General features: G+C 60.4%; 214 protein-coding genes, 1 other RNA gene and 1 pseudogene (1 of these 216 running past the window's edge). 100 read left to right on the top strand and 116 right to left on the bottom strand.

Features of this window, described 5'->3' with window-relative positions:
- Nucleotides 1-453: the 5' portion of a zeta toxin family protein gene (locus M1E04_RS05155; RefSeq protein WP_342214620.1), read on the bottom strand. 222 nt of this gene lie to the left of the window's left edge; the window shows 453 of its 675 coding nt (coding positions 1-453); the start codon lies at nucleotides 451-453; its stop codon lies off the left edge, out of view.
- A 53-nt stretch (nucleotides 454-506) separates the two neighbouring features.
- Nucleotides 507-770: a hypothetical protein gene (locus M1E04_RS05150; protein WP_192132812.1), complete on the bottom strand. Its 264-nt coding sequence runs from the start codon at nucleotides 768-770 to the stop codon at nucleotides 507-509.
- Between the two features lie 298 nt (nucleotides 771-1068).
- On the opposite strand from M1E04_RS05150, the gene M1E04_RS05145 reads away from it, so the two are divergent.
- Nucleotides 1069-2190, top strand: a complete 1122-nt coding sequence (locus M1E04_RS05145; RefSeq protein WP_369318434.1) for an AAA family ATPase — start codon at nucleotides 1069-1071, stop codon at nucleotides 2188-2190.
- The gene (locus tag M1E04_RS05140; RefSeq protein WP_456292503.1) at nucleotides 2187-3542 is read left to right on the top strand and encodes a DUF58 domain-containing protein; all 1356 of its coding nucleotides are present in this window, start codon (nucleotides 2187-2189) and stop codon (nucleotides 3540-3542) included. The genes M1E04_RS05145 and M1E04_RS05140 overlap by 4 nt, the downstream gene beginning before the upstream one ends.
- An 11-nt stretch (nucleotides 3543-3553) precedes the next feature.
- On the opposite strand, the gene M1E04_RS05135 is transcribed toward M1E04_RS05140, so the two are convergent.
- Both M1E04_RS05135 and M1E04_RS05130 read right to left on the bottom strand, forming a co-directional pair.
- Nucleotides 3554-3913 (bottom strand): PilZ domain-containing protein, encoded by a 360-nt coding sequence (locus M1E04_RS05135; protein WP_456292502.1) that lies wholly within the window; start codon nucleotides 3911-3913, stop codon nucleotides 3554-3556.
- Nucleotides 3914-4227: 314 nt separating this feature from the next.
- Entirely contained in the window at nucleotides 4228-4602 is a 375-nt protein-coding gene (locus tag M1E04_RS05130; protein WP_455913226.1) for a tetratricopeptide repeat protein, read from the bottom strand.
- Between the two features lie 179 nt (nucleotides 4603-4781).
- On the opposite strand from M1E04_RS05130, the gene pyk reads away from it, so the two are divergent.
- Complete coding sequence (pyk, locus tag M1E04_RS05125) at nucleotides 4782-6233, top strand: pyruvate kinase (protein WP_065992245.1); 1452 nt, start codon at nucleotides 4782-4784, stop codon at nucleotides 6231-6233.
- A gap of 224 nt (nucleotides 6234-6457) precedes the next feature.
- Entirely contained in the window at nucleotides 6458-7696 is a 1239-nt protein-coding gene (locus tag M1E04_RS05120) for a hypothetical protein (RefSeq protein ID WP_192132805.1), read from the top strand.
- Between the two features lie 36 nt (nucleotides 7697-7732).
- Here the strand turns inward: M1E04_RS05120 and M1E04_RS05115 are convergent, their stop codons facing one another.
- Together M1E04_RS05115 and M1E04_RS05110 are read right to left on the bottom strand one after the other, a co-directional pair.
- A complete protein-coding gene (locus tag M1E04_RS05115; RefSeq protein ID WP_456292501.1) occupies nucleotides 7733-8671 on the bottom strand; it encodes an iron-sulfur-binding ferredoxin reductase in 939 nt (312 codons plus the stop codon).
- Nucleotides 8664-9770, bottom strand: a complete 1107-nt coding sequence (locus tag M1E04_RS05110; RefSeq protein ID WP_410928500.1) for a GGDEF domain-containing protein — start codon at nucleotides 9768-9770, stop codon at nucleotides 8664-8666. Before M1E04_RS05110 ends, M1E04_RS05115 begins: the two co-directional genes overlap by 8 nt.
- Nucleotides 9771-10183: 413 nt before the next feature.
- Here M1E04_RS05110 and M1E04_RS05105 point away from each other — a divergent pair, with 413 nt between their 5' ends.
- Complete coding sequence (locus tag M1E04_RS05105) at nucleotides 10184-11707, top strand: fumarate hydratase (RefSeq protein ID WP_369318440.1); 1524 nt, start codon at nucleotides 10184-10186, stop codon at nucleotides 11705-11707.
- Between the two features lie 74 nt (nucleotides 11708-11781).
- On the opposite strand, the gene M1E04_RS05100 is transcribed toward M1E04_RS05105, so the two are convergent.
- The 3 genes from M1E04_RS05100 to M1E04_RS05090 all read right to left on the bottom strand — a co-directional run bounded on the left by M1E04_RS05100 (nucleotide 11782) and on the right by M1E04_RS05090 (nucleotide 14521).
- Nucleotides 11782-12939 (bottom strand): phospholipase D-like domain-containing protein, encoded by a 1158-nt coding sequence (locus tag M1E04_RS05100; protein ID WP_065992236.1) that lies wholly within the window; start codon nucleotides 12937-12939, stop codon nucleotides 11782-11784.
- Nucleotides 12940-13088: 149 nt separating this feature from the next.
- Entirely contained in the window at nucleotides 13089-13427 is a 339-nt protein-coding gene (locus tag M1E04_RS05095) for an amidase (RefSeq protein ID WP_456292500.1), read from the bottom strand.
- Nucleotides 13424-14521 carry a serine hydrolase domain-containing protein gene (locus M1E04_RS05090; RefSeq protein ID WP_456292499.1) on the bottom strand — a complete coding sequence of 366 codons (1098 nt, stop codon included), beginning with the start codon at nucleotides 14519-14521 and terminating at the stop codon, nucleotides 13424-13426. Before M1E04_RS05090 ends, M1E04_RS05095 begins: the two co-directional genes overlap by 4 nt.
- Before the next feature lie 195 nt (nucleotides 14522-14716).
- Between M1E04_RS05090 and olsB the strand changes: the two genes are divergently transcribed.
- Nucleotides 14717-15472 (top strand): L-ornithine N(alpha)-acyltransferase, encoded by a 756-nt coding sequence (olsB, locus tag M1E04_RS05085; protein ID WP_065992230.1) that lies wholly within the window; start codon nucleotides 14717-14719, stop codon nucleotides 15470-15472.
- Nucleotides 15472-16260: a lysophospholipid acyltransferase family protein gene (locus M1E04_RS05080; protein WP_455913222.1), complete on the top strand. Its 789-nt coding sequence runs from the start codon at nucleotides 15472-15474 to the stop codon at nucleotides 16258-16260. The genes olsB and M1E04_RS05080 overlap by 1 nt, the downstream gene beginning before the upstream one ends.
- On the opposite strand, the gene M1E04_RS05075 is transcribed toward M1E04_RS05080, so the two are convergent.
- Entirely contained in the window at nucleotides 16221-16817 is a 597-nt protein-coding gene (locus tag M1E04_RS05075; RefSeq protein ID WP_456292498.1) for an acyl carrier protein phosphodiesterase, read from the bottom strand. The genes M1E04_RS05080 and M1E04_RS05075 overlap by 40 nt on opposite strands.
- Before the next feature lie 278 nt (nucleotides 16818-17095).
- Between M1E04_RS05075 and M1E04_RS05070 the strand changes: the two genes are divergently transcribed.
- The 3 genes from M1E04_RS05070 to M1E04_RS05060 are packed head-to-tail and all read left to right on the top strand — an operon-like array spanning nucleotide 17096 to nucleotide 19716.
- Entirely contained in the window at nucleotides 17096-17404 is a 309-nt protein-coding gene (locus tag M1E04_RS05070; protein ID WP_296310764.1) for an ArsR/SmtB family transcription factor, read from the top strand.
- Nucleotides 17405-17441: 37 nt separating this feature from the next.
- Nucleotides 17442-18608: an MFS transporter gene (locus M1E04_RS05065; RefSeq protein WP_192132790.1), complete on the top strand. Its 1167-nt coding sequence runs from the start codon at nucleotides 17442-17444 to the stop codon at nucleotides 18606-18608.
- Nucleotides 18609-18666: 58 nt separating this feature from the next.
- Complete coding sequence (locus M1E04_RS05060; RefSeq protein ID WP_456292497.1) at nucleotides 18667-19716, top strand: alkene reductase; 1050 nt, start codon at nucleotides 18667-18669, stop codon at nucleotides 19714-19716.
- An 86-nt stretch (nucleotides 19717-19802) separates the two neighbouring features.
- Here the strand turns inward: M1E04_RS05060 and M1E04_RS05055 are convergent, their stop codons facing one another.
- Nucleotides 19803-20270, bottom strand: a complete 468-nt coding sequence (locus tag M1E04_RS05055; RefSeq protein ID WP_456292496.1) for a hypothetical protein — start codon at nucleotides 20268-20270, stop codon at nucleotides 19803-19805.
- A 22-nt stretch (nucleotides 20271-20292) separates the two neighbouring features.
- On the opposite strand from M1E04_RS05055, the gene M1E04_RS05050 reads away from it, so the two are divergent.
- Nucleotides 20293-20643, top strand: a complete 351-nt coding sequence (locus tag M1E04_RS05050) for a hypothetical protein (protein WP_192132784.1) — start codon at nucleotides 20293-20295, stop codon at nucleotides 20641-20643.
- Nucleotides 20644-20841: 198 nt separating this feature from the next.
- Here the strand turns inward: M1E04_RS05050 and M1E04_RS05045 are convergent, their stop codons facing one another.
- The 3 genes from M1E04_RS05045 to M1E04_RS05035 form a co-directional block, all read right to left on the bottom strand.
- A complete protein-coding gene (locus M1E04_RS05045; RefSeq protein WP_456292495.1) occupies nucleotides 20842-21693 on the bottom strand; it encodes an ATPase in 852 nt (283 codons plus the stop codon).
- Between the two features lie 67 nt (nucleotides 21694-21760).
- Nucleotides 21761-22759 (bottom strand): NAD-dependent epimerase/dehydratase family protein, encoded by a 999-nt coding sequence (locus M1E04_RS05040; RefSeq protein ID WP_456292494.1) that lies wholly within the window; start codon nucleotides 22757-22759, stop codon nucleotides 21761-21763.
- A gap of 88 nt (nucleotides 22760-22847) precedes the next feature.
- Nucleotides 22848-23747 (bottom strand): LysR family transcriptional regulator ArgP, encoded by a 900-nt coding sequence (locus M1E04_RS05035; protein ID WP_456292493.1) that lies wholly within the window; start codon nucleotides 23745-23747, stop codon nucleotides 22848-22850.
- 106 nt (nucleotides 23748-23853) lie between these two features.
- Here M1E04_RS05035 and M1E04_RS05030 point away from each other — a divergent pair, with 106 nt between their 5' ends.
- The 11 genes from M1E04_RS05030 (at nucleotide 23854) to M1E04_RS04980 (ending at nucleotide 38542) form a co-directional block, all read left to right on the top strand.
- Complete coding sequence (locus tag M1E04_RS05030; protein ID WP_065992215.1) at nucleotides 23854-24252, top strand: ACT domain-containing protein; 399 nt, start codon at nucleotides 23854-23856, stop codon at nucleotides 24250-24252.
- 36 nt (nucleotides 24253-24288) lie between these two features.
- Nucleotides 24289-24891, top strand: coding sequence for a LysE/ArgO family amino acid transporter (locus M1E04_RS05025; protein WP_192132776.1), 603 nt, complete (start codon nucleotides 24289-24291; stop codon nucleotides 24889-24891).
- Nucleotides 24892-25093: 202 nt separating this feature from the next.
- Nucleotides 25094-25690, top strand: coding sequence for a superoxide dismutase (locus M1E04_RS05020; RefSeq protein ID WP_065992213.1), 597 nt, complete (start codon nucleotides 25094-25096; stop codon nucleotides 25688-25690).
- A 312-nt stretch (nucleotides 25691-26002) separates the two neighbouring features.
- A complete protein-coding gene (locus M1E04_RS05015; RefSeq protein WP_456292492.1) occupies nucleotides 26003-28054 on the top strand; it encodes a putative bifunctional diguanylate cyclase/phosphodiesterase in 2052 nt (683 codons plus the stop codon).
- Nucleotides 28055-28269: 215 nt separating this feature from the next.
- Nucleotides 28270-29625, top strand: coding sequence for an imelysin family protein (locus tag M1E04_RS05010; protein WP_065992202.1), 1356 nt, complete (start codon nucleotides 28270-28272; stop codon nucleotides 29623-29625).
- A 268-nt stretch (nucleotides 29626-29893) separates the two neighbouring features.
- Nucleotides 29894-30433 carry an AP2/ERF family transcription factor gene (locus tag M1E04_RS05005; protein WP_065992198.1) on the top strand — a complete coding sequence of 180 codons (540 nt, stop codon included), beginning with the start codon at nucleotides 29894-29896 and terminating at the stop codon, nucleotides 30431-30433.
- Between the two features lie 139 nt (nucleotides 30434-30572).
- Nucleotides 30573-32000 carry a di-heme oxidoreductase family protein gene (locus M1E04_RS05000; protein WP_456292491.1) on the top strand — a complete coding sequence of 476 codons (1428 nt, stop codon included), beginning with the start codon at nucleotides 30573-30575 and terminating at the stop codon, nucleotides 31998-32000.
- Nucleotides 32001-32027: 27 nt separating this feature from the next.
- Entirely contained in the window at nucleotides 32028-33092 is a 1065-nt protein-coding gene (locus tag M1E04_RS04995; protein WP_192132772.1) for an imelysin family protein, read from the top strand.
- A 1-nt stretch (nucleotide 33093) separates the two neighbouring features.
- Nucleotides 33094-34191 (top strand): DUF1513 domain-containing protein, encoded by a 1098-nt coding sequence (locus tag M1E04_RS04990; protein WP_456292490.1) that lies wholly within the window; start codon nucleotides 33094-33096, stop codon nucleotides 34189-34191.
- Nucleotides 34192-34286: 95 nt separating this feature from the next.
- Nucleotides 34287-35453, top strand: a complete 1167-nt coding sequence (locus M1E04_RS04985; protein WP_456292489.1) for an efflux RND transporter periplasmic adaptor subunit — start codon at nucleotides 34287-34289, stop codon at nucleotides 35451-35453.
- A gap of 14 nt (nucleotides 35454-35467) precedes the next feature.
- Nucleotides 35468-38542: a multidrug efflux RND transporter permease subunit gene (locus M1E04_RS04980; RefSeq protein ID WP_456292488.1), complete on the top strand. Its 3075-nt coding sequence runs from the start codon at nucleotides 35468-35470 to the stop codon at nucleotides 38540-38542.
- 75 nt (nucleotides 38543-38617) lie between these two features.
- Here M1E04_RS04980 and M1E04_RS04975 read toward each other — a convergent pair whose 3' ends face one another.
- The 5 genes from M1E04_RS04975 to colR form a co-directional block, all read right to left on the bottom strand.
- Entirely contained in the window at nucleotides 38618-38845 is a 228-nt protein-coding gene (locus M1E04_RS04975; RefSeq protein WP_296310283.1) for a hypothetical protein, read from the bottom strand.
- The gene (locus M1E04_RS04970) at nucleotides 38842-39561 is read right to left on the bottom strand and encodes a lipopolysaccharide kinase InaA family protein (protein ID WP_065992185.1); all 720 of its coding nucleotides are present in this window, start codon (nucleotides 39559-39561) and stop codon (nucleotides 38842-38844) included. The genes M1E04_RS04975 and M1E04_RS04970 overlap by 4 nt, the downstream gene beginning before the upstream one ends.
- 7 nt (nucleotides 39562-39568) lie before the next feature.
- Nucleotides 39569-40237 (bottom strand): class I SAM-dependent methyltransferase, encoded by a 669-nt coding sequence (locus M1E04_RS04965; protein WP_192132767.1) that lies wholly within the window; start codon nucleotides 40235-40237, stop codon nucleotides 39569-39571.
- Nucleotides 40238-40399: 162 nt separating this feature from the next.
- Complete coding sequence (locus tag M1E04_RS04960; RefSeq protein ID WP_065992181.1) at nucleotides 40400-41722, bottom strand: sensor histidine kinase; 1323 nt, start codon at nucleotides 41720-41722, stop codon at nucleotides 40400-40402.
- Complete coding sequence (gene colR, locus M1E04_RS04955; RefSeq protein ID WP_037014624.1) at nucleotides 41712-42395, bottom strand: two-component system response regulator ColR; 684 nt, start codon at nucleotides 42393-42395, stop codon at nucleotides 41712-41714. Before colR ends, M1E04_RS04960 begins: the two co-directional genes overlap by 11 nt.
- A 235-nt stretch (nucleotides 42396-42630) precedes the next feature.
- Here colR and M1E04_RS04950 point away from each other — a divergent pair, with 235 nt between their 5' ends.
- Nucleotides 42631-43371, top strand: a complete 741-nt coding sequence (locus M1E04_RS04950) for a phosphatase PAP2 family protein (RefSeq protein ID WP_192132765.1) — start codon at nucleotides 42631-42633, stop codon at nucleotides 43369-43371.
- A gap of 657 nt (nucleotides 43372-44028) precedes the next feature.
- Here the strand turns inward: M1E04_RS04950 and groL are convergent.
- The 5 genes from groL to M1E04_RS04925 all read right to left on the bottom strand — a co-directional run bounded on the left by groL (nucleotide 44029) and on the right by M1E04_RS04925 (nucleotide 48802).
- On the bottom strand, nucleotides 44029-45672 hold the full coding sequence (groL, locus tag M1E04_RS04945) for a chaperonin GroEL (protein ID WP_065992179.1): 1644 nt from the start codon (nucleotides 45670-45672) through the stop codon (nucleotides 44029-44031).
- 49 nt (nucleotides 45673-45721) lie between these two features.
- Entirely contained in the window at nucleotides 45722-46015 is a 294-nt protein-coding gene (locus M1E04_RS04940) for a co-chaperone GroES (protein ID WP_065992178.1), read from the bottom strand.
- 253 nt (nucleotides 46016-46268) lie between these two features.
- On the bottom strand, nucleotides 46269-46775 hold the full coding sequence (locus M1E04_RS04935; protein WP_065992177.1) for an FxsA family protein: 507 nt from the start codon (nucleotides 46773-46775) through the stop codon (nucleotides 46269-46271).
- A gap of 66 nt (nucleotides 46776-46841) precedes the next feature.
- A complete protein-coding gene (locus M1E04_RS04930; protein ID WP_456292487.1) occupies nucleotides 46842-47573 on the bottom strand; it encodes a HugZ family pyridoxamine 5'-phosphate oxidase in 732 nt (243 codons plus the stop codon).
- 221 nt (nucleotides 47574-47794) lie between these two features.
- A complete protein-coding gene (locus M1E04_RS04925) occupies nucleotides 47795-48802 on the bottom strand; it encodes a DUF481 domain-containing protein (protein WP_065992174.1) in 1008 nt (335 codons plus the stop codon).
- Between the two features lie 160 nt (nucleotides 48803-48962).
- Between M1E04_RS04925 and M1E04_RS04920 the strand changes: the two genes are divergently transcribed.
- Both M1E04_RS04920 and M1E04_RS04915 read left to right on the top strand, forming a co-directional pair.
- On the top strand, nucleotides 48963-49331 hold the full coding sequence (locus tag M1E04_RS04920; RefSeq protein ID WP_083233242.1) for an MGMT family protein: 369 nt from the start codon (nucleotides 48963-48965) through the stop codon (nucleotides 49329-49331).
- A gap of 42 nt (nucleotides 49332-49373) precedes the next feature.
- The gene (locus M1E04_RS04915) at nucleotides 49374-50930 is read left to right on the top strand and encodes an AmpG family muropeptide MFS transporter (protein WP_065992167.1); all 1557 of its coding nucleotides are present in this window, start codon (nucleotides 49374-49376) and stop codon (nucleotides 50928-50930) included.
- A gap of 266 nt (nucleotides 50931-51196) precedes the next feature.
- Here the strand turns inward: M1E04_RS04915 and M1E04_RS04910 are convergent, their stop codons facing one another.
- A complete protein-coding gene (locus M1E04_RS04910; RefSeq protein WP_065993168.1) occupies nucleotides 51197-52045 on the bottom strand; it encodes a mechanosensitive ion channel family protein in 849 nt (282 codons plus the stop codon).
- A 150-nt stretch (nucleotides 52046-52195) separates the two neighbouring features.
- Nucleotides 52196-52681 (bottom strand): YajQ family cyclic di-GMP-binding protein, encoded by a 486-nt coding sequence (locus M1E04_RS04905; protein ID WP_065992166.1) that lies wholly within the window; start codon nucleotides 52679-52681, stop codon nucleotides 52196-52198.
- A gap of 172 nt (nucleotides 52682-52853) precedes the next feature.
- Here M1E04_RS04905 and M1E04_RS04900 point away from each other — a divergent pair, with 172 nt between their 5' ends.
- The 3 genes from M1E04_RS04900 to M1E04_RS04890 all read left to right on the top strand — a co-directional run bounded on the left by M1E04_RS04900 (nucleotide 52854) and on the right by M1E04_RS04890 (nucleotide 56468).
- Nucleotides 52854-53774, top strand: a complete 921-nt coding sequence (locus M1E04_RS04900; RefSeq protein WP_456292486.1) for a putative 2-dehydropantoate 2-reductase — start codon at nucleotides 52854-52856, stop codon at nucleotides 53772-53774.
- A 62-nt stretch (nucleotides 53775-53836) separates the two neighbouring features.
- Nucleotides 53837-55885, top strand: a complete 2049-nt coding sequence (locus tag M1E04_RS04895; protein WP_410928478.1) for a sensor histidine kinase — start codon at nucleotides 53837-53839, stop codon at nucleotides 55883-55885.
- A 4-nt stretch (nucleotides 55886-55889) separates the two neighbouring features.
- Nucleotides 55890-56468 (top strand): cob(I)yrinic acid a,c-diamide adenosyltransferase, encoded by a 579-nt coding sequence (locus tag M1E04_RS04890; RefSeq protein ID WP_065992164.1) that lies wholly within the window; start codon nucleotides 55890-55892, stop codon nucleotides 56466-56468.
- 251 nt (nucleotides 56469-56719) lie between these two features.
- Here M1E04_RS04890 and M1E04_RS04885 read toward each other — a convergent pair whose 3' ends face one another.
- From M1E04_RS04885 to secA, 4 genes are all read right to left on the bottom strand, one after another.
- On the bottom strand, nucleotides 56720-57664 hold the full coding sequence (locus M1E04_RS04885) for a Nudix family hydrolase (RefSeq protein WP_456292485.1): 945 nt from the start codon (nucleotides 57662-57664) through the stop codon (nucleotides 56720-56722).
- A gap of 2 nt (nucleotides 57665-57666) precedes the next feature.
- A complete protein-coding gene (locus tag M1E04_RS04880; protein WP_456292484.1) occupies nucleotides 57667-58293 on the bottom strand; it encodes a glutathione S-transferase family protein in 627 nt (208 codons plus the stop codon).
- A gap of 38 nt (nucleotides 58294-58331) precedes the next feature.
- Nucleotides 58332-59549: a bifunctional glutamate N-acetyltransferase/amino-acid acetyltransferase ArgJ gene (argJ, locus tag M1E04_RS04875; protein WP_456292483.1), complete on the bottom strand. Its 1218-nt coding sequence runs from the start codon at nucleotides 59547-59549 to the stop codon at nucleotides 58332-58334.
- 135 nt (nucleotides 59550-59684) lie between these two features.
- Nucleotides 59685-62435 (bottom strand): preprotein translocase subunit SecA, encoded by a 2751-nt coding sequence (gene secA / locus M1E04_RS04870; RefSeq protein WP_192132759.1) that lies wholly within the window; start codon nucleotides 62433-62435, stop codon nucleotides 59685-59687.
- Between the two features lie 319 nt (nucleotides 62436-62754).
- On the opposite strand from secA, the gene M1E04_RS04865 reads away from it, so the two are divergent.
- Nucleotides 62755-63222, top strand: a complete 468-nt coding sequence (locus M1E04_RS04865) for a DUF721 domain-containing protein (protein ID WP_456292482.1) — start codon at nucleotides 62755-62757, stop codon at nucleotides 63220-63222.
- A 499-nt stretch (nucleotides 63223-63721) separates the two neighbouring features.
- On the opposite strand, the gene lpxC is transcribed toward M1E04_RS04865, so the two are convergent.
- The 18 genes from lpxC to rsmI all read right to left on the bottom strand — a co-directional run bounded on the left by lpxC (nucleotide 63722) and on the right by rsmI (nucleotide 83184).
- The gene (gene lpxC / locus M1E04_RS04860) at nucleotides 63722-64633 is read right to left on the bottom strand and encodes a UDP-3-O-acyl-N-acetylglucosamine deacetylase (protein WP_065992158.1); all 912 of its coding nucleotides are present in this window, start codon (nucleotides 64631-64633) and stop codon (nucleotides 63722-63724) included.
- Nucleotides 64634-64745: 112 nt separating this feature from the next.
- Nucleotides 64746-65936, bottom strand: a complete 1191-nt coding sequence (ftsZ, locus tag M1E04_RS04855; protein ID WP_074884474.1) for a cell division protein FtsZ — start codon at nucleotides 65934-65936, stop codon at nucleotides 64746-64748.
- A 63-nt stretch (nucleotides 65937-65999) separates the two neighbouring features.
- The gene (gene ftsA, locus M1E04_RS04850; protein ID WP_037014678.1) at nucleotides 66000-67259 is read right to left on the bottom strand and encodes a cell division protein FtsA; all 1260 of its coding nucleotides are present in this window, start codon (nucleotides 67257-67259) and stop codon (nucleotides 66000-66002) included.
- Between the two features lie 15 nt (nucleotides 67260-67274).
- Nucleotides 67275-68147: a cell division protein FtsQ/DivIB gene (locus M1E04_RS04845; protein WP_192132757.1), complete on the bottom strand. Its 873-nt coding sequence runs from the start codon at nucleotides 68145-68147 to the stop codon at nucleotides 67275-67277.
- A gap of 3 nt (nucleotides 68148-68150) precedes the next feature.
- Nucleotides 68151-69110, bottom strand: coding sequence for a D-alanine--D-alanine ligase (locus M1E04_RS04840; RefSeq protein ID WP_456292481.1), 960 nt, complete (start codon nucleotides 69108-69110; stop codon nucleotides 68151-68153).
- The gene (murC, locus tag M1E04_RS04835; RefSeq protein WP_065992150.1) at nucleotides 69107-70567 is read right to left on the bottom strand and encodes a UDP-N-acetylmuramate--L-alanine ligase; all 1461 of its coding nucleotides are present in this window, start codon (nucleotides 70565-70567) and stop codon (nucleotides 69107-69109) included. Before murC ends, M1E04_RS04840 begins: the two co-directional genes overlap by 4 nt.
- Nucleotides 70560-71633, bottom strand: a complete 1074-nt coding sequence (murG, locus tag M1E04_RS04830; protein ID WP_065992149.1) for an undecaprenyldiphospho-muramoylpentapeptide beta-N-acetylglucosaminyltransferase — start codon at nucleotides 71631-71633, stop codon at nucleotides 70560-70562. The genes murC and murG overlap by 8 nt, the downstream gene beginning before the upstream one ends.
- Nucleotides 71620-72837: a putative lipid II flippase FtsW gene (ftsW, locus tag M1E04_RS04825; protein ID WP_065992148.1), complete on the bottom strand. Its 1218-nt coding sequence runs from the start codon at nucleotides 72835-72837 to the stop codon at nucleotides 71620-71622. The genes murG and ftsW overlap by 14 nt, the downstream gene beginning before the upstream one ends.
- The gene (murD, locus tag M1E04_RS04820) at nucleotides 72834-74180 is read right to left on the bottom strand and encodes a UDP-N-acetylmuramoyl-L-alanine--D-glutamate ligase (RefSeq protein WP_065992147.1); all 1347 of its coding nucleotides are present in this window, start codon (nucleotides 74178-74180) and stop codon (nucleotides 72834-72836) included. The genes ftsW and murD overlap by 4 nt, the downstream gene beginning before the upstream one ends.
- A gap of 5 nt (nucleotides 74181-74185) precedes the next feature.
- Nucleotides 74186-75268 (bottom strand): phospho-N-acetylmuramoyl-pentapeptide-transferase, encoded by a 1083-nt coding sequence (mraY, locus tag M1E04_RS04815; protein ID WP_272630211.1) that lies wholly within the window; start codon nucleotides 75266-75268, stop codon nucleotides 74186-74188.
- A complete protein-coding gene (locus tag M1E04_RS04810; protein ID WP_456292480.1) occupies nucleotides 75268-76638 on the bottom strand; it encodes a UDP-N-acetylmuramoyl-tripeptide--D-alanyl-D-alanine ligase in 1371 nt (456 codons plus the stop codon). Before M1E04_RS04810 ends, mraY begins: the two co-directional genes overlap by 1 nt.
- Nucleotides 76631-78094, bottom strand: coding sequence for a UDP-N-acetylmuramoyl-L-alanyl-D-glutamate--2,6-diaminopimelate ligase (locus tag M1E04_RS04805; protein ID WP_456292479.1), 1464 nt, complete (start codon nucleotides 78092-78094; stop codon nucleotides 76631-76633). The genes M1E04_RS04810 and M1E04_RS04805 overlap by 8 nt, the downstream gene beginning before the upstream one ends.
- A complete protein-coding gene (locus M1E04_RS04800) occupies nucleotides 78094-79839 on the bottom strand; it encodes a peptidoglycan D,D-transpeptidase FtsI family protein (RefSeq protein WP_197985980.1) in 1746 nt (581 codons plus the stop codon). The genes M1E04_RS04805 and M1E04_RS04800 overlap by 1 nt, the downstream gene beginning before the upstream one ends.
- Nucleotides 79839-80132, bottom strand: coding sequence for a cell division protein FtsL (ftsL, locus tag M1E04_RS04795; protein ID WP_037014701.1), 294 nt, complete (start codon nucleotides 80130-80132; stop codon nucleotides 79839-79841). The genes M1E04_RS04800 and ftsL overlap by 1 nt, the downstream gene beginning before the upstream one ends.
- A complete protein-coding gene (gene rsmH / locus M1E04_RS04790) occupies nucleotides 80129-81076 on the bottom strand; it encodes a 16S rRNA (cytosine(1402)-N(4))-methyltransferase RsmH (protein ID WP_427688229.1) in 948 nt (315 codons plus the stop codon). Before rsmH ends, ftsL begins: the two co-directional genes overlap by 4 nt.
- Complete coding sequence (gene mraZ / locus M1E04_RS04785) at nucleotides 81073-81528, bottom strand: division/cell wall cluster transcriptional repressor MraZ (RefSeq protein WP_037017349.1); 456 nt, start codon at nucleotides 81526-81528, stop codon at nucleotides 81073-81075. The genes rsmH and mraZ overlap by 4 nt, the downstream gene beginning before the upstream one ends.
- Nucleotides 81529-81834: 306 nt before the next feature.
- Nucleotides 81835-82192: RNase P RNA component class A (gene rnpB / locus M1E04_RS04780), an RNA gene on the bottom strand.
- An 86-nt stretch (nucleotides 82193-82278) separates the two neighbouring features.
- Complete coding sequence (gene rsmI, locus M1E04_RS04775; protein WP_456292478.1) at nucleotides 82279-83184, bottom strand: 16S rRNA (cytidine(1402)-2'-O)-methyltransferase; 906 nt, start codon at nucleotides 83182-83184, stop codon at nucleotides 82279-82281.
- Between the two features lie 222 nt (nucleotides 83185-83406).
- Between rsmI and M1E04_RS04770 the strand changes: the two genes are divergently transcribed.
- The 4 genes from M1E04_RS04770 (at nucleotide 83407) to M1E04_RS04755 (ending at nucleotide 87040) form a co-directional block, all read left to right on the top strand.
- Nucleotides 83407-85221 (top strand): penicillin-binding protein activator, encoded by a 1815-nt coding sequence (locus tag M1E04_RS04770; RefSeq protein WP_192132743.1) that lies wholly within the window; start codon nucleotides 83407-83409, stop codon nucleotides 85219-85221.
- Entirely contained in the window at nucleotides 85218-85592 is a 375-nt protein-coding gene (locus tag M1E04_RS04765) for a YraN family protein (RefSeq protein ID WP_456292477.1), read from the top strand. Before M1E04_RS04770 ends, M1E04_RS04765 begins: the two co-directional genes overlap by 4 nt.
- Nucleotides 85593-85871: 279 nt before the next feature.
- Nucleotides 85872-86465, top strand: a complete 594-nt coding sequence (locus tag M1E04_RS04760) for a phosphoheptose isomerase (RefSeq protein ID WP_065992135.1) — start codon at nucleotides 85872-85874, stop codon at nucleotides 86463-86465.
- Nucleotides 86462-87040, top strand: a complete 579-nt coding sequence (locus tag M1E04_RS04755) for a BON domain-containing protein (protein WP_065992133.1) — start codon at nucleotides 86462-86464, stop codon at nucleotides 87038-87040. The genes M1E04_RS04760 and M1E04_RS04755 overlap by 4 nt, the downstream gene beginning before the upstream one ends.
- Before the next feature lie 79 nt (nucleotides 87041-87119).
- On the opposite strand, the gene M1E04_RS04750 is transcribed toward M1E04_RS04755, so the two are convergent.
- The 7 genes from M1E04_RS04750 to rplM form a co-directional block, all read right to left on the bottom strand.
- Nucleotides 87120-87533: a ClpXP protease specificity-enhancing factor gene (locus tag M1E04_RS04750; protein WP_065992131.1), complete on the bottom strand. Its 414-nt coding sequence runs from the start codon at nucleotides 87531-87533 to the stop codon at nucleotides 87120-87122.
- 18 nt (nucleotides 87534-87551) lie between these two features.
- Entirely contained in the window at nucleotides 87552-88169 is a 618-nt protein-coding gene (locus M1E04_RS04745; protein ID WP_456292476.1) for a glutathione S-transferase N-terminal domain-containing protein, read from the bottom strand.
- 226 nt (nucleotides 88170-88395) lie between these two features.
- Entirely contained in the window at nucleotides 88396-89172 is a 777-nt protein-coding gene (locus M1E04_RS04740; protein WP_192132739.1) for a cytochrome c1, read from the bottom strand.
- Nucleotides 89172-90383 (bottom strand): cytochrome b, encoded by a 1212-nt coding sequence (locus tag M1E04_RS04735; protein WP_456292475.1) that lies wholly within the window; start codon nucleotides 90381-90383, stop codon nucleotides 89172-89174. Before M1E04_RS04735 ends, M1E04_RS04740 begins: the two co-directional genes overlap by 1 nt.
- Nucleotides 90383-90976 (bottom strand): ubiquinol-cytochrome c reductase iron-sulfur subunit, encoded by a 594-nt coding sequence (gene petA / locus M1E04_RS04730; protein ID WP_456293150.1) that lies wholly within the window; start codon nucleotides 90974-90976, stop codon nucleotides 90383-90385. Before petA ends, M1E04_RS04735 begins: the two co-directional genes overlap by 1 nt.
- A gap of 136 nt (nucleotides 90977-91112) precedes the next feature.
- Nucleotides 91113-91505 (bottom strand): 30S ribosomal protein S9, encoded by a 393-nt coding sequence (gene rpsI / locus M1E04_RS04725; RefSeq protein ID WP_065992123.1) that lies wholly within the window; start codon nucleotides 91503-91505, stop codon nucleotides 91113-91115.
- Between the two features lie 14 nt (nucleotides 91506-91519).
- The gene (gene rplM, locus M1E04_RS04720) at nucleotides 91520-91948 is read right to left on the bottom strand and encodes a 50S ribosomal protein L13 (protein ID WP_019693576.1); all 429 of its coding nucleotides are present in this window, start codon (nucleotides 91946-91948) and stop codon (nucleotides 91520-91522) included.
- Between the two features lie 240 nt (nucleotides 91949-92188).
- Here rplM and M1E04_RS04715 point away from each other — a divergent pair, with 240 nt between their 5' ends.
- Nucleotides 92189-93226 (top strand): NADP(H)-dependent aldo-keto reductase, encoded by a 1038-nt coding sequence (locus M1E04_RS04715; protein ID WP_456292474.1) that lies wholly within the window; start codon nucleotides 92189-92191, stop codon nucleotides 93224-93226.
- A 119-nt stretch (nucleotides 93227-93345) separates the two neighbouring features.
- Here the strand turns inward: M1E04_RS04715 and M1E04_RS04710 are convergent, their stop codons facing one another.
- The gene (locus M1E04_RS04710; protein ID WP_456292473.1) at nucleotides 93346-94482 is read right to left on the bottom strand and encodes an acyl-CoA dehydrogenase family protein; all 1137 of its coding nucleotides are present in this window, start codon (nucleotides 94480-94482) and stop codon (nucleotides 93346-93348) included.
- A gap of 220 nt (nucleotides 94483-94702) precedes the next feature.
- Between M1E04_RS04710 and M1E04_RS04705 the strand changes: the two genes are divergently transcribed.
- A complete protein-coding gene (locus tag M1E04_RS04705; protein WP_172612965.1) occupies nucleotides 94703-95623 on the top strand; it encodes a GlxA family transcriptional regulator in 921 nt (306 codons plus the stop codon).
- 84 nt (nucleotides 95624-95707) lie between these two features.
- Here the strand turns inward: M1E04_RS04705 and zapE are convergent, their stop codons facing one another.
- From zapE to M1E04_RS04690, 3 genes are all read right to left on the bottom strand, one after another.
- Nucleotides 95708-96802: a cell division protein ZapE gene (gene zapE, locus M1E04_RS04700; protein WP_065992112.1), complete on the bottom strand. Its 1095-nt coding sequence runs from the start codon at nucleotides 96800-96802 to the stop codon at nucleotides 95708-95710.
- A gap of 61 nt (nucleotides 96803-96863) precedes the next feature.
- On the bottom strand, nucleotides 96864-98213 hold the full coding sequence (locus M1E04_RS04695) for a tryptophan--tRNA ligase (RefSeq protein ID WP_456292472.1): 1350 nt from the start codon (nucleotides 98211-98213) through the stop codon (nucleotides 96864-96866).
- 28 nt (nucleotides 98214-98241) lie between these two features.
- Nucleotides 98242-98871 carry an alpha/beta hydrolase gene (locus M1E04_RS04690; protein WP_065992108.1) on the bottom strand — a complete coding sequence of 210 codons (630 nt, stop codon included), beginning with the start codon at nucleotides 98869-98871 and terminating at the stop codon, nucleotides 98242-98244.
- A 145-nt stretch (nucleotides 98872-99016) separates the two neighbouring features.
- On the opposite strand from M1E04_RS04690, the gene M1E04_RS04685 reads away from it, so the two are divergent.
- A complete protein-coding gene (locus M1E04_RS04685; RefSeq protein WP_065992106.1) occupies nucleotides 99017-99454 on the top strand; it encodes a YhcB family protein in 438 nt (145 codons plus the stop codon).
- Nucleotides 99455-99593: 139 nt separating this feature from the next.
- Here the strand turns inward: M1E04_RS04685 and cysN are convergent, their stop codons facing one another.
- The 3 genes from cysN to M1E04_RS04670 all read right to left on the bottom strand — a co-directional run bounded on the left by cysN (nucleotide 99594) and on the right by M1E04_RS04670 (nucleotide 103446).
- Entirely contained in the window at nucleotides 99594-101492 is a 1899-nt protein-coding gene (gene cysN / locus M1E04_RS04680; RefSeq protein WP_296308229.1) for a sulfate adenylyltransferase subunit CysN, read from the bottom strand.
- Nucleotides 101493-101623: 131 nt separating this feature from the next.
- Nucleotides 101624-102541 (bottom strand): sulfate adenylyltransferase subunit CysD, encoded by a 918-nt coding sequence (gene cysD, locus M1E04_RS04675; protein WP_065992104.1) that lies wholly within the window; start codon nucleotides 102539-102541, stop codon nucleotides 101624-101626.
- Between the two features lie 146 nt (nucleotides 102542-102687).
- A complete protein-coding gene (locus tag M1E04_RS04670) occupies nucleotides 102688-103446 on the bottom strand; it encodes a Nif3-like dinuclear metal center hexameric protein (protein ID WP_065992103.1) in 759 nt (252 codons plus the stop codon).
- 98 nt (nucleotides 103447-103544) lie between these two features.
- Between M1E04_RS04670 and algW the strand changes: the two genes are divergently transcribed.
- A complete protein-coding gene (gene algW, locus M1E04_RS04665; protein WP_065992102.1) occupies nucleotides 103545-104711 on the top strand; it encodes a Do family serine endopeptidase AlgW in 1167 nt (388 codons plus the stop codon).
- Nucleotides 104712-104737: 26 nt separating this feature from the next.
- Here algW and hisC read toward each other — a convergent pair whose 3' ends face one another.
- The 10 genes from hisC to M1E04_RS04615 all read right to left on the bottom strand — a co-directional run bounded on the left by hisC (nucleotide 104738) and on the right by M1E04_RS04615 (nucleotide 112770).
- Nucleotides 104738-105796: a histidinol-phosphate transaminase gene (hisC, locus tag M1E04_RS04660; RefSeq protein WP_456292471.1), complete on the bottom strand. Its 1059-nt coding sequence runs from the start codon at nucleotides 105794-105796 to the stop codon at nucleotides 104738-104740.
- 2 nt (nucleotides 105797-105798) lie between these two features.
- Entirely contained in the window at nucleotides 105799-107127 is a 1329-nt protein-coding gene (hisD, locus tag M1E04_RS04655; protein ID WP_065992098.1) for a histidinol dehydrogenase, read from the bottom strand.
- A gap of 156 nt (nucleotides 107128-107283) precedes the next feature.
- The gene (gene hisG / locus M1E04_RS04650) at nucleotides 107284-107919 is read right to left on the bottom strand and encodes an ATP phosphoribosyltransferase (RefSeq protein ID WP_065992096.1); all 636 of its coding nucleotides are present in this window, start codon (nucleotides 107917-107919) and stop codon (nucleotides 107284-107286) included.
- Between the two features lie 164 nt (nucleotides 107920-108083).
- Nucleotides 108084-109349, bottom strand: coding sequence for a UDP-N-acetylglucosamine 1-carboxyvinyltransferase (gene murA / locus M1E04_RS04645; RefSeq protein WP_065993161.1), 1266 nt, complete (start codon nucleotides 109347-109349; stop codon nucleotides 108084-108086).
- A gap of 23 nt (nucleotides 109350-109372) precedes the next feature.
- Nucleotides 109373-109612 (bottom strand): BolA family protein, encoded by a 240-nt coding sequence (locus tag M1E04_RS04640; RefSeq protein ID WP_065992095.1) that lies wholly within the window; start codon nucleotides 109610-109612, stop codon nucleotides 109373-109375.
- A 114-nt stretch (nucleotides 109613-109726) separates the two neighbouring features.
- The gene (locus M1E04_RS04635) at nucleotides 109727-110032 is read right to left on the bottom strand and encodes an STAS domain-containing protein (protein ID WP_065992094.1); all 306 of its coding nucleotides are present in this window, start codon (nucleotides 110030-110032) and stop codon (nucleotides 109727-109729) included.
- The gene (locus tag M1E04_RS04630) at nucleotides 110029-110685 is read right to left on the bottom strand and encodes an MlaC/ttg2D family ABC transporter substrate-binding protein (RefSeq protein ID WP_065992093.1); all 657 of its coding nucleotides are present in this window, start codon (nucleotides 110683-110685) and stop codon (nucleotides 110029-110031) included. Before M1E04_RS04630 ends, M1E04_RS04635 begins: the two co-directional genes overlap by 4 nt.
- Before the next feature lie 11 nt (nucleotides 110686-110696).
- Nucleotides 110697-111164 carry an outer membrane lipid asymmetry maintenance protein MlaD gene (gene mlaD, locus M1E04_RS04625; protein ID WP_065992091.1) on the bottom strand — a complete coding sequence of 156 codons (468 nt, stop codon included), beginning with the start codon at nucleotides 111162-111164 and terminating at the stop codon, nucleotides 110697-110699.
- Nucleotides 111164-111961 carry a lipid asymmetry maintenance ABC transporter permease subunit MlaE gene (gene mlaE, locus M1E04_RS04620; protein ID WP_192132717.1) on the bottom strand — a complete coding sequence of 266 codons (798 nt, stop codon included), beginning with the start codon at nucleotides 111959-111961 and terminating at the stop codon, nucleotides 111164-111166. The genes mlaD and mlaE overlap by 1 nt, the downstream gene beginning before the upstream one ends.
- The gene (locus M1E04_RS04615) at nucleotides 111961-112770 is read right to left on the bottom strand and encodes an ATP-binding cassette domain-containing protein (protein ID WP_065992087.1); all 810 of its coding nucleotides are present in this window, start codon (nucleotides 112768-112770) and stop codon (nucleotides 111961-111963) included. Before M1E04_RS04615 ends, mlaE begins: the two co-directional genes overlap by 1 nt.
- 308 nt (nucleotides 112771-113078) lie before the next feature.
- Between M1E04_RS04615 and M1E04_RS04610 the strand changes: the two genes are divergently transcribed.
- The 11 genes from M1E04_RS04610 to M1E04_RS04560 all read left to right on the top strand — a co-directional run bounded on the left by M1E04_RS04610 (nucleotide 113079) and on the right by M1E04_RS04560 (nucleotide 121693).
- Nucleotides 113079-114053, top strand: coding sequence for a KpsF/GutQ family sugar-phosphate isomerase (locus tag M1E04_RS04610; RefSeq protein ID WP_296306121.1), 975 nt, complete (start codon nucleotides 113079-113081; stop codon nucleotides 114051-114053).
- The gene (kdsC, locus tag M1E04_RS04605; RefSeq protein ID WP_065992081.1) at nucleotides 114054-114587 is read left to right on the top strand and encodes a 3-deoxy-manno-octulosonate-8-phosphatase KdsC; all 534 of its coding nucleotides are present in this window, start codon (nucleotides 114054-114056) and stop codon (nucleotides 114585-114587) included.
- 10 nt (nucleotides 114588-114597) lie between these two features.
- Nucleotides 114598-115170 carry an LPS export ABC transporter periplasmic protein LptC gene (gene lptC / locus M1E04_RS04600; protein WP_037014789.1) on the top strand — a complete coding sequence of 191 codons (573 nt, stop codon included), beginning with the start codon at nucleotides 114598-114600 and terminating at the stop codon, nucleotides 115168-115170.
- Entirely contained in the window at nucleotides 115157-115699 is a 543-nt protein-coding gene (gene lptA / locus M1E04_RS04595) for a lipopolysaccharide transport periplasmic protein LptA (RefSeq protein ID WP_037014791.1), read from the top strand. The genes lptC and lptA overlap by 14 nt, the downstream gene beginning before the upstream one ends.
- The gene (gene lptB / locus M1E04_RS04590) at nucleotides 115699-116424 is read left to right on the top strand and encodes an LPS export ABC transporter ATP-binding protein (protein ID WP_065992079.1); all 726 of its coding nucleotides are present in this window, start codon (nucleotides 115699-115701) and stop codon (nucleotides 116422-116424) included. The genes lptA and lptB overlap by 1 nt, the downstream gene beginning before the upstream one ends.
- 189 nt (nucleotides 116425-116613) lie before the next feature.
- A complete protein-coding gene (locus M1E04_RS04585; protein ID WP_065992077.1) occupies nucleotides 116614-118107 on the top strand; it encodes an RNA polymerase factor sigma-54 in 1494 nt (497 codons plus the stop codon).
- 76 nt (nucleotides 118108-118183) lie between these two features.
- Complete coding sequence (gene hpf / locus M1E04_RS04580; RefSeq protein ID WP_037014798.1) at nucleotides 118184-118492, top strand: ribosome hibernation-promoting factor, HPF/YfiA family; 309 nt, start codon at nucleotides 118184-118186, stop codon at nucleotides 118490-118492.
- A gap of 12 nt (nucleotides 118493-118504) precedes the next feature.
- The gene (gene ptsN / locus M1E04_RS04575; protein WP_065992075.1) at nucleotides 118505-118969 is read left to right on the top strand and encodes a PTS IIA-like nitrogen regulatory protein PtsN; all 465 of its coding nucleotides are present in this window, start codon (nucleotides 118505-118507) and stop codon (nucleotides 118967-118969) included.
- Nucleotides 118970-118971: 2 nt separating this feature from the next.
- A complete protein-coding gene (rapZ, locus tag M1E04_RS04570) occupies nucleotides 118972-119829 on the top strand; it encodes an RNase adapter RapZ (protein WP_065992073.1) in 858 nt (285 codons plus the stop codon).
- 16 nt (nucleotides 119830-119845) lie between these two features.
- The gene (locus tag M1E04_RS04565) at nucleotides 119846-120118 is read left to right on the top strand and encodes an HPr family phosphocarrier protein (protein WP_065992070.1); all 273 of its coding nucleotides are present in this window, start codon (nucleotides 119846-119848) and stop codon (nucleotides 120116-120118) included.
- Between the two features lie 102 nt (nucleotides 120119-120220).
- Nucleotides 120221-121693 (top strand): sensor domain-containing diguanylate cyclase, encoded by a 1473-nt coding sequence (locus tag M1E04_RS04560; RefSeq protein WP_369318476.1) that lies wholly within the window; start codon nucleotides 120221-120223, stop codon nucleotides 121691-121693.
- A 42-nt stretch (nucleotides 121694-121735) separates the two neighbouring features.
- On the opposite strand, the gene M1E04_RS04555 is transcribed toward M1E04_RS04560, so the two are convergent.
- A complete protein-coding gene (locus tag M1E04_RS04555) occupies nucleotides 121736-122209 on the bottom strand; it encodes a PA2169 family four-helix-bundle protein (protein ID WP_369318477.1) in 474 nt (157 codons plus the stop codon).
- 232 nt (nucleotides 122210-122441) lie between these two features.
- Here M1E04_RS04555 and M1E04_RS04550 point away from each other — a divergent pair, with 232 nt between their 5' ends.
- Both M1E04_RS04550 and M1E04_RS04545 read left to right on the top strand, forming a co-directional pair.
- Nucleotides 122442-122705, top strand: a complete 264-nt coding sequence (locus M1E04_RS04550; protein ID WP_369318478.1) for a DUF3820 family protein — start codon at nucleotides 122442-122444, stop codon at nucleotides 122703-122705.
- 28 nt (nucleotides 122706-122733) lie between these two features.
- Nucleotides 122734-123939 carry an aminotransferase class V-fold PLP-dependent enzyme gene (locus tag M1E04_RS04545; RefSeq protein ID WP_369318479.1) on the top strand — a complete coding sequence of 402 codons (1206 nt, stop codon included), beginning with the start codon at nucleotides 122734-122736 and terminating at the stop codon, nucleotides 123937-123939.
- Nucleotides 123940-124284: 345 nt separating this feature from the next.
- On the opposite strand, the gene M1E04_RS04540 is transcribed toward M1E04_RS04545, so the two are convergent.
- From M1E04_RS04540 to zwf, 3 genes are read right to left on the bottom strand one after another with little or no spacing between them, the layout of a single operon-like run.
- Entirely contained in the window at nucleotides 124285-124959 is a 675-nt protein-coding gene (locus M1E04_RS04540; protein ID WP_065992060.1) for a bifunctional 4-hydroxy-2-oxoglutarate aldolase/2-dehydro-3-deoxy-phosphogluconate aldolase, read from the bottom strand.
- A gap of 17 nt (nucleotides 124960-124976) precedes the next feature.
- Nucleotides 124977-125696 carry a 6-phosphogluconolactonase gene (gene pgl, locus M1E04_RS04535; RefSeq protein WP_369318481.1) on the bottom strand — a complete coding sequence of 240 codons (720 nt, stop codon included), beginning with the start codon at nucleotides 125694-125696 and terminating at the stop codon, nucleotides 124977-124979.
- On the bottom strand, nucleotides 125683-127152 hold the full coding sequence (zwf, locus tag M1E04_RS04530; protein ID WP_296306117.1) for a glucose-6-phosphate dehydrogenase: 1470 nt from the start codon (nucleotides 127150-127152) through the stop codon (nucleotides 125683-125685). The genes pgl and zwf overlap by 14 nt, the downstream gene beginning before the upstream one ends.
- 230 nt (nucleotides 127153-127382) lie before the next feature.
- Here zwf and M1E04_RS04525 point away from each other — a divergent pair, with 230 nt between their 5' ends.
- Nucleotides 127383-128252, top strand: coding sequence for a MurR/RpiR family transcriptional regulator (locus M1E04_RS04525; RefSeq protein WP_065992054.1), 870 nt, complete (start codon nucleotides 127383-127385; stop codon nucleotides 128250-128252).
- 40 nt (nucleotides 128253-128292) lie between these two features.
- Here M1E04_RS04525 and M1E04_RS04520 read toward each other — a convergent pair whose 3' ends face one another.
- The 10 genes from M1E04_RS04520 to edd all read right to left on the bottom strand — a co-directional run bounded on the left by M1E04_RS04520 (nucleotide 128293) and on the right by edd (nucleotide 140390).
- Nucleotides 128293-129168 carry an aldose epimerase family protein gene (locus tag M1E04_RS04520; RefSeq protein ID WP_065992050.1) on the bottom strand — a complete coding sequence of 292 codons (876 nt, stop codon included), beginning with the start codon at nucleotides 129166-129168 and terminating at the stop codon, nucleotides 128293-128295.
- A gap of 168 nt (nucleotides 129169-129336) precedes the next feature.
- Nucleotides 129337-130692: a carbohydrate porin gene (locus M1E04_RS04515; protein ID WP_065992048.1), complete on the bottom strand. Its 1356-nt coding sequence runs from the start codon at nucleotides 130690-130692 to the stop codon at nucleotides 129337-129339.
- A gap of 137 nt (nucleotides 130693-130829) precedes the next feature.
- The gene (locus M1E04_RS04510; RefSeq protein ID WP_192132702.1) at nucleotides 130830-131993 is read right to left on the bottom strand and encodes an ABC transporter ATP-binding protein; all 1164 of its coding nucleotides are present in this window, start codon (nucleotides 131991-131993) and stop codon (nucleotides 130830-130832) included.
- A 2-nt stretch (nucleotides 131994-131995) separates the two neighbouring features.
- Nucleotides 131996-132841 (bottom strand): carbohydrate ABC transporter permease, encoded by an 846-nt coding sequence (locus M1E04_RS04505; protein WP_456292470.1) that lies wholly within the window; start codon nucleotides 132839-132841, stop codon nucleotides 131996-131998.
- Nucleotides 132834-133742 (bottom strand): carbohydrate ABC transporter permease, encoded by a 909-nt coding sequence (locus M1E04_RS04500; RefSeq protein WP_037014845.1) that lies wholly within the window; start codon nucleotides 133740-133742, stop codon nucleotides 132834-132836. The genes M1E04_RS04505 and M1E04_RS04500 overlap by 8 nt, the downstream gene beginning before the upstream one ends.
- A 114-nt stretch (nucleotides 133743-133856) precedes the next feature.
- Nucleotides 133857-135143 (bottom strand): ABC transporter substrate-binding protein, encoded by a 1287-nt coding sequence (locus tag M1E04_RS04495; protein WP_065992042.1) that lies wholly within the window; start codon nucleotides 135141-135143, stop codon nucleotides 133857-133859.
- Nucleotides 135144-135281: 138 nt separating this feature from the next.
- The gene (locus tag M1E04_RS04490) at nucleotides 135282-136742 is read right to left on the bottom strand and encodes an ATP-binding protein (RefSeq protein WP_065993160.1); all 1461 of its coding nucleotides are present in this window, start codon (nucleotides 136740-136742) and stop codon (nucleotides 135282-135284) included.
- A 6-nt stretch (nucleotides 136743-136748) separates the two neighbouring features.
- Nucleotides 136749-137486, bottom strand: a complete 738-nt coding sequence (locus M1E04_RS04485) for a response regulator (protein ID WP_065992040.1) — start codon at nucleotides 137484-137486, stop codon at nucleotides 136749-136751.
- A gap of 106 nt (nucleotides 137487-137592) precedes the next feature.
- The gene (locus M1E04_RS04480) at nucleotides 137593-138567 is read right to left on the bottom strand and encodes a glucokinase (RefSeq protein ID WP_065992039.1); all 975 of its coding nucleotides are present in this window, start codon (nucleotides 138565-138567) and stop codon (nucleotides 137593-137595) included.
- The gene (gene edd, locus M1E04_RS04475; protein ID WP_296310599.1) at nucleotides 138564-140390 is read right to left on the bottom strand and encodes a phosphogluconate dehydratase; all 1827 of its coding nucleotides are present in this window, start codon (nucleotides 140388-140390) and stop codon (nucleotides 138564-138566) included. Before edd ends, M1E04_RS04480 begins: the two co-directional genes overlap by 4 nt.
- A 234-nt stretch (nucleotides 140391-140624) precedes the next feature.
- Between edd and gap the strand changes: the two genes are divergently transcribed.
- From gap to M1E04_RS04405, 14 genes are all read left to right on the top strand, one after another.
- A complete protein-coding gene (gene gap, locus M1E04_RS04470; RefSeq protein WP_456292469.1) occupies nucleotides 140625-141626 on the top strand; it encodes a type I glyceraldehyde-3-phosphate dehydrogenase in 1002 nt (333 codons plus the stop codon).
- A 221-nt stretch (nucleotides 141627-141847) separates the two neighbouring features.
- The gene (locus tag M1E04_RS04465) at nucleotides 141848-142363 is read left to right on the top strand and encodes an RNA polymerase sigma factor (protein WP_065992034.1); all 516 of its coding nucleotides are present in this window, start codon (nucleotides 141848-141850) and stop codon (nucleotides 142361-142363) included.
- A gap of 80 nt (nucleotides 142364-142443) precedes the next feature.
- Entirely contained in the window at nucleotides 142444-142686 is a 243-nt protein-coding gene (locus tag M1E04_RS04460) for a FecR/PupR family sigma factor regulator (protein ID WP_456292468.1), read from the top strand.
- A 182-nt stretch (nucleotides 142687-142868) separates the two neighbouring features.
- On the top strand, nucleotides 142869-145208 hold the full coding sequence (locus M1E04_RS04455; protein ID WP_456292467.1) for a TonB-dependent hemoglobin/transferrin/lactoferrin family receptor: 2340 nt from the start codon (nucleotides 142869-142871) through the stop codon (nucleotides 145206-145208).
- 90 nt (nucleotides 145209-145298) lie between these two features.
- Nucleotides 145299-145898 carry a biliverdin-producing heme oxygenase gene (locus M1E04_RS04450; protein ID WP_456292466.1) on the top strand — a complete coding sequence of 200 codons (600 nt, stop codon included), beginning with the start codon at nucleotides 145299-145301 and terminating at the stop codon, nucleotides 145896-145898.
- A gap of 93 nt (nucleotides 145899-145991) precedes the next feature.
- On the top strand, nucleotides 145992-146396 hold the full coding sequence (locus M1E04_RS04445) for a YbaN family protein (RefSeq protein ID WP_296310607.1): 405 nt from the start codon (nucleotides 145992-145994) through the stop codon (nucleotides 146394-146396).
- A gap of 184 nt (nucleotides 146397-146580) precedes the next feature.
- Nucleotides 146581-146931 (top strand): DUF5064 family protein, encoded by a 351-nt coding sequence (locus tag M1E04_RS04440; RefSeq protein ID WP_456292465.1) that lies wholly within the window; start codon nucleotides 146581-146583, stop codon nucleotides 146929-146931.
- Between the two features lie 85 nt (nucleotides 146932-147016).
- Nucleotides 147017-148525 (top strand): sigma-54-dependent transcriptional regulator, encoded by a 1509-nt coding sequence (locus tag M1E04_RS04435; RefSeq protein WP_192132687.1) that lies wholly within the window; start codon nucleotides 147017-147019, stop codon nucleotides 148523-148525.
- A gap of 398 nt (nucleotides 148526-148923) precedes the next feature.
- Nucleotides 148924-149307 (top strand): glycine cleavage system protein GcvH, encoded by a 384-nt coding sequence (gene gcvH, locus M1E04_RS04430; protein WP_456292464.1) that lies wholly within the window; start codon nucleotides 148924-148926, stop codon nucleotides 149305-149307.
- A 10-nt stretch (nucleotides 149308-149317) separates the two neighbouring features.
- Nucleotides 149318-152176: an aminomethyl-transferring glycine dehydrogenase gene (gcvP, locus tag M1E04_RS04425; protein ID WP_456292463.1), complete on the top strand. Its 2859-nt coding sequence runs from the start codon at nucleotides 149318-149320 to the stop codon at nucleotides 152174-152176.
- 106 nt (nucleotides 152177-152282) lie between these two features.
- Nucleotides 152283-153659, top strand: coding sequence for an L-serine ammonia-lyase (locus M1E04_RS04420; RefSeq protein ID WP_065992017.1), 1377 nt, complete (start codon nucleotides 152283-152285; stop codon nucleotides 153657-153659).
- A 70-nt stretch (nucleotides 153660-153729) separates the two neighbouring features.
- Nucleotides 153730-154851 (top strand): glycine cleavage system aminomethyltransferase GcvT, encoded by a 1122-nt coding sequence (gene gcvT / locus M1E04_RS04415; RefSeq protein ID WP_192132681.1) that lies wholly within the window; start codon nucleotides 153730-153732, stop codon nucleotides 154849-154851.
- 395 nt (nucleotides 154852-155246) lie between these two features.
- Nucleotides 155247-155459, top strand: a complete 213-nt coding sequence (locus M1E04_RS04410) for a cold-shock protein (protein ID WP_003227496.1) — start codon at nucleotides 155247-155249, stop codon at nucleotides 155457-155459.
- Nucleotides 155460-155555: 96 nt separating this feature from the next.
- On the top strand, nucleotides 155556-156044 hold the full coding sequence (locus M1E04_RS04405; RefSeq protein WP_296308718.1) for an RDD family protein: 489 nt from the start codon (nucleotides 155556-155558) through the stop codon (nucleotides 156042-156044).
- A 62-nt stretch (nucleotides 156045-156106) separates the two neighbouring features.
- Here M1E04_RS04405 and lptG read toward each other — a convergent pair whose 3' ends face one another.
- Nucleotides 156107-157168: an LPS export ABC transporter permease LptG gene (gene lptG, locus M1E04_RS04400; protein ID WP_065992013.1), complete on the bottom strand. Its 1062-nt coding sequence runs from the start codon at nucleotides 157166-157168 to the stop codon at nucleotides 156107-156109.
- Nucleotides 157161-158279: an LPS export ABC transporter permease LptF gene (gene lptF, locus M1E04_RS04395; protein ID WP_065992010.1), complete on the bottom strand. Its 1119-nt coding sequence runs from the start codon at nucleotides 158277-158279 to the stop codon at nucleotides 157161-157163. Before lptF ends, lptG begins: the two co-directional genes overlap by 8 nt.
- Before the next feature lie 305 nt (nucleotides 158280-158584).
- Between lptF and M1E04_RS04390 the strand changes: the two genes are divergently transcribed.
- From M1E04_RS04390 to rlmF, 5 genes are all read left to right on the top strand, one after another.
- Entirely contained in the window at nucleotides 158585-160075 is a 1491-nt protein-coding gene (locus M1E04_RS04390) for a leucyl aminopeptidase (protein ID WP_296308722.1), read from the top strand.
- A gap of 57 nt (nucleotides 160076-160132) precedes the next feature.
- Nucleotides 160133-160561 (top strand): DNA polymerase III subunit chi, encoded by a 429-nt coding sequence (locus M1E04_RS04385; RefSeq protein WP_133772097.1) that lies wholly within the window; start codon nucleotides 160133-160135, stop codon nucleotides 160559-160561.
- Between the two features lie 7 nt (nucleotides 160562-160568).
- The gene (locus M1E04_RS04380; protein ID WP_296308727.1) at nucleotides 160569-161009 is read left to right on the top strand and encodes a DNA polymerase III subunit chi; all 441 of its coding nucleotides are present in this window, start codon (nucleotides 160569-160571) and stop codon (nucleotides 161007-161009) included.
- A 174-nt stretch (nucleotides 161010-161183) separates the two neighbouring features.
- Complete coding sequence (locus tag M1E04_RS04375; protein WP_296308729.1) at nucleotides 161184-164030, top strand: valine--tRNA ligase; 2847 nt, start codon at nucleotides 161184-161186, stop codon at nucleotides 164028-164030.
- Nucleotides 164031-164202: 172 nt separating this feature from the next.
- Entirely contained in the window at nucleotides 164203-165240 is a 1038-nt protein-coding gene (gene rlmF / locus M1E04_RS04370; RefSeq protein WP_456292462.1) for a 23S rRNA (adenine(1618)-N(6))-methyltransferase RlmF, read from the top strand.
- A 100-nt stretch (nucleotides 165241-165340) separates the two neighbouring features.
- Here the strand turns inward: rlmF and M1E04_RS04365 are convergent, their stop codons facing one another.
- Nucleotides 165341-165622: an HU family DNA-binding protein gene (locus M1E04_RS04365; protein ID WP_037014905.1), complete on the bottom strand. Its 282-nt coding sequence runs from the start codon at nucleotides 165620-165622 to the stop codon at nucleotides 165341-165343.
- Between the two features lie 354 nt (nucleotides 165623-165976).
- On the opposite strand from M1E04_RS04365, the gene yejK reads away from it, so the two are divergent.
- The 4 genes from yejK to M1E04_RS04345 all read left to right on the top strand — a co-directional run bounded on the left by yejK (nucleotide 165977) and on the right by M1E04_RS04345 (nucleotide 169802).
- Nucleotides 165977-166978, top strand: a complete 1002-nt coding sequence (gene yejK / locus M1E04_RS04360) for a nucleoid-associated protein YejK (protein WP_369318492.1) — start codon at nucleotides 165977-165979, stop codon at nucleotides 166976-166978.
- A gap of 25 nt (nucleotides 166979-167003) precedes the next feature.
- Nucleotides 167004-167354 (top strand): glutaredoxin family protein, encoded by a 351-nt coding sequence (locus M1E04_RS04355; protein WP_065991995.1) that lies wholly within the window; start codon nucleotides 167004-167006, stop codon nucleotides 167352-167354.
- A gap of 402 nt (nucleotides 167355-167756) precedes the next feature.
- Nucleotides 167757-168734, top strand: a complete 978-nt coding sequence (locus M1E04_RS04350; RefSeq protein WP_456292461.1) for a hypothetical protein — start codon at nucleotides 167757-167759, stop codon at nucleotides 168732-168734.
- A gap of 90 nt (nucleotides 168735-168824) precedes the next feature.
- Nucleotides 168825-169802 carry a hypothetical protein gene (locus M1E04_RS04345; protein ID WP_456292460.1) on the top strand — a complete coding sequence of 326 codons (978 nt, stop codon included), beginning with the start codon at nucleotides 168825-168827 and terminating at the stop codon, nucleotides 169800-169802.
- A gap of 42 nt (nucleotides 169803-169844) precedes the next feature.
- Here the strand turns inward: M1E04_RS04345 and M1E04_RS04340 are convergent, their stop codons facing one another.
- Nucleotides 169845-170777 carry a glutathione S-transferase family protein gene (locus M1E04_RS04340; RefSeq protein WP_456292459.1) on the bottom strand — a complete coding sequence of 311 codons (933 nt, stop codon included), beginning with the start codon at nucleotides 170775-170777 and terminating at the stop codon, nucleotides 169845-169847.
- Nucleotides 170778-170966: 189 nt separating this feature from the next.
- Here M1E04_RS04340 and M1E04_RS04335 point away from each other — a divergent pair, with 189 nt between their 5' ends.
- Entirely contained in the window at nucleotides 170967-171932 is a 966-nt protein-coding gene (locus M1E04_RS04335; protein WP_456292458.1) for a hypothetical protein, read from the top strand.
- Here M1E04_RS04335 and M1E04_RS04330 read toward each other — a convergent pair.
- The 7 genes from M1E04_RS04330 to M1E04_RS04300 all read right to left on the bottom strand — a co-directional run bounded on the left by M1E04_RS04330 (nucleotide 171919) and on the right by M1E04_RS04300 (nucleotide 178568).
- The gene (locus tag M1E04_RS04330) at nucleotides 171919-172248 is read right to left on the bottom strand and encodes a GIY-YIG nuclease family protein (protein WP_456292457.1); all 330 of its coding nucleotides are present in this window, start codon (nucleotides 172246-172248) and stop codon (nucleotides 171919-171921) included. The genes M1E04_RS04335 and M1E04_RS04330 overlap by 14 nt on opposite strands.
- A gap of 46 nt (nucleotides 172249-172294) precedes the next feature.
- Complete coding sequence (locus tag M1E04_RS04325) at nucleotides 172295-172780, bottom strand: nuclear transport factor 2 family protein (protein ID WP_065991979.1); 486 nt, start codon at nucleotides 172778-172780, stop codon at nucleotides 172295-172297.
- 89 nt (nucleotides 172781-172869) lie between these two features.
- Nucleotides 172870-174177 carry a CynX/NimT family MFS transporter gene (locus M1E04_RS04320; RefSeq protein WP_410934896.1) on the bottom strand — a complete coding sequence of 436 codons (1308 nt, stop codon included), beginning with the start codon at nucleotides 174175-174177 and terminating at the stop codon, nucleotides 172870-172872.
- A 229-nt stretch (nucleotides 174178-174406) separates the two neighbouring features.
- Nucleotides 174407-175171, bottom strand: a complete 765-nt coding sequence (locus tag M1E04_RS04315; RefSeq protein WP_037014923.1) for an amino acid ABC transporter ATP-binding protein — start codon at nucleotides 175169-175171, stop codon at nucleotides 174407-174409.
- 10 nt (nucleotides 175172-175181) lie between these two features.
- Nucleotides 175182-176279 (bottom strand): amino acid ABC transporter permease, encoded by a 1098-nt coding sequence (locus M1E04_RS04310; RefSeq protein ID WP_192132659.1) that lies wholly within the window; start codon nucleotides 176277-176279, stop codon nucleotides 175182-175184.
- Nucleotides 176280-176289: 10 nt separating this feature from the next.
- On the bottom strand, nucleotides 176290-177471 hold the full coding sequence (locus M1E04_RS04305) for an amino acid ABC transporter permease (RefSeq protein WP_456292456.1): 1182 nt from the start codon (nucleotides 177469-177471) through the stop codon (nucleotides 176290-176292).
- Between the two features lie 65 nt (nucleotides 177472-177536).
- Nucleotides 177537-178568, bottom strand: a complete 1032-nt coding sequence (locus M1E04_RS04300) for an amino acid ABC transporter substrate-binding protein (RefSeq protein WP_065991973.1) — start codon at nucleotides 178566-178568, stop codon at nucleotides 177537-177539.
- A gap of 489 nt (nucleotides 178569-179057) precedes the next feature.
- On the opposite strand from M1E04_RS04300, the gene M1E04_RS04295 reads away from it, so the two are divergent.
- Both M1E04_RS04295 and rhlB read left to right on the top strand, forming a co-directional pair.
- A complete protein-coding gene (locus tag M1E04_RS04295; protein WP_456292455.1) occupies nucleotides 179058-179714 on the top strand; it encodes an alpha/beta hydrolase in 657 nt (218 codons plus the stop codon).
- A 108-nt stretch (nucleotides 179715-179822) separates the two neighbouring features.
- Complete coding sequence (gene rhlB / locus M1E04_RS04290) at nucleotides 179823-181295, top strand: ATP-dependent RNA helicase RhlB (protein WP_456293149.1); 1473 nt, start codon at nucleotides 179823-179825, stop codon at nucleotides 181293-181295.
- 58 nt (nucleotides 181296-181353) lie between these two features.
- Here the strand turns inward: rhlB and M1E04_RS04285 are convergent, their stop codons facing one another.
- From M1E04_RS04285 to M1E04_RS04250, 8 genes and pseudogenes are all read right to left on the bottom strand, one after another.
- The gene (locus tag M1E04_RS04285; RefSeq protein WP_065991957.1) at nucleotides 181354-182013 is read right to left on the bottom strand and encodes a DUF799 domain-containing protein; all 660 of its coding nucleotides are present in this window, start codon (nucleotides 182011-182013) and stop codon (nucleotides 181354-181356) included.
- A complete protein-coding gene (locus tag M1E04_RS04280) occupies nucleotides 182010-182381 on the bottom strand; it encodes a DUF4810 domain-containing protein (RefSeq protein WP_410928428.1) in 372 nt (123 codons plus the stop codon). The genes M1E04_RS04285 and M1E04_RS04280 overlap by 4 nt, the downstream gene beginning before the upstream one ends.
- Before the next feature lie 23 nt (nucleotides 182382-182404).
- Nucleotides 182405-183055: a CsgG/HfaB family protein gene (locus tag M1E04_RS04275; RefSeq protein WP_083233272.1), complete on the bottom strand. Its 651-nt coding sequence runs from the start codon at nucleotides 183053-183055 to the stop codon at nucleotides 182405-182407.
- Nucleotides 183056-183362: 307 nt separating this feature from the next.
- Nucleotides 183363-183812, bottom strand: coding sequence for a molybdopterin synthase catalytic subunit MoaE (moaE, locus tag M1E04_RS04270; RefSeq protein WP_456292454.1), 450 nt, complete (start codon nucleotides 183810-183812; stop codon nucleotides 183363-183365).
- Between the two features lies 1 nt (nucleotide 183813).
- Nucleotides 183814-184065 carry a MoaD/ThiS family protein gene (locus M1E04_RS04265; protein WP_410928427.1) on the bottom strand — a complete coding sequence of 84 codons (252 nt, stop codon included), beginning with the start codon at nucleotides 184063-184065 and terminating at the stop codon, nucleotides 183814-183816.
- The gene (gene moaC / locus M1E04_RS04260) at nucleotides 184062-184547 is read right to left on the bottom strand and encodes a cyclic pyranopterin monophosphate synthase MoaC (RefSeq protein WP_456292453.1); all 486 of its coding nucleotides are present in this window, start codon (nucleotides 184545-184547) and stop codon (nucleotides 184062-184064) included. Before moaC ends, M1E04_RS04265 begins: the two co-directional genes overlap by 4 nt.
- 165 nt (nucleotides 184548-184712) lie before the next feature.
- Complete coding sequence (locus tag M1E04_RS04255) at nucleotides 184713-186107, bottom strand: PhoH family protein (protein ID WP_065991946.1); 1395 nt, start codon at nucleotides 186105-186107, stop codon at nucleotides 184713-184715.
- 389 nt (nucleotides 186108-186496) lie between these two features.
- Nucleotides 186497-187672 (bottom strand): annotated as a pseudogene (locus M1E04_RS04250) (polysaccharide deacetylase family protein); the annotation flags it as partial.
- A gap of 183 nt (nucleotides 187673-187855) precedes the next feature.
- Here M1E04_RS04250 and yaaA point away from each other — a divergent pair.
- From yaaA to M1E04_RS04180, 14 genes are all read left to right on the top strand, one after another.
- On the top strand, nucleotides 187856-188635 hold the full coding sequence (gene yaaA / locus M1E04_RS04245) for a peroxide stress protein YaaA (protein WP_065991940.1): 780 nt from the start codon (nucleotides 187856-187858) through the stop codon (nucleotides 188633-188635).
- Nucleotides 188636-189632: 997 nt separating this feature from the next.
- Nucleotides 189633-190949 carry a nucleotide sugar dehydrogenase gene (locus M1E04_RS04240; protein ID WP_065991938.1) on the top strand — a complete coding sequence of 439 codons (1317 nt, stop codon included), beginning with the start codon at nucleotides 189633-189635 and terminating at the stop codon, nucleotides 190947-190949.
- A 129-nt stretch (nucleotides 190950-191078) separates the two neighbouring features.
- The gene (gene alg8 / locus M1E04_RS04235; RefSeq protein ID WP_065991936.1) at nucleotides 191079-192560 is read left to right on the top strand and encodes a mannuronan synthase; all 1482 of its coding nucleotides are present in this window, start codon (nucleotides 191079-191081) and stop codon (nucleotides 192558-192560) included.
- A 53-nt stretch (nucleotides 192561-192613) separates the two neighbouring features.
- Nucleotides 192614-193786 carry an alginate biosynthesis protein Alg44 gene (locus M1E04_RS04230; RefSeq protein WP_065991934.1) on the top strand — a complete coding sequence of 391 codons (1173 nt, stop codon included), beginning with the start codon at nucleotides 192614-192616 and terminating at the stop codon, nucleotides 193784-193786.
- 2 nt (nucleotides 193787-193788) lie between these two features.
- On the top strand, nucleotides 193789-195201 hold the full coding sequence (gene algK, locus M1E04_RS04225; RefSeq protein ID WP_456292452.1) for an alginate biosynthesis TPR repeat lipoprotein AlgK: 1413 nt from the start codon (nucleotides 193789-193791) through the stop codon (nucleotides 195199-195201).
- Nucleotides 195198-196703: an alginate export family protein gene (locus M1E04_RS04220; RefSeq protein WP_065991930.1), complete on the top strand. Its 1506-nt coding sequence runs from the start codon at nucleotides 195198-195200 to the stop codon at nucleotides 196701-196703. The genes algK and M1E04_RS04220 overlap by 4 nt, the downstream gene beginning before the upstream one ends.
- A gap of 27 nt (nucleotides 196704-196730) precedes the next feature.
- On the top strand, nucleotides 196731-198380 hold the full coding sequence (gene algG, locus M1E04_RS04215; RefSeq protein WP_192132646.1) for a mannuronan 5-epimerase AlgG: 1650 nt from the start codon (nucleotides 196731-196733) through the stop codon (nucleotides 198378-198380).
- A gap of 13 nt (nucleotides 198381-198393) precedes the next feature.
- Nucleotides 198394-199833 carry an alginate O-acetyltransferase gene (locus tag M1E04_RS04210; RefSeq protein WP_065991928.1) on the top strand — a complete coding sequence of 480 codons (1440 nt, stop codon included), beginning with the start codon at nucleotides 198394-198396 and terminating at the stop codon, nucleotides 199831-199833.
- Between the two features lie 7 nt (nucleotides 199834-199840).
- Nucleotides 199841-200977 (top strand): mannuronate-specific alginate lyase, encoded by a 1137-nt coding sequence (locus M1E04_RS04205; protein ID WP_065991927.1) that lies wholly within the window; start codon nucleotides 199841-199843, stop codon nucleotides 200975-200977.
- A 185-nt stretch (nucleotides 200978-201162) separates the two neighbouring features.
- On the top strand, nucleotides 201163-202725 hold the full coding sequence (locus M1E04_RS04200) for an MBOAT family O-acyltransferase (protein ID WP_456292451.1): 1563 nt from the start codon (nucleotides 201163-201165) through the stop codon (nucleotides 202723-202725).
- Nucleotides 202726-202735: 10 nt separating this feature from the next.
- Entirely contained in the window at nucleotides 202736-203911 is a 1176-nt protein-coding gene (locus tag M1E04_RS04195; RefSeq protein ID WP_456292450.1) for an alginate O-acetyltransferase, read from the top strand.
- 33 nt (nucleotides 203912-203944) lie between these two features.
- A complete protein-coding gene (locus M1E04_RS04190; protein WP_065993158.1) occupies nucleotides 203945-204601 on the top strand; it encodes an alginate O-acetyltransferase AlgF in 657 nt (218 codons plus the stop codon).
- A gap of 205 nt (nucleotides 204602-204806) precedes the next feature.
- On the top strand, nucleotides 204807-206261 hold the full coding sequence (locus tag M1E04_RS04185) for a mannose-1-phosphate guanylyltransferase/mannose-6-phosphate isomerase (RefSeq protein WP_456292449.1): 1455 nt from the start codon (nucleotides 204807-204809) through the stop codon (nucleotides 206259-206261).
- Between the two features lie 245 nt (nucleotides 206262-206506).
- Nucleotides 206507-206899: a hypothetical protein gene (locus tag M1E04_RS04180; protein WP_456292448.1), complete on the top strand. Its 393-nt coding sequence runs from the start codon at nucleotides 206507-206509 to the stop codon at nucleotides 206897-206899.
- Between the two features lie 465 nt (nucleotides 206900-207364).
- On the opposite strand, the gene M1E04_RS04175 is transcribed toward M1E04_RS04180, so the two are convergent.
- Nucleotides 207365-210037: an RHS repeat domain-containing protein gene (locus tag M1E04_RS04175; RefSeq protein WP_456292447.1), complete on the bottom strand. Its 2673-nt coding sequence runs from the start codon at nucleotides 210035-210037 to the stop codon at nucleotides 207365-207367.
- 286 nt (nucleotides 210038-210323) lie between these two features.
- Here M1E04_RS04175 and M1E04_RS04170 point away from each other — a divergent pair, with 286 nt between their 5' ends.
- Entirely contained in the window at nucleotides 210324-210788 is a 465-nt protein-coding gene (locus M1E04_RS04170; protein WP_065991909.1) for a multidrug transporter, read from the top strand.
- Between the two features lie 33 nt (nucleotides 210789-210821).
- Nucleotides 210822-211646, top strand: coding sequence for an SDR family oxidoreductase (locus M1E04_RS04165; protein ID WP_456292446.1), 825 nt, complete (start codon nucleotides 210822-210824; stop codon nucleotides 211644-211646).
- A 195-nt stretch (nucleotides 211647-211841) separates the two neighbouring features.
- On the opposite strand, the gene M1E04_RS04160 is transcribed toward M1E04_RS04165, so the two are convergent.
- From M1E04_RS04160 to M1E04_RS04145, 4 genes are read right to left on the bottom strand one after another with little or no spacing between them, the layout of a single operon-like run.
- Nucleotides 211842-212714, bottom strand: coding sequence for an efflux RND transporter periplasmic adaptor subunit (locus M1E04_RS04160; protein ID WP_456292445.1), 873 nt, complete (start codon nucleotides 212712-212714; stop codon nucleotides 211842-211844).
- Between the two features lie 15 nt (nucleotides 212715-212729).
- A complete protein-coding gene (locus M1E04_RS04155; RefSeq protein WP_065991906.1) occupies nucleotides 212730-212930 on the bottom strand; it encodes a DUF1656 domain-containing protein in 201 nt (66 codons plus the stop codon).
- Nucleotides 212920-215118 (bottom strand): FUSC family protein, encoded by a 2199-nt coding sequence (locus M1E04_RS04150; protein WP_456292444.1) that lies wholly within the window; start codon nucleotides 215116-215118, stop codon nucleotides 212920-212922. Before M1E04_RS04150 ends, M1E04_RS04155 begins: the two co-directional genes overlap by 11 nt.
- A gap of 22 nt (nucleotides 215119-215140) precedes the next feature.
- On the bottom strand, nucleotides 215141-216652 hold the full coding sequence (locus M1E04_RS04145) for an efflux transporter outer membrane subunit (RefSeq protein ID WP_456292443.1): 1512 nt from the start codon (nucleotides 216650-216652) through the stop codon (nucleotides 215141-215143).
- Nucleotides 216653-216833: 181 nt separating this feature from the next.
- Between M1E04_RS04145 and M1E04_RS04140 the strand changes: the two genes are divergently transcribed.
- Both M1E04_RS04140 and M1E04_RS04135 read left to right on the top strand, forming a co-directional pair.
- Nucleotides 216834-217781 carry a LysR family transcriptional regulator gene (locus M1E04_RS04140; RefSeq protein WP_065991899.1) on the top strand — a complete coding sequence of 316 codons (948 nt, stop codon included), beginning with the start codon at nucleotides 216834-216836 and terminating at the stop codon, nucleotides 217779-217781.
- A gap of 105 nt (nucleotides 217782-217886) precedes the next feature.
- Nucleotides 217887-218861 (top strand): 2-hydroxyacid dehydrogenase, encoded by a 975-nt coding sequence (locus M1E04_RS04135; protein WP_456292442.1) that lies wholly within the window; start codon nucleotides 217887-217889, stop codon nucleotides 218859-218861.
- Between the two features lie 60 nt (nucleotides 218862-218921).
- Here the strand turns inward: M1E04_RS04135 and M1E04_RS04130 are convergent, their stop codons facing one another.
- Nucleotides 218922-219821 (bottom strand): DMT family transporter, encoded by a 900-nt coding sequence (locus tag M1E04_RS04130; protein ID WP_456292441.1) that lies wholly within the window; start codon nucleotides 219819-219821, stop codon nucleotides 218922-218924.
- A gap of 133 nt (nucleotides 219822-219954) precedes the next feature.
- Between M1E04_RS04130 and M1E04_RS04125 the strand changes: the two genes are divergently transcribed.
- Nucleotides 219955-220833 (top strand): helix-turn-helix domain-containing protein, encoded by an 879-nt coding sequence (locus M1E04_RS04125; protein WP_455913169.1) that lies wholly within the window; start codon nucleotides 219955-219957, stop codon nucleotides 220831-220833.
- Here the strand turns inward: M1E04_RS04125 and M1E04_RS04120 are convergent.
- The 3 genes from M1E04_RS04120 to M1E04_RS04110 are packed head-to-tail and all read right to left on the bottom strand — an operon-like array spanning nucleotide 220830 to nucleotide 224845.
- Nucleotides 220830-223211 (bottom strand): TonB-dependent siderophore receptor, encoded by a 2382-nt coding sequence (locus M1E04_RS04120; RefSeq protein WP_456292440.1) that lies wholly within the window; start codon nucleotides 223209-223211, stop codon nucleotides 220830-220832. The two genes, M1E04_RS04125 and M1E04_RS04120, sit on opposite strands and share 4 nt — an antisense overlap.
- A 48-nt stretch (nucleotides 223212-223259) precedes the next feature.
- Complete coding sequence (locus tag M1E04_RS04115; protein WP_456292439.1) at nucleotides 223260-224243, bottom strand: FecR family protein; 984 nt, start codon at nucleotides 224241-224243, stop codon at nucleotides 223260-223262.
- Entirely contained in the window at nucleotides 224240-224845 is a 606-nt protein-coding gene (locus M1E04_RS04110; protein ID WP_456292438.1) for an RNA polymerase sigma factor, read from the bottom strand. The genes M1E04_RS04115 and M1E04_RS04110 overlap by 4 nt, the downstream gene beginning before the upstream one ends.
- 293 nt (nucleotides 224846-225138) lie before the next feature.
- On the opposite strand from M1E04_RS04110, the gene M1E04_RS04105 reads away from it, so the two are divergent.
- The 3 genes from M1E04_RS04105 (at nucleotide 225139) to M1E04_RS04095 (ending at nucleotide 227008) form a co-directional block, all read left to right on the top strand.
- On the top strand, nucleotides 225139-225561 hold the full coding sequence (locus M1E04_RS04105) for an HPF/RaiA family ribosome-associated protein (RefSeq protein WP_065991892.1): 423 nt from the start codon (nucleotides 225139-225141) through the stop codon (nucleotides 225559-225561).
- 539 nt (nucleotides 225562-226100) lie between these two features.
- Nucleotides 226101-226430 carry a DUF3509 domain-containing protein gene (locus M1E04_RS04100; protein WP_065991891.1) on the top strand — a complete coding sequence of 110 codons (330 nt, stop codon included), beginning with the start codon at nucleotides 226101-226103 and terminating at the stop codon, nucleotides 226428-226430.
- A 233-nt stretch (nucleotides 226431-226663) separates the two neighbouring features.
- The gene (locus M1E04_RS04095; protein ID WP_074884139.1) at nucleotides 226664-227008 is read left to right on the top strand and encodes a YXWGXW repeat-containing protein; all 345 of its coding nucleotides are present in this window, start codon (nucleotides 226664-226666) and stop codon (nucleotides 227006-227008) included.
- Between the two features lie 87 nt (nucleotides 227009-227095).
- On the opposite strand, the gene M1E04_RS04090 is transcribed toward M1E04_RS04095, so the two are convergent.
- Entirely contained in the window at nucleotides 227096-227515 is a 420-nt protein-coding gene (locus M1E04_RS04090; protein ID WP_410928410.1) for a phosphate-starvation-inducible protein PsiE, read from the bottom strand.
- Nucleotides 227516-227963: 448 nt separating this feature from the next.
- Here M1E04_RS04090 and M1E04_RS04085 point away from each other — a divergent pair, with 448 nt between their 5' ends.
- Nucleotides 227964-228230: a YebG family protein gene (locus M1E04_RS04085; protein WP_192132622.1), complete on the top strand. Its 267-nt coding sequence runs from the start codon at nucleotides 227964-227966 to the stop codon at nucleotides 228228-228230.
- Between the two features lie 55 nt (nucleotides 228231-228285).
- Here the strand turns inward: M1E04_RS04085 and M1E04_RS04080 are convergent, their stop codons facing one another.
- A complete protein-coding gene (locus M1E04_RS04080) occupies nucleotides 228286-229308 on the bottom strand; it encodes a Glu/Leu/Phe/Val dehydrogenase family protein (RefSeq protein ID WP_065991883.1) in 1023 nt (340 codons plus the stop codon).
- Nucleotides 229309-229429: the final 121 nt, after the last annotated feature.

The raw sequence follows: 229429 nt of genomic DNA, 5'->3' as shown, positions 1-229429 counted from the left end.
TACGTTGTGACCACCTTCTGCAACTCGGTTGGCGACTCTCTGGATGTTGATGTCCACAGAATCAGTGGAAACGTAATAGAGGTAGGTACGGTAGCCCTTGCGCTGTGCCAGCTCCAGAAACTCGACTTTGTCAGGGCTGGACATCACCGTTTCAAAGGTGAAATTTTCGCCGAGTTCAAGCAGCTGATGTCGAATGAAATCTGCAATCGCCGACGCGAAGTAGGAATCCATGGGTACAAACGTGAAGTCAACGCGATCGCCATTCAGACCGATTAACTTTGCCTGGCCCTGTCTGTTGAATCTGACGAGCAGCGCGTGCTCATCGATAAATGAATGCAATGCCTGGGGGGTGGTGCGAATTGTGTAGCTGGAAAGGTCCAGAAAACCGGTTTCTTTGACTTCGTGTTCGATGTCATCCGCGTTGACGTAGATACCGAAGGTTCGCCGGGACAAATCCCTTCATCGTGGATTTACCGCTGCCATTGGGCCCTGCCCAGCAGCGTGCCCTAGGCACTGGTTTTCAGCCGGCGAACCTTAAGCACTTTGCCGAGCTGGACTTTGGTACGAGGCTTGGCTTCGGCGATCACCCGCATCGAGCCGTCAGCTTTGGCTTCAACCATATTCGTACCCTGGATGCGATAGACAGTCAGGCCTGATGACAACGCTCGGTAATACGCCGAAACGGTCGCGCTTGCAGCCAATACGGGGATTTTGTCCTCAAGATTCAACATGTCTTCTTCGGACAATGTGTTTAATTCGACCTGAGCCATGGCGTTCTCCGGCATTCAGTTTCATTTGGTAAGGAGGTTCGTCGTGATTCTAGCCCAAGTGGGGCCGCCAATCTCGACCCGGTTGTTTAACAGGACCCGAGCGAATCGCTTGAGGGTTCTGGACATCGACTCAAGATCGGACAAACATGGCTCCGGCTCTGTTCGACCAAGCTTCGACACGGCATCGCTGTCGACCTTTGAGTCTCCATATATTCACAAGATGCGGCGAGCCATGCAGCTCGCTCAAGACGCCCCGACATAATCCCCCGCAAATTCAAATGAGGTAAGCGCTCGATTTATGGACGATAAAACGGACCTCAACGTTAGCAAAACGCCTGAGCATGGGAGCGATCAACCGACCGAGCCAGGCCACGCCGCCAATCACCTCCCCACTCCAGAACACGGGGCCGTGGACCACAAGCACATCGAGCCAGCCACCCCCTCGGGCAGCAATCCGGCGCAGCAGCGCCAGCGCGCGATTCATCTGGCGCAGGCGGTGCGACACGAGTTGCAAAAAGCGGTGATCGGCCAGGACGCCGTCATCGATGATGTACTGACTGCACTGATAGGCGGCGGCCATGTGTTGCTTGAAGGCGTTCCCGGGCTGGGCAAGACGTTGCTGGTACGGGCGCTGGCCCGGTGTTTCGGCGGCGAGTTCGCGCGGATTCAGTTCACCCCTGACCTGATGCCCAGCGACGTCACCGGCCATGCCGTTTATGACATGCAGAGCGAGCAGTTCAAGCTGCGCAAAGGGCCGCTGTTCACCCATCTGCTGCTGGCGGACGAGATCAACCGCGCACCGGCGAAGACTCAGGCCGCGCTGCTTGAGGCGATGCAGGAACGTCAGGTCACGCTGGAAGGCCGCGCCCTGCCGGTGCCGCAACCGTTCATGGTGCTCGCGACGCAGAACCCGATCGAGCAGGAAGGTACTTATCCGCTGCCTGAAGCCGAACTCGACCGCTTCATGCTCAAAGTGCGTATGGATTATCCCCAAGCTGATCAGGAGCTGGAGATGGTCCGCCAGGTGACCCGTTCGACGCGCTCCGACATGCTCGACATCCAGCCCCTGCGCACCTTGATGCAGGCAAAAGATGTGCTAGCGCTGCAACGCATCGCCGGCGATCTGCCGGTGGATGAACAGGTCCTCGATTACGCCGTACGGCTGGCCCGCGCCACCCGTACGTGGCCGGGCCTGACACTCGGCGCGGGGCCGCGAGCGTCCATCGCGCTGATTCGGGGAGCCCGCGCGCGTGCACTGTTGCGTGGCGGCGAGTTCGTCGTACCCGACGATGTCAAAGGTTGTGCGCTGGCGGTGCTGAGGCACAGGGTCAGGCTGGCCCCGGAGCTGGACATCGAAGGGTTGTCGGTGGATCACGTGCTCAAGCAATTGCTGGATCAGGTGGCGGCGCCGCGCCGATGAAACAACTGCTCAAGCCTTCGACCCGCATGCTCTGGTGGCTGGCCGTTCTGCTCGGCGTGTCGGTGCTACTCGGCATTTTGCAGGCATTGGGTCGAGGCCCCGTTGCACGGCTGGATGGCTTTTTCTGGACCCTGCTGTGGGGAATGGCTGCCGTGGCAGGACTGGATGCAGCATGGCTGTGGCGCTTGCCCTCCCCTCGGGTCAAGCGGCATTTGACCGGCAGCCTTGGGATGGGACGCTGGAGCGAGGTGCGGGTCGAGCTGGAACACGATTCGCCCCGCGCGCTGCATATGACCCTCTTTGATCACGGCCCCTCCGAGCCGGACGCCCGCTACGAAACCGACAATCTGCCCCAGGTCGTCGTGCTGCGGCCCCAGCGCACGGCCCAGCTGACCTATCGGCTGCGGCCGGCCAGCCGGGGGGATTTCACTTTCGAACGGACCGAAATACTCATGCGCAGCCCGTTGCGCCTGTGGTCATCCCGGCGGTATGTGCCCAGCCATGACGCCGTCCGGGTGTACCCTGATTACGCCCGGCTGCAGAACGGGCAGTTGCTGGGCGTCGAGAACTGGCTCAGGCAGATCGGCATCCGCCAGCAACCGCGTCGGGGACTGGGCCTGGAGTTTCATCAGCTGCGCGAATTTCGTGAAGGCGACAGCCTGCGCCAGATCGACTGGAAAGCCACGGCCCGGCATCGCGCGCCCATTGCCCGGGAATATCAGGATGAGCGCGATCAGCAAATCCTGTTCATGCTCGACTGTGGCCGACGCATGGGCAGCCAGGACGGCGAGTTGACGCATTTCGACCATGGGCTGAACGCCTGCCTGCTGTTGAGCTATGTGGCCTTGCGTCAGGGCGACGCGGTCGGTCTTTCAACCTTCGCGGGCGATCAGGACCGGCATTTGCCACCCGTCAAAGGCGCGGGGCAGCTGAACGTGCTGTTGAATCACCTCTACAACGTCAACGCGACCCAGCGCCCCGCCGATTATGCGGTGGCGATGCGAGCCCTCCTCGCGCGGCAGAAGCGACGGGCGTTGGTGGTGTTGATCACCAACCTGCGGGACGAGGATGACGAGCAATTACTCGAAGCGGTCAAACAGCTGAGTCGCCATCACCGGGTGCTGATTGCCAGTCTGCGCGAGGCCGTGCTCGACGATCTTCGTCAAGCGCCGGTGCACACCTGGCAACAGGCCGTGGACTATTGCGGAACGGTCGACCTGCTCAACGCACGCAGCGGGCTGCATGAGCGTTTGATCGCCCATGGCATCCCTGTGCTGGATGTGCGCCCCAGTGAGCTGGGGCCAGAGTTGGTAAGCCGATACATGAGCTGGAAAAAAGCCGGCGCGCTGTAGGGCGCCGGCCTTCAGGCGGACGCTTCGAGCGGATAGAAGCTGAAATAGCGCTGCAAGGCCTGAATGAGGACAAAGTATTCCGCCGGCGCCGCTTGCACACGGAAGCCGGAATCGAATATGCGCGGGGTTTCGTCTTCCTGACACCACAGGCAGCTGGCGTCGATGTCGATGTGGTAGAGGCCGCTCTTGCCGTCAGGCACTTTCAGGCGCAGCTGAAAATCGGCCCCCACCAGAATGGGCAGATCGCTGATCAGCATCAGGCCCTGCTCTGACACGTTCCCCAGACAACCCAAGGGTTTATCGGTGTACCGGTTGAACACTTGCAGGTAGTAAGGCAGTTGGTGACGCTCTATTCGTCGTTCATTAAGCATGCGGACACTCGCCCTGAGATGACCATTGAGCATGGCCGCGCTAGTGCGTTGGGATTCGGTTGCACGGAACTGCCAGACCCGTAAAGCCAGAACCCATCAATGGATAAGCCCATCACGGCATCTGACTCACTCGGTACTGGCAAAAGTCACTGACTCCCATGGCCGATCGGCGTTAAACACCCCTATCGGGCTCGCTTTCGGATCAGTGGCACTGCCACCTTCGTCAAAACACTTAGGTCCCTACCCATCGCAGCCTAGCTCAGGTTTTCCCGATATCCACTCGAAAACGCTACCGTACATCCACTCGGGTGTAACTAACGTGAAGCAGGGCGCGGTGTGGCGGGCGGCGCCAGGTTGTCATGGCCGAGCTGATGCAGGGTGTCCAGACGGGCCTTGGCGCGGAACGCGTATTCGCTTTCCGGGAACTGGGTGATGATGTACTGGTAGGTCTGTACCGCATCCATGTAGAACTTCTGGCGCTCCAGGCACTGACCCCGCAACATTGACACTTCGGGCTGCACGTAGCGACGCGAACGGCTCTCCCGGTCGACTTTCGACAGGTTGTACATCACCGCGTCACAGTCGCCCTGGGCGTAGGCGCGGTTGGCATTGTTCAAATGGCTGTTCATTGCCCAGCGGGTGCAACCACTTAAGGCAAGCAGCGCCACTAATATCATCACGATTCGCATGAGAGTCTCCTGTGCTCAGCCCTTGTATCGGCGTACTCCGGGATTTCTTCAAGGCCGATTTGAGCCCCGCCGGCCTGCCGATTGCCCAGCGATCAGGGGGTCAGGTAGTGCAAAGGAACAATGACTACAGAGCAATACAGTAGTAGCCTCTCGCTGCGCTTCATTTAAGGAGTTTGTGCATGACCGTTCGCCGCACCAAAATCGTAGCCACACTGGGCCCTGCCAGTAATTCGCCAGAAGTCATCGAAAAGCTGATTCTTGCTGGCCTGGACGTCGCCCGCCTTAACTTCTCCCACGGTACGCCCGACGAGCACAAGGCTCGCGCGAAGCTGATCCGCGACATCGCCGCCAAGAACGGTCGGTTCGTCGCGTTGCTGGGTGACCTTCAAGGCCCGAAAATCCGCATCGCCAAATTCGTCAACAAGAAGATCGAGCTGAAGGTAGGTGACAAGTTCATCTTCTCCACCAGCCATCCTCTGACCGACGGCAACCAGGACATCGTCGGTATCGATTACCCCGATCTGGTCAAGGACTGCGGCGTCGGCGACGAGCTGCTGCTGGACGATGGGCGCGTGGTCATGCGCGTCGACACGCAAACCGCCGATGCACTGCATTGCACCGTGACCATCGGCGGCCCGCTGTCGGATCACAAAGGCATCAACCGTCGCGGCGGCGGCCTCACGGCACCGGCGCTGACCGAGAAAGACAAGCAGGACATCAAGCTCGCTGCCGAAATGGACCTGGATTACCTGGCCGTTTCGTTCCCGCGTGACGCGGCCGACATGGAATACGCGCGCAAGCTGCGTGACGAATCCGGCGGCACGGCCTGGCTGGTGGCGAAGATCGAACGCGCCGAAGCCGTTGCCGACGACGACACCCTCGATGCCCTGATCCGCGCCAGTGACGCGGTCATGGTTGCCCGTGGCGACCTGGGCGTGGAAATCGGCGACGCCGAGCTGGTGGGCGTCCAGAAGAAAATCATCCTGCACGCGCGTCGCCACAACAAGGCGGTGATCGTTGCCACGCAGATGATGGAATCGATGATTTCCAGCCCCATGCCAACCCGCGCTGAAGTGTCCGACGTGGCCAACGCCGTGCTCGACTACACCGACGCCGTGATGCTGTCCGCTGAAAGTGCCGCGGGCTCATACCCTGTGGAAGCCGTTGAAGCGATGGCGCGTATCTGCGTCGGCGCTGAACGTCATCCGACCGGCAAGACCTCCAGCCACCGCGTCGGTCACTCGTTCACCCGTTGTGACGAAAGCATCGCGCTGGCCGCCATGTACACCGCCAACCACTTCCCTGGCGTAAAAGCGATCATTGCGCTGACTGAAAGCGGCTATACCCCGCTGATCATGTCGCGCATTCGCTCCTCGGTGCCGATCTACGCGTTCTCCCCGCACCGCGGCACCCAGGCGCGCGCGGCGATGTTCCGTGGCGTCTACACCATTCCGTTCGACCCGGCCGCACTGCCGCCTGGTCAGGTCAGCCAGTCGGCTGTGGACGAACTGGTCAAGCGCGGTCTGGTTGAGCAAGGCGACTGGGTCATCCTGACCAAGGGCGACAGCTACCACACCATCGGCGGCACCAACGGCATGAAGATCCTGCACGTCGGCGACCCAATGGTTTAAGCGACACCGAAACACGAAAAAGCCCCGCCTCGTGAGAGTGCGGGGCTTTTTTATGTCCGCACGGCGCCCAACATGCTGACTGCCGTGTGGAACAGACCGACCCGGTACTAGCCAAAGCAGTATCCAGTTCAGGCACGCATTCCCACTGTCATTTATGTCAGTAGCTCCGGTAAAAACGCAGGTCTACAGTTAACAGTTCAGATGACCATCGGAAGGGAAATCACATGAACAAGGAAACTATCGTCAGTGGAAAACCGGACCTGACCTTCGGTACCGGTGGGCTCGCACACTTACCTCCGACCATGAGGTATGCAGGTAATGTGATGTGGAAGCCTGGCGCGGATGCTCTGGTGGTCGGCGCCTCCGAGCAAGACGGGCATTTTCTCGTCACGCGCTTGCTGAAAGACGGCAACGTTGATGTCACGTTCGGAAATAACGGCATCATTCAGGGCCAAATACTACTTGAGCAGATATCGATGGGTGTGAGTGCCTTCGACGTCGAATCCAGTAAGACAGTCATTGTGGTGAACACCTCGACCCCCGGCGGTGGGTATATCCCCTGTGCAACCCGATACGAAGAGGGCGGCATCCTCGACCTAAATTATGGACAAGGTGGCATCCTGCAGCTTGCTTATCCCGGGACCCTCGGCAGTGACCACCTGCCGGCTCATGACCGCCTGCCGAATGTCGAGAGCCAGCGGCAGTCACTCGCGACGACAATGCCAACCGGATCAACGGGACTAACGCCCTCCGGCAAGCTCATAGTGGGTTGGTGGTACGTCAACGAAAGAAAGACCGTTATTTACCAGGTTGATGACACTGGCAAACTGGACACTTCCTTCAATGGAGTGGGTTACGTGACTTACCCAGAGGCGCTGGGCTCTAGCTCACTGAGTGCGTTATTAATCCTGGCATCGGGGAAACTCCTCGCCGTCGGCGAGCATAGAAGTGAATCCGGCGCCTTCTATCCATTTTTGGTTCGGTACAACGAGACTGGCACGCTGGATAATGAGTTTGGAAAGGACGGAAGCGGCGTCGTAGAACTTCAATCGGACCAATATGCCGGTTATATCCTGAACGGCTGTATTGAAACCGAAGTGGGGAATCTGATCATTTTTGGTCGGGATGCCGCAGGCAATGCCCGGCTTATAGGTCTTGTGGGTGACGGCAGCATTGATCCGTCGTTTAGACCCGACAAAGTCCCCGATGTATTCGAGTGGCTTAGCGCAGCATACGACGGAGACAAACTCGTCGCTGCGGGCCATACGTCTGACCCGCGCTACGTCATCATCGCGCGCTACAACACAGATGGCTCTCTTGATCCTGCATTCGGGTCCGATTCAGGCTGGGTACGCCTCGACTACCCCGGCATACCCGAGTCTCCGACGCCGTACGACGTAAAAGCCGTGGATGAAAAGATACTTATAGCCGGCGGCAGCTTCGTCACGCGTATTCTTGCCTGAGGGTGTGTGGGGAGCCAAAAAACGATTGGCGGACTGTCAGCCCTTCTCCGCAAATACGTCCGCCAGTAACTGACCACGGGGCAATCCGGCAATGAACAGCCGCTTCGAAAACGCCTCGACGCTGGCGGGCGACCCGCAGACCAGCGCAATGGTCTGACGAGACGTCACGCGCAACCCACTCAGCTCGGCCGCAAAGTTTTCCTGATTGATCAGCTCCACGTGCAGGTTCGGATGCTGGATCGCCAGCTCGCCCAGCGCCCCTGCCAAGTAATGCTCTTGAGGCTCACGCGCCAGATGCAACAGGCGAATTTCACCCTGATGGTGCTGCCGCAACGCCTCGTGCAGCACACCCCACAACGGTGCTAATCCGGTCCCCGCCGCCAGCAGCCATAACGGCCGGTCCTGCCAGTCAGGGTCGTAATGCAACGCGCCGCCTTGAAGTTCGCCGAGACGGACAGGATTGCCCGGTTGCAGCCTACGGGCGACATCAACGAAAGCGCCCGGGCGCTGGCAGTCGATGTGAAACTCCAGAAAGGGATCGTTCCCCGGCACACTCGCCAACGAGTAGGGCCGTGCTACGCCGCTCTCGGTCCACAGCACCAGATGCTGTCCGGCACGATAGCGCAAAGGACGTTCGGGGTTCAGTCGCAGGCGCAGCACCGATGCGCTGAGCCAGTCAGCCCCGACGACGGTTGCCGGCAAGCCATCGCGCAAGGGATCGAAGATCTCAACGGTCAGATCGCTCGTCACCCGGCACTGGCACGACAGCCGCCAGCCCTGGGCGCGCTTGTCGGCCTCCAGCGCATCGGGCGCGGCGTCCAGCGGATCGCCACTGACGCAACGCACCATGCACGTGTGGCAACTGCCGGCGCGGCAACTGTAGGGGACGGACAACCCGGCGTCGTTAAGCGCGTCGAGCAAATTCGCCGCAGGCGACACCGACCATTGCCGGTCGCCCACACGCAACTCAGGCATCGGCGTAATCCCAGGCGCCGTGGCAACGGTTGCGGCCCTCGTGCTTGGCGCGATACAGCGACTGGTCGGCGCGTTGCAGTGCGCGGTCCATGTGGTCGCCACGCTCAATGACGGCCATGCCGATGGACAGGCTCAGGTCCAGTTCAGGAAACTCCGGCAGCGTGACCCGGGTAAACGCCAGCCGGATACGTTCGCAGCAATCGACCAACTGCGCACGGGTGCAGCGAGGGATAAGCAACACGAATTCTTCACCGCCATAACGCGCGAGGATGTCGTCGGAGCGAAGGCACTGGGCAGCGGTTTTGCCGAACACCTGCAGCACCCGATCACCCGCCGCGTGACCATGGATATCATTGACCCGCTTGAAGTGATCCAGGTCGATGAGCGCCAGCCCGGCGGTGTAATTGCCGTCCATGAGCTCAAGTTCCCGGGTCGCTATGCGCAGGAAGTGACGGCGGTTGTAGAGGTTGGTGAGTTCGTCGGTGGACGCCAGCTCTTCGAGCTGGAGCATCATGCCGCGCAGGGTTTCCTGGTGCGCCTGCAAGGTGATCCGCCGCTGGTGCATGCGATTGCGCGAGTTCTGCACGAAGCGCGCGAACAGGCACAGCCAGGAGAAAACGATGAACAGCGCGCAGGTCTGAATCACCGCCAGCCCCGGATCGGCGAGGCGTCCGCGGCTGGCGTCCCAGAGGTTGACGCCGGCGAACCCCAGCAGGGCAAACAGGGCGCAACGCGCGAAAATACTGGGGCGCAGATGAAACAATCCGAACATCAGCACCAGCACGTAAACGAGCAGAAAGGTGCCGCGGGAGGCTTCCGTATGGCTAATCAGAAACGTCTGCCAGCCCAGCCCCAGCAACACCTGAAACTCGGTCAGGCTGGGGTCTTTGAAGCGTCGATTGTAGCCACCAAAAAACACCAGACTCAACGCGGCCTGACAGAAGAGCACCAGCACACTGGTGCACCAGATCCCGAAGAAAGTGGCGTGATAGTAGCCGGTAAAATACGCCATCCATACGAGCATCAGCCCCAGCACGTAGGTGCCGGTAGCGAGCGCGAAACGTTTCAGCAGCAAGCGCTGGATAGTTTGGGCATTCACTCGTTGACTCATCATGGGTATTAAGGGTCCGTCCCGTACCGGCAAGATGACCTGTGATACTTTTCAGGCACCAGATCGAAGCAATCCTGCGCCGTGCGCGGTAATGCAGGCAGCTTGCCACTGTAGTGCTTGCGCAAAAAAATGACTATTCAAATTCCTGTGTTCCAGACGGCCGTAGCAATCTGTTTCACCGGTGTTCCGGTATATACGTTGTACGATGTTCGACCATTGATTGGCGCTCGGCAGATGTACCTTATTTGACCTCGGGTTATACTGCCGCGCCTTTTTTACCCCGGCCTGCCGAGGTGTTGCCCGGCTGTCTGACGCCTGATCAAGATGCTTTCATCCGGCCCATGCGGTCCCGTCGCCACCCGCAATTCGAATGTTCCCGCCAAATCAGAGGAGCGCGCCCAATGACCGTGATCAAGCAAGATGACCTGATCCAGAGTGTCGCTGACGCCTTGCAGTTCATTTCTTACTACCACCCCGTTGATTTCATCCAGGCCATGCACGAGGCCTACCTGCGAGAAGAGTCGCCCGCCGCACGCGACTCCATGGCCCAGATCCTGATCAATTCGCGCATGTGCGCCACCGGTCACCGGCCAATCTGCCAGGACACCGGCATTGTGACCGTGTTCGTCCGCGTCGGCATGGACGTGCGCTGGGATGGCGCGACCATGGGCCTGGACGACATGATCAACGAAGGCGTGCGTCGCGCCTACAACCTGCCGGAAAACGTCCTGCGCGCCTCGATCCTCGCCGATCCGGCCGGCGCCCGCAAGAACACCAAGGACAACACACCTGCGGTCATTCACTACTCCATCGTTCCGGGTAATACCGTGGAAGTGGACGTGGCGGCCAAGGGCGGCGGTTCGGAAAACAAATCGAAGATGGCGATGCTCAACCCGTCCGACTCCATCGTCGACTGGGTGCTGAAAACCGTGCCGACCATGGGCGCCGGCTGGTGCCCACCCGGCATGCTCGGCATCGGCATCGGCGGTACGGCCGAGAAAGCGGCGGTCATGGCCAAGGAAGTCTTGATGGAATCCATCGACATCCACGAGCTCAAGGCGCGCGGCCCGTCGAACCGTCTGGAAGAAATGCGTCTGGAGCTGTTCGAGAAGGTCAACCAGCTGGGCATCGGCGCCCAGGGCCTCGGCGGTCTGACCACCGTGCTCGACGTCAAGATCATGGATTACCCGACCCACGCAGCGTCCTTGCCGGTCTGCATGATCCCCAACTGCGCCGCCACCCGCCACGCCCACTTCGTCCTCGACGGCTCCGGCCCGACTTCGCTGGAAGCGCCACCGCTGGACGCCTACCCGGAGATCGTCTGGGAAGCCGGCCCGTCGGCGCGCCGTGTCAACCTCGACACGCTGACGCCGGAAGACGTGCAGAGCTGGAAGCCGGGCGAAACCGTCCTGCTCAACGGCAAAATGCTCACCGGTCGCGATGCTGCGCACAAGCGCATGGTCGAGATGCTGAACAAGGGCGAAACCCTGCCGGTAGACCTGAAGGGCCGCTTCATCTATTACGTCGGCCCGGTTGATCCGGTCGGTGACGAAGTGGTGGGGCCTGCCGGGCCGACCACCGCGACGCGGATGGACAAGTTCACCCGCCAGATCCTTGAGCAGACCGGCCTGTTGGGCATGATCGGCAAATCCGAGCGCGGCCCGACCGCCATCGAGGCGATCAAGGACAACAAAGCGGTTTACCTGATGGCCGTTGGCGGCGCCGCTTATCTGGTCGCTCAGGCGATCAAGAAGTCGCAAGTGCTGGCGTTCCCGGAGCTGGGCATGGAAGCGATCTACGAGTTCGAAGTCAAGGACATGCCCGTCACGGTTGCCGTCGACAGCAAGGGCGAGTCGGTTCACATCACCGGCCCCGCCATCTGGCAGAAGAAGATCAGTGAAAGCCTGGCGGTGGAAGTGCAGTAAGCGTTTCAATCGCTAAAACGAAAAAGCCCGACCTGCGTGTCGGGCTTTTTTGTGGGCGATGGTTGCGGAGGCGTTTACCCCCGCCGATCCAGCACGTTCACCACCAGCCGATCCAGCCATCCCCATACGCGCTCCTGAACCCGTCGCCACAGCGGTCTGGATTTCCAGCCGTCCAGGGTGATTTCACTGCTCACGGCAAAATCCTGGGTGAAGCTGGCGGCCACGGCACGGGTCAGCGCGGGGTCGATCGCTTCGAGGTTGGCTTCCAGGTTGAAGCGCAGGTTCCAGTGATCGAAGTTGCATGAGCCGACGCTGACCCAGTCGTCGATCAGCACCATCTTCAAGTGCAGGAAGCACGGCTGGTATTCGAAGATTTGCACCCCGGCCTTGAGCAAGCGCGGGTAATAACGGTGGCCAGCGTAGCGAACCGAAGGGTGATCGGTGCGCGGACCCGTGAGCAACAAGCGTACGTCAACGCCCCGAGAGGCCGCTCGGCGCAAGGCACGGCGAACTTTCCAGGTCGGCAGAAAATACGGCGTCGCCAGCCAGATGCGCGTCTTGCTGGTGTTCAGTGCACGCACCAGTGACTGCACGATATCCCGGTGCTGACGGGAATCGGCATAGGCCACCCGACCCAGCCCATTCCCGCTGACGGGTGCCTTGGGCAGACGCGGCAGACCGAAGTTTTCCGCAGGCCGCCATGCTCGCCGCCGAGGGTTGGCGTGGAACTGGCGGTCGAACAACGCTTGCCAGTCGATCACCAGCGGCCCGCGGATCTCGACCATCACCTCATGCCACTCGCTGCTGTTCAGGTCCGGGCGCCAGAACTCGTCGGTGACACCCGTCCCGCCCACCACCGCCAGCTCTTTGTCGACCAGCAGCAGTTTGCGGTGGTCGCGGTAGAGGTTTCGAAAGCCACGCCGCCAATGGACGGGATTATAGAAACGCAGAATCACGCCAGCGTCGGTCAGGCGCTTGCGCAGACTGATCGTGAACGCCGCGGCGCCGAAACCATCGAACAGACACCTCACGATGACCCCGCGATTCGCCGCACCGACCAGCGCCTGCACGATCGCTTCGGCGCAGGCCCCGGCTTCCACCAGATACAGTTCAAGCTCGATTTGCTGCTGCGCGCCTTCAATCGCAGCGATCATGCGCGGGAAGAACGCCGGGCCGTCGATCAGCAGGTTGAACTGGTTTTCCTCGCGCCACGGAAAAATCGCGCCCCTCATGAGCGGGCCGGCCGGGCGGTCAAGGCAGAGGCGTCAGCGACGAGGACCGCGAGGGCAAGCGAGGCGGAAAGGCAAATGGACATGCGGACTCCAGAGGGTGCGATGCGCAACCCTATCCGGCTGTCTGACCGCACGCAAACTTCAACGTTCTACGGCACCGGCGGCGACAAACGACAGCCCTGGCGCGGGCCCTCCCACTGCGCTGCGCTCTCGCGGCCCAGCCCTGTCGCAGTGATGCGCTTGTTCAGCGCGTCTTCGTCGAGGGTGCTCGGCAGCCACTGCTTCACGTAGCGGCGGCAATAGTCTGCAGGGTTATTCATGACGAAGCGGCACGAGCAGTATTCCTTGGCGGTGTAGGCGCTGATGATGCTGGGGAATACCTGCAGCTGAACGCGCCAGTTCCAGATCAGGCCGGCAATGATCAGCAGCACCAGTATGAAGAAGCTGCGGAATGGGCGGCGTCGGATGAATGCCATGCGAGCGTTCATTGATCACCCTCCCCGGCCACGGCCTTCAGCGCCAGCTTGAGCAACTGGTTGTGGTCATAAGTGCCGTCGCGATCGTCGGCGTAGCGAACGATCACCAGCTTCGCGCTGGGGATCACGTACAGCGCCTGCCCCCAATGGCCGAGTGCGGCGAAGGTGTCGGGAGGTGCGTCGGGCCACGGACCGAGGTTGCCGTCGGCGGTCTTGTTCAGCCACCAGTGACCGCCGGGGGCTTCATCGGCCGGGGTCTGGGTAAGGGATTTGAACGGCGTCAGGTTGAAATCAACCCAGGCCTCGGGCAGCAACTGGCGGTCTTGCCAGCGCCCGCCGCGCTCCATCAGCAGGCCGATGCGCGCAAGGTCACGGGCCGTCATGTACGCGTAGGACGACCCGACGAAAGTGCCGGTGGCGTCGCGCTCCCATGTGGCGCTGGTCATGCCCAGCGGGTCGAACAAGGCGGTCCAGGGGTAATCAGCGTAGGAGCGTTCACCCACCATGCCTTTCAGCGCAGCGGCGAGGACGGTGCTGTCGCCGCTGGAATAGCGGTATGAAGTGCCCGGCGCACTGGCGGTGCCGTGCTCAGCGGCGTATCGCGCCATGTCGCCCCGCCCTCGGGTATAGAGCATCGCGACGACCGACGAGTTGAGCGGCGCGTATTCATAATCTTCCTGCCAGTCGAGCCCCGAAGCCCAGTGCAGCAGATCCTGAAGTTTGATATCGGGATGCGCGCTGAACGGCGGGTAGAACCTGACGACGGGGTCTTCAAGCTTGAAACGGCTTTCACCAAACGCGACGCCAAGTACGCTCGCCAGAATGCTTTTGCTGATCGACCAAGTCAGGTGCGGGGTGTCTGCACGCGTCACGCCGCCATAGCGTTCGTACACCACTTCACCGTCGTGAATGATCAGCAGCGCGTCTGTGCGCACGCCTTCGCGGGAGGCTTCGTCGCGGGCCGGGAAGGCATAGTTGTCCAGAGCGGTGACTGCATTGTTTCGATTGAGCAGTCGCTCGGACCAATCCGGCGCAGGCCAGGTTTCGGAGGCGGCGGCGGAACAGGTGATCAGGAACAGCGCGACGGCGAATAGCAGACGGGTCATGGAGTGGACTCGGGCTCGGATGCAGGCAACCGTAGCAGTCAATGATGACAGCCCATTGAACGCAAACCCCTGTCACGCAACCATCACCAAAGCTTAATGGTCGTGACACGGCCTCTCCCTAGCCTGAATTCGTACAGCAATGCTCGAACAATCAGTCGACCCGCCTGGACGAAGGCGGGATTACGGAGATGCCGCATGACTCAGATCGCCAGCATTCGAGACACCCGAACCGAACGTCGCCTGCAGGCAGAACGCCTGACCGGTGATAAGGCCCTGCAGGAAGCACAGGCTTTGCGCTTCAGTGTGTTCAGTGGCGAATTCAACGCCAGGCTCAAGGGCGCCGAGCTGGGCCTGGATATCGATGATTACGACGTTCACTGCATGCACATCGGCGTGCGCGATCTGAGCAGCGGTCGTCTGGTCGCCACCACCCGCTTGCTGGACCACAAGGCCGCCAGCACCCTGGGCAAATTCTACAGCGAAGAAGAATTCAGCCTGCACGGCCTGCGCCATTTACAGGGCCCGATCCTGGAATTGGGCCGGACCTGTGTCGATCCCTCCTACCGCAACGGCGGCACCATCGCCGTGTTGTGGAGCGAACTGGCCGAGATCCTCAACGAAGGCGGCTACAGCTACCTGATGGGCTGCGCCAGCATTCCGATGCAGGACGGCGGCATTCAGGCCCACGCGATCATGCAACGCCTGCGCGAACGTTATCTGTGCAACGAACACCTGCGCGCCGAACCGAAGAATCCCTTGCCGACGCTGGACCTGCCCAACAACGTGATCTGCGAGATGCCGCCCCTGCTCAAGGCTTACATGCGCCTGGGCGCGAAGATCTGTGGCGAGCCGTGCTGGGACGAAGATTTCCAGGTCGCCGACGTCTTCATCCTTCTCAAGCGCGACGAGCTGTGCCCACGCTACGCTCGCCACTTCAAGGCAGCGGTGTGATGAGCACCTGGCGCAGTCATGCGCGCGTGGTGCGGGTGCTCTGGGTGATTGCGCTGGGCTTGAGCATCGCCGGCACCTTTGCCCTGATGGAACGCCTGCGCATCGGCAATTCCATGGCCCGTCGCCAGCGCTGGACCGCCTGGTTCATGGCGCGCCTGAGTGCCGCGCTGCCGTTTCGTGTGACCGTCAGCGGCAAGCTGCCGAGCGAGCCGATGTTGTGGGTGAGCAATCACGTGTCGTGGACCGACATCCCGCTGCTGGGCATGCTGGCGCCGCTGTCGTTCCTGTCCAAGGCCGAAGTGCGCACCTGGCCGGTGGCGGGCTGGCTGGCCTTGAAAGCCGGCACACTGTTCATTCGCCGGGGCTCGGGCGACAGCAAGCTGATTCAGAAGCAGATGGGCCAGCACTTGCTGGGCAGGCATTCGCTGGTGATCTTCCCCGAGGGCACCACCACCGACGGTCGTAGCTTGCGTACCTTCCACGGCCGCCTGCTGTCGAGCGCCATTGAAACCGGCGTGCCGGTACAGCCTGTTGCCATTCAATACGTGCGGGACGGCCAGCCGGATCAGATTGCGCCGTTCATTGGCGACGACGACCTGCTCTCGCACTTGCGTCGTCTGTTTGCCAATGAGGTGAGCGAGGTGCATATCCAGTTGCTCTCGCCTATCGCGTCTGTGGGGAAAGAGCGCGCAGCGCTAGCGTTCGAAGCCCAGCAGGCGGTGCAGGTCGCGCTGTTCGGCGAGGCGGTTCAACCGGCGATGGTGCGTTCCGCCGCCAAGGCCGCCTGAGCAAACGCCTGAAGTTCAGGATAAAACGCGCTGAAATCGTCACTCAGTGGTCGATACAGCGCGTGCAACTCTTGGTTGACCCCGGCCAGCCCTTCCGGCCGTGTCAGGCGACGCGAGATGCCAGCCAGCGCATCACCCACCACCGAAAATTCACGGTACGAACCCAGCCAGTCCTGCGCCGCCATGCGCGGCGCAATCAACGCGAGACGCTCCGGCAACGCGGGCTCATCGGCCAGCACGCGGTAAACCTTTCCGGTGAAGGTATCCAGCGGCTCGTCGGAATACAGGTGCCAGTCCCGCGCCAGGCAATGGTCGAAGAACACATCCAGCGCGATCCCTGCATAGCGACGACGGCCATCGGGAAAACGCCCCAGTGCCTGCTTGATAAGCGGGTGCGAATCAGTGAATGCATCGATTCGCCGGTGCAGACGAATCGCGCTTTCGATGTCTGCCGGGAAGCGCCCCGGCAGCAGGCCTTTTACGAAGTCGCCGTACAGGCTGCCCAGCAATTGCGCCGGCGTCTGCCCGCCGAGGTGCAGGTGTGCGAGGTAATTCATGGTTGTTGCCTATTGCTGCGAGCCTTTTTTCTGCGCCTGAGTCCGCCGAATGTGCGGGGACTCATTCGCAATGACGCTCGTACAGTCGCCACATTCCCTGCGCCTGTAAAGCGGGAATGCCCGTCAACGCTCTACCAACAGGTCAGCCCAGCGCCATATCGTTATAACCCGATATAACGAACCAGCCCGTCCTAAGCACTTATTCATATTTGTATATCGCGATTTATAGATATAAGGTTGGCCCCATCGCGATACAGCGCACCTGCACTGAGCACGACATGCCTACCGACATCGATATCGACGAAATCATCAAAGCCCTCGCCCACCCGGTTCGCCGGCAGATTCTGGACTGGCTCAAAGACCCGGTTGCGACTTTCCCCGATCAGCGTCACACCATTGATGGCGGTGTGTGTGCGGGGCAGATCGACCAGCGCGCCGGTCTGTCGCAGTCGACCGTTTCGGCCCATCTGGCAACGTTGCAACGGGCCGGCTTGATCACCAACCAGAAACACGGCCAGTGGCATTTTTTCAAGCGCAACGAAGACGTCATTCAGGCGTTCTTGCAGCAACTGACGCAGCGGCTCTGAGCCCTTCGCCCCACACCCGGATTTCAGGAGACGCAACGTGCCCCTTTCACTACTCATTCTGGCCCTGAGCGCCTTTGCCATCGGGACGACCGAATTCGTCATCATGGGCTTGCTTCCCGACGTCGCGAGCGATCTGGGCGTCAGCATTCCCGGCGCCGGCTGGCTGGTCACCGGCTACGCCCTGGGCGTTGCAATCGGCGCGCCGTTCATGGCGATGGCCACCGCCAAGTTGCCGCGCAAAGGCGCATTGGTCACGTTGATGGGCGTCTTCATCATCGGCAATCTGCTCTGCGCGCTGGCGGCGGACTACAACATTCTGATGTTCGCCCGCGTGGTCACCGCGCTGTGCCATGGCGCGTTCTTCGGCATCGGGTCGGTGGTAGCGGCAAATCTGGTCCCGGCCAATCGTCGCGCTTCGGCCGTCGCGCTGATGTTCACCGGCCTGACCCTGGCTAACGTCCTCGGCGTCCCGTTGGGCACTGCACTGGGGCAACAGGCCGGCTGGCGCTCGACCTTCTTCGCGGTGACGGTGATTGGCGTCATCGCCTTCATCGGCCTGATTCGCTTCCTGCCGAGCAAGCGCGATGAAGAGAAACTCGACATGCGCGCCGAACTCGCCGCGCTCAAAGGCGTGGGCATCTGGCTGTCGCTGAGCATGACCGCGCTGTTCGCCGCCTCTGTGTTCGCCCTCTTCACCTACGTTGCGCCACTGTTGGGCGAAGTCACCGGCGTCTCGCCGCTGGGCGTGACCTGGACGCTGATGCTCATCGGCCTCGGCCTGACGCTGGGCAATATCATCGGCGGCAAACTCGCCGACCGCCGACTGGCCGCCACGCTGATCGGCGTGTTCATCGCCATGGCGGTGATCTCCACGGTGCTGAGCTGGACCAGCACGGCGCTGATCCCGGCTGAAATCACCCTGTTCCTCTGGGCCACCGCTGCGTTCGCCGCCGTGCCTGCCTTGCAGATCAACGTGGTGACCTTCGGCAAGGCCGCGCCCAATCTGGTGTCCACCCTGAACATCGGCGCCTTCAACGTGGGCAATGCGCTGGGCGCCTGGGTCGGCGGCAGCGTCATCGCCCATGGCTTCGGCCTGACCACCGTACCGCTGGCTGCTGGCGTTCTGGCGGTGCTGGCGCTACTGGTTACGTTGATCAATTTCCGTCAGCGCAACGATGTCGAAATGGCCCCTTTGACCAACTGATTCCCCGAATTTGAAACCTGCGGATCCACCTTTTACCGACTGCACTAAGGATTTCACGATGACCACGATTTTTGACCCAATCAAGATGGGTGACCTGGAACTGACCAATCGCATCATCATGGCACCGCTGACCCGCTGCCGCGCCGACGAAGGCCGCGTGCCCAACGCGATGATGGCCGAGTATTACGTTCAGCGCGCCTCGGCTGGCCTGATCATCAGCGAAGCCACTTCGGTCATGCCCATGGGCGTTGGCTACCCCGACACCCCCGGCATCTGGTCCAACGATCAAGTGCGCGGCTGGGCCAACATCACCAAAGCCGTCCACGCCGCCGGTGGCAAGATCGTGCTGCAACTGTGGCACGTGGGTCGCGTTTCCCACCCGACCTACCTGAACGGCGAAACCCCGGTTGCGCCGAGCGCCATCCAGCCGAAAGGGCACGTGAGCCTGGTGCGTCCGCTGTCTGATTACGTTACCCCTCGCGCACTGGAACTGGCTGAAATCGAAGAGATCGTCGACGCCTACCGCGTCGGTGCCGAGAACGCCAAGGCCGCCGGCTTTGACGGCGTAGAAATCCACGGCGCCAACGGTTACCTGCTCGACCAGTTCCTGCAAACCAGCACCAACACCCGCACCGATGCCTACGGCGGCTCGCTGGAAAACCGCGCACGCCTGCTGCTGGAAGTGACCGACGCCGCCGTTGACGTCTGGGGCGCTGGCCGTGTCGGCGCGCACCTGGCACCCCGCGCTGACGCGCACGACATGGGCGACGCCAACCTGGCAGAGACCTTCACCTACGTCGCCCGCGAATTGGGCAAACGCGGCATCGCGTTCATCTGCGCCCGCGAACGTGAACTCGACGACAGCCTGGGCCCACGCCTGAAAGAAGCGTTCGGCGGCGTGTTCATCGCCAACGAGAAATTCACCAAAGAAAGCGCCAACGCCTGGCTGGCGAGCGGCAAGGCCGACGCCGTCGCCTTCGGCGTGCCCTTCATCGCCAATCCCGACCTGCCGGCACGTCTGGCCAAGGATGCCCCGCTCAACGAACCTCATCCCGAAACCTTCTACGCCAAAGGCGCCGAAGGCTATGTGGATTACCCGACGCTGTAAGCTGCACCGTTCAAAAGTAATACATCGATAATAAAAAAGCCTCGACTCGAAAGAGCCGGGGCTTTTTTTACAGCAAACTTTTCAACTTACAGCTCTGGATAATCAGTAGCCAACACATTGCCTTCCGAATCCGTAACAGTGCCATCCGGGAATCGCCAGGTGCCGTCCGGATAACCAATAGTGCCGTCAGGATACAGATAACTGCCGTCGGTGTATTGATAGGTGCCGTTCGGAAACTTGATCGTCCCGTCTGCGTAAATGATGGTTCCGTCCAGATACTGGACGTTGCCATCCCCATCCGTAATGTAGTCGCCCCCGGCATCCGCCACGCGGCCGTCCGGCAATTGTTTGTCTCCGCTCGGCAGTAAATACGTCCCCAATGGATACAGCAACGAGACGACACCGGTAATCGTATCAACGATCGACAGCACTTCAGCCAGACGAGGCGGGATCAGCGGCTTGGGCGGCAGCACCAACGACGCGGGTGGCTTGACCGGCCCCGTAATGACTGGCTTGGGGGGACGCGGTTTAACCGCCAACTGCGGTGGTTTCACTGGCTTTACCGCAGGCGGTCGGATGACCGGCGGTTTGATTGAGGGCGGAGTTGTCACAGGTGGCTTTGTAACGGGTGGCTTGGTAACCGGTGGCTTCGTAACGGGTGGTTTGATAACCGGAGGCTTTGTAACCGGTGGCTTTGCGACCGGCGGCTTCGTCACGGGAGGTCTGGTGCCGGGTTTGATTCTGGGCGGCTTCGCAGCATTTCGGGCAAGGCCTGCACCGCTGACGATGCTTTTACCGATCGAGCGGCTTTGGCCGTGTTTAGTGTTGAATCCATTCATCTTAGTCATCCTTAACGGTTGTAACGAAACACCTCGCTGGAGTTGTATCGTTCTTCAAAAAAGCTTCGTCACTGAAGCTCCTCACTGAGTGTGCGATAACCAACAGCGTTATCGCGAGTCACTGGCTAGACCGTAATTCAAAAAAAGATAAACGCAACTCAAAACCCATATCAAATATCAAAATCGGAAATAGCCTACAGGACAGAGTTAAACATTCACGCCTCAACTTCACTCTGCGTCACCTCCCCCGACAACATCACAAATGGCGACGTCATCGGGGGCTGCTTCAAGGTCGAGCATTAATCTGTTGCGACAATGTCTGAATTTGACTCTGCAACGTGTTGATCGTCCGCGTCATCTGACCACGAAACGCATCAAACTCCGCCGTGCTGGCACCCGACGAAGCAGCTGCCGGACGATTCTCCAACTCACTCTTCACCACCACCATATCCTGCTCAAGCTGCTCGATCGCCTGACTGCCATTCGCCTTCTTCAGACTCGCCACGTCCGCGCTCAAGCCCTTCAACTGCGACTCCAGACGCTCCTGCTCAGACTGCGCCGACTTGCCATCCGGCATCGCCGCCTTCAACGCCGCCAGCTCCGTGGTCACGGCCTTCACCTGATCCTGCAACTGCTGATTGACCGCCTGCTGCTGCGCATTCTGCGTACTGATCTGCTCCAGCCGCTTGTCCAGCCCGCCCTGCAAACCTGCCACGCCCTGCTGTTGCTTGCTCTGATCAGCCAACTGATCCTGCAACTGCTTGATCTGCGCCTTCAGCGCCTCGCTGCTGCTCGCCATCGACTCGGTGGCCACCACCTTGCCTGAAATATCCTGCAAGCGCCCCGCCGCCTCCTCACTGATCCGCGCGAAGCTTTCCTGCGTCGCCACCAACTGCTGCTCCATCAAAGAGACCTGCTGAAAACTCCACCAGCCCAGGCCGCAAAACGCGATAAACAGCACACAGATCAACGCCCACAACGCACCGGTACCGGGCGCCTTCACCTTCACCACCGGCGTATCACGGGAATACACCGTCGTGCGCTCGCGGGCACCCGGTGGCGGCAGAAAGTCATCGTCATCGTCTTTGGCGCTGAGGCTCGGGACGTCATCGACGTCGTCATAGGGATCTTTGCGCATGGATTTACCTTTGAAAAAACCGCTGAATCTGAATGGCTCGCAGTATAACCACGGATGTTGAAGCCTTTTACAACGCGCCGCCGTGCTGGGCTTTCCACCAGCCGCAGAACTCGTCGAGGGCGGTCCACACGCTGAAGTCGGGCTGGTAATCCAGATAATGCCTGGCGCGATTGATATCAAGCGTGAAATCCCGGCTCATCACCTGTATCCCGATGCGCGACAGCGTCGGTTCAGGTTGCCCGGGCCAGATCAGGCACGCCGCCTCGTTCATGGCCGCCGCGGTGTACGCCAGGCCGTAAGACCGATAACGCCTGACCGGTGGCAATTCCATCTGGCGCATGACGTAATTGACCACGTCCCAGAGCGGCACCGGCGCGCCATTACTGATGTTGTAGGCCTTGCCCAGCGCCGAACCCGCCGCCAGCAAACTGCTGAGCAGCGCTTCATTGAGGTTTTGAATGCTGGTGAAGTCGACCTTGTTCAGGCCGTTGCCGATGATCGACAAACGATTCTTGCGCTGCATCTCCAGCAGTCGCGGGAAAATGCTCGTGTCACCTGCGCCCGTCACAAAACGAGGACGCAGGGCGATGACTTCCAGACCGAACTCTTCAGCACCAAATACTTTTTGCTCGGCCAGGTATTTGGTCGCGGCGTAGTGATTGCCGAAGCGCTTGGGCACTTGCTCCTCACGGATATCGAGGTGCGATCGGCCATCGAAATAGATCGAGGGCGAGGACAGATGCACCAACCGCCGGACTCTCTGTTTCAGGCAGGCTTCAACGACGTTTTCGGTGACTTGAACGTTGCCCTGATGGAAGTCCTGGCGTCGTCCCCATGTGCCCACCGCACCCGCGCAATGGACCACGGCTTCGACGTCGTCACACAGCGCATGAACGAGTTCCGGATCGGAAAGATCGCCCTGGATGAACTCGGCCCCGCGCCGCACCAGATGCTCGACACCCTCCGCACGACGGCCGTTGACCCGGACGTTCAAGCCTTGCTCCAGCGCGAAACGCGCGAAGCGTCCGCCAATGAAGCCGCCTGCGCCGGTGACCAGAATTTTCATTGCCTGCTCCGTTTAATCATCTTTTGCCTGTGATCGCCGCGGCTGTTCTGCGACCGATCCTACAATCTGCTGCGTCGACTACTGACGTTCACTCAGGCTGCAACGGCACCAGCCATTGCCCCGCTTTTTTCGCCAGATGGTCCGTCAGCTCCGTCAGCAAGCGACCGCCATTGCGCCAATGATGCCAGTACAACGGTACATCAATGCAGTGATCGGCCAGCAACTCGACCAGTTGACCGCTCGCCAATTGCCCGCGGACCTGCAATTCCGGCACCAGTCCCCAGCCCATTCCGGCTTCGACCATGCGCATGAAGCCTTCGGACGAGGGACACAAATGATGCTCGAATCCGCCTTCGACGCCCAGCGAAGCGAGGTAGCGGTGCTGCAGGAAATCATCCGGGCCGAACACCAGCGCGGGCGATCGGGCGACCGCTTGCGGCGTCACGCCCTGCGGGAAATGCCGATCGATGAAGTCAGGGCTGGCCAGCGCCCGGTAGCGCATGGCGCCGAGCAACACACTTCGCGCCCCCGCCACCGGCCGTTCACTGCCGCACAGACACGCGGCCACGTCACCGGCGCGCATGCGTTTGAGCCCGACATCCTGATCCTTAACCACGAGATCAGTGAGCAATCGATGCTCGGCACAGAAGTCCCCGACCGCGAGGGCCCACCAAGTCGCCAGGCTGTCGGCGTTCAGTGCGATGCGCAGGCGCTCGGGCATGCCGCCTTCGTCCAGCGCGGGCACCACGCTTTGCAGATCCCGCTCCAGCAAGCGCACCTGCTGGACATGGTTGAGCAAGCGCCGGCCGATGTCTGTCGGCGTGGGCGGCGTCGCCCGGACCAGTACTGGCTGGCCGACCCGCGCCTCCAGCAGCTTGATGCGCTGGGACACCGCCGACTGCGAAAGGCCAAGCACCTGTGCAGCACGCTCGAATCCGGCTTGCTCGATCACCGCCGCCAGCGCGGAAAGCAACTTGTAGTCGAACATCATTTTCTCTAATGGGTGATGAGCTTTATTGGTTTTTCTTATACTCGCTCTCGCCTGACAATCGCCACCACTGACTGATGCCCACCTCAACAAACGGCGAATATCAATGACTGGCGAAACCTCCCTCAGCGCGTTGCTGCGCAGCATGGACCCCGAACTGAACGAAGGTGATTACGTGTTCTGCACCGTGGCTGACAGCAGCCACGTGCAAGGTGTCGAGGTGATCGGCAGCTTCAGGGAGCGTGAAGGCCTGACCGTCATACTTGAACGCAGCCAGGCGCAGCACCTGGGCCTGGCCAGCGATTACGTCATGGCCTGGATTACCCTGACCGTCCATTCCTCACTCGCGGCCGTCGGGCTGACCGCCGCGTTCGCCAGCGCACTGGGGCAGGCGGGCATCAGTTGCAACGTGGTCGCGGGCTTTTACCACGACCATCTTTTCGTGGGTAAGGACGACGCGCTGGAGGCCATGAGCACCTTGCGCGCACTGGCGACGAGCGCCTGATCCCGTCCATCCCTGAACTGATCGAGGCCCGACATCATGTGGCAAAGCTACCTCAATGGCCTGTTGGTTTCCCTCGGGCTGATCATGGCCATCGGCACCCAGAACGCTTACGTGCTGGCGCAAAGTCTGCGTCGCGAACACCACCTGTCCGTGGCCTTGCTGTGCATCGTGTGCGACGCCCTGTTGGTGGCCGCCGGCGTGTTCGGGCTGGCCAATGTGCTGGCCCACAACCCGACGCTTCTGGCGGTGGCGCGCTGGGGCGGAGTGGTGTTTCTGCTGTGGTACGGCGCCATGGCTTTGCGCCGCGCGTTGTCGCCGCAGAGCCTCGCCAACGGCGACACCCACGGCCAGCGCTCTCGCCGCGCGGTATTGCTGACCGCCCTGGCGGTGACCTTGCTGAACCCGCACGTTTATCTCGATACGGTCCTGCTGATCGGCTCCCTCGGCGCGCAGCAAGCAGTGCCCGGCGCTTATGTGGCCGGGGCAGCCAGCGCTTCGGTGTTGTGGTTTTCAACGCTGGCGATCGGCGCCGCCTGGCTGGCGCCCTGGCTCGCGCGCCCGGCCACCTGGCGCCTGCTGGACCTGATGGTCGCGGTGATGATGTTCAGCGTGGCGGTGCAATTGGTCAGGACGGCGTGAAAACCCAAGCCTGCCACTACGCTTTCGGCGCAATGCTCTGGAACCTCTATCCCACACTGTTGTTGCGTGGTTAAGGTCCGGGGCCGGTGCTATGATCCAGCCCCTGCGCTGCAAAGAGTACAAACTCGCCAGCGTAAGTTCTGTCTGGCCGCCCGTGATCGGCCTTGCGCAAACCGCAACTGACCTGATTAGGAGAATTACCATGGCTTTTGAATTGCCTCCGCTGCCGTACGCACATGATGCTCTGGCACCGCACATCTCCAAGGAAACTCTGGAATACCACCACGACAAGCACCACAACACCTACGTCGTGAACCTGAACAACCTGGTGCCAGGCACCGAGTTCGAAGGCAAGACTCTGGAAGAAATCGTCAAGACGTCCTCGGGCGGTATCTTCAACAACGCCGCTCAAGTCTGGAACCACACGTTCTACTGGAACTGCCTGGCGCCAAACGCCGGCGGCCAACCGACCGGCGCTCTGGCTGATGCAATCAACGCTGCGTTCGGTTCCTTCGACAAGTTCAAGGAAGAATTCAGCAAGACCTCCATCGGCACGTTCGGCTCCGGCTGGGGCTGGCTGGTGAAGAAAGCTGACGGTTCCCTGGCACTGGCCAGCACCATCGGCGCCGGCAACCCGATCACCAGCGGCGACACCCCGCTGCTGACCTGCGACGTCTGGGAGCACGCTTACTACATCGACTACCGTAACCTGCGTCCAAAGTACGTCGAGGCGTTCTGGAACCTGGTCAACTGGAAGTTCGTTGCCGAGCAGTTCGAAGGCAAAAGCTTCACCGCCTGATGAATGCTTGAATGCTCGAATAAAAAAAGCCCGGCACGTCCGGGTTTTTTTTTCGCCTTCTGTTTGTCGTTTATGTATTGTCTGGAAGCGATAGCCGACTAATATCAAATTTCGTGCTGATTCAAACGGCTGGGCTCAAGTTCTTCCCGCGGACGACCGACACAGTACGGTTAGCCTGAGTGGTCTGCCTGTTAAGTGTTTTCCCGATTGATGGGGGTCAGGCGCAAGCCAGACGCGTCTGATCCGAATGCCTGCATTGCCCGTGCGTGCACACAGTCAGACCGCTATCAGCATGGATGAAGGAATGGCCATTTGAAGCTGGAACTCAAACACAGCTTGTCGGTGAAGCTGCTTCGCGTTGTGCTGCTTTCAGCGCTGATCGTTGGGGTCGTGCTCAGTTGCGCACAGATCGTCTACGACGCATACAAAACCCGCCAGGCCGTTGCTTCGGACGCAGCGCGTATCCTCGACATGTTTCGCGACCCGTCGACACAGGCCGTCTACAGCCTGGACCGGGAAATGGGCATGCAGGTCATCGAAGGGTTGTTTCAGGACGAAGCGGTGCGACTGGCGTCCATTGGTCATCCCAACGAGACGGTGCTCGCCGAGAAATCCCGCTCCCTCGAAGTCACCCCTACCCGCTGGCTGACCGATCTGATCCTTGGCCAGGAACGCAGCTTCACCACCCAACTGGTCGGCCGCAGCCCGTACAGCGAATACTACGGCGACCTGCGCATCACCCTGGACACCGCCACCTACGGCGAAACCTTCCTCACCAACTCAATGATCATCTTCATCTCCGGCGTGTTGCGCGCGCTGGCGTTGGGTCTGGTGCTATACCTGGTTTACCACTGGCTGCTGACCAAACCGCTGTCGAGAATCATCGAGCACCTGACCACCATCAACCCCGACCGCCCCAGCGAACACCAACTGCCCCTGCTCAAAGGCCACGAAAAAAACGAGCTGGGGATCTGGGTCAACACCGCCAACCAACTGCTGGCGTCCATCGAGCGCAACACCACCCTGCGCCACGAGGCTGAATCCAGCCTGTTGCGGATGTCCCAATACGACTTCCTCACCGGGCTGCCCAACCGGCTGCAACTGCAGAAGCAACTGGACAAAATCCTCGTCGACGCCGGCAAGGTGCAGCATCGGGTCGCGGTGTTATGCGTCGGGCTGGATGACTTCAAAGGCATCAACGAACAATTCAGCTATCAGGCCGGCGACCAGTTGCTGCTGGCCCTCGCCGATCGATTGCGCGGCCACAGCGGACGTCTCGGCGCCCTCGCCCGCCTGGGCGGCGACCAGTTCGCGCTGGTCCAGGCCGATATCGAACAGCCTTATGAAGCCGCCGAGTTGGCGCAGAACATCCTCGACGATCTGGAGGCGCCCTTCGCTGTTGATCAGCAAGAGATTCGCTTGCGCGCCACGATCGGCATCACTCTGTTCCCCGAAGATGGCGACAGCACCGAGAAGCTGCTGCAGAAAGCCGAGCAGACCATGACACTGGCCAAGACCCGCTCGCGCAATCGCTACCAGTTTTATATCGCCAGCGTCGACAGCGAGATGCGCCGTCGACGTGAGCTGGAGAAGGACCTGCGCGAGGCCATGGCCCGCGAGCAGTTTCATCTGGTCTATCAGCCGCAGATCAGCTACCGCGACCACGGTGTGGTCGGCGTCGAAGCACTGATCCGCTGGATTCACCCGGAACACGGCTTCGTACCCCCTGACCTGTTCATCCCGTTGGCCGAGCAGAACGGCACCATTATCGCCATCGGCGAGTGGGTGCTGGATCAGGCCTGTAAACAGCTGCGCGAATGGCACGATCAAGGCTTCAGCGACCTGCGCATGGCGGTGAACCTGTCCACCGTGCAGCTGCACCACGCCGAATTGCCGCGGGTGGTGAACAACCTGCTGCAGATCTACCGCTTGCCGCCCCGCAGTCTGGAGCTGGAAGTCACTGAAACCGGCCTGATGGAAGACATCACGACCGCCGCCCAGCACCTGCTGAGCCTGCGCCGCTCCGGGGCGTTGATCGCCATTGATGACTTCGGCACCGGTTATTCATCGCTGAGTTATCTGAAAAGCCTGCCGCTGGACAAGATCAAGATCGACAAGAGCTTCGTGCAGGATTTGCTCGACGACGATGACGACGCAACCATCGTGCGCGCCATCATCCAGCTCGGCAAAAGCCTGGGCATGCAGGTGATTGCCGAGGGCGTGGAAACCGCCGAGCAAGAGGCGTACATCATTTCCGAGGGTTGCCACGAAGGTCAGGGCTATTTTTACAGCAAGCCACTGCCGGCGCGGGAACTGCTGGTTTACCTCAAGCAAGCCCAGCGCACTCACAGCGAGGCGCTGTAGCACGCCTGCCTTGCGACGAAGAGGCAGCCGTTGCGCGGATTCCCCCTCGCCATTGCGACGCGGCACCTTACCTCCCCCTTGAAACAGCTTGAAATACCTCCCTCAGACTGCCTGGGCAAATGGCCTTTACACCGAATGCAAATCTTTCGCATTATGGCGCAGCATTTTTTGGCGTTCGCCACCGTTTACACCTCTTCTCGATGCAGGATTCCGTCATGATTCGTATGCCCCTGGCAACCGCAAGTCTGCTGGCTGTCGCTATTGCTCTGGCCGGTTGTGATCAAGGCAAGGACAAACCCGCCGCTGCAGCGCCTGCCCCGGCACCTGCCGCAGCCGCCGCCCCAGCCACAGCGCCGACCCCCGCCGCTGCACCGACCCAGTCCAGCGAAGCCGCCACCAAAGCAGTGGTCGCCAACTACGCCAACATGGTATTTGCCGTCTTCAGCGACGCCGAATCCACTGCCAAAACCCTCAGCACGGCAGTCGACGCTTTCCTCGCCACCCCCAATGACCAGACCCTGAAAGCAGCACGTGCAGCGTGGGTCGCGGCGCGGGTGCCTTACATGCAAAGCGAAGTGTTCCGCTTCGGCAACACCATCATCGACGACTGGGAAGGTCAGGTGAACGCATGGCCGCTGGACGAAGGCCTGATCGACTACGTCGCCAAGGACTACCAGCACGCACTGGGCAACCCGGGCGCGACTGCCAACATCATCGCCAACACGTCGGTGCAAGTGGGTGAGGACAAAGTCGACGTCAGCGAAATCACCCCTGAAAAACTCGCCAGCCTGAACGAGCTCGGCGGTTCGGAAGCCAACGTAGCGACCGGTTACCACGCCATCGAATTCCTGCTCTGGGGCCAGGACCTGCACGGCACCGGCCCGGGCGCCGGCGAGCGTCCGGCCAGCGACTACATCGAAGGTCAGGGCGGCACCGGCGGCCACAACGACCGCCGTCGCGCCTACCTGAAGGCCGTCACCGACCTGCTGGTGAGCGACCTCGAAGAAATGGTTAACAACTGGAAACCGGGCGTCGCCGACAACTACCGCGCCACTCTGGAAGCAGAATCCGCCGAGAGCGGACTGCGCAAAATGCTCTTCGGCATGGGCAGCCTGTCGCTGGGTGAACTGGCAGGCGAACGCATGAAAGTCGCGCTGGAGGCCAATTCCAGCGAGGACGAGCACGATTGCTTCAGTGACAACACCCACAACTCGCACTTCTACAACGGTCTGGGCATCCGCAACGTTTACCTGGGCGAGTACACCCGCGTCGACGGCAGCAAAGTGACTGGCCCAAGCCTGTCTTCGCTGGTGGCCAAGGCCGACGCTGCGACCGACCAGACCGTTCGTGCCGACCTCGACGCGACCCAGGCAAAGCTGCAGGTCATCGTCGACCACGCCAACAAGGGCGAGCATTTCGACCAGCTCATCGCGGCCGGCAATACAGCAGGCAACGAAGTGGTGCGCAACGCCATTGCTGCGTTGGTCAAACAGACCGGGGCCATCGAACAAGCGGCCGGCAAGCTGGGCATCACCGACCTGAACCCGGACAACGCCGACCACGAGTTCTGATCCCCATCACGTCCGCTTCAAACCCTGTGGGGCCACGCCTTTCGGAGTGAAGCCGGTCCAGCTGCAAACAAATGCCGACCCGACCACGGGCCGGCATTTTTTTCGTCAATCGAAGCTCCAAACCTCACCAAAACCGGCCTTATCCGGGGACCGGTCTGTAAGCTTTGTAGGGCATTTCCTGTTCGCTCCTTGTCGGATTGAACACGCCTCCCCCGCCGCCGATCATGCGCACTTCCTTGACCCCACCCTATCCAGGAGGAGACAGAAAGTGCCCAAGAGAAACAATAAAAGGCGCCGCGTCAGTAAGCTCAAAGCCAACGATTACGGTATCCACCTGCTGGTCGGCGTCAAGGGCCCGCGTGCCTGGAAGGTGACGATCTACCGCGATGGCAGGACATTCAACCGGCTCTTCTCATTCTCCCGCTACGGGGGCCGTGACCCGGCACGCCAAGCCGCCGACGCGTGCCGTGACCAGTTGCTGCTGGCGCACCTGCCCAAGCTCAGCCGCGACATCCGTCAACGCATCATCGCCACCAACACCAGCGGCTATCCGGGGGTGCATTACCGCTGCTACACCGGCATTGCCTATTGGGTGGCGCGGACCACGCTACGCAACGGCAGCAGTGTCACCAAGTCGTTCAGGGTCGAGCATTACGGCTACGAGCGGGCCAAGGAGCTGGCGATCCGCGAACGCGAACGGCAGCTCGACGGCATTGGCGATTACCGGTCGTTCAAGGTGGTCGAGGGCGAACGGCGCCTGATGCAGCTGCTCGTGGAAAACCCGGCCCTGGAGATCGCCGGAGCGTGAGCTTTACCGACCCGTTGCCTGCGGATGATTTGGTAACAACACGTTACGAGAGGTCCTTCAAACGCTAATCCCTCTTATTCATAAAACACGGGGCTGGTAAGCTTGCTCGCCCCGATTTCCACCCCTTTGCAGGACCTGTATGACTGCGCGGTTACGTCCTTCGTTTCTTCTGCTGATGGCGCTGGCCGTCAGTGGGTGCGATGACGCCCCGCGTTTCACCGCAGCCGAGCCAGGGGAGTCGCGGTCCGGCGGCGCCACCACCGTCAACAAGCGCGACCGCAACGCGTTTTCCCTGCCCTCGGCCAACCTGTCGCCTGCCCGGCGACTGGACTTCAGCGTCGGCAACAGTTTCTTCCGCAACCCTTGGGTGATCGCCCCCTCGACGACCACCGCCCGTGACGGTCTGGGTCCGCTGTTCAACACCAACGCCTGCCAGAACTGCCACATCAAGGACGGTCGCGGCCACCCGCCCGAGCCAGGTGCCGACAACGCCGTTTCCATGCTGGTGCGCCTGTCGATTCCCGACGACCCGGCATTCGCCGAACACATCAGGCAGCTGGGCCTGACACCCGAGCCTGTATACGGCAAACAACTGCAGGACATGGCCATCCCAGGCGTGACGCCTGAAGGCAAGGTGCGGGTCGACTACGATTCGATGACCGTGCATTTTCGCGACGGCACCCCGGTGCATCTGCGCCGCCCTACCCTGCAGATCACCCAACCCGGTTACGGCCCGATGCACCCGCAGACGCGAGCTTCCGCGCGTATTGCGCCTCCGATGATCGGGCTGGGGCTTCTGGAAGCCATTCCCCAGGCCGCGATTCTGGCCAACGCCAACCCGGATGATGAACAGGGCACCGGCATCACCGGTAAACCCAACTGGGTCTGGGACGATGCGCAGCAGAAATCCGTCCTCGGACGTTTCGGCTGGAAAGCCTCGCAGCCGAGCATCAAACAGCAGAATGCCCACGCACTGGCGGGTGACATGGGCCTGACGTCCACCTTGATGCCGGTCGACGACTGCACGCCGTCACAGACCGCGTGCCTTGCTGCGCCCAACGGCAATGGCCCGAACGGCGAGCCGGAGGTCAGCGACAACATCCTGCGGCTGATCACTTTCTACACCCGTAATCTGGGCGTTCCGGCCCGTCGAGACGTGGCCGACCCGCAGGTACTGGCGGGCAAGAATCTGTTTTTCAAAGCAGGTTGCCAGCAGTGCCATACGCCCCAATTCACCACCTCCGCCGATGCCGCCGAACCCGAACTGGCGAATCAGGTCATCCGCCCTTACACCGATCTGCTGCTGCATGACATGGGCGAAGGCCTGGCCGACAATCTCAGCGAATTTCAGGCCAGCGGCCAACAGTGGCGCACCCCGCCGTTGTGGGGCATCGGCCTGACGCAAGCCGTCAGCGGCCACACGCAGTTTCTGCACGACGGGCGCGCCCGCAACCTGATGGAGGCCGTGCTCTGGCACGGCGGCGAGGCGCTGCCGGCGCAACGTCAGGTGCTGGCCTTCGACGCGGAACAGCGCGCGGCGCTGCTGGCGTTCTTGAATTCTCTCTAACGTATTTCTGAAGATAAGGAGTCGGGCATGTTCCGCCCCAAGTTGTTGCTCACCAGCCTTGCCGCACTGGCACTGGGCGCGTGCGCGCCGTCGGACCCGCAAGCCGTGACGTCTGCCGCCATTGCCAGTCAGGTCATCCTGCCGACCTACAGCCGTTGGGTCGATGCCGACCGGCAACTGGCGATCAGTGCCCTGTCCTACTGTCAGGGCAAATCCGACCTGGACACCGCCCGCGCCGATTTCCTCTACGCACAAAAAGCCTGGGCCGAGCTGCAACCGCTGCTGATCGGACCGCTGGCCGAAGGCAATCGCGCCTGGCAGATTCAGTTCTGGCCGGACAAAAAGAACCTCGTCGGTCGTCAGGTGGAGCAACTGGTCACCGCACAGCCGCAGATCAGCGCCGATGCCCTGGGCAAATCCAGTGTGGTGGTTCAGGGCCTGTCGGCCTATGAATACATCCTCTTCGACGCCGACATCGACATGGCCAATGCCGAGCAGAAAGCCCGCTACTGCCCGCTGCTGGTGGCCATCGGCGAGCGTCAGAAAGCGTTGGCCGAAGACATCCTCAGCAGTTGGAACAGCAACGACGGCATGCTCGCTCAGTTGAGCAAGTTTCCCAATCAGCGTTACGCCGATTCCCACGAAGCCATTGCCGAGTTGCTGCGCGTGCAAGTGACTGCGCTGGACTCGCTGAAGAAAAAGCTCGGCACCCCGCTGGGCCGTGGCACCAAAGGCGTACCGCAACCGTTTCAGGCCGAAGCCTGGCGCAGCAAAGCCTCGCTCAGCAGCTTGCAGGCGAGTCTGGCCAGTGCGCAGACCGTCTGGGCCGGCGTCGACAACAAGGGATTGCGCGGGCTATTGCCTAAGGAGCAAAAGCCGTTGGCCGACAAGATTGACGCCGCCTACGCTGAGAGCAATCGACAGCTGGCCGCGCTGAAACCGCCACTCGGGGATCTGTTGGCCAGCGAAGAAGGCCGCCAGCAGCTCAACGCCTTCTACGACAGCCTCAACGTGGTTCATCGCCTGCACGAAGGCGAGCTGGCCAAAGCGCTGGGCATCCAACTGGGCTTCAACGCCAATGATGGTGACTGATATGTTGCGACGTCAGGCTCTGGGTCTGGGCAGCCTGCTGCTCAGCGCCGTCACGTTCGGCGGCTGGACGCTGTTCGCGAAAAAAGGCGAAAGCCCGCTGCTGCTGTCCGCCCGGGACGACGGCAACGGCCAGCACTTTGCGGTGGGTTATCGCGTCGACGGCACGCAGGTGTTTGCCACCGCCGTCGCCCAGCGCTGTCACGACATCATCAATCATCCGAGCTTGCCGATCGCGCTGTTCGTCGCACGCCGGCCAGGGACCGAAAGTTACCTGATCGACCTGCGCGACGGTCGCCTGCTGCAAACCATCACCTCGCAACCCCACCGACACTTCTACGGCCACGCGGTCATTCACAAGGACGGCGAATGGCTGTACGCCACCGAAAACGACACCACGGAACCGGGCCGCGGCCTGTTGGGCGTGTATCGATTCGTGGATGAGCGGCTGCAACGCACCGGGGAAATTTCCACCCACGGCGTAGGCCCTCACCAGGTGTCATGGATGCCGGATGGCGAGACCCTTGCAGTCGCCAACGGCGGCATTCGCACCGAGGCCGAGAGCCGCGTCGAAATGAACCTCGACGCCATGGAGCCGAGCCTGGTATTGATGCAGCGCGACGGCACGCTGCTGAGCAAAGAGACCTTGTCGCTGCAGATGAACAGCGTGCGCCATATGGCGATCGCCAGCGACGGCACCATCGTCGCGGGCCAGCAGTTCATGGGCCCCTCCCACGAGTCCGCCGAGCTACTGGCCATTAAGCGGCCGGGCCAACCGTTTCAGGCCTTTCCGGTGGCCGATCAACAGCTGCAGGCGATGGCCCATTACACCGCCAGCGTCGCCATTCACAACGACCTGCGGCTGGTGGCACTGACCGCGCCAAGGGGCAACCGCTTCTTCATCTGGGACCTGGACAGCGGCGCGCTGAAGCTCGACGCACCACTGCCCGACTGCGCCGGGGTGGGTGCGGTGGCGGACGGCTTCGTCGTAACCTCGGGCCAGGGCCGCTGCCGTTTCTATGACTGCCGCGAGACGGTGCTGGTCGCCAAGCCGCTGGAGCTGCCGGCGGGGTTGTGGGACAACCATCTGCATTTGGTTTGATCGGGAACGGAAGTCCTGCTCAATGCCACTGGCAACTAAACCCCGACACGACTAACGTGCTCGCCTGATTCGTCGGTTTTCCAAGGAAGTGGAATATGTTGCGTCGCCGCATGTTGATCATGTTGGGCATTGTCCTGATCGTGGTGCTGGCCTTGGGCGGGTACAAGGCGTTTTCGGTCTATCAGCAGGTCCAGCAATTCACGGCGCCGAAGCCGCCGATCAACGTCGCGGTAGCGGTTGTTGCCGAGCGCCCGTGGCAGAATCGCCTGCCGGCCATCGGCACGCTCAAGGCCTTCCAGGGCGTGGACCTGTCGCTGGAAATCGCGGGCACGGTCAAGGCCGTGCAGTTCGAATCCGGCCAGAAGGTCAAGGTCGGTCAGCCGCTCCTGCAACTCGACAGCGATGTGGAAAAGGCACTGCTTGGGACCGCTGAAGCGGACCTCGGTCTGGCACAGGTGGAGTACGGCCGCGGCAGTAAACTGGTGGGCGAATCCGCCATTTCCCGTGGCGACTTCGACAAGCTTGCGGCCACCCAGAAAAAGGCCGCCGCCACCGTCGCACAACTGAACGCCTCCCTGGCGAAGAAGCGCATCCTCGCACCCTTCAGCGGCACCATAGGCATTCGACAGGTTGACGTGGGCGACTACCTGGCCAGCGGCACGGTGATCGCCACCCTTCAAGACCTGACCAGCCTGTACGCGGACTTTTTCGTGCCGGAGCAAATGCTCCCGAAACTGGCCCTTGGCCAAGAAGTACAGGTGAGCGTCGCGGCCTACCCCGAACGCGTCTTCACTGCGCGCATCAGCGCCATTAACCCCAAGGTCGAAGACACCACCCGCAATGTGCTGATTCGCGCCACGCTGCCCAACCCCGACAGCCAACTATTGCCTGGCATGTTCACCAGCCTGCAAGTGCTGCTCGGGCAGGACACGCCGCAACTAATGCTGCCGGAAAGCACGATCACCTACACGCTGTACGGCAACTCGGTCTACGTCGTCGTGCCGAAAAAGACCGCCGACGGCCAGCCGGAAAACAACAGCAAGGGCGAGCCTCAGCTCATGGTCGAGCGGCGCTTTGTCGAAACCGGCGAGCGTCGGGGCGGGCTGGTGATTATCAGCAAAGGATTGAAAGCCGGAGAGCACGTGGTCACCGGCGGTCAGCTCAAACTGGATAACGGCGCTGCCGTCGCCATCGTGGCCGACCCGGCAACACCGTCTGACGCCACCCCGGCGGCGCAGAACAGCCAGCCCAAAGCTGACTGATCAAGGAATCGATCATGGCCTTTACAGACCCGTTCATCCGTCGCCCGGTGCTCGCCAGCGTGATCAGCCTGTTGATCGTGCTGCTGGGTTTTCAGGCGTTCAGCAAGCTGACCATCCGGCAGTACCCGCAGATGGAGAACGCGCTGATCACCGTGACCACGGCCTACCCCGGCGCCAACGCCGAAACCATTCAGGGCTATATCACTCAGCCGCTGCAGCAGAGTCTGGCGAGCGCCGAAGGCATCGACTACATGACCTCGGTCAGCCGGCAGAACTTCTCGGTCATTTCCATCTATGCACGCATCGGCTCCAATAGCGACCGCCTCTACACCGAGCTGCTGGCCAAGGCCAACGAGGTCAAGAACAAGCTGCCCCAGGACGCGGAAGATCCGGTGCTGAGCAAGGAAGCCGCCGATGCCTCGGCGCTGATGTACATCAGCTTTTACAGCGCCGAACTGAGCAATCCGCAGATCACCGATTACCTGTCCCGGGTCATTCAGCCCAAGCTGGCGACGCTGCCGGGCATGGCCGAAGCCGAGATTCTGGGCAATCAGGTCTTCGCCATGCGCCTGTGGCTCGACCCGGTGAAGCTCGCCGGTTTCGGCCTCACCGCCAGCGATGTCACCGAAGCGGTGCGCAAGTACAACTTCCTGTCCGCGGCGGGCGAGGTGAAGGGCGAGTACGTGGTCACCAGCGTCAACGCCAGCACCGACCTGAAATCCCCCGAGACCTTTGCGGCCATCCCGCTCAAGACCGTGGGCGACAGCCGCGTGCTACTGGGCGATGTGGCGCGGGTGGAGATGGGCGCGGAAAACTACGACACGGTCAGTTCGTTCGACGGCACACCGTCGGTGTACATCGGCATCAAGGGCACGCCCAGCTCGAACCCGCTGGATGTGATCAAGGAAGTGCGGCGCATCCTCCCGGAGCTGGAAGCCCAGTTACCGCCGAGCCTCAAAGCGTCCATCGCCTACGACGCGACGCTGTTCATTCAAGCCTCGATTCATGAAGTCGTGAAGACCCTGATCGAAGCGGTACTCATCGTCATCGTCGTGGTGTTCCTGTTTTTAGGCGCCCTGCGTTCAGTGCTGATCCCGGTGATCACCATCCCGCTGTCGATGATCGGTGTGCTGTTCTTCATGCAGTTGATGGGCTATTCGATCAATTTGCTGACGCTGTTGGCGATGGTGCTGGCCATCGGGCTGGTGGTGGACGACGCCATCGTGGTGGTGGAGAACATTCACCGGCACATCGAGGAAGGCAAGACGCCGTTCGATGCAGCCATCGAGGGCGCTCGCGAGATCGCCATGCCGGTGGTGTCGATGACCATCACCCTGGCCGCAGTGTATGCGCCCATCGGTTTTCTGGAGGGACTGACCGGTGCGCTGTTCAAGGAATTCGCGCTGACGCTGGCCGGCGCGGTGGTGATTTCCGGGATCGTCGCGCTGACCCTGTCGCCGATGATGTGCGCCGTGCTCCTGCGCCGGGAAGAGAACCCCAGCGGCCTGGCGCACAAGCTCGATCACGCCTTCGAGAGCCTGAAAGGCCGTTACCAGCGCGTCCTCCATGGCACGCTGAATACGCGTCCGGTGGTGATCGTGTTTGCGGTGCTGGTGCTGTGCATGATTCCGGTGTTTCTCAAGCTCAGCCAATCGCAACTGGCGCCGGACGAGGACCAGGGCATCATCTTCATGATGGCGACGGCACCGCAGCCGACCAACCTCGATTACATGAACACCTACACCGATCAGTTCATCAGCATTTTCAAAGCGTTCCCGGAGTACTACTCCTCGTTCCAGATCAACGGTTTCAATGGCGTGCAGACCGGCGTCGGCGGGTTCCTGCTCAAGCCGTGGGATGAGCGCAGCCGCACGCAAATGGAGCTGCTGCCAGAAGTGCAGGCCAAGCTCAACGGCATCACCGGGCTGCAGGTTTTCGGCTTCAACCTGCCGTCGTTGCCCGGCACCGGTGAAGGGTTGCCGTTTCAATTCGTGATCAATACACCGGGCGACTATGCCGCGCTGCTGGAGGTGACGGATCGCATCAAGAAACGCGCCGCCGATTCGGGCAAATTCGCGTTTCTGGACGTTGACCTGGCGTTCGACAAGCCGGAAGTGGTGGTCGACATCGACCGCGCCAAGGCCGCTCAGATGGGCGTGTCGATGCAGGACCTTGGCGGCAGTCTGGCGACGCTGCTCGGCGAGGCGGAAATCAACCGTTTCACCATCGACGGGCGCAGCTACAAGGTCATCGCCCAGGTCGAGCGCGCCTACCGCGACAACCCGGCGTGGCTCTCGAATTACTACGTCAAGAACGCCGACGGCAAGATGCTGCCGTTGTCGACGCTGATTACCGTCAGCGACCGGGCAAGGCCCCGACAGCTCAATCAGTTCCAGCAGCTCAACTCGGCGATCATCTCCGGCTTCCCCCTGGTGAGTCAGGCAGAGGCGATTGAGTTGGTGAGACAGATCGCGATCGAAGAATCGCCACCGGGTTTTGCCTACGACTACGCTGGCGCCTCCCGTCAGTACGTGCAGGAAGGCAATGCGCTGTGGGTGACGTTCGGCCTGGCCCTGGCGATCATCTTTCTGGTGCTCGCCGCGCAGTTCGAGAGCTTCCGCGATCCGCTGGTGATTCTGGTGACGGTGCCGCTGTCGATCTGCGGCGCATTGATCCCGCTGTTCCTCGGCATCTCGTCGCTGAACATCTACACCCAGGTGGGTCTGGTCACGTTGATCGGGCTGATCAGCAAGCACGGCATTCTGATCGTCGAATTCGCCAACCAGCTACGCCGGGACAAAGGCCTGACCGCCCGCGAAGCGGTGGAGGAAGCGGCGGCGATACGCTTGCGTCCCGTCTTGATGACCACCGCAGCGATGGTGTTCGGCATGGTGCCGCTGATTCTCGCGACGGGTGCGGGCGCGGTCAGCCGGTTCGATATCGGGCTGGTGATTGCCACGGGCATGTCGGTGGGGACGTTGTTCACGCTGTTTGTGCTGCCGTGCGTGTATACGCTGCTGGCGCGGCGGGATGATGCGCAGCCCGAGGGCAATAGCCATGGGGTTGCCGACACGACTGCTGGTCGCTGACGCAAAAACCTCGCCACACGCCCACAAAAAAGGCCCCGATCTTCGGGGCCTTTTGGTCAGCGCAACGGAAAAGAATCAACCTTGCGGTCCGCTCCCTTGGGCCAGGCCGAACATCAACAGCAGCAGATCGTGATCAGGCCGGGCCGTGTCAGACACCTTGGCCACCCGAGGCAGCGGGCAATGGCCTTCGCCATGCACTGCACTCAGAATCTTCGGCCCGGGCTGATCCCAGGCAGCCAGCGCGATGGAAGTCACCCCCAACGCCCCGACCAAAAACAAACCTCGCGCCATTCCTAACTTCATCGCTGTAAACCTTTGATGGGCCTGCCAAACGCGGTCTCGTAAAAGTAGACCAGCTTTGTCCAGTCCGCCGCCTGAAACGACGAATGGCGGCGCAGTTGTTTCATGTCGTGCTGTGCGGCAGCGTAGGACGTCAGGCGCTGGCGGCATTTCTCCAGATCGAGCAACGCCACTTCAGCCCTGGCATTGGCGCCCTCGCCCACGACACGAACGAAAACATGCTTGATGTAAATGCAGCTGTGCTGCCAGCGCCCCTTGTGCATACGGGCCAGGTTGCTGGCGATTTCCTGGAGCATCTGTTCGTAGACGGCTTCGCCATACTGCTCACGACCGCCGGCGCGCAGCCAGTTTTCGAATTCGTCAAAACCGTCCAGCGAGGCGGTGACGAGCAGCGCGCGCCACTCGTTGTTCTCATCGCGCTCTGCGCCGCAGAACACCATGCGCGGCACGTTGACGTCGAGCTGACGAAGGCCCTCGAGGGCATCGCGTTCGCGCAACACCGTCGGACGGCCAAAAGGGTGCAACCAACTGCGGTAGATATGGCCTGTCTGGCGCTTCACATACAGCAGCCGACCGTTTTCCGAGACGACGCGCTGCACGCCACTTTCACCGCCGCGGCGCACATTGGGTTCTTCGACCCACTCGCCCCGCGTGTTCCAGAAATAGGCGAAGCGGTCCTTGGCAGGAACGGCTAACTCTGTTGCGAAATCCACGGCCATCCTGTTGTTACCTCTTACGTAATAGATACACACGCCACATGGCGTACATCGGCAGGAAATCCAGGCGCTCTTGAATCCGAAACCCTGCCTGTTCAAATTCGGCCTCTACGGTGGCCACCGGCAGCACGAAGCGATTCTGATAATCATGTTGCGGTCGCGACGCTTCGGCGCGTCGTCGCTTCCAGGCCTTGAAATTGCCATCCACCCACAACGACACAATCACGCTGTCGCGGGTCACCCGGTGAAACTCCTTCAACAGCACGGCGCGGTCTTCGGCCTTGCCGATGTGATGCATCAGGCGCATGCAGAAGATGCTGTCGACGGCGTTGTCGGGCATCTCGATAGCAAAGGCCGAGGTCTGTAGCGGTTGCACGCGCTTGACGACCTCCGCGGGTTGCGACTCGCAGGCGATCTTGACCATCGCCGCCGAGTTGTCCGCACCGATGATCACCCGGTTGGGCTTCTCTGCCAGCACGGGCCAGAAACGACCGGCGCCACAGGGCAGGTCCAGCACCAGACCCGGCTCGCCTGCCAGCGCCAATGCGCGGCGGGCGAGCTGTTTGTCCCGTCGATCCGACAAGCGTCTCGCCAGTCCATCGTTGTGTTTACGTAAGTACTTTTTCGCGTGTTCGTCGTCGTACTTGCGCGAAAAATCAAGCTCGATCCGCTTGCTCATGGCCGCTTCTCCTTTGAATGAAAGGGCCAAACTAAGGAGCGGGGCGTTATGTTCAGGTCACATGAATGTGAAAAAAACGTCTGAAAAAGTGAAGATATGTTACGAGATTATTCAAGGACTTAGGGCCAGCATACGGCCATATTCCGCGGAGTTTTAGCACCTTTACACAGGCTGTACATTTGTCGACGGCAGCCGAACGGGGTCTTTGGCAGGGCGCGAACCCATGTCCACGCTGAATCGACAGCCGTTGGGCTCCATGGTGTCCAGGCTCACCGACCACCCCTGGTTTTCGCAGATACGCTGCACCAACGACAGCCCAAGGCCCAGACCTTCGCCCCTTTGCTCGGTGCCGCGCACGAATGGCTGAAACATTGCCTCACGTTTTTCCTCGGGGATGCCTACACCGGAATCCTCCACCATGAAGCCGCCTTCACGCAGCGTCAGGCGGATAAAGCCGGTTTCGGTGTAGTGCAACGCATTGCGCAGCAAGTTGCCCATCACGGCATACAGAAAGGTGGCGTTGTAGGCGGCTTCGGAAGGTTGGCCAGGCAGGTATTCCAAGGTCAGCCCTTTGCGCTCGATCGGCTCGCGCCACAGGCTGATCAACTGCTGGGCGGCGCCTTGCAGGGTCAGTTGCGGATTCAGGGCGAGGTCGTCGCGCTGGGTGCGTGCCAGCATCAGGAAGGTCTGCACCAGATCGCGCATTTCCTCGCACGCCCGCGCCACGCGTTCGACCTGGGCCCGCGCGCGCTGGTCCAGCGCCGGGTTTTCCAGCAACAGCTCACAGGAACTGGCCAGCACCATCAACGGCGTGCGCAGTTCATGGCTGACGTCGCTGGTGAACATCCGCTCGCGGGTCAAGGCATCACGCAGGCGGCCCAGTGTGGCGTCGAAGGCGACCGCCAACTCGCCCACTTCGTCAGCGGCGTAATCAGGGGCCAGGGGCGGCGCGAGGCCGAGCAACTGATCGCGATGGCGCACCTGCCGGGCCAGCCGCACCACCGGCGCCATCACCCGCCGCGCCAGTATCCAGCCGAGGAAAATCGCCAGCGCCAACGCCAGCACAAAGCCCACCAGCACCACGGCGAACAGCACGCGCTCACGTTCTTCGAAATCGCTTTGATCCTGGAGCAGCACGTAGTGGCGACCGTCGACGATCTCGACCATCGCGTGGTAGGACAACGGCCCGCGAAAGACTTCGTGAAAGCCCGACTCCAAATGACGAAGATCCTTCGGCAGCTCGAAATCCCCCGGACCGCCGCTGAAGTAAAACAGCTGATCCGGCTCGGGGCGATGGTTCCAGTCATTGACGCTGTCCATCAGCAACAGCCGCGTCAGGTCGCCGCCCAGTCCCGCCGAAATCAGCTTTTCTTCGACCAGGTGCACCGTCGCGACAATGCCCATCGCGAAGCAACCGGCAACCAACGCACTCATCAAGGCGAAGGCGATGATGATCCGCTGGGCGAGGCTCTGCTTAAACTCCATCACGCCCCTCGGCGAGGCGGTACCCGACACCGTGGACGGTCTGCAACAGCGGCTTGGCGAACGGCTTGTCGATGACCTGACGCAATTGGTGAACATGGCTGCGTAGGCTATCGCTGTCCGGGCAATCGTCGCCCCACAGGGCTTCTTCCAGGACTTCACGGCGCAGCACGTGAGGGCTCTTCTGCATCAACACCGCGAGCAACTTCAGGCCAACCGGGTTGAGTTTAAGCAGACGCCCTTCACGGGTCACTTCAAGGGTGTCGAGGTCGTAGATCAGATCGGCGACCTGCAGAGTACGTCGACCGCCGCCCTGGGCACGCCGCAGCACGGCCTCGATGCGCGCCGCCAGTTCCGACAGCGCGAACGGCTTGAGCAGGTAGTCGTCGGCGCCGGAGCGGAACCCCTGCAGCCTGTCGTCGAGCTGGTCGCGGGCGGTGAGCATGATCACCGGGGTGTCGCGGCGCGCGTCTTCACGCAGGCGCTTGCACAGGGTGTAACCGTCGATGCCGGGCAGCATGATGTCGAGCACGATCAGGTCATAGTGCTCGGTCGCTGCCAGGTGCAGACCAGACAGACCGTCTTGCGCGCAATCGACGGTATAGCCCTTCAATCCGAGGTAATCGGCGAGGTTTGCCAGAATGTCCCGGTTGTCTTCAACCAGCAGAATTCTCATGGCGCGTGTCTCCCTATGCGGTGTGGCGAGACCCGGGACACGGCTCGAGATGCCGCTCAACAAGGTCAGAGTTGGCGGCAGCTTACGGCGATGCGCGCTCAAGGGCCAGCACTGCGGTGCATAACGTTTTTTTCACCCGCGGTTCACGGCGCCGCGACAGCGTTCTGCTCAGACTTCGCACCGCTCGGGCTCCATACACCCCCGCTCTCCCCTCGCCCACCACACGGGATTTGCCATGTCACACGCACTCGAACGGCCCGCCTCACGCCCGATCAACGGCTGGGTTTATCTGGGCATACCGGCCGTGACCGCCATCGTTCTGATCTTGCTGGAATTGACCTCGCTGGACATGGACATCGCCAAACTGGCCTATGACCCGGTGGCGGGCGAGTTCATCGGTCGGCACAGCTTCTTTCTCGAAGACGTCCTGCATGACCGCGCCAAACAGGCCGTCATCGCCATCGGCGTGTTGTCCTTCGTGAGCTTCATTGCCTCGTTCTTCGTCAACGTGCTGAAGCCCTGGAAACGTGAACTGGGCTGCATGGTCTTGTCGATGGCGTTATCCACCAGCTTCGTCACGCCGGTGAAAGTCGTGACATCGGTGCAGTGCCCGTGGAGCCTGAAAGAATTCGGCGGCCAGGAAACCTACAGCGAACTCCTCAGCCCCCGCCCCCAAACCGACAAACCCGGCCGCTGCTGGCCCGGCGGCCATGCGGCCACCGGCTTCACACTGTTCGCCCTGTTCTTCGTCTTCCGCGACCGCAAACCCCGCCTGGCCAAAGCCGGCCTGATCTTCGCGGCGGGACTGGGCACCGTCTTCTCCATCGGCCGAATGCTACAAGGCGCGCACTTCTTCTCCCATAACATCTGGACGGCGGTGTTCTGCTGGCTGCTTTGTTTGGGGGCGTATTACTTCGTGCTGTACCGGCCGGCGAAAAAGGATGTAGTGGTGGGTGGAGAAGCAGTTTCGGGATGATGACTAGACGGGGACAGATTAATTTACGGTGAAGCGCTGTAAATAAATCAGTCCCCTACAACCCGGTAAATAAATCAGTCCCCTACAACCGGTATGCATGCCCACGCAGAGCGTGGGCATGATCAAGCGTTAGACCCAAAATTGATAGTGCCCAAACGGGCCTCTTCCCGGCTAAAGCCGGTCCTACAAGGAGACCGCGTGCATCCCGTGGGATTGGCTCTCCCTGTAGGACCGGCTTTAGCCGGGAAGCCCTTGATGTGCATCTGCTCTTGATCCGCTTTTGATCTTCGTACACAAAAAATCCAGTCACCGCCAATCGCGACTTGGGTGCAGGCTGAACGCAGATCTCGCGCAGTGGGCCGAGCCGCATGGATGCGGCGAGAGCGCCGTCAGGGCATGGATGCCCGTTCGGTGCGGGCCCACGGAGCGAGACCGGAGTGAAGGAACCCGACGAAGTCGGGCCCAACCAGGAGCAAGCACCCTTGGTTACTTGGGGTGCTTTTCCAAGTAACTCGCCGGAGGCGAAATGTCTGCCCCTAGGCAGACGCTCTTGATCCTGAGGCTTTTCGAAGGTCACTCGCGGAGGGAGTCATTTAGCGCCGCCCATAAAAAAACCCCGCCTAAGCGGGGTTTTTTCTACATCGGGGTACGGCTGGCTTACATCATGCCGCCCATACCACCCATGCCGCCCATATCAGGCATACCGCCACCGGCTGCCTTCTCATCAGCCACATCAGCAATCATCGCCTCAGTAGTGATCATCAGACTGGCGATCGACGAAGCAGCCTGCAGAGCAGAACGCGTCACCTTGGCCGGATCGAGAATACCCATCTCGATCATGTCGCCGTACTCGCCGCTCGCAGCGTTGTAACCGTAGTTACCCGTACCCTGCTTGACCTTGTCGACCACAACGCTAGGCTCGTCGCCCGAGTTCGCCACGATCTGACGCAGAGGCGCTTCAACCGCACGACGCAACAGAGCGATACCCACGTTCTGATCAGCGTTGTCGCCACGCAGTTCGGAAATCGCCTGCAGCGAACGAACCAACGCAACACCACCGCCAGGCACCACGCCTTCTTCAACGGCCGCACGGGTTGCGTGCAGGGCGTCTTCAACGCGGGCTTTCTTCTCTTTCATTTCAACTTCGGAACCCGCACCGACCTTGATCACTGCAACGCCGCCCGACAGCTTGGCCAGACGCTCTTGCAGCTTCTCTTTGTCGTAGTCCGACGACGTGTCGCCGATCTGCTGACGGATCTGCGCGATACGACCGTCGATGTCGGCACGAACGCCAGCACCGTCGATAATCGTGGTGTTTTCTTTGTTCAAGATAACGCGCTTGGCATTACCCAGGTGTTCCAGGGTAGCGGTTTCCAGGCTCAGGCCGATCTCTTCCGAGATAACGGTACCGCCAGTCAGAACAGCGATGTCCTGCAGCATGGCCTTGCGACGGTCGCCGAAGCCAGGGGCCTTGACCGCTGCAACCTTCACGATGCCGCGCATGTTGTTCACGACCAGAGTCGCCAGCGCTTCGCCCTCAACGTCTTCAGCCACGATCAGCAGAGGACGGCCAGCTTTCGCAACGGCTTCCAGAACTGGCAGCATTTCGCGGATGTTGGAGATCTTCTTGTCAACCAGCAGCAGCAGCGGGCTTTCCAGCTCGGCAACCATGGTGTCCGGCTTGTTGATGAAGTACGGGGACAGGTAGCCGCGGTCAAACTGCATGCCTTCAACGACAGACAGCTCGTTTTCCAGACCCGAACCTTCTTCAACGGTGATAACGCCGTCTTTGGTCACTTTTTCCATGGCTTCGGCAATGATGTCGCCGATGGAATTGTCCGAGTTGGCCGAGATGGTGCCGACCTGGGCAATTGCCTTGGTGTCGGTGCAAGGCTTGGACAGCTTCTTCAGCTCGGCAACAATGGCGATGGTCGCCTTGTCGATGCCGCGCTTCAGGTCCATCGGGTTCATGCCGGCAGCGACGGCTTTCAGGCCTTCGTTAACGATGGCTTGAGCCAGAACGGTGGCGGTGGTGGTGCCGTCGCCAGCGTCATCGTTCGCACGGGAAGCAACGTCTTTGACCAGCTGCGCGCCCATGTTTTCGAAACGGTCTTTCAGCTCGATTTCTTTGGCTACGGACACACCGTCTTTGGTGATCAGCGGAGCGCCGAAGCTTTTTTCGATGATGACGTTACGGCCTTTAGGGCCCAGAGTTGCTTTTACTGCGTCGGCCAGGACGTTGACACCAGCCAGCATTTTTTTACGGCCAGCATCGCCGAATTTAACTTCTTTAGCAGCCATGATCGTTATTCCTTAAATACTTTGTAGTAACGGGAAATGGGGTATCAACTCAGCCTTCGACGACCGCGAGAATTTCGTTCTCGCTCATCACCAGCAGGTCTTCGCCGTCTACTTTCACAGTGTTGCTGCCGGAGTAAGGGCCGAACACCACTTTGTCACCCACTTTCACGGCCAGCGCGCGTACTTCACCGTTGTCCAGGATGCGACCGTTGCCGACGGCGATGATCTCGCCACGGTTAGGTTTTTCAGCAGCCGAACCAGGCAGCACGATACCGCCAGCAGTTTTTGTTTCTTCTTCGCTGCGACGGATTACGACGCGGTCATGCAGAGGACGAAGCTTCATTGTCGATCTCCTAATTATGGTTTTTAAACGCCCGGTGCGAACACCGGCGGGTTAAAACATCCGGGCTTGCCGGTTACGGTTCGCGAGCGAACCGCAGAATACGGTCTGACGAAACGCGCCAGAAACCTTGCGGTGACCCATACATAAGGGCGAGCAAGCCGAATTCAAGGCTGACCCCAGAAATTTTTTGAAGGAAGTGTGGTCGCAAAAACGAACACGGCACCCGCAGGTGCCGTGTCGTGGTGGACGTGAATCACTTTTTGTCCAATGGCTCGAATTCGCCTTCGATCACTTCGCCCTCAATGACCTCAGGGCGGCGTGCTTCAGGACGGGCAGCGCCGGGGTGCATGGGACCCGGTGAATTCGCCGCATGCATGTTCTCGGCAAACGCACGCTGGCGCGCGGCCTGAGCCTCGGCGCGGTTGCGCACCTTACCGACGATCAGGCGACGGGTAAACGGCATCAGAAACAGCAGGCCCAGCACGTCACTGATGAAGCCAGGCAGCACGAGCAAACCACCGCCGATGGTCATCATCAAACCGTCGAGCATCTGCTGGGCGGGCAGTTCGCCACGGGCGAGACTCTGGCGGGCACTCAGCGCGGTGGCCACACCGGCGATCCGCACCACGAACACACCGAGCATTGACCCGGCAACGACCAGCAGGAAGGTCGGCAGGAAGCCGATCGACATCCCGACTTTCACCAGCACGAACAGCTCGAGCACCGGAAAAAGCAATAAAAGCAGAAGAAAAACGCGCATCAAAGTGAGTTCCTAAACGGAAGAAGGCTTCCAGTAGACCTTACGTGAAGTCGCAAAGTCGTTAATTCAAGCCTCGGCCTGTTCAAGTGTGGGCCATTTTTCAGCGTGAGCCAGTTGAATCAAGGCCTGGCGGACGTGTGTCGGCGTATTACAGGGTTCAGCGAAGGCCAGCCAGTGCAGACTTTGTCCCACGCGCAAATGCATGCCCTCGCTGTCGATGCCGACCAGCATGGCGGGCTCGGTCTTGGGCAAACCGGCCAGTTCGACGTAGTGGGCGATGGCCTTGGCGTGGTCGGCGTTCATGTGCTCGACCATGCTCACCTCCGCAGCCCCGGCAAATGGATTGGCCAGCGCTGCGTCGTCCAGCCAGTGAATCGCGCCAAAGCCGCCGATAAAGCGATAACGCACCGGCTTCAGCACCCAGAAATCGAAATCGTGGGCGCTGTGGTAACTCTGGGATTCCGGAAAATAGCGGTAGTAGCGCTGAGCGGCCGCTTCCGTCTGTGCCTGGTCGCTGATCTTCTCGGCCTCGGCCATCAGCGTGACGCGCCCCACCGCTTGCACATGTTCGGCGCCCCGTTCGCCCACCAGTAAAGAGCACTTGGCGTCGAGCTGCAGGTTGTGGGTGTGTTGCGCGATGCGGCTGATGAGGATCAGCGGACGGCCTTGATCATCCAGGCAATAAGGCACCACCGAGCCAAACGGGTAACCGGGCATCGACTTGGAATGGGTCGACAACACGCCACGGTATTCCTTGAGCAGCAAGGCTCGTGCTTGCCGGTTGGCGCTGGCGCTCATGTGGGGCTCCTGGGCAGTAAAACGAAGGCATCGGGGATGCGAAGCGGGAGACGGCGACGCATGCCACACGATAATCGTAATCGTGGGAAGGTGCCAGATTGGGAGGGAGTGACGGTTTGGCGGAAGGTTCGCGTAAAGAAAACGCGGTGAAAACTCAAGCCAGCCGGCGCGCGCAGATCAGAGGTTGACCTGCGCACGCTCAGGCATCGATAGAGCTGCTATTACCAGGAAACACCGAAACCGGCGGTGTAGCGGGTCTTGTCCAGGTCGCCGTTGTCGGAGCCGCTGATGATGTCCTTCTCAGCCTTGAGGTTGAGCGAGGCCCATTCGGTGACTTTGTAACGCAGGCCCACTTCCGTCTCGAGGCTGTAGTCAGCTACGCCGCTGATAGGCTTGCCGACTTCACCGTTGGTGAAGAATTCGACCTTCTTGCCGATCAGGTAACGGTTGTAGTCCCAAGTGCCGGACACGGAATAGAAGTTGTCCTTCTCACCGTTGGAATATTCGAAATCGGTGCGGTTAAGCAGCGCACCGATTTTGAATGCGCCCAGCTCGTCGTCCCAGAACTGGTAACCCGGACCGGTACCGACGGTGCGCTGACGGGCCAAGTCTTCAATGGTGTCACGCTTGTAGGTGATGCGGCCGTCCCAGAACCACTTGTCCGTGAAGAACCGGTCCACCGAGTACTCGGCGTCCCAGTTATTGGTAGTGGTCAGGCTATCCTGGGACTCGCGGTTGTACTCGCCCTTGGCGTTGTGGCGCCATTGGCCGTGGGTCGCTGAGGTCTTGAAGGCGATGTTGTAATCGTCGGTGTCGTTCTCGGCGCGCTGGAAGTCGAGCGCAGCGTCAACATTGCCCTTCCACACCAGATCAGTGACCACCGGCTTGGGTTTGATGATCTGCTGAATGCTCGCCAGCTCAACTGTCTTCGGTGCATCGCCATTGGCCAGCGTGACCTTGCCATCTTCGGCCGGCTGCAACGATTTGGAGACTTCGCCAGTGGTAGCGTCCTGCTTCACCAGAAGGTGCTGGTCACTTTCCAGCGTCTTGATTTCCTTCCAGTCCAGCGGGACGTCGCCTGCGTATTTGGTATTGATCAGCAGCTTGCCGCCGTCGAAGAACTTGATGGTCCCGGTCATTTTGTCGCCGTTTTTCAACCAGACGGTGTCAGCGAGCAATGGGGTAGAAGCAGTGGCAACAGCAACGCACAACAGGGTTCTGGACAACATAAGCAACGACAAGGCTCTGGTTCGCGGAAAATCGGGCATTATCCGAATGGACAACGTCTTGGCAATCGGCGGACCGCCGACACAGGTATGACTGACCGTCTAAGGCTTCTATAGTTCCTTGTCGAAAATTCCCGTTCATCCCTTTTACAGGAACGAATGCGTGATCGAACAAACACCGGCGCACGACGACCCTACCGGTCTCTCGCCCGCAGAGGCACGGCGCACGGCGCTTTACCTCACCTTGCATCAAGTGCCGGAAGGCAAAGTGGTCAGTTACGGTCAGTTGGCAGAGCTGGCCGGACTGGGACGAGCGGCACGCTTCGTCGGCAGGGCGTTGAGTCAGTTGCCGGACGGCAGCAGCCTGCCCTGGCACCGCGTGATCGCCGCCGGCGGGCGCATCAGCCTGGCGCCCGGAACGGTGTCGGGAGAGGAGCAACGCGCACGGCTGCGGGCCGAAGGCGTGACCATCCGTAACAATCGTGTGGATATGCAGCGTCATGGCTGGCGCCCGACAGAGCACAACGGTTAGAGTGCGCGCTTTGTTTACGTAACCTGAGGCAGATTCCAGCCCATGCCCCGCAAAACCTGGCGCGCCGCGCTCGCCGCATATGCCAGCCCCTCTACGTTTGTGCTCCTGTTGCTCGGCTTTGCCGCGGGCATGCCCTACATGTTGGTGTTCTCAACGCTGTCGGTCTGGCTCCGTGAAGCCGGCGTCGCGCGTGAAACCATTGGCTATGCCAGCCTGATCGGCCTGGCCTATGCCTTTAAGTGGGTCTGGTCGCCGTTGCTCGATCAATGGAGCCTGCCTTTGTTGGGCCGGCTCGGCCGACGTCGTTCGTGGCTGGTGCTTTCGCAGTCGCTGGTCACCCTGGGCCTGATCGGGATGGGGTTCTGTGATCCGCAGCAGCACCTCTCGTGGCTGATCGCGATTGCGGTGCTGGTCGCATTTTCTTCCGCGACCCAAGACATCGCCATCGACGCCTACCGCCTCGAAATCGCCAGCGACAGCCAGCAAGCGACTCTTGCCGCCAGCTACATGGCCGGCTACCGCGTCGCCGCCCTCCTCGCCACCGCCGGCGCGCTGTACTTCGCCGAAGGCTTCGGTTCGACCGGCTTCGCCTACAAACACTCGGCCTGGGCCGGCACCTACGTACTGTTCGGCCTGCTCATGGTGCCGGCACTGATCACCAGCCTGATCATGCGTGAGCCATCGGTGCCGATCCGCACCCAGCTGTCGGCGGTGCGTTACGGCTTTGCTCATCAACTGGCCTCGGTGTTCGTGCTGATCATTCTGCTGGTTTCGGTGCCGGCGATGTTCACCCAGCTGTACAACACCGATTTCGCCAGCGTGCTGTTCCAGGGCACCACCTGGAAAGACCTGCTGATGGAAGACCGCGCCTTTCTGCGCGCGATTCTCTACACGCTGCTGACCGTGGCCTGCCTGTCGTCCATGGGCCGACGCGGCCTGGCGCCGGTGCTGACGCCGATCAACGACTTCATCCTGCGTTATCGCTGGCAGGCGTTTCTGCTGCTGGGGCTGATCGCCACGTATCGCATGTCCGACACGGTCATGGGCGTGATGGCGAACGTGTTCTACATCGACCAGGGCTTCACCAAGGATCAGATTGCCAGCGTCAGCAAGATTTTCGGGCTGGTGATGACCCTGGCCGGCGCCGCGTTTGGCGGCCTGGCGATCGTGCGCTTCGGCATTCTGCCGATCCTCTTCATCGGCGGCGTGACCTCGGCAGCGACCAACCTGCTGTTCCTGATGCTGGCCGACATGGGCCCGAACCTGAAGATGCTGATCGTCACGATCTCGCTGGATAACTTCAGCTCAGGCCTCGCGACATCAGCGTTCGTGGCCTATCTGTCGAGCCTGACCAACCTCAAGTTTTCGGCCACTCAGTACGCGCTGCTCAGCTCGATCATGCTGCTGTTGCCGCGCCTGATTGGCGGCTATTCCGGGGTCATGGTGGAGAAGCTGGGGTATCACAACTTCTTCCTGGCGACCGCGCTGATGGGCGTGCCGACGCTGTTCATGATCGCCCTGCACTGGGCGCAGGAAGCACGCCGGGAAGCCCGGGAAGAAGCCGAAGAGCCGGCCAAGCCTGTGGACTCGGTGCTCTAGGCAGCGCTTTATCGTCCGGACCATGTGCGATCGCGCAGGATACTCCGTAAATGTGGGAGTGAGCTTGCTCACGAAGACTCTAGCCCGACCGCTAAAGATGCTTCGGATGCTCCGGCCCCTTCGCGAGCAAGCTCGCTCCCACAAGTTGTCGTCCGCGTTCACGATCCGCAGTGTCGCCATGTTTGACGTGCACGCTCCCGTGGCCCACTCAACAAAAAGCCCCGCACTCTCACGAGTCGGGGCTTTTTGGTTTCTGCGATCGAGCGTTAGGCCTTCGTAGGCTGCTCGTCCTGCACCACACGAATCACCCGTTGCGGGAACGGGATGTCGATGTTGGCCGCGCGCAGGCGGTCGCGGATTTCAGCGTTGAAGCGGTTCGACACGTCACCGAAGTCACCGGTCTTGGTCCACACACGCAGGGATACGGTAATCGAGCTGTCGCCCAGTGCCGCGACCACCGCCTGTGGCGCCGGGTCCTGCAGGATGCGCGGGTCATCCGCCATGTCCATCAACACTTGCAGCGCCTGCTTGAGGTCGGCGTCGTAGTCGATGCCCACGTCGAAGGTGATCTTGCGCGTCGGCTGACGGTTGGTGTTGGTGATGATGCCGTTGGACAGATTGCCGTTGGGCAGGATCACCGTCTTGTTGTCGCCGGTACGCAGCACAGTGTGGAAGATCTGAATCCCGTCCACGGTGCCGGATACACCCTGCGCTTCGATCCAGTCGCCAATGCGGAACGGACGGAACAGCAGAATCAACACGCCGCCGGCAAAGTTTGCCAGGCTGCCCTGCAACGCCAGGCCGATGGCCAGACCGGCCGCACCGATCGCGGCGACGAATGAGGTGGTTTCAACCCCGATCATCGAAGCCACGCTGACGATCAGCAGGATCTTCAGAATGATGTTGGTGATGCTGCTGATGAAACCCTGCAACGCCAGATCGACGTGGCGCAACGCCAACAGTGCACCCACCCGGGAAGTCAGTCTATTGATCAGCCACCAGCCGACCAGCAGGACGACCACTGCCAGCAGCACCTTGCTGCCGTATTGCATGACCATCGGGATCCAGGCCTGAGACGCTTTCACCAGATGGTCTACCTGGCCGTTTAAATCCAAGTCCATCTATTTCTCCTCTGAGTCGCGCATGGAAGGCTGAAGCAACGGCGCCGAGTGGGCCCATTGTTTCAGCGAGACCTGCATTCGGACGCACAGGAACCCATCGGGTTCCTGAGTCAACCTGAAATCGCAGGGCAAATCGCGGGGTAATCAGTCGCGGAAGTTGTTGAATTGCAGCGGCATGCCGAACTCGTGGCCACGCAGCGCAGCGATCGCCTCTTGCAGGTCATCACGCTTCTTGCCGGTGACGCGCACTTGCTCGCCCTGAATCGCGGCCTGAACCTTGAGCTTGGCCTCCTTGATGTGAGCGACGATCTTCTTCGCCAGCTCCTTGTCGATGCCTTCCTTGAGCGTGGCTTCCTGCTTCATGACCTTGCCGGACGCGAAGGGATCTTTCAGTTCCAGGCATTGCACATCGATCTTGCGCTTGACCAGGGCCAGCTTGAGGATCTCGATCATGGCTTCAAGCTGAAAACCTTCCTCGGCCGTCATCTTGATCAGCAGGTCTTTTTCCGTGAACTCGAAGCTGCCTTTGCCTTTGAGGTCGTAGCGGCGGTCCAGCTCCTTGATAGCGTTGTCGACGGCATTCGTGACTTCGTGTTTATCCAGTTCGGACACTACGTCGAACGAGGGCATGTAGATTCTCCAATTGATACGGCGCGGCTCAACATGTGGATGGAGCACGCCTGACTTGACGGTATGAAAGCCCGGTCATTATAACGAGACTTTTCCCACGTTCATGTGAGCCTGCGATGTTGATTTCGTTTTCCTTGCGCACCGAGATCTTCGTTGTCGGGGGTCATTTCTTTTGAATTCCGTGTGCTGGCACGTTCTGGGCGCGGGCAGTCTGGGGAGTCTCTGGGCCACGCGACTGGCCCGGGCGGGTCTGCCGGTGCGGTTAATCTTGCGCGACGAGGCCCGACTGGCGGCCTACGACGCGCACGCCGGTCTGGCGCTTGACGAGAATGGCCAGCGTCAGACGTTTGCCATTGCGGCGCAGACGGTCAGCGCGGATGAACCGATCCGGCGTCTGTTGGTGGCGTGCAAGGCCTACGACGCTGAACGCGCCGTTGCAGCCGTCGCCCATCGCCTGACCGACAAGGCTGACGTACTGCTCCTGCAAAACGGTCTGGGCAGCCAGGAAGCGGTGGCCGCCATGATCCCGCACGCGCGCTGCATTTTTGTCTCCAGCACCGAAGGCGCCTACCGCGATGAAGACTGGAGCGTGGTATTTGCCGGACAGGGCTCCAACTGGCTGGGCGACACACCGCACGGCGCGGCGCCAATCTGGCTGAACGACCTCAAGCAGGCAGGCATCCCCCATCAATGGACCGCTGACATCGCCGAACGCCTCTGGCGCAAGCTCGCGCTCAATTGCGCGATCAATCCGCTGACCGTGTTGCATCAATGCCGCAACGGAGCGCTGCAGGCCCATGCAGAAGAAGTGACGGCGCTGTGTGCCGAGCTCGCCCGCGTGCTGCAACGCTGCGGTCAGCCCGGCGCGGCTGACGGTTTGCTGGAGCAAGTGCAACAGGTGATTGCCGCCACCGCCGGGAATTATTCCTCGATGTATCAGGATGTCGCCAATGCCCGTCGCACCGAGATCCGCTACCTGCTCGGGCATGTCTGCGCGACGGCGGACGCCCTCGATTGCCCGGCGCCGATGCTGAACCAGTTACGCCTGCGTCTGATCGAACACCTCAACGCCCGGGGCCTGCCCAGCGACTGACGGGTTTGCTCACGGGCGGAACAGCGCTAACCTGCCCGCTCCTCATTCCGGTGACCTGCCCCATGCCATTGCGCCAGCGCCTCGAAAACCTGCCGGTCGGTCAAAAGCTTCTGGCCGCCTTGCTGGTTTTGCTCACCACCGTGCTGGTGGTCGCCAACCTGACCTTCATCAGCGCCGCCTATTACATCTCCCAGGAAGCGATGGCGCCCCAGGCCTTGCAAACAATCGGTCGGCTGATCAGCAATCCCGGGCTTTCCGAGCAAGCCTTGTCCTCGACCTCTAACGCCCAGGCGCTGCTCAAGGAACTGAAAAACTACGGCCCATTACGGGCGGCAGCGGTGTACGACGGCAGCGGTACGCGTCTGGCGCAGATGCAGCAAGGCGACAAGCTGCGCATGCCCGACCACTACCGGGATCTGGAGAGCTGGCGCGTCACCGAGTTTCGCAACACTCAGGTCATCCCCATTCCCAAAGCGGGGCAAGCGCAGGGGCATCTGTTGCTGGTCGCCAGCAGTGAATTGCCGACGGCGTTCTACACCGGCACGCTGACCGCCAGCCTCGGCATCCTGATCTTCAGCATCCTGCTCTGGGCCGGCGTTGCCCGGCAGATTCGGCGCTTTATCACCGAACCGATCTACCAGCTGGAAGACCTGTCGCGGCGGGTCACCCGCGAGGAGAACTACGCGCTGCGGGCGACGCCCGGCAACAAAGACGAAATCGGTTCGCTGGCCGAGGCCTTCAACACCATGCTCTCGCGCATGGAAGCCCGTGAGCAGCAGCTCAGACGCGCCCGCGATGAATCCCAGGACGCCTACGATCAGGCGCAGGGGCTGGCGGAAGAAACCCGTCACACCAACCGCAAGCTTGAGCTTGAGGTTCAGGTGCGCAGCAAGATCGAGAAGAAGCTGACAGGGTTTCAGAATTACCTCAACAGCATCATCGACTCCATGCCGTCGGCGCTGATCGCCCTGGACGAGCAGCTGTACGTCACCCAGTGGAATCAGGAGGCCGGCGCCCTGTCCGGTACGCCGCTGGATGAGGCGCTCAACCAGCCGATTTACTCGGCCTTCCCGCCAATGCGGGCGTTTTTGCCGCAGATCAAACAGACCGTCGAACGACACACCGTCACCAAGATCGAGCGCGTCACCTGGGTCAAGGGCGAAGAGTCCCGCCATTACGCCCTCACCTTCTATCCCCTGACCGGCGATGCCGGGCGTGGCGCGGTGATCCGCATCGATGACATCACCCAGCGCCTGTCGCTGGAGGAAATGATGGTGCAGTCAGAGAAAATGCTTTCGGTGGGTGGTCTGGCCGCTGGCATGGCCCACGAGATCAACAACCCCCTCGGGGCGATCATGCACAACGTGCAGAACATCCGCCGTCGGCTGTCGCCCGATCTGCCGAAGAACCTGGAGCAGGCCGAGCAGGAAGGTATCCAGCTGGCGGCGGTGAACCAGTACCTGATCGCGCGCGAAGTGCCGCAGTTGCTCGACGGCATTCAGTCGGCCGGGGCGCGGGCGGCGAAGATCGTCAGCCATATGCTCAGCTTCAGCCGACGCAGCAACCGGCAGTTGGCGCCGTGTGACCTGCCGGCGCTGATCGATCAGGCCGTGGAGATCGCCAGCAACGACTTCGACCTGACCATCGGCTTTGACTTCAAGGGCCAGAACATCATTCGCCAGTTCGACCCTGCTCTGGGCCCGGTGCCTGCGACGGCCAACGAACTGGAGCAAGTGCTGCTCAACCTGTTGAAGAACGCTGCTCAGGCCATTCACCAGCGCGAGAACGCCAGCGAGCCGGGGCGCATCATCCTGCGTACGCGCCTGAACCCGCCGTGGGCGGAGATTCAGGTCGAGGACAACGGCATCGGCATGCCGGAAAGCGTGCGCAAGCGCACCTTCGAACCGTTTTTCACCACCAAGGAAATCGGCCAGGGCACGGGCCTCGGGCTGTCGGTGTCGTATTTCATCATCACCAACAACCACAAGGGCCAGATGGAAGTGCATTCCACCCTCGGCCAAGGCACCTGTTTCACCTTGCGCCTGCCGCTGGTGGACAATTCGATAGATATGCCTGCACCACAGGTCATTGGTCAGAACGACCGGGAGTAGAGCCATGGGATTTCGCTTGTCGAAAATTTACACGCGCACGGGTGACACCGGCGAAACGGGCCTGGGCGATGGTCGCCGAGTGCCGAAGGATCATCCGCGGGTCGAGGCGATCGGGGAAGTTGATTCGCTGAACAGTCAGGTCGGCGTGTTGCTGGCCGGCCTTTCGGCAGCAGTCGCGACTCATCCGGCGCTGCAGGAGGTCATCGACGTATTGGCGCCCTGTCAGCATCGGTTGTTCGACCTGGGTGGCGAGCTGGCGATGCCGGAATACAAGGCGCTGAATGCGGCGGAGATCGAGCGCCTGGAAACGGCCATCGATCACTGGAATGAAGAGCTGGGGCCGCTGGAGAATTTCATCTTGCCGGGCGGCTCTACGCTGATCGCCCAGGCCCACGTTTGCCGGAGCCTGGCCCGCACGGCGGAGCGGCGTTGTCAGCACCTCAACGCGGTAGAGCCACTGGCCGGCGTCGGGCTGGCGTACATCAATCGGCTTTCGGATTTGCTGTTTGTCGCGGCGCGGATCATTGCCCGGCGCGAGGGGGTGGCGGAGATTTTGTGGGAGCCTGCGAAGAAACCGCAGTGATTTGGGAGACATTGCTGCGGTGCTGAGGGGCTACTGTCCTGACGTGCTGCTGTCCTGATACACCGCAACTCAGCTGGCAAGCGCAAATCCTGTAGGAGTGAGCTTGCTCGCGAAGACTGCATTTCAACCATTAGAGATCTAATGGATTTACAAACCTCTTCGCGAGCAAGCTCACTCCCACAATGATCCCATTCGCCGCTGAATCTGCGGTGTAGCAACCTTAGATCTCGCGGCTCGGACTTCGACAGCTGTCAGCTTTGCGGCCAGAACGCGCGAATTCCGGCCACACCCTGCGCACCACATTCCCATGCTTGCTGGCGATCCGTCGGCCCTACCCCGCCCAGCAGATAAACCGGCTTGCTGAAGCCCTCGATCAACTCGCGGGCCTTTTCCCAACCCAGCGGCTGGGCATCTGGATGGCTTTGGGTCGGCAGCACGGGCGAGAGCGTGACGAAATCCACGCCCATCTGCTCGGCCAGACTCAACTCTTCGGCGTCGTGACACGAGGCCGCCAGCCAACGGTCTTCGGGAAACGGACGGCCCTTGCTGGCGTATTTGCGCAGCTGTTCGCTGGTCAGGTGCCAGCCCGCTGCCGGAAAGTCACCAAGCCATTCGCGCGGTCCTTTGAGCATCAACTGCGCCTTGCCCGCGCATAGCCCGACCGCGTCCACCGCCACGTCACGGTATTTCGGGTCGTACATGTTCGGCGCACGCAGCTGAACCAGCTTGATGCCGCCGGCCACTGCCGTGCGTATACCGCGCAACAGCTCCGGCGTGTCCAGATCGTCCGGGGTGATGAGGTACTCACCCGGCAAACGCGCAGCGGCCACGATCGGCCGATTCGCTGCCGGGAATTCATACTCGGCCAGCTCCCGCTGCGATACCCAGGCCAGCGGTTGCCCTTCAACACCGTCGGGCTCGCCGGTGAACGACGAGACTTCCCAGACATCCAGCAACACCTGCTTGTCCGGGTAGTCGTGCTTGATCTTGATCAGCGGACGCGCTGCAGTCACGACGATGCCCAGCTCTTCGTGCAGCTCGCGGGACAGCGCTGCTTCGACCGACTCATCAGGTTCGACCTTGCCGCCGGGAAACTCCCACAAGCCGCCTTGATGCTGTTTGTCGGCGCGTCGTGCGATGAGGATCTTGCCGTCGGTGCCACGGATCACCGCCGCGGCCACATGGATGCGTTTCACGTTCAACCTTCCTCCAGACCCGCCTGCTGCCAGCGCTTGAACTCAGGCCACTGATAAATCGTTTCGACGTAGGCTGCCGCGTCTGAGGGCAACTCGACGTGATAGGTACGAAAGCGCACGGCGACCGGTGCGAAGAACGCATCGACGATGCCCGGCGTGCCGAACAGGAAACCTTCACTCACACCCGACACCGCGCGGCATTCACGCCACAGCGCAACCATGCGGTCGATGTCTGCCTGAGCTTCGACCGAAATGACTTCCAGCGCCTCGTCCTGGCGCAAATCCATCGGCAAACGCGAGCGCAGTCCGACAAAGCCGCTGTGCATTTGCGCGCATGCCGACCGGGCCTGAGCACGGGCGGCGACGTCCGCCGGCCACAAACCTGCGTTCGGGAAGCGCTCTGCCAGGTACTCACAGATCGCCAATGAGTCGACGATGGTGCCGTGCTCGCACTTCAGCGCAGGGACTTTACCGGTCGGCGAATGCTCCAGAATCAGGCGCGTGGTGTCGGCCTGATTCAGGCGAATCACCTGATCGCTGAACGCCTCGCCGGTCAGCGCAAGCGCCAGCCAGGGGCGCAACGACCAGGAGGAATAACGTTTGTCGCCGATGATCAGATGCAGGCTCATGTCTTGGCTCCATTGAAACCGGTGGACTCGCTCGTGACTCAGGTGCGGTATTCCGCGTTGATTTTCACGTATTCGTGCGACAGGTCGGTGGTCCAGATGGTCTCACTGCAATCGCCACGGCCCAGCTCGATGCGGATGGTGATTTCTTCCTGTGCCATCACCAGCGAGCCTTGCTCTTCAGTATAGGTGCTGGCGCGGGCGCCCTTGCTGGCGATGCAGACGTCACCCAGAAACACGTCGATCTTGCTCACGTCGAGGTTCGGCACGCCTGCGCGACCCACGGCCGCCAGGATGCGTCCCCAGTTCGGGTCCGACGCGAACAGCGCGGTTTTGATCAATGGCGAGTGGGCCACGGTGTAACCGACGTCCAGGCATTCCTGATGATTGCCGCCGCCGTTGACTTCGACGGTCACGAACTTCGTCGCGCCCTCGCCGTCACGGACGATGGCCTGAGCGACATCCATGCAGACCTCGAAGACGGCTTTTCTCAGCGCTTCGAACAGTGGACCCTTGGCCTCGGTCACCGCGGGCAAATCGGCCTGGCCGGTGGCGATCAGCATGCAGCAGTCGTTGGTCGACGTGTCGCCATCGATGGTGATGCGGTTGAACGACTTGTTGGCGCCGTCGCGAATCAGGTCCTGCAGCACGTCCGGCGCCACCTTGGCGTCGGTGGCGATGTAGCCCAGCATGGTCGCCATGTTCGGACGAATCATGCCCGCGCCTTTGCTGATGCCGGTCACGGTGACGGTCACGCCGTCGAGTACGAACTGACGGCTCGCACCCTTCGGCAGCGTGTCGGTGGTCATGATGCCGGTGGCCGCCGCAGCCCAGTTGTCGACGGACAAATCATCCAGCGCCGCCTGCAGCGCGCCTTCGATCTTCTCGACGGGCAATGGCTCGCCGATCACGCCGGTGGAAAACGGCAGCACGGCGCTGGCATCGACCCCGGTGATCTCTGCCAGCTTGGCGCAGGTGCGCTCGGCAGCGGCCAGACCCGGCGCGCCCGTACCGGCATTGGCGTTGCCGGTGTTGGTCAGCAAATAACGCACGGTGCCTTGCACGCGCTGCCTGGCGAGGATCACCGGTGCCGCGCAAAAGGCGTTGAGCGTGAACACGCCTGCAACGCTGGAGCCTTCGGCGCAGCGCATGACGACGACATCTTTGCGCCCCGGGCGCTTGATGCCGGCGGAAGCGATGCCGAGTTCAAAACCGGGAACCGGGTGCAGCGTCGGCAAAGGACCAAGACCAACAGCCATGAAGTGCGCTCCTTGAAAGACAGTCACGCCATGCGGCCTCGCCGACACGGCTCGATTGATTGAAAAACGCCGCGACGGCTAAGCCGGTCGCGGCGTGATGTTACAGGTCAGCTACAGCTCGTCGCGATGGGCGAATCAGCTGATCTGGCCGTGGCAGTGCTTGAATTTCTTGCCCGAACCACACCAGCACAATTCGTTGCGACCCAGCTTCTGGTCGTTGCGAACCGGTGACAGTGCAGCGGCAGCCGCTACCGCGACGTCCTCACCCTCTTCGGCGAGCAGGTCCGGCTGATCCAGACCCGGTGCTTCGGCGTGCTGGAACTGCATGCGCTGGGCCAGCTCCTCGGCTTCGCGGCGCAGGCGCGCCTCTTCCTCGGCCGGATCTTCGCGGCGAACCTGAACGTGGGACAGCACACGAATGGCGTCGCGCTTGATCGAATCGAGCAGCTCCTGGAACAGGGCAAACGACTCGCGCTTGTATTCCTGCTTCGGGTTCTTCTGAGCGTAACCGCGCAGGTGGATACCGTGACGCAGGTGATCCATGGTCGACAAGTGGTCTTTCCACAGGTCGTCCAGCACGCGCAGGAGAATCTGCTTCTCGAACGTGCGCAGCGCCTCGGCACTGGCCTGGTCTTCTTTCTCGTTGTAGGCGGCCAGAATGGCTTCCATCAACTTCGGACGCAGGGTGTCTTCGTTGAGGTGATCGTCTTCGTCGAGCCACTGCTGAACCGGCAGCTTCACGCCGAAATCGCTGCTCAGCGCGGCTTCCAGACCCGCGACATTCCACTGCTCGGGCAACGACTGCGGCGGGATGTGCGCGGTGATGGTGGCGTCGAGGACTTCTTCACGGAACTCGGCAATGGTGTCACCAATGTTGGTCGCAGCCAGCAGGCTGTTACGCATGTGGTAGATCACTTTGCGCTGTTCGTTGGAGACGTCGTCGAACTCGAGCAACTGCTTACGGATGTCGAAGTTGCGGCCTTCGACCTTGCGCTGCGCTTTCTCGATCGCGTTGGTCACCATGCGGTGCTCGATCGCTTCGCCGGACTGCATGCCCAGCGCTTTCATGAAGTTCTTCACCCGGTCAGAGGCGAAGATCCGCATCAGGCTGTCTTCCAGCGACAGGTAGAAGCGGCTCGAACCGGTGTCACCCTGACGACCCGCACGACCACGCAGCTGATTGTCGATACGACGGGATTCGTGACGCTCCGAAGCGATCACGTGCAGACCACCCGCTTCAATCACCTGCTGATGGCGCTTCTGCCAGTCGGCCTTGATCTGCGCGATTTGCTCAGGGGTCGGGTCTTCCAGGCTGGCCACTTCAACTTCCCAGTTACCGCCCAGCAGAATGTCGGTACCGCGACCGGCCATGTTGGTGGCGATGGTCAGCGCGCCCGGACGACCGGCCTGGGCAATGATTTCAGCTTCTTTTTCGTGGAACTTGGCGTTCAGAACCTTGTGCTCGATGCCTTCCTGCACCAGCAGGCGGGACATGTGCTCGGAGGTTTCGATCGTCGCCGTACCCACCAGCACCGGGCGTTGCTCGGCCAGACAGGCCTTGATGTCGGTGATGATCGCCGCGTATTTCTCTTCGGCGGTCAGGTACACGAGGTCGTTGAAATCTTTACGCGCCAACGGCTTGTTCGGCGGAATGACCATCACGGCCAGGGCGTAGATCTGGTGGAATTCGAACGCTTCGGTGTCCGCGGTACCGGTCATGCCGGACAGCTTGTTGTAGAGACGGAAGTAGTTCTGGAAGGTGGTCGAGGCCAGGGTCTGGCTCTCGGCCTGAATGTTCAGGCCTTCCTTCGCTTCGATGGCCTGGTGCAGGCCTTCGGACAGACGACGACCCGGCATGGTACGGCCGGTGTGTTCGTCGACCAGCAGGATCTGGCCGTCCTGAACGATGTACTCGACGTTGCGATGGAACAGCTTGTGGGCACGCAGACCGGCATAAACGTGGGTCAAGAGACCGAGGTTGTGCGCGGAATAGAGGCTCTCGCCTTCAGCCAGCAAGCCGACTTCGGTGAGCATCTCTTCGATGAACTGGTGACCGGACTCGTTCAGCTCGACCTGACGGGACTTCTCGTCGATGGAGAAGTGGCCCTGCTGGGTGACCTGGCCTTCCACTTCCTCGATGTGCTGCTCGAGCTTGGGGATCAGCTTGTTGATTTCGGTGTAGAGCTTGGAGCTGTCTTCGGCCTGACCGGAGATGATCAGCGGTGTACGGGCTTCATCGATAAGGATCGAGTCGACTTCGTCGATCACGGCGAAATTCAGTTCACGCTGGAATTTGTCTTCCAGGCTGAACGCCATGTTGTCGCGCAGGTAATCGAAACCGAATTCGTTGTTGGTGCCGTAGGTGATGTCTGAGGCGTAGGCGGCGCGCTTCTCTTCCGGCGGCTGGAAAGGTGTTACCACGCCTACGGTCAGACCGAGGAATTCATACAGTGGGCGCATCCAGTTGGCGTCACGACGGGCCAGGTAGTCGTTCACCGTGACCACGTGCACGCCTTTGCCGGACAGTGCGTTGAGGTAGACCGCGAGGGTCGCGACGAGGGTCTTGCCCTCACCGGTACGCATCTCGGCGATCATGCCTTCGTGCAGTGTCATGCCGCCGATCAGCTGTACGTCGAAGTGACGCATGCCCATGATGCGTTTGCCCGCCTCGCGGCAGACCGCAAAGGCTTCGGGCAAGAGCTGGTCGAGGGTCTCACCTTTGGCTATGCGGGCCTTCAACTCGTCGGTCTTGGCGCGCAGCTGTTCGTCCGAGAGGGCGAGCATTTGCTCTTCGAAGCTGTTGACGACCTGGACCGTCTTGAGCATGCGCTTCACTTCGCGCTCGTTCTTGCTTCCGAAAAGTTTTTTTAACAAAGGTGCAAACATATCGAAAGGATCTTCCACACATAGGGATGGAGGGCGGCCCCGTGAGTCGCCCGAGCAGCCCTCATGGCCGCATGCGAACGAGCATTCTACCCGGAAATGGTGGTGAGGAAAGTGGCGTTATTCCACGATGCTGGCACAGCAATGTTACGGGGCAGAAGTACAATAGGGTCATTTCCCGTGACTTCAACCCATGCGGGTGAGAAGTTTTATTAATGTTTTTTCATGATCGCGCCGTGCATTTGCACCCGGAACGCCTGACCTAAAGGTGCTTCCACCGATTCTGCTAAGATCACGCCCTGGCAACACAAGGCACCCCACCATGGCATTTCGTCCCCTACCGGCGCGCGCACCGGCTGTTCTCCTGCGCGAAGCCCGGCCGCTCAAAGCCATCTTCAACCACGCCCAACGCCTCGCGCACTTGCAGCGGCTGCTGGAAAGCCAGCTACAACCCGCTGCCCGCGAGCACTGTCATGTCGCGTCATGGCGCGAAGGCACCCTGCTACTCATCGTCACCGACGGCCACTGGGCCACCCGACTGCGCTATCAACAGAAGCGCTTGCAACGGCAACTGGTAGCGTTCAAGGAATTCGCCAACCTCACCCGGCTGCAACTGAAGGTACAGCCCGCGAGAACCCACCGGACCGAGATGGGGCATACACGCGATCTGTCGGTTGCAGCGGCCGAAACCATCTCCGCGACTGCCGAAGGCATCACCGACCCGAAACTGCGTGCCGCGCTGGAGCGGCTGGCCGCGCATGCGGCGCCGAAAGAGGCTGGGAATTCGTAAACTCTGAGAATGCCGGCGCTCGCACTGGCCTCTTCCCGGCTAAAGCCGGTCCTACATGAACACCGCGTGCGCTCAGTAGGGCCGACTCCACCTGTAGGACCGGCTTCAGCCGGGAAGCTTCTGATCTGCTTTAACGCTTTTGATCTTCATACGCATAAAGCCCAGACACCGCCAAACGCGACTTGGGTGCAGGCTGAACGCAGGTCTCGCGCAGTGGGCCGAGCCGCATGGATGCGGCGAGAGCGCCGTCAGGGCATGGATGCCCGTTCGGCGCGGGCCCACGGAGCGAGACCGGAGTGAAGGAACCCTGACGAAGGAAGGGCCCAACCGAGAGCAAGCACCCTTGGTTACTTGGGGTGCTTTTCCAAGTAACTCGCCGAAGGCGAAATGCTCTGCCGTTAGGCAGAGCGCTCCCGCGTACGCAGGCCAAAAAGAGACCTCATAAAAAAGGCCACCCGAAGGTGGCCTGAAAACAACAAAACTAGGAAGAAGAGACTGTTTACACCGCCGCAACCGGGCGCATGTAAGAGATCGGTGCGGTGCTGGCATCTTCGAAGGTCACAACTTCCCAAGCGTCTTCCTGAGCGATCAACGCACGAAGCAAACGATTGTTCAGACCGTGTCCCGACTTGAAGCCCTGATACTCGCCGATCAGACTGTTGCCCAACAGATACAGGTCACCGATGGCATCCAGAATCTTGTGCTTCACGAACTCGTCTTCATAACGAAGACCGTCCTCGTTCAACACGCCGTCCTTGTCCACGACGATCGCGTTCTCAACGCTTCCGCCCAGAGCCAGGTTGTGCTTACGCAGATACTCGATGTCTTTCATGAAACCGAATGTCCGCGCACGGCTCACTTCTTTAACGAACGAAGTGCTGGAAAAATCCACACAAGCCGTTTGCGTACGGTTCTTCAGATAAGGGTGATCGAAGTCGATCTCGAACCCTACCTTGAACCCTTCAAACGGTAAGAACTTGGCGGACTTGCCGTCTTCTTCTACGCACACTTCTTTAAGTATGCGGATGAATTTCTTCGGTGCGTCCTGCTCTTCCAGGCCAGCCGATTGAATCAGGAATACGAAGGGACCTGCGCTGCCATCCATGATTGGAACTTCGGAGGCAGAAAGTTCAACGTAGGCGTTATCGATGCCAAGACCGGCCATGGCCGACAGCAAGTGCTCGACCGTATCGACCTTCACGTCGCCATTGAACAGCGTCGTGGAAAGCGTGGTGTCACCCACATTCAACGCGTGAGCGTTGATCTGGACCACCGGCTCAAGGTCGGTACGGAAAAACACAATGCCAGCGTTCACAGGTGCTGGTTTGAGGGTCAGGTAAACCTTCTCCCCCGAGTGCAGGCCGATACCTGTGGCACGGATAATATTTTTCAGGGTGCGTTGTTTAATCATGGCATTGGCCGCTTCAGCGCGTATCGCGAATTAGTATCAACAAAGGCTGGCGATGATAGCAGACCCCGCCTTTGCTGAACACCAATCACCCTTATACCCCTGATAGAACCCATTAATCAGCCTGACGACGCAGGAACGCTGGAATATCCAGATAATCCAGATCGTCTTGCGGGTTCATCTTCGCGGCGGCTGTTGCGCCCGCGTGTGCCTGATTGCGCATCACGGTTGGACGGTCCAGATCGCGGTAGTTGACCGAAGGCAGCTCCTGGCGTGCGGCGTGTTGCTGCGCAGGTGCGGCTTGAGCGGTCTGCATGGTGTTGTCGATGACCTTCACAGGCTTCTCGATTTTTGCACCCAGGCCAGTGGCAACCACAGTCACGTGCAGCTCGTCGCGCATGTCCGGATCGATAACGGTACCGACCTTGACCATGGCGTGCTCGGAGGCGAACGCTTCAATGATGCTACCCACGTCGGAGTACTCACCCAGAGACAGGTCAGGACCGGCGGTGATGTTGACCAGAATGCCGCGAGCGCCTTGCAGGTTCACGTCTTCCAGCAACGGGTTGCGGATCGCCGCTTCGGTGGCTTCACGCGCACGGTTCGGACCGCTGGCGCAGCCAGTGCCCATCATCGCCATGCCCATTTCGGACATCACGGTGCGGACGTCGGCGAAGTCGACGTTGATCATGCCCGGACGCTTGATGATGTCGGAGATACCGCGAACGGCACCGGCCAGTACATCGTCAGCCTTGGCGAAAGCCGACAGCAGGCTGGCGTCTTTACCGAGGATGGTCAGCAGCTTCTCGTTGGGAATAGTGATCAACGAGTCGACGCTTTCGGACAGCGCGCGGATGCCTTCATCGGCGATCTGCATGCGCTTGCGGCCTTCGAACGGAAACGGACGAGTGACGACCGCGACAGTAAGAATGCCCATTTCCTTGGCCACTTCAGCAATGATCGGCGCAGCACCGGTACCGGTACCGCCGCCCATGCCAGTGGTGATGAAGACCATGTTGGTGCCTTGCAGCACTTCAGCGATGCGCTCGCGGTCTTCCAGTGCAGCCTGACGGCCGACTTCAGGATTCGCACCTGCGCCCAAGCCTTTGGTCACGCCGGTACCCAATTGCAGAATGGTACGTGCGCCAATGTTTTTCAGGGCCTGAGCATCGGTGTTGGCGCAGATGAACTCGACGCCTTCGATGTTGCTTTTGACCATGTGATTGACTGCGTTGCCGCCGCCACCACCAACGCCGATAACTTTAATTACCGGGCTTTGTGGGATGTTGTCTACGAGCTCGAACATGTTCCCTCTCCTTCAGTTCTCTAGTTTTATGTCGCCTGTTGCCTGCCTACCACTTTTTGAATCTTAGAAATTCCCCTGAACCCAGCGTTTCAGACGCTCTAACACTGGGGCCTTCGGTTCATCGCTATAACTGCTACCGGAGCCGGAAAGGCCGGACAGCGAGATGCCGTCAGACTGCTTTTGCAGTCCATACAGCAACAGGCCGACGCCGGTTGAGTAGATCGGGTTGCGAACAACGTCCGCGAGCCCTTTGACACTGTGCGGCACGCCAAGGCGGACCGGCATGTGGAAGATCTCTTCGGCCAGTTCGACCGCGCCTTCCATTTTCGAGGTACCACCGGTCAGCACGATGCCGGCCGGGATCAAGTCTTCGTAGCCGCTGCGACGCAGTTCGGCCTGAATCAGGGTGAACAGCTCGTCATAGCGTGGCTCGACCACTTCGGCGAGGGCCTGGCGGGACAGTTCACGGGGCGGACGGTCGCCGACGCTTGGCACTTTGATGGTTTCACCGGCGCCGGCCAGTTTGGCCAGGGCGCAGGCGTAACGGATCTTGATCTCTTCGGCGTACTGGGTCGGTGTACGCAGCGCCATGGCGATGTCGTTGGTGACCTGGTCGCCGGCAATCGGGATCACCGCGGTGTGACGGATCGCGCCTTCGGTGAAGATCGCGATGTCGGTGGTGCCGCCGCCGATGTCCACCAGGCACACGCCCAGCTCTTTCTCGTCGTCGGTCAGCACCGAGTAGGCCGAGGCCAGTTGCTCGAGGATGATGTCGTCGACTTCAAGGCCACAGCGACGCACGCACTTTTCGATGTTCTGCGCAGCATTCACCGCGCAGGTCACCACGTGAACCTTGGCTTCAAGACGCACGCCCGACATGCCCAGTGGCTCGCGAACGCCTTCCTGGTTATCGATGACGTAGTCCTGCGGCAGCGTGTGCAGCACGCGCTGGTCAGCCGGGATCGCCACAGCCTGGGCAGCGTCGAGCACGCGCTCAAGGTCGGCCGAGCTGACTTCGCGGTCGCGAATTGCCACGATGCCATGGGAGTTCAGGCTGCGGATGTGATTGCCCGCAACGCCGACGAACGCCGAGTGAATCCGGCAACCGGCCATCAGCTGCGCTTCTTCTACGGCGCGCTGGATCGATTGCACGGTGGACTCGATATTCACCACCACGCCCTTCTTCAGGCCGCGGGACGGGTGAGTGCCAATACCGACGATTTCCAGCGTGCCATCAGCCGCGACTTCGCCTACCAGCGCCACCACTTTGGAGGTGCCGATATCCAATCCGACGATCATTTTGCCGCTTTGCACGTTTGCCATGGGTCCTGCCTCTTATCAATTCTTCGCGACGGCGGGTTTGTCCGTCGTTGGCGCTGCTGCCTGTTCGCGCCAACCAACGGCCAGGCCGTTGTTGTAACGAAGGTCGACTCGCGCAATGTTCGTGATCTGGTCTTTCAGTGTCTTGTCGTAGATGGCGATAAAGCGGCGCATCTTTTCAAGCAGATTGCCTCGTCCCAGCAGCAGCTCCAGGCCTGGGCCTGCACTGCCTGCGCCGGTGGTCAGAAACCAGCTGCCTCGCTCACGCAGTTCCAGGCGAGCGATAGAGAACCCCAGCGGGCGCAACATCTGGCTCAGTACCTGGTACTGCTGCATCACCTGCTGTTGAGCCCGCTGTGGCCCGAACAACTGCGGAAGGTGTTCGTAATTGGCCAGTTCACGCGGGGTGAATGCCTGACCCTGGTTGTTCAGCAGGGATTGATCGCCCCAGCGCGCAACCGGTAGTTGTTCTTCCAGACGGATCACCACCTGATCCGGCCAGACGCGGCGGACCTCGGCGTGGGCGATCCACGGCATTTGCTCAAGCTCGGTGCGCATGCCGGCCAAATCGATGTTGAAGAAGCTGGTCGCCACGAACGGCGCGATCCGCTGCTGCACGGCTTGCTGACTGATGTAGCTCAAGTCGCCCTGCACGTTGATTCGCGAGATCGGCCGGTCGGCGTAAGGCAGCAGACGCTGGGCGGCTTCGTACGTACCAAAACCGAACACAACCAACAGCACCGGCCACATCAGGCTGCGCAGGAAACCGAAGTTCGGTCGCGACATGCGCGACGACATGGGCTCCTTGGCCACCATGCGGCTGGCACCCCGCGGCACCGGCTTGTTGCGGCCGGTAGCGGATTGCTGATGACGAACCGTTGCGCCGTGCATGATTTACCCTCGCACCTGGACGCTGTCGGCCAGAATCGCTAACACCAACTGTTGGAAATCGAGCCCGGCCGCGCGCGCAGCCATGGGCACAAGGCTGTGGTCGGTCATGCCGGGAACGGTGTTCACTTCCAGCAGCCAGAATTTGCCATCGGCGTCCTGCATGACGTCGGTGCGCGCCCAGCCGGCAATGCCGACCGCTTCACACGCCCGCGCCGTGAGTGCCTTGAGTTCATCTTCTTTGGCTGCATCGAGGCCGCAAGGCATCCGGTACTGGGTATCGGAAGCCAGGTATTTGGCGTCGTAATCGTAAAAACTGTGGGGAGTACCCAGACCGATGGGAGGCAATACCTGCCCACGCAGAGAAGCGATGGTGAACTCCGGACCTTCAATCCATTGCTCGACCAACACTTGCGAATCGTAGGTACGGGCGGCGTTCCCGGCGGCGATCAATTCGTCGACGCCGGTCACCTTGGCCATACCGATACTGGAACCTTCATGGGCGGGTTTGACGATCAAAGGAAAGCCCAGTTCCGTTGCTGCAGAAATACAATCTGCCTCGCTGTTCAGCACGGCATGGCGGGGCGTCGGCAACCCGAGACTCTGCCAGACCTGCTTGGTGCGCAGCTTGTCCATGGCCAGCGCCGACGCGAGTACGCCGCTGCCGGTGTAGGGGATTTCCAGGCACTCCAGCAGACCCTGCATGGTGCCGTCTTCGCCACCGCGACCGTGCAGCACGATGAACGCGCGGTCGATCTTTTCGCTGACCAGCCGTTGCAGGAAATCCTCACCCACGTCGATACCGAACGCGTCGACGCCTGCGCTTTGCAGGGCTTCAAGCACCGCACTGCCGGATTTCAGGGAAACCTCCCGCTCCGCGCTCTTGCCGCCGAAGAGCACGGCGACGCGGCCGAAGCGTTTCGGCTCCAGCGTCGAGAACAGGGCGGACTGCAGGGCGGCTGTCATTTCAGCTTACCTTCGGTTGAGGCCACGATGGCGCCGGTAAACAGCGGGCTTTTCAGCAATTGCGGTGCGAGCCCGGCGATGTCGCCAGCGCCCTGGCACAGCAGAATGTCGCCGGCGCGCAGCAGCGGTTTGACCAGCGGAGCCAGTTCGACACCACGCTCGATGTAGATCGGATCAAGCTGACCGCGCTGACGAATACTGTGGGCCATCTGACGGCTGTCGGCGCCCGGGATCGGTTCTTCGCCGGCGGGATAGACTTCCATCAGCAGCAGCACGTTGGCGTCGTTGAGGACCTGCACGAAATCGTCGTACAGATCGCGGGTGCGGCTGTACCGGTGCGGTTGGTAAACCATGACCAGACGGCGATCGGGCCAGCCGCCGCGCACAGCTTTGATGACGGCAGCAACTTCGGTCGGGTGGTGGCCGTAATCGTCGACCAGCATCACACTGCCGCCTTCGACCGGCAGCTCACCGTAGACCTGAAAACGTCGACCCACGCCCTGGAAGCCCGAAAGCCCCTGCACGATGGCCTCATCGGTAATGCCTTCGTCGGTGGCGATAGCAATGGTCGCCAGCGAATTGAGCACGTTGTGATTGCCCGGCATGTTCACCGACACATCAAGGGGCTCACGGTCGCGACGCAGCACGGTGAAGTACGTTTGCATGCCTTCCTGACGCACGTTAATCGCGCGTACGTCGGCCGCTTCGTTGAAACCATAAGTCATGGTCGGACGCTTGACCGACGGCAGAATGTCGCGCACCACCGGATCATCGATGCACACCACTGCCAGCCCGTAGAACGGCAGGTTGTGCAGGAACTCAACGAAGGTTTTCTTCAACTTGTTGAAGTCACCTTCGTAGGTCGCCATGTGATCGGCGTCGATATTCGTGACCACAGCCACCATGGGCTGAAGGTGCAGGAAACTCGCGTCGCTCTCGTCGGCTTCGGCGATCAGGTAACGGCTCGTACCCAACTGTGCGTTGGTGCCGGCGGCATTCAGGCGACCGCCAATGACGAACGTCGGATCAAGGCCCCCGGCTGCGAATACCGAAGCGATCAGGCTGGTGGTCGTGGTTTTGCCGTGTGTACCGGCGACGGCGATGCCGTGGCGATAGCGCATCAACTCGGCCAGCATTTCAGCGCGCGGCACGACTGGAATACGACGCTCAAGGGCGGTCGCCACTTCCGGGTTGGACGTGTTCACAGCGCTGGAGACGACCAGCACATCCGCAGGAGCAGCGTTTTCTGCCCGGTGGCCGATGAAAATCTGCGCACCGAAGGATTCCAGACGCTCGGTCACTGCCGAGGTCTTGAGGTCCGAACCCGACACGTCGTAGCCCAGGTTCAGCAACACTTCAGCGATACCGCACATCCCCACGCCGCCGATGCCCACGAAGTGGATACGACGGATGCGGCGCATTTCCGGCTGGGGCATGGCGCGTTGATTCTCAACCATGGGCCACCTCCAGGCAGATATCGACGACGGTGTTGGTGGCGTCAGGCTTGGCCAGTTGGCGAGCCGTGACGGCCATGCGATTCAATTGTTCGGGTTGCATCAAAACCTCTTTCAGGCGAGCGGCCATCTCGGCGGCGCCAGTTGTCGCTTGCGGCATGACGAAGGCGGCGCCCTCGCGAGCCAGATATTCGGCGTTGCGCGACTGGTGATCGTCGATCGCGTGGGGCAAAGGCACCAGCAATGACGGCAGTCCGGCAGCAGCCAGTTCACTGACGGTCAACGCACCTGCGCGGCAGACCACCAGATCCGCCCAGCCATAGGCTTGGGCCATGTCTTTGATGAACGGGGCCACCTGCGCCTCGACACCGGCGGCGCGGTAACGCTCGGCGGTCACTTCATCGTGGTGCTTGCCGGCCTGATGAAACACTTCAGGGCGGATGTCGGCAGGCACTTGCGCCAGGGCTTCGGGCAGCAATTTGTTCAGCGGCTCGGCGCCCAGGCTTCCGCCCAGCACCAGCAAACGAGGCCGGCGACCGATCAGCGTCTGGCGCGGCGTCTCGAAAAACAGCTCGGCACGCACCGGGTTACCGGTGGTGCGACGCTTGGCCGATGCGGCGAATGTCTGCGGGAACGCTTCACAGACCCGCGCGGCGAAGGACGCCAGGCTGCGATTGGCCGTGCCCGCCACCGCGTTCTGCTCATGAATGATCAGCGGCACGCCAGCCAGCTTCGCCGCCAGACCACCAGGGCCTGTCACGTAGCCACCGAAGCCGACGACGCAGACCGGCTTCAACTCACCCACCACTTTGCGCGCCTGCAACAACGCTTTGATCAACATGAACGGCGCCTTGAGCAACGACAGCCGACCCTTGCCACGCAGACCCGTGACGTTGATCAGGTGCAGCTTAAGGCCTGCTGCGGGCACCAGCTCGTTCTCGATGCCGCGCGGCGTTCCCAGCCAATGCACGGTGTAACCGCGGGCCTGGAACTCACGGGCGCACGCCAGCGCCGGGAACACGTGTCCGCCGGTGCCGCCTGCCATGATCAACACGTTACCGGCGGCCATGGGTGGGCTCCTCGGCAAAGTCGCTCTCCTGGAACTCGGCTTCTTCACTGCCCATGTTGTTGCGCGATTCCCATTCGATGCGCAGCAACAGCCCCAGACTCGCGCAGCAGATGATCAACGAACTGCCGCCGTAGCTGAGGAATGGCAGGGTCAGACCCTTGGTCGGCAGCAAACCGACGTTCACGCCGATGTTGATCAGGAACTGACCAATCCACAGGAAGGCCAGGCCGTAGGCGGTATACGCGGCGAAGAACTGCTTGGCGCGCTCGGCCCACATGCCGATGTACATGGCGCGGATACTGACGAACACGAACAGCCCGACCGTAGCCAGTGAACCCACGACGCCCAGCTCTTCGGCCAGTACCGAGAACACGAAGTCGGTGTGGGCTTCCGGCAGGTAGAACTGCTTCTGGACACTGTTGCCAAGGCCGACGCCGAACCATTCGCCGCGACCGAAGGCGATCAGCGCCTGGGTCAGCTGGTAGCCGGAACCGAATTGATCGGACCACGGGTCGGTGAAGGTAATCAGACGCGCCATCCGGTACGGCTGGGCCTGAACCAGAACGAACACTGCGGCAACCGCCAGGGCCACCATCAAACTGAAACGGAACAGGCCAACGCCGCCGAGGAACAGCATCGCCGCCGCCGCGCCCATCATCACGACCGTGGCGCCGAAGTCCGGCTCCATCAGCAACAGGCCAGCCATGGGCAGCAAGACGATGAAGGGCTTGAAGAAGCCCATCCAACTCTCGCGCACTTCCTGCTGACGGCGAATCAAATAACCGGCCAGGAAAATCACCACGAATACCTTGGCGATTTCCGACGGCTGCACGTTGAACATGCCGAAGCCGATCCAACGCATCGAACCGTTCACCTCACGCCCGATGCCGGGCACGATCACCGCGATCAACAGGCCGAATGCACCGATCAGCATCAGCCAGCCGAGACGCTGCCAAGTGGCGACGGGCACCATCATGGTCGCGACGCAAGCGACGAGGCCGAGCACCAGATAGATCAAGTGACGGGTCATCATGTACAGCGCGTTGCCCGACTGAACGGCGGCCACTTCCGACGACGCGGAAGTGATCATCACCAGGCCCAGGCCCAGCAACGCGAGGCAACCGGCGAGCATCGGGAAATCGACGTCAACGCCACGGCCGCTGATGATCGGCGACGGGTACGGCTTGATCACGCCAAAAATCATGACAAGTCCCCCACGGCCCGGGCGAACAGTTGTCCGCGCTCTTCGAAATTCTTGAACATGTCCAGGCTTGCGCAAGCAGGCGACAGCAATACGGCGTCCCCTTCCTGCGCGATATCAGCAGCACGTTGCACGGCTTCTTCCAATGTAGTGACGCGTACCAGAGGCACCGAATCGCCGAAGGTCGCGGCGAGCAAATCCGCATCGCGGCCTAGCAGGACTACGGCGCGGCAATGGGCGGCAACCGGGGCTTTCAACGGAGTGAAATCCGCGCCCTTGCCGTCGCCGCCGGCAATCAGCACCAGCTTGCCGTCGATGTCGGCGCCAAGGCCTTCAATCGCTGCCAGTGCGGCACCGACGTTGGTCGCTTTGGAGTCGTCGTAGTAATTCACGCCGTTGAGCTCACGCAGCCATTGGCAGCGATGAACCAGACCGGCAAATGTCTTGAGGCTGGCAAGCATGGCGTCAAACGGCAGACCCACCGCATGACCCAGCGCCAGTGCGGCCAGGGCGTTGGCCTGATTGTGGCCGCCACGGATTTTCAGCTCGCGGACCGGCATCAGGTTGTCGAACTGGAAGGCCAGATACTTCTCGCCGTTCTCTTCGCGCAAGCCGAAACCGTTCCTGTCGGGCTTGTTCAAGCCGAAGGTCCAGCACGGCACGCCTTCGCCGATCAACGGGCGGGTCAGCGCGTCCTGACGATTGACCACCACCTGCCGCGCGCCGCGGAAAATCCGGTGCTTGGCCAAGTGATAAGCCGGCAGCCCGGCGTAGCGATCCATGTGGTCTTCGCTGATGTTCAGCACGGTCGCCACTTCGGCGCCGAGTTGATCGGTGGTTTCCAGCTGGAAGCTCGACAGCTCCATCACATACAGCTCGACGTCGTCGCTGAGCAGGTCCAGCGCCGGCGTGCCGAGATTGCCGCCGACCGCGACTCGCTTGCCCGCTGCCGCAGCCATCTCGCCCACCAGCGTGGTGACCGTGCTTTTCGCGTTCGATCCGCTGATGGCCACGATAGGCGCCTTGGCATTGCGGGCAAACAGCTCGATATCGCCGGACAACTTCACGCCGCGCATGGCCGCTTGCTGCAGCGCCGGGGTCGCCAACGCCAGGCCAGGGCTGACATACAGCTCGTCGGCGCGGCACAGGAATTCAACGTCCAGCTCACCACAGCGCACTTCGACTTGCGGGTAGTCACGGCGCAAGGTCGCGAGTTCTGGCGGATGCTCCCGCGTATCGGCGACAGCAAACGACACACCCCGGTTCGCCAGGAAGCGAACCAGGGACATGCCGCTCTTGCCGAGGCCGACAACGATGCGGAAGTGGTCAGAAGCGATCAGTGACACTCGTTCTACCTCAGTTTCAACGTGGCAAGGCCGACCAACACCAGAATCACGGTGATGATCCAGAAACGGACGATCACGCGCGGCTCGGGCCAGCCCTTGAGTTCAAAGTGGTGATGGATGGGCGCCATGCGGAAAACGCGGCGGCCGGTCAATTTAAAGGATGCGACCTGAATGACGACTGACAGGGTCTCCATTACGAAGACGCCGCCCATGATGAACAGGACGATTTCCTGACGGACGATCACCGCGATGGTGCCCAGTGCCGCGCCCAATGCCAGTGCACCGACGTCGCCCATGAACACTTGAGCCGGATAGGTGTTGAACCAGAGGAAGCCCAGGCCTGCACCGATCAGCGCGCCACAGAACACAATCAGCTCGCCCGCGCCCGGCACATAAGGGATCAGCAGGTATTCCGCGAACTTCACGTTACCCGACAGGTAGCAGAAGATCCCCAGCGCGCCGCCGACCATCACGGTTGGCATGATCGCCAGGCCGTCCAGGCCATCGGTCAGGTTCACGGCGTTGCTGGAGCCGACGATCACGAAGTAGGTCAGCACGACGAAGCCGATGCCCAGCGGGATGCTGAAGTCTTTGAGCATCGGAACCAGCAGTGTGGTTTCAACCGGAGATTGCGCCGTCATATAAAGGAAGATCGCCGCGCCCAGGCCGAACACCGACTGCCAGAAGTATTTCCAGCGGCTCGGAAGACCGCGCGAGTTCTTTTCGATCACCTTGCGGTAGTCGTCGACCCAACCGATGGCGCCAAACAGCAAAGTGACGATCAGCACGACCCACACGTAGCGGTTGCTCAGGTCGGCCCACAACAAAGTCGCGATGCCGATTGCAGACAGAATCAGCGCGCCACCCATGGTCGGCGTGCCGGACTTGGACAGGTGCGATTGAGGTCCGTCGTTGCGCACGGATTGACCGATCTGCTTGCTCTGCAGGGCGCGGATCATCCACGGGCCCAGGCACAGGGAAAGTGACAATGCAGTGAGCACGCCAAGGATCCCGCGCAGGGTCAGGTACTGAAAGACCGCAAAGCCTTTGTAGAACTGTTGCAGATACTCGGCCAGCAGCAGCAGCATTAATGTTTCTCCAGGCGTGTTCCGCATAAGGCCGCCACGACGTTTTCCATCGCAGCGCTGCGTGAACCTTTAATCAAAATGGTGGTGTTTTTATCGTGCTCGGCGCCGAGCGCTTCGATCAGCTCGGCCTGAGTTTCAAAATGGCGGGCATCCTGCCCGAAAGCCTTGACCGCATGGGCCATCAACGGACCGACGGCATACAGCGCGTCGACCTTGCCGACTGCGTATGCGCCGACGTGGCGATGGCCCTGCTCCGCCCAGGCGCCCAGCTCGCCGATATCGCCCAGCACCAGCACCTTGCGGCCCGGGAACCCGGTGAGAATGTCGGTCGCGGCCGCCACGGACGTGGGGTTGGCGTTGTAGGTGTCATCAATGACGCGCATGCCGTTCGGCGCAAGTTGCGCCACAGTGCGACCCTTGACCGGCTGCACGTCGTTGAGCCCGGCCACGATGCCCGCGAGCGAAACGCCCAGCGCATGGGCGGCAGCAGCGGCGGCCAATGCGTTGGCCACGTTGTGCGTGCCCAGCAGATTCAATTGCACCGGCGCGGCACCGTTCGGGGTGTTCAGCGTGAACGCCGGGCAACCACGGGCATCAATGCCCAGGTCGCTGGCGTAGAAATCAGCGCGGCTGTTTTTGAGCGCGAAGCTCAAGACGTTGCGTGCGCCGGCGCGGGCCACCCAGAGATCGAATGCCTTGTCGTCGAGGTTCAATACCGCGATACCGCGAGCGTCCAGGCCTTCGATGATCTCGCCCTTGGCTTCGACGATCTTTTCCGGACCGCCGAACTCGCCCACGTGGGCAGTCCCGGCGTTGGTCAGGACACAGACGTGGGGCTTGGTGAGGCTGACGGTGAAAGCGATCTCGCCCACACGGGACGCGCCCAGTTCAATCACAGCGGCATCGAATTCCGGCGCCAGCTCAAGCAGCGTCAACGGGACGCCCAGTTCATTGTTCAGGTTGCCGCGCGTCGCCAGCACAGGACCGCGCGTGCGCAGGATGCTCGCAAGCATTTCTTTTACAGTGGTCTTGCCGCTGGAACCGGTGATCGCAGCGACCGGCTTGTCCATAAACGCATTGCGATTCAGCGCGCCCAGTTGCGCCAGGGCTTTGCGGGTGTCGGTGACGATCAACTGCGGCAACGAACTGCCCGGGATCTCGCGCTCAACCAATGCGCCGACTGCGCCTTTGGCGGCGACTTGATCAAGGTAGTCGTGACCGTCAAACCGCGGGCCGGTCAGCGCCACGAACAACTGGCCGGGCGTGATCCCGCGGCTGTCGATGCTGACACCGGAGAAACTGCAATCATGGCCCACACGACGCGCGTCGAGCGGCACAAGCAATTCGCTGAACGAGAGCGGCTTAAGCATGTGCGGCCTCCCAGGCGTCGAGCGCTTTGGTGGCTTCTTCGAGATCGGAAAACGGCTGACGCTGTCCGTTGATTTCCTGGTAATCCTCGTGGCCCTTGCCGGCCAGCACGATCACATCGGCAGCGGACGCCTGGGCGATGATCTGCGCGATGGCCTGACCGCGCCCGGCAACGAAATCGACTGCGTTCGCCGAGACGAACCCAGCACGGATGTCATCGAAAATACGAGCAGGGTCTTCGCTGCGCGGGTTGTCGTCGGTGACCAGCACTTTGTCGGCCAGACGCTCGACCACCTCGGCCATCAGCGGACGCTTGCCACGATCGCGATCGCCGCCGCAGCCGAACAGGCAGGTCAGTTGACCTTTTGCGTGGGGGCGCAAAGCGCCAAGCACTTTTTCCAGCGCATCAGGGGTGTGGGCGTAATCGACCACCACCAGTGGACGCGAGCCACCGCCCAGACGCTGCATCCGGCCGGCAGGGCCTTCCAGCGTTGGCAGCACCTTCAAGATGTCGTCCAGCGGATAATCGAGACCCATCAACGCGCCGACTGCGGCCAGCACATTGCTCAGGTTGAAACGGCCCAGCAAGCTGCTGCGCAAGACATGACTGCCCTGGGGCGTCAGCAAGGTCGCGCGTACGCCGTCGTCATCGAAATGCGCATCGCGGCAGAACAGATAAGCGCTGCTGTCTTCCTGGCTGTAAGTGATCAGACGCGACGCATGGGGCGCAGCCGCAAGCTCGCGCCCAAAGGCGTCGTCGAGATTGACCACACGGCAGCGCAGGTCATTCCAGGCGAACAGCTTGGCCTTGGCAGCAGCGTAGGCCTCCATGGTGCCGTGGTAATCGAGATGGTCGCGGGACAGATTGGTCATCACCGCCACATCAAAAGCCAGCGCGGTCACCCGGCCCTGATCCAGCCCGTGGGACGAGACTTCCATAGCAACCGCTTTGGCCCCGGCCCTTTTCAGGTCATAGAGCGTCGATTGCACGGAAATCGGATCCGGCGTGGTGTGAATGCCGCTTTTCAGCTCGCTATAGAAGCCGGTGCCCAGCGTGCCGATGATGCCGCAGTGCTGCCCGAGCTTGTCCAGCGCCTGCGCCACCAGTTGAGTCACGCTGGTTTTGCCGTTGGTGCCGGTCACGCCGATCAGGTTCAGGTTGCGGCTCGGGTCGCCATAGAAGCGCCCGGCGAGGTCGGACAGCTGTGCTGCCAGACCCTTGACCGGCATCATCGGGATGTCGGTGATCGGCAGTACCTTGGCGCCTTCGGCTTCATAAGCGATGGCCGCCGCGCCGTGTGCAATGGCGTCGGTGATGTGCTCACGGCCATCGACCTTTAGCCCCGGAATCGCCAGAAACAGATCGCCCGGACGTACCTTGCGGCTGTCCAGGGTCAGTTCGCGAATCAGCAGATCGCGATTGCACTGCGCAAACAGCTTGCTCAAATTCAAAGACATCAGCCACGTCCTCCCTTGACTGGGGCGACGGCGGGCACGGCATTGGCTTGTTGTTCAGGCGGAACCGGCGCGAGGTTGTCCGGGCGCACGTTCATCAAGCGCAGCGTGCCCGACATCACCTTGCTGAATACTGGAGCGGAAACCAGGCCACCGAAGTAACCGCCTTTGCTCGGCTCATCGATGACCACAACGACCGCGTAACGCGGGTTGCTCATCGGGCCGAAACCGGCGAACAGAGAACGGTAGGAGTTTTCCGCGTAGCCCTTGGTGCCCACGGACGTCTTCCGCGCGGTACCGGACTTGCCCGCCACGTGATACGACGGAACGCGCGCACGGTAAACGCCGCGCGGGTCTTCGATCACTTGCTGCAACATGCCCTGCACAGTTTTGGCGGTCGCCTCTGGAATCGCCTGAACCGACTCGGCTGGATTATCGGTTTTGAGAATGGTCAGCGGCACGATCTTGCCGTTGTTGGCCAGTGCCGCGTAGGCGTGCACCAACTGCAGCGCCGTCACGGACAGACCGTAGCCGTACGACAGGGTGGCGGTTTCAGCCTTGCGCCACTCGCGGTAGTTCGGCAGGTTGCCGACGCGCTCGCCCGGGAAGCCGAGGCCGGTGTATTGCCCCAGGCCCACACGCTGCATGGCATGGAAAATCGCTTCGCCACCGACGTCGAACGCCACTTTACTCATGCCGACGTTACTGGAATTGATCAGGATGCCGGTCAGGTCGAGGATCGGGCCTTCGGTTTTGGTCACGTCACGGATGGTGTATTTACCGATCTGCAACGTACCCGGGTACACCTCCACCTTGTCGCTCGGTTTCCAGCGGCCGCTTTCCAGCGCGGCGGTCATGGAGATCGGCTTCATGGTCGAACCCGGCTCGAACACGTCGATGATCGCGCGGTTACGCATCGCGGCCGGCACCATGGTGCGACGGTTGTTCGGGTTGTAGGTCGGCTGATTGACCATCGCCAGCACTTCGCCGGTTTTCACGTCCATGATCACCAGGCTGCCGGCCTTGGCGTCGTTTTCCTGAATGGCGTTGCGCAGTTCGCGAGTCGCCAGGTATTGCAGGCGCAGATCAATAGACAAAGCCAAGGTCTTGCCGGCCTTGGCGTTTTTCTTCACTTGCAGGTCCTTGATCATCCTGCCGCGCCGGTCCTTGATGACCTGCCGCTTGCCGGGGACGCCGGCGAGCCAGTCTTCATAGGCCAGCTCTACGCCTTCACGGCCGTGATCGTCGAGGTCGGTAAAGCCGACCATGTGCGCGGTGACATCGCCCGCAGGGTAGAAACGGCGGAATTCTTCCTTGCCGTAAACGCCCGGGACTTTCAGGTCGAGCACCGACTGACCCTGCTCCGGGGTCAGGCCACGGACCAGATAGATGAATTCTTTGCTTGCCTGTTCATTGAGGCGATCCGTCAGTGCCTTGGGATCCTGCCCCAGTGCCTGCGCAAGCTGGACCCACTTGGTCTTGTCGGCCTGCATTTCAGACGGGTTTGCCCAAATGGTGGTGACCGGCGTACTGACGGCAAGGGGCTCGCCGTTGCGGTCGGTGATCAGACCACGGTGGGCAGGAATCGAAACGGTACGCAGGCTGCGCGCATCGCCCTGTTCGATCAGGAAGCGATGGTCGATGACTTGCAGGTCGACGATGCGGTAGCAGATCGCGATGACCATGACCGACAGCAGGCCGACCACGACGCGGAACCGCCACGGGTAGAGTGCCCCTTCAAGTTTCATCATGGCGACACCATCCGGATATCGGCGGCGTTCGGGATGCGCATTTTCAGCTGATCGGTGGCCAGGGCTTCGATACGGCTGTGGGCGGTCCAGGTGCTTTGCTCAAGAATCAGGCGGCCCCACTCGGCCTGCGCCTTGTCGCGCACGCTGAGTTCACCATAAAGGGAGTTGAGCAACTGACGGTTCCAGTGCGCGCTGTACGCCACGCCGATCGCCGAAACCAGCACGGCGATAAACAACATCAGCATGAAGAAGCTGCCGCCCGGGAGGGGCTTGAAGAAACCGCGGCTCATCGGAGTTTCTCCGCGACGCGCATGACGGCGCTGCGCGAACGCGGATTGGCGCGGGTTTCATCATCGGAAGCGAACTGCGCCTTGCCGATCAATTTAATACGCGGCTCGAAAGCCTGATGACGGATCGGCAGGTTGCGCGGCAGGTTATCGGCTTCGCCCTTGACCAGCTTGCGCATGAACAATTTGACGATGCGGTCTTCCAGCGAGTGGAAGCTGATGACCACCAGACGGCCGCCGACTTCGAGGGCTTCCAGCGCAGCCTCAAGGCCCGCTTCCAGATCACCGAGTTCGTTGTTGACGTGAATGCGCAGCCCCTGGAATGCGCGGGTCGCAGGGTTCTTGCCCTTTTCCCACGCCGGGTTGGCGACCTTCAGCACTTCTGCCAGATCGCCGGTGCGTTCGAACGGTTGAGTCTCGCGACGGGCCACGACGGCACCTGCCATCCGGCGGGAGAAACGCTCTTCGCCGTATTCTTTGAAAACGCGGGCGATTTCTTCGGCGGGCGCGGTATTGACGAACTCGGCTGCGCTGACGCCGCGGGACGGGTCCATGCGCATGTCGAGGGGGCCATCGTTCATGAAGCTGAAACCGCGCTCGGGGTCGTCCAGTTGTGGCGACGACACACCGAGATCCAGAAGAATGCCGCTGACCTTGCCCGCCAACCCTCGCTCTTGAGCCTCTGCGCCCAGTTCAGCAAAGCTGCGCTGCACAATGACAAAGCGGCCGTCTTCGGCCGCCAGCGTTTGCCCGGTGGCAATCGCTTGGGGATCTTTATCGAATCCGAGCAGCCGACCCTCCGGCCCCAGGTTCTGCAATATGAGGCGGCTATGTCCGCCGCGCCCAAAGGTGCCATCCAGATAGCAGCCATCGGCGCGCACCGCGAGAGCCTCGACGGCTTCTTCGAGCAGTACGGTGATGTGGGTAAAGCCGCTATTCGTAGTCACAGAATCAAATCACGCAGTTCATCAGGCATAGCGCCCGGTTTTTGAATGGCCGCAAGGTCCGCATCAGCAAGTGCGTTCCAGGCGTCCTCATCCCACAGTTGAAACTTGTTGAGCTGGCCTACCAGCATCACTCGCTTATCGAGCTTGGCGTATTCACGCAAACGTGGCGGCACCAGGAAACGCCCGCTGCCGTCCAGCTCCAGGTCCACCGCGTTCCCGATCAACAGCCGCTGCAGACGACGGTTTTCTTCACGGAAGGTGGCGAGCTCACGCAGCTTGGCCTCGATCAGCTCCCACTCGGGAAGCGGATAGATGCACAAGCACGGGTCGACGGTATCAATGGTGACGATCAGTTGCCCTGCGCTACGCGAATCCAACTCGTCACGGTACCGGCTCGGCATAGCGAGACGGCCCTTTGCGTCGAGATTGATTGCGTTTGCACCACGGAACACGGCGCGATCTCCAAATATTATCTTTTTGAGCTCAAAAAACCCACTTCACGCCACTTTCCGCCACTCGCGCACACTATAGGAATGCGCCCACCACACCGTCAAGGCGACTTCACGAGGAAAACCCTTACAGGACGGATATTTAGGAGCACTTACGAAGGAGATGTGGCGGATTTCGGATCGGTCCTACAGATATTTCCTAGGACGAACAAAAGGATGGCGTACGAAGTTAAAGTGATTTGTGAGGTTTAAGATTTTTTTGGTATTACCGGAGGGGATAAATCGTACAAACGAGGGGAAGAAAAGGAGGTGGAGAGTCGATCTGTAAGCCGGGTTCTGTCGAGGACAGTCATTCCTCTACGATGGCCATCACTGGACATCTTTAGCAACCTACCCGGTTCCAGCGCGGGCCACGCCTTGGAACCCTATTTGGTCTTGCTCCGAGTGGGGTTTACCTAGCCACGAACTGTTGCCAGACGTGCGGTGCGCTCTTACCGCACCTTTTCACCCTTACCGGCACCGAAGTGCTTAGGCGGTTATTTTCTGTGGCACTTTCCGTAGGCTCGCGCCCCCCAGGCGTTACCTGGCACTCCGCCCTATGGAGCCCGGACTTTCCTCCCCCCTTCATTGCAGAACAATGAAAGGCAGCGACTGTCCAATCGACTCTCCGCCGCCAAGGTTAATGGGAGGACGGCTCAAGAACAAGCTTTAATCGGCTCTCGCGCCATTTGCAGCGCTGCCCGCGACATCCCGTCACACGCTTTTCTGTTTATCCAGCGCCACCTGATAAAGCAGGTTTTTGCGTACGCCGGTGATCTCTGCTGCCAGCGCAGCTGCACGCTTGAGCGGCATTTCCGCCAGCAGCAGATCCAGCACCCGCCGCGCTTCGGCGCCAATCACATCCTCGCCTTCGGGTTCGCTCCAACCTGCCACCAGCACAACGCACTCGCCCCGTTGCTGATTACTGTCTCCCTCAACGAAGGCACGCAGTTCGGACAGCGGCAGTCCTTTGAGGGTTTCGAACGTTTTCGTCAATTCTCTCCCGAGCAAGGCGGGACGGTCCGGACCGAAGACTTCTTCCATGTCCTGAAGGCATTCGAGAATGCGGTGGGGCGCTTCATAGAAGATAAGCGTCCGCGGTTCTTCTTTGACGAGTTCGAGCCGCGCCTTTCGGCCCACCGACTTGGCCGGCAAGAAGCCTTCGAAGATGAATCGGTCCGACGGCAACCCCGCCGCCGAGAGCGCCGCGATCAATGCGCAGGCGCCCGGGACCGGGATCACCTGAATGCCTGCTGCCCGGGCCTGACGCACCAAGTGGTAGCCAGGGTCGGAAATGAGTGGCGTGCCGGCATCGGAAATCAACGCAACGTTATCGCCCGCCAGCAGACGCGTAATAAAGCGGCTGCCCTCCTCGCGCTCGTTGTGCTCATGACAGGCCGCCAACGGCGTCGGAATGCCAAAGTGCTGCATCAGCCGTAACGAGTGCCGGGTATCTTCTGCGGCAATCAGCGAAACATCGCGCAGCACCTTCAAGGCACGGGCGCTCATGTCATCCAGGTTGCCGATCGGCGTGGCCACCACATAAAGCGCGCCTGTAGTGGAATTCGAAACACCCGGAGCAGTCAAAGCGCACACCTCATGTTGTGTAAAAGCCTGCATTGTACAGGCTGCGGCGCACAAAACAGGACGCCGCACCCCGTGAGACCTGAAAACGCAGTTCGAGTGCCAGCATCAGGGCAGCGACCCCGCGAAAGACGTTTCAGCCTGGCTGACACGCCCGGAGACGACCCATATCGCCGCTTTAACGCCTTCAACGTCGCGCCCCGGCCAGTGCTTGGGTACACTTCCACGCTAATTTGCTCGAGTATCAGGAACATACACATGATCGCTTGCCTGCGGCTGTTCTCTGCCCTCTGCCTGGCTGCCCTTCTGGCTGCCTGTGCCGGTTCGCCCTCCTCCAGCCTTGGCGAATTGCCTCGCTCCCCCGATGCCAGCATCGAACAACTGCTCGAACAAGCCGCTGCGGCGAAGTCGCCGGATCAGGCAGCGTTGCTGAAACTGACGGCGGCCGATCTGGCAGCGCGCCAGAACAACCCGAGCCGCGCCGCGAGCATCCTTGAGCAGGTGCAGATGGACCAGCTCAAAACCGACAAACAAATCTACGCCAACACTCTGTCTGCCGAACTGGCACTGGGTCGCAGCCAGCCGAAAGCCGCGCTGACCGCCCTCAACCACCCGAGCATGCAGCATCTGGGCGAAATGCCGGTTGACCTGCAAACCCGTGCTCACACCGTTCGCGCCCGGGCTTTTGAGGCAGATGGTCAGACCCTCGCCGCCGCGAGTGAGCGCGTGTTCATGGGCCCGCTGCTGCAAGGCGACGCACTGAACGCGAACAACGACGCCATCTGGACGCTGGTTGCCGCGCTGCCACCCGAGCAGCTGCAAAGCTCTGCCAACGATGACATGGGCGGCTGGCTGAGCCTGGCCCGCGCAGTCAAAGGTGCCGGCACGCTGGAGCAGCAACAGGCGGCCATCGACAACTGGAAAGCGCAGAACCCTCAGCACCCGGCGGCACGTCAGTTGCCGACTGCCCTCGCGCAATTGCGTGACCTGAAGAGCCAGCCACTGACCAAAATTGCGCTGCTGCTGCCGCAAGACGGTCCGCTCGCTTCGGTATCCCGCGCGCTGCGTGACGGCTTCATGGCCGCGAACTATCAAGCTCAACAGGCCGGCGAGAAGCCACCTGCGATCGAAGTGTTCGACAGCTCGCGCGTGACGTCGATGGACGCCTTCTACGCACAAGCCAAAGCGGCCGGCGTGCAACTGGTGGTCGGTCCGCTGGAGAAGCCACTGGTTAAACAGCTGAGCGCTCGCCCTCAATTGCCGATCACCACGCTGGCGCTGAACTACAGCGATTCCGGTACCCAGGGCCCTGCCGAGCTGTATCAGTTCGGTCTGGCGGCTGAAGACGAAGCTCGTGAAGTGGCGCGCCGCGCCTGGGCCGATGGCAAGCGCAGCGCGGTGGCCATGGTGCCCAAGGGCGAATGGGGTGATCGCGTGCTGGAGGCCTTCCGTCAAAGCTGGCAAGCCAAGGGCGGCACCCTGCTGGGTGCTGAACGCATTGATCAGCCGGTCGCACTCGCTCAACAGGTTGCCGATCTGTTCCAGCTGCGCAGCAGCGAAGGCCGTGCCCAGCGCGTCCAAAGCGCCACTGGCACGCAGATGGCTGCCCAGCCTTCCCGTCGACAGGACGTAGACTTCATGTTCCTCGCCGCGACGCCTCAACAGGCGCAGCAGATCAAGCCGACCATGGTCTTCCAGTACGCTGGTGATGTTCCGGTCTATGCCACTTCGCACCTGTTCACCAACAGCGGCGATCCGGCGATGTACAACGACCTGAACGGCGTGCGCTTCTGCGAAACCCCGTGGTTGCTGAACGCTAACGACCCGCTGCGCCAGCAAGTGACCGCTCAATGGCCACAAGCCTCCGGCAGCCTTGGCCGTCTCTACGCCATGGGCATCGACGCGTATCGTTTGGCGCCACGACTGACTCAGCTGAAAACCCTTCCTGACAGCCGCATCGATGGCCTGTCCGGCAGCCTGGCGATCGGTCAGGGCCAACGCATCGAGCGTCAGCTGCCGTGGGCAGAGTTCGTAGACGGCAAGGTCCAGCGCCTGCCGGACACCGCGCCTTGACCTCAGGCACCACCCGTCAAACAGCAGGGCGCGAGGCCGAAGCCTACGCCTTGCGTCACCTGCAACAGCATGGCTTGCAGCTGATTACCCGCAACTGGTCATGCAAACGCGGCGAGCTTGATCTGGTCATGCTCGACGGCGATACAGTAGTATTCGTCGAAGTTCGGTATCGTCGCCACGCCGGTTGGGGTGGCGCACTGGAAAGCGTCGATTTTCGCAAGCAGGAAAAGCTCAAGCTGGCGGCTCAATCCTTTCTGCAAAGCGAGGTGCGCTGGGCCGATTCGCCGTGTCGCTTTGACGTTGTCGCGATCAATGGCGACCCCGGCACGTCGCCCGCGCTGAATTGGCTGACAAATGCGTTCGATTGCTGAAAACGCGATGATTCCGTGGGGTTTGCAGCGTAAGATCAGCCGCCTTCCCGGCTAAAGCCGGTCCCACTGGAGGCGCATCAGGCCCTGTAGGACCTGCTTTAGCTTTGTAGGACCGGCTTTAGCCGGGAAGCTCTGTTGCTGAGCTTTATCCCTTACCACCCAACGAACCACACTGGCTCTTTTTGCTCTTTGCTTTGCGGGCTGCACAGTTTTGTGCCGGGACGCCGATGACTTATCGGATGCCGCCCCGACCAGCCGCCCCTATTAAGGTTTTCATAGATGGACATGCAATCCCGAATTCGCCAGCTTTTCCAGGCCAGCATCGACACCAAGCAACAGGCGATGGATGTGGTTGCACCCCACATCGAGCAAGCCAGCCAAGTGATGGTCAACGCCCTGCTCAACGAGGGCAAGATGCTCGCCTGCGGCAACGGCGGTTCGGCGGGTGATGCTCAGCACTTTTCCTCGGAGCTGCTCAACCGTTTCGAGCGCGAGCGACCGAGCCTGCCCGCTATCGCGCTGACCACCGACACCTCCACCATCACCTCGATTGCCAACGACTACAGCTACAACGAAATCTTCTCCAAACAGATTCGTGCGCTGGGTCAGCCGGGCGATGTGCTGCTGGCGATTTCCACCAGCGGCAATTCGGCGAACATTATTCAGGCCATCCAGGCCGCACATGATCGTGAAATGATTGTCGTAGCCTTGACCGGTCGCGATGGCGGCGACGTCGCGTCGCTGCTGTTGCCGGAGGACGTTGAAATCCGCGTCCCGGCAAAAGTCACCGCACGTATTCAGGAAGTCCACCTGCTGGCGATCCACTGCCTTTGCGACTTGATCGACAGCCAACTGTTCGGGAGTGAAGAATGATATCCAAACGTCTTAGCCTGCTGGCCCTGACGCTCTGCCTGGGCATCAGCGGATGCAGCTCGGTGATCAACGCCAGCCGTGAAGCGCCGATCGATGACGATCGCGGTACACGCACCTTCGGCAGCAAGATCGACGACTCGCTGATCGAGACCAAGGTCTCGGTGAACATCGCCAAGGCCAACCCTGATCTGGACAACGCCTCGCACATCGTCGTGACCAGCTTCAACGGCATCGTCCTGCTGGCCGGCCAGACACCGCGCGCCGACCTCAAGCAACTGGCCGAGCAAACCGCCAGCCAGGTGCAGAAGGTCAAGAAGGTCAACAACGAGCTACAGGTCACCGGCCCGTCCTCAATGCTGGCGCGCAGCAATGACGCCTGGCTGACCAGCAAGATCAAAACCGAAATGCTCACCGACAGCGCCATCCCTGGCTCGCGCATCAAGGTCGTGACTGAAAACGGCATCGTCTACCTGCTGGGCCTGCTGACCCAGGCAGAAGCCACCCGCGCCACCAACCTGGTGCAAGGCGTCGGCGGCGTACAGAAGATCGTGAAGCTGTTTGAGTACATCGACTGACGGTGTGGCAAGCGCCAATCAGCACTTACAAAAAAAGGCGATCCCTCGGGATCGCCTTTTTCGTTACTGCAGGCGCAACTTACTTGACCACTTTCAGACTCGGCCGGCCCGTAGGGCGTGGCGGCTCGTCGTTCGGTGGCGGCATGTCGTCTTCGACATCCAGATCTTCGTCTTCGTCCACAGCAGGCTCCAGGTCGAAGACCATGCCCTGGCCGTTTTCGCGGGCGTAAATGCCCATGATGGCGGCAATCGGCACGTACAGGCTGTGGGGAACGCCGCCGAAACGGCCTTCAAAACTCACCGCGTCGTTGTCCATGTGCAGATGGCGCACGGCGCTCGGTGAAATGTTCAGGACGATCTGCCCGTCATTGGCAAAGCCTTGCGGGACTTGCACCGCTGGATACTCGGCGTTGACGAGTACGTGCGGTGTGCAATCGTTATCCACGATCCACTCATACAGCGCGCGGATCAGATAAGGGCGACTGGAGTTCATCAAACGGCTCCTAAGGCCTTAGCGCATGTCGCGTTCGGTACCAGACAGACTTGCCTGAAATGCCTCACGCGCAAATTGGCGCTCCATATAGTCAAGCAGCGGCTTGGCGGGCCGCGGCAATTCGATACCCAGAATCGGCAGGCGCCAGAGTATGGGCAATAGACAGCAGTCGACCAGACTTTGCTCGTCGCTCAGGAAAAAAGGCTTGTCCGCGAACAACGGCGACACGCCGGTCAGACTTTCGCGCAGTTCCTTGCGCGCCTGAACACGTGCAGCTTCTTTGCTGCGCGGGTCCAGAATCAGATCCACCAGACCGCACCAGTCGCGCTGAATCCGGTGGATCAGCAAGCGGCTGTTGGCACGCGCCACCGGATAGACCGGGAGCAGCGGCGGATGGGGATAACGTTCGTCCAGGTATTCCATCACCACCGTCGACTCGTACAACGCCAGGTCGCGATCGACCAGGGTTGGCACGCTGCCGTACGGATTCACCTCGATCAATTTGGGCGGATGACGGCCCTCGACAACTTCAATGATCTCGGCGCTGACACCTTTCTCGGCGAGCACAATGCGCACGCGATGGGAATAGTGGTCGGCGGGGTCGGAGTAACAGGCCAACCGATTGGTCACGCCCATGGCGGTCCTCCTCGCTTGTAGATATTCAAAAAGCAGAAATACGGATGCGCCGCGAGGGCGCTTTCGGCGACGTCCACGATGATCGGGTGTTCAACGCGGGCGACAAGATAGCTCATTTACTCAAGGTAGATTCTGCAATCTTCAGCCCGCCACTATACCTGCTCTTCCCTCATTACCTGAAACAGCTCAGCCGCAAGCGGCGCAGACCCGCGAATCAGACGTCCGCTCAGTGGATGTCTTTCCAGAATTCGCGCTTGAGCAGGTAGGCCAGGATGAACAACACGGCGAGGTAAAGCAGCACGAAGGTGCCGATGCGCTGGTGCTGGAGCTTGTCTGGGTTGGCTGAGTAAGCGAGGAAGGTCACGAGGTTCTTGACCTTCACGTTGAACTGTTCTTCGGTCAGCGTGCCGGTGTTGGGCATGATCATCAGTTGATCGCAGGCTTGATCGGTCAACGGCGAGCCAGCAGGCCCATCGCTTTTTTTGTCGCCTTCGCCACGCGGTACCTGCTGGCAGCCGAGCCTCTGACGCCCCTGAAGCCCTTCCAGCACGTTGGGCATGGCCACGTCGGGGAGAACGCTGTTGTTCACGCCCCAGGGCCGCGTCGGGTCCTCGTAGAATGATCGCAGGTAGCCGTAGAGCCAGTCAGTTCCGCGTACCCGCGCCACAAGGGTCAGATCGGGCGGCGCTGCACCGAACCAGGTTTTCGCATCCGCCGGCTGCATGCCGATGGTCATGTGATCGCCGATCTTCGCTCCGGCAGGCGCCAGCTTTTCCAGCATCAGCTCGTGGGAAATGCCCAAATCGTCCGCGACGCGTTCATAGCGCTGGAAACTGGCGCTGTGGCAACCCATGCAGTAATTGACGAACGTCTGCGCGCCATCCTGCAGGGCCCCCTTGTCGGACACGTCGATATCGACGCTTTCCAGTTCCGCGCCATGCTCACCGGCAAACGACAACGCCGGCAACAGGGCAATGAGCAAGACCAGGCACAGCGTTTTCATCAACCGGTCACCCTGTCCGGCACCGGCTTCGTCCGCTCCATCCGCGTGTAGAACGGCATCAGGATGAAGTACGCGAAATACAGGAAGGTGCAGGCCTGCGACAGCACTGCCCGCCCAGGGCTCGGCGGCAATACGCCCAGTACTCCGAGCGTCCCGAAGGACACGCAAAACAGCAGCAGCCAGAGGCGGCTCAGCCAGCCCTTGTAGCGCATCGATTTGACCGGACTGCGGTCAAGCCACGGCAGCACGAACAGCAAGGCGATGGCTGCGCCCATGGCCATGACGCCGAGGAGCTTGTCCGGGATGGCGCGCAAGATGGCGTAGAACGGCGTGAAGTACCAGACCGGCGCAATGTGCTCCGGGGTCTTGAGTGGGTTCGCTAGCTCGAAGTTGGCCTTCTCGAGAAAGTAGCCGCCCATCTCCGGGAAGAAAAATACCACCGAGCAGAAGATCAACAAAAACACCACGACGCCGAGCAGATCCTTGACCGTGTAGTACGGGTGGAAAGGAATGCCGTCCAGGGGGTTGCCGTTCTCGTCCTTGTACTTTTTGATGTCGATGCCATCGGGGTTGTTCGAGCCCACTTCACGCAGCGCCAGAATATGCAGCACCACAAGCCCGACGATCACGATCGGCAAGGCCACGACGTGCAGCGCGAAGAAGCGATTGAGTGTGATGCCTGAAACGAGGTAATCGCCACGAATCCACTGAGCGAGGTCGCCCCCGATGAGGGGAATCGCGCCGAACAGCGAAATGATCACCTGAGCGCCCCAGTACGACATCTGCCCCCACGGCAGCAGGTAGCCGGTAAACGCTTCCGCCATCAGCGCCAGATAAATCAGCATGCCGAAAACCCAGACCAACTCCCGCGGCTTCTGATATGAGCCGTACAGCAGCCCGCGAAACATGTGCAAGTAGATGACGATGAAGAACGCCGATGCGCCAGTTGAGTGCAGCAGTCGCAGGATTGAGCCGTATGCGACGTCACGCATGATGTACTCGATCGAGGCGAAGGCCCCCTCAGCTGTGGGCGTGTAACTCATCGTCAGCCAGATGCCCGTGAGGATCTGGTTGACCAGCACCAGCAACGCCAGCGAGCCGAAGAAATAGAAGAAGTTGAGGTTCTTGGGTACGTAATACTTGCTGAGGTGGTTCTCCCAAATCGACGTCGCGGGAAAGCGCGCATTGATCCAGTCCATGAGCCTGCTCATCACGCTTTCTCCTGATCCACACCAATGACGATGATTGAGTCCGACTCGTAGGAATGCGGGGGCACTGGCAGATTCAGCGGTGCAGGCTGCGCCTTGTAGACGCGTCCGGCAAGGTCGTACCTGGAGCCGTGACAAGGGCAGAAATATCCGCCGACCCAATCTTTGCCCAGGTCGACCGGGGCGACTTCGGGCCGAAACGTAGGCGAGCAGCCGAGATGGGTACAGATGCCGATCAACAGCAGGATGTCAGGCCGGATTGAACGGACAACCGGATCGACATAGGCAGGCTGGATGGAATCCTGTGAATCAGGGTCGGACAGCTCGCCGATAAGCTTGCTCAGACTGGACAGGATCTCGGGCGTGCGACGGACAATGAACACCGGCTGACCGCGCCATTGAGCGATCATCTGCTGGCCCGGCTCGATCTTGCTGATGTTGACTTTGACAGGCGCTGCCGCCGCCCTGGCTTTGGCACTGGGGAACCATGAACCCACAAATGGCACGGCGGCGCCTACCGCTCCTGCTGCGCCTACCACAGACGTGGCTGTCACGAGGAAGCGACGCCGGGCCGTGTTAACACCGTCATTGCCCATTGCGCCCTCTTCCGTCAGCATCCGAGATCTCCTTGATCAGGCCCTCGAAATCAATAAACGACAGCCATAAAAGGCAGCCATAAAAAAACGCCCAGCTTCGTATAGAAACTGAGCGTTCTTTTTGAACGGAAGCGAATTAACGCTTCGAGTACTGCGGACGCTTACGCGCTTTACGCAGACCGACTTTCTTACGTTCAACTTCGCGAGCATCGCGAGTGACGAAGCCTGCTTTGCGCAGAGCGCCGCGCAGGGTTTCGTCGTATTGCATCAGAGCGCGGGTGATACCGTGGCGGATTGCGCCAGCTTGACCACTCACACCACCGCCGATGACAGTAACGTAGATGTCGAATTTCTCGACAGTCTGAGTCAGTTCCAGCGGCTGACGAACTACCATGCGGGCAGTTTCGCGACCGAAGAACGAGTCCAGGGAACGGTTGTTGATGGAGATGTTACCGGTACCCGGACGCAGGAAAACGCGAGCGGTTGCGGTCTTGCGACGGCCAGTGCCGTAATTTTGAGTCGCCGACATAATGAACTATTCCGTTAAAACTTCAGTTCTTGGGGCTGCTGAGCAGTATGAGGGTGTGCAGCGCCCGCATAGACTTTCAGCTTACGATACATGTCGCGACCCAGCGGGTTCTTAGGCAGCATGCCTTTGACCGCGGTCTCGATCACGCGCTCAGGAGCTTTGGCGATCAGCTTTTCAAAGTTGATCGACTTGATCCCGCCCGGGAAACCGGAGTGAGAGTAGTAGATCTTGTCGGTGGTCTTGGCACCGGTCACACGGATCTGCTCGGCATTGATCACGACGATGTAGTCGCCAGTGTCAACGTGCGGAGTGTATTCCGGCTTGTGCTTGCCACGCAGACGGCTCGCGATTTCAGTGGCCAGACGACCCAGGGTCTGACCAGCAGCGTCGACGACGAACCAGTCGCGCTTTACTGTTTCCGGTTTAGCGGTAAAAGTTTTCATTCTTTATAGCCTCAAAGGCCGCCCTGAAAAATAGACGGCGGAGCATACTCATTAGTACGGTCTTTGACAAGTCAAAGGCCGCCGGGCACGAACGCTATAGGGGGCTCGGGTCAGCGCGTTCGATCGCAGCGGTTTCTTTTGTCGCCGGGCATCACTCCAGCGACAAAGAGGAGCGGAATTATGCAGATTGCGAAAAAAATTTCAACCTGCTTTTATGGCTCTTTTAAACAGGAGAGCCAAATGGACTACCGCCAACTGGGCAGAACCGACCTCAATGTCAGCGCAATCTGCCTCGGCACCATGACCTGGGGCGAGCAGAACAGCCAGTCCGAGGCCTTCGCGCAGATCGAACGGGCCAAGGCCGCCGGCATCAATTTCATCGACACCGCCGAGATGTATCCGGTCCCGCCGAAGAAAGAAACCTACGCCAGCACCGAGACCATCATCGGCAACTGGTTCAAGCAGAGCGGCGACCGCGCTGACTGGATCCTCGCCAGCAAGATCGCCGGTCCCGGCAACGGCATCGACTACATCCGTGACGGTCAGCTGAAATTCAACCTCGATCACATCGTCGCGGCGCTGGATGCCAGCCTCAAACGCCTGCAGACCGATTACCTCGATCTGTATCAACTGCACTGGCCTGAGCGCAGCACCAACTTCTTCGGCAAGCTGGGTTATAACCACAGCGAGGAGCACTTCACCCCGCTGCTGGAAGTGCTCGAAGCGCTGGACGAGCAGGTCAAGGCCGGCAAGATCCGCCACGTCGGGCTGTCGAACGAAACGCCGTGGGGCACCATTAAGTTTCTCGCTGAGTCGGATGCTCATGGTCTGACGCGTCCGGTGTCGATTCAGAACCCCTACAACCTGCTCAACCGCAGCTTCGAGGTGGGTCTGGCGGAAGTGGCGATTCGCGAGCAATGCGGCCTGCTGGCCTACTCGCCCATGGCGTTTGGCATGTTGTCCGGCAAATACGCCGACGGCGCCCGCCCTGCCAAAGGCCGCCTGAGCCTGTACAGCCGCTTCACGCGCTACTTCAATCCGCAATCGGAAGCGGCCTGCGCGCGCTACGTTGCGCTGGCGCGTGAGCACGGTCTTGATCCCGCGCAAATGGCACTGGCGTTCGTGACCAGCCGCAGCTTCGTGACCAGCAACATCATCGGTGCAACGACGCTGGAGCAGCTGGAAAGCAACTTGGCGAGCGCGGAACTGGTGCTGTCGGATGAAGTGCTGGCGGGCATTGAAGCGATTCACAAGGATCAACCGAATCCTGCGCCTTGATCGATGATTAATTGTAGGAGCGCGCTTGCCCGCGAATATCGTTTGATCAGTCACCGACGGCTTGGCTGACTTACCGCCATTTCGCGGGCAAGCGCGCTCCTACAGGCCTGTGTCGAGCTTCACAGCGACCGGGCAATGATCTCTTTCATGATTTCATTGGTCCCGGCATAGATCCGCTGCACACGCGCATCCGCCCACGCCCGGGCGATCGGGTATTCCCACATGAAGCCGTAGCCGCCATGCAACTGGACGCATTCGTCCAGCACCTTGCATTGCAGGTCGGTCGACCAGTATTTCGCCATGGCCGCCGTGGGCACATCCAGCTTCCCTTCCAGGTGCAACTCCAGGCACCGATCAATGAACGTACGACCAATCTGAACTTCAGTGGCGATTTCGGCCAGTTTGAAGCGGGTGTTCTGAAAATCGATGATGGCCTTGCCAAACGCCTTGCGCTCCCGCGTGTAGTCGAGCGTCCATTGCAAGGCCGCTTCGGCGGAGGCAATGGCGCCGATGGCGACCGTCAGGCGCTCCTGCGGGAGCTCCTGCATCAAATACGCGAAACCCATCCCGGCCTGACCCAGCAGGTTCTCCTTGGGCACTCTCACGTCCTGGAAGAACAATTCCGACGTGTCCTGCGCCTTCATGCCGACCTTTTCCAATCGCTTGCCCTTCGCAAAACCGGCCGTGCCCGCCTCCACGACAAACAGGCTGGTGCCCTTCGCGCCTGCACCGGGATCAGTCTTCGCGACGACAATCACCAGATCAGCGAGAAACCCGTTGGTGATGAAGGTTTTCGAACCATTGATGATGTACTCGTCGCCATCCAGCACTGCGGTGGTCTTGACCCCTTGCAGGTCGGACCCCGCGCCCGGTTCGGTCATCGCGATGGCGGTCACCAGCTCCCCCGACACCAGCTTGGGCAAATATTGGAGCTTCAGCGCCTCACTTCCGTAGTGGAGGATGTACGGCGCGACGATATCCGAATGCAGAGAGAACCCGATACCGGTCAGGCCGAGGCGAGAGACTTCCTCGATCACCACCGTGGTGTAGAGGAAGTCCGCGCCCATCCCCCCGTACTCTTCCGGCAGGTGCGAACACAACATGCCCTGTTCCCCCGCCCGGTTCCACAGCGTACGGTCGATGTGGCCCTGCTTCTCCCACTGGGCATGAAACGGCACCGCGTGCTGTTCGAAGAACTTGCGGACGCTGTTACGGAACAGTTCGTGTTCTGAGCTGAAGAGTGTTCTGGCGAGCATGGCTGCACCTGGCGCGATGGATTGTCGGACAAAACTTCAGCAGAGCGTAGGCGCAGCCGGTTGACGGCGACACTGGACACATCCGACAAAAAATAAGACGATCACGCCGTTGCTTGACCACTTTCCCATATAAGAACAAAAGACTATGTCTATCCAACCCAACACGCCGTTGCGGCGTGTCAGCATTCTTGCGATTGATGGCATTTTTGCGTCCACGCTCATGCAAGCCAAAGATTTCTTTCACCTCGCCAGCCTGCGCTACGGCAAGCAGTTGGGACAGGGCTTCAAGCCGGCCTTCGAAACCCGACTGGTCAGCCCGGACGGAAAGGAAGTTCGCAGTTTCAGCGACGTCGTGATCCCCGTAGACGGTGTGCTTGAACACAGCGACATCATCATCCTTCCCGCTTTCGTCGAAGACTTCGACACCCTGCGCGAGCGCTATCCGCAAATCCTGCCGTGGCTGCGCGAGCAACATGCGCGCGGCGCTGTGCTCTGCGGTGAGGCCAGCGGTGTGTTCTGGCTTGGGGATGCGGGGCTGCTCGACGGCAAGGAGGCGACCACCTACTGGCGGTTTTTCAACGAGTTCGCCGAGCGTTTTCCGAACGTGCTGCTGAATCAGGAAAAGCACCTCACCGACGCCGACAACCTGTATTGCGCAGGCGGCACGATCTCAGCGTGTGATCTTTATATCTACCTGATCGAGCGCTTCTGCGGCGCCCATGTTGCGCAGACCGTCGCCCGCGACATTCTCTACGAAGTGCAACGCAGCTACGCACCGGGACGGATTGGTTTTGGCGGGCAAAAGCTGCACCAGGACGTGATCATCCTGCAGATCCAGCATTGGCTCGAAGAACACTTCGCCGACAAATTCCGTTTCGAGGATGTAGCCCGCGAGCACGGCATGAGCATCCGCAACTTCATGCGCCGCTTCCAGACCGCAACGGGCGACAAGCCGCTGCATTACCTGCAACGCCTGCGCATCGAAACCGCAAAGGGCTTGCTGTCAGGCTCACGCAAGAGCATCAAGACCATCAGCTACGAAGTGGGCTACGACGACGCCAGTTTCTTCGCACGGCTGTTCCGTCAACATACCGACCTGTCGCCCAACCAGTACCGGCAGCAGTTCCAGCAGGCGGCCTGACAGCAGCTTCATGCGGCAAGCTTCAAGCTGCAGGTGAGCGAGATCTCCTCTTGCAGCTTTCCGCTTGAAGCTTGCAGCTCCCGCCTAGGGCTTATGCGCCCGCGACAGAAATTCGTGGGACTGCATTTCCAGCAATCGGCTGAGCGTGCGCTGGAATTCGAAGTTCAGGCGGCCGCCGGTGTACAGGTCTTTCAATTCGACTTCCGCCGAGATGATCAACTTGACGTTGCGGTCGTAGAACTCGTCGACCATGTTGATGAACCGACGCGCGATGTCGTCCGTGGTCACGCTCATCTGCTCCACGCCGCTGAGCAGCACCGCATGGAAGATCTTGCCGAGTTCGATGTAGTCGTTCTGGCTACGCGGGCCATCGCACAGCTCACGGAAGTCGAACCACGCCACATCGTCGCAGGTACGGATCGCCTTGATCTGCCGATTCTCGATGATCAGCACATCGTTCTCGATGGCCTTGGTGCATTCCGGGGTCAACGCACGGAAGCTCTTGCGCAGGCTCTCCTCTGCCGCTTCGTTCAGCGGGAAGTGGAACAGCTCCGCTTGCTCAAGATGGCGCAGGCGATAGTCGACGCCGCTGTCGACGTTGACGATCTCGGTGTTCTGCTTGATCAGCGCAATCGCCGGCAGGAAGCGCGCACGCTGCAGACCGTCCTTGTACAGGCCGTCGGGAACGATGTTCGACGTCGCGACCAGGGTCACGCCGTTCTTGAACAGCTCTTCCATCAGTGTGCCGAGGATCATCGCGTCGGTGATGTCCGATACGAAGAATTCGTCGAAACAGATCACCCGCGCTTCCTCGGAAAACTGCTTGGCGATCAGGGTCAGCGGGTTCTTCTCGCCCTTGAGGTTTTTCATTTCCTCGTGCACACGCTTCATGAAGCGGTGGAAGTGCGTGCGCGTCTTGTCTTCAAACGGAAGCGCTTCGAAGAAGGTGTCGACCAGGTAGGTCTTGCCCCGGCCCACACCGCCCCAGAAATACAGCCCCTTCACAATCGGGGCTTCTTTCTTGCCGAACAGCTTGCCCAGCAATCCCGGCTTGCGGTCATGGGCGGCGACCAGATCGTCGTACAGACGCTGCAGATGGCGCACAGCATTCTCTTGCGCGGCGTCGTGGAAAAAGTCCGGACGCTTCAGGTCAGCTTGGTATCGTTCTAGAGGGGTCATAGTCGCTTGCAAGGGAGCAAAAACGGGCCGTCACTGTAGCGACGGCCCATTGGAATGGCAATTAATCCTGTTGTGGCGCGAGCGCCAGTTTCAGGCTCTCGATCGCGGCGTCACGGGCGGCGGCATCGGCGAACGCCGGGCTGTCGGCGACACAGGTGTCACTCAGCCACAAGGTGAAGGCATCGCCTTCGGGCCGAATGTCCAGCGCACCGCCCTGCTGCAGCTGTTTGGTCACGGCGCCGGCCGCCTTGCCGTCTGCGAAGTGGCGCGACAGCAGCAGTTGCTCGCCATCGGCCGCCAGCAACCGGAAACGGAAACTGCCGTCGTCTTCACGGAAACTGACGAAGCGCGGGCCTTTGCCGGCCTTCTTCTTGGTCGTCGTGACGGTTTGCGCGGCGGTGCGGAATGAACGCAGGCCGACCGCTTCACGCAGTTCGCCCAGAAACGGCGTGGCCACACGACGGGCCTTCTCGGCGCCCGCTTGCAGGATGTCTTCCAGGTCGGCGGGGCGCTCGATCAGGCGATGGTAATGCTCGCGGGCTTCGCCCAACTCCGCGTCCAGCAACTGGAACAGGCGTTGCTTGGCGTCGCCCCAACCCAACCCCTGCAACAGGTCGGTGCGGAACTCGTCGCCTTGCTCTTTACTGGCGAATGCCTGGTACAGCGTGAACAGGTGCGACGTGTCCGGATCCTTGGCTTCGCCTGGCAGACGCGAGTCAGTGACGATGCGCGAGATCGCGTCCTTCATGTCTTTGGCGCTGGTGAACAGCGGGACGGTGTTGTCGTAGCTCTTCGACATCTTGCGACCGTCCAGGCCAGGCAGCGTCGCGACGCTTTCTTCGATCAGCGCTTCCGGCATTACAAAGAACTCTTTGCCGTTACCGAACAGGTGATTGAAGCGCTGACCGATGTCGCGCGCCATCTCGACGTGCTGGATCTGATCGCGGCCGACAGGCACTTGATGGGCGTTGAACATCAGGATGTCAGCGGCCATCAGCACGGGATAGCTGAACAGGCCCATGGTAATACCGGCGTCCGGGTCTTCGCCGGCTTCGACGTTCTTGTCCACCGACGCCTTGTAGGCATGGGCGCGATTGAGCAGGCCCTTGCCGGCCACGCAGGTCAGCAGCCAGGTCAGTTCGGGAATTTCCGGAATGTCGGACTGGCGATAGAACGTCACGCGCTCGACGTCCAGCCCTGCCGCGAGCCAGGTCGCTGCGATTTCCAGACGCGAGCGCTGAATGCGCAGCGGGTCATCGCATTTGATCAGCGCGTGGTAGTCAGCCAGAAAGTAGAAAGAGTCGGCATCGCTTTGGCGGCTGGCAACGATGGCCGGGCGGATGGCGCCGGCGTAGTTGCCCAGGTGCGGTGTGCCGGTGGTGGTGATACCGGTCAGGATACGAGTGGTCATGGCTAGTCGCTTATTTTGGGTGCTGCGATCAATTCGAAAGGCGCGGCAGAATCAGATCCTTGAGATCGGTCAGCTTGCCGTGAAAAAAGTGCCCGCATTCTGCCACTTTCAGCAGCTCATGGGGGCGCTGAAGCGTGTCAGACCACGCGTACACACGTTGTGGGTCAACGACTTCATCGGTGTCCGGCTGAATAAGCGTCAGCAGACCCTTCTGCGGCAATGCTTCCACACTGGCGATGCGCATCACGGCTGGTGCGACCATGAACAGATGCTTCAGGGTTTCGCCCTTTGCCTCAAGACGCCCGCCCAGGGTAGCCGCCACGAAACCGCCGAAGGAAAACCCGAGCAAGGTCATGGGCAGGTCGGGATGTTTGTCGCGCAGCCAGTTCGCCGCCGCCTGTGCGTCGTCGACTTCGCCCTCCCCCATGTCCGAGCTGCCGGCGCTCGCGCCAACGCCACGATAGTTGAAGCGCAGGGTGATAAGACCGGCATCGCGCGCGGTGCGCTGCAGGGTCGAAATCACTTTATTGAGCATGGTGCCGCCCTGAACCGGGTTAGGATGGCATATCAGCGCGATGCCTCTGGCCTCGTCCAGATCGAGGTACAACGCTTCAAGTTGGCCCGCCGGGCCGTCGATGAATACAGGGGTCTCACGCATGAGCAAGAATGAACTCCGTGACCTTCAATTGGGTCGACTCGTCTAGCTGATTGTCTGTGGCTGGCAGGCTGGCGACACGTCGCCGCTATACAGCGCAGGTTCGAGCCGTTAACGTAAAGCAAAGCCGTTTATAGAGGAAGGACTCGTGGATTACTCGCTCTTAGTTTGGTTGCTGCCGACCATCGCCCTGGTGGTTGGTGTGATCATCGGTTTCTTCGTGGCGCGCGCGCTGCCCAATGCCGTGCCTAACGGGACTCAGCGCCAGCTGGATGACGTTCAGGAGCGTTTCGATACGTATCAGAACGAGGTGATCACTCACTTCAACAGCACCGCCAATCTGGTGCAGAAGCTGTCGCAAAGCTACCACGATGTTCAGGAGCATCTGGCCGAAGGCGCCAACCGCCTGGCCACCGACGACATCACCCGTCAACGCCTGCTGGCCGCGCTGCACCCGGACGCGCTCCATCCACACCGCGATCGCCTGACGCCACCGCGCACTGCCGCTGAACCGCCGAAGGACTACGCGCCCAAGTCCCCTGACTCCCCCGGCATGCTGGATGAGCATTACGGCTTGAAAAAATAACGCGACTCGAAACACCAAAAGCCCGCCGTTGCTAACCAACGGCGGGTTTTTTTGTGGTCAGTCGGTTGGCGGCGACGGGTAATGGAGGGAAACAAAAAACCCGCCATCATCGGCGGGTTTTTTGTACAGCGAACAGCGTTTAGATCGCGCCGCGAGCTCGCAGCAGATCCAGCACTTGCTTGACGCTTTCTTCGACATTCAGAGACTGCGTGTCGATGACCAGGTCGGCGTCCAGCGGGACGTCATACGGGAAGGATTCACCCGGGATGTTGTCCTTGTCGGCAGCGTAGAGCCCTTGCGGGTCACGCTCGCGGCAGACTTGAGGCGACGCCTGTACGTACACGGTGATCAGTCGATCATCGCCGATCAGGGCCTTGGCATTCTGCCGACCGCCGGCGTCCGGCGCGACGAACGCCGCGAGGGTCAGCAGGCCGGCTTCGTTGAACTGACGCGCAACGTGGGCGGCACGACGCCAGTTCTCGGTGCGGCCGGCGCGATCCTGCGGCAAGCCCTTGTTGAGGTCGTGACGCAGGTTCTGGCCATCAAGGACGAACACCGCACGGCCCATGTCGAAAAGCTTGCGCTCCACGGCATATGCCAGCGTGCTCTTGCCTGCACCCGACAAACCGCTGAACAGCACGGTGGCCGGCTTCTGGCCGAAGCGCTGAGCGCGCTCTTCTGTCGAAACATGGGCCAGCGCGCCGTGATGACTCCCGCCGCCCGCAACCACCGGCTTGGCGATGATCATGCCGGCCGCCACGGTGCCGTTGGTCAAACGGTCGATGACGATGAACGCGCCCGTGGTGCGGTTGCTGTCGTAGCCGTCGAGGGCAATCGGTGCGTCCAGTGCGATCTTCACGCGGCCGATTTCATTCAGCTGCAGCGAACTGGCCGGGCCTTCTTCCAGCGTGTTCACGTCAACACGATGTGTAATGCTGGCAATCGAACCCGGTACGTAGGACGTGGCGCGTTTGATGTCGTATTTCTTGCCCGGCAGCATCGGCTCTTCGGCCATCCACACCAGCATGGCGTCGAAGGCGTCGGCCACCTGTGGGACATTGTCGGCATGCACCAGAAGGTCGCCACGGGAGATGTCGATTTCGTCTTCCATGGTCAGCGTCACCGCCTGACCCGGGCCCGCATGCTCCAGCTCACCTTCGAAGGTGACGATGGATTTCACGCGGCTGCTCTTGCCGGACGGCAGCACAACCACTTCGTCGCCCTTGTGCACGATGCCGCTCGCCAGGGTGCCGGCGAAACCGCGGAAGTTCAGGTTCGGACGGTTGACGTATTGCACCGGAAAACGCAGGTCAGTGAAATTGCGGTCGTTGGCGATCTCGACGGTTTCAAGAATCTCCATCAGCGACTTGCCGGTGTACCACGGCGAACGCTCGCTCCGGTTGACTACGTTGTCGCCCTTGAGGGCCGACATCGGCACGAATTCCATGGTGGTCGGCTTCAGCGCGATGCGGTCGGCGAACGCCAGGTAATCGGCCTTGATCTGCTCGAAGATGGTCTCGTCGAAGCCATTGAGGTCCATCTTGTTGATGGCGACCACAATGTGCTTGATGCCCAGCAACGAGGCGATGTAGCTATGGCGCTTGGTCTGGGTCTGCACGCCGTAGCGGGCGTCCACCAGAATGATCGCCAGGTCACAGGTGGACGCACCGGTGGCCATGTTGCGGGTGTACTGCTCATGGCCGGGGGTGTCGGCGATGATGAACTTGCGCTTGGCAGTGGAGAAGTAGCGGTAGGCGACATCGATGGTGATGCCCTGCTCGCGCTCGGCCTGCAGCCCGTCGACCAGCAGCGCCAGATCGACCTCATCGCCGGTGGTGCCGGATTTCTTCGAATCGCGGGTGATGGCTTCCAGGTGATCTTCGTAGATCATCTTGGAATCGTGCAGCAGACGCCCGATCAACGTGCTCTTGCCGTCGTCGACGTTGCCACAGGTCAGGAAACGCAGCATTTCCTTGCGTTCATGCTGGCCCAGATAGGCGAGGATGTCCTCGCTGATCAATTCAGATTGATGGCTCATTGGGTTCAAGCTCCAAGCTGTAAGCTTCAAGCGGCAAGCTCGTCGGCATACAGCTAGTCAAAATTCTTCCGGTTCAAGTGAGCTTCAGCGTTTCGGCTTGAAGCTTCCAACTTGCTGCTTGCAGCTTGCAGCTAGAAGTAGCCTTGGCGTTTCTTTTCTTCCATCGAGCCTGCGCCATCGTGGTCGATGACCCGGCCCTGGCGCTCGGAAGTTCGCGTCAGGAGCATTTCCTGAATGATGTCGGTGAGGCTGGTGGCCTCGGACTCGACAGCGCCCGTCAACGGGTAGTCGCCCAGTGTGCGGAAGCGGACCTTCTTCTTGACGATGCGCTTCTTGTCCTCGTCGGACAGGTGATTACGCAGGCGGTCGTCGTCGATCATGATCCAGGTGCCGTTCATCTCGATGACTTCGCGCTCGGCGGCGAAATACAGCGGGACGATCGGAATGCCTTCGAGGTAGATGTACTGCCAGATGTCCAGCTCGGTCCAGTTGGAAAGCGGGAACACGCGGATCGACTCGCCTTTGTTGACGTTGCCGTTGTACACGTTCCACAGCTCGGGACGCTGGTTTTTCGGGTCCCAGCGGTGCTTGGTGTCGCGGAAGGAATACACGCGCTCTTTGGCGCGGGATTTCTCTTCGTCACGGCGGGCACCGCCGAACGCGGCATCAAAGCCGTGCTTGTCCAGAGCCTGCTTGAGGCCTTGGGTTTTCATGATATCGGTGTGCTTCGAGCTGCCGTGGGTCAGCGGGTTGATACCCTGCGCGACGCCGTCCGGGTTCACGTGCACGATCAGATCCAGGCCCATCTCCTCGACCATCTTGTCGCGGAAGCGGTACATCTCCTGGAATTTCCAGCGTGTGTCGACGTGCATCACCGGGAACGGCAGCTTGCCCGGAAAGAAGGCCTTGCGCGCCAGATGCAGCATCACGGCAGAGTCTTTACCGACGGAGTACAGCATCACCGGGTTATCGAACTCGGCAGCGACCTCGCGGATAATGTGGATGCTTTCCGCCTCCAGCTGTTTCAGATGCGTCAGTTTGTCGACCATGGTTACTCACGGATAACGTACGTGTGTGGAGAGCCTGCGGGCTCTATCGAGCGAGGCACTTTATCATGGCGCCTGCTTCTATTCAGCGGCGGGGATAGATCGAAACGATCTATCCATATAGCTCAGGCTTTGGACCTCAGGACGCGTTAGATCGGGTTCGGACAATCGATAAACAGATGTTCAAGGGCAAAGCGCCGCGCCAGATAATCGCCCAGGGCCTGCACACCATACCGCTCGGTGGCGTGATGGCCGGCGGCGATGAAGCTGATACCGTTTTCCCGGGCGCTGTGAAAAGTCTGCTCGGACGCCTCCCCGCTCAAATACAGGTCCACGCCGGCCAGAACGGCCTGATCGATGTAGCCCTGCCCGCCTCCGGTGCACCAGCCGACCCGGCGGATCATCCCTTCACCCTCGATCAGCAGCGGCTCGCGCCCCAATGCAGTCTGCACGCGGTGGGCGAAATCCCGTGGCGTGATCGCCTCGCTGAGTGAGCCGACCAGCCCGACGATGCGCGGATTGTCCGGGTCCAGCGGGCCTTCGACGGTGATCTCCAGTTGCTGGGCCAACTGAACGTTGTTGCCCACGTCGGCGTGAAGGTCGAGGGGCAAGTGATAGGACAGCAGGCTGATGTCGTGCTTGAGCAGCGTTTTCAGCCGACGCTGTTTCATGCCGGTGATGCAGGGATTCTCGCCTTTCCAGAAATAGCCGTGATGCACCAGCACCAGATCGGCATTGGCCTCCACCGCCGCGTCCAGCAGCGCCTGACTCGCGGTGACGCCGGAGACGATTCGCCTGACCTGCGGCCGACCCTCGACCTGCAGGCCGTTCGGGCAATAATCCTGAATCCGCGCGCTACCGAGATAGCGGTCCGCTTCTTCCACCAGGGTGCTCAGGGCAACGGCCATAAAACTCTCCTAAATATGCAGTCCAGACCGTGTCGGTCCTCGTATAATGCCGGCCATTATGGCGCAGCTAGGCGCTTCTACCTTCAGGACTCCGCTCAATGTTCAAAGCGCTGCGTTTTCTCGGCTGGCCCTTGCTCGCTGGTGTGCTTATCGCTTTATTGATAATCCAGCGCTATCCCCAGTGGGTCGGGCTTCCAAGCCAGGACGTGAACCTGCAACAAGCGCCCCAGCAGACCTTTGTGCAACAGGGCCCGGTATCGTACGCGGACGCCGTCAGCAACGCCGCCCCCGCCGTGGCGAATCTGTACACGACCAAGATGGTCAACAACAGCAATAAACCCAACCATCCGCTGTTCGACGACCCGCAGTTTCGTCGTTTCTTCGGCGACAACCTGCCTAAACAAAAGCGCATGCAGTCGAGCCTGGGATCGGCCGTAATCATGAGTCCGGAAGGCTATTTGCTGACCAACAACCACGTCACCTCCGGTGCAGACCAGATTGTCGTGGCGCTCAAGGACGGCCGCGAGACGATCGCCAAAGTCGTCGGCAGCGATCCGGAAACCGACCTTGCGGTCCTGAAGATCGACCTCAAGAACCTGCCGTCCATTACCCTCGGCCGTTCCGATGCCATCCGCATCGGCGACGTTGCGTTGGCCATCGGTAACCCGTTCGGCGTGGGCCAGACCGTGACCATGGGCATCATCAGTGCCACCGGGCGCAATCAGCTGGGCCTCAACACCTACGAAGATTTCATTCAGACCGACGCCGCGATCAACCCCGGCAACTCGGGCGGCGCACTGGTGGACGCCAATGGCAACCTCACCGGGATCAACACGGCGATCTTCTCCAAGTCCGGTGGCTCCCAAGGCATCGGTTTTGCGATTCCGACCAAGCTGGCTCTGGAGGTGATGAAGTCGATCATTGAGCACGGTCAGGTGATTCGCGGCTGGTTGGGGATTGAGGTACAGCCGCTGACGGAGGAACTGTCGGAGTCCTTTGGCCTTAAGGACCGCCCAGGGATCGTGGTCGCCGGGATTTTCCGCGATGGGCCGGCGCAGAAGGCCGGATTGCAGCTGGGTGATGTGATTTTGAGCATCAACGGCGAGCCCGCGGGCGACGGGCGCCGCTCCATGAATCAGGTGGCGCGCACCAAGCCGAGCGACAAGATCGCCATTGAGGTCATGCGCAACGGCAAGGAACTGAAGCTGAGCGCCGAGGTGGGCGTGCGTCCACCGCAGACAACGGCGCCTGCGGCGGAGGATTGATCGGTTGCGATGAAGCAGCCGTCAACTCAGCTCGACAAGTCCCCCAAGGCATCCACCAACGCCTGATTCTGTTCAGGCGTGCCGATGGTGATGCGCAGGAATTGCGCGATGCGCGCCTGTTTGAAGTGGCGCACGATCACGCCCTGCTCCCGTACCTTTGCCGCCAGACCCGCTGCGTCATGCTGAGGGTGACGGGCAAAGATGAAATTCGCGGCCGATGGCAGCACCTCAAAACCTTTGGCTTCCAACTGCTCGACGAGCGCTTCACGGCTGGCGATCACGCGCTGGCAGGTGCTCTCGAAATACGCGCGATCCTCGAAGGCCGCTGCTGCGCCGACAATGGCCATACGGTCCAGGGGATACGAGTTGAAGCTGTTCTTGACCCGTTCCAGCGCCTCGATGAGGTCCGGATGCCCCACTGCGAGGCCCACCCGCAGCCCGGCGAGGGAGCGCGATTTGGACAGTGTCTGAGTGACCAGCAGGTTCGGATAGCGATCCACCAGGCTGATCGCGGTGTCGCCGCCGAAGTCGACGTACGCCTCGTCGACGATCACCACTGAATCCGGGCTGTTCTTGAGGATCTGCTCGACGGCATCGAGGGCCAACAGGCAGCCGGTGGGTGCGTTCGGGTTCGGGAAAATGATGCCGCCATTGGGACGCGCGTAATCTTCGGCACGAATCTGAAACTGTTCGTCAAGCGGCACGGCTTCGTAGTCGACGCCATACAGGCCGCAGTACACCGGATAGAAGCTGTAACTGATGTCCGGGAACAGCAACGGTTTGGCCTGTCGGAAGAACGCGTTATAGGCGTGGGCGAGCACCTCGTCCGAACCGTTGCCAAGGAACACCCGACTAGCGTCGACGCCGTAATAACGCGCCACCGCGTGCTTCAGCAGATCGCTGTTGGGATCGGGATACAGACGCAGTTCATCACTGACCGCCGCACGCATGGCATCGATCGCCTTGGGCGACGGGCCATAAGGGTTTTCATTGGTGTTGAGCTTCACCAGTTTGGTCAGCTTGGGCTGCTCGCCCGGCACATAAGGCACCAGGTCGTTGACGAAGGAACTCCAGAATTTGCTCATGCTCAGTTGCCCTCTTGTTCGGTGTCGACGATGCGGTACTCGGCGCTGCGGGCGTGGGCGGTCAACGACTCGCCGCGTGCCAGCACCGAAGCCGTTTTGCCCAGTTCGGACGCGCCCTGCTCCGAGCAGAAAATGATCGATGAGCGTTTCTGAAAATCGTACACGCCCAGCGGCGACGAGAACCGTGCGGTGCCCGAAGTGGGCAACACGTGGTTGGGACCGGCGCAGTAGTCGCCCAGCGCTTCAGAGGTGTGGCGGCCCATGAAGATCGCGCCGGCGTGGCGGATCTGCGGCAGCCAGGCCTGTGGATCAGCCACCGACAACTCCAGGTGCTCCGGCGCAATCCGGTTGGCGACTTCAATGGCCTGAGTCATGTCGGCCACTTTGATCAAGGCGCCGCGGCCATTGATCGAGGTCTGAATGATTTCCGCGCGCTCCATCGTCGGCATCAGTTTGGCGATGCTGGCCGCGACGCGATCGAGGAATTCGGCATCCGGGCTGACCAGAATCGCCTGGGCGTCTTCGTCGTGCTCGGCCTGGGAGAACAGGTCCATCGCGATCCAGTCCGGATCGGTCTGACCGTCGCACACCACCAGAATCTCCGAAGGCCCGGCGATCATGTCGATGCCCACCTGACCGAAAACATGACGCTTGGCGGTGGCCACATAGATGTTGCCCGGGCCGACGACCTTGTCCACCTGCGGCACGCTTTCAGTGCCATAGGCCAGCGCCGCAACCGCCTGCGCGCCACCGATGGTGAACACGCGATCGACGCCTGCGATGCAGGCCGCCGCCAGTACCAGCTCGTTGAGCTCACCGCGCGGGGTCGGCACGACCATGACCACTTCGCCCACGCCAGCAACTTTGGCCGGAATGGCGTTCATCAACACTGACGATGGGTAAGAGGCTTTACCGCCCGGCACGTACAGGCCGGCGCGGTCCAGCGGGGTGACCTTCTGGCCCAGCACGGTGCCGTCGGCCTCGGTGTAGCTCCAGGAATCCTGCTTCTGCCGCTCGTGATAACTGCGCACGCGGTCGGCCGCTTTTTCGAGGGCCTGGCGCTGGGCGGGCGTGATGCGGGTCAGTGCCAGCTCAAGACGCTCGCGCGGCAGAATCAGGTCCGCCATCGACGCCACGTCCAGCCCGTCGAAACGACGGGTGTATTCCACCAGCGCCGCATCGCCGCGCTCGCGCACGTTCTTGATGATGTCCAGCACACGCTCATTGACCGAGTCGTCAGACACACTTTCCCAGCTCAGCAGATGATCCAGATGACGGGCGAAGTCCGGATCGGCAGCGTTGAGTCGGCGAATAGCGTTGGGAGTGGTCATAGCGTGGGCCTCAATGATGGCGATTTCTCAGGTGGCGATGTCAGTTGCAAGGATAGGCAGATGCCTAAGCTAGCAAGCCATCCGCGCGGGCACCTGAGAAATTTGGCTATGACACGGATAGCTGGGCGCGATCCTGTTGAGGGTCACGCGATTCAGTCAACCGCGGTGTCGCGACTCCACGGCTGTGCGCAGGGTGTCGATCAACGACTGGATACGGGCGTGCTGCATTTTCATGGATGCCTTGTTCACCACCAGACGGGAGCTGATGTGGGCAATCATGTCCTGGGGTTCGAGGCCGTTGGCACGCAGCGTGTTGCCGGTGTCGACGACGTCGATGATCTTGTCGGCCAGGCCCACGAGCGGCGCGAGTTCCATGGAGCCGTACAGCTTGATGATATCGACCTGACGGCCCTGTTCGGCATAATAGCGCTTGGCAACATTGACGAACTTGGTCGCCACACGCAGCCGACCCTTGGGTTCGACGGCGCCGACTGCACCTGCAGTCATCAGCTTGCACTGGGCGATTTGCAGGTCGAGGGGCTCATAAAGCCCCTGACCGCCGTATTCCATCAACACGTCCTTGCCCGCGACGCCGAGATCCGCAGCGCCATGCTCGACATAGGTCGGCACGTCGGTGGCGCGCACGATCAGCAAGCGCACGTCGGCCTGGGTCGTGGGGATGATCAGCTTGCGGCTCTTGTCCGGATTCTCGGTCGGCACGATGCCCGCCGCAGCGAGCAGCGGCAAGGTGTCGTCGAGGATACGGCCCTTGGACAGTGCGATGGTCAACATGGGAAACGTCAGTCCTTATCAGCAGCGCGTGCCGGGTCGCAACTGGCGCCCGACAACCTCCGGCTCAAAAAGCCGAAGTGAAACGAATCAGAAAGTCTTGGCCCTTGGGCCAGACACGTCGCCCGAGTCGATCAAATCGACCCGGGCAAACGCGCAGCAGCTGACTAGCCCGGAACGCGACGGATCTTCGCGCCCAGCATCTGCAGTTTTTCTTCGATGCACTCGTAACCACGGTCGATGTGGTAGATGCGGTCGATCAGCGTGTCGCCTTCGGCAACGAGCGCCGAAATGACCAGGCTCGCCGAAGCACGCAGGTCGGTCGCCATCACAGGCGCGCCCTTGAGCTTGGTGCAACCGGTGACAATCGCGGTGTTGCCTTCGACCTGAATCTGCGCGCCCATGCGGTGCATTTCATACACGTGCATGAAGCGGTTTTCGAAGATGGTCTCGATGACCGTTCCGGTACCCTCGGCAATGGCATTCAGCGAGATGAACTGCGCCTGCATGTCGGTCGGAAACGCCGGGTACGGCGCAGTGCGCACGTTGACCGCTTTCGGACGTTTGCCGTGCATGTTCAACTCGATCCAGTTGCTGCCCGTGGTGATCTCGGCACCGGCTTCACGCAGCTTCTCGAGAACCGCTTCGAGAATCGTCGGATCGGTGTCCTTGAGCTTCACACGGCCGCCGGTTGCCGCCGCCGCCACCAGATAGGTGCCGGTTTCGATACGGTCGGGCATCACGCGATAGGTCGCCGAACCGAGACGTTTAACGCCATCGATGGTGATGGTGTCGGTGCCGGCGCCAGAGACTTTACCGCCCATGGCGTTGATGAAGTTCGCCAGGTCGACGACTTCAGGTTCACGCGCGGCGTTTTGCAGGACGCTGCGGCCGTTGGCCAGGGCAGCGGCCATCATGATGTTCTCGGTACCTGTGACGCTGACGGTGTCGAAGAAGAAGTGCGCGCCACGCAGGCCGCCTTCCGGCGCCTTGGCCTTGATGTAACCGCCTTCGACGTCGATGATCGCGCCCATGGCTTCAAGACCACGGATGTGCAGATCGACAGGACGCGAACCGATGGCGCAACCGCCAGGCAGTGCCACTTCGGCTTCACCGAATCGGGCAACCATCGGACCCAGCACGAGGATCGACGCACGCATGGTTTTCACCAGTTCGTACGGAGCGACCAGGGTCTTGATGGTGCGCGGATCGATTTCGACGCTGAGCTTTTCGTCGATGATCGGCTCGATCCCCATGCGACCGAACAGCTCGATCATGGTGGTGATGTCGTGCAGGTGCGGCAGGTTGGCGACGGTCACAGGACCATCAGCCAGCAGCGTGGCTGCGAGAATCGGCAGAGCGGAGTTTTTCGCCCCGGAGATGCGGATTTCGCCATCAAGACGAATGCCGCCAGTAATAATCAGTTTATCCATTGGAATCTCGACGCCGTTTTGGCTCAGGTGCGCTCGGCCCATGCAGCGCGGCTGAAAAATTTCATGGTGACCGCGTGGATGCTGCCATCGGCGATCCATGGGTTCAAATGCGTGTAGATCTGCTGCTGGCGCTTGACCGGGCTCAGTGCGGCCAGTTCGTCGCTGATCACGTTCAGCTGGAAATTACAGCCTTCGCCTTCAACTTCGACCTGGATATCTGGCAACTTAGCTTCCAGGAAGCTTTTAACTTCTACGGCCTGCATGCTTAACCTCTATCGGCGCCCTACGCGCGCGGGTCGGCCATCATACAAAAAAGCCCTCTCGTTGCGAACCCTACTTTGCAAGGGGCGGACGAGGGGCTTGATCGATGAAAGCAATTAATGGTGCTGCAACAGCTCGGTGAGCTCAGAGACTTTGGCGATTTCCTGCATGTCTTCTGGCAACGCCCGGACGGTGAGTAACTTGCCCGCCGCCTGAGCATCGCGCATGAATGCGAGGAGCAATGAAAGGCCGACACTGCTGGATTTTTCCACGCCGGAGCAGTCCAGCGTCAAAGCCGCTTCGGTGCTGGCCTTAATGAGCGCCGCGCCCTGCTCGCGCAAGGCGGGCCCGGTCCGATAGTCGACCACGCCGGAGAGCATCAGCTCTCCGCCGCCAGCGGCAGTAACGGACGCTTGACTCATTTGACGACCTTGTCGCTGGAGGCTTCCGAGGTCTCTTTGGCCTTGGCGACTTCGCCAGCCCAACCGTCGATGGTTTTGTCCAGGTTGTTACCGTTGCGCTGCATGGCGTCAGCGAACTGATCGCGGAACAGCTTGCCGATGTTGATGCCGTTGATGATAACGTTACGCACTTTCCACTCACCGCCGATTTTGACGAGGGTGTAGGAAACAGGGTAAACCGCGCCGTTGTTGCCCTTGACCGACATGTCAACGGAAGTGCGATCAGCACCTTCCTGCTTGGCAGGAGAAACAGTGATGCCCTGGTTGTTGTACTCAAGCAGTGCGTTGCCATAGAACTGGATCAGGCTGCGCTTGAAGTTTTCCTGGAACCGCTGCATCTGCGCCGGGGTGGCGTTGCGCGAATACTTCACGGTCATGATGCTTTTGGAAATGCCATCGGCGTCGATGACCGGGCCGACGATGCCATTGAGTGCATCGTAGAACGCTTGCGGATTGGACTTGTAGGTTTCCTTGTTGGCGGACAGATCAGCCAGCAATTGCTTGGTGGTGCGATCAACCAGGTCGTGGGCGGAAGCATCGGACGCCGCTGCATTAGCAAACAATGGCAGGGCGGCCAGCAGCACCAGAAGGCCACGGCGCAGAATCGAGATCATGAAAAAACTCCTCATTTGGCGTCTTTGCCCACTGAATTGAGCAGGAATTTACCGATCAGGTCTTCGAGTACCAACGAGGACTGGGTGTCATGGATGGTGCCGCCGTCTTTCAACAGCTGGTCATCACCACCGACACTGATGCCGATGTATTTTTCACCCAGCAGGCCCGCGGTCAGAATGGAAGCGGTGGAATCCGAAGGCAGGTTATTGACCCGCTTGTTCACTTCCATCGTCACACGACCGGTGAAGGTATCGTGATCCAGATCGATTGCAGTGACCTTGCCAATGTTCACACCGGCCATGGTCACTTTCGCTCTGACAGTCAAACCGGCGATATTGTCGAAATTTGCGTAAAGTTTATAAGTGTCGGTGTTGGCGCTGGCACTCAGACCGCTGACGCGCAGGGCGAGCAGGAGCAAAGCCAGGATACCGGCCAGCAGAAACAGGCCTACACCGGTTTCGAGGGTGCGGTTTTGCATCAGAAGTCTCCAAACATCAAGGCGGTCATAATAAAGTCCAGGCCCAGTACGGCCAATGACGCGTAGACCACGGTCTTGGTCGTGGCGCGACTGATCCCTTCGGACGTCGGCTCGCAGTCATAGCCCTGAAACACGGCAATCCAGGTGACGACAAAAGCGAACACGACGCTCTTGATGACACCGTTGAGTACATCATCGGTAAACGAAACGCTGTTCTGCATGTTGGCCCAGAAGGAGCCTTCGTAAACGCCCAGCCAGTCGACCGCCACCCACGAACCACCCCAGATGCCAACCACGCTGAAGATCAGCGCCAGCACCGGCAGCGAGATGAAGCCTGCCCAGAGACGCGGCGCGACGATGTATTTGAGCGGGTCAACGCCAATCATCTCGAGGCTGGAAAGCTGCTCGGTGGATTTCATGTTGCCGATTTCAGCGGTGAGCGCAGAGCCTGCACGACCGGCGAACAATAGAGCGGTAACGACCGGGCCGAGTTCACGCAGCAACGTCAGGGCAACCATCTGCCCCACAGCCTGCTCGGAGCCGTACTTGGCGAGAATGCTGAAGCCTTGCAGCGCCAGCACCATGCCGATGAACACGCCGGACACGACAATAATGGCCAGAGACATGACGCCTACCGAGTGCAGCTGACGCAGCAGCAGTTGAAAGCCGCCGCCGATTCCGCCACGCCCGAGCAACGCATGAACCAGAAAAATCCCTGAACGACCCAGCACTGCAACTATATCGATCGCCGAACGCCCCATCAGGCGTACGCGATCCATTAAAGACTTTCTGCGCATCAGCGCTTCCCCAAAAGATCGTCGCGATAATCCGGTGCCGGATAATGGAAAGGCACCGGCCCGTCGGGATCGCCCGTCATGAACTGACGTATACGAGGGTTATCCGACTCCATCAGTTCCTGCGGTGTGCCCTGCCCCAGCACCTGACCGTCACCGACGACATAGAGATAGTCGGCGATGCTCGCGGTCTCGGCGAGATCGTGAGACACCACGATACTGGTGATACCCAGCGCGTCATTCAGTAGCCTGATCAGCCGTACCAGCACGCCCATGGCGATAGGGTCCTGGCCCACGAAGGGTTCGTCGTACATGAGGATCTGGGGATCCAGCGCGATGGCACGCGCCAGCGCAACACGACGCTTCATGCCACCCGACAGCTCGTCGGGCATCAGATCAACGGCCCCACGAAGCCCGACCGCCTGCAGCTTCAGCAGGACGATGTCGCGGATCATGTCTTCAGGCAGTTTGGTGTGGACCCGCAGCGGAAACGCCACGTTTTCGAAAACGTCGAGATCGGTGAACAGTGCGCCGCTCTGAAAGAGCACGCCCATCTGCTTGCGCGCGTCGAAAAGATCGCTGCGCGATAGCTTGGGCAAATTCTGGCCATTGACCCAGACTTCGCCAGCGCTGGGACGCAGTTGTGCTCCCATCAATCGCAGCAGGGTGGTTTTACCACTGCCGGACGGCCCCATGATGCCGGTGACTTTGCCCCGGGGGATGCTGATGTCCACATTATTGAAGATGCTGCGCGCACCGCGCTTGAAGGAAACGCCCTTCAGCTCGACCGCGTAGGCGTTATCGGCACTCATCTAAACTCCTTGCGATGCAACCTGTCTCTCAGATGCCGCGTTCTTGACGAACGACACACTTTTGGAGGGGCCGAACAAGCGGCGGACTATACCACCGCTCTCGCACGCCGCCCAAGCTTCAACGTGTCAAGTCGCAAACAAAGAAGGGTATTAAGGACGGTGTGGAATTTTCGTACCCATCGCCAGCCTTTATCACGCAGTTGCTGAAGGACGTGTCCTTTCATTAAACAAACAGCAACGATGAAGCGTGAGGCTTTTGAACATTGCCGCTATAATCCCCGGCTTTTGACCAAGCGACCCCTTCCGATATGTCCAATGCGCGCAATCTGATTGAATCGGCACAGAGCACCATCCGCCTTGAAATAGAAGCCGTGGAAGGTCTGCTTGCGCATATCAATGCCGATTTCATCAGCGCATGCGACATGATCCTGGGCAGTCAGGGCCGCGTGGTCGTGGTCGGCATGGGCAAGTCGGGCCATATCGGCAAGAAGATCGCCGCGACCCTCGCCAGCACCGGCACTCCCTCGTTTTTCGTGCACCCGGCCGAGGCCAGCCACGGCGACATGGGCATGATCACCAGCGCCGACATCATTCTGGCCCTGTCCAACTCGGGCACGACGGCCGAGATCGTCACGTTGCTGCCGCTGATCAAGCGTCTGGGCATCAAGATGATCAGCCTTACTGGCAACCCGGACTCAACGCTGGCCAAAGCCGCCGACGTCAACCTTAATGCGCGGGTCGAAAAAGAAGCCTGCCCGCTGAATCTGGCGCCCACCTCCTCCACCACGGCGGCGCTGGTCATGGGCGACGCCCTGGCCGTTGCACTGCTGGACGCCAGAGGCTTCACCGCCGAAGACTTCGCCTTCTCCCACCCGGGCGGTGCGCTGGGTCGTCGGCTGCTGTTGAAGGTCGAGCATGTGATGCACACTGGCGCCAACCTGCCGCAGGTTGCGCGGGGCACGCCGCTTCGCGATTCGCTGATGGAAATGACCCGCAAGGGGCTGGGCATGACCGCCATCCTCGAGAGCGACGGACGCCTTGCCGGTATCTTCACGGACGGTGACTTGCGTCGCACACTGGATCGCCCGATCGACATACGCCTGGCCACCATTGATGAAGTGATGACCGTCCATGGCAAGACTGTACGGCCGGAAATGCTCGCGGCCGAAGCTTTGAAAATCATGGAAGACAACAAGATCGGCGCACTTATTGTGGTCGACGAGAACGACCGCCCGGTTGGCGCGTTCAACCTTCAAGACCTGCTTCGCGCAGGCGTCATGTAAATGAGCGCCGATATGAATGACCTGATGCAACGCGGCAAGAACATCAAACTGGCGATCTTCGACGTCGATGGCGTACTCACCGATGGGCGCCTGTATTTCCTCGAAGACGGCAGCGAGTTCAAGACGTTCAACACCCTCGACGGCCAGGGCATCAAGATGCTCATCAACTCGGGCGTGACCACTGCCATCATCAGCGGGCGCAAGACCCCGGTGGTTGAGCGGCGAGCGAAGAACCTCGGCATCGCGCACCTTTATCAGGGCCGCGAAGACAAACTCGTGGTCCTCGACGAGCTTTTGCAGCAACTGAATCTAAGCTACGAGCAGGTCGCGTATCTGGGTGACGATCTGCCTGATCTGCCGGTCATTCGCCGGGTCGGCCTGGGCATGGCCGTTGCCAATGCTGCCAGCTTTGTCCGCGAGCATGCCGATGGCATTACCCAGGCACGTGGCGGCGAAGGCGCTGCCCGCGAATTCTGCGAGTTGATCTTGAAGGCTCAGGGCAACCTCGAAGCGGCTCATGCCGCCTACCTATAGAAGTGCATTTATGCTGAGCAAAAAGTTTCGTACGTTTCTGCTGTTCGGTGTGCTGGCATTGCTGCTGGCAGCGGTCGGCTACTGGAACATCAGTCCGGAAAGCTTCCTCGATCAACCCAAGGCTGCCGTGGATGAAAGCGCTGTCGATTACTACGCGACCAACGCCCACAGCATTCAGTACCTGCCCGACGGAACCATGCAGTACGACATGACCGCCGACAAGGTCGAGCACTTGAAAGCCACCGACGTCACCCTGATGACCACGCCGGTGCTGCAGATGTATCGAGGTTCGACCTTCCCGTGGCACGTACAGAGCGTTCGCGCCGAAGTGTCGCCGGGGGGTGATCACGTCGAGCTGATCGACTCGGTGCGCATCAACCGCACCGATGAAAAGAACCGCACCACCATCATCACCAGCAGCCGCATGACTGTATTCCCGCAGAAGCAATATGCGGAGACTGCCCAACCCGTTAGAATCGACGGCCTTGGCGGTGTAACGACCGGCACGGGTATGAAAGCGTATCTGAAAGAAAGCAGGATGAACCTGCTATCCAACGTAAGAGGACAGTATGAGGCTCGTTAAAACCCTTCCTTTTTTGCTCGGCCTGGGCGCAGCACTGGGAAGCGCGAGCGCCTGGTCTCTGCCGACGGATCGCGATCAACCCATCCACATCCAGTCGGATGACGCGCAACTGGACGACAAGCAAGGCATCGCCACTTACAAGGGCAATGTCATCATCACCCAGGGCACGATGAAGATCACCGGCAACACCGTGACCATCACCCGGACACCGCAAGGCGACGTGGACGTGTTCACGTCCGTGGGCAACCTGGCCTATTACGAGCAGAAGCCATCGGTGGACAAACCGATCGTTCAGGCCTGGGGCGTCACCATCCAGTACTTCGCGGCCCAGAACCGCATCGTGCTGATCGACAAGGCCAAAGTAGTCAACGACGGCAACACGTCCGAAGGCGAGAAAATCGTCTATGACACCGTCAAGCAGGTCGTGAACGCCGGCCGTGCCAACGGCACCAAGGTCACCGCACCACGCCCTCGCATCGACATGGTCATCCAGCCGAAAAAGAAAACCGACCAGCAGAAGGCCCAGTAATGGCAACGCTGAAAGCCCAACATCTGGCCAAGGCCTATAAAAGCCGCCAGGTCGTACGTGACGTCAGCCTGTCCATCGAGAGCGGTCAGATTGTCGGCCTGCTCGGCCCCAACGGCGCCGGCAAGACCACCTGCTTCTACATGATCGTCGGCCTGGTTCAGGCCGATCAGGGTCGCGTTCTTATCGACGACCAGGACGTCAGCCACCAGCCGATGCACGGCCGCGCTCGCGCCGGTATTGGCTACCTGCCACAGGAAGCGTCGATCTTCCGCAAGCTCTCCGTCTCGGACAACATCATGGCGATTCTGGAGACCCGCAAGGAGCTCGATCGCACTGCCCGTCGCAAGGAGCTGGAAAGCCTGCTGCAGGAATTCCACATCACCCACATTCGCGACAACCTGGGCATGAGCCTGTCGGGCGGTGAACGTCGCCGCGTGGAAATCGCACGCGCCCTCGCCACTTCGCCGAAATTCATTCTGCTCGACGAACCTTTTGCCGGTGTTGACCCTATTTCCGTAGGCGACATCAAGCAGATCATTCACCACCTCAAGGCCAAAGGGATCGGCGTGCTGATCACCGACCACAACGTGCGTGAAACGCTGGATATCTGCGAAACCGCCTACATCGTCAACGATGGGCAGCTAATTGCCGAAGGCGACGCCGAATCCATCCTTGCCAACCAATTGGTCAAGGAAGTGTATCTGGGTCACGAGTTCCGCCTGTAACCGCAGTGATGACACGAGGTTGTGCGGTACGCCGCAACGCGCGCTATCGCCGACCTCGTTTTTTAATTGTCATCACACTCTAGGCAAACCCTCCAGCTTCAGGCATATAATTTGCTTAAGTTGGCGCCCTCGGCGCCCTGGTAGTAAATGGCGCGCAGTGCGCCGGCGAATAAGGTGTTAAGCCCTGCCATGAAACCTTCGCTAGTCTTGAGAATGGGCCAGCAGCTGACGATGACGCCTCAGCTGCAACAGGCAATCCGCTTGCTTCAGTTGTCGACGCTGGATCTCCAACAGGAGATTCAGGAGGCGCTGGAGTCGAACCCGATGCTGGAACGGCAGGAGGAAGGCGACGATTTCGACAACGCCGACCCCTTGGCGGATAACGTAGAGCAAAAGCCCAACGCTGATGTTCAGGAGCCCACCTACCAGGAATCGGCGCCTACCGTCGACAATCTGGATGAGGGCGACTGGAACGAGCGCATCCCCAACGAGTTGCCTGTCGACACCGCGTGGGAAGACGTCTATCAGACCAGCGCCAGCAGCCTGCCCAGCAATGACGATGACGAGTGGGATTTCACCACCCGCACCTCCGTTGGCGAAAGCCTGCAAAGCCACCTGCTCTGGCAGCTCAACCTCGCGCCGATGTCGGACACCGATCGCCTGATCGCCGTGACGCTGATCGACTGCATCAACAACCAGGGCTACCTCGACGAAACACTGGAAGAATTGCTCGACGCTTTCGATCCTGAGCTCGATATCGAGCTGGACGAAATCGAAGCCGTTCTGCACCGCATCCAGCAGTTCGAGCCTGCGGGCATCGGCGCTCGCAACCTGAGCGAATGCCTGCTGCTGCAGCTCCGTCAGTTGCCGGCTAAAACCAGGTGGCTGGCGGAAGCGCAGAAGCTGGTCAGCGACTACATCGATCTGTTGGGCAGCCGCGACTACGCGCAACTGATGCGCCGCATGAAGCTCAAGGAAGACGACCTGCGGCAGGTCATTGAACTGGTCCAGAGCCTCAACCCGCGCCCCGGCTCGCAGATCGAGTCCAGTGAAGCCGAATACGTTGTGCCTGACGTCATCGTGCGCAAGGACAACGAGCGCTGGCTGGTGGAGCTGAACCAGGAATCCGTGCCGCGCCTGCGGGTCAATCCGCAGTACGCGGGGTTCGTGCGTCGTGCCGATACCAGCGCCGACAATACGTTCATGCGCAATCAGCTGCAGGAAGCGCGCTGGTTCATCAAGAGCCTGCAAAGCCGTAACGAGACGCTGATGAAGGTGGCGACGCAAATCGTTGAACACCAGCGCGGCTTCCTTGAGTACGGCGACGAGGCCATGAAGCCGCTGGTTCTGCATGACATCGCTGAGGCGGTCGGCATGCACGAATCGACGATTTCCCGGGTCACCACGCAGAAATTCATGCACACCCCACGCGGGATCTACGAACTCAAATATTTCTTTTCCAGCCACGTCAGCACCTCGGAAGGCGGCGAATGCTCGTCCACGGCGATTCGCGCGATCATCAAAAAACTGGTCGCTGCGGAAAATCAGAAAAAGCCGTTGAGTGACAGCAAGATCGCTGGTTTACTGGAAGCACAAGGCATTCAAGTGGCCCGTCGCACAGTCGCCAAGTACCGTGAATCCCTTGGGATCTCGCCGTCCAGCGAACGCAAGCGACTGATGTAAAGGTCACATGTCAAAGTGTTCCAGTGGCAGGCATTACGCCTGCCTCTTAATGCACTGGCAACGAAGGAGAAGCTGTATGCAAGTCAACATCAGTGGACACCAGCTGGAAGTGACCGAACCTCTGCGTACCTACATCGGCGAGAAACTCGCCCGACTGGAACGCCATTTTGACAAGATCACGAATGTGCAGGTCACGATGGAGGTCGAGAAGCTCAAGCAGAAGATCGAAGCCACCTTGCACGTTCCTGGCGCTGAAGTGGTTGCCAACGCCGAACACGACGACATGTATGCAGCCATTGACCTGCTTGCCGACAAGCTTGACCGCCAACTCAAAAAACATAAGGAAAAACAGCAAAGTCTGCTGCAAGGCGCGACTGCTCGCTGACACTCCCCACTCATGATCCGACTTGAAAATATTCTGACCCCTGGCCGTTCACTTGTGAACGTGCCAGGCGGCAGCAAAAAAGCCGTACTCCAAAACATCGCCAGCATGATCGGCAAGCAAGTGCCCGATCTTGATGAACAGGTGGTGTTTGAAAGCCTTATTGCCCGTGAAAAACTCGGCTCCACCGGTTTCGGTAATGGCATCGCCATTCCCCACTGCCGCCTGAAGGGCTGTACAACGCCTGTCAGCGCCGTGCTGCATCTCGAGAAACCCATCGATTTCGACGCCATCGACGGCGCGCCGGTTGACCTGCTGTTTGTGCTGCTGGTCCCGGAAGCGGCCACCGATGCTCACTTGGAACTGCTGCGCCAGATCGCCAGCATGCTCGACCGTGACGATGTGCGTAAGCGCCTGCGCGCCGCCAAAACCGACGAAGAGCTTTACAGCGTCGTGCTCGACGTCCAGAACGGTCACTGATCATGCGCATGATCATCGTCAGCGGCCGCTCCGGCTCCGGCAAGAGCACGGCCCTCGACGTCCTTGAAGACAGCGGTTTCTACTGCGTCGACAATTTGCCCGCCGGCCTGCTCCCGGAGCTGGCCGAGCGCGCACTGATCAACACCGAATTGGCCGAGCCTTTACTGGCGGTCTCGATTGACGCGCGCAACCTGCCCAGTCACCTGACCCGATTCCCACGCATGCTCGCCGAGGTACGCGCCCGCCACATCCAGTGCGACGTGCTGTTCCTCGATGCAGATGAACCTACCCTGCTCAAGCGTTTTTCCGAGACCCGTCGCCGTCATCCGTTGAGCACGGCAACGCGCTCGCTGGCCGAAGCCATTCGTGACGAGAAGACCCTGCTCGGCCCGATCATCGATCTGGCTGATCTGACGGTCGACACTACGCACCTGAATCTCTATCAGCTGCGCGACATTCTCAAATTGCGCCTGCTGAACAAACCCGAACCGGGCACTGCCTTCCTCATCGAATCCTTCGGCTTCAAGCGCGGCATGCCCGTGGACGCCGACCTGGTTTTCGACGTGCGCTGCCTGCCCAACCCGTACTGGAAACCCGAACTGCGCGAGCAGTCGGGCCTCGACAAGCCGGTTGCCGAGTACCTCGCAGCACAACCCGACGTCGAAGAAATGTTCCAGGACATCTTCTCGTATCTCAATAAGTGGTTGCCGCGCTTTGCCGCCAGCAATCGCGCCTACGTCACTATTGCCATTGGCTGCACCGGCGGACACCACCGCTCCGTCTACCTGACCGAACGTCTGGGTCAGGTCCTGCAGCAATCGCTCAAGAATGTTCAGGTCCGCCACCGCGACCTAAGCTGAAAGGACCTCCATCGCGATGCCCGCTCTAGAAATCACCATCATCAACAAGCTGGGTCTGCACGCCCGGGCCGCCGCCAAGTTCGTGGGTGTTGCCGGCAAGTACCCGTGTCAGATCAGGGTCGGCCGCACCCCGGAAACCATGGTCGATGGCAAAAGCATCATGGCCGTCATGATGCTGGCTGCCGGTAAGGGCACCCTGATCCACCTGGCCACCGAAGGTGAAGAAGCCGATGCGGCGCTGGCGGGGCTGGTGGAACTGATCAACAACAAGTTTGACGAAGGCGAATAAGCCTACCGCCGCACGACGCCTCCATTTCCCCGTCAGAGATGATCGATGCCACTGACAGCCAAGCCTCCATTCTCACGAGGGATCAGATCCGGTTCCGAGAAGATGCTGATGCTGGGCAGCGCCGTGGCGGTGGCCGCCATACTCGCCATCGTGACCTGGTTGCTGTTTCGGGAGCTGGGGACGGCCAACGAAGCCGCTGTGCGCTCGGCAAACAATGTGGTGCAGTTGATCGACGCTGACGTGCAGCGCAATGCCGAGCTGTATGACACCTCCCTATTGGGCCTGATCGCGGCCTGGCGACGGCCCGATGTCATGACGATCTCTCCGGAATTGCGTCAGCTGGTGCTCTTCGACCGGGCCACGGCGGCGCCCTTCAAGGGCGATGTGGTGCTGCTGGATGACACCGGGCGCATCGTCGCCGACTCCACCTCGCTGACGCCTCGGCTGGACAACTTCTCAGACCGGCCAGGCTTTCAGAAACACCGGGGCAGCGGCTCACTGGCGCTGGTGGTCGACGGGCCCTTCCTTTCGCGCTGGGGCTTCAAGGACCTGTGCATCAGTTTCAGTCGCCGTCTCCCCTCCGCCAACGGCCAGTTCGTCGGCATTGCCAGTGCATCAATGCGCCTGTCGTACTTCGATCAACTGTTTCGCACGCTGGACATCGGTCCCACCAGCACCGTCAACCTGCTCAGCGCGGATGGCGTGATGCTCGCCCGGCAACCCGACGACAACAACCGGACCTTCATCGGCCAGAACTTCAGCATGCGGCCCAACTTCAAACGCATTCTGAGGGAGGTCAACGGCAGCTTTGCGGCGATATCCGAACTCGACGGTGCTGAGCGGCTTTACACCTTCTCACGGGTGGGTGACTTGCCATTGATCGTCGTGGTCGCTCAATCCCGGGACGACGTCTACGCGCTGTGGAAACGCAACGCGCTGCTGGTGGCAAGCGCGACCGGTTTGCTGTGCCTCGGGATCCTCTCGCTGTCCTGGCTGTTGGGCCGCCAACTGCGCCTGCGCCAGAACGCCGAGCGTGAACTGGCCGGGCTGGCGTCCACAGATGGGCTGACCGGCCTGGCCAACCGGCGCAGGCTGGATCAGGTGCTCAAGCAGGAATGGGCGCGGGGCATGCGTTCGGAAAGGCCTTTGGCACTCCTGATGATTGATGTGGATCACTTCAAGGCCTTCAACGATCGACACGGGCATCATGGCGGCGACGTCGCATTACGCAGCGTTGCCCAGACCCTGACCGCCAGCATCCGCAGGCCGGGTGACCTCGCCGCGCGCTATGGCGGTGAGGAGTTCATGGTGGTGCTCCCGGAAACCGACAAGGCAGGTGCCTGTGTGATCGCGGAAAAGCTGCGTCTGGCGATAGAAGCACTTCCGCCTTTCGCCGAGGACACAGTGCCCATCACCGTCAGCATCGGCGTGGCCACGCACCTGCCGGCGACCCACGATCTGCCCGAGCCGCTGTTTCACGCCGCGGACCGGGCCCTGTACCGGGCCAAGAAACAAGGCAGGAACCGCGTGGAATTCGAACCCTATGTAGCGCCCTCTGCCGAATCGCAGGCATAAAAAAACGCCAGACTGGCTGGCGTTTTTCGACGTTACCGCGAATTACTTGTTGGCAGCACGAACGGTGTCACGCAGGGCTTTAACCTTGTCGTGGTTCGCTTGCACACCCTGCAGCTGACGCTGGATCAGGGTAGTGACGTTAACTGGCAAGTTCTTCTCGGTAGCTTCCTGGGCAGCCTTTTTGTAAGCCTTCAGCGCGTGGTCTTCACCGCTTTCGACTTCGTTCAGGACCGCTTCGTCGTTCTTGCCGCTCAACGCGCTTTTCAGGTTGACCCACAGGCGGTGTGCGCCGCCAGCGATGCTGGAGGAATCTTCTGGATCGCCGCCCAGTGCACGTACTTCAGCTTGAAGCTCGGCAACCGACGTCTTGCAGCCAGAAGAACGGGAGAGCAGGTAGGCCTTGATTTCCGGGTTCTTGGCGTCTTCAGCAGCAGTGTGAAAACCTTTCTCACCGTCAATGCTGGTCTCGATCAAGTCATTCAGGGTAGAGATGGCTTCTTTGTTGATATCCGACATTTTGCGGTTCCTTTTTGGCAGGTTTATCAAAGGTCTGGTTAACGAAACACTCGATAGAAGGAATACTGCACTGTGCGTGCCAGCTTTTGCCGATAATAAATAGTGTTATTTTTCAATAGCTTATGAATATCAAGGGACAGTTCATCCGCGCTTTCTGCATGATCTGTGTGTTTGCGTAGTTGCAGAATGCACGTATCGTCTGAGTTCACTTGAACGGATAAGCGGCTTTTGGATGAACCCGGAAAGACTCAAACTGTTGGTGACTCGCGAAATACCGTTCGGCAAGTATCAGGGGAGACTGCTGGCGGACCTGCCGGGCGATTACCTGAACTGGTTTGCTCGAAAGGGTTTCCCGGCAGGCGAGTTGGGCAGCCTGCTGGCACTGATGCACGAGATTGATCACAACGGCCTGTCGGCGCTGCTGGATCCTCTGCGCACCCGCCCTCGCGAACCGCTGCGGCCGGGCCCGTCGAAAACACCCATACGCTTCAACTAAACATCCATTGATAAAAGCGAGCCGCCGGATGAACAGCACTGCATGCGCAATAACGGAATGGGCGGATGAACAGGCTCGGGACGAAGCGTTCTGGCAGCAGGTCGCGGCGCAGTACGACGTCGAACCGGGGCCGGTGAATTTCGAATACGGCTATTTCGGCCGCATGACCCGCGCAGCACTCAAGGATTACGAGCAGAACCTGGCGTACGTCAATCGCAGCAACTCGGTCTACGTGCGGCAGAAGTTCGATACCGAAGACAGCGAGATCATCCGCGCCGACCTCGCCGATCTGCTGAACGTGCCGGCCCGCGAAGTGGCCCTCACCCGCTCCGCGTCGGAGTCGGTGCAAGCGCTGATTCGCAACTACAACGGCCTTGTGGCAGGCGACCAGGTCCTGGTCAGCGACCTGGATTACAACAGCGTCCAGACCGGCATGCGCTGGCTGGCGAAGAACCGTGGCGTTGAGGTGATCGAAGTCACTCACCAGCATCCCGCGAGCCACGAAGGGCTGCTGCAGACCTACCGCGAGGCGTTTGCTGCACACCCACGGCTCAAACTGGTGGCGCTGACGTACGTCACCCACCGAACCGGGCTGGTGATGCCGGTGAAGGCCATCGCCGAGCTGGCCAAGGCCCACGGCATCGAAGTCATTCTGGATGGCGCCCATGCCCTGGGCCTGCTGGATTTCGAGCTTGCTGACCTTGGCGTGTCGTTCGCCGGCTTCAACCTGCAGAAATGGATAGGCGCGCCGCTGAGCCTGGGCTTTATTTACGTGAAGCAGGAACGCCTGAGCGCCATCGACCCCGACATGGCAGACGAGCGCTACGGTGCGGACGACATCCTCGGCCGCGTGCCCTACGGGACGCCGAACATCCCCGCCCTGATGACCCTGCCCAAAGTGTTCGCCGAGCATCGCGCCATGGGGGGCGCACCGGCCAAGGGTGCACGTTTGGCGTATCTGCGAGACCTGTGGGTCACTCAGGCGCGCAGTATCGAAGGCATCGAGGTGCTGACGCCGGACGACCCGCGACTGTATTGCGGGATCACGTCATTTCGGTTCATCCGTCACGCAGATCAGGAACTCATGGTCAAGCGCCTGCTCGATGAACACAGCATTTTTGCAGTAACGCGGGAAGGCTCGGCCTGCGGGACGTGCATTCGCATCACGCCGGGATTCACCACGTCGGCAAAGGACGTTGAACAGCTGGTCGCGGCACTTCGCGCATTGGCGTGAGCCCTGCGCTATAGGCTGCACCGGGATCAACGCCCCTGACGGGATCGTGGAAAAAAGACGGCGCCTTCATGACGAAGGCGCCGTAAATCCATCGAGAAACGAACTACAAAGGAGCGGCAAAGATAAGCGCTCCCGCCGCTGCCTGTGCGGTACATATGTATTGCGTGTAAACGACGCAAAAAAAAACGGCGTTCCCGACCAAGGAACACCGTAAAAAAGCCATGCAACAACGACTTCTGCAGCAACGCCCCGCGGGACGCTATAAACGGATCATGCTCAGCAGTAGACCAGCCCCCAGTTGAACGGGGGCTGTCCAAACGTGCGCCTGAACCGGCGAATCCAGACTCAGTCGAACAACGCGATGGCTTCGGCAGTGGCGTCGGTAATCCGCTGCCAGTCGCCGTTCTTCACCCACGCGTTATCGATCATCCAGGTGCCGCCGACGCACATCACGTTGGGCAGCGCCATGTAGTTTTTCAGGTTGGCCGCACTGACACCGCCGGTGGGGCAGAAACGCACTTCCGGGAATGGACCGCCCAGTGCCTTGATTGCACCGACACCGCCACTGATTTCCGCCGGAAACAGCTTGAAGCGACGATAACCCAGCGCGTAACCGATCATGATTTCCGACGCGCTGCTGATGCCTGGCAGCAGCGGCAATTCGCTCAGTGCGGCAGCTTCCAGCAGATCCTGAGTGCTGCCCGGGGTGACGATGAACTGTGAACCCGCCTCCTCCGCCGCCTTGAGCATGTGGCGGTCGAGAATGGTGCCGGCGCCAACGCTCAGCTCAGGCCGCGCATCACGCAGCATGCGGATGGCTTTGAGGCCGAACTCCGAGCGCAGGGTGATTTCCAGCGCGTTCAGGCCTCCTGCGGCCAGGGCATCGGCCAGCGGCAGGACATCCTGTTCGCGGGCGATGGTAATGACCGGCAGAATCTTTGCTTTCGCGCAGAGTGCGTCGATCTGGGCAATCTTGCTCGCCATGCTATTCAACGGCTGTTTCACTTGGGTATTTTCCATGGCGGCTGATCCTTTGCTTATGGGCACCAGTAGATCTCTAGAGACGGGTTAAGGAACGCGCGTACCGGCATTTCGGCAAGGTCATCGCCTGCCAGTGCCGCGCGCAATGTGTCGAGTTTGGCCTGACCGGAGACGGACAGGATGGTGGTCGCTGCGCACGCCAGCACCGGACGCGTCAGGGTTAGGCGCTGATGAGGAACGGTCGGTGCGAGCATGGGCAGGCAACGACGGTCGCTGTTGAGATCCAGCGCTTCCTTCAGATGCGGGCTGTCGGGGAACAGCGACGCGGTATGCCCGTCGTCACCCATGCCCAGAATCAGCACGTCGATCTTCGGCAGCGCCTTGAGCGCCTCGTCCGTTGCGGCTGCGGCCTCATCCACTGTGGTGGTCGCACGGTACAAGCTGAAGAACCCCGCCTCGGCCGCCGGGCCCTGAAGCAGAAAACGCTTGAGCAGGCCTTCGTTACTGTCGGCGTGCTCGGTCGGCACCCAGCGCTCGTCAGCCAGACTCACGCAGACTTTCGACCACTCGAGCGGCTTCTGCGCCAGCGCCTTGAAGAACGCCACCGGGCTTTTGCCGCCAGACACCACCAACGTGGCCGTGCCGTGAGGATTGCTGGAAATTGCCGCCGTCAGACGCTCGGCCACCTGATCGGCCAGCGCGTTCGCCAGCACTTCAGGGTTATCGAATTCGTGGGCCTTTAGACCGGCCGGAAATTCAAGTTCACATATCGCCATACCAGGACCTCCCGTCACGCGTAATAAGAGCAATGGAGCTCATCGGCCCCCAGGAACCGGCCGGGTAAGGCTTGGGCGCATCGCCCGCCTTTTTCCAGCCAGCGATCAACTGGTCGCACCATTGCCAGGCGTATTCGATTTCGTCTTTGCGCACAAACAGGTTCTGATTGCCACGCATGACCTCCAGCAACAACCGCTCGTAGGCGTCCGGCACACGGGCGCTGCGGTAGGCGTCGGAGAAGCTCAGTTGCAAAGGGTTGCTGCGTAGCTGCATGCCTTTGTCCAGGCCCTGATCCTTGGTCATCACTTGCAGCGAGATGCCTTCATCGGGCTGCAGGCGGATGATCAGGCGGTTGCTGATCTGCAAGCGCTGCTCGGGCGCAAAGATGTAATGCGGCGGCTCTTTGAAGTGGATCACGATCTGCGACAGCTTCTGCGGCATGCGCTTGCCGGTCCGCAAATAGAACGGCACGCCCGACCAACGCCAGTTACGGATGTCGGCACGAATGGCGACGAACGTCTCAGTGTCGCTCTGGGTGTTGGAGTTTTCTTCCTCCAGATAACCCGGCACCGGCTTGCCGTCGCTGTAACCGGCGATGTATTGACCGCGCACCACCTGGGTGGCCAGACGCTCCGGCGTGAACGGCGCCAGTGCCTTGAGCACTTTCACCTTCTCGTCACGGATGCTGTCGGCCGACAGGTCGCTGGGCGGGTCCATCGCGATCAGGCACAGCAGCTGCAGCAGGTGATTCTGGATCATGTCGCGCAGTTGACCGGCCTGGTCGAAATAGCCCCAACGCCCTTCGATGCCGACCTTCTCTGCCACGGTGATTTCCACATGGGAGATGTGGTTCTGGTTCCACTGCGTCTCGAACAGGCTGTTGGCAAAACGCAGGGCAATGAGGTTCTGCACCGTGTCCTTGCCCAGGTAATGGTCGATCCGGTAGATGCGGGTTTCAGGCAGGAACCTGGCAACGGCGTCATTGACGCGACGGGACGACGCGAGGTCATGGCCGATGGGTTTTTCCAGCACCGCCCGGGTGCGATCGGTAAGGCCGACCAGCGCGAGGTTTTCGCAGATGGCGCCGTAGACCGACGCCGGCGTCGCGAAGTAGGCAATCATGGTCGGCGCGTCGCCCACCGCTTCGGCGAGCGCGACGTAATCTTCGCCCTTGAGGAAGTCCACGTGCAGGTAACTCAGGCGGGCCTGAAAACGCTCCACGTGCTCAGTCTCAAGCTGCGCCTCGGGGACGAAGCGACGCAGGCTTTTATCAATGTAGGCCAAGTGCTCCTCAGGAGTTCCCGGCTCACGGGCCAACGCAATAATTCGGGTCTCGGCATGCAGCAGTCCAGCTCGATCAAGCTGGTACAACGCAGGAAACAGTTTGCGTACCGCCAGGTCACCCAAGGCGCCAAACAACGCAAAAGTGCACGGTTCAACCGTAATCGAGAGCATAATGTTGGTTCTTTTATCAAGTTAAGCTACAAATACCTTTTTTAAAGGCGTTACTCAAGGCCAAATGTAGTAATAACCACAACATTCCCACTAGAACCACATTAGAGTGGTGATCACCACAGGCCCTCAGTACGATAGGCCACCTTTGCGACAGGCTAAAGGCCCAATTCCCACTCTTCAAATAAAGGCCTGTTCACCCGCCTGTCGACGTTTCATCAGAAGGACAAACAATGGACCGCGTACGCAATCTTCTGGAGCAGATCCAGAGTCGTCTGGAAGAGCTGAACAAGGCCGAGCGCAAGGTCGCCGAGGCGATTCTGAGCAATCCGCAGCAGGCCACCCGGTTCAGCATCGCTGCGCTGGCCCAGGCCGCCAAGGTCAGTGAGCCGACGGTCAACCGCTTCTGCCGCTCATTCGATGTCAGCGGCTATCCAGAGCTGAAACTGCAACTGGCCCAGAGCCTGGCCAGCGGCGCCGCCTACGTCAGCCGCGCGGTGGAAGCCGATGACAACCCGGAGGCCTACACCCGCAAGATTTTCGGCAGTGCCATCGCGTCCCTCGACAGCGTGTGCCAGGTGCTTGACCCCAACCTGATCAGCAAAGCGGTGGACTTGTTGATTCAGGCGCGGCAGATTCACTTCTTCGGCCTCGGGGCTTCGGCGCCGGTGGCACTGGACGCGCAGCATAAATTCTTCCGTTTCAATCTCGCCGTCACGGCCCACGCCGACGTGCTGGTGCAGCGCATGCTGGCCTCGGTGGCCCACACCGGCGAGCTGTTCGTGATCATTTCCTACACCGGACGCACCCGCGAGCTGGTGGAAGTGGCGCGCATCGCCCGTGAAAATGGCGCGTCGGTGCTGGGACTGACCGCTGCCGACTCGCCACTGGCAAAAGCCAGCACGCTGAGCCTGAACATTCCGCTGCCGGAAGATACCGACATCTATATGCCGATGACCTCGCGGATCGTCCAACTGACAGTGCTGGATGTGCTGGCGACCGGCATGACCCTGCGTCGGGGCGTCGATTTCCAGCCGCACCTGCGCAAGATCAAGGAAAGCCTGAACGCGAGCCGTTATCCGGCGGACGATGAATTGAACTGATCGACGGACGGAACCCTGTCAAGACAGGCGTCGGGACAGGTCAGTGAACCAGACTGGCCTGCAGACTCAAACTGGCGTGCTGCCCAGGGGCCAGGCTCAGGCAATCATCCACACCTGACGCCGCCTCGACCCGCAAAAAACCCATGGCTTCATCGCCACCCACGCCCAGCAACGGTCGGTTGCCCGGGTGCCAGACCACCGTGCTGTCGCTGTCGCCGGTGTCGATGTTCAAACGCCGCTGCCAGGCGTCGTCCTGCAGCTCAAGCATGCCGGCGTGCTCGAACACCCGCTGACAACTGCCCTGTACCCGCAGCTCGCCCCGCTGCTCGCAGGCGCTGCGGCTGAGTTCGTCATAGCCGTGCGCACCATCGAGCCCACGCAACGCGACGTCCGCCACATCGCTGATGCGCCAGTAGGCGTGCAAGCCATGGCCGAAGTGACAAGGCTCGCTGTCGTCGTGCCGCGTTTCAAGGCGCAGGTCCATCGCCTGGCCGAGCTCGGCGTAGAGATCCGCCTGCCAGTCCCACAGCTTGAGTTGCCAGCGCAATGTCACGCCCGCCTCGTGCTCGTGGCTTTCGACCAGCTTCCAGTCAAGCAGCCGACCCCAGCCATTGGCCGGCCAGCCGCTCTCGCCGGGATGACGCCCGACCCAGGGCCAACTGACCGGCACGCCGCCGCGGATCGCGCCGACCAGAGGCCAGTGCGCGGCGCACCACAGCCAGGGTCTCTGCCCGGCAGGTTCGAAATGCAACAGCTGAGCGCCCTGCCGGCTGAACACGGCCTGGCACTGCGCATGATTGATCACCAGCACATCACGCTGTTGGTAGCGTTCCCACTGAAAGGTCGGTTGCGGTCGCACCGAGGTGAAGAAACGCTGGAGAGGATGCTCGGTTGAGCCGGGATCCCTGAAGGGCATCGTTGTAGCGCTCCAGATAGCGGTCACTCGTCACGCGAGAAAAAATGCTCCGAATGCGGAGCCATTGCTGCGGAATAAATAGCGGAAAAAAAACGGGCAGCCAGGCTGCCCGTAAAGCACACACGACCCTTGATCGTTTGTGGAGCGCGGAGGAGCGTCCGCTTTAAGTTAGAACTTCGATTGAATCTTGATGCCGGCAACCAGTGCGTTCTGGACGTCGTCCACACCGCCCGGGCTCTTCACGTACTGCAGGTTGGGACGCACGGTCAGCCAGTCGGTGACGTGCACACCGTAGTAGATTTCCGAGTTGTATTCGGTCTTCTGGATCGGCAGGTAGCCTGGGTTGTCGTAGTCTTCGATACCGTTGACGGCGTTGACCAGACGACGGTTGTCCTGGGCATCATCGTTGACGTGGATACGCGCGACGCCGATACCGATGTCATCCTTCGGACGTGCATCGAACGGGCCTTTGTAGACGAAGCCGACCTGCTGGTAGTTGTCGACGAAGTTGGTGGCTTTGTCATGCACAGTCGCGTTGGCGAAAATGCTCAGACCACGGGATGCGTCGCCGTTGTGAGCGGTCAGCTGTTGCTGAGCCACGACCCACCAGCCGTGCTTGTCTTTGTGGGACTTGAAGTCACCGCCAGCGATTGCCTGAGGCTGACCGTTCTCGTTCTCGTAGAGATCGTCGGCGCTCGGGTTGCTCACGTAGTAGCCCAGACGGTATTCGCCGGGCAGCGAGTTGACGTTTGGCGACCACACCACTTCAACCGGTACGACGGTGCCTTTCGAGCCGCTGCCGCTGAGTTTGAAGCTGTTGCCGGTTTCGAGGTACGAAGGGTTCTGCTCGTAGACGCCGATCTGGGCGAACAACTCAGGCGTGATGTTGTACTTCACGCGTGCAGCCCACTGGCTGACAGGCCAGTTGTACCAGGTGTTGACGTAGTTACCGACCTGCGAGCCGCAGAACGAAAGGTTCTGGAAGTCGCAAGGGAAGCTGTTGAAGTCTTCGCCTTCGCCGAAACGGCCGACCTTGATGTCGAGCTTGCCGTCGAAGTACTTCTGCTTGACCCACATCTGGGTCAGACGCCAGGTCTGGCCACGGCCCCAGACTTCCTGGGAGGAGCTGAGCGTGCCGGCACGCGGATCACCGATACGATCGTTGGAGATGTTGTTGCCACTACGCTCGGTGATCGCAAGCTTGAACTCTGCGTCGTGCCAGCCGAGGATTTTTTGCAGGTCCATCTGAACGCCAAACGCAAACTGATCGCTGTAGCGGCCCGTCCGGTCGTCGTTATAACCACCGTTGAGGTTGGAGGCGGCTTCGCCCACGTACTCGATCGGGAAGTCGTAACCCTTGTCGTACAGCTCTTGACGCAGACCACCCCAATCACCGGTCATGTGCTCGCTGGCTTTGAAGGGCTCCATTGCAAACGCCGTTCCGGAAACCGTCAACGCGCTCAGGACAGACAACCCACCGATCAGCTGAAACTGGTTAAGCGACTTGTTACGTACCTTTTTCATCCCTTGGATCCTCGTTTTATTGTTATTAGCTTTTGAACAGCGTTGTAACCACGTACATCGTGTGCATGACGGGTTTTGTACGGCAGACATCCACCCGTCACAGGTGCTCGTTTGTGCAGTGCTCCTGCACGTCGGGATCAGCTGCGGTTGAGCCGCGTGACATTTCCCATGCTCTCCACCGACTGACTCGGTGCCAGCACGCCCAGGCGCTCGCCGGTTTTCGCGTCGAACAGCAGAACCTTCGCCGGATCGAACTGCAGCGTCAAGGTCTCGCCCACAGCAGGTGCAATATCCGGCGCCAGACGGCAGCAGACCTTGCTCTCGTTGAGGGTAACGAATACCAGCGTATCCGGGCCAGTGGGCTCGGTCACCTGGACTTCAGCGCGAATCGTCGGCAGAAGACCTGCAGCATCACCGGACGCTAGCACGATCTGCTCGGGACGCAGGCCCAGAATCACCTCACGGTCCTCGAGACCGGCGTCGTTCATGCTCATCGGCAGCTCGCAGCGGGCCTGACCGCTGTCCAGCAGTGCGACGAGGCGACCGTCCTTGCGCTGCAGGCGCAGCGGGATGAAGTTCATTGGCGGCGAGCCGATGAAGCTCGCCACGAACAGGTTGGCCGGATCGTTGTAGATCTGCTTCGGCGTGCCGAACTGCTGAATGATGCCGTCCTTCATGACCGCCACTTTGTCGCCCAGGGTCATTGCTTCGATCTGGTCGTGGGTCACGTAAACCGTAGTGGTCTTAAGGCGCTGGTGCATCAGCTTCATTTCGGTCCGCATCTCGACGCGCAGTTTGGCGTCGAGGTTGGAGAGCGGCTCATCGAACAGGTAGATTTTGGGACGACGGGCCAGCGCCCGGCCCATGGCCACGCGTTGTTGCTGACCACCGGACAGTTGCCCCGGCTTGCGGTTGAGCAGGTGTTCGATCTGCAGCAGCTTGGCAACCCGCGCCACTTCCGCATCGATGTCAGCCTGAGGCATCTTGCGAATCTTCAACCCGAATTCGATGTTCTCGCGCACGCTCATGGTCGGGTACAGCGCGTAGGACTGGAACACCATCGCGATGTCGCGATCCTTCGGGCTCATGCCGCTGACGTCCTGATCACCGATCATGATCGCGCCGCCGGTAATGTTTTCCAGCCCGGCGATGCAGTTCATCAGGGTCGACTTACCGCAGCCCGAAGGGCCGACCAGAATCAGGAATTCGCCTTCTTTGATGGAGAGTTCGATGTTCTTCAGGGTGTCCGGAAGACCGGCCCCGTAAGTCTTGTTTACATTGCGTAGTTCAAGCGTTGCCATGATTACCCCTTGACTGCGCCGGCCGTCAGCCCGCGCACGAAATACTTGCCTGCGACCACGTAGACCAGCAGGGTCGGCAGCCCGGCGATCATCGCCGCCGCCATATCAACGTTGTATTCCTTGGCGCCTGTGCTGGTGTTGACCAGGTTGTTCAGCGCGACCGTGATCGGCTGCGAATCACCACTGGAGAACACCACACCGAACAGGAAGTCGTTCCAGATCTGAGTGAATTGCCAGATCAGGCAGACCATGATGATCGGCGTCGACATCGGCAGAATGATCCGACGGAAGATGGTGAAGAAGCCGGCACCGTCAAGACGTGCAGCCTTCACCAGTGCTTCTGGGATGCTGACGTAGTAATTGCGGAAGAACAGTGTGGTGAACGCCAGACCGTAGACAACGTGAATGAAAACCAGCCCCGTCGTGGTATTGGCCAGGCCCATCTTGCCAAGGGTGAAAGACGCAGGCAGCAGGACGGTCTGAAACGGCAGGAAGCAGCCGAACAGCAGCAGGCCGAAGAACAACTGCGAACCGCGGAAGCGCCACATCGACAGCACGTAGCCGTTCAGCGCACCAATGGTGGTGGAAATCAGCACTGCGGGAACGGTGATCAGGAACGAGTTCCAGAAATAACCTTTTACCGTCGCCCAGGCTTTGATCCAGCCGATTGCGGTGACTTCGGTCGGCCAGCTGAGCAGGTTGCCGCTGCCAATATCCTCCGGCGACTTGAAGCTGGTCAACAGCATGACCACCAGCGGCACCAGATAAAGCAATACGGCAACGATCAGCACCGCATAAATGGCGAAGCGGCTCAGGCTGAGGGCGGGCTTATTGGCGAGACTAGTCATTGCGCTTGGCCCTCAGCTCGGAATACAGATAAGGCACAAGGATCGCAAGAATCGCGCCCAGCATCAGAATCGCACTGGCCGAACCCATGCCCATCTGGCCACGGCTGAAGGTGAACGAGTACATGAACATTGCCGGCAGGTCGGACGAATAGCCCGGGCCACCGGCCGTCATGGCAGCGACCAGGTCGAAGCTCTTGATGGCGATATGCGCCAGAATCATGACCGCACTGAAGAACACCGGACGCAGGCTTGGCAGCACGACCTTCCAGTAGATTTTCGGCATGCTCGCACCGTCGATCTGCGCGGCGCGGATGATCGACTGGTCGACGCCGCGAAGGCCCGCCAGGAACATCGCCATGATGAAGCCCGACGCCTGCCATACAGCAGCGATCACCAGGCAGTACACAACACGGTCCGGATCGATCAGCCAGTCCAGGCGAAAGCCTTCCCAGCCCCAGTCACGCAACAGTTTGTCCAGGCCCATGCCTGGGTTGAGCAGCCATTTCCAGGCCGTACCGGTGACGATCATCGAGAGCGCCATCGGGTACAGATAAATGGTGCGGATAAAGCCTTCGCGGCGGATGCGCTGGTCCAGAAAGACCGCCAGCAGCACGCCCACCACCATGCTGATGCCGATGAACATGCCACCGAACACCGCGAGGTTTTTGCTCGCTACCCACCAGCGGTCGTTGTCGAACAACCGCGCATATTGCGCCAGACCCACGAATTTGTAGGTCGGCAGAAAAGTCGAGTTGGTGAACGACAGAACGAACGTCCACAGGATATAGCCGTAGAAGCCCACCAATACGATGAACATGCTGGGCGCCAGCACCAGTTTGGGTAGCCAGCGCTGCAGTGCATCAAACGGCGAGGCTTTGCTGAACACAGCAACAGAACTCATGGTGAAAATCCAATAAAAAGTGAAAGCGGCCGCAAGTCGCAAGCCTCAAGCTGCAAGTCAGAAGCCAATCATCGATCAGCTTGAGACTTGCAGCCTGCCGCTAGTCGCTGGCCTTTATTTGGCAGACTTGATCGCAGCACCCAGCTTCTTCGCCGCGTCGGCCGGATCGGCTTTCGGGTCGTTGATGAAGTTGGTCACGACGTCAAAGAAGGCACCCTGAACGGCCAGCGTAGTGGCCATGTTGTGCGCCATGCTTGGCTGCAGGCCGCCGGTTTTGGCGTCAGCCAGGAAGTCCTTGGCAGCGGTCTGGGCGCACGAGTCGAAACCGTACTTGCCCATGTCAGCCAGCATGTCGTTGCGAACAGGGATCGAGCCTTTGTTGATGCTGAAGACTTTCTGGAAGTTTTCACCCAACACGACCTTGGCGATGTCCTGCTGACCGGCAGCAGTGCCCGCGTCTTTCTGCTTGAACACAGCCAGGGAGTCGATGTTGTAGGTGAACGCCTTGTCGGTGCCCGGGAACGCTACGCACTCGTAGTCCTTGCCGGCGACTTTCTTGGCGGCGGTCCATTCACTCTTGGCCCAGTCACCCATGATCTGCATGCCGGCCTTGCCGTTGATGACTTTGGCGGCTTCCAGGTTCCAGTCCTGGCCTTTACCGTCGGCATCCATGTAGGTCGCGACTTTCTTCAGCTCAGTCAGCGACTTGACCATTTCAGGGCCCGTCAGCGCAGCGTTGTCGAGATCGACCAGTGCCTTCTTGTAACCATCGGCGCCCATGACAGACAGAACGACGGCTTCAAAAACAGTGCTGTCCTGCCAAGGCTGGCCACCGTGGGCCAGAGGGATGAAGCCTGCCGCTTTGAGCTTGTCGCCCGCTGCGTAGAATTCTTCGAGGGTGGTAGGGGCTTTTTCGATACCGGCTTTCTTGAAGACTTCCGGGTTGATCCACAGCCAGTTGACGCGGTGGATGTTCACCGGCACGGCCACGTAATCACCGTCGTACTTCACGGTATCGGAGACTTTCTTGTCCAGCAGGCTGTCCCATTTCTCCTCTTTGGAGACGGTTTTCAGCACGTCAGTATCAAGCAGGCCAGTGGAGGCCCATTCCTGAATGTCCGGGCCTTTGATCTGGGCAACGCCAGGCGGGTTGCCAGCAACGGCGCGGCTCTTGAGCACGGTCATAGCGGTTGCACCACCGCCGCCTGCGACAGCGCCGTCTTTCCAGGTGAAACCGTCTTTTTCAACTTGCGCGCGGAGCACATCAACAGCAGCTTTTTCGCCACCGGACGTCCACCAGTGCACCACTTCAACCGTGCCTTTGGCATCAGCCGCCATGGCGCTCAGAGGGAACAAGGAGGCGAGGGAAATAAGTGCAGCGAGACGGGAAATCGAATTCATATCTGACCTTTCTTGTTGTTATGCATGTGCAAGTCGTGGCGCTTGCGCTGCGTGGATTCTAACCAAGGGCCCGGAGCGGACGGTAACGAAGGGATGCGCGAATGTCACAAGGCTGTGACATTCAATAAAGGGACTGGATTACTCAACGCCACGCGGCAGATAGAGCGTCACCCGCAGGCCGCCCTCGCGCATGTTCTGCAACGTCACTTCGCCGCCGTGACTATGGGCGATATTGCGGGCGATGCCGAGCCCCAAGCCGTAGCCCTGTTGGTGTTTGCCGGCCAGCCGGAAGTGCGGTTCAAAGACCTGCTCCATTCGCTGCTCCGGCACACCCGGCCCCTCGTCTTCGACATGCAGGATGAACGCGTCAGCGTCGTCTTCAACGGACAGGTGCGCACGGTCGCCGTATTTGATGGCGTTATCGATGAGGTTGCCCATGCAGCGGCGCAGTGCCAGGGGTTTGCCGTAGTACATGGACATCGCCTTGCCCTGCAACGTGACCCGGCCCGCGCCGTCAGGGGCAAGATAGGGCTCAATCAGGCAATCCAGCGCGTGGTTGAGGTCGACCGGCTCGATGTTCTCGTGAATGTCGGTGTCCTTCACGCACTGCAATGCGCCTTTGACCAGCAGCTCCAGTTCGTCCAGATCCCGGGTGAATTTGGCCTGCATCTGCTCGTCTTCGAGCAGCTCGACGCGCAGTCTCAAGCGAGTGATCGGAGTGCGCAGGTCGTGGGAAATTGCACTGAATAATTGGCCGCGCTCGGTCAGGTAACGGCTGATGCGATCGCGCATGGTATTGAACGCGCGGGTCACTTCCACCACTTCACTGCCGCCGCCCTCCACCACCGGTTCGACGTCGGCCCCCAACGACAGATCCCGCGCAGCATGGGCCAGACGCTTGAGCGGGCCGCTCTGCCAGTGCACCAGCAGGCCGATGAAGACCAGCAGAAAGAGACTGGTCAGCGCGATGAACCAGACTTGCTGCGAGGGCAGACCTTCCGACTCGAGCATGGTGTAGGGCTCGGGCAGCAGCGAGGCGATGTACAGCCATTCGCCGGGCGACAGTTCGATCTGCGTGACCAGCACGGGCGGGTTCACCGGTTCGAGGGTCAGCGCGTAATGGGCCCACGAGCGTGGCAGCTCATCGAGCCTCAAGCCGCTGTTGAAAATACGCAGGTCTTCGGGACGCACAAAGCGCACGAGGATGTCCGGGTCGGCGCCGAGGTTCTGCCGCAGCACCTGACCGACCACATCGATCACTGCCGTCTTGCGCGCGGTGGGCTCAAGCACCTGCATTTCCAGAGGGCGATCGTTGAGGGAAACGAAGAAACGCGTGCCGCCCATGCTGCGCAACTGATCGAGCACCAGCGGCCGAAACGCGACAGGCAACGAGCGAAAGTAGCTGACGCTTGCCGCCATGGAGAAACCCAGACTGCGGGCACTGGTGACCAGCCCTTCCATCTGCGTGGCGCGCAGTTGCGAGAGCCAGATCAGGCTGGACAGGGTTTGCGCCAGCAACACGGCGAGCAAGGTCAGCAACAACATGCGCCCAAGCAGCGAGCGCGGCACCGGCAGGCGGCGCTTCTTGTCGGTCACCATCAAGGACTAGTAACCGTTGCCGGCTTGCGGCAGCACATTGGCTGCCAGCAGGTAACCGCTGCCTCGTACGGTGCGGATCAATCGCGGTGCCTTGCCGGTGTCGCGCAGACGCTGACGCAGACGACTCACCGCCATGTCGACGATGCGCTCCAGCGGCATCAGCTCACGGCCACGGGTGGCGTTGCCGATGGTGTCGCGATCAAGGATCTGTTGGGGGTTGTCGAGAAACAGCTTGAGCAGCGCGAAATCGGCGCCCGACAAAATCACCTCTTCGCCGTCGTTGTGGAACAGCCGGTGACTGACCATGTCCAGCCGCCATTCATCGAACACCAGCACTTCACCGCCGCTGCGCTCCTGGCCGAACTGGGCACGACGCAACAGGGCCTTGATCCGGGCCTGAAGTTCACGGGGGCTGAAGGGTTTGGCCATGTAGTCATCGGCGCCGAGTTCCAGACCGATGACGCGGTCGGCTTCGTCGGAGCTGGCGGTGAGCATGATGATGGGAATATGCGGCTGACGCGGATGCTGCCTGACCCAGCGACACAGGCTGAAGCCGTCTTCGTCGGGAAGCATGACGTCAAGGATCAGCAGGTCGCTGGCCTCTGCGTTAAATGCCTGTCGAAACTCGGCCCCATCGCCAACCGTGCGCACCTGAAAACCGGAACGGCTCAGGTAGGCTTGCAGCAACTCGCAAATCTCCTGGTCATCGTCGACCACCAGAATCGATTTACTGACAGCGTTCACATGGTCGTCCTTGTGAGCAATGGTTGGGTATGGCTGCTTCAAGCTTCAAGCTTCAAGCTCAAAGCGGCCAGCGTGACGTGCGCGGTCTTTGCTTGCAGCTTGCAGCTTATAGCTTGCCGCTAGCGCTCGCCGCATATTGATCCAGCGCCACGCCTGCGCCCATCAGGCCGGGATATTCGGCCGTGACCAGCCAGACCGGCACGTCCTTGAAATAATCCTTCATCAAGCCCTTCTCGGCGAACGCCTTGTTGAAGCCGCTCTGCATGAAGAAGTCGACGAACCGCGGGATTACGCCCCCGGCAATATACACGCCGCCGCGTCCGCCGACAGTCAGTACGTTGTTGCCGGCCACGCGACCGAGGAACACGCAGAACTGCTCAAGCACCGCGCTGGCGACCGGATCGCCCTTGAGCGCCGCCGCGGTAATGGCCGCAGGCGACTTGAGTTCAGGCTCGATTTCGTCCAGTCCGCAGCTGACTTGATACAGCAGCAACAGCCCGGCGCCACTCAGAATCGTCTCGGCACTGACGTGCTCATGGGTCGCCATCAACCGCATCCACAGCAGGGCTTCGCGGGGCGTGCCGATCGGCAGATCGACGTGACCGCCCTCGCCCGGCACCGCAGTCCAACGCGCTTCGCCGCTGCGGATCAAGGTGCCGACGCCGAGTCCGGTGCCAGGCCCGATCACCACCCGCGCACCCCGAGGATCGCCCTTGCCATGACGCACGGTCAGGTACTCGTCGTCCTTCAGGCGGGTCATGCCCAGGGCCATGGCAGTGAAGTCGTTGACCAGGATCAGGTGGTCGATCTTCAGCTCGGCGCAGAACGCCTGCCGATTGATCTTCCAATGACTATTGGTGAAGTGGAAATCGTCGCCGGTCACCGGCCCGGCCACGGCCAGGCAAAGGGAGGTGACATCACCGCGCTGCAATTCCAGGTCCTGCAGATAGACCAGCAAGGCCTTTTCAGGACTGGCGTAATCGACCGTCGCGAACACCCGGATCGAATGCAACTGCTCGTCTTCCCAAATGGCAAACCGCGCATTTGTGCCGCCGATATCACCCACCATCGCCAATGTCACTTGAGCGTCTCCAGATTCGAAGTAAAGGCGCTGGCGCCCTTCTCTGCCGAGCTGAAGGCCATGCGCATGAAACCAAACAGTTCGCGCCCGCTGCCCACGTTATGGGACAAGCGACCGACTGCCGGCTCTCTGGCGGCCAATTCTGCCGGTTCGACCAGAACTTGCAACGTTCCTTTCACGCCATCGACACGAATGAGATCCCCATCACGCACCAACGCCAGCGGGCCGCCGTCAGAAGCTTCCGGGCAAACGTGAATCGCAGCGGGGATTTTCCCGGACGCGCCGGACATGCGCCCGTCCGTAATCAGCGCCACTTTGAAGCCACGGTCCTGCAGCACGCCCAGAAACGGCGTCATCTTGTGCAGTTCAGGCATACCGTTGGAACGCGGCCCCTGGAAGCGCATGACCGCGACAAAATCGCACTCCAGTTCGCCGGCCTTGAAGGCGTCGGCGAGGTCCTGCTGGTCTTCGAATACTTTGGCGGGGGCCTCGACGATCTGGTGCTCCAGGGCAACGGCGGAGACTTTCATCACGCCACGGCCCAGGTTGCCTTCCATGACCCGCAGGCCGCCCTCGGCCGAAAACGGACGCGCGATCGGGCGCAGGACGTTTTCGTCCAGGCTTGCGACCGGGCCATCGCGCCACACCAGCTTGCCTTCTTCCAGGAAGGGCTCCTGGATGTAGCGACGCAGGCCACGGCCCATGACCGTGTTGACGTCTTCGTGCATCAGGCCCGCGTCGAGCAGCTCGCGGATCAGGAACGACATGCCGCCGGCGGCCTGGAAGTGGTTGATGTCGGCTTTGCCGTTCGGGTAGACGTGGGACAGGGTCGGCACGACTTCCGACAGATCGGCCATGTCCTGCCAGGTCAGCTGAATGCCCGCGCACTGGGCAATGGCCGGCATGTGCAGCGTGTGGTTGGTAGAACCGCCCGTCGCGTGCAGGGCAACAATCGAGTTGACCAGCGAACGTTCGTCCACAATCTCTCCGAGTGGGATGAAGTCGCCGCTTTGTTTGGTCAGACGCGTGACCTGGAACGCCGCCTCGCGTGTCAGGGCATCGCGTAGCGGTGTGTAAGGATTGACGAAAGAGGCGCCCGGAAGATGCAGCCCCATGACTTCCATAATCAACTGGTTGGTGTTCGCCGTGCCGTAGAACGTGCAGGTACCCGGGCCGTGGTAGGACTTCATCTCCGAGTCCAGCAGCTCTTCGCGGGTCGCCTTGCCTTCGGCGTAGCGCTGACGCACGTCGGCTTTTTCCTTGTTGGAGATGCCCGACACCATCGGCCCGCCCGGCACAAAAATCGTCGGCAGATGACCGAAACGCAGCGAGCCCATCAGCAAGCCCGGAACGATCTTGTCGCAGATGCCCAGCATCAGTGCGCCGTCGAACATGTTGTGGGACAACGCCACCGCCGTTGCCATCGCAATGACTTCTCGGCTGGCGATACTCAGTTCCATGCCCGGCTCGCCCTGGGTGACGCCATCACACATGGCCGGAACGCCACCGGCAAACTGCCCCACCGAGCCGATTTCACGCAGCGCTTTTTTAATTTGTTCGGGGAAGTGTTCGTACGGCTGATGCGCCGAGAGCATGTCGTTGTAGGAGGAGACAATGGCGATGTTGGCCGCATTCATCATGCGCAGGCTGTTCTTGTCTTCGGGACCACATGCCGCAACGCCGTGGGCGAAGTTGGCACATTGCAGCTTGCCGCGCATCGGCCCGTCGCTCGCCGCACCCCGGATCAATTGCAGGTAGCGTTGACGGGTTTCACGGCTGCGAGCAATCAGCCGTTCGGTTACCTCAAGGACGCGGGGATGCATGTCATGGACTCCAGGCTAGCGGATGGGATCACCCGTTCAGGCGCTTTCACCAGGCTGCGATCAAATCCGGGCTCGGTCGGGAGCGGCGGCAAACACTTGATTTTGAGCCAGTTGTGACGGCCAGACGGGTTTCTATTTGTAGATAAAACAAAATACTGCCACTAAAAGGGGTTGTTTTCTATTTTTATGAGAATAATCTTGTAATTCCAACAACAAATTCTTGAGGACGGGTGTATGACTCTCCGCATCGCAATTAATGGCTTTGGCCGAATCGGCCGCAACGTCCTACGCGCACTCTATACCCAAGGCTACCGTCAGGACCTGCAAGTCGTCGCCATCAATGACCTGGGTGACAGCGAGATCAACGCCCATCTGCTGAAATTCGACACCGTACACGGGCCGTTCGACGGCACCGTTGAGCACGATCAGGAAAGCCTGACCGTGAATGGTGACCGAATTGCGGTCAGCGCCATCCGCAACCCGGCCGAGCTGCCGTGGAAATCCCTGAATATCGACGTGGTGTTCGAATGCACCGGTCTGTTCACCGACCGCACCAAGGCCGCCGCGCATATCACCGCCGGCGCCAAAAAAGTCATTATCTCGGCTCCGGCCAAAGGCGCCGATGCGACGATCGTCTACGGCGTCAACCATGACGTGCTGCGCCAGTCCCATCAGGTCATCTCCAACGCCTCCTGCACCACCAACTGCCTGGCGCCGGTCGCCCAGGTCCTGAACCGTGAGCTGGGCATCGAAAGCGGTCTGATGACCACCATCCATGCCTACACCAACGACCAGAACCTGATCGACGTCTACCACACCGACCCGTACCGCGCGCGTTCGGCGACGCAGTCGATGATCCCGAGCAAGACGGGCGCTGCCGAAGCGGTCGGCCTGGTGCTGCCGGAGCTGGCGGGCAAGCTGACCGGCATGGCCGTGCGTGTGCCGGTGATCAACGTATCGCTGGTCGACCTGACCATTCAGCTCAAGCGCGATGCGACGGCCGAAGAGGTCAACGCGATCCTGAAAGAAGCGGCGCAGCATTCGAAAATCCTCGGTTACAACACCCTGCCGCTGGTTTCCCACGACTTCAATCACAACCCGCTGTCGTCCATCTTCGACGCGAACCACACCAAAGTCAGCGGTCGCCTGCTGAAGGTGCTGGCGTGGTACGACAACGAATGGGGCTTCTCCAACCGCATGCTGGATAACTGCCTGGCGTTGATGAACGCCGAGTAAGTAACGGGGATCTCCCTATGTAGGAGCGAGCTTGATCGCGAAGTCGGAATCCAATCCGCTGGAGAGTCAGCGGATTTACCCAGCTCTTCGCGATCAACTCCCTCCCTCAGTAATGACTACCGTCCCCGGACAACGCCCTTACAAACTGTGCAAATCCCTGCCTTGACCTGACCTCTAGATGATAAGCATTATCATCTGCTGAATTCTGGTCGGGTGCCCCCGTGACTCAGTCGCATTTCAACACTGTCTTTCTCGCCCGGCGAACCATGCTGCTGCGAACGCTTCAGCGTATGGTCCGAAGCCACAGCACCGCCGAAGACCTGCTTCAGGAAACCTACCTGCGTGTCACCCGCGCGCTCTCCGAGCGAGCCATCGAGCACCTCGAACCCTTCCTCTTCCAGACCGCGCGTAATCTGGCACTGGATCATCTGCGCGCCAGACGCATTCACGCGCGGACCATCGTCGATGATGCGCCGATCAGCGATATCCATGATGTCGTCGCCCCCGACGCCGCGCTGGAGGATGCCGCCCACGCCAACCGGTTGCTGGAAAGCCTCAGCGCGAGCCTGGAAACCCTGACGCCGCGGCAGCAGAAAATCTTCACCCTCAGCCGGCTCCACGGCGCGAGTTATCTGGAGATCGCCAAACAGCTGGGGGTGTCCACCAGCACCGTGCAAAAAGAACTGAAGCTGATCATGACGGTCTGCCTGAGTGTGGCCGCGCGTCTGGATCACTGAGCTTCGCCCGTCAGAATCGTCAGCTGGTGCTACAGAGTGACGCTACACTGCCGCCCAAACCGTGGACCCGAGGACGCTGCTTGACGGACGCCCAATCACCCCGCCGCGCTCAAGCCGATGCGGCACGCGCCGAGACGATGGATCAAGCCCTGACCTGGCTGATCGAACTGGACATTGCCGATGCCGAAACGCATGGGCGCTTTCTGGAATGGCTCGACGCCGATCCTTCCCACCACGAAATATTCGCCAGCGCCGAGGCCGTGTGGCACTCGCAACCGGTGTTCGATGCCGCAGCACTGCTGGCCGCGCGGAAAAAAACATAGCGCCGGGTGATGTGCTGGCAAAGCAGCATGCAGTTGCTCAATACCTGATGCTCTGGCACTCACCCTAATTATTTTTACGCGATAGCCGCTGCCCGTACGTCTAGTCATAGCCAATGCAACTGATTCCTATTTGAATCATCTCGCAACAACTATGACGACCCGCACGACAGGGAGCGCTATCCATGCTGTCCAGTTTCAACCCCGCACCGCCCGCCTCGCCCAGAGCCACACACGACGTCGGTCTTTCGCTGCTGACCATCGCCATTTTCGCCGCAAGCCTGCACAGCCCCACCATCGCTGCCGCCGAGCAGGGTCATGCCTTGGAACTGGAGCAGATTACGGTCAGTGCCACGCGTCAGGCGCAGTCGGTGGATTCGGTGCCCGGAACGGTGACGGTGCAGGACCGCACGGCACTGGATCGGCGCAACGTCAACAGCATTCGCGATCTGGTACGCGACGAGCCCGGTGTCTCCGTGGGCGGAGCCGGCCAGCGGGCGGGCACCAGCGGCTATAACATCCGCGGCATCGACGGCGACCGCATCCTGACCCAGGTGGATGGCGTGGAAGTGCCGGACAATTTCTTCCAGGGCCCTTTCGCCAACACCCATCGCAATTATGTTGATCCGGAGATCATCAAGCGCGTCGAAATCCTGCGCGGACCTGCGTCGGCGTTGTATGGGAGCAGCGCCATTGGCGGCGCCGTGAGCTATTACACCCTCAATCCCGAGGACATCATCAAGCCGGGCAAGGATGTCGGCGCCCGCCTGAAGACCGGCTACAGTTCGGCGGACAACAGTTGGCTGAATTCGTCTACGGTTGCCGGCCGCGCGGGGGATGTCGACGGTTTGCTGCACGTCAGTCAGCGCAACGGCCACGAGACCGAGTCCTACGGTGAGCATGGCGGCACAGGGCTTTCACGTACGAAGGCGAACCCGGAAGACGCCCGCGCCACCAATGTGCTCGCCAAGCTGGGCTGGAACTACGGCGACAATGATCGTCTGGCGTTCACTTACGAGAAGTACAAGGACGACACCCATACCAATCAGAAAAGTGTGGTGGGCGGGCCTTTCATACCGGGCGTCGGTGCGTCAGGAATGTACCGAAGCCGCGAGGGCAACGACGTCATCACCCGAGAGCGCTTCGGACTGGAAAACACGTTCGCGCTGGACAGCGTGCTGGCCGACAACGCCAAGTGGAGCTTGAACTACCAGATTGCCAAGACCGATCAGAATACCTTCGAGCGTTACGTGCCCGGCAGTCGTGACGTCTGGCGCAGCCGCGACACCCATTACAAGGAACGCCAATGGATCCTCGACACACAGCTGGATAAGGCGTTCGACATCGGCGACACCCAGCACCTGCTGACCTACGGCACGACCCTCAAGCAACAGAAGATAACAGGGCTTCGGACAGGATCAGCCACCTGTGCGTCGGTCGTCGGAACCTGCCGCACCCTCGGTGCAGTCAGTGCCAGCGCGAACGACATCGTGGCACCCACCAACGACTTCCCGAACCCGACGATCACCACCTACGCGCTGTTCGCCCAGGATCAGATCAAATGGGGCGACTGGACCTTCATGCCCGGCGTCCGCTACGACTACACCACGCTCGAACCAGACGCCACAGATTCATTCCTCAAAAGCGTCAACCTGAAAAGCAAGAGCGAGTTCGACGACAGCACGAAAAAATGGCATCGCCTGTTACCCAAGCTGGGGCTGACGTATGCGTTCAACGACGCCTACACCTGGTACGGCCAGTACGCCGAGGGTTTCCGCACACCAAGCGCCAAGGCGTTGTATGGCCGGTTCGAGAACACCCGGGGCAATTACGTCGTGGAGCCCAATCCCGACTTGAAACCGGAGACGAGCAAGAGCTACGAAACCGGGCTGCGAGGTCACTTCGACGAAGGCACGTTTGATGTTGCTGCGTTCTACAACACATACCGCGACTTCATTAATGAGGACGCGGTGATTCCAGCCAACTCCACCACCACGACCTTCCAGTCCAACAACATCAAGCATGCCACGATCAAGGGCGTCGAGCTCAAGGGTCGTCTGAACCTGGACAGCTTCGGCGCACCCGAAGGCCTCTACACCCGAGGCTCGCTGGCCTATCTATACGGCCGCAACAATGACAACGGCCAACCCATCAACAGCATCAACCCGCTGACCGGCGTATTCGGGCTGGGTTATGACCAGAACACCTACGGCGGCTTGCTGAACTGGACCCTGGTCAAGCGCAAAACGCGGGTCGACACCCGCAGCTACTACGCGCCGGATGGCGCCACCCGCTTCAAGACGCCGGGCTTCGGTCTCGTTGATCTGACGGGTTATTACAAAGTCACCAATGACGTCACGGTCAGCGGCGGCCTGTACAACGTCGCGGACAAAAAATACTGGCTGTGGGACGACGTGCGCGGCTACGACAACGTCGGCGACGCAGGCGCCACCGCCCCCGCCAACCTCGACCGCCTGACTCAGCCAGGACGCAATTTCGCCGTCAACGTGGTGTGGGACATCTGAACGATTCCCGTTGCAGGAGCGTGATTTTTTACGCGCCTGCGACGTTCGTTCGTTTTGTTATCAAGCGCCTCATTTAACAAGGAAGACCCCATGACCGATAACTCGATTCGTCGTTCGCAACGACTGAACCAGATCACCCATGCCCCCCATGAACAACTGGACAAGGCGGTGAAAGCCAACGCGCCGTTCGAAACACTGGCCAGTTACAGCCGATTCCTCAGCGCGCAGTACCTTTTTCAGGAAGAGCTGAAAACGCTGTACACGCACCCACAGTTGATCGCGCTGATTGCCGACCTGCCCGATCGATGCCGCGCCGAACAGGCCAAGGCTGATTTGCTTGATCTTCAGGCTTGCATCCCCGGCCCTGTCGCCGGCGCCGTCGAGGAGCCCAGCCTTGCCGAGGCACTGGGCTGGCTGTTCGTCTCGGAGGGTTCGAAGCTGGGTGCTGCGTTTCTGATCAAACACGCCGTGGCCCTGGACCTCAGCGAGACCTTCGGCGCCCGCCATCTGGGAGAACCGTCGGGCGGTCGCGCCGAAGGCTGGAAGCGCTTTATCCGGGTCATTGACGATCTGCCGTTCAACGCTGAGCAGGAGCGCGCGATAGACCGCGGAGCAGTGGCGGCCTTCGAGCGTTTCAATGTGCTGCTGCAACACGCGTACGCTTCAGCGTCTGAAGCGGAACCCGCCTGACGCCGGGCCTTTTGCGCCCGGCACTGATAAGCTGAGCGCCTTTGCGGGACCTGAAAATCCCGCAACACCTGCTCACTCTGCATTACCGAGACCATGACCAGTACACCACCCGGCAGCAAACTGTCCCGCATCCTGTTTGGCATTCTCGCCTACGTGAGCCTGACGATCGGCATCATCGCGATTTTCATTCCGGGCCTGCCCACCACCGAATTCATTTTGCTGGCGGCATGGGCGGCGACGCGTAGCTCGCCGCGCCTGAGCGCGTGGCTCGAGAATCATCGGGTGTTCGGACCGATGCTGAGCAACTGGCGAAACGGCAAGATGATCGCGCGCAGGGCCAAGATCAGCGCCACGGTCACCATGCTGATTTGCGCGGTGATGATGCTGGTAGTACTGAAACATAATTGGTGGATCTATTTCGCGGTGGCCGGCATGGTGCTGGTCAATCTGTGGATCTGGTCACGGCCTGAGCCTTCGCGGGTTCAGCCGGAAAAGTGAGGTGTAGGACCGGCTTCAGCCGGGAAGAGGCCGGTTTGAACACCCTCTATTCTGAGGTGTGACGTCTGACGCCTCCCCGGCTAAAGCCAGTTCCACACACAGCGCGCAGCACATGAGCCTGAACCCGAGGCGGCCCCATGGGTCTGTCCCTCTAGGTCCAATCACTTTCTCAGGAGCCACCGCCATGTTCGAGCCAGGTCATCTGCACATCGTCCACCCCGCTCTGCAACCACACGACGTCGGCTACGACCTTCATATCCGCTACGAGGTCAGCCAGACTGATTCGGGGCCGGGCATGCAATTCAGGCTGGAAGGTGACATCAGTGGCCAGAGTGTCAACGAAACCTTTGAGCTGCCGAAGGACAAGGCGTACAACTTCGCCAGCGAAGCTTCCCGCAGACTTGAGAAGCATGGGCTGCCGAGAACCACCGACCTGCACGCGATGCACGGCGAGTACGACCAGATGTTCGAAGACATCCGTCACATGCTCGACATGAAATCCGGCGACTCGGTTAAGCCAGAGCATCTGGAATAGCCCGCTCGCTTCCACGGTCTCGGGATGGGCAATGAGATTACTGGCATAATCGCCCCCCTCATTCCCGCGAACCCTTCCTTTCCCCATGCGCATTCACGTCACGTTCATTGACCGCGTCGGCATCACCCAGGAAGTGCTGGCCATCCTCGGCGCGCGCAACCTGAACCTCGATGCCGTGGAAATGGTACCGCCCAACGTCTATATCGATGCACCGACGCTGAGCCATGACGTGCTTGAAGAACTCAAGGACCGGCTGTTTCGCGTGCGCGGTGTCGAAGCGATCACGGTGGTCGACATCCTCCCCGGCCAGCGCCGTCATCTGCAACTTGACGCCTTGCTGGCAGCGATGACCGACCCGGTGCTTGCCCTCGACAGCGCCGGCCATGTGCTGCTGGCAAACCCCGCACTGGTTGCGTTGTATGGCCGGGAGCCGGCGGGCGAATCGATTGGCGAGCTGTTTTCCGATGCGGGTCTGCAATCGGCGCTGCTGGAAAACGGCTTTCGTCTGCCGCTGCGGGAAGTCACGCTCAACGGCGAAGCGCTGCTGCTGGACGCTACCCCCATCACCGACGCGGGCGCGCTGCTGACCCTGTACCTGCCCAGCCGGATTGGCGAACGCCTGTCGGCACTGCACCACGATCACGCTGAAGGTTTCGACGCGCTGCTGGGGGATTCCGCGCCGATCCGCACCCTCAAGGCGAGGGCGCAACGGGTCGCTGCACTGGATGCGCCGCTGCTGATTCAGGGTGAAACCGGGACGGGCAAGGAGCTGGTGGCGCGGGCCTGTCATGCAGTGAGCGCGCGCAACGGGGCGCCTTTTCTTGCGCTGAACTGCGCGGCGTTGCCGGAGAACCTCGCTGAGAGTGAACTGTTCGGCTATGCCCCCGGCGCCTTTACCGGTGCCCAGCGCGGCGGCAAACCCGGCCTGATGGAGCTCGCCAACAAAGGCACGGTGTTCCTCGATGAGATTGGCGAAATGTCGCCGTACCTGCAGGCCAAATTGCTGCGCTTCCTCAATGACGGCAGCTTTCGGCGGGTCGGCGGCGACAAGGAAGTGCAGGTCAACGTGCGTATCCTCAGCGCAACCCACCGTGACTTGGAGAAAATGGTCGCCGAGGGCACCTTCCGCGAAGACCTGTTCTATCGCCTGAATGTGCTCAATCTGGACGTACCGCCGTTGCGTGAACGGGGTCAGGACATCCTGATGCTGGCACGCTATTTCATGGAGCAGGCCTGCACGCAGATTCAGCGACCGGTCTGCCGACTTGCGCCAACCACGTACCCAGCCCTGCTTGGCAATCGCTGGCCGGGCAACGTTCGTCAGTTGCAGAACGTGATCTTCCGCGCTGCCGCCATCTGTGACAGCTCGCTGGTCGACATCGGCGACCTGGACATCGCCGGTACGTCGGTGGCGAGGGGCCGTGATGGCGAAGTCGAAAGCCTCGAAGGGGCGGTCGAGGATTTCGAAAAGTCGCTGCTGGAAAAGCTCTACAGCCAGTATCCCTCGACGCGCCAATTGGCCGCGCGGCTGCAGACGTCACACACCGCAATCGCCCATCGGCTGCGCAAGTACGGGATCCCGGGCAAAAGCTAAAGAGCCCAAAGATGTTGGGAGTGAGCTTGCTCACGAAAGCGATATGTCAGCCGCTGGAGATTTAGCGCGTGAACGGGCCTCTTCGCGAGCAAGCTCGCTCCCACAAATCCGCGTACGTCCATAACATCCAAGGCATCACTACCGTAACGATACCGCAACACTGTATTGATAACATTCCACAGCGCAGACTCAGCGTCCTATAACGCCGCTGCGGCGGAATCCCGCTCTTGCCTCAAAGCTCCGTATCGATTTCGTTCCAGCAAGTGTCGAATTCCAAGCCACTTGAACCGCCACCGCCCAACGTTTACGCGCCCTTCTCGACCTTGGCCGCAAACTTGCTATGCACTCCTCCCATCACGCCCGGGCATAACGGGCGATTTACCATCTGGGGAGATTCCATGAGCGAGTTGCGTTTTACCGAAGACCACGAGTGGCTGCGCGCCGAAACTGACGGCAGCGTCACGGTCGGTATCACCGCCTTTGCGCAGGACGCACTGGGTGACGTGGTTTTCGTGCAACTGCCGGAGCTGCAGTCCTACGACAAGGGCGCGGAAGCGGCCACCGTCGAATCGGTCAAAGCCGCCAGCGGCGTGTACATGCCCCTCGATGGCGAACTCGTCGAAACCAATCCCGCGCTGGACGCCAACCCTGAACTGGTCAACGAAGACCCGCTCGGCCAAGGCTGGTTCTTTCGCTTTATTCCTTCCAATCCCGATGCTGTCGGCCAACTGCTGACCCAAGACGCCTATGATCGTCTGATCAAAGCCAACGCCGAAGCCTGAGGAGCGCGCAATGACTGACCGTATTGAATTGAGCACCGCCAACGAGTTCATCGCCCGCCACATCGGCCCGCGTGCCGCTGATGAAAAAGCCATGCTCACCACCCTGGGCTATGACTCCCTCGACGCGCTGACCGCCAGCGTCATCCCTGAATCCATCAAGGGCACCAGCGTTCTCGGCTTGTCCGCCGGGCAAAGCGAAGCCGACGCGCTCGCCGACATCAAAGCCATCGCCGGCAAGAACCAGCTGTTCAAAACCTACATCGGCCAGGGTTACTACAACACCCATACCCCGGCGCCGATCCTGCGCAACCTGCTGGAAAACCCGGCCTGGTACACGGCTTACACACCGTATCAGCCAGAAATTTCCCAAGGCCGTCTGGAGTCACTGCTGAACTTCCAGACTCTTATCAGCGACCTGACCGGCCTGCCGATCGCCAACGCCTCGCTGCTCGACGAAGCCACTGCCGCTGCCGAAGCCATGACCTTCTGCAAACGCCTGAGCAAGAACAAGAGCAGCAACAAGTTTTTCGCCTCCGCCCATTGCCACCCGCAAACCCTCGACGTGCTGCAAACCCGCGCCGAGCCGCTGGGCATTGAAGTGGTCGTTGCGGACGAAGCTCAACTGACCGACGTCAGCGAGTTCTTCGGCGCGCTGCTGCAATACCCTGCCAGCAACGGCGACGTCTTCGACTACCGCGAACTGGTCGAGCGCTTCCACACCGCCAACGGCCTGGTCGCCGTGGCCGCCGACCTGCTGGCCCTGACCCTGCTCACCCCACCGGGCGAGTTTGGCGCTGACGTGGCCATCGGTAGCGCGCAACGCTTCGGCGTGCCGCTGGGTTTCGGGGGTCCGCACGCGGCCTACTTCTCCACCCGAGACGCCTACAAGCGCGACATGCCCGGCCGACTGGTGGGTGTGTCCATCGACCGCTTCGGCAAGACCGCCCTGCGTCTGGCCATGCAAACCCGCGAGCAACACATCCGTCGCGAGAAGGCCACCAGCAACATCTGCACCGCGCAGGTGCTGCTCGCCAACATCGCCAGCATGTACGCCGTCTACCACGGCCCGCGCGGCCTGACCCGCATCGCCAACCGTGTGCATCACCTGACCGCGATTTTTGCCGAGGGCTTGAATCAGCTGGGCTTGAAGGCCGAGCAGTCGTTTTTCTTCGACAGTATCACCCTGAACACCGGCGCCAAAACGGCCGACCTGCACGCCAAGGCCCGCGCACACGAAATCAACCTGCGTGAAGTAGACGCCGAGCGTTTGGGCGTTTCGCTGGACGAAACCACCCAGCAAGCCGACGTCGAAGTGCTGTGGTCTCTCTTCGCTGCCGAAGGCCAGGCCCTGCCTGACTTCGCCGCGCTGGCGGACAGCGTGGAAGCGCGCCTGCCTGCCGAGCTGAAGCGCCAGTCGGCGATCCTCAGCCATCCGGTGTTCAACCGCTACCACTCTGAAACCGAGCTGATGCGCTACCTGCGTCGCCTGGCGGACAAGGACCTGGCGCTGGACCGCACGATGATCCCGCTGGGCTCGTGCACCATGAAGCTCAACGCCGCCAGCGAAATGATCCCGGTGACATGGGCCGAGTTCGGCAACCTGCACCCGTTCGCCCCGACCGAGCAAAGCGCCGGATACCAGCAACTGACCGACGAACTGGAAGCGATGCTCTGCGCCGCCACCGGTTATGACGCGATCTCCCTGCAGCCGAACGCTGGCTCCCAGGGCGAGTACGCGGGTCTGCTGGCGATCCGCGCTTACCACCAGAGCCGTGGCGATGAGCGTCGCGACATCTGCCTGATTCCATCATCGGCCCACGGCACCAACCCGGCGACCGCCAACATGGCCGGGATGCGCGTAGTCGTCACCGCCTGCGACGCCCGCGGCAACGTCGACATCGAAGACCTGCGCGCCAAGGCCATCGAGCACCGCGAGCACCTCGCCGCCCTGATGATCACCTACCCGTCGACCCACGGCGTGTTCGAAGAAGGCATCCGCGAAATCTGCGGCATCGTGCATGACAACGGCGGCCAGGTGTACATCGACGGCGCGAACATGAACGCCATGGTCGGCCTGTGTGCACCGGGCAAGTTTGGCGGTGACGTGTCCCACCTCAATCTGCACAAAACCTTCTGCATCCCCCACGGCGGCGGCGGCCCGGGCGTTGGCCCGATCGGCGTGAAATCCCACCTGGCGGCGTTCATGCCGGGTCACGCCCGAATGGACCGCAAGCAAGGCGCGGTCTGCGCGGCGCCGTTCGGCAGCGCGAGCATCTTGCCGATCACCTGGATGTACATCCGCATGATGGGCGGTGAAGGCCTCAAGCGCGCCTCGCAACTGGCGATCCTGAATGCCAACTACATTTCCCGTCGCCTGGAAGAGCACTACCCCGTGCTGTACACCGGCAGCAACGGCCTGGTCGCCCATGAATGCATTCTCGACCTGCGCCCGCTGAAGGAAACCAGCGGCATCAGCGTGGATGACGTCGCCAAGCGCCTGATCGACTTCGGCTTCCACGCGCCGACCATGTCTTTCCCGGTCGCAGGCACGTTGATGATCGAGCCGACCGAAAGCGAATCGAAAGAGGAGCTGGACCGCTTCTGCGACGCGATGATCAAGATCCGCGAAGAAATCCGCGCGGTCGAAAGCGGCGCGCTGGACAAGGACGACAACCCGCTGAAAAACGCGCCGCACACCGCCGCTGAACTGGTGGGCGAATGGAGCCATCCGTACAGCCGCGAGCAGGCCGTGTATCCGGTGGCGTCGTTGATCGAAGGCAAATACTGGCCACCGGTGGGCCGTGTCGACAACGTGTTCGGCGACCGCAACCTGGTCTGCTCCTGCCCGTCGATCGAAGACTACGCTTAACCAAGCCACGAGCTTCAAGCCGCAAGCTACAAGTGAAAGCCGCTCAGCTTTTACCTGCGGCTTGTAGCTTGCTGCTTGTTACTGCTTCACTTCCCGGAACCCCATCATGTCGCTGAGCGTATTTGACCTGTTCAAGATCGGCATTGGTCCCTCCAGCTCCCACACGGTGGGCCCAATGCGGGCGGCGGCGCGGTTTGCCGAAGGCTTGCAGCGCGATGGCCTGCTGGAAACCATCATCTGCGTCAAAGTCGAGCTTTACGGCTCACTGGGTGCTACCGGCAAAGGCCACGGCAGCGACAAGGCTGTGTTGCTGGGCCTGGAAGGTGAGCACCCGGACACCGTCGACACCGAAACCGTCGCGGCTCGCCTGCAGCAGATCCGCAGCACTGAACGCCTGAAACTGCTCGGCCGGCACAGCATCGAATTCATCGAAAAGCATCACCTGGCGATGATTCGCAAACCCTTGGCCTTCCACCCCAACGGCATGATTTTCCGTGCCTTCGATGCCTCCGGCCTACAGGTGCGCAGCCGCGAGTACTACTCCGTCGGCGGAGGGTTCGTGGTCGATGAGCAAGCCGCTGGCGCAGACCGCATCGTGGAAGACCAGACGCAGCTGCTATATCCCTTCAAAACCGCACGGGATCTGATGGCGCACTGCACCGCGAGCGGCCTTTCGATCAGCCAGGTCATGCTGGCCAACGAAGCCGCGTGGCGCCCCGAGGCCGAAACCCGTCAGGGCCTGCTGCACATCTGGCAGGTCATGCAGGACTGCGTCGAAGCGGGTTGCCGCAACGAAGGCATCTTGCCGGGCGGCCTGAAGGTCAAGCGGCGTGCGGCAGCACTGCATCGTCAACTGTGCAAAAACCCGGAAGCCGCGCTGCGTGATGCCTTGTCGGTGCTCGACTGGGTCAATCTGTACGCGCTGGCGGTCAACGAAGAAAACGCCAACGGCGGCCGTGTGGTCACCGCGCCCACCAACGGCGCGGCCGGCATTATCCCGGCGGTGCTGCATTACTACATGCGCTTCATCACCGGGGCCAACGAAGACGGCGTCGTGCGTTTCCTGCTCACGGCGGCGGCGATCGGCATTCTCTACAAAGAGAACGCGTCGATCTCCGGCGCCGAAGTCGGTTGTCAGGGCGAAGTCGGCGTGGCCTGCTCCATGGCCGCCGGCGCACTGTGCGAAGTCTTGGGCGGCAACGTTCAACAAGTGGAAAACGCCGCTGAAATCGGCATGGAGCACAATCTCGGCCTGACCTGCGACCCCATCGGCGGCCTGGTTCAAGTGCCGTGCATCGAGCGCAATGCAATGGGTTCGGTGAAGGCCATCAACGCAGTGCGCATGGCCTTGCGCGGCGACGGCCAGCATTTTGTCTCGCTGGATAAAGTGATCCGCACCATGCGCCAGACCGGCGCCGACATGAAAAGCAAATACAAGGAAACAGCCCGTGGCGGGCTGGCCGTGAACATCATCGAATGCTGACATCAGCCCCCATTCATAGGGTTCCCTGCCCTTCGCGGGTACCCCGGAACCGCTTTCAAGGAGTGACCCCATGACCACCGAATTGCTGAAGACCCCGCTCAACGCCCTGCACCGTGAACTCGGCGCGAAAATGGTCGAGTTCGCCGGCTACGACATGCCCGTTCAGTACCCCGCCGGCGTCATGAAAGAACACCTGCACACCCGCGATCAGGCCGGCCTGTTCGACGTTTCGCACATGGGTCAGATCCTCTTGAGCGGCGCGAACGCAGCGAAGGCGCTGGAAACCCTGGTGCCGGTGGACATCATCGACCTGCCGGTCGGCATGCAGCGCTACGCCATGTTCACCAACGAAAACGGCGGCATTCTCGACGACTTGATGGTCGCCAATCTGGGTAACGATCAGCTCATGCTGGTGGTTAACGCCGCCTGCAAGAACCAAGACCTGGCGCACCTGCAGCAGCACATTGGCAGCCAGTGCGATATCACGCCGCTGTTCGACGAACGTGCATTGCTCGCGCTGCAAGGTCCGCAGGCCGTTACCGCACTGGCGCGGCTGGCCCCGGACGTCGCGAAAATGACCTTCATGCAGTACACCTCGACCAAGATCGACGGCATTGACTGCTACGTCAGCCGCTCGGGCTACACCGGTGAAGACGGTTACGAGATTTCGGTACCGGCGGACCACGCAGAATCCCTGGCGCGTCGTCTGCTCGCGGAGCCGGAAGTGGCGCCGATTGGCCTGGGCGCGCGGGACTCGCTGCGACTGGAGGCCGGCCTTTGCCTCTACGGCCACGACATGAATACCGAAACCACGCCGATCGAAGCCAGCCTGCTGTGGGCGATGTCCAAGGTGCGTCGCGCCGACGGTGCGCGTGCCGGCGGTTTCCCCGGTGCCGACTCGATCTTCGCCCAGCACCAAAGCGGTGCGGCGCACAAACGTGTAGGCCTGTTGCCACAAGAGCGTACGCCGGTGCGTGAAGGCGCTGAAATCGTCGACGCCGAGGGGACGACCATCGGGACGGTCTGCAGCGGCGGCTTTGGCCCGACCCTGAGCGCGCCGTTGGCAATGGGTTATGTCGACGCCCGTTTCACCGCGCTGGAAACACCTGTCTGGGCAATCGTCCGCGGCAAGAAAGTCCCCATGCAGGTGACGAAAATGCCTTTCGTTCCGGCACGTTACTTCCGCGGCTAAGTAACATCGTCAAAAAATGCGGCACCGCAACAGTGCATTAAACTGTGCGGATGCCGCAGTCCGGCGCCAGCGTTAAGTGCATTAAAACTGTCAAAATATTGAACTTCGATAACCCTCTAAACATTAAAAACTATCGATCTTGCGAACGTGGTTAATGTTTTTAAAAAACCCGAAAACCCCTATGAATACTGGCCCAAACGGGGCTTGTTTTTTCGCCGAGAGTTAGCGTAGAGTTTCTCGACTGTGTTTGCATGGGTCGCTGGGATCGTGACCCGGGCAGTAGCGCCAAAAGCAATGCTACATCCCGTTCTACGTTTCTTCTTCCTGCAACCAGCCCCAGTACTCTTTCATGTGAAAGAGACTGTCATTAATTTAATGCTTCAAGGAATAAGAAAATGTCTACACGTCAGAGCGGCACCGTTAAGTGGTTTAACGATGAAAAGGGTTTCGGTTTTATCACCCCTGAAAGCGGTCCGGATCTGTTCGTCCACTTCCGCGCTATTCAAGGCAACGGCTTCAAAAGCCTGAAAGAAGGCCAGAAAGTGACGTTCGTCGCGGTGCAGGGCCAAAAAGGCATGCAGGCTGACGAAGTACAAGCCGAGGCCTGATCAGCCGACGCAAAAAGCCCCTGATGGCCAACATCAGGGGCTTTTTTGTGCCTGCGATTCCGTAAACTGCCCGCCTCCGATTAAACGAGCGCCGCCATGATCCGACACGTTTTAAGCCCCCAGGGCGAATTTCCTCCCGTGGGATTGGGCCGGCGCATGGCTGCGATCAGCTACGACGCACTGCTGTGTGTGGCACTGATGATAGTCACCGCCTTTCTCTACAAACTGGTCTGGATGGGGATTGTCGGCGAAACCAGACTGCGCCAGCTCTCCGAGTCGGGCGCGCTCGACGCCGACCCGTTGCTGTCCTCGATTCTGCTGATCACGCTGTTCGGCTTCTTTGCCCATTTCTGGACACGCGCGGGCCAAACCCTCGGCATGCAGGTCTGGGGAATACGCGTGCAGAACGCCGACGGAACGGCCATCGGCCTGTGGCAGGCGCTGCTGCGCTTCATCGTCGCCATCGCATCGTGGCTGTGCGTCGGGCTAGGCTTCTTCTGGAGCCTGTTCGACAAACAGAAACGCTGCTGGCATGACCTGTATTCCGAGACGCAATTGGTGCGAGTGCCCAGAATCAGAAAATGAACCTCGGTAGGCCGCCCACAAAAAAGCCGACCCTGGGGTCGGCTTTTCATACTCAGCAGGTATCAGCCCGCGCGACGCAGCAACCAGATGCCCGCCAGGGCGCACACACCCGCCGGCACCAGCACGGCGAAGAGTGGCGAGAAACCGAATACGAGGCTCGACGGGCCCAGCAGATCCTGAGCGATGCGGAAGGTGAAGCCCACCAGCACGCCCGTGAACACACGCTGCCCCAGCGTCACCGAGCGCAACGGCCCGAAGATGAAGGAGATCGCCATCAGCACCAGCGCCACCGTCACAAGCGGCTGAAGAATCTTGGTGTAGAACGCCAGCCAGTAACGACCGTTGTTCAGCCCCTGATCGGCGAGATAACGCGCATAGCCGTAAAGCCCGGTCATCGACAGTGACTCAGGCGGCAGCACGACAGTGCTCAGCAACTGCGGGCTCAACGCAACGTTCCAGCGCTCTTCAGGGGCGGTGACCACTTCGGTGCGACCGTCGTGGAAGACCGTCGTGGTGACGTCTTTCAGCAGCCAGTAATCGGTCTTGAAGTTGGCCTGCTTGGCGAAGCTCGACGTCAGCATGTGGCGCTGGTCGTCGAAATGGTAACGGGTGACGCCATACAAAAGGCCGTTCGGCTGCACCGTGTTGATGTGGATGAACTCCTCACCCTGACGGTGCCACAGGCCGTGCCTGGCGCTCTGCGCGTCGCCGGTGCCTTGGGCCAGCGAACGTGCGGCCTGGGCCGAGGCTTCGGTCACCGGCGCGACGTATTCGCCGATCAACAACCCGGCCACCATTAACACCAGCATGGGCTTCATGACCGCCCAGACGATACGGCCGATGGACACACCGGCGGCCCGCATGATGGTCAGTTCGCTGCTGCTGGCCAGTGCGCCGAGACCGATCAGGCAACCGATCAGCGCGGCCATCGGCAGCATGTCGTAGAGCCGGCGCGGCGCGGTCATCAACACGAAACTGCCAGCGTCCCAGAAGGTGTAGGTGTCGCTGATGTCAGCCATCTCGTCGATGAAGGCAAACAGCGACGCCAGTCCGAGGATGATCCCCAGTACCGCAAGGATCGCCATGAACACGCTTTTGCCGATGTAGCGATCGAGCTTAACCATGAGCCACCCCCGACACGCTGCGGCGACTCGCAAGCTTCAGGCGCAGAGGCTCCCAGTAGAGCAGCGCCAGTCCGATGGAGAGGAACAGTGCATGCACCCACCACAGGCCGAGCCCCATCGGGATCTTGCCCTTCTCCAGCGCACCGCGCGCAGCAATCAGGATGGTGAGATAAGCCATATAAAGAAGAATCGCCGGAAGAAGCTTGAGGAAGCGGCCCTGGCGCGGGTTGACCCGGGCCAGCGGCACCGCCATCAGCGTCACGATGAACACCAGAATCGGCAGCGAAACCCGCCATTGCAGCTCGGCACGGTTGCGCAGGCTGTCTTCGCCGGTCAGCAGTTCGCTGGTGGAGATGGCGTCGCGGTCGGTGACCTCATCGCTGATGTCCGGCTTGGGCAGCAAGGCGCCGTAGGTGTCGTATTTGATGGCGCGGTAATCGGCCTGACCGGGGTTGCCGTCGTAGCGATAGCCATTGTCCAGAATCAGGTAGCGCGTGCCATCGGGCTTGATTTCCTGCCGGCCTTTTTCCGCCACCAGCACGGTGATGCCGTGGTCTTTCTTCTCGTCGAGTTTCTTTTCGGAGATGAACACGCCACCCAGGTTGATGCGGTCGTCGCTCATGGTTTCGGTGTAGGTCACGCGGCTGCCGTCACGCAGCAGCTGGAAGCGACCCGGCACGAGCGTGTCGAATTCGGTCATCGCGTCCTGCTTGTTGATCAGCAGCTGGAACTGGGTCGCGCCCTGGGGGGCGAGGCTGAAGCTGAGCCAGGCCACCAGCAGTGACACCAGCGCAGCCGGCGCCAGGGTGATCAGCAACAGACGTTGCTGGCTCATGCCGGTGGCGGCCAGTACGGTCATTTCGCTTTCGAGGTACAACCGGCCGTACGCCAGGAGAATTCCCAGGAATAACCCCAGCGGGAGGATCAGCTGCAGGAAGCCCGGCAGACGGAAACCCATGATCAGAAACAGCACACCCGGATCGAGTGCACCCGATGCAGCCTGGGCCAGGTATTTGATGAAGCGGCCACTCATGATGATTACCAGCAGCACAGCACTGACAGCGCTCAGGGTAACCAGCACTTCTCGGGACAGGTAACGGAAGACAATCAAACCAGACACTCCAGGGTTGTCACGCTAAGGCGGCATGACAATGAAATGGATCAGCCATGATGCGCGCGACGGCGAACCACCAAAAAAATATGCGGCATTATCCTGTGATTGGGTGTGTCTGTCACTGCGCGCGCGGGATACTTCTGTAACCGGCACACCGGCGCACCCGGACGGGGTTGTCATCCATTGGCTCGCAGGGTCAAACTGCGGGCCTTGCCGCAGGCATGCCGGTGTAAATACCTCTGCGCCGCTGCCGAGCCGTGTGCTCAAGTGCGATAACTCACAGTTTATTCGGGGACCCCGACATGGAATTGGTTGTTAAAAGCGTCAGTGCAGAAACCTTGAAGACCGCCACACTGGTGGTCGCTGTCGGTGAAGGCCGCACGCTGAGCGACACCGCGAGCACCCTCGACACCCTGAGCGGCGGCGCCATCAGCGCTGTCCTCAAACGCGGCGACCTGTCGGGCAAGATCGGCCAGAGCCTGTTGCTGCACAGCCTGCCCAACCTGAAAGCCGAACGCGTACTGCTGGTCGGTTCGGGTAAAGAGCCGGAATTGAACGATCGTCAGTTCCGCAAAATCATCAGCGGCGCACTCAGCACCCTGAAAAGCCTGGGTGGCGTTGATGCCGGTTTCGACCTTGACCAACTGAACGTCAAGAATCGCGATGTTTATGGCAAGAACCGCCTGCTGGTCGAAACCCTGGCCGATGGCGAATACGTCTTCGATCGCTTCAAGAGCCAGAAAGTCGATCCTCGCGCCCTGAAAAAAATCACCCTGCTGACCGCCAAAGCCAACGTCGCCGACGTTGAACGTGCGGCCAAACACGCACAGGCCATCGCTGCCGGCATGGCGGTGACCCGCGACCTGGGCAACATGCCGCCGAACATCTGCCACCCGACCTATCTGGGCGAGCAGGCCAAGGCGATGGGCAAAGCCAACAAGGGCCTCAAGGTCGAGATCTTCGATGAAAAAGACATCGAAAAGCTGGGCATGGGCTCGTTCCTGGCGGTCGGTCAAGGCAGCGCTCAGCCGCCACGCCTGATCGTCATGCAGTACTCCAACGGCAAGAAAAGCGAAAAGCCTTTCGTGCTCGTCGGCAAGGGCATCACCTTTGACACCGGCGGGATCAGCCTCAAGCCGGGCCTGGGCATGGACGAAATGAAGTTCGACATGTGCGGCGCGGCGAGCGTGTTCGGCACGTTGAACGCCGTGCTCGAACTGCAACTGCCGATCAACCTGGTGTGCATCGTCGCGGCAGCTGAAAACATGCCGAGCGGCAACGCAACCCGCCCGGGTGACATCGTCAAGACCATGAGCGGCCAGACCGTCGAGATCCTCAACACCGACGCCGAAGGCCGTCTGGTGCTGTGCGACGCGCTGACCTACGCCGAACGCTTCAAGCCACAGGCCGTTATCGACATCGCCACGCTGACCGGTGCTTGCGTCGTCGCGCTGGGCGGTCACACCTCGGGCTTGCTGGGCAACAGCGACGCCTTGATCAGCCAAGTGCTGGAAGCCGGCAAACGCGCCGACGACCGTGCCTGGCAACTGCCGTTGTTCGATGAGTACCAGGAGCAGCTGGACAGCCCGTTTGCCGACATCGCCAACATCGGCGGCCCGAAGGCCGGCACCATCACCGCGGCCTGCTTCCTCTCGCGCTTCGCCAAAGCCTACGAGTGGGCGCACCTGGACATCGCCGGCACGGCATGGCTGAGCGGCGGCAAGGACAAGGGCGCAACGGGCCGTCCGGTTCCGCTGCTGACCCAATACCTGATCGACCGCGCCGGCGTTTAAGCCGCTGCCAACGCGCTGGCCTCCCCGGTCGGCGCGTTCAGCGTTCTGGAATCACCCATGACCCAAGTCGATTTCTACATTCTGCCGAGTGCCGACCCTGTCGCGCGCCTGGACTTCGCCTGCAAACTCACCGACAAGGCCTGGCGCCTCGGCCATCGGGTGTACCTGCATTGCAGCGATGCCGGGCAACGCGAGGAGCTGGACGCCCGACTGTGGCGCTTCCGGGGCGAAGCGTTCGTGCCCCATGGCTCGGTCGAGGACGATCAGGACGCTCCGGTGGCGCTGGGTATCGGCAGCGACCCCGGCCAACATCAGGATCTGCTGGTCAATCTTGACCTGCGCATCCCGGAATTCTTCAAACGATTCGCGCGTGTCGCCGAGATCGTTGTCGAGGACCCAGCCATCCGCCTCGCGGCACGCGAGAGTTTTCGCTTCTACCGCGAACAGGGCTATCCTCTGCAAGATCACCGGCTGCAGCGTCTTTGAGCACACGATGGATAATTCAAAACACCTGAAAGATTCAGCGCACCTGCTGGATGACCTCGAATCGATCCGCCAGCTGTTGGGCGATGACCCGGCCCAGCCTCCCCTGCTGACCGAGTCCGTGCACAGCGACGAGCAGATCCCGCTGCTGTTCGACGTGGTTACCGGCCAAGTCGTGACGCTTGATGAGCACGAAGCCGATCTCAATGACATTCCCCTGCTCACGCCCGAGCCGGTCGCGGCGGTTACACCTGCCGCACCTGCGGCCAACACGTCGACCTCCAAGGCGCCGAACGCTGACGCGCTGCTGCACCTGGATGGGGAACTGCGTGCCGCTGCGCAGTTGATCATGCAAGACGTGATCGACGACTTCGCCCCACACATCGAGAACGAGATCAAACGCCGTCTGGATGCGCGGATGGAAAGGCTGCTGAGTCAATACAACAGCTGAACCTGTCCTCTTTCCGACCCGGGATCGCGGGTAAGCGCAGTCCTACAGGTGCCCGCGACGATTCCGGGCATCACCGCTCGTAGCACCCGACCTAGCGCTTGTAGCTTGACGCCGCCTTGAAAAGCTATACTCGTCGGCTTTTCCGACTCAAAGCAGATCAGGTTCCCGCCTCGCATGGACAAGACCTACCAGCCGCACGCCATCGAAACTTCCTGGTACCAGACCTGGGAGTCCGAAAACTATTTCGCTCCGCAAGGCGCGGGCGACTCGTACACCATCATGATTCCGCCGCCGAACGTCACCGGCAGCCTGCACATGGGCCACGGTTTCAATAACGCGATCATGGACGCCCTGATCCGCTTCCGCCGCATGCAGGGTCGCAACACCCTGTGGCAGCCGGGCACCGACCACGCCGGTATCGCCACGCAGATGCTGGTGGAGCGCCAGCTCGAAGCTTTGGGCCAGAGCCGTCACGATCTGGGTCGCGACAAATTTCTCGAAAAAGTCTGGGAGTGGAAGGATCAGTCCGGTGGCAACATCAGCCGCCAGATCCGTCGCCTGGGCTCGTCGGTCGACTGGAGCCGCGAGCGCTTCACGATGGACGACGGCTTGTCCGAAGCCGTTAAGGAAGCCTTCGTGCGCCTGCATGAAGACGGCCTGATCTACCGTGGCAAACGGCTGGTCAACTGGGACACCAAGCTGCACACCGCAATCTCCGACCTCGAAGTGGAAAACCACGACGAGAAAGGCCACCTGTGGAACCTGCGCTACCCGTTGGCCGATGGCGCAAAGACCGCTGAAGGTCTGGACTATCTGATCGTCGCGACAACCCGCCCGGAAACCATGCTCGGTGATGCGGCCGTTGCCGTGAACCCGAACGATGAGCGCTACAAGGCGCTGATCGGCCAGTTCGTTGAGCTGCCGCTGGTAGGCCGTCGCATTCCGATCATCGCGGACGACTATTGCGACCCTGAGTTCGGCACCGGCTGCGTGAAGATCACCCCGGCCCACGACTTCAACGACTACGACGTCGGCAAGCGACACAACCTGCCGCTGCTGAACATCTTCGACAAGAACGCTGCCGTTCTGCCCGCTGCCCAGGTATTCAACCTCGACGGCACGCTGAACGACACCGTCGATGGCACCCTCCCCGCCGAATACGCCGGCCTCGACCGCTTCGAAGCGCGCAAGCAGATCGTGGCTGCGTTCGACGCCGCCGGCCTTTTGGTCAGCGTCGACGACCACGCCTTGAAAGTACCGAAGGGCGACCGCTCCGGGACCATCATCGAGCCGTGGCTGACGGATCAGTGGTACGTGTCGACCAAGCCGCTGGCCGAACCTGCCATCGCCGCCGTTGAAGATGGCCGCATCGCCTTCGTGCCCAAGCAATACGAAAACATGTACTTCTCCTGGATGCGCGACATTCAGGACTGGTGCATCAGCCGTCAGCTCTGGTGGGGCCACCGCATTCCGGCCTGGTACGACGAGTCCGGCAAGGTCTACGTCGGCCGCGACGAAGCCGAAGTCCGCGCCAAGCACAACCTCGGTCCTGATGTTGCCCTGCAGCAGGACAACGACGTGCTCGACACCTGGTTCAGTTCCGGCCTGTGGACGTTCTCCACCCTGGGCTGGCCGGAGCAGACCGATTTCCTGAAAACCTTCCACCCGACCGATGTACTGGTTACCGGTTTCGACATCATTTTCTTCTGGGTCGCCCGGATGATCATGCTCACCATGCACTTGGTGAAGAACGAAGACGGCACGGCGCAGGTGCCGTTCAAGACCGTGTACGTTCACGGTCTGGTGCGAGATGGCCAAGGCCAGAAGATGTCCAAGTCCAAGGGCAACGTCCTTGATCCCCTGGACATCATCGACGGCATCGAGCTTGAAGCCCTGGTGCAGAAACGCACCTCCGGCATGATGCAGCCCAAGCTGGCCAAGAAGATCGAGAAGCAGACCCGCGACGAATTCGCCGACGGCATCGCCAGCTACGGCACCGATGCCCTGCGCTTCACCTTCTGCTCGCTGGCTTCCACGGGCCGTGACATCAAGTTCGACATGGGCCGCGTCGAAGGCTATCGCAACTTCTGCAACAAAATCTGGAACGCCGCGCGCTACGTCCTCGACAAGGGCGAGGACTGCGGTCAGAACGGCGAGGCGTTCGAGCTCTCGCTGCCGGATCGCTGGATCATCTCGCAGCTGCAACGCACTGAAGCCGAAGTAACCCGCCAGCTGGATCAGTTCCGTTTCGACCTCGCGGCGCAGGCGCTGTACGAGTTCATCTGGAACCAGTATTGCGACTGGTACCTGGAGCTGTCCAAGCCGGTTCTGTGGGACGAGACGGCGCCGATCGAGCGTCAGCGCGGCACCCGTCGCACGTTGGTGCGCGTGCTGGAAGTCGCACTGCGCCTGGCGCATCCGTTCATGCCCTTCATCACCGAAGAAATCTGGCAGCGCCTCGCGCCGCTGGCGGGCGTTGAAGGCAAGACCATCATGCTGCAACCATGGCCGGTGGCGAATGAAGCGCGCATCGACGTCGCAGCAGAAGGCGACATCGAGTGGCTCAAGAGCCTGATGCTCGGCGTGCGCAATATCCGTGGCGAAATGAACATCGGCCCGGGCAAGCCGCTGCAGCTGTTCCTCAAGAACGTCAGCGCCGAAGACCAACGCCGCCTGAACGAGAACGAGCACCTGCTGAAGAAGCTGGCCAAGCTTGAATCGTTCACCGTGCTGGAAGCCGGCGCTGAGGCACCCCTGTCGGCGACCGCACTGGTCGGTGAGATGGAAGTGCTGGTACCGATGGCCGGCCTGATCGACAAGGACGCCGAACTGGCGCGTCTGGACAAGGAAATCCAGCGTCTGCAGGGTGAAGTGCAGCGGGTGGGCGGCAAGCTGTCCAATGCCGCGTTCGTCGACAAGGCGCCGCCTGAGGTGATCGCCAAGGAACGCGCGAAGATGGCCGAAGCGGAACAGGCGCTGGGCAAACTGGCAGAGCAGCACGCGCGGATCGCGAGCCTGTAATCCGATCAGATCAGCCGGCCTGAATTGCAGGCCGGTTGACGACCATGACCCCTGTAGGAGTGAGCGTGCTCGCGATATCGGTCTATCAGCAACCCAACCGTTGACTGACACACGATGATCGCGAGCAAGCTCACGCCTACAGGGGTTGTGCTTTCATGAGAATGCATCACCGATGACCAGCCCCGACGCCCCCAAACCGCCACGCAATCCCCCGCGCAAGAAAGCCAAACCTGCTCAACAGGCCAAGCCTTCCACGCCACGCGAGAAAGCCACTCTGCACCCGCGCAACCGCCATCAAGGCCATTACGACTTTCCGCGCCTGATCAAAAGCAGCCCCGAACTGGGCACATTTGTGATCCTCAACCCCTATGGCAAAGAAAGCATCGATTTTGCCAACCCGGCAGCCGTGAGGGTGTTCAACCGCGCCTTGCTTAAAGCGTTCTACGGCATTGCCCATTGGGATATTCCGGCGGACTACCTTTGCCCGCCAATCCCGGGACGGGCGGACTACCTGCACTTTCTCGCGGATCTGCTGGCGGAACGCAACGACGGGGTCATCCCGCGCGGGGCGTCCGTCACTGCGCTGGACATTGGCACCGGCGCCAACTGCATCTACCCGCTGATCGGTCAGGGCGAGTACGGCTGGTCGTTCCTGGGCTCGGACATCGACAAGGTCGCCCTTGCCTCGGCAACGACCATCGTCAAAGCCAATGGCTTGAGCAAGAGCATCAGCTTTCGGCATCAGACTGACCAAAAGCACATCCTGACCCACTTGCTGCAGCCCGATGAGCGCTTCGACATCAGCGTGTGTAACCCACCCTTCCACGCCTCGGCTGCGGAAGCGTTGAGCGGCAGCCAGCGCAAATGGCGAGCCCTTGGCAAGGCAGACCCCAAACGCAAATTGCCGGTGCTGAATTTCGGCGGTCAGGCGGCGGAGTTGTGGTGCGAAGGGGGCGAGGCGCGCTTTGTGACGCAGTTGATCAGCGAAAGTGCGCACGTCGCGAAACAGGTGCTGTGGTTCAGCACGCTGGTGTCCAAAGCGTCGAATCTGCCGCTGATTCAGAGCGCGCTGAAAAAAGCCGGTGCGGTCGAAAGCCAGACGGTCGAAATGGGGCAAGGGCAGAAACAGAGTCGCTTCGTTGCCTGGACCTTCCAGGACAAGCCGCAGCAAGCCGCCTGGCGGGCAATGCGTTGGGTTTCACCGCGCTAGGTCGCCCCGACGACCGAAGCGATAACCGAATCGCAGGCACAAAAAAACCGTGTCCGGATCGCTCCGTCACACGGTTTCCTCAACCAAGCAGCGTTTTCGCTTACTTGTTGACCGAGTCAGTCAGTACTTTGGCTGGTACGAACTTGACCACTTTCTTGGCGGCGATTTCGATGGCTGCGCCAGTCGAAGGGTTGCGGCCAGTGCGTGCTGGACGCTCGGTGACTTTCAGTTTGCCGATGCCTGGCAGAGTGATTTCACTACCGTTTTCCAGTTGGTCAGCGACGATTTGACCCAATTGGTCGAGAGCGTTGCGCGCGGTGGTTTTCGGCGCGTCGATTGCTTCTGCGATATCGGCGATCAATTGGTCTTTAGTCAGAGCCATGGTGGTGTTCCTTCCCTATCAAATTCGAATGGTTTGCAGAGTGTGGTACAGACGCGAAATGTAGATACTGTAAACGGCCTTTGGTTCGGCCGAACGCCCACAAACTGCACGCCTGGCGCGCTTGGGCGCTCAGGACCGGGCAAAACTAGCACAGCGCAACGCAAATATCCGCCCCTACCTACCCATTTGGTCAGCTTTATCGCCCGAGAGGCGTAAAAAAGTCATATTAATGGGCTCAGGTCAGCGTTTTCGGCCCTTCCAGAGCGTTCCGCACCCCGTCTGCGGTACACTTGCCGACTTTCGCACGGGCCTGGTCTGGTCCCGTTCAGTTCCACTTCAGCCGCCGAGAATTCCATGCCGATCCGTCACGCCATCGTCCACCTGATCGACAAAAAACCTGACGGCACGCCCGCCGTGCTCCATGCCCGGGACTCGGAACTCGCCGAATCCCAGGCCATCGAGAACATGCTGGCGGACCTCAACGAGAGCTACAACGCCAAACAAGGCAAGGCGTGGGGGCTGTTTCATGCCGAGTCCGGCGCGCACCCGTTCAGTGGCTGGCTGAAGGAGTATCTCGATCAGGGCAAGGATTTCACGCAATTCAGCCGTATCGCGGTCGAGCATCTACAGAAGCTGATGGAAGAATCGAACCTGTCGGTCGGCGGCCACGTGCTGTTCGCGCACTATCAACAAGGCATGACCGAATACCTGGCGATCGCCCTGCTGCACCACAGCGAAGGCGTGGCCGTGAACGAGGCGCTGGACGTGACGCCTTCCCGGCATCTGGATCTGGGCCAACTGCACCTTGCGGCCCGCATCAATATTTCCGAGTGGCAGAACAACAAGGCGTCCAAGCAGTACATCTCGTTTATCAAAGGCAAGAACGGCAAGAAGGTTTCCGAGTACTTCCGCGACTTCATCGGTTGTCAGGAAGGCGTCGACGGACCGGGCGAGACCCGCACCCTGCTCAAGGCTTTCAGTGATTTTGTCGAGAGCGAAGACCTGCCGGAAGAATCGACCCGCGAGAAAACCAAGGCGCTGGTCGACTACGCGAGCAGCCAGAGCAAAATGGGCGAGCCCATCGCCCTGGAAGAGTTGTCTGGCCTGATCGACGAGGATCGCCCGCGGGCTTTCTACGATCACATCCGCAACAAGGATTACGGCCTGTCGCCCGAGATTCCGGCGGATAAGCGCACGCTGAACCAGTTCCGTCGCTTCACTGGCCGCGCCGAAGGTCTGTCGATCAGCTTTGAAGCGCACCTGCTGGGCGACAAGATCGAGTATGACGAAGAGAAAGGCACGCTGATCATCAAAGGGCTGCCCACTCAGTTGACCGATCAGCTCAAACGCCGCTGACCCCTGCCAAGGAGCCGAGACCCGCATGTTCGTTCGTACCCTGAAGAAGTGCTTGCTCGTCATGCTGGTGGTGGTCGTCTACCAGAACTGGGGCAAAATCGAAAACCTGGTTCACCCCTCCTCCGCGTTGTCGGAGCAGGCGCAGGCCAATGCGAAGGTGACGTTGTACGCCACGGACTGGTGTGGCTACTGCAAACAGACCCGGCGCTTTCTCGACAGCCAGGGCATTCGCTACACCGAGTACGATATCGAGAAAGACGCCGCAGGGCGCAAAGCCTACGAAGCACTGGGTGGCCGCGGCATTCCCCTGATCGACGTGAATGGCACGTTGATCAGGGGGTTTAGCGAAGAGCAGATTCTGGCGGCGTTGAAGTAGGGGCCAGGCTGAATCGGGCGTCTGCGCCAGTCTACTGATATCTCAGTCCTGAAAGACGTTGGGAAGCCGATACAGCGCCTCATTTTAATACGCTTCCCACATAGGCCCTCCAGCGACAGCGGCAATCGCCGTTCGCTATAACATTCAAGCTGAATACTCTCGCCAGCGCCGCAATCGTTAGTTTATTTCGCGATGTAAAGCCCACGCCTATAACCCTGCCGCTGCCACAAACACGCAACGTCGAAATCAACAACCTTACTTGTAATCGCCAATAGCGATTAAAAGGCAGCTCACGGAAACTAACCCTCCTGTCAGCGGGCATTCGGTCTTAAATGACAGATTTGACAAACATCCGAAAGATTACTTAATTCAAATAAATCTTACTCTGATGGATCAGACGTCATGAAGACTCTTCCCGGCGCACTCGCCTTGCTTTTATCTTTTTTAGTGGGTTGCAGTACCGCCGTGCGTCAAGCCGACACCCCTGAAGCCAACGTCTCTCAAACCAACGTCCCTGCGACGAGAAGTGTGGCGCCTCGTGTGGCTAGCACCTATATCTACAATCCCCCCCTTGCGCCATCGGTGGGCTTGCCTCTACTGAATAAAAACTACAATGACAACTCAACAGCGTGCAGCGGAAACCAGCCGTTATTTCGATGCTCAGGCGTGTTTTTAAGAACTGTCGATAACGGCAACTTCGACCCCTGGACTGCCAGCGCGAGTGCCAATGCGCTCGGTTCCTCATCCTTCACCTGGCTGAGGCACGACCTGAGTACCAAAACCCTTTATCACCGCGCCGGATACATCCGGATGAACCCCGACGACATCAATAAGTATTACTCCGACGGACAGGCCAACTGGTCCGGCGTCAATTGCCTTTATCCTTTTGACGCCTACACGGTCAGAAAACCCCGAAACTATAACGGGTGTGACTTTGAGCGCGCACCGGGTACACCCGGCACCCCCAACCCAGCCCATTACATTGTATGGGGCTCATGCGACAACAAACTCGGCTATACCACCGCTGCCCAATGGAATGCTCACTATCAAAGCAACGGCCAAACTGAGTATTCGCAGTGTTCCTGGTCGTCCGGCAAAGCCAGCAACTGGATGGCGATGATTGCTTCCCATGAAAGCTTTCCGGCCAAAACATCGTGGAACGAGATTCTGGTGCCGACGGTTGGAGTCATCGAAGATGTTTTAGTGATGGCGTTTTTCTACGACGCCAATAAACCCGGAGCGCGCGATGACGCTCGGGCTTTCCAGTCCAAATTGGCAAGCAAAAAAGCCAGACGAGTGCCCATCTACTCCATCAACTTTAATGCCGCACCCTCGAGTCGTTTCGGGTACTCGGCCAGTGACCAGACTGCTTATCCGTGAAGGCAATGACGTTATCGAACGCTGAGCAACTTCATGCACGGCGCTCATTCCACATACCAGGACTATCAACGCGCTAGAAGGATTCCGGCCATGATCCGACAATTAACAAGTCGCTATATGTTAATGCTCACGCTGATACTGAGCGCTTGCTCCAATCAGCCCCTTCCCCCGATGGAGCCACCACCGCCTGCGCCATCAACAACACAGGCGCCGGCCTATGCTCCCCGCGCACAGTTGCAGAAACCCGAGCAAGTTCTCGCCGACGTCAATAAAAACTACAAAGAAACCATCACGGATTGCCGTGAGTACGGTACCAACAAACCACGCGGTCATTATTATTGCAGCGGCGTAACGTTGCGGACCGTGGACGACGGTAATTTCAATCCCTGGATGTACAGCTCAAACGCCCTGGCGATAGGCGCGACTTCTTATTCATGGCTACGCAGAGGCGTGATTCAGACCCGGTTGTACCATCCTGCAGGGTTTATCCTGCGCAACCGCATCGATGCCATTGCATACGGTCTGCCGGGGCTGGAATCCGGCTTTATCTGTCTGTATCCCTATGACGCGTCGACGTCGACCGCCAACGGCCATAAGGGCTGCGGCTACCGGGGCAAGCAGTACCCGCCCAGCGCACCAGCGAAGCCTGACGATGATAATTCTGCTTACGCGTGGGGTTCTTGCGAAGGCATGAACATCACCACCGCAACCCAATGGGATCAACACTTTCAAAGCGTTGGCCAACAGATGTACAGACAGTGTTCCTGGAACATCGACAGTCAGCACGGTTGGAACAACATGATTGCCTCCAGAGATGACTTCCCTCAACACCAGTCAGTCTGGAATGAAATTTTGCTCAACAACTTAGGTGGCGGCGAGCAGATGCCAAAGTACATCGCCGCCTATTTTTATGACGTAAGCAAGGCGGGAGGGCTGGCCGCCGCCCGAAACTTTCAGGTGAAGATGAATAACGCCGGCTATAACGTGCCAATCCTGCGGCTGAACTTCGCCAATGCCGGCGGGGATATCTTCAGCTACAGCGCTGCGGACCAGGCCGTTGCGCAGTAGCTGAAACACCCCGGCTCATGAATGACGAGCCGGGATCTGTTTTCAGGCGGCTTTGATTTGAAAACCAACGCGCGGGAAGTGCACATGCACGGTACCCGCGCGTTCATCTTCACGACGCAGGATGATCTCTTCGCGCCCGCTGAACACCAACTCTCCCGCCACCGCGTCAACGCCGTAATCCACGGCAGACACGGTGACCTGCTGGCCGACGGTGAAACCATTGGGATCGGTGAACGCTTCGTTGGGCACCGGCGCCGGGGTAGCCGCACGCGCGATTTCAACGGCATCGCCCGAACTCAACTCGCTCGGTGCACCATGGCCGAATCCAATAACGCGCTCGTACCACCTCAACACCGCCGGGTAGGCGTCCACGAGGGGGGATGTGACAGGCGTTTGCTTCAGGAACCACAGGGTATGGGCCACCGAGAAATCGGCAATCGAGGGCGCGCCCAAGAGGAAATCACCGTTGCGCTCCAGCTGGGTTTCCAGACGCGCCATCAGCGTCGGCCATTGATGCTGCGCCACTTCCAGCGGCACGCGATTGGCGCTGCCGCCATCGAACAGCGTGGCGCGGTCGGCAACGAATGCCTTCACAGCCTCAGGCGGGACTTTGGCGAAACGCACAGCGAGGGAGGCCGGTTGAAACACCAGGCTGACAGCGTGCAGGAACAGCACCGAATCCGCCCAGGCCGCGAGGCTGGCCGCCGTGAACTCCTGACCTTCGGGATAAAAGGTCGGCGAAGACTTTTCCTGCTCCAGCCGGCGCGCGATCAACGCGGTGTCGCAGTAGATATCGGCGCCCACTTGCAGAACCGGGGTTTTGCGATAGCCGCCGGTGAGGGGCATGAGGTCGGGCTTTGGCATGATCGACGGGATGTTGACCGAGCGCCATGACAGGCCTTTGAAACCCAGCATCAACCGGGCTTTTTCGGCGAACAGGGACGTCGGGTAATGGTGCAGGATAAGTTCTGACATTGCGCTCGAGGCCTCTTCTAGGGAGCGCTGAGCCTAATGCCTCTATGCGGGTGCGTCGAGTGACGACACTGCCAATTTAGACACTCGCGATAACCGTAGTCAGCGTTATCGCAAGATGATCCAAGGTACAACTCACCGATAGGACTGGAGAAGCCTAGGCTTTGGTTATCACCATGGAAGGAATAACCAATGAAAATCCTCATAACAGCCCTTATCGTCAGCTCACTGCTTACAGGCTGCCAATCCGCCACTCCGCAAAGTCCTGCACGCGTTGAGGCGCATGCGTCTTATGCGGCGCAAGGAAAACAATCGTCTGAGGCTTTGGTGGCCTCTCTTAACCGCCAGTACAACGACATCAACGAGGACTGCAGAGAAATCGGCACCGATATTCGTCGTGGTTATTACTACTGCAGTGGATTAATCGTAAGGGGGACTACAGACGGCGACTACTTGCCCTGGACGCATAGTCCGAATTCGATGAATCGAGGCGCGGCGTCGTTTTCCTGGATACGCCGGGATGCCCACCCTAAGTGGTCCGTGATTTATCAAGCTGGCTTCATACTGCGCAACGCTGTAGAAGGTCACCGTCTGGGCTTGCCAGGTTACGACGCTGGCTTCATCTGCCTGTTCCCAAAAGACGCAGGTACCGGACAGAATGTGAGGCACAATGGGTGTGTACCGAGGGAACCGGGGAATGGGGTGCATCGCGTCTATCCGCAGCCTAAGGCGACCCATAAGAATAGTGAATACGCGTGGGGGTCATGCGAAAGCTTCGGCATTACTACGCTAGAAGGATGGATTGCCTATACCGGCGACATGCAGTTCTCCAGTTCGACGCAGTGCTCCTGGAATGCAGATAACCAGAAAGGATGGCGTAACTCGATCGCCATGCAGGAACACTACCCTTTATGGGATATTGCCTGGAATGAACTGCTGATGGCGACCGTGGATGATGGGTATGGCCTTAAAGACCTGATCTCTGCGGTTTTCGTCGATTCAGTCGACTCAGCTCATTACGATAACGGCATCGAACCGGCGCGAAACTTTCAGCGAAAGCTTGTTGCCAACGGTAGCTATGCGCCGATCGTGCGCATGGACCTTAAATCAGAGCAGCCATTTTCGTTCCATCAAGAGGATCAAGTCATTGCGCGGTGAAGGATAGCTGACCGCCGCTTGGCCCACTGCAGACGAGTATTTCCTTGGCGCTTTTACGCAGCTTTTTGATCAGGCGCTCCTGCCGCAATGCGTCGCCCTTGTCGCGGCAAGCTTCGACGTAAACCAGCGCCACCGCCGGGCTGGAGCTGAAGAAACGCGCGCCTTTGCCGCTCTGATGTTGAGCGAATCGGCGCTGCGGGTCATTGCTGATACCGCAGTACAAAGAACCGTTGGCCGCGCGCACCAAGTACACGAACCAGGATTTGACCGGCACGGCTTCGGGCACAGGTGCGGTGGCGATTTCGGCGTCAGACATGCAGGACCGTGGCGCATTAGCGAGGGGAGCGGATTTTAACAAAGCGTCAGCGACTGGCCTGAAAAGCCTTCAGCCCTTTCTGGCCCTGTGCACGGATGGCATTTTGCACAAACGGCGCCCAGCCCAGCAATGCACCTCGCGTACCGAGGGCCTGACGCGCCCAGCGCCACAGATCGAACTGATCGTGGTGTTCGCAGATCTTGCCGTCGCGAAAAACAAACCGCGCCTGGATGTCGTTGACCACCGTGCGGCCGGTCTGGCTGAACAGGTAGGTCGCGACCCAGTGGGCAGCGCCCGTCGTGGCGTCGGCACGGACGTGATCGAACACCACCGAAAAGTCACGGGCGCGGGACGTCAGCATGCGCCACATGTCGCCGGCATCCCGCCCGTGCAACTCGCCAAACACCGGGTCGGAAAACACCACGTCTTCGCTGTAGCACGCGGCCATCGCCTCGGCGTCCAGACGACTGAACGCCTCGTAAAAGCGCGTGATCAGCGCGCTGTTGTGTTCGCTGGTAAAGGTCTCGCTCATGGGAACGCCGTCCATGGAAATAGGATGCATGCACGATAAGCGGCCGCACTGCGTTTTGCCACGGGCATTCGCAGGGGAAATGCCGGCCCTCAGACTTTCTCGCTGGTGACGCCCACGTACAGGGCGCGCCCGGCGCCAAGGCCAGCGATGATCGCGGCGATGCCGATGATGCCGAAGATCCAGCCCACCGAGTCCCAGTTGCCGGTCCAGTCATGCACGACGCCCACCGCGAAAGGCCCGAGCGACGCCAGGGTGTAGCCGAAGCCCTGGGCCATGCTCGACAGGTTCGCGGCGACGTGGGAGTCCCGCGAGCGCAACACGATCAGGGTCAGCGCCAGGCTGAACGTCCCGCCCTGGCCCAGCCCAAGCACGATGGCCCAGGCCCACAATTGCTCAAGCGGTGCATACAGACAGCCGAACAGACCCGCCAGGGTCAGCAGCATCACCAGCACAATCGCGACCCGCTGATCCTTGCCTCGCGTTGCGAGCCATGGCGCGGTCAGCGAGCTGACCAGTTGCACCATGATCGAACCGGACAACAGCAGCCCGGCTTCAGTGGCAGTCAGTCCGCGCCCGATGAGGATCGACGGCAGCCAGCCAAACACGATGTAGGCCAGCGACGATTGCAGCCCCATATAAAGGGTGACTTGCCAAGCCAGAGGATCGCGGCGCAAACCGCGCACCCGGTAGGCCACCTGATGCTGACCATGACGCTGACGCGTTTGCGGCCACCAGAAGATCGCGGCGAGAATCGCCGGCACGATCCAGAAGCCCAGGCCTAAGGTCCAATCGCTGCCATTGCCGTTACCCAGCGCCTCGCTCAACGGAACCGTTGAACCCGCCGCAACGGCAGCGCCCAGGCACAGCGCCATGGTGTACACGCCCGTCATGGCGCCGGCCTGTTTGGCGAAGTCGCGTTTGACGATGCCGGGCAGCAATACCCCGATGATACCAATGCTGGCCCCGGCCATGATGCTGCCCGCAAACAGACCGAACTCGCCGAGCGAGCTGCGCAGAACGATCCCGCACGCCAGGGTCAGCAGAATGCCGAGTACCACGCGCTCGCTGCCGAACCGTCGCGCAAGAATCGGCGCAAGCGGTGCAAACAGGCCCAGACACAACACCGGCAGCGTGGTTAGCAAACCGGCCGTGGCCGCAGAAAGCCCCAGGCTTCGTGACACTTCGCTCAATAATGGCGCCATGCTCGACAACGCCGGACGCAGGTTCAGCGCCACCAGCACCAGGCCCAACAACAGGAACCACGGGCGCTTCAGGACGGGGTGTAGCTGCTGAACTTGCTCGTCATCGGCTTCTGCATCGATCAGCAGTTGGTCGATGTCGTGAGGGGTCGAAGCATTGGAACGGGAACTGCTCGCCGTCGGCGCCTTGGTCGTCATGGGATTCTCGTGGGGGGCAGGAGGATGTAACAGCGCATTGCGCAAAGCAGTAATCCTGTTGGAGATCGGCAGAGAACACAAGTTTTACGGGGATTGGGTACAGTTTTGCGGTGTCGTAAGCCCACACCCCTCAAACATGATGACGCCGCTGATCTATCTGCCAGCAATCTCCCACAAAGTAAAAAACCCGGGCACTTGGGCCCGGGCTCTTTGTGAAGCGGCTACTGACTCAGTGCAGAATCTGACTCAGGAACAGGCGCGTGCGATCACTCTGCGGATTATCGAAGAAGTCGTTTGGCGCGGCTTGCTCGACGATTTCGCCTTTGTCCATGAAGATCACGCGGTTGGCCACGGTGCGGGCGAAGCCCATTTCGTGGGTCACGCAGAGCATGGTCATGCCCTCTTCCGCCAGGCCGACCATGGTGTCGAGCACCTCTTTCACCATTTCCGGGTCGAGGGCCGAGGTCGGCTCGTCGAACAGCATGATCTTAGGCTTCATGCACAGCGCGCGGGCGATCGCCACACGCTGTTGCTGACCGCCGGAGAGCTGACCCGGGTATTTGTGGGCCTGCTCGGGAATACGCACGCGCTCCAGATAATGCATGGCGATTTCTTCGGCCTTGCGCTTGGGCATCTTGCGCACCCACATCGGCGCCAGCGTGCAGTTCTGCAGGATGGTCAGGTGCGGGAACAGGTTGAAGTGCTGGAACACCATGCCGACTTCGCGACGAATCGTCTCGATCTGCTTCAGGTCCGAGGTCAGCTCGGTGCCATCCACCACGATGCGACCCTGCTGGTGTTCTTCCAGACGATTGAGGCAGCGAATGGTCGTCGACTTGCCCGAACCCGACGGACCGCACAACACGATGCGCTCGCCCTGACGCACGTTCAGGTTGATGTCTTTCAACACGTGGAACTGGCCGTACCACTTGTGCACGCCTTCCATCCGGATCATGCCTTCGGCGCCCAGAGGCTTACTGATAGCTTCACTCATCACAAAACTCCTAACGCTTGTGGCCTGTGTCCAACTTACGCTCCAAATGCATGGAGTAGCGGGACATGCCGAAACAGAAGATCCAGAACACCAGGGCCGCGAACACGTAACCCTCGGTCGCCATGCCAAGCCACTTGGGGTCGGCGGCAGCTTGTTTGACGCTGTTGAGCAGGTCGAACAGGCCGATGATGATCACAAGGCTCGTGTCCTTGAACAACGCGATCACGGTGTTGACCAGACCGGGAATGACCAGCTTCAAGGCCTGCGGCAGAATCACCAGCCCCATGCGCCGCCAGTAACCGAGACCCATTGCCGCAGCCGCTTCGTACTGACCTTTCGGAATGGCCTGCATGCCGCCTCGAACCACCTCGGCCACGTACGCCGACTGGAACAGGATCACGCCGATCAGTGCGCGCAACAGTTTGTCGAAGTTCATGCCTTCAGGCAGGAACAACGGCAGCATCACCGACGACATGAACAGCACAGTGATCAGTGGAACGCCTCGCCAGAACTCGATGAACGTCACGCACATCACGCGGATGGCCGGCATTTCGGAGCGACGCCCCAAGGCCAGCACCACACCCAGCGGCAACGCGCCGGCGATACCCACCGTGGCGATCACCAGGGTCAGCATCAAGCCGCCCCACTGGCTGGTGGCGACCTGATCCAGGCCGAACACGCCGCCATGCAGCAGAAAGTAGGCAATGATCGGGTAGATGAACAGAAACGACAGGCCATAGATCGCCTTGCGCGGCATCACTTTGATGAACAGCGGCGCCACGCCGATGATCGCCAGCCAGACGGTCAGATCAACCCTCCAGCGCAGTGCCTGCGGGTAGTAGCCGTACATGAACTGGCCGAAGCGCTGTTCAATGAACACCCAGCAGGCGCCGGCCTTGGTGCAGTCGGCGCGCGTGGTGCCGACCCAGTTGGCATCGAAGATGGCCCAGCTCAGCAGCGGTGGAACAACCAGCCAGATCAGGTAGATCGCGAACAGGGTCAACAGCGTGTTGATCCAGCTCGAGAACAGGTTCTGGCGCATCCATGCCACCGGGCCGAAGACTTTGCTCGGCGGTGGCATGTCGGGTTTGAAAGTATGGGATGTCATGCGCGTTTCCTCACCGCTCGATCAGCGCAATGCGCTTGTTGTACCAGTTCATCAGCAGGGAAATGCTGATACTGATCGCCAGGTACACGCTCATGGTGATGGCAATGACTTCGATGGCCTGACCGGTCTGGTTGAGCACGGTACCGGCGAACAGCGAAACCATTTCCGGGTAACCGATACCGGCGGCCAGCGACGAGTTCTTCGCCAGGTTCAGGTATTGGCTGGTCAATGGCGGGATGATCACCCGCAGCGCCTGCGGAATGATGACCTTGCGCAGCGTCGGGCCTGGACGCAGGCCCAGCGAGCGAGCTGCTTCAGTCTGGCCATGGCTCACCGACTTGATGCCCGAGCGCACGATTTCGGCGATGAATGCCGCCGTGTAAACCGTCAGGGCCAGCGTCAGCGCCAGCAGTTCAGGGATCAACACCCAGCCGCCCACGAAGTTGAAGCCCTTCAGCTCGGGCAGTTCCCAATGCACCGGTGCACCGAAGATCAGCGCGCAGAGCGTGGGAATCACGATGAACAGCCCAAGGCCCGCCCAGAACTTGTGAAACGGCACGCCCGTGGCTTCGAAGCGCTTGTTCGCCCAGCGCGTCATGAACACGATGGCGACAATGGCCAGTACCACGCTGATCACGAACGGCCACGCCGCATCGGTGGCAATCGCGGCCGGCATGTTCAGGCCACGGCTGCTGACGAAGAACGAACCGAGAAACCCGTGGGCCGCCCGCGGACCCGGCAGGGTCAGGAACACCGCGAAGTACCAGAACAGGATCTGCAACAGCGGCGGAATGTTACGGAAGACTTCAACGTAAACCGTTGCCAGTTTGTTGATGATCCAGTTGTTGGACAAACGCGCAACGCCGACGATGAAACCCAGCAGGGTCGCGAGGATCACGCCGATGAACGTCACCAGCAGCGTGTTGAGCAAACCGATCAGGAAAACCCGCGCGTAGGTGTCCGACTCCGTGAACGGAATCAGGTGCTGCGCGATGCCGAAGCCGGCACTGTTTTCAAGGAAACCGAAACCTGAGGTGATACCCCGGTGTTGCAGGTTGGTCTGGGTGTTATCGAACAGATACCAACCCATCGCGACTACGGCGACAACCGTAATTATCTGAAATAGCCACGCACGCACTTTAGGGTCGCTGAGGCTAAGCCTCTGCTTGGGTGCGCTGATTTGATTTTGCATGGAGTGCCCCGGAAGAAATGCAACAAAGCGCCCGGCCGCGATTCACGCAGCCGGGCGCAGGTCAATCAACGCACTGGTGGTGCGTATTGAATGCCGCCAGCGTTCCACAGAGCGTTCTGACCGCGAGCAATCTCCAGAGGAGTGCCTGCGCCCAGGTTCTTCTCGAACATTTCGCCGTAGTTACCGACTTGCTTGACGACCTGCACGACCCAGTCTTTCTTCAGCTTCAGCTGAGTACCGTAGTCGCCGTCGGCACCCAGCAAGCGGGCCACGTCAGGGTTCTTGGTCGACTTGGCTTCGGCTTCAACGTTTTTCGAGGTGACGCCTGCTTCTTCCGCGTTCAGCAGCGCGTAGCCGACCCAGCGAACGATGGTGCTGAAGTCTTCATCGCCACGGGCGACAACCGGGCCCAGCGGTTCTTTGGAGATGGTTTCAGGCAGAACGACGTAATCCTTCGGCGAGGCCAGCTTGGAGCGCTGTGCGTAGAGCTGGGATTTGTCGGAGGTCAGTACGTCGCAACGACCGGATTCCAGCGACTTGGCACTTTCGTCGGAGGTGTCGAACGTGATCGGGGTGTACTTGAGGTTGTTGGCGCGGAAGTAGTCCGACACGTTCAGCTCAGTGGTGGTACCGGCCTGAATACAGATCGTCGCGCCGTCCAGTTCCTTGGCACTTTTCACGCCCAGCTTGCTGTTGGCCAGGAAGCCAACGCCGTCGTAATAAGTGACGAAGCCCGGGAACACCAGACCCATGCTCGCGTCGCGAGAGCTGGTCCAGGTGGTATTACGCGACAGAATGTCGATTTCGCCGGACTGCAGCGCAGTGAAACGCTCTTTGGCGTTCAGCTGGCTGAATTTGACCTTGGTCGCGTCGCCAAACACTGCGGCAGCAACAGCGCGGCAGAAGTCGGCGTCGATGCCCTGGATCTTGCCGCTTGCGTCCGGAACCGAGAAGCCTGGCAGACCGTCACTGACGCCGCACTGAATAAAGCCCTTCTTCTGAATGGCGTCCAGCTTGGCACCCGCTTGAGCGAACCCGGTCAGACCGAGCGCTGCAGCGGCGGCCACTACAGCCAGGGTGGATTTCAACATCTTCATTCGAACCTCCAGTTTGCTCTTTGTTGTGTAGGAGCCTCAGCCCCGTCGCACCCTTGTGAGGCATTCATGACCCGTGCTGGCTTGTTTTTGGGTCATGCGACGTTGAACCCGTTTACCGCCACCGGCGCCAGGCATCTGGTCATCGCGTGTTCGGCATGTGGCGAGTCCAGCAGACTGAAGCCCCATGATGTCCTTGAACCCCGAGGTTCAAAGCGAATCGTGCCGGGAATCCTGTTCGATGATTCCTTGCTGCCTCTGACGCAACACTCGGCTGTCTGCTTGATAGCCTATTAGTGTTACCGCCCGAGGTGAGCGCCTTCACTCCGCGGGTTGTGTAGCAAAGCCCGTACCACCATGCTGGCAATGTCGAATTAGCGACAGGTCAAGATCAAAACTTGTAACCTTGCGACATCTTTCAAACGCCGCCAACAGCCCGACGCACCGCCTTAAAGCGCTGCGCCGACGGCATCGCACACTAATGGAGCACACATGTCTGAACCGTTGATCCTCGAACCGGAATTGGCAGTCGATGCCTGCGTGATCTGGCTGCACGGCCTGGGGGCTGATCGCTACGATTTCCTGCCGGTGGCAGAGATGCTGCAGAAGACGCTGAAGACCACGCGCTTCGTTCTGCCGCAGGCACCGACCCGGGCCGTGACCATCAACGGTGGCTACGCAATGCCCAGCTGGTATGACATCAAGGCCATGAGCCCGGCCCGCGCCATCGACATCGGCGAGCTGGAAGGCTCGGCGCAAGACGTCATCAAGCTGATCGAACAGCAGCGCGACAGCGGCATCGACCCGGCCCGAACTTTCCTGGCCGGGTTTTCCCAAGGCGGCGCCGTGGTGTTGCACACCGCCTTCCTGCGCTGGGAAGGCCCCCTTGGCGGCGTGCTCGCGTTGTCCACGTATGCACCGACGTTCAGCAACGAAATGAGCCTGTCCGCCAGCCAGCAACGCATTCCGGCCTATTGCTTGCACGGCAGCAATGACCCGGTGGTTCTGCATGCCATGGGCCGCGCGGCTTACGAACATCTGGAAGCGCAGGGCGTCACCGTGACATGGCAGGAATACCCAATGGAGCACGAAGTGTTACCGCAGGAAATTTCCGACATAGGTGTCTGGCTCGCGGATAAGCTTCGCTAGTCCACTCATTTGATCCTTCCAATTGCGCTGCGGATTTGCTAGGACACTACGCTGCGCCGGGTTCTTGCTTTACACTCCCCGGCGTACATTCCTAAATCAATCGATGAGATCACCGTGCTCAAAGCACTTAAAAAGATGTTCGGAAAAAGCGAGGCTGAGCCGCTCGCGCCGGCTGCTCCCCTCTCCGTCCCCCAGCGCCAGACCGAAACTGTCTCGCGGGAACCGTCAGCAGCAGAAGTGCACGCGCCAGTGCCAGAGCATTCGGCAGCCGCTGCGCCGGTCGTCACTTCGCCTACCAGGGCAGAACGCCCGCGCCGTGAACGTGCGCCCAAGCCCGTCGTCATTCCCTGGAAACCCGAAGACTTCGCAGTCGAACCCCAGGAAGGCAAAACCCGCTTCCACGATTTCCCTCTCGCCCCCGAACTGATGCACGCCATCCAGGACCTGGGTTTCCCGTACTGCACGCCGATCCAGGCGGGCGTTCTGGGTTACACCCTCAAAGGCCGCGATGCCATCGGCCGCGCCCAGACCGGCACCGGCAAGACCGCCGCGTTCCTGATTTCCATCATCACGCAGCTGACCCAGACACCTCCGCCGAAAGAGCGCTACATGGGTGAACCCCGCGCGCTGATCATTGCGCCGACTCGCGAGCTGGTGGTGCAGATCGCCAAGGACGCCGAGGCGCTGACCAAATACACCGACCTCAACGTAATGACGTTTGTTGGCGGCATGGATTTCGACAAGCAGCTCAAGCACCTCGAAGCTCGCCACTGCGACATCCTGGTCGCCACGCCAGGCCGTCTGCTGGACTTCGCCCAGCGCGGCGAAGTGCACCTGGATATGGTTGAGGTGATGGTGCTGGACGAAGCCGACCGCATGCTCGACATGGGCTTCATCCCTCAAGTGCGCTCGATCATTCGCCAGACCCCGCATAAGGGCGAGCGCCAGACGCTGCTGTTCTCTGCCACTTTCACCGACGACGTGATGAACCTGGCCAAGCAGTGGACGACGGATCCTGCGATCGTCGAAATCGAATCGCTGAACGTCGCCAGCGACACCGTCGAGCAGCATATTTATGCCGTGGCCGGTGCTGACAAGTACAAGCTGTTGTTCAACCTGATTAATGATCACGGTTGGGAGCGGGTGATGGTCTTCGCCAACCGCAAGGATGAAGTGCGGCGCATCGAAGAGCGCCTCGTGCGTGACGGCATCAATGCCGCGCAGCTCTCAGGCGACGTGCCCCAGCACAAGCGCATCAAAACGCTGGAAGGTTTCCGGGAAGGCAAGATTCGCGTGCTGGTGGCCACCGACGTCGCGGGTCGAGGGATTCACATCGACGGCATCAGCCACGTGATCAACTTCACCCTGCCGGAAGTACCGGACGACTACGTACACCGCATCGGCCGGACCGGTCGTGCGGGTGCAGATGGCGTGTCGATCAGCTTCGCCGGTGAAGACGATTCGTATCAGCTGCCGTCGATCGAAGAAAAGCTGGGCCGCAAGATCAGCTGCGAAACGCCACCGACCGTGTTGCTGCGGCCAGTCGTGCGCGTGCAGCGGGCGGTTCCTGCGGCGGAGTAAGCCGCAAAAAAAAGCGCAACCCTGGAAGGGGTTGCGCTTTTTTTGTGCCTGATCGGTGTCAGTCAGTGCCGTAACGAGGCGAACGCGGGCCATATAACAGACCTGCTGGCTTGCCGGCCGAGAGCAAGCGCTGGCTGGCGATACCGGCGATAGGATGGCCTGCATCGGTTGAGCTATTGATGATCTGCTTGACCGCCGCAGTGATCAGCATGCCAACCAACCCGCCGCCGCTATTGTTGCCGCCTTCATCACTGGACGCACTGGCAGTGCCGGTCCACAGCGTCGTTCCGCTGCGCAGGTCGACCAGCTTGGCGGTGGCCGCCACGATCGTTTGACTGCTGATGACCATGTAACTGGTGCCGTACTGCGTCACCTTGACGTACATCGCCGCATCCGCACCGAAGATTTCCCGCAGTTTGGCCGGGGATGTTTCCTGAATCTCGTTTGCGCTGGTCAGGCCGTTCTGCTTGAACGTCTCGTCGACCAGTGCCACTGGCAAGACGTAGTAACCGGCCTCCGCCAGCGGGAACGTGACTTGGGACAGCAGGCTGTATGTCGCCTTGACGTCGGGTGACTCGTTAACCGGTGGCAGCACCAGGATCGAGCGGGGTTTGCTTTCCTTGAAGGCCGAATAATCGACGGTCTTCGGCGCTACGCAGCCGCCCAGCAGGGTGGCTGCAAGCAGGCTGGCGGCCAGCGTCAGATAACGTGCGCTCATTTGGAGGCGACTCCTGTCTTGACGTTTCTAAGCAGAAAATCCATGTAGGTCGCCGACTCGGGGAACAGCCCCTTCTCGGTCCGAAACTCCTGCACCATCTGATCATCCTTGCCCAGACTGCCGTACAACATGCCCAACTGAGCGTGGTAGCCCGGTGGTGGATTGCCGTTGGTGGAACGTATCTTCTGCAGGTCTTCCTCCAGTTTGGCGACTTGGGCCTCTTTGGATTCGCCCTTGAAGTATTCGTAGACCTCGGGCTGATAGCTACCCCACTGGTACAGGGTCTTGGGTTGTTGAGCGCAGCCGGCAAGCCACAGGCTTGCTGCCGCCATCGCGATCAACCGGAACTGACGGGTACTGTTTTGCATGTGAAACGAACTCCCTGTAGTGATCAGTTGGCAACCGGCTTCCAGCCACCGGCATCAATCGCCCGCACCATGTTGTTGACGGCTTCGCGCATGGCCAGATCCAGCACCTTGCCGTTGAGCGTCGAGTCATAGCTGGCAGTCCCGCCGAAACCGATGACCTCGCGGTTGGACAACTGATACTCGCCCGCGCCCTGAGTGGAATACACCACCTCGGACGTGCTGATGTTGACGATATTCAAGGCGACCTTGGCGTAGGCGATCTGGGACTTGCCACGACCCAGCAAACCAAACAGTTGCTGGTCTCCTACTTCTTTACGGCCAAACTCTGTGACGTCACCGGTCACCACATAATCAGCCCCACGGAGCCGCTGCGTTGTCTTTTTGATCGCCGCTTCCTGGCCGATCTCGGCCATGTTGTCGCGGTCCAGCACGTTGAAGCGATTGGTCTGCTGCATGTGGGTGATGAGAATGGTTTTGGCCTGTCCGCCAAGGCGGTCAACGCCGTCGGAAAAGATCCCGCGCATGTAGCTTGAACGGTTATCGAACTTGCCCACCGCGATCGGCGTACGTACGCCGGCGTAGGGAGTGTTGTAACTCTCGACCTTTTCCACCGGCATCGCCCGCGAGCTCTCCGTGGCACAACCGCTGACTACAACCAGCGTTGCCGCTGCCATCCCTGAAACGAACACCTGCTGCAATCGGTTCACACCCACACTCCGTATTTTCAGATTCATGTCCGTCCGTTGGCCTCAACTGCGCCTGCTCAGGCACGGTTGATCGCCCGCAAGGTGCGGTGATTTGGGGCAAACGGAGGGGTTTTGACGAGATTGACGCGCAGGAACCGGAATACGGTTCCTGATAGACGAGCTCATTCCCTGAGGGATATCACAGTGATATCAATCCGGCCGCAATGCTAAGACGCCAGCTTACTGGCGTCAACCACTCTAAACAGCGCCTGTTTAACGGGCCTCTCAAACCGGCTTATTTCCAGCGATCCGCGGCCTTGTGGTCACTGTCGCGGCCCTCCGCCCAACGGGCCCCTTCTGACGTGTTTTCCTTCTTCCAGAACGGCGCTCGGGTCTTCAGGTAGTCCATGACGAAGTCGCAGGCTTCGAATGCCGCCTGGCGATGGGCGCTGGCGGCTGCGACGAACACGATAGGCTCGCCCGGTTTCAATTCGCCCACCCGGTGAATCACTTCCAGCTTGAGCAGCGGCCAGCGCTGCTGCGCTTCATCGACGATCTTGAGCAGCGCTTTCTCGGTCATGCCGGGGTAGTGTTCAAGGAACATCCCTGCCACTTCAAGGCCGTCGTTGAAGTCGCGGACGTAGCCGACAAAGCTGACCACCGCACCCACGCCGACGTTGGCGTCGTGCATGGCATTCACTTCCGCGCCGGGATCGAACGCTGCGGCTTGCACTCGCACGCCCATATCAGCCTCCGGTGACGGTCGGGAAGAACGCCACCTCGTCGCCCGGCTCAACAGGCGTGTCCAGGGAGCACAGCTCCTGATTACGGGCGCACATGATGCCTTTCTCGCTGAGCACCTCCCACACACCACCGCGCGCGAGCAAATGCTGGCGCACGGCGTCGATGGTGGCGAACGCGCCTTCGAGCGTCTCACTCTCGGTGCCGAGGGTTTCGCGAAAACGCGCGAAGAACTGGACTTGCACGTGAATGGTCATTGGGCGTTCACCTGCTCGTCGGCGATGAAGTGCCCGCTTTTGCCACCGAGTTTTTCGAGCAGTCGCACGTGCTCGATGGCCATGCCTCGGTCCACGGCCTTGCACATGTCGTAGATAGTCAGGGCGGCGATGCTGGCGGCGGTCAGCGCTTCCATTTCCACGCCGGTCTGGCCGGAGAGTTTGCAGCGGGCAAGGATATGCACGGTGTCAGGGCTTTCGGCGCTGAGTTCGACCTTTACGCCCGTGAGCATCAACGGGTGGCAGAGGGGAATCAGATCGCTGGTTTTCTTCGCGGCCTGAATGCCGGCGATGCGTGCGACGGCAAATACGTCACCTTTGGGGTGCCCGCCTTCGACGATCATTTGCAGGGTTTCGGGCCGCATGCGCACGCGCGCTTCGGCCACGGCTTCACGGAACGTCACGTCTTTTTCAGTGACGTCGACCATGTGGGCGCGACCTTGGGAATCGAGATGAGTGAGCACGGGATGACTCCTGAACAGGAGCGGGGATTGTAGGGAGTTAGGGCTAGAAGCCACAAGCTGCAAGCTGCAAGCTACAAGCTACAAGCTACAAGCTACAAGCTAGCGACCTTCACCACCGGGCACTAACTTGCAGCTTGAGGCTAGAAGCTTGAAGCTGCTGTCACTTTACAAATGGCTCTCCGCGTATTCAGCCAGGATCGAGCGTGGAACACCTTGCAGACTGATGTGCACGCCGTTGGGGAAGTCCTTGAAACGCTCCGTCAGGTAGGTCAGCCCCGAACTGGTGGCCGACAGATAAGGGGTGTCGATCTGCGCCAGGTTGCCCAGGCAGACCACCTTTGAACCGGCGCCGGCACGGGTGATGATGGTTTTCATCTGGTGCGGCGTGAGGTTCTGGCATTCATCGATCAGGATCAGGCTCTGCTGGAAGCTTCGGCCACGAATGTAGTTGAGGGATTTGAACTGCAGCGGCACCTTGCTCAGGATGTAATCGACGCTGCCATGGGTGTTTTCATCGTCCATGTGCAACGCTTCCAGGTTGTCGGTGATCGCGCCAAGCCATGGCTCCATCTTTTCTGCTTCGGTGCCGGGCAGAAAACCGATCTCCTGGTCGAGGCCCTGCACGCTGCGGGTGGCGATGATGCGGCGATAACGCTTGCTGACCATGGTCTGCTCGATGGCAGCGGCCAGGGCGAGAATGGTCTTGCCCGAACCGGCCGCGCCGGACAGGTTGACCAGATGAATGTCCGGATCCAGCAGCGCGAACAGCGCCAGCCCCTGATAGATGTCGCGCGGTTTCAGCCCCCACGCCTCTTGGTGCAGCAGCGGCTCTTGATGCATGTCCAGCAACAGCAACTCATCAGGCTTGACGCCTTTGACCCAACCGACGAAGCCTTGCTCATCGATAATGAATTCGTTGATGTGCACAGACGGAATCTGCTCGATCATCTGCACTTTGTGCCAGGTACGGCCGTGATCCTGGCGGGTATCGACCTTGCTCACCCGGTCCCAGAAAGAGCCGGTCATGGTGTGGTAGCCGCGGGACAGCATCGACACGTCGTCGACCAGTTGGTCGGTGCTGTAATCCTCGGCCTCGATGCCGCAGGCACGTGCCTTGAGGCGCATGTTGATGTCTTTGGTGACCAATACGATGCGCGTGTCCTTTTTCCGCGCATGCAGGTCAATCAACTGATTGATGATGATGTTGTCGTTGAGGTTGTCGGGCAGCACCCGGTTGGGCTCTTGCCGCTTGTTCATGAGGATGGACAGATAGCCTTTGAAAACACCTGTACCGCGATCGATCGGTACGCCTTTTTCGACCTCCTCCGGGGTCGCTTCGCCGAGTGTCTTGTCAATCAAACGGATCGCCTGCCGACATTCGGCAGCCACCGAGTGCTTGCCCGCCTTGAGCTTGTCCAGTTCTTCGAGGACCGTCATGGGGAGTGCAACGTGGTGTTCTTCGAAATTCAGAAGCGCGTTTGGATCATGGATCAATACGTTGGTATCGAGCACGTAAAGGATTGGCTGGTTAGAGGAAGGGGTGCGTCCGTGGTCATCCATACTCGCTCACCTTTGTAGTAGCCGGGTGGCGCAACACACAGCGATGTTGCGTCACGAAAAGGCCGCCGAGGCTTTCCCCTTGAGGCAGGAGAAAATTGCGCAAAGTGGGGTCTGGAATGACGCCACCTGTGTTGCAGGGTTCGGCGGTCTGTTGTCGTAATACCGCAAAACCGATGACATAAAAACGCGTTTCAGCGCTTTTTGAAGTTTATTTTTCAGGGGGCGAATTAGGCCTTGGCGGATGGGGCAACCGCGTTTAAAGTCGGAAGTCCGGTCTGGGATAAATCCTCAGAAATTTCCGACATCCCCCCTCGTCACTCCCCTTCTTTCACTGGCGGCACCGTCTGCTCAACAGCTGCACCCGGCTGCTCGGCTGGCTCCTCTACAGCGTCATCATCCGGCGCGTCAGCCTCGTCATCCTCATCTTCTTCGTCCGCCAACTGCTGGGGATAAATATGGCAATCCTCCCAGATCACACCGCTTTGCGCGGTATTTGCCATCAGCCATGGGACCGCCTGTTGCGGTTTGTCCGTGCTGTCATGAAAGACCACATTGCCGCGCCGCCACAGCAGCATCAGCGTGAGCACCCGGTTGGCAGCCTGCTCGGCGCTGATGCGTCCGGTGCTGTCCTGGGAATCGATGTTCCACAGCGACACCCGCAGCTGCTGATCGCGGAAGAACGGCGCGCTGTCGGCACGACGATGCCCGTAAGGCGGACGGAACAACGGCACGAAATTGTCCGGCAACACCTGCTGAATCAGCGCGGCCGTGCGCTGGATGGAGTCTTGCCAGTCGCGCCAATGGGCATGGGACCTGAACTCCCAGCCTTGCAGGCCGACGCATTGCTGCCGGTAGACGTTTTGCAGCGCTGGCGCTGAAGTGCTGTCGAGACGACTTTGCAGGCTTTTGCCCAGGACGAAGAACGTCGCGGTGATCTTCTGTTGGCGCATGAAGTCAGCCAGCCAGTCCGTGGCCCCATCAGCAACCGTCGGACCGCTCTCGAAATTGAGCAGGAAGGTCCGGTCCGGCATTTCTTCGCCGCTGAGTTCGTCGGAGTTATAGCGCTCGATCTCGCTGCTGGTCTGCGGGAACAGGGCGGCCATGCGCAACAGTTCGTTGAGATAACGCTGGCTGAAGGCATCGGCCGGCGCCGCCCACTGCGCATAGAAGGAATCATCGGCCACTTTGTATTCGGCGGCGCGCTGACGTAGCATCGGCACGTCGTCGACCAGCACGCAGAACGAGGCGTCGGCTTCACAGGTTTTTTCAGCGAATGTCCAGTTCTCGAACAGGCGCGTCCACAACCGTGTGCGGATCAGGTTCACCGTCGGCAGGTTGATCTGGCGCAGCCCCAGGCGCGCACTCAGCTGGGCATCGCTGAGCTTTTCGCTTTCCAGCAACTGATGGGCGAAGCTGAGAATCTGGGCGCGAGAAGCGACGTCGAACAGCTGCGGCGTTTCCAGAGCCTCCGGCCAGACTGCGCGATCCAGCATCGCGATATCCCCCGTGGCCGCCTGTGCGTTGAGCCCCAGCAAACAGGCTCCGATCAATAACAGCATGCGCAAAACGACGTGCTCCCAATCCTTGATAAAGAGGCCGAAAACCGGCGAGGCACTATAGCGGATTTGCCCAGGGCCAGATGGCCGGATTCGGGCACGGCTTCCGTAGGATTGCGCCTATCGACACCATAGCTGGAGTGAACCTCACGCAACCCCTAGAATCGCCCGACGATTAAAGGAGACCTGCCCATGCTGATGGTGATTTCCCCAGCCAAAACCCTCGATTTCGAAACGCCGCCTACCACCAAGCGCCATACCCTGCCGCAATTTCTGGATCATTCTCAGGAGCTCATCAGCCAGCTGCGCGACCTGACCCCCGCGCAGATCGGCGAGCTGATGCACCTGTCCGACAAGCTCTCGGGCCTCAATGCCGCCCGCTTCGGCAGCTGGGATCCGGCGTTCACCCCCAAAAACGCCAAACAGGCACTGCTGGCATTCAAGGGCGATGTGTATACAGGGCTCGACGCCGACACACTGAGCGGACCCGATCTGACTTACGCCCAGAAGCACCTGCGCATGTTGTCCGGGCTCTATGGATTGCTGCGCCCCCTGGACCTGATGCAACCGTATCGGCTGGAAATGGGCACAAAACTGGCGAACGCCAGGGGCAAGGATCTTTATGCATTCTGGGGCGACCGCATCAGCGAGTGGCTGAACGATGCGCTGAAAGAACAAGGCGACGACGTGCTGCTTAACCTCGCGTCGAACGAGTACTTTTCGGCGGTCAAGCGGCCGGCACTTAATGCCCGCGTGATCGAAACCGAGTTCCGCGACCAGAAAAACGGCCAGTACAAGATCATCAGCTTCTATGCCAAGAAAGCCCGGGGCATGATGACCCGCTTCGTCATTTCCGAGCGCATCAGCAAGCCCAAAGACCTGGCCCAGTTCGATGCCCACGGCTATCGATACAGCAAAGAACTGTCCTCCCCGGACAAGCTCATTTTCCTGCGCGATGAGCAAGATGCCTGATTGGCACCTGCCCTTTCCTGCGACCAAATGCCTGCCCGTCTTCAACCAATGACGGGCATCGCGACGCCATTTCATCCCTACTTCAGTGCACTGCTCAGCGCACATTTCTGGTGATTTTAGTGCGAGCAGGCAAACACCATCATTCGAATGCGTCTGTCCATCCAACCGAAAGCAAACAAAAACAGTGACTCTGTTCGCAAATTCCCACACTTACTTAGTTCATAAGCTACAGTTTGCACGGACGAACGGTAGTGCTGACAGCTAATTGGCGCCAACTAACAGTCGAAAACTAACGGCTCTTTTTTTTCTCAAAAAATTAACAACTTTTTTTGCAGATTTCGGCCCGTGAATTTGAACTAGTGACACCCCACCCTGCAGGCCGGCCAAAGCCTTATAAACTAAGGCTCAAACCTTGATCGCCAGCACGCTGGATCCCGCCAGAAAGCACCGAGTGTTACGAAAAATCTCAAAAAGAGGACGAGCGGCCCGGAACTTATGGGGATTGCCCACGCTCCTACATCCCGTAACAATTCTCGTCCCCCATGTAGGACATCTCTTACATGGCACATGGACAGATCTGGAAGTTGCTTCTCAACGAAGTTAGACCCATGGGTCAAGTGGTACGTACAAGGAGTCACGCACCAAACTAGTTGAAGTGAATTGAGCTAGCACCATTCGGGTGCCCGCAGTCGTGAATCGGGGCAGATTCATCGGGAGACGGCCAAAAGCCTTGTCCTTGATCGCCTGAGCACGACGCGCTAATCATCCGTCGGAGTGCCTGCCACATCCCAGATCGGGAACCTATATAAATATGTATGGGCTACTCGACACTTTTGATCTGTAACATTCGGGTTTACCTTTCATCCAGGTAACTCACCCTTAATTCTGCCTGTGCTTGTCACGCGACATTCATTTGCCGTGCGCACGAGTGCGCGAAAAGTTGTAAGACAGTTTTTATATTCGGCCAACTAATGGCGTAAACATTGAGGAGATTACTATGCGTATCAGCATCTTTGGTTTGGGCTATGTCGGTGCAGTCTGCGCAGGCTGCCTCTCGGCGCGTGGTCATGATGTTGTTGGCGTGGACATCTCCGCTGCCAAGATCGATCTGATCAACAAAGGCAAGTCGCCAATCGTTGAGCCAGGTCTGGGCGAGTTGCTGGAAACCGGCATCAAGACCGGCAAACTGCGTGGCACCACCGACTTCTCCGAAGCGATCCGCGACACTGACCTGTCGATGATCTGCGTCGGCACGCCAAGCAAGAAGAACGGCGATCTGGAGCTGGACTTCATTGAATCGGTCTGCCGTGAAATCGGCTTCGTACTGCGTGACAAGAGCACCCGTCACACCATCGTCGTGCGCAGCACCGTTCTGCCAGGTACCGTCGCAAACGTTGTCATCCCGATCCTCGAAGACTGCTCGGGCAAGAAAGCCGGCGTTGACTTCGGTGTCGCGGTCAACCCTGAATTCCTGCGTGAAAGCACCGCGATCGCTGACTACGACCATCCTCCGATGACCGTTATCGGCGAATTCGACAAGGCGTCCGGTGACGTTCTGCAATCCCTGTACGAAGAACTCGACGCACCGATCATCCGCAAGGACATCGCCGTTGCCGAAATGATCAAGTACACCTGCAACGTATGGCACGCGACCAAGGTCACTTTCGCCAACGAAATCGGCAACATCGCCAAGGCAGTCGGCGTCGACGGCCGCGAAGTGATGGACGTGGTCTGCCAGGACAAGGCTCTGAACCTGTCGCAGTACTACATGCGCCCAGGCTTCGCTTTCGGCGGTTCCTGCCTGCCGAAGGACGTCCGCGCCCTGACCTACCGCGCCAGCACTCTGGACGTTGAAGCGCCTCTGCTCAACTCCCTGATGCGCAGCAACGTTTCCCAGGTTCAGAACGCTTTCGACATCGTTGCTGCCAGCGACACTCGCAAAGTTGCCCTGCTGGGTCTGAGCTTCAAGGCCGGTACCGATGACCTGCGCGAAAGCCCACTGGTCGAGCTGGCAGAAATGCTGATCGGTAAAGGCTACGACCTGAGCATCTTCGACAGCAACGTCGAATACGCTCGCGTTCACGGCGCCAACAAGGACTACATCGAGTCCAAGATCCCGCACGTTTCGTCCCTGCTGAACTCGGACTTCGACGCGGTCATCAACAACTCCGACGTGATCATCCTGGGTAACCGCGACGAGCGCTTCCGTGCACTCGCCAACAACGCGCCAGCCGGCAAGCGTGTGATTGACCTGGTGGGCTTCATGAAAGGCACCACCACCGAAAACGGTCAAATCGAAGGTATCTGCTGGTAACACACAGCGAGCTGCAAGCCACGAGCTGCAAGTTTCAGGCTTCATCCCTCCCGTCCCGGGCGTCAGCGCCTGCGACGGGAGGTTTGAAGCTTGCGGCTTGAGGTTGCAACTGACTTAGGGATACACACTATGCAAAGGCTGAAGCACGGCTTCCTCCAGGCCGCAGGTTGGCTGTTTTATCTAACTTTGCTGGCTGCCATTGCCATGGCGCTGCCTGCATCGCTGTTTGACTCGCACTCCAAAGATTTCATTTTCCTGATCGGTATCGTCGGCATCTGGCGCTACTCGATGGGCGCAACGCACTTCGTGCGCGGCATGATTTTCCTGTACATCGTCTACCCGCACCTGCGCCGCAAAGTGCGCAAGCTGGGCAAGGCCGCCGATCCGTCCCACGTGTTCCTGATGGTCACCAGCTTTCGTATCGATGCGCTGACCACCGCTCAGGTGTACAGCTCGGTGATTCGCGAAGCCATCAACTGCGGCTTCCCGACCACCATCGTGTGCTCCCTGGTGGAAATGTCCGACGAGCTGCTGGTCAAGGCACTGTGGGCCAAGTACAACCCGCCGGAGCACGTCAAGCTCGACTTCGTGCGCATCGCCGGTACCGGCAAGCGTGATGGTCTGGCGTTCGGTTTCCGCGCCATCTCCCGCCACATGCCGGACGACCGCTCCGTGGTTGCGGTGATCGACGGCGACACCGTGCTCGCTGAAGGCGTGGTGCAGAAAACAGTTCCGTGGTTCCAGCTGTTCGGCAACGTCGGCGGCCTGACCACCAACGAATTCTGTGAAGTACGCGGCGGCTACATCATGAGCGAGTGGCACAAGCTGCGTTTCGCTCAGCGTCACATCAACATGTGCTCGATGGCGCTGTCCAAGCGCGTGCTGACCATGACCGGCCGTATGTCGGTGTTCCGCGCCACCGTGGTGACGGACCCGATGTTCATCGCTGACGTGGAAAGCGATTCGCTGCAGCACTGGCGTCTGGGCCGCTTCAAGTTCCTGACCGGCGACGACAAGTCCAGCTGGTTCAGCCTGATGCGCCTGGGCTACGACACGTTCTACGTGCCGGATGCCGCCATCAACACCGTTGAACACCCGCCGGAAAAGAGCTTCCTGAAAGCCAGCCGCAAGCTGATGTATCGCTGGTACGGCAACAACCTTCGGCAGAACTCCCGTGCGCTGGGTCTGGGCTTCGGTCGTCTTGGGGTCTTCACCAGCATCGTGCTGTTCGACCAGCGCGTATCGATGTGGACATCGATCCTCGGCCTGACCGTTGCCATGCTGGCAAGCCTCAAGTTCGGCATCGAATACCTGCTGGCGTACCTGCTGTGGATCGGTATCACCCGTCTGATCCTGACCCTGCTGCTGTCGTGCAGCGGGCACAAGATCGGGCCGGCGTATCCGATGATTCTCTATTACAACCAGATCGTCGGCGCACTGATGAAGATTTACGTCTTCTTCCGTCTCGACCGACAGTCCTGGACCCGACAGGACACAAAACTGAGCCGCGACATGGCCAGCTTCCAGGGTTGGTTCAACACCTGGTCGTCGCGGACCATGACTTTCTCGGCTGGCAGCATCTTCGTTGCCGTGCTGCTGACAATGGTCTGACCGGGCCTTTGACCGAAACAATGGATCAACTCGATTAATCAGGAATTACCACCATGAATACAGCCGTGAATGCCAATGTCGTACATGAATCCGAAGCCCAGCGTCAGCACGCACGGGTCAAGATCCCGGCCAAACTGCGACTGCTCAATGGTCAGCCGAACGCCCCGCTGGTGCGTGTCGAAGACCTTTCCGCAGGCGGTCTGAGCTTTGTCGCTCCTGCCAACCTGCGTCCAGGCGTCGGTGAAGTCATCAAGGGTCGTCTGCAGTTCCTGATCGACAACCTCGGTCTGGCAATGGACGTTGACCTGCAAGTGCGCACCATCGATTCGAGCACCGGCCGTGTCGGCTGCCAGTTCCAGAATCTGGAATCCCAAGACATCTCGACGCTGCGTCACCTGATCACTTCGCACCTGTCGGGCGACCTCATCAGCATGGGCGAAGTACTGGCGACCCTGCAGCGCGACAACTTCACCAAGGCCCGCAAATCCAAAGACGGCGGCAGCGGCCTGAGCGCCTTCGGTCGCCTGCGCGCCGTGACCTTCAGCGTCGGTATCTTCGCCGTCGGTTTGATTGCATTCGGCTTCGTCGCGAAATCGGTCTACGGCATGTACTTCGTCAGCCACTCCACCTCGGGCCTGGTCAGCGTCCCTAGCCTGGATGTCACCATGCCTCGTGAAGGCACCGTGACCAGCCTGGTAACGCCAAACGGCAACGTCGCCAAAGGCGCTCCGCTGGCGACTTTCAACACCAGCATGCTGGACATGTTGAAAGGCAACCTGGACCCGGACGAAATGCAGCCGGCCAAAATCGAAGAGCTGTTTGGTCGTCAACTGGCCGGCACCATGACCAGCCCGTGCGATTGCGTCGTGGCCAAGCAACTGGTCGCCGACGGTCAGTACGCAAGCAAAGGTCAGGTCATCTTCCAGATGGTCCCGCGCAACGTTGCCGCCAATGTCGATGCTCGCTTCACCTACCGTCAGTTCGCCGATGTACAGCCGGGCGCTCGCGTGACCTTCCAGGTTGCCGGCGAAGACGGCGACCACAGCGGCAAGATCGTCAGCGCCACGGCTCTGAGCCCTGCTGACCTGTCTTCCGACATCCGCGTTCAGATCCAGCCTGACGAAGCCATCAACAGCAGCCTGGCAGGTCGTCCGGTTGAAGTGGTAAGCACCCGCGGCCCGTCGCTGAACTGGTTGATCGATAAAGCCACGGCGGCAGGTTTCTAAACATGGCTAGCCCACTACGAAGCTTGTCAGCCCCTACAGTGTTGAGCCTGGCGATCGCTATCGGTTTGGGCGGCTGTGCCGGCCTGCCCGATCAGCGCCTGGCCAACGAAGCCCTGAAACGCGGCGACACCGCGATGGCGGAGCAAAACTATCGGCAACTGGCGGACCTGGGCTATAGCGATGCGCAGGTCGGCCTTGCGGACATCCAGGTGGGTACTCGCGACCCCGAGCTGATCAAGCAGGCCGAGGCGACGTATCGCGCTGCTGCCGCCACTTCGCCTCGGGCGCAATCGCGTCTGGGCAAGTTGCTGGCGGTCAAGCCGAACTCCACCGAAGCCGAGCAACGTGAAGCCGAAGGTCTGTTGAAGAAGGCCTTCGCCAATGGCGAAGCCGGCACGCTGATCCCGCTGGCGATGCTCTATCTGCAGTACCCGCACACGTTCCCGAACGTGAATGCGCAGCAGAAGATCAACGAATGGCGCGCGACCGGTTACCCGGAAGCGGGTCTGGCCCAAGTGCTGCTGTATCGCACCCAGGGCACCTACGACCAGCATCTGGCTGAAGTCGAAAGCATCTGCAAGCAAGCGTTGCGTACCACTGATGTTTGCTACACCGAGCTGGCGACGGTCTACCAGAAGCGCGGCGAAGCCGACAAACAGGCGGCGCTGATCGAGCAGATGCAAAGCAGCTACGCGATGGGCAGCGTGCCTGCCATGCGGGTCGACAGCGTCGCTCGCGTGCTGGCGGATTCGACCCTCGGCAAGCCGGACGAAAAGACCGCGCAGTCGCTGCTGGAGAAAGTTGCCCCCGGTTACCCCGCTTCCTGGGTCAGCCTGGCGCAATTGCTGTACGACTTCCCCGAGCTGGGTGACGTCAACAAGATGATGGAATACCTGGACAACGGCCGTGCTGCGGATCAACCCCGCGCCGAGCTGCTGCTGGGCAAGCTGTATTACGAAGGCAAGCTGGTCTTGCCGGATGCGAAGAAAGCCGAAGAGCACCTGACCAAGGCGGCTGCGACGCAAATCTCCGCGCATTACTACCTGGGTCAGCTGTATCGCCGGGGCTATCTGGGCCATCCAGACCCGCAGAAAGCGGTCGACCAGTTGCTGACCTCCGCACGCGGTGGCCAGAACAGCGCCGACTTCGCCCTCGCGCAGTTGTTCTCGCAAGGCAAAGGTATCAAGCCTGATCCGGTCAACGCATGGGTCTTCGGCCAGCTCGCACTGGCCCAGGGCACACCGCAAGCGACGGATCTTGCGCAACAACTGAACGAACAATTGCCGCCTGAGAAGCGCGCCCAGGCGCAGAGTCTTCTCCAGCGAGAACAGCAGGTCCGCGGCACAACCGCGCAAAACGCGTTGGCGTTGCAGACACTGCAAGAAGAAAAAGACGGCGGGGACGCACCTCTATGAAGCTTAAGTTGAACCCTCTGATGGCGGCCGGATTCGGCCTGGGCTTCTCCCTGATCTGGGCCACGCCGACACTGGCCGCCCTGACCGACACTCAGAATTTCGGCATCGAAGTCAAAGCGACCGGCCAGATGGAAGACGACCGTGACCTCGGCACCCGCAGCGGTGGCGACGTCAATGGTGTCGGTCTGGATCTGCGTCCGTGGGCGTATGGCGAGTGGGGCAACTGGAGCGGTTACGCGATGGGCCAGGTCGTCACCGCGACCGACACCATCCAGACCGACCCGCTGGACCAGCAGGTCACCGACGCAAACGGCCAAAGCGCTCAGCGCTCGCGCAGCACGTCGAACAGCCGCAAAGTCGATGACAGCTACGCGGCCCTGCGTGAGTTCTGGATCGGCTACAGCGGTTTCACGCCCTACCCCGGCGAGATCCTGAAAGTCGGCCGTCAGCGTCTGCGCAATGACGATGGTCAGTGGCACGACACCAACATCGAAGCGGTGAACTGGACATTCGACACCACCCTGCTCAAGGCAGAAGTGGGCGCCGCCCAGCGCTTCAGCGAATACCGCACCGACCTGACCGAACTGTCGGCGCAGGACAAGGATCGCTCGCATCTTTATGGCGACGTGGAATACCAGTGGACGCCGGGCCAGTGGGCAGGCGTTCGTGCGCACCACAGTCATGACGGCGGCAGCCTGAAACAACAGGGCTCGGCCATCGACGATCTGGACAAGACTTCGCGTGGCGACCTGACCTGGCTGGGTCTGCAGGCCAACAGCGATGCGTACAACTACCGCAACCTGAACACCGTCAACTATTGGGGCAGCCTGACCTGGCTGACCGGCGATCGTGACCGCATCGGCACCACCTATGACGCCATTGGCGATCAGTACGTGGCCGGTGAGAAGAACAGCGAAAACGTCAACGGCTGGGCGACCGACCTGGGCCTGCGCTTCCGTCTGGATCCGATGTGGCAAGTGGGCGGCGCCTACTCCCGCGCCAGCAAGAACTACGAGCAGAACGGCCTGGAAAGCAACCGCTCGAACTGGACCGGTACCCGCTCGCGCGTGCATCGCTTCGGTGAAGCGTTCCAGGGCGAAATGGCCAACGTAGAGTCCGGCTCGCTGTTCGCTTCGTGGCAGATGCAGGACGAGTACGACGCCTCGCTGATCTACCACAAGTTCCGTCGTGTCGACGGCCATTCGGGCATCGGCGGCGCGGGTATCAACCCGGCTCAGGAAAATGTCGACTCCGATGGCGTCAGCACATTCGCCTCGCTGCCGCTTGAAGACGGCCGCAAGGACCTGGGCCAGGAAATGGACCTCGTCGTCACCAAGTACTTCAAGCAAGGCCTGCTGCCTGCTGCGGTGAGCCAGTCGTTCGACGAACCGTCGGCGCTGATTCGTCTGCGTGCAGGCGTGTTCAAACCGGGCGATGCGTATCACAGCGGTGTAGATGATTACATGCACCGCGCCATCGTCGACGTCATCTGGCGCTTCTGATGCAAGCCGCGATAGGAGTGCAATGAGATGAACAGTCAAGCAAGCAGATTGCGTCACCGGGCATGGCCGCATGCCCTGCTGGAAAGCTCTGTGCTGAAATGCGCAGTGTTGAGCAGCGTCATGCTGCTCTCCAGCACTGCGGCCATGGCCAACAACCCGTTGCCGGTTCCTGCCCCTGCGGCGCATCCGGCGGATGACAAGGAAGTGGTGGTCAAGGGCCTGCATCAGGCCAAGACCTACACCATCAGCAGCCCGCCCATCGAACCGCTGTTGATGGACAAGCCCAAGCTGCCTGACCTCTCGGGTTACACCCAGCAGGCCATGCAGAAGAAGATCGTGCGCAGCAAACCGGGCAAGGTCGCGATCAAACGCATGATGCAGGAAGACTCGCTGAAGGAATTCATCGGCGGTGACAACAAGATGGCCGAATGGGTAGCCCGTCAGCACGGCATTCCCCAGGCCATCTTCATCGAAGACGGCTACATGACGTTGCAGGACCTCGCGAAAAAGGTGCCTAAACAGTACCTGAGCGAGACCTCGCCGGGCGTGTTCCTGGCTCGTCTGCCGATCGTCGTGGGCAAGAACGGCATCCTCGAGGTCGACAAGAAAACCACCGAACTGCGCCTGTCTCAGGACGCCGGTGCGTTTCTGGTCAACGACAACCTGCTGTTCATGTCGGACACCAAACTGACCGGCTGGAGCGAGAAATCCAACGGCCCGTCGACGTTCAAGGCGCCGAAGGAATTCCGTCCGTTCCTGCTGTCCTGGGGCGGTACGCAGACCTACATGTTCAACACCAAAGTGGCGAGCCTGGGTTACAACAACAGCAAGTCGTACGGGATCAGTATTTCCCAGTACACGCCGAACATGAAGGCTCAGATGAACCGCGCCGAGCCAACCGGCTGGATCGTCAACTCTGAATTCTCGGACATGTGGTACGGCTTCTACTGCTATGAAACCCGTGACTTCGTGGTCAAGGGCAGCACCTACCACGACAACATCATCTACGGCATCGACCCCCATGACCGTTCCCACGGTCTGATCATTGCCGAAAACACGGTGTACGGGACCAAGAAAAAGCACGGGATCATCGTCTCCCGTGAGGTGAACGACAGCTTCATCATCAACAACAAAAGCTACGACAACCACCTGTCCGGCATCGTCCTTGACCGTAACAGCGTGAACAACCTGGTGGCGTACAACGAGATCTACCGCAACCACACCGATGGCATCACCTTGTATGAGAGTGCCGACAACCTGCTGTGGGGTAACCGTGTGTTCGCCAACAAGCGTCACGGCATCCGGGTTCGCAACAGCACCAACATCAAGCTGTACGAAAACCTGGCCATCGGTAACGGTTTGATGGGCGTTTACGGCCACATCAAGGACCTGTCTGACACTGACCGCGACATCAAGCTCGATCCATTCGATGCCGAAGTCTCGCTGATCATGGTCGGCGGCGAACTGACCTCCAACGGTTCAGGCCCCCTGTCCATCGACTCGCCTCTGAGCGTCGAGCTGTACAAGGTGTCGATGCTTGCACCGACCAAAGCCAGCGGGATCAGCTTCAACGGTGTACTGGGCGATCGTCAGGACGAAATCCTCGATCTGCTGGTGCGCCAACAGAAAGCCGTGTTGATCGACCCGGTCGAAAGCCAGAAACAACTCCGGGACTGAGGAAGATATTTCTATGCACGCACATTTGATCAAACTGCTCAGCCTCTCGGGCCTGACCGCTGCACTGTTCGCCGCCAGCAATGGCGCGTATGCAGCGGACACCACAGCCCCGACCTTCACTGCCGAGCCTTGCTGCAGTCTGTGCCCAGAAGCGCATGACGAAAAAAACTACGTCAGCCGCTATCAGCAGAACTTCACCACGCTGGTTCAGGCCCAGGGCGACTGGCTGTTCCGGACCCGTGAAGACCTGCGCACCGAATTCGACACCACGCCTGAAGGCTATCGCCGCATGCAAATGCTGCACGACGCCTTCAAGAGCAAGGGTGTAGAGCTGGTGGTCGTGTACCAACCCACCCGTGGGCTGGTTGATCGCAACAAGCTGTTCCCGGCCGAACGCGACAAGTTCGACTACAACACCGCACTGCGCAACTACCAGGCCATGCTCGGTCGTTTCGCAAAAATGGGCTACACCGTGCCGGACCTGTCGCCGTTGACCAACGAGCAACAGGCCCACGATTTCTACTTCCGCGGTGACCAGCACTGGACACCGTACGGTGCCCAGCGCACGGCGAAAATCGTCGCTGATTCCGTGAAAAAGATGCAGGCCTTTGCCGGCGTTCCGCGCCGTGAATTCGAGACCCATTTGTCAGGTCGCATGGGCAAGAAGGGCACTCTTCACAATATGGCCGGTCAATTGTGCGGCACGAGCTATGCCATCCAGTACATGGACCAGTTTGAGACGGAACCCAAAGGCGAAGCAGCCGACGGCGACCTGTTTGGTGACTCCGGCAACCCGGAAATCACCCTGGTCGGTACCAGTCACAGCGGCAAGAACTACAACTTTGCCGGCTTTTTGCAGGAATACATTGGTGCTGATGTGCTGAACGTCGCCTTCCCGGGCGGCGGCCTTGAAGGTTCGATGCTGCAGTACCTGGGCAGCGAAGACTTCCAGAAACACCCACCGAAGATTCTCATCTGGGAATTCTCGCCGCTTTATCGCCTCGATCAGGAGACCATCTATCGCCAGATGATGTCGCTGCTGGACAACGGCTGTGAAGGCAAGCCGGCAATCATGAGCACTAGCACCACCCTCAAACCAGGGATCAACGAGTTGCTGGTCAACGGCAAAAACGGCATCAAGGATGTGCGCAACGGCAGTAATCAGATCGACATCAAGTTCGCCGACAACTCGGTGAAAACCCTTCAGGCGCGCCTCTGGTACATGAACGGTCGCCACGAAGACTTGAAGATCGAAAAACCTGAAACATCTGAAACCGACGGGCGCTTCTCCTTCGAACTGCGCGATGACAAAGACTGGGCTGACCAGCAATTGCTCGCACTGGAAGTGCAGGGTCCGGAAGCGGGCACTGCGCCACAGCAGGTCGAAGCGAAAGTATGCAAACGCAACGTGTTCCCGAATGTCGCGCATCAAACCGCGCAAGCCGGGTTATGAGGCTCCTATGCACACTCCAAAACTGATGCTCCCTACCCTTCTGTCGCTGGCGATGATGTCCTCGGCACTGTTCGCCACCGGCGCCAGCGCTGCGTCGACACTCGTGCCGCCGCAGGGTTACTACGAAGGTGTCGAGAAATTCAAGACAGGCCAGGGCAAGTTCAGCTGTGACTCGATCCCGCAGCCTTACACCGGTCCGCTGCAGTTTCGCAGCAAATACGAAGGCTCGGACAAGGCCCGCGCAACGTTGAACATGGTTTCGGACCAGGCGTTCCGTGATGCGACCAAAGACATCACCACCATGGAGCGCGCCACCAGCAAGGTGGTGATGCAGTACATGCGTGACGGTCGCCCGGAACAGCTCGATTGCGCGCTGAACATGCTGACCACCTGGGCCAAGGCCGATGCGCTGGAGTCCACCGACTTCAACCACACCGGCAAATCGATGCGCAAATGGGCACTGGGCAGCATGTCGTCCGCTTATCTGCGCCTGAAGTTCTCCGAGTCGCACCCTCTGGCTACCCGCCAGCAGGAGACGCAGGTCATCGAAGCCTGGTTCAGCAAACTGGCGGATCACGTGGTCAGCGACTGGAACAATCTGCCGCTTGAGAAGACCAATAACCACTCGTATTGGGCCGCCTGGGCCGTGATGTCCACGGCAGTGGCGACCAATCGCCAGGACCTGTTCGATTGGGCCGTGAAGGAATTCAAGATCGGCGCCAACCAGATCGACCCGCAAGGTTTCCTGCCGAACGAGCTCAAGCGCAAGCAACGCGCGCTGGCCTACCACAACTATGCGCTTCCGCCGTTGGCGATGATCGCGAGTTTCGCCCAGGCCAACGGTGTCGATCTGCGTCAGGAAAACAACGGTGCGCTCAAGCGTCTGGGTGATCGCGTCCTGGCTGGCGTGAAGAATTCAGGCAGCGAATTCGCAGCACGTGACGGCGAAAAGCAGGACATGACGGACCTGAAAACCGACATGAAATTCGCCTGGCTGGAACCGTATTGCTCGCTGTATGACTGCGGCCCGGATGTGCTTGAACAGAAACACAAGATGCAACCGTTCAAGAACTTCCGCCTCGGCGGCGACCTGACCCGCACTTATGACCCGACGCATGACAAGGGTGATAAGGGCGGCTCGTAAGCGCAGCGGGATGTGGGGGCGAGTTCGCTCGCGAAGGGGCCATGAGCGGCACCCGTTTATTCGCAAGCAAGCTCGCTCCCACAGGGTAGTTCCGGATTAACCCGAACATGTTTCGCCCCTCCATTTTTCGTGGGGGGTTTGGGGGGGCTTCGGCCCTTGATGTTGGACAAATGGAGAGGTAAAGGATGGTTTTCTCATCCAACGTGTTCCTGTTCCTGTTCTTGCCGGTGTTTCTCGGCTTGTACTACCTGAGCGGGCAACGCTATCGCAACCTGCTGCTGCTGGTCGCCAGCTACGTGTTCTACGCGTGGTGGCGAGTGGACTTCCTGGCACTGTTCGCAGGTGTGACGCTGTGGAACTACTGGATCGGCCTGCGCGTAGGCGCTGCCGGGGTCAGAACCAAACCGGCACAGCGCTGGCTGCTGCTCGGCGTGGTGGTCGACCTGGGCATCCTTGGCTACTTCAAGTACGCCAACTTCGGCGTGGACAGCATCAACGCGATGATGACGTCGATCGGTCTTGAGCCGTTCATCCTCACCCATGTGTTGCTGCCGATCGGTATCTCGTTCTACATCTTCGAGTCCATCAGCTACATCATCGACGTCTACCGTGGGGACACCCCGGCGACGCGCAACCTCATCGACTTCGCAGCATTCGTGGCGATTTTCCCGCACCTGATCGCAGGACCAGTGCTGCGTTTCCGCGACCTGGTGGACCAGTTCAACAACCGCACGCACACCCTCGACAAGTTCTCCGAAGGCTGCACGCGGTTCATGCAGGGTTTCATCAAGAAGGTCTTTATTGCCGACACGCTGGCGGTGGTCGCCGACCATTGCTTTGCCCTGCAGAACCCGACCACGGGTGACGCCTGGCTCGGCGCGCTGGCGTACACCGCTCAGCTGTACTTCGACTTCTCCGGCTACAGCGACATGGCCATCGGCCTGGGCCTGATGATGGGTTTCCGCTTCATGGAAAACTTCAAACAGCCCTACATCAGTCAGTCGATCACCGAGTTCTGGCGTCGCTGGCACATCAGCCTGTCCACCTGGCTGCGTGACTATCTGTACATCACGCTGGGCGGCAACCGTGGCGGCAAAGTCGCGACCTACCGCAACCTGTTCCTGACCATGCTGCTGGGTGGTCTGTGGCACGGCGCCAACATCACTTACATCGTCTGGGGTGCCTGGCACGGTGTGTGGCTGGCGATTGAAAAAGCCATCGGCCTTAACACTGCGCCCCGCACATTCAACGTCGTTCGCTGGGCCTTCACCTTCCTGCTGGTGGTCATGGGCTGGGTCATCTTCCGCTCGGAAAACCTGCACGTTGCCGCCCGCATGTACGGCGCCATGTTCAGCTTCGGCGATCTCGGTCTGTCGGAGCTCAACCGCGCCAGCCTCACCGGCCTGCAAGTAGCAACGCTGGTCGTGGCGTACATCACCCTCGCCTTCTTTGGCCTGCGTGATTTCTACCGCAACCGTGCGCCGGCCAAGCCGACCGACAAAGCCGTGCAGGCCGATGGCCCTGCCGCTGCCGAGCCTGGCCTGATCAAGGCCGTGCCGGGCGACAAGCCCGGCAGCATTCATCAACCGGGTTACATCGTCGGCACCGAAGCGCAGGTTCAGCCTGCCTACTGGACCGCCGACTGGTCGCGCTATGCCATGCGCGCGCTGATCCTGCTGATGTTCGTTGCATCGATCCTGAAACTCTCGGCGGCCAGTTTCTCGCCGTTCCTTTACTTCCAGTTCTGAGGAGCCTGACATGACCCGTTCATTACGTTTCCTCTACATCTTCCTGTTCCTGGCGATTCTGCTGGTGCTGGGTCTGTGGTCGCTGCGCAGCTTCGTCGGCTTCTCGACGTCGAAGGAGACCACCGTGCTGAATGGTCACTGGACCAAGGCGGTGGAAACCCACTACGACGAAGCATTTCCGATCAAGCGTCTGGGCACCAACCTTTGGGCAGCGCTGGACTACAAGCTGTTCAACGAAGGTCGTCCGGGCGTGATCCTGGGCAAAGACCAGTGGCTGTACACCGACGAAGAGTTCGACGCCGTTGCCAACAGCGAGCAGAACGAAGCAGACAACCTGGCAATCATTCAGGGCGTGCGTGACACCCTGAAAAAGCAAGGCACGCAATTGCTGCTGGCTATTATCCCGGCCAAGACCCGTCTGTACCCGGAGCACGTCGGTGACAACAAACCGGCCACGCTGCACACCGATCTGTATCAGCAGTTCCACGCTCAAGTGAATCAGGCCGGCATCCTCGCCCCTGATTTGCTCACGCCGCTGCAAAGCGCCAAGGAGAAGGGCCAGGTGTTCCTGCGCACCGACACCCACTGGACACCGATGGGCGCGGAAATCGTCGCCCAGCAGTTGGGTGACGTGATCAGCAAGCAACTGCCGCTGAACGTTGAACCGCAGAACTTTGTCACCGAAGCCAAGACGACCGAACCCTACAAGGGCGATCTGACCAACTTCCTGCCGCTGGATCCGCTGTTCACCAACCTGCTGCCCAAGCCGGATGACCTGCAGCAGCGCAGCACCAACCCGGCTCAGGCTGGCGCCGAAAGCGATGACGCCCTGTTCGCGGACAATTCCGTTGCAGTGGGTCTGGTCGGCACCAGCTACAGCGCCAACCCCAACTGGAACTTTGCCGGTGCGCTTAAACAGGCCCTGCACGCAGACGTCGTGAATTACGCCGAAGACGGCCATGGCCCGATCCTGCCGATGCTCAAGTATCTGCAGACCGACGCCTTCAAGAGCAGCCCACCGCAGGTGCTGATCTGGGAATTTCCGGAACGCTACCTGCCCGCTCACAACGACCTGACCGAGTTCGACCCACAGTGGATCGCTGAACTCAAAAAGGCCCGTGACCCCCAACAGAATCTGGCGGACAACGCCAACAACTCCAAGTCGCCCACCCGGGCGCAAAACTGAGAGGACTCTTTGACTATGACTTCGCAGAACCCGATGCCAGTTCGTTCGAGCAAAACCAACCTGCTGAAAACCTGCGTGCTGGCCGCGAGCCTGGGCTTCGTCTCCCTTTCCGCCTTCGCCGGTGGCGATGCCGCCCTGTATGGCCCGACCGCACCGAAAGGCTCGACCTTCGTGCGTGTTTACAACGCCAGCAGCAGCGAAATCTCGGCCAGCGTCGGCAACACCAGCCTCAACGAAATCGGCCCATTGGCCAGCAGTGACTTCGGCTTCATGCCACAGGGCGACTACACCGCCAAAGTCGGCAGCCAGTCCCTGCCGGTGAAACTGGCCAGCGATCACTACTACACCATCGTCAACAACACCTCGGGCGCACCTCAGCTGGTTGAAGAGCCTCCGTTCAAGAACAAGCAGAAGTCCCTGGTTCGCGTACAGAACCTGAGCGACAAGGCGCTGACCCTGAAAACCGCTGATGGCAAGACAGACGTGGTCAAGGCTGTGTCTGCCAAGGGCACCGGCGAGCGTGAAATCAACCCGGTCAAAGTCAGCTTCGCGCTGTTTGACGGCGATAAGAAAGTGGCTGACCTGAAGCCGGTTGCACTGGAGCGCGGTGAAGCCGCCGTTCTGTACGTGACCGGTAGCGGCAGCAGCCTGTCGCCAGTCTGGGTCAAGCGCCCGACCGGCACTCAGTAACAGATTTGAACCTGGCCGAGAGGCCGCAGGCAGCGCGCGGGGTTACTCGCGCGCTGCCACGGATTTACGGGATTAAGCGTTCGGCGTCAGGCACTGCGGAGCAAGCAGACCGCCAGGAGGACGCCGGGCGATGCAAGACAAAAACCAGAAAGACCGAAAAGACCTACAGCCCATTCGAACGATTTTTGCTTAACGGAGAAACAAAATGATTCCAGTGATCTTGTCAGGTGGTAGCGGTTCCCGACTCTGGCCTCTTTCGCGTAAACAGTTTCCTAAACAGTTCCTGGCGCTGACCGGCGAACACACCCTGTTCCAGCAGACCGTCGAGCGCCTGCAATTCGACGGCATGCAGCACCCTGTCGTGGTCTGCAACAAGGACCACCGCTTTATCGTCACCGAGCAGCTCGGTGCGCTGGGTCTGGAAACTCAGGCCGTGATCATGGAACCGTTTGGCCGCAACACTGCGCCAGCCGTTGCCATCACCGCGATGATGCTCGCCAACGAAGGTCGCGACGAGTTGATGCTGGTCCTGCCAGCCGACCACGTGATCGATGATCAGAAAGCCCTGCAACGCGCACTGGCTTTGGCCACCGTCGCTGCAGAGCGCGGCGAAATGGTGCTGTTCGGAATCCCGGCGACCACGCCTGAAACCGGCTACGGCTACATCAAGTCCACCGCCGATGCCTTGCTGCCGGAAGGCGTCAGCCGCGTTCAGCAGTTCGTCGAGAAGCCTGATGAGCAACGCGCTCAGGAATTCGTCCAGGCCGGCGGTTACTACTGGAACAGCGGCATGTTCCTGTTCCGTGCCAGCCGTTATCTGGAAGAGCTGAAAAAGCACGATCCGGACATCTACGACAACTGCCTGCTGACCCTCGAGCGCAGCAAGCAGGAAGGCGACAGCATCTCCCTGGACGAGGCGAGCTTCGCCTGCTGCCCGGACAACTCCATCGACTACGCCGTCATGGAAAAAACCCAGCGCGCGTGCGTCGTTCCGCTTGATGCAGGCTGGAGCGATGTCGGCTGCTGGTCGTCCCTGTGGGACGTGCACGCCAAAGACGAGAACGGCAACGTTGCCAAGGGCGACGTCGTTATCCAGGACAGCCGCAACTGCATGATTCAGGGCAACGGCAAACTGGTCACCGTGATCGGCCTGGACAATATCGTTGTCGTCGAAACCAAAGACGCCATGATGATCGTTCACAAAGACAAGGTTCAGGGCGTCAAGCAACTGGTCAACACGCTGAACGAGCAAGGCCGCAGCGAAACCCAGAACCACCTGGAAGTCTATCGCCCATGGGGCTCGTACGACTCCGTGGACATGGGCGGCCGTTTCCAGGTCAAGCGCATTTCCGTCAAGCCGGGCGCCAGCCTGTCGCTGCAGATGCATCACCACCGCGCTGAGCACTGGATCGTCGTATCGGGTACCGCTCAGGTCACCTGCGACGACAACGTGTTCCTGCTGACCGAGAACCAGTCGACCTACATCCCGATTGCCTCGGTTCACCGTCTGCGCAACCCGGGCAAAATCCCGTTGGAAATCATCGAAGTTCAATCGGGTAGCTACCTGGGCGAAGACGACATCGAGCGTTTCGAAGACGTCTACGGCCGCTCCACCCCAGGCATCGAAGCCGGCGTGAAGACCCAGACCATCGCCCGTTAATACCGCTTCACCCAGTAGTACTAGCCCCCGTCAATCCTCTGCGTATTCCCCATCCGCAGAGGGTTTTCGGGGGCTTTTTATTGTGCGCAAAAGGTGTATGGACCTTGGCTATTAAAGTGACCGGGTTTATCGCGAAGAGGACTGAGCACTGTCATAAGTGACAGTTATCACTGGAAGTTAAAACGCTTATTTTATCTCTGCTGTTAGTGGGCATTTAGCACCACATAAATACATGGAGAAAAAAAATGATTCAGCCACAGAACCGCCCTATTCCGAAGTTCGAAGGCGCTGATGATTTCAAAATCAAACGAAATCAGGCGGCAACGATTGTGTTGCCCAAATACCCATCGGACGTGGTCGTTCCTCCCTTAGTCGGCATCGTGATATATCGCGATAACAGCGATGGAACACATGCAAAAAACATGTCCACAGACCGCTATCAGACGCCCGTTCGCGATGAGGAGACTCGCTTTAATCTGACCGTGGAGGAAATGACGGCAATCACCGCCCCCGACATCGACGCCGGCCCCGGCATCACGATCAAGTTCATAGTGCTGCAAGAAAATTATTCAGCCGAGTCAGGCGAGGGTACGCCTGGATACGGTGAAAAATCAGCAGCGTACGAAGTTATCGACTAAATCAAACTCTTCAACGCTCAACGCCAGTCGAAATGAAGGCGCTACGTACTGAATTGCAGCCTTCGGCAGCTCTGACGGGAGTTGGGCGTTTGCCCCATATTTGCCAGTGGACGCAGGATCTGTGGAAGGGCCCTGTACGCGAATGCATTCTATCTGGTGATGGCATGCATCGGATGTCATGACGCTTTTCACGAACAGGTTCGCTCCGCCGTTTCAGTGCATCTCTCTAACCGTGTCAAGGCAACATCAGCAATTTGGTCTATGCCTCCCCTTTCGGTACGGTGCCGCACCTGCAATCGCAAGATCGACACGATGATTTCCAGCGCCGTATTCCTGTTCACCTGGCTGGTCCTGCTTCTGCGTTATCCCTCCAAAGCGTTGCCCCGTTTCCCTGCCAACTGCACACGAACATGCCTGAGCTGACCGGCCTCAGTCACGCCAAATGACTGAATGTTGGCCTATTTGTCAGACCTGCCTGCGCAACCATCTTTCAGGAAATCGGGTGGCGTTGACCAACGCGGGAAAAGTGTCTGCATTCATCCGTAACAGCGAGGATCTCACGCTCCCATTGCCCACAAAGGTGGCCTTGCGTTGATGCCGGTTAGCCGCGTCATCTGTTAAACCTTGCATGCTGGTCTCGTATACAGGAGCACTGCCATGCTTCTCGTAAGGACCTGATCTGACAACTCGCGACAAGGACCTTCTTATTTGTTTGCTCCAGCCTCCGACAGCCTCAGGGGTAGCATCGGCCTCGAGTCTCGGCTGCTCGTAATAATGGCTATCAACGGTGAAATTGACTGCATGAGAAGTTTCATGGATCAACGTCCAGGCAACATTGAGCACATGATCCTGCTCAAGATGGGTGCGTGAAACTCCGAAGCTCTTGACCACATCTTCGAACTCTCCCGCCAGTAAAGTACGTCCCTTAAGCCTGGATGGACCGTCAAAAAGCTCGATATCAAGGTCCGCGTGCGGCTTACCGAATGCCGTCAACATGTTCCTATAACTGTCGAGGCTTTCTACGACGGCCTCTATCGTGTCAGCGCGAATGGGTGCCGGCAGTTCACCAAACGTCGCGTCGAAGGCCTTGACTACATCCTGGCGGGGTGACGCTTCGCGAAGTTGATCACGCGTTCCAGCCACCAGATAACTTGCAGCGTCCAGCGCCTGCCTCATCTTCGCCTGCTGTGGCGGGCTGAAATCCCCCATTCCTGCGGCTACCACCACGACCTGAGGAACATCGTATGGGGCTGCGCCTTGGGAGTCGCGATAGCGGATCGGTGAGTTACTGCAAAAGCAAAACAGATTCACCCCGCCTTGTTCACCCGTCGGATCCGGATTGATCCAGCGCATCAGCCACGGTGCGTAATACCGCAGGCCATAGTAGTAAAGCCCGGTCGCGTCCCGCTCTTTTCCTGAATAACGCACGGTTTTGTAGTGCGCTTCAATTTGGCATCGGCCTGCCCACCAGGCTGTGCCTCCAAAGGGGTAATAACTTTCCTGACTGATCAATCGGCATTGCTGATCCAGCTCCATCAGGCTTGACCCCAAATGATCACTCAGCGTGTAGCGCGTCTGATCGTTATCTACCGTCTCCGGTTTGCCCTCTACCCAATGCAGAACCCGCACCGCGTTGCGTCCGCCGGGAGCGGTGATGACGTGCAGCGTTTCGCCAGTCGCGCTATTGGCGCGGATTTCCAGGCCCGGCAGATAGCGTACGTCGTTCACATGGACGACATTTTTAGCCTGAACCGTCCGAATCTTGCGCACACGCAGGCCGGTTGCGTCATAGACGTAAACCTCACTGTCATCCACTCCCGAAGGCCTGGCTACCAGGGTTACCCTGCGCAACTGGTTACGCGGGTTCCACTCAATGTTTTGCCCGGGCGCCAGCCGCTGCAAATTACCGTTGGCATCGAATGCGGCAGCAATCTCGGCGTCAGTTGGCGGCGTGTCAGTCAGTTGAGCCAGAGACCGGTTGCTACCGTTGGCCACCGCCAGCCATTGCGAATGATCTTGCACGCCAACGTGACTGAGCTTGAGCAAATTGCCGCCCGCATCGTATTCGTAGTTCTGTCGGTAATTCGTCAGTCGGGAGGGGTCGATCGGCGATTGGAACACCGCGGGATCCGGGCCTCGATTGACCGACGCCAGCTCCCGACCGGTGGCCTCGATGAGCCGATACAGCGTGTCGTACGTGAATGTGCTGATGGACTTGGTGAGCTGATTGACGAAATGGCTTTGAGGGAGCGAAGCATCTGCAATGCTGATCACGTTGCCGACCGGATCGTAGGCGTAACGCAGATCCTGCCGTCTTTCTCCATCGGGAAGCGTCGACTGGACGTTCACCAGACGAGCGTCTTGTGTTGAATAAGCCGCAGAGATGACGACGCCATTTCCGGCGGTTTCTGAAACCGCGCGATTGAAGGCGTCGTATTGAATATCGCCCACCAGCGTTTCCGCTGGCAGGCCGGCCAGCTGCAAGCGGGTTTGCTTGAGCAGCCCGGCGACGGTCTGGGCAAAAAACTGTGTGTTTTCCATGGCATCGCGCTGTTCGGACATTTCGCCTGTGGGAGCGAATCGCCAGGCCATCCGGGCGCCGTCTCCGGGTTCCAGAAGCTGGTCGCAAGCTTCGGCGGCGTCCGGCCAACTGGACATGTTCGGATCATTGAGAAAACGCCGCGCCTGCAAGAGCGCATTCCGGTTTATATCGAACGACGTATTGCACAGCGAGCCGGCCGGATCGTAATGCCTGACTATTTGATTGCATTGGTTGGCGTGATGCTCATCAGGCCCTCCATAGCTCAAGCGCTCGACGCAGGTTCGCGCCGTACCGTCCCGTGCGCCCTGTTCTTCAAACAAGGCAGTCGGCCGCAGCTGCTTGTCGTATTCGACCCGCTGAACCACTCCGCGTCCGTCCCAGCCCCCGTCACGCTGCCCGCCTTCCCCCACTGATTGAAGGCGCCACCCCGCATCGACGCTCTCATAAAGCAGCCGCTCCCCGCTGAGCGAGAAGACCACACTCACATTGCTCGTCGCGTCCGATGCCAGATCGGCGGCAGCCCATAGTCGTGGGTCCCAACGCGCCGTTTGCCTTCCTGCGGGATCATAGGCAAGGCGGTCAACCCGCACGGTCATGGGCGCATCCGTTTGAGCCACGTAGAAGGACACCGTACGAACAGGTAGCCTGCGCGGCTCTATTACCGTGAGTGTCGGAGTATGGGTATGTAGCGAGCAGGAATGAGCCATGACCTGTGCAATCCGTTGCAGGAAATACCCTAAGACTAGTTTGGCTGCGGATTTCTGACTGACCGCCGGTCCGGCTGGACGGTTGCGCTGAGCGGTTCGGTTGAGCCCAATCCATTAGCCCAACCCCCTCCCCTTTCGGTACGATGCCCTCATCTGCAATCGCGAGATCGACACGATGATTTTCGGCGCCGTACTCCTGTTCACCTGGCTGGTCCTGCTTCTGCGCTATCCCTCCAAAGCGTTGCCTGTTTCCCTGGCTGCCGCAGTCGGGCTGGGCGTCGTGGCGGCGTTTGTGGTCTGGGAAGACAGCCGCGACGAGCAGCGCCTTGAGCGCCTGCAATTGCGCGTGGACTATGCGCCGCAACAGTGTCCTACGGGGCGTCCGCTGCTGGTACTGATCGATAACGGCAACACCGTTTCGCTCAGCGAACTGCGCTGGAAAATCGCGGCCTACGCGCCGGGCGATACCGTCAATCTGGCCGAAGACACGTACACCGCGCCGCGTTATCGCGGGCCGGGCGATTTGTTGCCCGGCAGTCAGTGGCAAGATTGTTTGCCGATGCCACCGTTGCGCCCAGGTTACCGGCCTCAGACCCTCGAGTTTCGTGCCGAGCGCCTGCAAGGCACGTTCTCCGGCTGAGCGCCGCCTTTCTCTTTTTTCAAGGACTGAACCATGTCTGTGGTGTTGATCACCGGTTGTTCCAGCGGCATTGGCCGTGCCATGGCGGATGCCTTCAAAGCGGCGGGCCATGAAGTCTGGACAACCGCACGCAAGCCGGCCGACGTGCAAGCGCTGACCGCGGCAGGTTTTCGTGCCGTGACGCTGGACGTCAATGACAGCGCTGCGATTGATCGACTGGTTTCCGAGCTGGATCAACAAGGCAGAGGGCTCGACGTGCTGATCAACAACGCAGGCTACGGTGGTATTGGCCCGCTGCTGGATGGCGGTGTCGAGGCCATGCGCAGGCAGTTCGAAACCAACGTGTTTTCAGTGGTCGGCGTGACGCGCGCGCTGTTTCCAATGCTGCGCCGCAACAAGGGGTTGGTGGTGAATATCGGCAGCGTTTCGGGCGTGCTGGTCACCCCATTCGCGGGCGCGTACTGCGCGTCAAAAGCCGCCGTTCATGCCATGACTGAAGCACTGCGCATGGAACTGGCACCCTTCGGGATTCGGGTGATGGAAGTCCAGCCCGGCGCTATCGATACCCACTTCGCACAAAACGCCAGCCACGAGGCCGAGCAGGTGATTCACCAGGATTCGCCGTGGTGGCCGTGGCGTGAAGGCATCCGCGCCCGGGCCAATGCGTCACAGGGCAACCCGACACCCGCTGCCGACTTCGCCCGCGACGTGCTCGACGCCGTGCAACGCAGCCATCCACCGCGCCTATTGCGCTCCGGCAACGGCAGCCGCGCGCTGCCCCTGATGGAACGGCTGCTGCCCAAGGCATTACTGGAGTGGATTCTGAGCAAGCGCTTCAAGCTGGATAAAAAAGGCTGACACCACCGCCGGCTTCTGTAGGAGCGTGGCTTGTCCCGCGAACTGGCGCGAAGCGGCAGCAAGACCAAGCGCCCCGGTTATAACTGATGCACCGCAATCACTGTTATTACTGTCGCTGCGCAACAGATCGCGGGACAAGCCACGCTCCTGCATCCTCCGGCGCGACACATCTGGCGTATCGCGCAGCTCAACGTGCTATCGCATTGAATCTTGCGTTTCGGGATTCACAATCACCGTGCACGTAATCCCCGCCGCCAGCACCACCCCTTCCGGCACCTGATCCAGGTGGATGCGCACGGGCACGCGCTGCGCCAGTCGTACCCAGTTGAAGGTCGGGTTGACGTCGGCGATGAGTTCGCGGCTCTCCGGGTTGTCGCGGTCGTAGATGGCGCGAGCGATGCTCTCGACGTGGCCCTTCATCACTTCGCCGCTCATCAACTGCATGTCCGCCGGATCGCCAATCCTGACGTGGGGCAGCTTGGTCTCTTCGAAGAAGCCGTACACCCAGAACGAGTTCCTGTCGACGACGGCCATCTTCGCTTCGCCGATGCGCGCGTAGTCGCCGCGATGCACGTTGAGGTTAGTGACGTAGCCGTCAACCGCAGCCAGCACTTTGGTGCGCTGCAGGTTCAGTTGTGCCGCCTCAAGCTGCGCGACGGCGAGTTGATAATCCGCCTGGGCAGAGGTGGCGACATTGCTGGCGTCTTCTCGACTTTCGGCGGAGATCACCAGGGCGTCCATGTCCTTGCGTCGATTGGCGTTGACCTTGCGCATCTCCCAGGTCGCCTTGCGCGACGCCACCATGGCCTCGGCCTGCTTCACTGCCAGCTGATAATGCTCAGGGTCGATCTGCATCAACAGGTCGCCTTTTTTCACTGGCTGGTTGTCCTTCACCGGCACATCGATCACCACGCCGCTGACATCGGCGGCGACGTTGATCACGTCGGCGCGCACCCGGCCGTCGCGGGTCCAGGGCGTGTCCATGTAGTGAATCCACAGCAGCCGGCCGATCCAGATGGCCAGGGCCAGAATCAACAAAGTCGCGATCAGACTGAAGAGCTTTTTCATCTCAACCAACGTGCCTCAACGGTAAACAGTGAGCGCCATGGCGCCGAAAATGCAGCTGAACAGGCTCAGACGCAGCAGCGCCGGATGCCAGAAGAAACGGTAGAGGTCGAGGCCGGACATGAACCGGTCCAGCGCCCAGGAAAGCACCATGGCGACCAGAAACATGACGGTCACGGTCGGCATGTAAACGCCGTGGAAGGCGAGTTCACGAGGCATTGAGTTGTCCTTGCGGCGAGGCCACAGACGCCGGCTCTGACGGAACGCCCGCCAGCGGCGATTGCGGGTCCAGCAGGCAGGTGCGGATGAAGTGCAGGTAGCTTTTCACCCGGCGCAACGCCGAGGTGTCGAAGTGCGGAGCAAAGGGCTCGTCGGTGTTCTGCACGCAGATGATGGCGTGATCGACGGCCGACAGGCTGCGCGCCAGATTGTGGGGATCGGGCTGGATGAACAGACGAATCAACGAGCGGCCCATGGCGCGAATCGCCTGCCGCCAGGGCTGCCACTCGGCGTAACTCGGGTGCACCGGCAGAATGGCCTGCTCGCGGCGCAACTCGATGATCCCGTGGCCGATCTCCAGCACCACGAACATCCAGCGCAGCAGGTTGCGTTGCACCTCGGGTTTACCGGCGGCCAGGCCATAGGCCTGATGCATCAGATCGCGCGTACGGCTTTCGAAACTGGAACGAATCCCGCGCAGCGGCGCGCTGATGGCAAAGCTCACTTGTCGGCGCAGGTTGCCTTCCAGCCGCTGCCACAGCCAGCGACTGTTCGGCGGCAGAATGATCGCCCCTGCCGCCGCACACAACAGCATGCCGAGGACCATGGCGATGTAGTCATTGATGAACGCATACGGGTTGTAGACCGTGAGGTTGTCCGGCGCCGAACCGATGCTGAAGAAAATCAGCAGCCCCAGACCATATCCCACCCACTGCGGCCTCGTGGTCAGGAACGTGCCGAACACGAACACCGGCGCCAGCACCATGCACAACAGCGGAAAACCATCGATGCGCGGCAGCACGAAAAAGGTGATGAAAAACCCCAGCAGCGCACCCAGAAAGGTCCCGCACGCCATCTGAAACGACATGCGCCTCGGGTTCGATGTCGTCGCGGAAAGCGCCACCGTGGCGGCGGACACCAGGGTCATCGACGCGCCGCTCGGCCACGCCGTGGCCACCCAGTACACCGACATGACCGCGAGAATAAAGGTCGCGCGCACGCCGGAGGCCAGCGAAGACAGCCAACTGGTGGTGGACACGAAGGGCTCGACCCATTGCTCCCGCGCATGGCGGTGATCGGCCAAAGACGCATGGGTCTGGGCGTAGTCGTGCATGTCGTCGACGAAGCGATACAGCAACTCGTAAGCGGTATGGAAATCCAGCAGGTCGGCGTCGCTGGGCTCGGTCTTGACGAACTCGGCGCGCAGGCTGCGCACGCGTTCGGGCAGGTCGGCCTTGTACACGCTCAACCGATTGGCGAGCAGTGCGGCGTCGGCGTTGGTCAGCGCGCGCCCGGCAAAGGGCTCCAGCAATCCAGTCAGCGCATTCAGGCCAGGCTCGATGGCCTGAACAGCTGGCGTCACGCCCCGCCGACGGAGGCGTTCGAGCAACTGATGCAGGGCGTTGAAGCGCGTGGTGATGGTCATGAATTCGCTGTTCAGGCGATTCAATCGACCGTTGCGGCGGCGCATGTGCGGGTCTTCGAACACGGTGACCGCGCGTAGGCCTTCGAGCCCCACGGCATCGGCAATGAAGCGCACGTTGCTGGCCTCGAACGACGCCGGATCGCTCTCGCCGCGCAGGCCGGTGATGACGAACTGAGCGAAGGTGCCAAAGCGCTGATACAAGGTGTTGCGCATCGCCGCGCCAGCGCTTTGCGGCAGGATCGCGGCGCTGACCAGTGTCGAGCAGACGATGCCGAGGGAGATTTCCAGCACCCGCCACATGGCGGCCATAAACGAGGTGTCCGGGTGAGCGAGCGCTGGCAGCCCGGTCATCGCGGCGGTGTAGCCGGCCAGCACAAAACCGTAGGCGCGGAAGTTGCGATAGCGCGCCGCCCCGGCGCAGCAGAAGCCGACCCAGATCGCCAGACTGCCGAGAAACAGCTCGCTGTTTTGCGCGAACAGCGCCATCAGCGTGACCATGACCACGGAGCCGGCGAGCGTGCCGAGCAAGCGGTAGAAACTCTTGGCGAACACCTGACCGCTCTGGGGCTGCATGACGATGAACACAGTGATCATGGCCGTGCGCGGCTGCGGCAGCTCCAGGCGCATGGCGATCCAGTAGGTCAGGAATGCCGCAGTCAGCACCTTGCTGATGTAGATCCACGTCACGCCATCGCTGCGCGCCCAATCGTTGAGGCCCCGACGCCACTCCAGTGATTTGAGCCAGTTAAAAGCGGCGTTCATCGCCAGGCCCTGCCGGAGCGTTTCATTGATCAAACACCGCCAGCGACGCCGGCGTTTTCGGCACGGCGGTCTTTGCCGGTGCGGGGGAATCATTGCCGGCCATCAACCCGCCGCCCAGCGCCACCACCAGCTCAGCATGCACCGTCAGGCGCTCAGCCTGGACGTGTTGCTGCACCTGCTGTTGATGGAACAACAACGTCTGCGCGTTGAGCACATTGAGGTAATCGGTCAGGCCGCGTTTATAGGCAACCATCGCGATGTCGTAGGTTTTCTGCGCGGCGGCCACTGATTGATCGGCGAACTGCTGTTGCTTGTCCATCGACTCACGACGAATCAGTTGATCGGAGATGCTCTTCAGCGCCATCACCAGGGTCTGGTTGTACTGCGCGACAGCTTCGTCATAGCCCGCTGACGCCACGCCCAGCGCCGAACGCAAACGTCCGCCGTCGAAGATCGGCAAGGTGATCGCCGGGCCCACGCTGTAGTTGAATTTCTTGCCGGCGAGGAATGCCAGCATGCCGCCGCCGGTGGCCATGTAACCAAGGCTGCCCATCAGATCAACGTTCGGATAGAAGCCGGCATGGGCCACATCGATGCCTCGCGCCTGCGCCGCCACTCGCCAGCGGCTGGCGACTACATCCGGACGCTGCCCCAGCAATTCGGCGGGCAGCGCGGAGGGCAACGTCAACGCCGCGTTCAGTGACAGCGTCGGCCGCTGCAGACGTGCGCCCTCGCCCGGTCCTTTGCCCGCCAGCGCCGCGATCTGATTGCGGCTCAGGGCAATCGCCTCGTCCAGGGCGTCAATCTGACGATGGGTTTCGGGCAGCGGGGTTTGCGCCTGGCTGACTTCAAAATGGGTGCCGATGCCGCCGTTCAGACGACGCTGGGCCAGATCAACGATCTGCTGCTGTTGCGCGAGGGTCGCTTCGGCGATGTCGCGCTGGGCGTAGTTGAGCGACAGCTGGATGTAGGCGCGGACGATGTTGTCCTGCAATTCCAGCTGCGCCTGACGCTCCTGGGCCGCGCTCAGGTGCGCCATGTCCAGCGCCTGTTCGGAGTGATTGCTTTCCTGGCCCCACAGGTCAAGGGAATAACTCAGGCCCAGCGAAGCGTTGTTGTCCCACGTGCTGGTGTTCGACAGCTCACCCGGGCCGTAGAACTGATCCGTCGGCCAGTTGTGTCGTTTCAGGCTGCTGTCGCCGGAAACGTGCAGGGATTCCGCCGACTCCGCGATGCCCGCCATGGCCTTGGCCTGACGCACTCGCGCGGCAGCGATCGCCAGGCTGGGGCTGCCCATCGCGGCCAGTTCGATCCAGCGATTGAGTTGTTCGTCGCCATAGGCACGCCACCACTGACCAGCCGGCCAGTGGGCGTCTTTGTCGGCCGCCTTGATGGCGTCGTCGGTGGCCAGCGCGTCGGGCGACAACGCTGTGCCTTGTGGGGCGATTCCGCCAGTTCCGATGCAGCCGCTGATGAGTAACGTTAAAGCGCACACACTGAGGGATTTGAGCCCTCTGACGAGACGACGCGGCACTGCTGCAATTACCTGAATGGAGGGGGAATCGATGATGCGGCGATTCTAGGGGGCGTCTAGCCCGGCGATAAGCCGGGACTTCTGCGAATCTTTGTTACGGAACCGGAGATAATCCTTTGGTATGGCTGACATGGATCAGTTACTTCATGTCACAATTTGCTATCTCATCTGAGAACGGCCAATGGACACTCTGCAAAACATGCGCGCCTTTACTTGCGTGGCGCAAGCGGGCAGCTTCACCGCTGCCGCTGCTCAACTGGACACCACCACCGCAAACGTTTCGCGCGCTGTCTCCAACCTCGAAGCCCACCTGCAGACCCGGCTCCTCAACCGCACCACGCGACGCATCGCCCTGACTGAAGCGGGCAAGCGTTACCTGCTGCGCTGCGAGCAGATTCTCGGTTACGTCGAAGAGGCGGAAGCCGAAGCCAGCGACGCCCATGCGCGTCCGGCCGGGCAGCTGAAAGTCCATTCGATGACCGGCGTGGGCCAGCATTACGTCATCGACGCGATTGCCCGCTACCGGCGCAATCACCCGGACGTGTCGTTCGACCTGACCATGACCAACCGCGTCCCGGACCTGCTCGAAGAGGGGTACGACGTGTCCATCGTGCTCGCCAGCGAGCTGCCGGATTCGGGCTTCGTCTCCCAGCGACTGGGCATCACCTACAGCATCGTTTGCGCCTCGCCCGCCTACATCAAGGCGTTCGGCATGGCGCACCGGCCGGCTGATTTGCTCAATCATGCCTGCCTGCGCCTGGTCAGCCCGGTGTTCCCGCTGGAAAAGTGGGCCTTCGACGGCCCCGAAGGCCAGGAAACCGTGACCATCGGCAACTCGCCGTTTCTGGTGAATTCGGCCGACGCCATGCAGGCGGCGATCAGCAGCGGCATGGGCATCGGGATTCTGCCGATCTATTCGGCCATCGAAGGCCTGCGCAATGGCACGCTGGTGCGGGTCTTGCCGCAGTACCGCTCCCACGAGCTGAACCTGTACGCCATCTACCCATCGCGGCAGTACCTGGATGCGAAGATCAAAACCTGGGTCGAATACCTGCGCGGCTCGCTGCCGGAAATCATGGCCGCCCATGAAGCGGACCTGCAGACCCATGTATTGCCGGAGACGGTTTAACGCTCCGCCCCACCTGGCAACAGACCCATCCACCTCGCCAATCCCTCGGCAAGAATGTTAGCGTGCTACGCAATGCCCTTCTGAACTGCCGAGAGAAGCTATCCGATGAAAAAGACCGTCCTTGCCTTCAGCCGCGTGTCTCCGGAAATGGCCGAGCGCCTGCAGCAAGACTTCAACGTGATCATCCCCGACCCGAAAAAGGGTGATCTGAACGCGCAGTTCAACGAAGCCCTGCCCCACAGCCACGGCATGATCGGCGCTGGCCGCAAGCTGGGGCGCGAACAACTGGAGAATGCAAAGCAGCTGGAAGTGGTGTCGAGCATTTCGGTCGGTTACGACAACTACGACGTCGACTACCTCACCGAACGCGGCGTCATGCTGACCAACACTCCCGACGTGCTGACGGAAAGCACGGCAGATCTGGGCTTCTCGTTGATCATGGGCAGCGCCCGCCGCGTCGCCGAACTGGACGCCTACACCAAAGCCGGCAACTGGAAGCGCAGCATCGAGGCGCCGCACTTTGGCACCGATGTCTACGGCAAGACGCTGGGCATTGTGGGCATGGGCAATATTGGCGCGGCAGTCGCACGGCGGGGTCGTCTGGGCTTCAACATGCCGATCCTGTACAGCGGCAACAGCCGCAAGACCGCCATCGAGCAGGAACTGGGCGCGCAATTCCGTACGCTGGATCAGTTGCTGGCCGAGTCGGATTTCGTCTGCCTGGTGGTGCCGCTCAGCGAAAAGACCCAGCACATGATCAGCACCCGTGAGCTGTCGCTGATGAAGAAGACCGCCATTCTGGTGAACATCGCACGCGGCCCGATCGTCGACGAGCCGGCGCTGATCAAGGCGCTGCAGGACGGCACGATTCGCGGCGCCGGCCTGGATGTCTACGAGAAAGAGCCGTTGGCTGAATCGCCGCTGTTTGCGCTGAGCAATGCGGTAACGCTGCCTCACATCGGCTCGGCGACTGACGAAACCCGTCAGGCCATGGCCGACCGCGCCTACGCCAACCTGCGCGCCGCGCTGTTGGGCGAGAAGCCGCAGGATCTGGTGAATGCGCAGGTGTGGAAGGGCTGAGCTCACTGTGACGATCGTTCCCACGGTCCCAGTGGGAACAATCAAAGGTTTCAGCCCGCCTTAAGCCAGCTTCGCCCCCACAGGCACAATCACCCTGGGCTTCCTGAACACCAGCACGTTCCCCGCCATCACCAACACCAGCCCCATCAGTGCGGGGGCGGTCCATTGATAGCCTTCGGCAAACGCCGACACATTCAACGCCACCACCGGGAACAGCACCGTGCAATACGCCGCGCGCTCCGGGCCCATGCGGCCGACCAGGGTGAGATAGGCGGTAAAGCCAATCACCGATCCCGGCACCACCAGATACAACAGCGAGCCGATGTACCGCGCGCTCCACTCAAACCCGAACGGCGTGCCGCTCAGCAGGCAGTACACGCACAGCATCGTCGCGCCATACAGCATGCCGTAGGCATTGGTGGTCAGCGGACGCAGGCCGGCCTTCTGTTGCAGGCTGGAGAGCATGTTTCCCGCCGAGAAACACAGCGTGCCGAGCAGGGTCAGCGCTAGACCGATCAAGGTCTCGCGGCTGGCGCTGTGCCCGGCCAATTCCGGCCAGAACAGACACGCCAGCCCCATCAGCCCCAGCGTGCCGCCCAACACGACGTTGCGCGCGATTTGCTGCTTGAAGAAGATTCGGGCGTTGAGCGCGTTCCACAATGTCGCAGTGGAAAACACCACCGCCACCAGACCGGTCGGAATCCACTGGCTGGCGGTGTAGAAGCACATGAAATTTACGCAGAACAGGCACAGCCCTTGCGCCAGGCAGATAAGCTGCCCGCGGCGATTGACCTTCTGCAGTTTCCCGGTCGCCAGCAACAAGGCGAAGAGGATGAGCGCCGCGAGGCCGAAGCGGTAGACGATCGACACCGGGATGGCGACCTCGCCCAGTTGCAGTTTCAAGGCGATCCAGGTCGTGCCCCAGATTAAAACGGTCAGCAGATACAGCGTGATGTTCATGTCGAGCTCCCCAGTGAGGCCTCAGTCTGGCGGCGCGGGTCTGCCCTCACTTGCAGAAACTTGCGCATTTGATCGTCACCCCGCTGGCAGGGGGCAGCGCTCGGAGTAGGATGCGAGGCGCAGAGGAGTCCTTATGTCGTCACTTGAAACCATCCAGGTCTTTCAATCCCTGAACAGCTCGCCCCACGCGCAGCTGGAGAAGAGCGCGCCTCTGGGCGACGGGGTGATGGCGGCGCTGTGGAACAACCGTCATGACGCGCAGAATTACCACGCGCCGACGCACCACACGCTGTCGTGCTACATCGACGGCGGCACGGGAACATTCCGCCGCGATCAGCCGGGCAAGAAAGGCGCTCCGGACAAGATCTGCACGCTGCCCGCCGGCCATCAGTCCTCCTGGGTGGTGAACGGTGAAATCCGTCTGGCGCATTTGTATATCAGCCCCGAACAGTTCGCCCTCAACTGCGTCACGCTGCTGGATCGCGAGCCACGCCAGTTGGCGTTGCAGGAGCACACGTTTCTGGATGATCCGCTGCAGGCCGAGCGTTTTCATCGCCTGATCCGCATGGACTGGCGAGAGCCCGGCGAGCGCATGCTCACCAGCAGCCTGGCCCATGAGCTGCTCGACCACATGGTTCTGCGCCAGGTCGGGCTGCGTGAAGGGTTGCGTTTGAAAGGCGGACTGGCGCCGCACCTGCGCCGGCATTTGGTGGAGTTCATTGAGCTGAACATGGCCGAGCCCTTAAGCCTCGGGCAATTGGCGGGCATGTGCGCGTTGTCGGAATACCACTTCGCGCGGATGTTCCGCGAAAGCTTCGGCCTGCCGCCCCATCAATACCTGCTCGCCCGACGCCTCAACCGAGCCCGCGAACTGCTGCGCTCGACCCGCAAGCCATTTGGCGAGATTGCCCTGGAATGCGGCTTCGCGAGTGCCAGCCATTTCAGCAACCGGTTCAAACAGTCAGTCGGCGCGACGGCGGGCGAATACCGGGCTGCGTTTGAGTCGCGTTAAAACTCCAGCGTCGTCGCCATCACCACCTGCCGCGAATCCCCCAGGGACACGAAATAACGGCTCACCGCCGAGCTGTAGTAGGTGCGATCAAAGAGGTTTTTCACGTTCAGCTGAAACTTCACTTTCTGCCCGTCCAGACGGGTTTCGTAAGTCACGAACGCATCGGCGACGGTGTAGCCGGGCAGATCAAAATCATTGTCCGGATTGCCCGCGCGTTCGCCGACGTAATGGGCGCCCGCTCCCGCCCGCAGCCGGTCCGCACCCAGTACCGCGCCGAAGTCGTACACCGCCGAGACCGAACCGCTGTGCCGGGGTACGTTCTGCAAGCGGTTGCCCTTCAGGGTCGGGTCTTCAAGCACCCAGGCGTCGGTGAAGGCATAAGCGCCAATCAAGCTCCAGCGTTCTGAAAGCTGCCCGCTCACGTCCAGCTCCAGGCCCCGCGAGCGAACCTGACCCGCCGTGGTGTACACCGTGTTCGCCGTCAGCGAGTCGAAATTCGCCACCAGCACGTTGCGTTTTCTGATGTCGAACAGCGCCAGCGTCGCACTGACGCCATCGGAGGAATCCCACTTGGCGCCCAGCTCCCACGCTTTCGATTCTTCGGGCAGCGTCGCCGAATCCAGCACGGTGCCCCCCGCCAGCGTAGCGATGCTCGAGTTGGGCTTGAACGCCTCGGTGTAACTGCCATACAACGAAAGCTCATCGCTGTAGCGGTAAACGAGGCCCGCTCGGGGAATCCACTTTTGCCCGTTCAAATCGGTATTGCGCGTGAACGGCGAGCCTTTGCCAGCCTGCTGATCGAACACTTGATAACGCGCGCCCGCGACGAAAATCCAGCGATCTGTGAGGTGCACGGAGTCCTGAGCAAACACCGAGTCGCTGCGCAGGATATCGAGCTGATGGCTGTCCGCCGCACTGACCTGAGTGCCCTCCGCTTCCTGGCCATACACCGGATTCACGTAGCTGAACGTGCTCTGGCTTTTCTGGCGGATCAGCTCACCGCGCGCGACTTTGCGGTATTCGTCGTCGACGCCCATTAGCACCTCGTGCCGCAAGCCCGCCAGCGAGGTGTCGCCGCTCAACGTGAGCGTGGTGAAGCGATCGGTGCTCAGGGCGTTGCCGGTCCCGTCGATGGAGCGGGTCAGCGTGCCGGTGGCCGGATCGACGGCGGTCACGCGCACCTGACTGGCGTCGTAGGTCTCGCGGTTGTAGCTGTAACCGAGGTGGCCTCTCCAGGTGTCGTCGAAGGTGTGATCGACCTCGAATCGATACAGGTCCGAGCGCCCTTCCATTGTGTTGAAGAGCTCGTCCAGACGCCGGGTCGCGGGGATGTTCAACGGACGGTTTGTGCGAGGATCGATTGCCGTGCCGCGATCAAACGGCGAGAGAAATTCCCGGTGTTCGTAGGACGCCAGCACCTCGGTGTCATCGCCATACCAGGCGAGCGATGGCGCGATCAGCGATTCACGGTGTCCGCCGTAATTGCGCCAGTAATCTTCGTCTTCGTGGTCGACGATCAAGCGGTATGCCAGCCCGGTGGACGCGCCTTCAGCGCCATCAATCGCGCCGGTGCTATCGAACGTTCCGCCACTGCCGTTTTTGCCTGCGCCGTAGCTTGAACCTCGCGCCGTCAGCGAGTTGGCCGACTGTAACTGCGGACGCTTGCTGACCACGTTGATCACCCCGCCCGGGTCCTGAATGCCATACAACAGCGACGCCGGGCCCTTGAGAACTTCGACGCGCTCGGCGGTGACATTGAGGTTGCGGCCCTGGACCACCGGCATCCCGTCGCGCATGATCGAACCGTCGCGATTCTCGCCAAAACCCCGCTTCATCAGCGTGTCCTGTGTGCTGCCGAGGGTGTTGCCCTGGGTTACGCCACTCACGTTGGCCAGCACATCGTCGAGATTGCGCGGCGCCTGATCCCTCAACACCTGCGCCGGAACAAGGCTGACCGCCTGCGGGTTTTCCAGCGGCGGCGTTGCGCTGCGCATCACTGATGAGACAGCAGGCGGCTGATAGCTGTAAACGGCACTGAGAGTGGAGTCTATCTGCGTCGCGCCAAGGGTGACCGCACCCTCGACGGGGCGGGATTGCAGCGTGAAGGTGTCGTCTGTGGCACGGCGGAACGTTAAGCCAGACGTGCCCAGCAGAATGCGTAACGCCTGTTCCGCACTGAACGAGCCCATCAATGCCGGGGCATCCACCGCGTACGGCACATCCTGGGTGTAAATAACCCCCTGCCCGGTGACTCGACTGAAATCCCTGAGCGACTGGGACAGCGGTTTGGCCGGAATCGAAAAGTCGTAGGCCGGCGCGGCTGCCTGAGCGCAGGCGCTCCAGACCGCTACCACCGAAAAGCCAAACCCACTTCTCACATCGATCACCCCGTTTGACTGCGATACACCTCAACAGCTCGCCTGCGATCAACGGATCACAATGACCCGCCCGAGCGCTTGGTATTGCTCAAAACCAACCACGGATTTCAACGCCGCCAGCACGGCCTGCGGATCGCGGCTCGGGAAGCTGCCGCTGACGGTCTTCGCGGCCAGTTGGTCGTTGAGCAAAATGATCCGGCCCGGGTAATAACGGTTCAGGTCGCTGATCACATCAGCGAGGGGCGCGCGGGCGTAATTGAGCCAGCCCTGACGCCAGGCCAGTTGGCTTTCGCTGTCGACAGACTGCGGAGCGCCGGTTCGCTCACGGTCATAACGGGCCCGCTGACCTGCCGTCAGGATCTGCTGCGGCGCATCGGCGGCCGCCTTCACGCCAACGCGCCCCGACAGCACAGTGATTTGCGCGCCGGGCGGCTGCAGCCGTACTTCGAATTGCGTGCCCAGCACCCGGGTTTCGCCGCGTCCGCCATCGACCACAAACGGCTCGCCAGTGTGAGTAACTTGAAAGAATGCGGCGCCACGGCGCAACTCGACGTGCCGCTCTCCGTCGCCAAAATGCACGGCGATTGCGCTGTCGGCGTCCATCGTTACCTGCGACCCGTCTGACAGGATCAACGTCCGGACCTGCCCCGGCGCCGACACATAATCGGCATTCAAGTCCTCTGCCCAGCGCTGGGGATTCCAGCCCAGCCCCGCGCTGATCATCAGCACCAGACACGCCGCCATCGCCAGCGCCGCTCCCCAGCGCGGCAGCCTGCGCGGCTTGGGTGCGTCCATTTTCCGCAGCAAGGCATTGAGTGCGGCGGCGTCTTCGGCGGCCAGTGTGGCGGCAGGCTCTTCGCTCAGTTCCCAAACCACCTGAGCTTGGGCGTACGCTTCGGCATGAGCGGGATCAGCGTGCAGCCAGCGGCTGAAGCGCGCCTGATCGGCAATCGTCGGCTGGTTGTGCAACACACTGAGCCAATTCAGGGCCATGGTATGGGGATCGGCAGTCGGATCAGGAACGGCATTCATCGGCGTATGCCCCCGGATTTCCCGGCAAGCGGCGCAACCCGAGTAACGTCCTGATTGATGCTCGCCTTGCAGACCTGCAGGGCGCGCATCATGTGTTTCTCCACGGCACTCTGCGAAAGGCCCATGGCCTTGGCGATTTCGGCGTACTTGCGCCCGTGGATTCGGTTGAGCAGGAAAATCTGCCGGGTTTTCTCCGGCAATCCGCGCAACGCCGTTTCGATGTGGCGCAGATCGTTGCTTGCTTCCAGCGCCGCTTGGGGTTCGTCAGTCTCGGCCCAGTGCGATTCCGGCAGCCGCTCATCGCTGAGCCGGGCGCGAGTGCTCTCATTGCGCAGATGGTCAATGGCGATATTGCCAGCACAGCGCAGCAGGTAGGTGTTGAGCTCCTCGACCTGCACCAGCGGACGCCGCCAGAACCTGAGAAACAGGTCCTGCACCAGATCCGCCGCCGTCGCCCGACAACCCACCCTTCGGCTGACCAGCGCCTCCATTTGCGGACGCTGGGACAGAAACACCTCCAGAAACCGCGCGCGTGCAGCCTTCGGAGTCTCGTGGTCGAGGTCCTGGCACACTGAGTTCAAGGACGGAGGCGGATCGATCATGATTCAGGCACGGGCTGGGGGAGGATGCGAGGCGCGATATTAATGATAAATATTCTCATGCGCAAAAGATGTCCGACGAATCTCGCAACAAATCTGCAGCGGCCGAAGGTTGCCCCCAAAAAGGCGCGGCCCAGCAAAACTGGACTTGCCGGTCGAGTTCCCCCTTTCGCGAAATATATTCTCGGTTCCAAGGGGTTGAATTGTTCGTGGATCGGCGCCAACACTGTGAATGAGGGCAGACGAAAAACACCTCGTCCAGACTCTCCCGAGCAAGCCAAAGTAAGGGAAGAACTATGCAAATCCAGGTCAACAGCGATAACCACATCGAAAACAGCGTCCGTCTGGAGGAGTGGGTACGAACCACGGTTGAAACTACGCTCGAACGATACGAAGAGGATCTGACCCGCGTTGAGGTCCACATCAACGACGAAAACGGCGACAAGCCAGGCCCGCATGACATCCGCTGCCAGATGGAAGCCCGGCCAAAAGGACACCAACCCATTTCTGTGACCCACAAGGCCGATTCGATCGATCAGGCAGTGGATGGCGCAGCGGTCAAACTGGACCACGCCCTGGAACATCTTTTCGGAAAACTGCGCGGCAACAAACGCGGCGCGGCTCCGGTGATTGAAAGCGATCTGGATGACGAGCCGGTCAGTGCTGACGCGTTGCTCGAAGAAGAATTTCTCGAGAAGGACGAAGCGTTGCACGGCTGATGCAGCAGCTCTGAGACACTAAACGACTGAAAGAGGGGCGAGCCTGGAAACGGGCCCGCCCTTTTTTTGCGCCGTCGTTAGGCAACCAGCGCTTGAATGGTGAGCCGCGCTAAACGGGTGGCCGATTCAAGTGGCCGACCTTTCGCACACAAAGAACGCATGAGGCGCGCAAATGGTGCCGAGCGGGAATGGGCCAAGCCCTTGGCCAGTACAAGACGGACGCTGAAACCATGACCTGCTTCTCGTTTCCGGGCCCTTGGGTCCAGCGATCGGGACCATTTACACCTTTCGTCCGTTGTGGCCCAAACCCTGCAAGCTTTGTATCGTCGAGCTTACACCTCACCTGCACGCCGCAGGCCTGCTGGCCTCGGACGCAGTGACTCGCTCAATACGACGACGTTTCAACGGACCACTGATGGAAATCACCGCGATTTCAGCGAGCGCGGCCAGGGCAGGAATCATTAACCGTTGATCGGCTTCGAGAACTAAAGGGATTCACCCCCAGTCAATTCATGCAGATCGTTAACAGGTAACAGGCCATGGATAACCCTTTTCAACTGATCACCGACGCCTTCCATCCCGACTACCGGGTCAACCTGAGTATCCAGGGCCTCGACGGGACCATCATGCTGACGCTGTCGAATGAGTCAGGTGTGGTCGCCAAACGCCTGATCAGCGCCGAGCAACGCAACTCGCCCAAGCGGCTGCGCCGTTTGATCGAAAGCATCCAGTTCGGCATCGCCATCGAACAAGGCCATAGCGCCATCAAGATCTTGGCGGCCATGACGGATGGCGACCTCAAACAACTCTCGCCTCCGCCTACCCGAACCCGCTTCCTCGGCCGTCCGCAGTTGACTGCCGGCCTTTGACTTTTTGATGCGCAGGGCATGAGGCGATAGTGATTGCCTCTCCAGCGCAGTCTTTTCGCCGCATCATTCTCGATGCGCTCCGTCCCCCGCCGACGATCGCCAACGTCCCTGTAATGCCCGCCGATTCAGCCCTCAGACAGAAAGCACCTGCTACAACAAACCTGTAGCAAGCCGGCTGCCCCGTTACACAACAACGGCGAGCAGCAGAGTCTGGACAAGTCTGAGGTGACGATATGTCTCTACGATACATAGCGCTGATTGGCGCGCTGGCGCTCGCGACCGGCTGCGTGGAAGAAAGAGTGGTGCACGAACGCCGAGTGGTCGACCGACCCGCGCCCCGCGCCGAATATGTCGAAGTCGTCGCCCCGCAAGCGCCGCCCGTGCGCGTCATCGAAGAAGAACCGGCTCCGCGCCCGGGCTATGTCTGGTCCCGCGGCTACTGGCGCTGGAACGGCAACCGCTACGTCGCCGAACACGGCCACTGGGAAGCGGTACGGCCGGGCTATCGCTATCAACATCCGTACTGGGAAAGTCGAGGCGATGGCTGGCATTACCATGTTGGGGTGTGGGTGAACTGACCGTTCTTCGCACATGAAAATGCCCCGCTGAGACGGGGCATTTTTTGATTGGATCACCGATGGTCTGGCTCTGACTCAGTAGATGGCTTACTCCACTTTCTCCTGCACCGACGGATACCTCGACGAGGAATACCTCACCACCAAAATCGAGAACGCCAGCAACAGCACGCCGCCGCAGACATAAATGATCCCCAGATCTGGCGCTTTGTGATGGGACACGTCGCTGATCAGCAAGCGAATCAAAGCGGTCACCCCGATGTAGAGCAAGAAGCGCAGCGGCATGTGGTTGGTCTTGAAATAGATGCCGACCATCGCGCCCAGTTCGAGGTAGATGAACAACAGCAGAATATCGTCCACCGCGATGTAGTCCTGCCCGAGCATGCCGATGAACGCTTTTATAGCGGCGTATGCGGTGACCGCCCCAATACCGAACAGCGCCAGATAGTGAAACGCTTCAACGGCCAGATTACCCAGGCTGTTGGCGCCGCCGTGAAGCTTCGCCCGCATTCGATCTGCCCATCTCACACCAGCCATCCCTCACCTCCCCTGACCAAAACAAAAGTGTTCATAACGAGCGCTGCGATTGAGCGCAGCGGTGGATCTGTCGACGCAGGGCGTTGGCCGCGTTGATGTTCACGATGTACTTCCTTGGGTGATCCGGACGGGATGATGCGCCGCGCGCATGACGATTTGCCCGTGCGCAGCCTGGTTGTAGGCAAGCATTAATAGGGCCATCGGCTAAGGTTGAGAACGTGACCAGATGTCGCAAGGCTGCGCCTGGTAAAAAAAGTGAGCGCTCACCCCCTACCCAAGCCGAGGCGATTCACCTATGCTGCGCACTGTATAAATACACAGTAAAAAGACGGAGCACGCTGTCTTTGCATCATCCGTCGGCCGAAGCGTTGAGCGCCCGGGCTGATCCCTTACAACTCTGGAAATGACGACGAGGCCAACAATGGCTGTTGAAACCCTTTACCGCAGTACCCGTGATTTGGAGACTACGTTCGTGGACCGCAAACTCGCCGATGCCCATGATCAGATGCTGGAACTGGCAGAGCTGCTCACCGATGTGCTGATGAAGAACGTCGCCGGGCTCTCCGAAAAACACGCTGAAGACGCCAGTATTTTCATGGCGAAGAACCGCGCCATCTTCGCTGCCGCTTTCAAGAGCAACGCCCTTGCCCTCAACGAGCTGGCACCCGCGGCGGAGCAGGCTGAGTAATCAGCCCAGCGACTTTGGCTTCAGCCAGTTGAGGCAGATTTGCCACGAAGGCGATTCACTCCATGTCCAGCAGCCGTTCTGCCAGCTCATCCGCCACCCGCGCGGGTGAGCGCTTTTCAGCTTGCGCATGGGCGAACACCTCGGTCAGCCGCGTGCCGATCTGAGACAGATGCGCGGTGATGTTGCCCGGGCTTTGCCCCTGATGATGCAGTGCGACATAGATCAGGCCACCGGAATTGATCACGTAATCCGGGGCATACAGAATGCCGCGGGCTTCCAGTTGGTCGGCGATCGCGGCACAGCTCAGCTGGTTATTGGCGCCACCCGCGACGGCGGCGCAGCGCAACTTGGTGACACTGTGGCTGTTGAGTACGCCGCCCAGCCCGCACGGCGCAAGGATGTCGCAAGGCGTGCTGAGCAACGCTTCGCTGGCAATCGGCTTGGCGCCCAATTGCTCCATGGCGAGCTGCACCTTGCCGCTGTCCAGATCTGCGACCAACAGCTCGGCGCCCGCCCCATGGAGCTGTTCCGCGAGCGCATAACCCACATGCCCCAATCCCTGAATGGCCACGCGCAAACCTTCAAGGTTATCGCTGCCCAGCCTGGCCATGGCCGTGGTCCGAATCCCCGCGTACAAACCCAATGCGGTGTGCGCAGAAGAGTCGCCGACCGCCGTGGTGCCGGTGACATGCTGAGTGGATTGGGCTATGCAGTCCATGTCCTCTCTGGAGGTGCCGCTGTCCATGGCCGTGACATAACGTCCGTCGAGGGTCTGCACGAACCGTCCGAACGCCTCGAACAGGGCAGCGCGATCAGGCACGTGGGCCGGGCGCATGATCACGGCCGTTCCACCGCCCAATGACAATCCGGCGAGCACGGCTTTGTAGCTCATGTTCCTTGCCAGCTGGATGGCGTCCTCGATGGCGCTCTCTTCGTTTGGGTAGGAGAGGTAGCGACAGCCCCCCATCGCCGGACCTTTCTGGCTGCTGTGGATCGCGATCACCGCTTTCAGGCCGGTGCGCGGCTCAACCATCATGTGCAGTGATTGCACGCGTGAGCTTTGCATGAGAGCGAACATGGGCACTGCTCCCCTTTTTCGTACTGGCGAGTATAGGCGCTGAATGAAAAAAAGAAGGTCGGGCCGAGCGGATCCGGACGACAGACTGCCGTTGGCCACGCGCGATGAATCAACGCTGGAC

The sequence above is a fragment of the Pseudomonas sp. AK106 genome, from assembly GCF_053903055.1.
Note: the sequence above shows the minus strand (reverse complement) of the source record. Positions and strands in the feature narration are given on the sequence as shown.

Coding starts and splice junctions, on each gene's coding strand:
- M1E04_RS05150 (WP_192132812.1), bottom strand. CDS start 770: ATGGCTCAGGTCGAATTAAACACATTGTCCGAAGAAGACATGTTGAAT.
- M1E04_RS05145 (WP_369318434.1), top strand. CDS start 1,069: ATGGACGATAAAACGGACCTCAACGTTAGCAAAACGCCTGAGCATGGG.
- M1E04_RS05140 (WP_456292503.1), top strand. CDS start 2,187: ATGAAACAACTGCTCAAGCCTTCGACCCGCATGCTCTGGTGGCTGGCC.
- M1E04_RS05135 (WP_456292502.1), bottom strand. CDS start 3,913: ATGCTTAATGAACGACGAATAGAGCGTCACCAACTGCCTTACTACCTG.
- M1E04_RS05130 (WP_455913226.1), bottom strand. CDS start 4,602: ATGCGAATCGTGATGATATTAGTGGCGCTGCTTGCCTTAAGTGGTTGC.
- pyk (WP_065992245.1), top strand. CDS start 4,782: ATGACCGTTCGCCGCACCAAAATCGTAGCCACACTGGGCCCTGCCAGT.
- M1E04_RS05120 (WP_192132805.1), top strand. CDS start 6,458: ATGAACAAGGAAACTATCGTCAGTGGAAAACCGGACCTGACCTTCGGT.
- M1E04_RS05115 (WP_456292501.1), bottom strand. CDS start 8,671: ATGCCTGAGTTGCGTGTGGGCGACCGGCAATGGTCGGTGTCGCCTGCG.
- M1E04_RS05105 (WP_369318440.1), top strand. CDS start 10,184: ATGACCGTGATCAAGCAAGATGACCTGATCCAGAGTGTCGCTGACGCC.
- M1E04_RS05100 (WP_065992236.1), bottom strand. CDS start 12,939: ATGAGGGGCGCGATTTTTCCGTGGCGCGAGGAAAACCAGTTCAACCTG.
- M1E04_RS05095 (WP_456292500.1), bottom strand. CDS start 13,427: ATGAACGCTCGCATGGCATTCATCCGACGCCGCCCATTCCGCAGCTTC.
- M1E04_RS05090 (WP_456292499.1), bottom strand. CDS start 14,521: ATGACCCGTCTGCTATTCGCCGTCGCGCTGTTCCTGATCACCTGTTCC.
- olsB (WP_065992230.1), top strand. CDS start 14,717: ATGACTCAGATCGCCAGCATTCGAGACACCCGAACCGAACGTCGCCTG.
- M1E04_RS05080 (WP_455913222.1), top strand. CDS start 15,472: ATGAGCACCTGGCGCAGTCATGCGCGCGTGGTGCGGGTGCTCTGGGTG.
- M1E04_RS05075 (WP_456292498.1), bottom strand. CDS start 16,817: ATGAATTACCTCGCACACCTGCACCTCGGCGGGCAGACGCCGGCGCAA.
- M1E04_RS05070 (WP_296310764.1), top strand. CDS start 17,096: ATGCCTACCGACATCGATATCGACGAAATCATCAAAGCCCTCGCCCAC.
- M1E04_RS05060 (WP_456292497.1), top strand. CDS start 18,667: ATGACCACGATTTTTGACCCAATCAAGATGGGTGACCTGGAACTGACC.
- M1E04_RS05050 (WP_192132784.1), top strand. CDS start 20,293: ATGACCGGCGGTTTGATTGAGGGCGGAGTTGTCACAGGTGGCTTTGTA.
- M1E04_RS05045 (WP_456292495.1), bottom strand. CDS start 21,693: ATGCGCAAAGATCCCTATGACGACGTCGATGACGTCCCGAGCCTCAGC.
- M1E04_RS05040 (WP_456292494.1), bottom strand. CDS start 22,759: ATGAAAATTCTGGTCACCGGCGCAGGCGGCTTCATTGGCGGACGCTTC.
- M1E04_RS05035 (WP_456292493.1), bottom strand. CDS start 23,747: ATGTTCGACTACAAGTTGCTTTCCGCGCTGGCGGCGGTGATCGAGCAA.
- M1E04_RS05030 (WP_065992215.1), top strand. CDS start 23,854: ATGACTGGCGAAACCTCCCTCAGCGCGTTGCTGCGCAGCATGGACCCC.
- M1E04_RS05025 (WP_192132776.1), top strand. CDS start 24,289: ATGTGGCAAAGCTACCTCAATGGCCTGTTGGTTTCCCTCGGGCTGATC.
- M1E04_RS05020 (WP_065992213.1), top strand. CDS start 25,094: ATGGCTTTTGAATTGCCTCCGCTGCCGTACGCACATGATGCTCTGGCA.
- M1E04_RS05010 (WP_065992202.1), top strand. CDS start 28,270: ATGATTCGTATGCCCCTGGCAACCGCAAGTCTGCTGGCTGTCGCTATT.
- M1E04_RS05000 (WP_456292491.1), top strand. CDS start 30,573: ATGACTGCGCGGTTACGTCCTTCGTTTCTTCTGCTGATGGCGCTGGCC.
- M1E04_RS04995 (WP_192132772.1), top strand. CDS start 32,028: ATGTTCCGCCCCAAGTTGTTGCTCACCAGCCTTGCCGCACTGGCACTG.
- M1E04_RS04990 (WP_456292490.1), top strand. CDS start 33,094: ATGTTGCGACGTCAGGCTCTGGGTCTGGGCAGCCTGCTGCTCAGCGCC.
- M1E04_RS04985 (WP_456292489.1), top strand. CDS start 34,287: ATGTTGCGTCGCCGCATGTTGATCATGTTGGGCATTGTCCTGATCGTG.
- M1E04_RS04980 (WP_456292488.1), top strand. CDS start 35,468: ATGGCCTTTACAGACCCGTTCATCCGTCGCCCGGTGCTCGCCAGCGTG.
- M1E04_RS04975 (WP_296310283.1), bottom strand. CDS start 38,845: ATGAAGTTAGGAATGGCGCGAGGTTTGTTTTTGGTCGGGGCGTTGGGG.
- M1E04_RS04970 (WP_065992185.1), bottom strand. CDS start 39,561: ATGGCCGTGGATTTCGCAACAGAGTTAGCCGTTCCTGCCAAGGACCGC.
- M1E04_RS04965 (WP_192132767.1), bottom strand. CDS start 40,237: ATGAGCAAGCGGATCGAGCTTGATTTTTCGCGCAAGTACGACGACGAA.
- M1E04_RS04960 (WP_065992181.1), bottom strand. CDS start 41,722: ATGGAGTTTAAGCAGAGCCTCGCCCAGCGGATCATCATCGCCTTCGCC.
- colR (WP_037014624.1), bottom strand. CDS start 42,395: ATGAGAATTCTGCTGGTTGAAGACAACCGGGACATTCTGGCAAACCTC.
- M1E04_RS04950 (WP_192132765.1), top strand. CDS start 42,631: ATGTCACACGCACTCGAACGGCCCGCCTCACGCCCGATCAACGGCTGG.
- groL (WP_065992179.1), bottom strand. CDS start 45,672: ATGGCTGCTAAAGAAGTTAAATTCGGCGATGCTGGCCGTAAAAAAATG.
- M1E04_RS04940 (WP_065992178.1), bottom strand. CDS start 46,015: ATGAAGCTTCGTCCTCTGCATGACCGCGTCGTAATCCGTCGCAGCGAA.
- M1E04_RS04935 (WP_065992177.1), bottom strand. CDS start 46,775: ATGCGCGTTTTTCTTCTGCTTTTATTGCTTTTTCCGGTGCTCGAGCTG.
- M1E04_RS04930 (WP_456292487.1), bottom strand. CDS start 47,573: ATGAGCGCCAGCGCCAACCGGCAAGCACGAGCCTTGCTGCTCAAGGAA.
- M1E04_RS04925 (WP_065992174.1), bottom strand. CDS start 48,802: ATGTTGTCCAGAACCCTGTTGTGCGTTGCTGTTGCCACTGCTTCTACC.
- M1E04_RS04915 (WP_065992167.1), top strand. CDS start 49,374: ATGCCCCGCAAAACCTGGCGCGCCGCGCTCGCCGCATATGCCAGCCCC.
- M1E04_RS04905 (WP_065992166.1), bottom strand. CDS start 52,681: ATGCCCTCGTTCGACGTAGTGTCCGAACTGGATAAACACGAAGTCACG.
- M1E04_RS04895 (WP_410928478.1), top strand. CDS start 53,837: ATGCCATTGCGCCAGCGCCTCGAAAACCTGCCGGTCGGTCAAAAGCTT.
- M1E04_RS04890 (WP_065992164.1), top strand. CDS start 55,890: ATGGGATTTCGCTTGTCGAAAATTTACACGCGCACGGGTGACACCGGC.
- M1E04_RS04880 (WP_456292484.1), bottom strand. CDS start 58,293: ATGAGCCTGCATCTGATCATCGGCGACAAACGTTATTCCTCCTGGTCG.
- argJ (WP_456292483.1), bottom strand. CDS start 59,549: ATGGCTGTTGGTCTTGGTCCTTTGCCGACGCTGCACCCGGTTCCCGGT.
- secA (WP_192132759.1), bottom strand. CDS start 62,435: ATGTTTGCACCTTTGTTAAAAAAACTTTTCGGAAGCAAGAACGAGCGC.
- M1E04_RS04865 (WP_456292482.1), top strand. CDS start 62,755: ATGGCATTTCGTCCCCTACCGGCGCGCGCACCGGCTGTTCTCCTGCGC.
- lpxC (WP_065992158.1), bottom strand. CDS start 64,633: ATGATTAAACAACGCACCCTGAAAAATATTATCCGTGCCACAGGTATC.
- ftsZ (WP_074884474.1), bottom strand. CDS start 65,936: ATGTTCGAGCTCGTAGACAACATCCCACAAAGCCCGGTAATTAAAGTT.
- ftsA (WP_037014678.1), bottom strand. CDS start 67,259: ATGGCAAACGTGCAAAGCGGCAAAATGATCGTCGGATTGGATATCGGC.
- M1E04_RS04845 (WP_192132757.1), bottom strand. CDS start 68,147: ATGCACGGCGCAACGGTTCGTCATCAGCAATCCGCTACCGGCCGCAAC.
- M1E04_RS04840 (WP_456292481.1), bottom strand. CDS start 69,110: ATGACAGCCGCCCTGCAGTCCGCCCTGTTCTCGACGCTGGAGCCGAAA.
- murC (WP_065992150.1), bottom strand. CDS start 70,567: ATGGTTGAGAATCAACGCGCCATGCCCCAGCCGGAAATGCGCCGCATC.
- murG (WP_065992149.1), bottom strand. CDS start 71,633: ATGGCCGCCGGTAACGTGTTGATCATGGCAGGCGGCACCGGCGGACAC.
- ftsW (WP_065992148.1), bottom strand. CDS start 72,837: ATGATTTTTGGCGTGATCAAGCCGTACCCGTCGCCGATCATCAGCGGC.
- mraY (WP_272630211.1), bottom strand. CDS start 75,268: ATGCTGCTGCTGCTGGCCGAGTATCTGCAACAGTTCTACAAAGGCTTT.
- M1E04_RS04810 (WP_456292480.1), bottom strand. CDS start 76,638: ATGCTTAAGCCGCTCTCGTTCAGCGAATTGCTTGTGCCGCTCGACGCG.
- M1E04_RS04805 (WP_456292479.1), bottom strand. CDS start 78,094: ATGTCTTTGAATTTGAGCAAGCTGTTTGCGCAGTGCAATCGCGATCTG.
- M1E04_RS04800 (WP_197985980.1), bottom strand. CDS start 79,839: ATGAAACTTGAAGGGGCACTCTACCCGTGGCGGTTCCGCGTCGTGGTC.
- ftsL (WP_037014701.1), bottom strand. CDS start 80,132: ATGAGCCGCGGTTTCTTCAAGCCCCTCCCGGGCGGCAGCTTCTTCATG.
- rsmI (WP_456292478.1), bottom strand. CDS start 83,184: ATGCAGGCTTTTACACAACATGAGGTGTGCGCTTTGACTGCTCCGGGT.
- M1E04_RS04770 (WP_192132743.1), top strand. CDS start 83,407: ATGATCGCTTGCCTGCGGCTGTTCTCTGCCCTCTGCCTGGCTGCCCTT.
- M1E04_RS04760 (WP_065992135.1), top strand. CDS start 85,872: ATGGACATGCAATCCCGAATTCGCCAGCTTTTCCAGGCCAGCATCGAC.
- M1E04_RS04755 (WP_065992133.1), top strand. CDS start 86,462: ATGATATCCAAACGTCTTAGCCTGCTGGCCCTGACGCTCTGCCTGGGC.
- M1E04_RS04750 (WP_065992131.1), bottom strand. CDS start 87,533: ATGAACTCCAGTCGCCCTTATCTGATCCGCGCGCTGTATGAGTGGATC.
- M1E04_RS04745 (WP_456292476.1), bottom strand. CDS start 88,169: ATGGGCGTGACCAATCGGTTGGCCTGTTACTCCGACCCCGCCGACCAC.
- M1E04_RS04740 (WP_192132739.1), bottom strand. CDS start 89,172: ATGAAAACGCTGTGCCTGGTCTTGCTCATTGCCCTGTTGCCGGCGTTG.
- M1E04_RS04735 (WP_456292475.1), bottom strand. CDS start 90,383: ATGAGCAGGCTCATGGACTGGATCAATGCGCGCTTTCCCGCGACGTCG.
- petA (WP_456293150.1), bottom strand. CDS start 90,976: ATGGGCAATGACGGTGTTAACACGGCCCGGCGTCGCTTCCTCGTGACA.
- rpsI (WP_065992123.1), bottom strand. CDS start 91,505: ATGTCGGCGACTCAAAATTACGGCACTGGCCGTCGCAAGACCGCAACC.
- rplM (WP_019693576.1), bottom strand. CDS start 91,948: ATGAAAACTTTTACCGCTAAACCGGAAACAGTAAAGCGCGACTGGTTC.
- M1E04_RS04715 (WP_456292474.1), top strand. CDS start 92,189: ATGGACTACCGCCAACTGGGCAGAACCGACCTCAATGTCAGCGCAATC.
- M1E04_RS04710 (WP_456292473.1), bottom strand. CDS start 94,482: ATGCTCGCCAGAACACTCTTCAGCTCAGAACACGAACTGTTCCGTAAC.
- M1E04_RS04705 (WP_172612965.1), top strand. CDS start 94,703: ATGCAAGCCAAAGATTTCTTTCACCTCGCCAGCCTGCGCTACGGCAAG.
- zapE (WP_065992112.1), bottom strand. CDS start 96,802: ATGACCCCTCTAGAACGATACCAAGCTGACCTGAAGCGTCCGGACTTT.
- M1E04_RS04695 (WP_456292472.1), bottom strand. CDS start 98,213: ATGACCACTCGTATCCTGACCGGTATCACCACCACCGGCACACCGCAC.
- M1E04_RS04690 (WP_065992108.1), bottom strand. CDS start 98,871: ATGCGTGAGACCCCTGTATTCATCGACGGCCCGGCGGGCCAACTTGAA.
- cysN (WP_296308229.1), bottom strand. CDS start 101,492: ATGAGCCATCAATCTGAATTGATCAGCGAGGACATCCTCGCCTATCTG.
- cysD (WP_065992104.1), bottom strand. CDS start 102,541: ATGGTCGACAAACTGACGCATCTGAAACAGCTGGAGGCGGAAAGCATC.
- M1E04_RS04670 (WP_065992103.1), bottom strand. CDS start 103,446: ATGGCCGTTGCCCTGAGCACCCTGGTGGAAGAAGCGGACCGCTATCTC.
- algW (WP_065992102.1), top strand. CDS start 103,545: ATGTTCAAAGCGCTGCGTTTTCTCGGCTGGCCCTTGCTCGCTGGTGTG.
- hisC (WP_456292471.1), bottom strand. CDS start 105,796: ATGAGCAAATTCTGGAGTTCCTTCGTCAACGACCTGGTGCCTTATGTG.
- hisD (WP_065992098.1), bottom strand. CDS start 107,127: ATGACCACTCCCAACGCTATTCGCCGACTCAACGCTGCCGATCCGGAC.
- hisG (WP_065992096.1), bottom strand. CDS start 107,919: ATGTTGACCATCGCACTGTCCAAGGGCCGTATCCTCGACGACACCTTG.
- murA (WP_065993161.1), bottom strand. CDS start 109,349: ATGGATAAACTGATTATTACTGGCGGCATTCGTCTTGATGGCGAAATC.
- M1E04_RS04640 (WP_065992095.1), bottom strand. CDS start 109,612: ATGCAGGCCGTAGAAGTTAAAAGCTTCCTGGAAGCTAAGTTGCCAGAT.
- M1E04_RS04635 (WP_065992094.1), bottom strand. CDS start 110,032: ATGAGTCAAGCGTCCGTTACTGCCGCTGGCGGCGGAGAGCTGATGCTC.
- M1E04_RS04630 (WP_065992093.1), bottom strand. CDS start 110,685: ATGATCTCGATTCTGCGCCGTGGCCTTCTGGTGCTGCTGGCCGCCCTG.
- mlaD (WP_065992091.1), bottom strand. CDS start 111,164: ATGCAAAACCGCACCCTCGAAACCGGTGTAGGCCTGTTTCTGCTGGCC.
- mlaE (WP_192132717.1), bottom strand. CDS start 111,961: ATGCGCAGAAAGTCTTTAATGGATCGCGTACGCCTGATGGGGCGTTCG.
- M1E04_RS04615 (WP_065992087.1), bottom strand. CDS start 112,770: ATGAGTGCCGATAACGCCTACGCGGTCGAGCTGAAGGGCGTTTCCTTC.
- M1E04_RS04610 (WP_296306121.1), top strand. CDS start 113,079: ATGTCCAATGCGCGCAATCTGATTGAATCGGCACAGAGCACCATCCGC.
- kdsC (WP_065992081.1), top strand. CDS start 114,054: ATGAGCGCCGATATGAATGACCTGATGCAACGCGGCAAGAACATCAAA.
- lptC (WP_037014789.1), top strand. CDS start 114,598: ATGCTGAGCAAAAAGTTTCGTACGTTTCTGCTGTTCGGTGTGCTGGCA.
- lptA (WP_037014791.1), top strand. CDS start 115,157: ATGAGGCTCGTTAAAACCCTTCCTTTTTTGCTCGGCCTGGGCGCAGCA.
- lptB (WP_065992079.1), top strand. CDS start 115,699: ATGGCAACGCTGAAAGCCCAACATCTGGCCAAGGCCTATAAAAGCCGC.
- M1E04_RS04585 (WP_065992077.1), top strand. CDS start 116,614: ATGAAACCTTCGCTAGTCTTGAGAATGGGCCAGCAGCTGACGATGACG.
- hpf (WP_037014798.1), top strand. CDS start 118,184: ATGCAAGTCAACATCAGTGGACACCAGCTGGAAGTGACCGAACCTCTG.
- ptsN (WP_065992075.1), top strand. CDS start 118,505: ATGATCCGACTTGAAAATATTCTGACCCCTGGCCGTTCACTTGTGAAC.
- rapZ (WP_065992073.1), top strand. CDS start 118,972: ATGCGCATGATCATCGTCAGCGGCCGCTCCGGCTCCGGCAAGAGCACG.
- M1E04_RS04565 (WP_065992070.1), top strand. CDS start 119,846: ATGCCCGCTCTAGAAATCACCATCATCAACAAGCTGGGTCTGCACGCC.
- M1E04_RS04560 (WP_369318476.1), top strand. CDS start 120,221: ATGCTGATGCTGGGCAGCGCCGTGGCGGTGGCCGCCATACTCGCCATC.
- M1E04_RS04555 (WP_369318477.1), bottom strand. CDS start 122,209: ATGTCGGATATCAACAAAGAAGCCATCTCTACCCTGAATGACTTGATC.
- M1E04_RS04550 (WP_369318478.1), top strand. CDS start 122,442: ATGAACCCGGAAAGACTCAAACTGTTGGTGACTCGCGAAATACCGTTC.
- M1E04_RS04545 (WP_369318479.1), top strand. CDS start 122,734: ATGAACAGCACTGCATGCGCAATAACGGAATGGGCGGATGAACAGGCT.
- M1E04_RS04540 (WP_065992060.1), bottom strand. CDS start 124,959: ATGGAAAATACCCAAGTGAAACAGCCGTTGAATAGCATGGCGAGCAAG.
- pgl (WP_369318481.1), bottom strand. CDS start 125,696: ATGGCGATATGTGAACTTGAATTTCCGGCCGGTCTAAAGGCCCACGAA.
- zwf (WP_296306117.1), bottom strand. CDS start 127,152: ATGCTCTCGATTACGGTTGAACCGTGCACTTTTGCGTTGTTTGGCGCC.
- M1E04_RS04525 (WP_065992054.1), top strand. CDS start 127,383: ATGGACCGCGTACGCAATCTTCTGGAGCAGATCCAGAGTCGTCTGGAA.
- M1E04_RS04520 (WP_065992050.1), bottom strand. CDS start 129,168: ATGCCCTTCAGGGATCCCGGCTCAACCGAGCATCCTCTCCAGCGTTTC.
- M1E04_RS04515 (WP_065992048.1), bottom strand. CDS start 130,692: ATGAAAAAGGTACGTAACAAGTCGCTTAACCAGTTTCAGCTGATCGGT.
- M1E04_RS04510 (WP_192132702.1), bottom strand. CDS start 131,993: ATGGCAACGCTTGAACTACGCAATGTAAACAAGACTTACGGGGCCGGT.
- M1E04_RS04505 (WP_456292470.1), bottom strand. CDS start 132,841: ATGACTAGTCTCGCCAATAAGCCCGCCCTCAGCCTGAGCCGCTTCGCC.
- M1E04_RS04500 (WP_037014845.1), bottom strand. CDS start 133,742: ATGAGTTCTGTTGCTGTGTTCAGCAAAGCCTCGCCGTTTGATGCACTG.
- M1E04_RS04495 (WP_065992042.1), bottom strand. CDS start 135,143: ATGAATTCGATTTCCCGTCTCGCTGCACTTATTTCCCTCGCCTCCTTG.
- M1E04_RS04490 (WP_065993160.1), bottom strand. CDS start 136,742: ATGGTGACCGACAAGAAGCGCCGCCTGCCGGTGCCGCGCTCGCTGCTT.
- edd (WP_296310599.1), bottom strand. CDS start 140,390: ATGCATCCCCGCGTCCTTGAGGTAACCGAACGGCTGATTGCTCGCAGC.
- gap (WP_456292469.1), top strand. CDS start 140,625: ATGACTCTCCGCATCGCAATTAATGGCTTTGGCCGAATCGGCCGCAAC.
- M1E04_RS04455 (WP_456292467.1), top strand. CDS start 142,869: ATGCTGTCCAGTTTCAACCCCGCACCGCCCGCCTCGCCCAGAGCCACA.
- M1E04_RS04450 (WP_456292466.1), top strand. CDS start 145,299: ATGACCGATAACTCGATTCGTCGTTCGCAACGACTGAACCAGATCACC.
- M1E04_RS04445 (WP_296310607.1), top strand. CDS start 145,992: ATGACCAGTACACCACCCGGCAGCAAACTGTCCCGCATCCTGTTTGGC.
- M1E04_RS04440 (WP_456292465.1), top strand. CDS start 146,581: ATGTTCGAGCCAGGTCATCTGCACATCGTCCACCCCGCTCTGCAACCA.
- M1E04_RS04435 (WP_192132687.1), top strand. CDS start 147,017: ATGCGCATTCACGTCACGTTCATTGACCGCGTCGGCATCACCCAGGAA.
- gcvH (WP_456292464.1), top strand. CDS start 148,924: ATGAGCGAGTTGCGTTTTACCGAAGACCACGAGTGGCTGCGCGCCGAA.
- gcvP (WP_456292463.1), top strand. CDS start 149,318: ATGACTGACCGTATTGAATTGAGCACCGCCAACGAGTTCATCGCCCGC.
- M1E04_RS04420 (WP_065992017.1), top strand. CDS start 152,283: ATGTCGCTGAGCGTATTTGACCTGTTCAAGATCGGCATTGGTCCCTCC.
- gcvT (WP_192132681.1), top strand. CDS start 153,730: ATGACCACCGAATTGCTGAAGACCCCGCTCAACGCCCTGCACCGTGAA.
- M1E04_RS04410 (WP_003227496.1), top strand. CDS start 155,247: ATGTCTACACGTCAGAGCGGCACCGTTAAGTGGTTTAACGATGAAAAG.
- M1E04_RS04405 (WP_296308718.1), top strand. CDS start 155,556: ATGATCCGACACGTTTTAAGCCCCCAGGGCGAATTTCCTCCCGTGGGA.
- lptG (WP_065992013.1), bottom strand. CDS start 157,168: ATGGTTAAGCTCGATCGCTACATCGGCAAAAGCGTGTTCATGGCGATC.
- M1E04_RS04390 (WP_296308722.1), top strand. CDS start 158,585: ATGGAATTGGTTGTTAAAAGCGTCAGTGCAGAAACCTTGAAGACCGCC.
- M1E04_RS04385 (WP_133772097.1), top strand. CDS start 160,133: ATGACCCAAGTCGATTTCTACATTCTGCCGAGTGCCGACCCTGTCGCG.
- M1E04_RS04380 (WP_296308727.1), top strand. CDS start 160,569: ATGGATAATTCAAAACACCTGAAAGATTCAGCGCACCTGCTGGATGAC.
- M1E04_RS04375 (WP_296308729.1), top strand. CDS start 161,184: ATGGACAAGACCTACCAGCCGCACGCCATCGAAACTTCCTGGTACCAG.
- rlmF (WP_456292462.1), top strand. CDS start 164,203: ATGACCAGCCCCGACGCCCCCAAACCGCCACGCAATCCCCCGCGCAAG.
- M1E04_RS04365 (WP_037014905.1), bottom strand. CDS start 165,622: ATGGCTCTGACTAAAGACCAATTGATCGCCGATATCGCAGAAGCAATC.
- yejK (WP_369318492.1), top strand. CDS start 165,977: ATGCCGATCCGTCACGCCATCGTCCACCTGATCGACAAAAAACCTGAC.
- M1E04_RS04355 (WP_065991995.1), top strand. CDS start 167,004: ATGTTCGTTCGTACCCTGAAGAAGTGCTTGCTCGTCATGCTGGTGGTG.
- M1E04_RS04350 (WP_456292461.1), top strand. CDS start 167,757: ATGAAGACTCTTCCCGGCGCACTCGCCTTGCTTTTATCTTTTTTAGTG.
- M1E04_RS04345 (WP_456292460.1), top strand. CDS start 168,825: ATGATCCGACAATTAACAAGTCGCTATATGTTAATGCTCACGCTGATA.
- M1E04_RS04340 (WP_456292459.1), bottom strand. CDS start 170,777: ATGTCAGAACTTATCCTGCACCATTACCCGACGTCCCTGTTCGCCGAA.
- M1E04_RS04335 (WP_456292458.1), top strand. CDS start 170,967: ATGAAAATCCTCATAACAGCCCTTATCGTCAGCTCACTGCTTACAGGC.
- M1E04_RS04330 (WP_456292457.1), bottom strand. CDS start 172,248: ATGTCTGACGCCGAAATCGCCACCGCACCTGTGCCCGAAGCCGTGCCG.
- M1E04_RS04325 (WP_065991979.1), bottom strand. CDS start 172,780: ATGAGCGAGACCTTTACCAGCGAACACAACAGCGCGCTGATCACGCGC.
- M1E04_RS04320 (WP_410934896.1), bottom strand. CDS start 174,177: ATGACGACCAAGGCGCCGACGGCGAGCAGTTCCCGTTCCAATGCTTCG.
- M1E04_RS04315 (WP_037014923.1), bottom strand. CDS start 175,171: ATGAGTGAAGCTATCAGTAAGCCTCTGGGCGCCGAAGGCATGATCCGG.
- M1E04_RS04310 (WP_192132659.1), bottom strand. CDS start 176,279: ATGACATCCCATACTTTCAAACCCGACATGCCACCGCCGAGCAAAGTC.
- M1E04_RS04305 (WP_456292456.1), bottom strand. CDS start 177,471: ATGCAAAATCAAATCAGCGCACCCAAGCAGAGGCTTAGCCTCAGCGAC.
- M1E04_RS04300 (WP_065991973.1), bottom strand. CDS start 178,568: ATGAAGATGTTGAAATCCACCCTGGCTGTAGTGGCCGCCGCTGCAGCG.
- M1E04_RS04295 (WP_456292455.1), top strand. CDS start 179,058: ATGTCTGAACCGTTGATCCTCGAACCGGAATTGGCAGTCGATGCCTGC.
- M1E04_RS04285 (WP_065991957.1), bottom strand. CDS start 182,013: ATGAGCGCACGTTATCTGACGCTGGCCGCCAGCCTGCTTGCAGCCACC.
- M1E04_RS04280 (WP_410928428.1), bottom strand. CDS start 182,381: ATGCAAAACAGTACCCGTCAGTTCCGGTTGATCGCGATGGCGGCAGCA.
- M1E04_RS04275 (WP_083233272.1), bottom strand. CDS start 183,055: ATGGCAGCGGCAACGCTGGTTGTAGTCAGCGGTTGTGCCACGGAGAGC.
- moaE (WP_456292454.1), bottom strand. CDS start 183,812: ATGGGCGTGCGAGTGCAAGCCGCAGCGTTCGATCCCGGCGCGGAAGTG.
- M1E04_RS04265 (WP_410928427.1), bottom strand. CDS start 184,065: ATGACCATTCACGTGCAAGTCCAGTTCTTCGCGCGTTTTCGCGAAACC.
- M1E04_RS04255 (WP_065991946.1), bottom strand. CDS start 186,107: ATGGATGACCACGGACGCACCCCTTCCTCTAACCAGCCAATCCTTTAC.
- yaaA (WP_065991940.1), top strand. CDS start 187,856: ATGCTGATGGTGATTTCCCCAGCCAAAACCCTCGATTTCGAAACGCCG.
- M1E04_RS04240 (WP_065991938.1), top strand. CDS start 189,633: ATGCGTATCAGCATCTTTGGTTTGGGCTATGTCGGTGCAGTCTGCGCA.
- alg8 (WP_065991936.1), top strand. CDS start 191,079: ATGCAAAGGCTGAAGCACGGCTTCCTCCAGGCCGCAGGTTGGCTGTTT.
- M1E04_RS04230 (WP_065991934.1), top strand. CDS start 192,614: ATGAATACAGCCGTGAATGCCAATGTCGTACATGAATCCGAAGCCCAG.
- algK (WP_456292452.1), top strand. CDS start 193,789: ATGGCTAGCCCACTACGAAGCTTGTCAGCCCCTACAGTGTTGAGCCTG.
- M1E04_RS04220 (WP_065991930.1), top strand. CDS start 195,198: ATGAAGCTTAAGTTGAACCCTCTGATGGCGGCCGGATTCGGCCTGGGC.
- algG (WP_192132646.1), top strand. CDS start 196,731: ATGAACAGTCAAGCAAGCAGATTGCGTCACCGGGCATGGCCGCATGCC.
- M1E04_RS04210 (WP_065991928.1), top strand. CDS start 198,394: ATGCACGCACATTTGATCAAACTGCTCAGCCTCTCGGGCCTGACCGCT.
- M1E04_RS04205 (WP_065991927.1), top strand. CDS start 199,841: ATGCACACTCCAAAACTGATGCTCCCTACCCTTCTGTCGCTGGCGATG.
- M1E04_RS04200 (WP_456292451.1), top strand. CDS start 201,163: ATGGTTTTCTCATCCAACGTGTTCCTGTTCCTGTTCTTGCCGGTGTTT.
- M1E04_RS04195 (WP_456292450.1), top strand. CDS start 202,736: ATGACCCGTTCATTACGTTTCCTCTACATCTTCCTGTTCCTGGCGATT.
- M1E04_RS04190 (WP_065993158.1), top strand. CDS start 203,945: ATGCCAGTTCGTTCGAGCAAAACCAACCTGCTGAAAACCTGCGTGCTG.
- M1E04_RS04185 (WP_456292449.1), top strand. CDS start 204,807: ATGATTCCAGTGATCTTGTCAGGTGGTAGCGGTTCCCGACTCTGGCCT.
- M1E04_RS04180 (WP_456292448.1), top strand. CDS start 206,507: ATGATTCAGCCACAGAACCGCCCTATTCCGAAGTTCGAAGGCGCTGAT.
- M1E04_RS04175 (WP_456292447.1), bottom strand. CDS start 210,037: ATGACCGTGCGGGTTGACCGCCTTGCCTATGATCCCGCAGGAAGGCAA.
- M1E04_RS04170 (WP_065991909.1), top strand. CDS start 210,324: ATGATTTTCGGCGCCGTACTCCTGTTCACCTGGCTGGTCCTGCTTCTG.
- M1E04_RS04165 (WP_456292446.1), top strand. CDS start 210,822: ATGTCTGTGGTGTTGATCACCGGTTGTTCCAGCGGCATTGGCCGTGCC.
- M1E04_RS04160 (WP_456292445.1), bottom strand. CDS start 212,714: ATGAAAAAGCTCTTCAGTCTGATCGCGACTTTGTTGATTCTGGCCCTG.
- M1E04_RS04155 (WP_065991906.1), bottom strand. CDS start 212,930: ATGCCTCGTGAACTCGCCTTCCACGGCGTTTACATGCCGACCGTGACC.
- M1E04_RS04150 (WP_456292444.1), bottom strand. CDS start 215,118: ATGAACGCCGCTTTTAACTGGCTCAAATCACTGGAGTGGCGTCGGGGC.
- M1E04_RS04140 (WP_065991899.1), top strand. CDS start 216,834: ATGGACACTCTGCAAAACATGCGCGCCTTTACTTGCGTGGCGCAAGCG.
- M1E04_RS04135 (WP_456292442.1), top strand. CDS start 217,887: ATGAAAAAGACCGTCCTTGCCTTCAGCCGCGTGTCTCCGGAAATGGCC.
- M1E04_RS04130 (WP_456292441.1), bottom strand. CDS start 219,821: ATGAACATCACGCTGTATCTGCTGACCGTTTTAATCTGGGGCACGACC.
- M1E04_RS04125 (WP_455913169.1), top strand. CDS start 219,955: ATGTCGTCACTTGAAACCATCCAGGTCTTTCAATCCCTGAACAGCTCG.
- M1E04_RS04115 (WP_456292439.1), bottom strand. CDS start 224,243: ATGAATGCCGTTCCTGATCCGACTGCCGATCCCCATACCATGGCCCTG.
- M1E04_RS04110 (WP_456292438.1), bottom strand. CDS start 224,845: ATGATCGATCCGCCTCCGTCCTTGAACTCAGTGTGCCAGGACCTCGAC.
- M1E04_RS04105 (WP_065991892.1), top strand. CDS start 225,139: ATGCAAATCCAGGTCAACAGCGATAACCACATCGAAAACAGCGTCCGT.
- M1E04_RS04100 (WP_065991891.1), top strand. CDS start 226,101: ATGGATAACCCTTTTCAACTGATCACCGACGCCTTCCATCCCGACTAC.
- M1E04_RS04095 (WP_074884139.1), top strand. CDS start 226,664: ATGTCTCTACGATACATAGCGCTGATTGGCGCGCTGGCGCTCGCGACC.
- M1E04_RS04090 (WP_410928410.1), bottom strand. CDS start 227,515: ATGCGGGCGAAGCTTCACGGCGGCGCCAACAGCCTGGGTAATCTGGCC.
- M1E04_RS04085 (WP_192132622.1), top strand. CDS start 227,964: ATGGCTGTTGAAACCCTTTACCGCAGTACCCGTGATTTGGAGACTACG.
- M1E04_RS04080 (WP_065991883.1), bottom strand. CDS start 229,308: ATGTTCGCTCTCATGCAAAGCTCACGCGTGCAATCACTGCACATGATG.